The organism is Flavobacterium tagetis, from assembly GCF_016735615.1.
GTDB classification, from domain to species: domain Bacteria; phylum Bacteroidota; class Bacteroidia; order Flavobacteriales; family Flavobacteriaceae; genus Flavobacterium; species Flavobacterium tagetis.
The window spans coordinates 1,268,770-1,499,455 of record NZ_JAERSF010000002.1; the positions used below are offsets into that span (position 1 = coordinate 1,268,770).

210 protein-coding genes and 3 tRNA genes (1 of these 213 cut by a window edge) are annotated in these 230,686 nt (G+C 33.0%); 134 read left to right on the forward strand and 79 right to left on the reverse strand.

Annotated features, from left to right (window positions below):
- Positions 1 to 60 precede the first annotated feature (60 nt).
- From JI750_RS12920 to JI750_RS12960, 9 genes are all read right to left on the reverse strand, one after another.
- On the reverse strand, positions 61 to 1,497 hold the full coding sequence (locus tag JI750_RS12920) for a TolC family protein (protein ID WP_202002423.1): 1,437 nt from the start codon (positions 1,495 to 1,497) through the stop codon (positions 61 to 63).
- The gene (locus JI750_RS12925) at positions 1,487 to 4,693 is read right to left on the reverse strand and encodes an efflux RND transporter permease subunit (RefSeq protein ID WP_202002426.1); all 3,207 of its coding nucleotides are present in this window, start codon (positions 4,691 to 4,693) and stop codon (positions 1,487 to 1,489) included. The genes JI750_RS12920 and JI750_RS12925 overlap by 11 nt, the downstream gene beginning before the upstream one ends.
- Before the next feature lie 21 nt (positions 4,694 to 4,714).
- On the reverse strand, positions 4,715 to 5,797 hold the full coding sequence (locus tag JI750_RS12930) for an efflux RND transporter periplasmic adaptor subunit (protein WP_202002429.1): 1,083 nt from the start codon (positions 5,795 to 5,797) through the stop codon (positions 4,715 to 4,717).
- 160 nt (positions 5,798 to 5,957) lie between these two features.
- Positions 5,958 to 6,347 (reverse strand): hypothetical protein, encoded by a 390-nt coding sequence (locus JI750_RS12935; RefSeq protein WP_202002432.1) that lies wholly within the window; start codon positions 6,345 to 6,347, stop codon positions 5,958 to 5,960.
- 303 nt (positions 6,348 to 6,650) lie between these two features.
- Positions 6,651 to 7,835 carry a DUF3570 domain-containing protein gene (locus JI750_RS12940; protein ID WP_202002435.1) on the reverse strand — a complete coding sequence of 395 codons (1,185 nt, stop codon included), beginning with the start codon at positions 7,833 to 7,835 and terminating at the stop codon, positions 6,651 to 6,653.
- A gap of 21 nt (positions 7,836 to 7,856) precedes the next feature.
- Positions 7,857 to 8,090, reverse strand: a complete 234-nt coding sequence (locus tag JI750_RS12945; protein ID WP_202002438.1) for a DUF4266 domain-containing protein — start codon at positions 8,088 to 8,090, stop codon at positions 7,857 to 7,859.
- Positions 8,087 to 8,980: an FAD:protein FMN transferase gene (locus tag JI750_RS12950; protein ID WP_202002441.1), complete on the reverse strand. Its 894-nt coding sequence runs from the start codon at positions 8,978 to 8,980 to the stop codon at positions 8,087 to 8,089. The genes JI750_RS12945 and JI750_RS12950 overlap by 4 nt, the downstream gene beginning before the upstream one ends.
- A gap of 40 nt (positions 8,981 to 9,020) precedes the next feature.
- On the reverse strand, positions 9,021 to 9,455 hold the full coding sequence (locus tag JI750_RS12955; RefSeq protein WP_202002444.1) for a thioredoxin family protein: 435 nt from the start codon (positions 9,453 to 9,455) through the stop codon (positions 9,021 to 9,023).
- Between the two features lie 103 nt (positions 9,456 to 9,558).
- On the reverse strand, positions 9,559 to 11,781 hold the full coding sequence (locus JI750_RS12960) for a SusC/RagA family TonB-linked outer membrane protein (protein WP_202002448.1): 2,223 nt from the start codon (positions 11,779 to 11,781) through the stop codon (positions 9,559 to 9,561).
- Positions 11,782 to 12,279: 498 nt separating this feature from the next.
- On the opposite strand from JI750_RS12960, the gene JI750_RS22210 reads away from it, so the two are divergent.
- From JI750_RS22210 to JI750_RS12995, 8 genes are all read left to right on the forward strand, one after another.
- The gene (locus JI750_RS22210) at positions 12,280 to 12,501 is read left to right on the forward strand and encodes a helix-turn-helix domain-containing protein (protein ID WP_369410017.1); all 222 of its coding nucleotides are present in this window, start codon (positions 12,280 to 12,282) and stop codon (positions 12,499 to 12,501) included.
- A gap of 430 nt (positions 12,502 to 12,931) precedes the next feature.
- On the forward strand, positions 12,932 to 15,511 hold the full coding sequence (locus JI750_RS12965; protein WP_255566622.1) for a type I restriction-modification system subunit M: 2,580 nt from the start codon (positions 12,932 to 12,934) through the stop codon (positions 15,509 to 15,511).
- Positions 15,504 to 16,781 (forward strand): restriction endonuclease subunit S, encoded by a 1,278-nt coding sequence (locus JI750_RS12970; protein ID WP_202002454.1) that lies wholly within the window; start codon positions 15,504 to 15,506, stop codon positions 16,779 to 16,781. The genes JI750_RS12965 and JI750_RS12970 overlap by 8 nt, the downstream gene beginning before the upstream one ends.
- Positions 16,782 to 16,810: 29 nt before the next feature.
- The gene (locus JI750_RS12975) at positions 16,811 to 19,942 is read left to right on the forward strand and encodes a type I restriction endonuclease subunit R (RefSeq protein WP_202002458.1); all 3,132 of its coding nucleotides are present in this window, start codon (positions 16,811 to 16,813) and stop codon (positions 19,940 to 19,942) included.
- Positions 19,943 to 20,102: 160 nt separating this feature from the next.
- Entirely contained in the window at positions 20,103 to 21,074 is a 972-nt protein-coding gene (locus tag JI750_RS12980; RefSeq protein WP_202002460.1) for a hypothetical protein, read from the forward strand.
- A complete protein-coding gene (locus JI750_RS12985) occupies positions 21,071 to 21,694 on the forward strand; it encodes a hypothetical protein (protein ID WP_202002463.1) in 624 nt (207 codons plus the stop codon). Before JI750_RS12980 ends, JI750_RS12985 begins: the two co-directional genes overlap by 4 nt.
- A gap of 311 nt (positions 21,695 to 22,005) precedes the next feature.
- On the forward strand, positions 22,006 to 22,176 hold the full coding sequence (locus tag JI750_RS12990; protein ID WP_202002466.1) for a hypothetical protein: 171 nt from the start codon (positions 22,006 to 22,008) through the stop codon (positions 22,174 to 22,176).
- The gene (locus tag JI750_RS12995) at positions 22,173 to 23,723 is read left to right on the forward strand and encodes a recombinase family protein (protein WP_202002468.1); all 1,551 of its coding nucleotides are present in this window, start codon (positions 22,173 to 22,175) and stop codon (positions 23,721 to 23,723) included. Before JI750_RS12990 ends, JI750_RS12995 begins: the two co-directional genes overlap by 4 nt.
- Here JI750_RS12995 and JI750_RS13000 read toward each other — a convergent pair.
- Positions 23,689 to 23,762, reverse strand: a tRNA-Arg gene (locus JI750_RS13000). The genes JI750_RS12995 and JI750_RS13000 overlap by 35 nt on opposite strands.
- Positions 23,763 to 23,876: 114 nt before the next feature.
- Here JI750_RS13000 and JI750_RS13005 point away from each other — a divergent pair.
- Complete coding sequence (locus tag JI750_RS13005; protein WP_202002470.1) at positions 23,877 to 24,389, forward strand: adenine phosphoribosyltransferase; 513 nt, start codon at positions 23,877 to 23,879, stop codon at positions 24,387 to 24,389.
- Position 24,390: 1 nt separating this feature from the next.
- Here JI750_RS13005 and JI750_RS13010 read toward each other — a convergent pair whose 3' ends face one another.
- The 4 genes from JI750_RS13010 to JI750_RS13025 form a co-directional block, all read right to left on the reverse strand.
- A complete protein-coding gene (locus JI750_RS13010; protein WP_202002472.1) occupies positions 24,391 to 25,041 on the reverse strand; it encodes a response regulator transcription factor in 651 nt (216 codons plus the stop codon).
- The gene (locus JI750_RS13015; RefSeq protein ID WP_236673043.1) at positions 25,031 to 25,687 is read right to left on the reverse strand and encodes a sensor histidine kinase; all 657 of its coding nucleotides are present in this window, start codon (positions 25,685 to 25,687) and stop codon (positions 25,031 to 25,033) included. Before JI750_RS13015 ends, JI750_RS13010 begins: the two co-directional genes overlap by 11 nt.
- 98 nt (positions 25,688 to 25,785) lie before the next feature.
- Positions 25,786 to 26,433 carry a hypothetical protein gene (locus tag JI750_RS13020; RefSeq protein WP_202002476.1) on the reverse strand — a complete coding sequence of 216 codons (648 nt, stop codon included), beginning with the start codon at positions 26,431 to 26,433 and terminating at the stop codon, positions 25,786 to 25,788.
- Positions 26,434 to 26,439: 6 nt separating this feature from the next.
- Positions 26,440 to 26,868 (reverse strand): hypothetical protein, encoded by a 429-nt coding sequence (locus tag JI750_RS13025; RefSeq protein WP_202002477.1) that lies wholly within the window; start codon positions 26,866 to 26,868, stop codon positions 26,440 to 26,442.
- 255 nt (positions 26,869 to 27,123) lie between these two features.
- Here JI750_RS13025 and JI750_RS13030 point away from each other — a divergent pair, with 255 nt between their 5' ends.
- The 3 genes from JI750_RS13030 to JI750_RS13040 all read left to right on the forward strand — a co-directional run bounded on the left by JI750_RS13030 (position 27,124) and on the right by JI750_RS13040 (position 32,182).
- Entirely contained in the window at positions 27,124 to 29,139 is a 2,016-nt protein-coding gene (locus JI750_RS13030; protein WP_202002479.1) for a hypothetical protein, read from the forward strand.
- Positions 29,140 to 29,213: 74 nt separating this feature from the next.
- On the forward strand, positions 29,214 to 31,361 hold the full coding sequence (locus tag JI750_RS13035; RefSeq protein ID WP_202002482.1) for a hypothetical protein: 2,148 nt from the start codon (positions 29,214 to 29,216) through the stop codon (positions 31,359 to 31,361).
- On the forward strand, positions 31,361 to 32,182 hold the full coding sequence (locus JI750_RS13040) for an N-acetylmuramidase domain-containing protein (protein WP_202002485.1): 822 nt from the start codon (positions 31,361 to 31,363) through the stop codon (positions 32,180 to 32,182). Before JI750_RS13035 ends, JI750_RS13040 begins: the two co-directional genes overlap by 1 nt.
- Before the next feature lie 156 nt (positions 32,183 to 32,338).
- Here JI750_RS13040 and pheT read toward each other — a convergent pair whose 3' ends face one another.
- Entirely contained in the window at positions 32,339 to 34,759 is a 2,421-nt protein-coding gene (pheT, locus tag JI750_RS13045; RefSeq protein WP_202002488.1) for a phenylalanine--tRNA ligase subunit beta, read from the reverse strand.
- A 274-nt stretch (positions 34,760 to 35,033) separates the two neighbouring features.
- Between pheT and JI750_RS13050 the strand changes: the two genes are divergently transcribed.
- From JI750_RS13050 to JI750_RS13060, 3 genes are all read left to right on the forward strand, one after another.
- Complete coding sequence (locus JI750_RS13050; protein WP_202002490.1) at positions 35,034 to 36,539, forward strand: aldehyde dehydrogenase family protein; 1,506 nt, start codon at positions 35,034 to 35,036, stop codon at positions 36,537 to 36,539.
- 64 nt (positions 36,540 to 36,603) lie between these two features.
- Entirely contained in the window at positions 36,604 to 37,638 is a 1,035-nt protein-coding gene (adhP, locus tag JI750_RS13055) for an alcohol dehydrogenase AdhP (RefSeq protein WP_202002493.1), read from the forward strand.
- A 69-nt stretch (positions 37,639 to 37,707) separates the two neighbouring features.
- Complete coding sequence (locus JI750_RS13060) at positions 37,708 to 38,079, forward strand: DUF779 domain-containing protein (RefSeq protein WP_202002496.1); 372 nt, start codon at positions 37,708 to 37,710, stop codon at positions 38,077 to 38,079.
- A 75-nt stretch (positions 38,080 to 38,154) separates the two neighbouring features.
- Here JI750_RS13060 and JI750_RS13065 read toward each other — a convergent pair whose 3' ends face one another.
- The 6 genes from JI750_RS13065 to JI750_RS13090 form a co-directional block, all read right to left on the reverse strand.
- Positions 38,155 to 39,078, reverse strand: a complete 924-nt coding sequence (locus tag JI750_RS13065) for an AraC family transcriptional regulator (protein ID WP_202002498.1) — start codon at positions 39,076 to 39,078, stop codon at positions 38,155 to 38,157.
- Positions 39,079 to 39,258: 180 nt separating this feature from the next.
- Complete coding sequence (locus JI750_RS13070) at positions 39,259 to 40,251, reverse strand: hypothetical protein (protein WP_202002501.1); 993 nt, start codon at positions 40,249 to 40,251, stop codon at positions 39,259 to 39,261.
- A 172-nt stretch (positions 40,252 to 40,423) separates the two neighbouring features.
- Positions 40,424 to 41,287 carry a bestrophin family protein gene (locus tag JI750_RS13075; RefSeq protein WP_202002504.1) on the reverse strand — a complete coding sequence of 288 codons (864 nt, stop codon included), beginning with the start codon at positions 41,285 to 41,287 and terminating at the stop codon, positions 40,424 to 40,426.
- A 171-nt stretch (positions 41,288 to 41,458) separates the two neighbouring features.
- Entirely contained in the window at positions 41,459 to 42,769 is a 1,311-nt protein-coding gene (locus JI750_RS13080) for a TolC family protein (RefSeq protein WP_202002507.1), read from the reverse strand.
- A 36-nt stretch (positions 42,770 to 42,805) separates the two neighbouring features.
- Positions 42,806 to 45,904 carry an efflux RND transporter permease subunit gene (locus tag JI750_RS13085; RefSeq protein WP_202002510.1) on the reverse strand — a complete coding sequence of 1,033 codons (3,099 nt, stop codon included), beginning with the start codon at positions 45,902 to 45,904 and terminating at the stop codon, positions 42,806 to 42,808.
- A gap of 115 nt (positions 45,905 to 46,019) precedes the next feature.
- The gene (locus JI750_RS13090; RefSeq protein WP_202002513.1) at positions 46,020 to 47,078 is read right to left on the reverse strand and encodes an efflux RND transporter periplasmic adaptor subunit; all 1,059 of its coding nucleotides are present in this window, start codon (positions 47,076 to 47,078) and stop codon (positions 46,020 to 46,022) included.
- 481 nt (positions 47,079 to 47,559) lie between these two features.
- Between JI750_RS13090 and JI750_RS13095 the strand changes: the two genes are divergently transcribed.
- From JI750_RS13095 to JI750_RS13105, 3 genes are all read left to right on the forward strand, one after another.
- A complete protein-coding gene (locus tag JI750_RS13095; protein WP_202002516.1) occupies positions 47,560 to 48,159 on the forward strand; it encodes a TlpA family protein disulfide reductase in 600 nt (199 codons plus the stop codon).
- Positions 48,160 to 48,189: 30 nt separating this feature from the next.
- Positions 48,190 to 49,044: a histidine kinase gene (locus tag JI750_RS13100; RefSeq protein WP_202002519.1), complete on the forward strand. Its 855-nt coding sequence runs from the start codon at positions 48,190 to 48,192 to the stop codon at positions 49,042 to 49,044.
- Between the two features lie 76 nt (positions 49,045 to 49,120).
- On the forward strand, positions 49,121 to 49,723 hold the full coding sequence (locus JI750_RS13105) for a PAS domain-containing protein (RefSeq protein ID WP_202002522.1): 603 nt from the start codon (positions 49,121 to 49,123) through the stop codon (positions 49,721 to 49,723).
- Between the two features lie 235 nt (positions 49,724 to 49,958).
- Here the strand turns inward: JI750_RS13105 and recG are convergent, their stop codons facing one another.
- On the reverse strand, positions 49,959 to 52,067 hold the full coding sequence (gene recG, locus JI750_RS13110; RefSeq protein ID WP_202002525.1) for an ATP-dependent DNA helicase RecG: 2,109 nt from the start codon (positions 52,065 to 52,067) through the stop codon (positions 49,959 to 49,961).
- Between the two features lie 233 nt (positions 52,068 to 52,300).
- On the opposite strand from recG, the gene JI750_RS13115 reads away from it, so the two are divergent.
- The 4 genes from JI750_RS13115 (at position 52,301) to JI750_RS13130 (ending at position 55,586) form a co-directional block, all read left to right on the forward strand.
- Positions 52,301 to 52,723: a hypothetical protein gene (locus JI750_RS13115; RefSeq protein WP_202002528.1), complete on the forward strand. Its 423-nt coding sequence runs from the start codon at positions 52,301 to 52,303 to the stop codon at positions 52,721 to 52,723.
- A gap of 129 nt (positions 52,724 to 52,852) precedes the next feature.
- Complete coding sequence (locus tag JI750_RS13120) at positions 52,853 to 54,619, forward strand: hypothetical protein (protein ID WP_236673044.1); 1,767 nt, start codon at positions 52,853 to 52,855, stop codon at positions 54,617 to 54,619.
- A gap of 32 nt (positions 54,620 to 54,651) precedes the next feature.
- Complete coding sequence (locus JI750_RS13125; RefSeq protein ID WP_202002531.1) at positions 54,652 to 55,191, forward strand: DUF1697 domain-containing protein; 540 nt, start codon at positions 54,652 to 54,654, stop codon at positions 55,189 to 55,191.
- Complete coding sequence (locus JI750_RS13130; protein ID WP_202002534.1) at positions 55,191 to 55,586, forward strand: DUF4348 domain-containing protein; 396 nt, start codon at positions 55,191 to 55,193, stop codon at positions 55,584 to 55,586. Before JI750_RS13125 ends, JI750_RS13130 begins: the two co-directional genes overlap by 1 nt.
- A gap of 2 nt (positions 55,587 to 55,588) precedes the next feature.
- Here JI750_RS13130 and JI750_RS13135 read toward each other — a convergent pair whose 3' ends face one another.
- From JI750_RS13135 to JI750_RS13145, 3 genes are read right to left on the reverse strand one after another with little or no spacing between them, the layout of a single operon-like run.
- A complete protein-coding gene (locus tag JI750_RS13135) occupies positions 55,589 to 56,092 on the reverse strand; it encodes a hypothetical protein (protein ID WP_202002537.1) in 504 nt (167 codons plus the stop codon).
- Position 56,093: 1 nt separating this feature from the next.
- Positions 56,094 to 56,474 (reverse strand): hypothetical protein, encoded by a 381-nt coding sequence (locus JI750_RS13140; RefSeq protein ID WP_202002540.1) that lies wholly within the window; start codon positions 56,472 to 56,474, stop codon positions 56,094 to 56,096.
- Positions 56,475 to 57,218: a Dph6-related ATP pyrophosphatase gene (locus tag JI750_RS13145; protein ID WP_369410018.1), complete on the reverse strand. Its 744-nt coding sequence runs from the start codon at positions 57,216 to 57,218 to the stop codon at positions 56,475 to 56,477.
- A 95-nt stretch (positions 57,219 to 57,313) separates the two neighbouring features.
- On the opposite strand from JI750_RS13145, the gene JI750_RS13150 reads away from it, so the two are divergent.
- The 3 genes from JI750_RS13150 to JI750_RS13160 all read left to right on the forward strand — a co-directional run bounded on the left by JI750_RS13150 (position 57,314) and on the right by JI750_RS13160 (position 61,055).
- Positions 57,314 to 59,374 (forward strand): M1 family metallopeptidase, encoded by a 2,061-nt coding sequence (locus JI750_RS13150; RefSeq protein WP_202002543.1) that lies wholly within the window; start codon positions 57,314 to 57,316, stop codon positions 59,372 to 59,374.
- Positions 59,375 to 59,509: 135 nt separating this feature from the next.
- A complete protein-coding gene (locus JI750_RS13155; RefSeq protein WP_202002546.1) occupies positions 59,510 to 60,418 on the forward strand; it encodes a patatin-like phospholipase family protein in 909 nt (302 codons plus the stop codon).
- Positions 60,419 to 60,425: 7 nt separating this feature from the next.
- Entirely contained in the window at positions 60,426 to 61,055 is a 630-nt protein-coding gene (locus JI750_RS13160) for a hypothetical protein (RefSeq protein ID WP_202002549.1), read from the forward strand.
- A gap of 54 nt (positions 61,056 to 61,109) precedes the next feature.
- On the opposite strand, the gene JI750_RS13165 is transcribed toward JI750_RS13160, so the two are convergent.
- Positions 61,110 to 61,634: a DUF7935 family protein gene (locus JI750_RS13165; protein WP_202002552.1), complete on the reverse strand. Its 525-nt coding sequence runs from the start codon at positions 61,632 to 61,634 to the stop codon at positions 61,110 to 61,112.
- A gap of 124 nt (positions 61,635 to 61,758) precedes the next feature.
- Between JI750_RS13165 and JI750_RS13170 the strand changes: the two genes are divergently transcribed.
- The 3 genes from JI750_RS13170 (at position 61,759) to JI750_RS13180 (ending at position 65,854) form a co-directional block, all read left to right on the forward strand.
- A complete protein-coding gene (locus tag JI750_RS13170; protein ID WP_202002564.1) occupies positions 61,759 to 62,526 on the forward strand; it encodes a sulfite exporter TauE/SafE family protein in 768 nt (255 codons plus the stop codon).
- Between the two features lie 285 nt (positions 62,527 to 62,811).
- On the forward strand, positions 62,812 to 65,148 hold the full coding sequence (locus JI750_RS13175; protein WP_202002566.1) for an ATP-dependent helicase: 2,337 nt from the start codon (positions 62,812 to 62,814) through the stop codon (positions 65,146 to 65,148).
- An 85-nt stretch (positions 65,149 to 65,233) separates the two neighbouring features.
- The gene (locus JI750_RS13180) at positions 65,234 to 65,854 is read left to right on the forward strand and encodes an L-threonylcarbamoyladenylate synthase (RefSeq protein WP_202002568.1); all 621 of its coding nucleotides are present in this window, start codon (positions 65,234 to 65,236) and stop codon (positions 65,852 to 65,854) included.
- 187 nt (positions 65,855 to 66,041) lie between these two features.
- Here JI750_RS13180 and JI750_RS13185 read toward each other — a convergent pair whose 3' ends face one another.
- From JI750_RS13185 to JI750_RS13195, 3 genes are read right to left on the reverse strand one after another with little or no spacing between them, the layout of a single operon-like run.
- Complete coding sequence (locus tag JI750_RS13185) at positions 66,042 to 66,875, reverse strand: OmpA/MotB family protein (RefSeq protein WP_111424856.1); 834 nt, start codon at positions 66,873 to 66,875, stop codon at positions 66,042 to 66,044.
- A gap of 32 nt (positions 66,876 to 66,907) precedes the next feature.
- A complete protein-coding gene (locus tag JI750_RS13190; RefSeq protein ID WP_202002571.1) occupies positions 66,908 to 67,927 on the reverse strand; it encodes a glycosyltransferase family 2 protein in 1,020 nt (339 codons plus the stop codon).
- A gap of 24 nt (positions 67,928 to 67,951) precedes the next feature.
- Entirely contained in the window at positions 67,952 to 68,404 is a 453-nt protein-coding gene (locus tag JI750_RS13195; RefSeq protein WP_202002573.1) for a type I restriction enzyme HsdR N-terminal domain-containing protein, read from the reverse strand.
- 68 nt (positions 68,405 to 68,472) lie between these two features.
- On the opposite strand from JI750_RS13195, the gene holA reads away from it, so the two are divergent.
- The 3 genes from holA (at position 68,473) to ettA (ending at position 71,461) form a co-directional block, all read left to right on the forward strand.
- Positions 68,473 to 69,477 carry a DNA polymerase III subunit delta gene (gene holA, locus JI750_RS13200; protein WP_202002575.1) on the forward strand — a complete coding sequence of 335 codons (1,005 nt, stop codon included), beginning with the start codon at positions 68,473 to 68,475 and terminating at the stop codon, positions 69,475 to 69,477.
- A 61-nt stretch (positions 69,478 to 69,538) separates the two neighbouring features.
- A complete protein-coding gene (locus JI750_RS13205; RefSeq protein ID WP_008464023.1) occupies positions 69,539 to 69,721 on the forward strand; it encodes a CAL67264 family membrane protein in 183 nt (60 codons plus the stop codon).
- A gap of 48 nt (positions 69,722 to 69,769) precedes the next feature.
- Complete coding sequence (ettA, locus tag JI750_RS13210) at positions 69,770 to 71,461, forward strand: energy-dependent translational throttle protein EttA (protein ID WP_202002577.1); 1,692 nt, start codon at positions 69,770 to 69,772, stop codon at positions 71,459 to 71,461.
- Positions 71,462 to 71,688: 227 nt separating this feature from the next.
- On the opposite strand, the gene JI750_RS13215 is transcribed toward ettA, so the two are convergent.
- Positions 71,689 to 72,102: a thiol-disulfide oxidoreductase DCC family protein gene (locus tag JI750_RS13215; RefSeq protein WP_202002579.1), complete on the reverse strand. Its 414-nt coding sequence runs from the start codon at positions 72,100 to 72,102 to the stop codon at positions 71,689 to 71,691.
- Positions 72,103 to 72,385: 283 nt separating this feature from the next.
- Positions 72,386 to 74,551 carry an endonuclease MutS2 gene (locus tag JI750_RS13220; RefSeq protein WP_202002581.1) on the reverse strand — a complete coding sequence of 722 codons (2,166 nt, stop codon included), beginning with the start codon at positions 74,549 to 74,551 and terminating at the stop codon, positions 72,386 to 72,388.
- A 118-nt stretch (positions 74,552 to 74,669) separates the two neighbouring features.
- On the opposite strand from JI750_RS13220, the gene JI750_RS13225 reads away from it, so the two are divergent.
- Positions 74,670 to 75,335, forward strand: coding sequence for a uracil-DNA glycosylase (locus JI750_RS13225; protein ID WP_202002583.1), 666 nt, complete (start codon positions 74,670 to 74,672; stop codon positions 75,333 to 75,335).
- Between the two features lie 130 nt (positions 75,336 to 75,465).
- On the opposite strand, the gene JI750_RS13230 is transcribed toward JI750_RS13225, so the two are convergent.
- The 5 genes from JI750_RS13230 to porX all read right to left on the reverse strand — a co-directional run bounded on the left by JI750_RS13230 (position 75,466) and on the right by porX (position 80,092).
- Positions 75,466 to 75,840: a DUF4258 domain-containing protein gene (locus JI750_RS13230; protein ID WP_111424863.1), complete on the reverse strand. Its 375-nt coding sequence runs from the start codon at positions 75,838 to 75,840 to the stop codon at positions 75,466 to 75,468.
- A gap of 36 nt (positions 75,841 to 75,876) precedes the next feature.
- On the reverse strand, positions 75,877 to 77,076 hold the full coding sequence (locus JI750_RS13235) for an alanine dehydrogenase (protein WP_008464031.1): 1,200 nt from the start codon (positions 77,074 to 77,076) through the stop codon (positions 75,877 to 75,879).
- Positions 77,077 to 77,175: 99 nt separating this feature from the next.
- On the reverse strand, positions 77,176 to 77,949 hold the full coding sequence (locus JI750_RS13240; protein ID WP_202002586.1) for a DUF4262 domain-containing protein: 774 nt from the start codon (positions 77,947 to 77,949) through the stop codon (positions 77,176 to 77,178).
- A gap of 4 nt (positions 77,950 to 77,953) precedes the next feature.
- Entirely contained in the window at positions 77,954 to 78,361 is a 408-nt protein-coding gene (tsaE, locus tag JI750_RS13245; protein ID WP_202002597.1) for a tRNA (adenosine(37)-N6)-threonylcarbamoyltransferase complex ATPase subunit type 1 TsaE, read from the reverse strand.
- Between the two features lie 177 nt (positions 78,362 to 78,538).
- Positions 78,539 to 80,092 carry a T9SS response regulator signal transducer PorX gene (gene porX / locus JI750_RS13250; RefSeq protein WP_202002600.1) on the reverse strand — a complete coding sequence of 518 codons (1,554 nt, stop codon included), beginning with the start codon at positions 80,090 to 80,092 and terminating at the stop codon, positions 78,539 to 78,541.
- Positions 80,093 to 80,315: 223 nt separating this feature from the next.
- On the opposite strand from porX, the gene JI750_RS13255 reads away from it, so the two are divergent.
- The 20 genes from JI750_RS13255 (at position 80,316) to JI750_RS13350 (ending at position 104,406) form a co-directional block, all read left to right on the forward strand.
- A complete protein-coding gene (locus JI750_RS13255) occupies positions 80,316 to 81,545 on the forward strand; it encodes an HD domain-containing protein (protein ID WP_202002603.1) in 1,230 nt (409 codons plus the stop codon).
- Between the two features lie 39 nt (positions 81,546 to 81,584).
- Positions 81,585 to 82,628: a UDP-3-O-(3-hydroxymyristoyl)glucosamine N-acyltransferase gene (lpxD, locus tag JI750_RS13260; RefSeq protein ID WP_202002607.1), complete on the forward strand. Its 1,044-nt coding sequence runs from the start codon at positions 81,585 to 81,587 to the stop codon at positions 82,626 to 82,628.
- A complete protein-coding gene (locus JI750_RS13265) occupies positions 82,621 to 84,009 on the forward strand; it encodes a bifunctional UDP-3-O-[3-hydroxymyristoyl] N-acetylglucosamine deacetylase/3-hydroxyacyl-ACP dehydratase (protein WP_202002610.1) in 1,389 nt (462 codons plus the stop codon). Before lpxD ends, JI750_RS13265 begins: the two co-directional genes overlap by 8 nt.
- 74 nt (positions 84,010 to 84,083) lie before the next feature.
- Positions 84,084 to 84,869 carry an acyl-ACP--UDP-N-acetylglucosamine O-acyltransferase gene (gene lpxA, locus JI750_RS13270; protein WP_091497682.1) on the forward strand — a complete coding sequence of 262 codons (786 nt, stop codon included), beginning with the start codon at positions 84,084 to 84,086 and terminating at the stop codon, positions 84,867 to 84,869.
- An 84-nt stretch (positions 84,870 to 84,953) separates the two neighbouring features.
- Positions 84,954 to 85,520: an elongation factor P gene (gene efp, locus JI750_RS13275; protein ID WP_111369208.1), complete on the forward strand. Its 567-nt coding sequence runs from the start codon at positions 84,954 to 84,956 to the stop codon at positions 85,518 to 85,520.
- Positions 85,521 to 85,642: 122 nt separating this feature from the next.
- Entirely contained in the window at positions 85,643 to 86,572 is a 930-nt protein-coding gene (locus JI750_RS13280; RefSeq protein WP_202002612.1) for a UDP-3-O-(3-hydroxymyristoyl)glucosamine N-acyltransferase, read from the forward strand.
- A 1-nt stretch (position 86,573) separates the two neighbouring features.
- Positions 86,574 to 86,936, forward strand: a complete 363-nt coding sequence (locus JI750_RS13285) for a nuclear transport factor 2 family protein (protein ID WP_111378075.1) — start codon at positions 86,574 to 86,576, stop codon at positions 86,934 to 86,936.
- 86 nt (positions 86,937 to 87,022) lie between these two features.
- Positions 87,023 to 87,895 (forward strand): succinate--CoA ligase subunit alpha, encoded by an 873-nt coding sequence (gene sucD, locus JI750_RS13290; RefSeq protein WP_057118027.1) that lies wholly within the window; start codon positions 87,023 to 87,025, stop codon positions 87,893 to 87,895.
- Between the two features lie 141 nt (positions 87,896 to 88,036).
- A complete protein-coding gene (locus tag JI750_RS13295) occupies positions 88,037 to 88,465 on the forward strand; it encodes a hypothetical protein (protein ID WP_202002615.1) in 429 nt (142 codons plus the stop codon).
- A gap of 504 nt (positions 88,466 to 88,969) precedes the next feature.
- Positions 88,970 to 89,575, forward strand: coding sequence for an RNA polymerase sigma factor (locus JI750_RS13300; RefSeq protein WP_202002618.1), 606 nt, complete (start codon positions 88,970 to 88,972; stop codon positions 89,573 to 89,575).
- An 89-nt stretch (positions 89,576 to 89,664) separates the two neighbouring features.
- Entirely contained in the window at positions 89,665 to 90,780 is a 1,116-nt protein-coding gene (locus JI750_RS13305; RefSeq protein ID WP_202002620.1) for a FecR family protein, read from the forward strand.
- Between the two features lie 228 nt (positions 90,781 to 91,008).
- Positions 91,009 to 94,710, forward strand: coding sequence for a SusC/RagA family TonB-linked outer membrane protein (locus JI750_RS13310; protein WP_202002622.1), 3,702 nt, complete (start codon positions 91,009 to 91,011; stop codon positions 94,708 to 94,710).
- A gap of 10 nt (positions 94,711 to 94,720) precedes the next feature.
- Complete coding sequence (locus JI750_RS13315) at positions 94,721 to 96,199, forward strand: RagB/SusD family nutrient uptake outer membrane protein (protein WP_202002624.1); 1,479 nt, start codon at positions 94,721 to 94,723, stop codon at positions 96,197 to 96,199.
- Positions 96,200 to 96,216: 17 nt separating this feature from the next.
- Positions 96,217 to 97,077: a zinc-binding metallopeptidase gene (locus JI750_RS13320; protein ID WP_202002626.1), complete on the forward strand. Its 861-nt coding sequence runs from the start codon at positions 96,217 to 96,219 to the stop codon at positions 97,075 to 97,077.
- Between the two features lie 32 nt (positions 97,078 to 97,109).
- Positions 97,110 to 98,465, forward strand: coding sequence for a DUF4302 domain-containing protein (locus JI750_RS13325; RefSeq protein ID WP_202002628.1), 1,356 nt, complete (start codon positions 97,110 to 97,112; stop codon positions 98,463 to 98,465).
- Between the two features lie 539 nt (positions 98,466 to 99,004).
- A complete protein-coding gene (gene fabG / locus JI750_RS13330) occupies positions 99,005 to 99,751 on the forward strand; it encodes a 3-oxoacyl-[acyl-carrier-protein] reductase (RefSeq protein ID WP_111369193.1) in 747 nt (248 codons plus the stop codon).
- Positions 99,752 to 99,848: 97 nt separating this feature from the next.
- Positions 99,849 to 101,876 carry a hypothetical protein gene (locus tag JI750_RS13335; RefSeq protein WP_202002631.1) on the forward strand — a complete coding sequence of 676 codons (2,028 nt, stop codon included), beginning with the start codon at positions 99,849 to 99,851 and terminating at the stop codon, positions 101,874 to 101,876.
- Positions 101,877 to 101,904: 28 nt separating this feature from the next.
- Positions 101,905 to 102,465 (forward strand): TPM domain-containing protein, encoded by a 561-nt coding sequence (locus JI750_RS13340; protein ID WP_202002634.1) that lies wholly within the window; start codon positions 101,905 to 101,907, stop codon positions 102,463 to 102,465.
- A gap of 3 nt (positions 102,466 to 102,468) precedes the next feature.
- Positions 102,469 to 103,365, forward strand: coding sequence for a LysR family transcriptional regulator (locus JI750_RS13345; protein WP_202002637.1), 897 nt, complete (start codon positions 102,469 to 102,471; stop codon positions 103,363 to 103,365).
- 75 nt (positions 103,366 to 103,440) lie between these two features.
- Positions 103,441 to 104,406 carry a YeiH family protein gene (locus JI750_RS13350; RefSeq protein WP_202002640.1) on the forward strand — a complete coding sequence of 322 codons (966 nt, stop codon included), beginning with the start codon at positions 103,441 to 103,443 and terminating at the stop codon, positions 104,404 to 104,406.
- Between the two features lie 170 nt (positions 104,407 to 104,576).
- Here JI750_RS13350 and JI750_RS13355 read toward each other — a convergent pair whose 3' ends face one another.
- On the reverse strand, positions 104,577 to 105,527 hold the full coding sequence (locus JI750_RS13355; protein ID WP_202002642.1) for a hypothetical protein: 951 nt from the start codon (positions 105,525 to 105,527) through the stop codon (positions 104,577 to 104,579).
- A gap of 171 nt (positions 105,528 to 105,698) precedes the next feature.
- Here JI750_RS13355 and JI750_RS13360 point away from each other — a divergent pair, with 171 nt between their 5' ends.
- A complete protein-coding gene (locus JI750_RS13360) occupies positions 105,699 to 106,697 on the forward strand; it encodes a zinc dependent phospholipase C family protein (RefSeq protein WP_202002645.1) in 999 nt (332 codons plus the stop codon).
- 68 nt (positions 106,698 to 106,765) lie between these two features.
- Here the strand turns inward: JI750_RS13360 and JI750_RS13365 are convergent, their stop codons facing one another.
- On the reverse strand, positions 106,766 to 108,904 hold the full coding sequence (locus JI750_RS13365) for an LTA synthase family protein (RefSeq protein ID WP_202002648.1): 2,139 nt from the start codon (positions 108,902 to 108,904) through the stop codon (positions 106,766 to 106,768).
- A gap of 199 nt (positions 108,905 to 109,103) precedes the next feature.
- On the opposite strand from JI750_RS13365, the gene JI750_RS13370 reads away from it, so the two are divergent.
- From JI750_RS13370 to hisIE, 10 genes are all read left to right on the forward strand, one after another.
- Positions 109,104 to 109,766, forward strand: coding sequence for a response regulator transcription factor (locus JI750_RS13370; RefSeq protein WP_202002650.1), 663 nt, complete (start codon positions 109,104 to 109,106; stop codon positions 109,764 to 109,766).
- Positions 109,767 to 109,769: 3 nt separating this feature from the next.
- Positions 109,770 to 111,170, forward strand: coding sequence for a sensor histidine kinase (locus tag JI750_RS13375; RefSeq protein WP_202002653.1), 1,401 nt, complete (start codon positions 109,770 to 109,772; stop codon positions 111,168 to 111,170).
- A 312-nt stretch (positions 111,171 to 111,482) separates the two neighbouring features.
- The gene (hisG, locus tag JI750_RS13380) at positions 111,483 to 112,340 is read left to right on the forward strand and encodes an ATP phosphoribosyltransferase (RefSeq protein ID WP_008464079.1); all 858 of its coding nucleotides are present in this window, start codon (positions 111,483 to 111,485) and stop codon (positions 112,338 to 112,340) included.
- 110 nt (positions 112,341 to 112,450) lie between these two features.
- A complete protein-coding gene (gene hisD / locus JI750_RS13385) occupies positions 112,451 to 113,734 on the forward strand; it encodes a histidinol dehydrogenase (protein WP_202002655.1) in 1,284 nt (427 codons plus the stop codon).
- 94 nt (positions 113,735 to 113,828) lie between these two features.
- Complete coding sequence (gene hisC, locus JI750_RS13390) at positions 113,829 to 114,878, forward strand: histidinol-phosphate transaminase (RefSeq protein WP_202002657.1); 1,050 nt, start codon at positions 113,829 to 113,831, stop codon at positions 114,876 to 114,878.
- A gap of 109 nt (positions 114,879 to 114,987) precedes the next feature.
- Positions 114,988 to 116,124, forward strand: coding sequence for a bifunctional histidinol-phosphatase/imidazoleglycerol-phosphate dehydratase HisB (gene hisB, locus JI750_RS13395; RefSeq protein WP_202002659.1), 1,137 nt, complete (start codon positions 114,988 to 114,990; stop codon positions 116,122 to 116,124).
- 102 nt (positions 116,125 to 116,226) lie between these two features.
- Positions 116,227 to 116,808, forward strand: coding sequence for an imidazole glycerol phosphate synthase subunit HisH (gene hisH, locus JI750_RS13400; RefSeq protein ID WP_202002661.1), 582 nt, complete (start codon positions 116,227 to 116,229; stop codon positions 116,806 to 116,808).
- 87 nt (positions 116,809 to 116,895) lie between these two features.
- Positions 116,896 to 117,618 carry a 1-(5-phosphoribosyl)-5-[(5-phosphoribosylamino)methylideneamino]imidazole-4-carboxamide isomerase gene (hisA, locus tag JI750_RS13405; protein ID WP_202002663.1) on the forward strand — a complete coding sequence of 241 codons (723 nt, stop codon included), beginning with the start codon at positions 116,896 to 116,898 and terminating at the stop codon, positions 117,616 to 117,618.
- An 84-nt stretch (positions 117,619 to 117,702) separates the two neighbouring features.
- Positions 117,703 to 118,458, forward strand: coding sequence for an imidazole glycerol phosphate synthase subunit HisF (gene hisF / locus JI750_RS13410; RefSeq protein ID WP_202002665.1), 756 nt, complete (start codon positions 117,703 to 117,705; stop codon positions 118,456 to 118,458).
- Between the two features lie 44 nt (positions 118,459 to 118,502).
- Positions 118,503 to 119,099 carry a bifunctional phosphoribosyl-AMP cyclohydrolase/phosphoribosyl-ATP diphosphatase HisIE gene (gene hisIE, locus JI750_RS13415; protein ID WP_073417311.1) on the forward strand — a complete coding sequence of 199 codons (597 nt, stop codon included), beginning with the start codon at positions 118,503 to 118,505 and terminating at the stop codon, positions 119,097 to 119,099.
- A 127-nt stretch (positions 119,100 to 119,226) separates the two neighbouring features.
- On the opposite strand, the gene JI750_RS13420 is transcribed toward hisIE, so the two are convergent.
- Complete coding sequence (locus tag JI750_RS13420; RefSeq protein WP_202002667.1) at positions 119,227 to 119,925, reverse strand: carbohydrate-binding family 9-like protein; 699 nt, start codon at positions 119,923 to 119,925, stop codon at positions 119,227 to 119,229.
- A 169-nt stretch (positions 119,926 to 120,094) separates the two neighbouring features.
- Here JI750_RS13420 and JI750_RS13425 point away from each other — a divergent pair, with 169 nt between their 5' ends.
- Positions 120,095 to 121,750, forward strand: coding sequence for a M1 family metallopeptidase (locus JI750_RS13425; protein ID WP_202002670.1), 1,656 nt, complete (start codon positions 120,095 to 120,097; stop codon positions 121,748 to 121,750).
- Between the two features lie 259 nt (positions 121,751 to 122,009).
- Here the strand turns inward: JI750_RS13425 and JI750_RS13430 are convergent, their stop codons facing one another.
- Positions 122,010 to 123,554, reverse strand: coding sequence for a hypothetical protein (locus tag JI750_RS13430; protein WP_202002673.1), 1,545 nt, complete (start codon positions 123,552 to 123,554; stop codon positions 122,010 to 122,012).
- Positions 123,555 to 123,709: 155 nt separating this feature from the next.
- Between JI750_RS13430 and JI750_RS13435 the strand changes: the two genes are divergently transcribed.
- The 7 genes from JI750_RS13435 (at position 123,710) to acs (ending at position 134,261) form a co-directional block, all read left to right on the forward strand.
- Positions 123,710 to 124,876, forward strand: a complete 1,167-nt coding sequence (locus JI750_RS13435) for a 2-isopropylmalate synthase (RefSeq protein ID WP_202002676.1) — start codon at positions 123,710 to 123,712, stop codon at positions 124,874 to 124,876.
- A gap of 50 nt (positions 124,877 to 124,926) precedes the next feature.
- Positions 124,927 to 126,045: a 3-isopropylmalate dehydrogenase gene (leuB, locus tag JI750_RS13440; protein WP_202002679.1), complete on the forward strand. Its 1,119-nt coding sequence runs from the start codon at positions 124,927 to 124,929 to the stop codon at positions 126,043 to 126,045.
- 268 nt (positions 126,046 to 126,313) lie between these two features.
- The gene (ilvD, locus tag JI750_RS13445; RefSeq protein WP_202002682.1) at positions 126,314 to 127,987 is read left to right on the forward strand and encodes a dihydroxy-acid dehydratase; all 1,674 of its coding nucleotides are present in this window, start codon (positions 126,314 to 126,316) and stop codon (positions 127,985 to 127,987) included.
- A gap of 77 nt (positions 127,988 to 128,064) precedes the next feature.
- Positions 128,065 to 129,753, forward strand: a complete 1,689-nt coding sequence (gene ilvB, locus JI750_RS13450) for a biosynthetic-type acetolactate synthase large subunit (protein WP_202002685.1) — start codon at positions 128,065 to 128,067, stop codon at positions 129,751 to 129,753.
- 50 nt (positions 129,754 to 129,803) lie between these two features.
- Positions 129,804 to 130,325: an acetolactate synthase small subunit gene (gene ilvN / locus JI750_RS13455; protein WP_111291077.1), complete on the forward strand. Its 522-nt coding sequence runs from the start codon at positions 129,804 to 129,806 to the stop codon at positions 130,323 to 130,325.
- Between the two features lie 60 nt (positions 130,326 to 130,385).
- Positions 130,386 to 131,855 carry a ketol-acid reductoisomerase gene (gene ilvC, locus JI750_RS13460; RefSeq protein WP_202002688.1) on the forward strand — a complete coding sequence of 490 codons (1,470 nt, stop codon included), beginning with the start codon at positions 130,386 to 130,388 and terminating at the stop codon, positions 131,853 to 131,855.
- A 495-nt stretch (positions 131,856 to 132,350) separates the two neighbouring features.
- Positions 132,351 to 134,261, forward strand: coding sequence for an acetate--CoA ligase (gene acs, locus JI750_RS13465; RefSeq protein WP_202002691.1), 1,911 nt, complete (start codon positions 132,351 to 132,353; stop codon positions 134,259 to 134,261).
- 96 nt (positions 134,262 to 134,357) lie between these two features.
- Here the strand turns inward: acs and JI750_RS13470 are convergent, their stop codons facing one another.
- The 5 genes from JI750_RS13470 to JI750_RS13490 form a co-directional block, all read right to left on the reverse strand.
- Positions 134,358 to 134,750 (reverse strand): hypothetical protein, encoded by a 393-nt coding sequence (locus JI750_RS13470; protein WP_202002694.1) that lies wholly within the window; start codon positions 134,748 to 134,750, stop codon positions 134,358 to 134,360.
- 155 nt (positions 134,751 to 134,905) lie between these two features.
- On the reverse strand, positions 134,906 to 135,502 hold the full coding sequence (locus JI750_RS13475) for a 3'-5' exonuclease (RefSeq protein WP_202002695.1): 597 nt from the start codon (positions 135,500 to 135,502) through the stop codon (positions 134,906 to 134,908).
- A 3-nt stretch (positions 135,503 to 135,505) separates the two neighbouring features.
- A complete protein-coding gene (locus tag JI750_RS13480; protein WP_202002710.1) occupies positions 135,506 to 137,422 on the reverse strand; it encodes a DUF294 nucleotidyltransferase-like domain-containing protein in 1,917 nt (638 codons plus the stop codon).
- Between the two features lie 586 nt (positions 137,423 to 138,008).
- Positions 138,009 to 138,392, reverse strand: a complete 384-nt coding sequence (locus tag JI750_RS13485; RefSeq protein WP_202002712.1) for a hypothetical protein — start codon at positions 138,390 to 138,392, stop codon at positions 138,009 to 138,011.
- Between the two features lie 86 nt (positions 138,393 to 138,478).
- The gene (locus tag JI750_RS13490) at positions 138,479 to 138,895 is read right to left on the reverse strand and encodes a hypothetical protein (RefSeq protein ID WP_202002714.1); all 417 of its coding nucleotides are present in this window, start codon (positions 138,893 to 138,895) and stop codon (positions 138,479 to 138,481) included.
- 145 nt (positions 138,896 to 139,040) lie between these two features.
- Between JI750_RS13490 and JI750_RS13495 the strand changes: the two genes are divergently transcribed.
- The gene (locus tag JI750_RS13495) at positions 139,041 to 140,270 is read left to right on the forward strand and encodes a multidrug effflux MFS transporter (protein ID WP_202002717.1); all 1,230 of its coding nucleotides are present in this window, start codon (positions 139,041 to 139,043) and stop codon (positions 140,268 to 140,270) included.
- A 140-nt stretch (positions 140,271 to 140,410) separates the two neighbouring features.
- On the opposite strand, the gene JI750_RS13500 is transcribed toward JI750_RS13495, so the two are convergent.
- The 4 genes from JI750_RS13500 to JI750_RS13515 form a co-directional block, all read right to left on the reverse strand.
- Complete coding sequence (locus tag JI750_RS13500) at positions 140,411 to 141,676, reverse strand: NAD(P)/FAD-dependent oxidoreductase (RefSeq protein ID WP_202002719.1); 1,266 nt, start codon at positions 141,674 to 141,676, stop codon at positions 140,411 to 140,413.
- Positions 141,677 to 141,757: 81 nt separating this feature from the next.
- Positions 141,758 to 143,092: a DEAD/DEAH box helicase gene (locus tag JI750_RS13505; protein ID WP_202002721.1), complete on the reverse strand. Its 1,335-nt coding sequence runs from the start codon at positions 143,090 to 143,092 to the stop codon at positions 141,758 to 141,760.
- A 206-nt stretch (positions 143,093 to 143,298) separates the two neighbouring features.
- Positions 143,299 to 144,834, reverse strand: a complete 1,536-nt coding sequence (locus tag JI750_RS13510) for a DEAD/DEAH box helicase (protein ID WP_202002723.1) — start codon at positions 144,832 to 144,834, stop codon at positions 143,299 to 143,301.
- Positions 144,835 to 144,943: 109 nt separating this feature from the next.
- Complete coding sequence (locus JI750_RS13515; RefSeq protein WP_202002726.1) at positions 144,944 to 145,477, reverse strand: DUF6155 family protein; 534 nt, start codon at positions 145,475 to 145,477, stop codon at positions 144,944 to 144,946.
- 141 nt (positions 145,478 to 145,618) lie between these two features.
- Here JI750_RS13515 and JI750_RS13520 point away from each other — a divergent pair, with 141 nt between their 5' ends.
- Positions 145,619 to 145,912 carry a DUF3817 domain-containing protein gene (locus JI750_RS13520; RefSeq protein WP_095929318.1) on the forward strand — a complete coding sequence of 98 codons (294 nt, stop codon included), beginning with the start codon at positions 145,619 to 145,621 and terminating at the stop codon, positions 145,910 to 145,912.
- Positions 145,905 to 147,152 carry a mechanosensitive ion channel family protein gene (locus JI750_RS13525; RefSeq protein ID WP_202002730.1) on the forward strand — a complete coding sequence of 416 codons (1,248 nt, stop codon included), beginning with the start codon at positions 145,905 to 145,907 and terminating at the stop codon, positions 147,150 to 147,152. The genes JI750_RS13520 and JI750_RS13525 overlap by 8 nt, the downstream gene beginning before the upstream one ends.
- Positions 147,153 to 147,392: 240 nt before the next feature.
- On the opposite strand, the gene JI750_RS13530 is transcribed toward JI750_RS13525, so the two are convergent.
- Positions 147,393 to 147,812, reverse strand: coding sequence for a hypothetical protein (locus tag JI750_RS13530; protein ID WP_202002733.1), 420 nt, complete (start codon positions 147,810 to 147,812; stop codon positions 147,393 to 147,395).
- 81 nt (positions 147,813 to 147,893) lie between these two features.
- On the opposite strand from JI750_RS13530, the gene JI750_RS13535 reads away from it, so the two are divergent.
- The 3 genes from JI750_RS13535 to JI750_RS13545 all read left to right on the forward strand — a co-directional run bounded on the left by JI750_RS13535 (position 147,894) and on the right by JI750_RS13545 (position 149,977).
- A complete protein-coding gene (locus JI750_RS13535) occupies positions 147,894 to 148,295 on the forward strand; it encodes a glyoxalase (protein ID WP_202002736.1) in 402 nt (133 codons plus the stop codon).
- Between the two features lie 9 nt (positions 148,296 to 148,304).
- Positions 148,305 to 148,880, forward strand: a complete 576-nt coding sequence (locus tag JI750_RS13540) for a Crp/Fnr family transcriptional regulator (protein ID WP_202002739.1) — start codon at positions 148,305 to 148,307, stop codon at positions 148,878 to 148,880.
- Positions 148,881 to 149,005: 125 nt separating this feature from the next.
- Positions 149,006 to 149,977 (forward strand): quinone oxidoreductase family protein, encoded by a 972-nt coding sequence (locus JI750_RS13545; protein WP_202002742.1) that lies wholly within the window; start codon positions 149,006 to 149,008, stop codon positions 149,975 to 149,977.
- 148 nt (positions 149,978 to 150,125) lie between these two features.
- On the opposite strand, the gene JI750_RS13550 is transcribed toward JI750_RS13545, so the two are convergent.
- Positions 150,126 to 152,102, reverse strand: a complete 1,977-nt coding sequence (locus JI750_RS13550; RefSeq protein WP_202002744.1) for an alpha-ketoacid dehydrogenase subunit alpha/beta — start codon at positions 152,100 to 152,102, stop codon at positions 150,126 to 150,128.
- Between the two features lie 188 nt (positions 152,103 to 152,290).
- On the opposite strand from JI750_RS13550, the gene JI750_RS13555 reads away from it, so the two are divergent.
- From JI750_RS13555 to JI750_RS13625, 15 genes are all read left to right on the forward strand, one after another.
- Positions 152,291 to 153,241, forward strand: coding sequence for an isopenicillin N synthase family dioxygenase (locus tag JI750_RS13555; RefSeq protein ID WP_202002746.1), 951 nt, complete (start codon positions 152,291 to 152,293; stop codon positions 153,239 to 153,241).
- A gap of 113 nt (positions 153,242 to 153,354) precedes the next feature.
- Positions 153,355 to 153,687 (forward strand): translation initiation factor, encoded by a 333-nt coding sequence (locus tag JI750_RS13560; RefSeq protein ID WP_202002749.1) that lies wholly within the window; start codon positions 153,355 to 153,357, stop codon positions 153,685 to 153,687.
- A gap of 107 nt (positions 153,688 to 153,794) precedes the next feature.
- Positions 153,795 to 154,664 carry a nucleoside phosphorylase gene (locus JI750_RS13565; RefSeq protein WP_202002753.1) on the forward strand — a complete coding sequence of 290 codons (870 nt, stop codon included), beginning with the start codon at positions 153,795 to 153,797 and terminating at the stop codon, positions 154,662 to 154,664.
- Entirely contained in the window at positions 154,661 to 155,116 is a 456-nt protein-coding gene (locus tag JI750_RS13570; protein ID WP_236673045.1) for a DinB family protein, read from the forward strand. Before JI750_RS13565 ends, JI750_RS13570 begins: the two co-directional genes overlap by 4 nt.
- Positions 155,117 to 155,119: 3 nt before the next feature.
- Positions 155,120 to 155,512 (forward strand): VOC family protein, encoded by a 393-nt coding sequence (locus JI750_RS13575; protein ID WP_202002756.1) that lies wholly within the window; start codon positions 155,120 to 155,122, stop codon positions 155,510 to 155,512.
- Complete coding sequence (locus JI750_RS13580; RefSeq protein WP_091131688.1) at positions 155,512 to 155,988, forward strand: DUF4265 domain-containing protein; 477 nt, start codon at positions 155,512 to 155,514, stop codon at positions 155,986 to 155,988. The genes JI750_RS13575 and JI750_RS13580 overlap by 1 nt, the downstream gene beginning before the upstream one ends.
- 237 nt (positions 155,989 to 156,225) lie before the next feature.
- Positions 156,226 to 157,077 carry a substrate-binding domain-containing protein gene (locus tag JI750_RS13585; RefSeq protein ID WP_111424924.1) on the forward strand — a complete coding sequence of 284 codons (852 nt, stop codon included), beginning with the start codon at positions 156,226 to 156,228 and terminating at the stop codon, positions 157,075 to 157,077.
- Between the two features lie 19 nt (positions 157,078 to 157,096).
- Complete coding sequence (locus JI750_RS13590) at positions 157,097 to 158,029, forward strand: transglutaminase-like domain-containing protein (RefSeq protein ID WP_202002759.1); 933 nt, start codon at positions 157,097 to 157,099, stop codon at positions 158,027 to 158,029.
- Between the two features lie 216 nt (positions 158,030 to 158,245).
- On the forward strand, positions 158,246 to 158,617 hold the full coding sequence (locus tag JI750_RS13595; RefSeq protein WP_236673046.1) for a hypothetical protein: 372 nt from the start codon (positions 158,246 to 158,248) through the stop codon (positions 158,615 to 158,617).
- A gap of 205 nt (positions 158,618 to 158,822) precedes the next feature.
- Complete coding sequence (gene abc-f / locus JI750_RS13600) at positions 158,823 to 160,409, forward strand: ribosomal protection-like ABC-F family protein (RefSeq protein ID WP_202002764.1); 1,587 nt, start codon at positions 158,823 to 158,825, stop codon at positions 160,407 to 160,409.
- 170 nt (positions 160,410 to 160,579) lie between these two features.
- Positions 160,580 to 161,632, forward strand: coding sequence for a linear amide C-N hydrolase (locus tag JI750_RS13605; RefSeq protein WP_202002766.1), 1,053 nt, complete (start codon positions 160,580 to 160,582; stop codon positions 161,630 to 161,632).
- Between the two features lie 138 nt (positions 161,633 to 161,770).
- Entirely contained in the window at positions 161,771 to 162,088 is a 318-nt protein-coding gene (locus JI750_RS13610) for an ArsR/SmtB family transcription factor (RefSeq protein ID WP_111369098.1), read from the forward strand.
- Between the two features lie 3 nt (positions 162,089 to 162,091).
- A complete protein-coding gene (locus JI750_RS13615) occupies positions 162,092 to 162,559 on the forward strand; it encodes an SRPBCC domain-containing protein (RefSeq protein ID WP_202002769.1) in 468 nt (155 codons plus the stop codon).
- 5 nt (positions 162,560 to 162,564) lie between these two features.
- Positions 162,565 to 162,942 carry a DoxX family protein gene (locus JI750_RS13620; RefSeq protein ID WP_202002772.1) on the forward strand — a complete coding sequence of 126 codons (378 nt, stop codon included), beginning with the start codon at positions 162,565 to 162,567 and terminating at the stop codon, positions 162,940 to 162,942.
- A 13-nt stretch (positions 162,943 to 162,955) separates the two neighbouring features.
- Positions 162,956 to 163,513 carry a DUF4256 domain-containing protein gene (locus tag JI750_RS13625; protein WP_202002775.1) on the forward strand — a complete coding sequence of 186 codons (558 nt, stop codon included), beginning with the start codon at positions 162,956 to 162,958 and terminating at the stop codon, positions 163,511 to 163,513.
- A gap of 166 nt (positions 163,514 to 163,679) precedes the next feature.
- On the opposite strand, the gene JI750_RS13630 is transcribed toward JI750_RS13625, so the two are convergent.
- A complete protein-coding gene (locus JI750_RS13630) occupies positions 163,680 to 164,030 on the reverse strand; it encodes a DUF2200 domain-containing protein (RefSeq protein ID WP_202002778.1) in 351 nt (116 codons plus the stop codon).
- A gap of 119 nt (positions 164,031 to 164,149) precedes the next feature.
- On the opposite strand from JI750_RS13630, the gene JI750_RS13635 reads away from it, so the two are divergent.
- From JI750_RS13635 to JI750_RS13645, 3 genes are read left to right on the forward strand one after another with little or no spacing between them, the layout of a single operon-like run.
- Complete coding sequence (locus tag JI750_RS13635) at positions 164,150 to 164,548, forward strand: VOC family protein (RefSeq protein WP_202002781.1); 399 nt, start codon at positions 164,150 to 164,152, stop codon at positions 164,546 to 164,548.
- Positions 164,549 to 164,607: 59 nt separating this feature from the next.
- A complete protein-coding gene (locus tag JI750_RS13640) occupies positions 164,608 to 165,138 on the forward strand; it encodes a serine O-acetyltransferase (protein ID WP_202002783.1) in 531 nt (176 codons plus the stop codon).
- A gap of 4 nt (positions 165,139 to 165,142) precedes the next feature.
- Complete coding sequence (locus tag JI750_RS13645; RefSeq protein ID WP_202002785.1) at positions 165,143 to 165,781, forward strand: SMI1/KNR4 family protein; 639 nt, start codon at positions 165,143 to 165,145, stop codon at positions 165,779 to 165,781.
- Between the two features lie 40 nt (positions 165,782 to 165,821).
- Here JI750_RS13645 and JI750_RS13650 read toward each other — a convergent pair whose 3' ends face one another.
- From JI750_RS13650 to JI750_RS13660, 3 genes are all read right to left on the reverse strand, one after another.
- On the reverse strand, positions 165,822 to 166,217 hold the full coding sequence (locus JI750_RS13650; RefSeq protein WP_202002787.1) for a VOC family protein: 396 nt from the start codon (positions 166,215 to 166,217) through the stop codon (positions 165,822 to 165,824).
- Between the two features lie 78 nt (positions 166,218 to 166,295).
- A complete protein-coding gene (locus JI750_RS13655; RefSeq protein WP_202002789.1) occupies positions 166,296 to 166,793 on the reverse strand; it encodes a hypothetical protein in 498 nt (165 codons plus the stop codon).
- Between the two features lie 82 nt (positions 166,794 to 166,875).
- Positions 166,876 to 167,718, reverse strand: a complete 843-nt coding sequence (locus tag JI750_RS13660) for a chromate resistance protein ChrB domain-containing protein (RefSeq protein WP_202002791.1) — start codon at positions 167,716 to 167,718, stop codon at positions 166,876 to 166,878.
- Between the two features lie 191 nt (positions 167,719 to 167,909).
- On the opposite strand from JI750_RS13660, the gene JI750_RS13665 reads away from it, so the two are divergent.
- Entirely contained in the window at positions 167,910 to 168,440 is a 531-nt protein-coding gene (locus JI750_RS13665; RefSeq protein WP_202003161.1) for an endonuclease V, read from the forward strand.
- A 170-nt stretch (positions 168,441 to 168,610) separates the two neighbouring features.
- Entirely contained in the window at positions 168,611 to 169,669 is a 1,059-nt protein-coding gene (locus JI750_RS13670) for a serine hydrolase domain-containing protein (protein ID WP_202002793.1), read from the forward strand.
- A 43-nt stretch (positions 169,670 to 169,712) separates the two neighbouring features.
- On the opposite strand, the gene JI750_RS13675 is transcribed toward JI750_RS13670, so the two are convergent.
- Positions 169,713 to 170,294, reverse strand: coding sequence for an HD domain-containing protein (locus JI750_RS13675; RefSeq protein WP_202002796.1), 582 nt, complete (start codon positions 170,292 to 170,294; stop codon positions 169,713 to 169,715).
- Between the two features lie 129 nt (positions 170,295 to 170,423).
- On the opposite strand from JI750_RS13675, the gene JI750_RS13680 reads away from it, so the two are divergent.
- The 4 genes from JI750_RS13680 (at position 170,424) to JI750_RS13695 (ending at position 173,266) form a co-directional block, all read left to right on the forward strand.
- Entirely contained in the window at positions 170,424 to 171,230 is an 807-nt protein-coding gene (locus tag JI750_RS13680) for a hypothetical protein (RefSeq protein ID WP_202002799.1), read from the forward strand.
- 261 nt (positions 171,231 to 171,491) lie between these two features.
- Complete coding sequence (locus JI750_RS13685; RefSeq protein ID WP_202002802.1) at positions 171,492 to 171,815, forward strand: hypothetical protein; 324 nt, start codon at positions 171,492 to 171,494, stop codon at positions 171,813 to 171,815.
- A 12-nt stretch (positions 171,816 to 171,827) separates the two neighbouring features.
- The gene (locus JI750_RS13690) at positions 171,828 to 172,391 is read left to right on the forward strand and encodes a Crp/Fnr family transcriptional regulator (protein WP_202002804.1); all 564 of its coding nucleotides are present in this window, start codon (positions 171,828 to 171,830) and stop codon (positions 172,389 to 172,391) included.
- A 74-nt stretch (positions 172,392 to 172,465) separates the two neighbouring features.
- A complete protein-coding gene (locus JI750_RS13695; protein WP_202002806.1) occupies positions 172,466 to 173,266 on the forward strand; it encodes an MBL fold metallo-hydrolase in 801 nt (266 codons plus the stop codon).
- A gap of 153 nt (positions 173,267 to 173,419) precedes the next feature.
- On the opposite strand, the gene JI750_RS13700 is transcribed toward JI750_RS13695, so the two are convergent.
- A complete protein-coding gene (locus JI750_RS13700; protein ID WP_202002808.1) occupies positions 173,420 to 174,001 on the reverse strand; it encodes an RNA polymerase sigma factor in 582 nt (193 codons plus the stop codon).
- A gap of 250 nt (positions 174,002 to 174,251) precedes the next feature.
- On the opposite strand from JI750_RS13700, the gene JI750_RS13705 reads away from it, so the two are divergent.
- A complete protein-coding gene (locus JI750_RS13705) occupies positions 174,252 to 174,920 on the forward strand; it encodes a hypothetical protein (protein ID WP_202002810.1) in 669 nt (222 codons plus the stop codon).
- 84 nt (positions 174,921 to 175,004) lie between these two features.
- On the opposite strand, the gene lepB is transcribed toward JI750_RS13705, so the two are convergent.
- From lepB to JI750_RS13720, 3 genes are all read right to left on the reverse strand, one after another.
- Complete coding sequence (gene lepB / locus JI750_RS13710) at positions 175,005 to 176,612, reverse strand: signal peptidase I (protein WP_202002812.1); 1,608 nt, start codon at positions 176,610 to 176,612, stop codon at positions 175,005 to 175,007.
- A 298-nt stretch (positions 176,613 to 176,910) separates the two neighbouring features.
- A tRNA-Tyr gene (locus JI750_RS13715) sits at positions 176,911 to 176,991 on the reverse strand.
- Positions 176,992 to 177,068: 77 nt separating this feature from the next.
- Positions 177,069 to 177,143: transfer RNA gene (locus JI750_RS13720), tRNA-Val, on the reverse strand.
- A 263-nt stretch (positions 177,144 to 177,406) separates the two neighbouring features.
- On the opposite strand from JI750_RS13720, the gene JI750_RS13725 reads away from it, so the two are divergent.
- The gene (locus JI750_RS13725; RefSeq protein WP_202002824.1) at positions 177,407 to 179,197 is read left to right on the forward strand and encodes an ABC transporter ATP-binding protein; all 1,791 of its coding nucleotides are present in this window, start codon (positions 177,407 to 177,409) and stop codon (positions 179,195 to 179,197) included.
- Between the two features lie 180 nt (positions 179,198 to 179,377).
- On the opposite strand, the gene JI750_RS13730 is transcribed toward JI750_RS13725, so the two are convergent.
- The gene (locus JI750_RS13730; protein WP_202002827.1) at positions 179,378 to 180,547 is read right to left on the reverse strand and encodes a proline dehydrogenase family protein; all 1,170 of its coding nucleotides are present in this window, start codon (positions 180,545 to 180,547) and stop codon (positions 179,378 to 179,380) included.
- A 246-nt stretch (positions 180,548 to 180,793) separates the two neighbouring features.
- Here JI750_RS13730 and aroB point away from each other — a divergent pair, with 246 nt between their 5' ends.
- The 5 genes from aroB (at position 180,794) to recQ (ending at position 187,303) form a co-directional block, all read left to right on the forward strand.
- Complete coding sequence (gene aroB / locus JI750_RS13735; protein WP_202002829.1) at positions 180,794 to 181,861, forward strand: 3-dehydroquinate synthase; 1,068 nt, start codon at positions 180,794 to 180,796, stop codon at positions 181,859 to 181,861.
- Between the two features lie 304 nt (positions 181,862 to 182,165).
- Positions 182,166 to 183,569 (forward strand): type III PLP-dependent enzyme domain-containing protein, encoded by a 1,404-nt coding sequence (locus JI750_RS13740; protein ID WP_111369071.1) that lies wholly within the window; start codon positions 182,166 to 182,168, stop codon positions 183,567 to 183,569.
- A gap of 98 nt (positions 183,570 to 183,667) precedes the next feature.
- Positions 183,668 to 184,636: a deoxyhypusine synthase family protein gene (locus JI750_RS13745; protein ID WP_057117936.1), complete on the forward strand. Its 969-nt coding sequence runs from the start codon at positions 183,668 to 183,670 to the stop codon at positions 184,634 to 184,636.
- An 8-nt stretch (positions 184,637 to 184,644) separates the two neighbouring features.
- The gene (locus tag JI750_RS13750; RefSeq protein WP_202002832.1) at positions 184,645 to 185,055 is read left to right on the forward strand and encodes a DNA primase; all 411 of its coding nucleotides are present in this window, start codon (positions 184,645 to 184,647) and stop codon (positions 185,053 to 185,055) included.
- A 139-nt stretch (positions 185,056 to 185,194) separates the two neighbouring features.
- Positions 185,195 to 187,303, forward strand: coding sequence for a DNA helicase RecQ (recQ, locus tag JI750_RS13755; RefSeq protein WP_202002835.1), 2,109 nt, complete (start codon positions 185,195 to 185,197; stop codon positions 187,301 to 187,303).
- Positions 187,304 to 187,478: 175 nt separating this feature from the next.
- Here the strand turns inward: recQ and JI750_RS13760 are convergent, their stop codons facing one another.
- The 4 genes from JI750_RS13760 to JI750_RS13775 all read right to left on the reverse strand — a co-directional run bounded on the left by JI750_RS13760 (position 187,479) and on the right by JI750_RS13775 (position 192,394).
- Complete coding sequence (locus JI750_RS13760) at positions 187,479 to 187,994, reverse strand: DinB family protein (RefSeq protein ID WP_202002838.1); 516 nt, start codon at positions 187,992 to 187,994, stop codon at positions 187,479 to 187,481.
- A 10-nt stretch (positions 187,995 to 188,004) separates the two neighbouring features.
- Positions 188,005 to 190,590: a phosphoenolpyruvate carboxylase gene (locus JI750_RS13765; RefSeq protein ID WP_202002841.1), complete on the reverse strand. Its 2,586-nt coding sequence runs from the start codon at positions 190,588 to 190,590 to the stop codon at positions 188,005 to 188,007.
- 92 nt (positions 190,591 to 190,682) lie between these two features.
- On the reverse strand, positions 190,683 to 191,162 hold the full coding sequence (locus tag JI750_RS13770) for an Lrp/AsnC family transcriptional regulator (RefSeq protein ID WP_008468989.1): 480 nt from the start codon (positions 191,160 to 191,162) through the stop codon (positions 190,683 to 190,685).
- A gap of 77 nt (positions 191,163 to 191,239) precedes the next feature.
- Positions 191,240 to 192,394, reverse strand: a complete 1,155-nt coding sequence (locus JI750_RS13775; RefSeq protein WP_202002844.1) for a M14 family metallopeptidase — start codon at positions 192,392 to 192,394, stop codon at positions 191,240 to 191,242.
- A 312-nt stretch (positions 192,395 to 192,706) separates the two neighbouring features.
- Between JI750_RS13775 and JI750_RS13780 the strand changes: the two genes are divergently transcribed.
- A complete protein-coding gene (locus JI750_RS13780) occupies positions 192,707 to 193,165 on the forward strand; it encodes a helix-turn-helix domain-containing protein (protein ID WP_202002847.1) in 459 nt (152 codons plus the stop codon).
- A gap of 83 nt (positions 193,166 to 193,248) precedes the next feature.
- On the opposite strand, the gene JI750_RS13785 is transcribed toward JI750_RS13780, so the two are convergent.
- Positions 193,249 to 193,800: a 1-acyl-sn-glycerol-3-phosphate acyltransferase gene (locus tag JI750_RS13785; protein ID WP_202002850.1), complete on the reverse strand. Its 552-nt coding sequence runs from the start codon at positions 193,798 to 193,800 to the stop codon at positions 193,249 to 193,251.
- A 64-nt stretch (positions 193,801 to 193,864) separates the two neighbouring features.
- On the opposite strand from JI750_RS13785, the gene JI750_RS13790 reads away from it, so the two are divergent.
- The 6 genes from JI750_RS13790 to JI750_RS13815 all read left to right on the forward strand — a co-directional run bounded on the left by JI750_RS13790 (position 193,865) and on the right by JI750_RS13815 (position 198,573).
- The gene (locus tag JI750_RS13790; protein ID WP_202002853.1) at positions 193,865 to 194,530 is read left to right on the forward strand and encodes a spermidine synthase; all 666 of its coding nucleotides are present in this window, start codon (positions 193,865 to 193,867) and stop codon (positions 194,528 to 194,530) included.
- A gap of 4 nt (positions 194,531 to 194,534) precedes the next feature.
- The gene (locus tag JI750_RS13795; protein ID WP_202002856.1) at positions 194,535 to 195,212 is read left to right on the forward strand and encodes a peptidoglycan DD-metalloendopeptidase family protein; all 678 of its coding nucleotides are present in this window, start codon (positions 194,535 to 194,537) and stop codon (positions 195,210 to 195,212) included.
- A gap of 6 nt (positions 195,213 to 195,218) precedes the next feature.
- On the forward strand, positions 195,219 to 195,695 hold the full coding sequence (locus JI750_RS13800; RefSeq protein WP_202002859.1) for a hypothetical protein: 477 nt from the start codon (positions 195,219 to 195,221) through the stop codon (positions 195,693 to 195,695).
- Between the two features lie 12 nt (positions 195,696 to 195,707).
- Positions 195,708 to 196,232, forward strand: coding sequence for a hypothetical protein (locus JI750_RS13805; protein WP_202002862.1), 525 nt, complete (start codon positions 195,708 to 195,710; stop codon positions 196,230 to 196,232).
- Between the two features lie 47 nt (positions 196,233 to 196,279).
- Positions 196,280 to 196,750 (forward strand): nuclear transport factor 2 family protein, encoded by a 471-nt coding sequence (locus tag JI750_RS13810; protein ID WP_202002865.1) that lies wholly within the window; start codon positions 196,280 to 196,282, stop codon positions 196,748 to 196,750.
- An 80-nt stretch (positions 196,751 to 196,830) separates the two neighbouring features.
- Positions 196,831 to 198,573, forward strand: coding sequence for an APC family permease (locus JI750_RS13815; protein WP_202002869.1), 1,743 nt, complete (start codon positions 196,831 to 196,833; stop codon positions 198,571 to 198,573).
- A gap of 363 nt (positions 198,574 to 198,936) precedes the next feature.
- Here the strand turns inward: JI750_RS13815 and JI750_RS13820 are convergent, their stop codons facing one another.
- A complete protein-coding gene (locus JI750_RS13820) occupies positions 198,937 to 200,424 on the reverse strand; it encodes an aminotransferase class V-fold PLP-dependent enzyme (protein ID WP_202002872.1) in 1,488 nt (495 codons plus the stop codon).
- A 185-nt stretch (positions 200,425 to 200,609) separates the two neighbouring features.
- Here JI750_RS13820 and msrA point away from each other — a divergent pair, with 185 nt between their 5' ends.
- The 5 genes from msrA to JI750_RS22270 all read left to right on the forward strand — a co-directional run bounded on the left by msrA (position 200,610) and on the right by JI750_RS22270 (position 204,603).
- Positions 200,610 to 201,143, forward strand: coding sequence for a peptide-methionine (S)-S-oxide reductase MsrA (msrA, locus tag JI750_RS13825; RefSeq protein ID WP_202002875.1), 534 nt, complete (start codon positions 200,610 to 200,612; stop codon positions 201,141 to 201,143).
- A 177-nt stretch (positions 201,144 to 201,320) separates the two neighbouring features.
- Positions 201,321 to 202,889 carry a protein adenylyltransferase SelO gene (locus tag JI750_RS13830; RefSeq protein WP_202002879.1) on the forward strand — a complete coding sequence of 523 codons (1,569 nt, stop codon included), beginning with the start codon at positions 201,321 to 201,323 and terminating at the stop codon, positions 202,887 to 202,889.
- Positions 202,890 to 203,073: 184 nt separating this feature from the next.
- The gene (locus JI750_RS13835; RefSeq protein ID WP_202002883.1) at positions 203,074 to 203,982 is read left to right on the forward strand and encodes an OmpA family protein; all 909 of its coding nucleotides are present in this window, start codon (positions 203,074 to 203,076) and stop codon (positions 203,980 to 203,982) included.
- A 20-nt stretch (positions 203,983 to 204,002) separates the two neighbouring features.
- On the forward strand, positions 204,003 to 204,311 hold the full coding sequence (locus JI750_RS22215) for a hypothetical protein (RefSeq protein ID WP_369410021.1): 309 nt from the start codon (positions 204,003 to 204,005) through the stop codon (positions 204,309 to 204,311).
- 106 nt (positions 204,312 to 204,417) lie between these two features.
- Positions 204,418 to 204,603 (forward strand): hypothetical protein, encoded by a 186-nt coding sequence (locus JI750_RS22270; RefSeq protein ID WP_500789589.1) that lies wholly within the window; start codon positions 204,418 to 204,420, stop codon positions 204,601 to 204,603.
- A 39-nt stretch (positions 204,604 to 204,642) separates the two neighbouring features.
- Here the strand turns inward: JI750_RS22270 and JI750_RS13845 are convergent, their stop codons facing one another.
- Together JI750_RS13845 and JI750_RS13850 are read right to left on the reverse strand one after the other, a co-directional pair.
- Positions 204,643 to 205,617, reverse strand: coding sequence for a YpdA family putative bacillithiol disulfide reductase (locus tag JI750_RS13845; RefSeq protein WP_202002885.1), 975 nt, complete (start codon positions 205,615 to 205,617; stop codon positions 204,643 to 204,645).
- A gap of 2 nt (positions 205,618 to 205,619) precedes the next feature.
- On the reverse strand, positions 205,620 to 206,093 hold the full coding sequence (locus tag JI750_RS13850; RefSeq protein ID WP_202002887.1) for a CYTH domain-containing protein: 474 nt from the start codon (positions 206,091 to 206,093) through the stop codon (positions 205,620 to 205,622).
- Positions 206,094 to 206,277: 184 nt separating this feature from the next.
- Here JI750_RS13850 and JI750_RS13855 point away from each other — a divergent pair, with 184 nt between their 5' ends.
- Positions 206,278 to 207,192 carry an OmpA family protein gene (locus JI750_RS13855; RefSeq protein WP_202002889.1) on the forward strand — a complete coding sequence of 305 codons (915 nt, stop codon included), beginning with the start codon at positions 206,278 to 206,280 and terminating at the stop codon, positions 207,190 to 207,192.
- Between the two features lie 18 nt (positions 207,193 to 207,210).
- Positions 207,211 to 207,756 carry a helix-hairpin-helix domain-containing protein gene (locus tag JI750_RS13860; RefSeq protein WP_202002891.1) on the forward strand — a complete coding sequence of 182 codons (546 nt, stop codon included), beginning with the start codon at positions 207,211 to 207,213 and terminating at the stop codon, positions 207,754 to 207,756.
- 52 nt (positions 207,757 to 207,808) lie between these two features.
- Here the strand turns inward: JI750_RS13860 and JI750_RS13865 are convergent, their stop codons facing one another.
- The 8 genes from JI750_RS13865 to menD all read right to left on the reverse strand — a co-directional run bounded on the left by JI750_RS13865 (position 207,809) and on the right by menD (position 216,857).
- Positions 207,809 to 208,852, reverse strand: coding sequence for an o-succinylbenzoate synthase (locus JI750_RS13865; protein WP_202002893.1), 1,044 nt, complete (start codon positions 208,850 to 208,852; stop codon positions 207,809 to 207,811).
- Between the two features lie 78 nt (positions 208,853 to 208,930).
- Entirely contained in the window at positions 208,931 to 210,130 is a 1,200-nt protein-coding gene (locus tag JI750_RS13870) for a tetratricopeptide repeat protein (protein WP_202003164.1), read from the reverse strand.
- 224 nt (positions 210,131 to 210,354) lie between these two features.
- Entirely contained in the window at positions 210,355 to 211,032 is a 678-nt protein-coding gene (locus JI750_RS13875; RefSeq protein WP_202002895.1) for a metal-dependent hydrolase, read from the reverse strand.
- A 29-nt stretch (positions 211,033 to 211,061) separates the two neighbouring features.
- Positions 211,062 to 212,024, reverse strand: coding sequence for a 1,4-dihydroxy-2-naphthoate octaprenyltransferase (menA, locus tag JI750_RS13880; RefSeq protein ID WP_202002898.1), 963 nt, complete (start codon positions 212,022 to 212,024; stop codon positions 211,062 to 211,064).
- A gap of 101 nt (positions 212,025 to 212,125) precedes the next feature.
- Complete coding sequence (locus JI750_RS13885) at positions 212,126 to 212,959, reverse strand: 1,4-dihydroxy-2-naphthoyl-CoA synthase (RefSeq protein WP_012024845.1); 834 nt, start codon at positions 212,957 to 212,959, stop codon at positions 212,126 to 212,128.
- A 784-nt stretch (positions 212,960 to 213,743) separates the two neighbouring features.
- Positions 213,744 to 214,598, reverse strand: a complete 855-nt coding sequence (locus JI750_RS13890) for a CvfB family protein (RefSeq protein ID WP_202002902.1) — start codon at positions 214,596 to 214,598, stop codon at positions 213,744 to 213,746.
- Between the two features lie 169 nt (positions 214,599 to 214,767).
- Entirely contained in the window at positions 214,768 to 215,109 is a 342-nt protein-coding gene (locus tag JI750_RS13895; protein WP_202002904.1) for a DUF2853 family protein, read from the reverse strand.
- Between the two features lie 86 nt (positions 215,110 to 215,195).
- The gene (gene menD / locus JI750_RS13900) at positions 215,196 to 216,857 is read right to left on the reverse strand and encodes a 2-succinyl-5-enolpyruvyl-6-hydroxy-3-cyclohexene-1-carboxylic-acid synthase (protein WP_202002907.1); all 1,662 of its coding nucleotides are present in this window, start codon (positions 216,855 to 216,857) and stop codon (positions 215,196 to 215,198) included.
- Positions 216,858 to 217,035: 178 nt separating this feature from the next.
- Between menD and JI750_RS13905 the strand changes: the two genes are divergently transcribed.
- The gene (locus JI750_RS13905; protein ID WP_202002910.1) at positions 217,036 to 218,211 is read left to right on the forward strand and encodes a thioredoxin family protein; all 1,176 of its coding nucleotides are present in this window, start codon (positions 217,036 to 217,038) and stop codon (positions 218,209 to 218,211) included.
- A gap of 17 nt (positions 218,212 to 218,228) precedes the next feature.
- On the forward strand, positions 218,229 to 218,726 hold the full coding sequence (locus JI750_RS13910) for a GNAT family N-acetyltransferase (RefSeq protein ID WP_202002913.1): 498 nt from the start codon (positions 218,229 to 218,231) through the stop codon (positions 218,724 to 218,726).
- Positions 218,727 to 218,866: 140 nt separating this feature from the next.
- Here the strand turns inward: JI750_RS13910 and JI750_RS13915 are convergent, their stop codons facing one another.
- Entirely contained in the window at positions 218,867 to 219,454 is a 588-nt protein-coding gene (locus JI750_RS13915; protein ID WP_202002916.1) for a glutathione peroxidase, read from the reverse strand.
- Between the two features lie 776 nt (positions 219,455 to 220,230).
- On the opposite strand from JI750_RS13915, the gene JI750_RS13920 reads away from it, so the two are divergent.
- The 4 genes from JI750_RS13920 (at position 220,231) to JI750_RS22250 (ending at position 222,778) form a co-directional block, all read left to right on the forward strand.
- Positions 220,231 to 220,761 (forward strand): RNA polymerase sigma factor, encoded by a 531-nt coding sequence (locus tag JI750_RS13920; protein WP_202002919.1) that lies wholly within the window; start codon positions 220,231 to 220,233, stop codon positions 220,759 to 220,761.
- A complete protein-coding gene (locus JI750_RS13925) occupies positions 220,761 to 221,549 on the forward strand; it encodes an anti-sigma factor (RefSeq protein WP_202002922.1) in 789 nt (262 codons plus the stop codon). Before JI750_RS13920 ends, JI750_RS13925 begins: the two co-directional genes overlap by 1 nt.
- An 84-nt stretch (positions 221,550 to 221,633) precedes the next feature.
- Positions 221,634 to 222,026 (forward strand): DoxX family protein, encoded by a 393-nt coding sequence (locus JI750_RS13930; RefSeq protein ID WP_202002925.1) that lies wholly within the window; start codon positions 221,634 to 221,636, stop codon positions 222,024 to 222,026.
- Between the two features lie 17 nt (positions 222,027 to 222,043).
- Entirely contained in the window at positions 222,044 to 222,778 is a 735-nt protein-coding gene (locus JI750_RS22250; RefSeq protein WP_202002928.1) for a DUF3667 domain-containing protein, read from the forward strand.
- A 64-nt stretch (positions 222,779 to 222,842) separates the two neighbouring features.
- On the opposite strand, the gene JI750_RS13940 is transcribed toward JI750_RS22250, so the two are convergent.
- On the reverse strand, positions 222,843 to 226,070 hold the full coding sequence (locus JI750_RS13940) for a cytochrome c biogenesis protein CcsA (protein WP_202002939.1): 3,228 nt from the start codon (positions 226,068 to 226,070) through the stop codon (positions 222,843 to 222,845).
- A 287-nt stretch (positions 226,071 to 226,357) separates the two neighbouring features.
- On the opposite strand from JI750_RS13940, the gene JI750_RS13945 reads away from it, so the two are divergent.
- The 6 genes from JI750_RS13945 to JI750_RS13970 all read left to right on the forward strand — a co-directional run.
- The gene (locus tag JI750_RS13945; RefSeq protein ID WP_202002942.1) at positions 226,358 to 227,119 is read left to right on the forward strand and encodes a Rossmann-like and DUF2520 domain-containing protein; all 762 of its coding nucleotides are present in this window, start codon (positions 226,358 to 226,360) and stop codon (positions 227,117 to 227,119) included.
- A complete protein-coding gene (locus JI750_RS13950; RefSeq protein WP_202002944.1) occupies positions 227,103 to 227,630 on the forward strand; it encodes a KdsC family phosphatase in 528 nt (175 codons plus the stop codon). The genes JI750_RS13945 and JI750_RS13950 overlap by 17 nt, the downstream gene beginning before the upstream one ends.
- An 84-nt stretch (positions 227,631 to 227,714) precedes the next feature.
- A complete protein-coding gene (locus JI750_RS13955; protein ID WP_202002946.1) occupies positions 227,715 to 228,641 on the forward strand; it encodes a geranylgeranylglycerol-phosphate geranylgeranyltransferase in 927 nt (308 codons plus the stop codon).
- Entirely contained in the window at positions 228,634 to 229,218 is a 585-nt protein-coding gene (locus JI750_RS13960; RefSeq protein ID WP_202002948.1) for a Maf-like protein, read from the forward strand. The genes JI750_RS13955 and JI750_RS13960 overlap by 8 nt, the downstream gene beginning before the upstream one ends.
- 10 nt (positions 229,219 to 229,228) lie before the next feature.
- Positions 229,229 to 229,759: a mechanosensitive ion channel domain-containing protein gene (locus JI750_RS13965; protein WP_202002950.1), complete on the forward strand. Its 531-nt coding sequence runs from the start codon at positions 229,229 to 229,231 to the stop codon at positions 229,757 to 229,759.
- 102 nt (positions 229,760 to 229,861) lie between these two features.
- Positions 229,862 to 230,686: the 5' portion of an AI-2E family transporter gene (locus tag JI750_RS13970; RefSeq protein WP_202002953.1), read on the forward strand. Its footprint extends 276 nt past the window's final position; 825 of the gene's 1,101 nt are visible here — the first part of the coding sequence; its start codon is at positions 229,862 to 229,864; its stop codon lies beyond the right edge, outside the window.

The window sequence follows — 230,686 nt, forward strand, 5'->3', positions numbered from 1 at the left end:
AGCAGAAAAGGAGGCCTGTTATTTAACAGGTCTCCTTTTCAAAAATAAAAATGAAAACTATTAATTCCAGCCGCCTCCGAGTGCTCTGTAAACATTTACAAAGGCGTTCATCTGCTGTTTTTTGGTTTCAATAAGTTCAAACTTAGATTCTAAAGCGTCTTTCTGGGTCAATAAAACTTCCATATAATCTGCCCTGGCAGAACTAAATAGGTTGTTTGATATTTGAATAGACTCATTTAAAGCCTGCACCTGCTTTGACTTTAAGTCATAGCTTTTTGCCGTATTCTGGATTTTAGACAATTGGTTGGCCACTTCAACATAAGCGTTTATCAATGTTCTCTCATAATTGTAAACAGCCTGAATCTGTTTAGCGCCAGCAGTAAAGTATTCTGCTTTAATTGCATTTCTGTTAATCAAAGGAGCTACTAAATCGCCAGCTATAGAATATAATAGAGATTCTGGAGAAGTCAGCAAATATTTAGTGTTAAAAGCCTCGTATCCGATTCCAGCAGAAATGCCCAGCGAAGGATAAAATTTAGCTTTAGCGGCTTTAATATCCAGTTTTGCAGCGATTAGTTCCATTTCGGCTTTTTTAATATCGGGACGATTTTCTAAAAGCTGAGAAGGCACTCCGGCATGAACATCTGCTGGAGTTATAGTGCTGAAAGTATTGCTGCTTCTGGTAATTTTCTGGGGAAAACGTCCCAACAGGAAATTGATTTTATTTTCCGTTTCGGTTATCTGCTGCTGAATATCAAACTGAAGGCTCTGAGTGCTTAAAATCTGCGCTTCAAATCTTCGTACAGCCAGTTCGTTTACTCGGGCAGCCTCCTTCTGTATTTTTACAACTCTTAAAGCATTGGTCTGGATATCAATATTTTGTTTGATAATTTCCAACTGATTATCCAAAGCTAGAAGCTCGTAGTACGAATCGGCTATTTCTGCAATTAAATTGGTAATTACAAAATTCTTTCCTTCGATGGAACCTAAATATCGGTTTAAAGCGGCTTTTTTTGCATTATGCAGTTTGTTCCAAATATCTATTTCCCAGCTTGAAGTAAGGGCAAAACGATAATTGGGAAGCGGATCGGGCGTTTCTCTGCCAGGCATAATCTCGGTTGTTGCCTCGCCTGAACCTGTGCTTGTATACCTTCCGGACTTGGTTAGATCAGCACCAGCGCTAAAGCCAACAAATGGCAGGTATTCACCTTTTCTGGCTTTTACTTCGCTTTTTGCAATTTCGATTTCTTGAAGCGTAATATTCAATTCCTGATTGTTTTTCAGTGCAATATCAATCAGGTTTTCTAGATTTTCATCCGTAAAATAGCTTCTCCACTTTACTTTTCCAGTGTTAAGCGTATCTAAACCATTATCGGCATAGTTTTCGGGTACTGTCCTGTTTTCTGTTTTCTCTGCAATAGAAGCCGTCTTACAGCCCGCTATAGAGAGCATTACGCAGGCAAGACCTGCGTATTTTATATTTCTGTTATTCTTCATTTTCCTGAGTTTGATTGTTTGTTGAAAAATCATCTACATGATGCATGAAATCATCAGACAATGAACTTTCTTCTTCTCCTTTAATTAGTTTTCGGCCCTCGGCCAATGAGCCAAAAATGTAATATAGTCCAGGAACTATGATTACTCCGAAAATGGTTCCGAAAAGCATTCCTCCAAGTGCAGATCCACCGATGGTCCTGTTTCCGATTGCACCGGCTCCAGAAGCAAAGATTAACGGAATCAAACCGGCAATAAAGGCAAAAGATGTCATTAAGATCGGTCTGAAACGAACTTTGGCGCCTTCAATAGCCGCTTCCAGTATTGTGGCGCCCTGCTGGTGCTTGAGGACAGCAAATTCAACTATCAGTACGGCATTTTTACCCAGCAGTCCAACCAGCATGATCAATCCGACCTGGGCATAAATATCGTTTTGCAGGCCCATAATCTGCAGAATGACAAAAGAGCCTAAAATTCCAACAGGAATAGATAAAATTACAGACAATGGAATAATAAAGCTTTCATATTGCGCCGCTAGTACAAAGTAAACGAAAGCCAATACCACTAAAAAGATATAGATCGATTCGTTTCCTCTGCCGGCTTCATCGTAAGAAAGCCCTTCCCATGCAATATCATAACCTTTCGGAAGCGTTTTTGCAGCTGTTTCCTGCACCGCCTTAATCGCGTCTGCTGTGGTATAGCCGCTTGCAGGCTGCCCCTGAATAGCGGCAGAATTGTACATGTTGTAACGCGTGATCTCATTAGGCCCCTGCGTTTTTTTAAGCGTCATAAAGGCAGAATAAGGCACCATTTCTCCATGATCATTTTTCACAAAAAGATTCAACACATCTGATGGCAGCCTTCTGAATTTTGGATCCGATTGCACGTATAGTTTAAAAAATCTTCCAAATTTGATGAATCCCTGTTCGTAGGTGCTTCCGATTAAGATATTCAGGTTTTCCATTGCCTTGCCGATAGAAACGCCTTTCTGCATAGCCAGATCGTTATTGATCTCCAACTCATACTGCGGATAATTGGCGGCGAAGAAAGTAAACAAGCCAGAAAGCTCTTTACGTTTTCCCAGCTCGGCCATAAACTGCTTGTTGATTTTATCAAATTCCTGATAATTGGTACTCGTCGTTTTGTCTAATAGACGCATAGAGAAACCTCCTGAAGAACCAAATCCTGGAATTGCGGGCGGTTCAAAAAACTCCACAACAGCCCCCAGATCTTTTGATTTCTTCTCCAGTTCTTCCATGATTTGGGTTACAGAATGTTTCCTGTCAGACCATGATTTTAAGTTAATCAGACAGGTTCCGGCATTAGAGCCGCGACCTTCGGTCATGATTTCGTAACCCGCCAAAGAAGAAACCGATTCAACTCCTTCAACACTTTCGCAGATTTTCTGCAGTTTCTGAGCGACCTGATTGGTTCTTTCCAAAGTTGCGCCGGGAGGCGTCTGGATGATTCCGTAAATGGTTCCCTGATCTTCGCTCGGAATAAACCCGGATGGAAGCACTTTGTTCTCTATAAAAATGAAAGCGCAGAATGCAATCAGGATTCCAAAAGTCAATACTCTTCGGCTTACGATTGTTTTTAAAACAGCAACATAACGGCCTGTAAGCCTTTCAAACCATCTGTTGAAAGCATCAAGCGATTTTGTCAGGATATTTCCTTTTTTCTCTTTTCCATGGTTGTTTTTCAAAAGAATGGCACAGAGAACAGGGGTAAGGGTCAAAGCTACAATAGCAGAAATGATAATCGAGCTGGACATGGTAACCGAAAACTGTCTGTAGAAGGTTCCCACCGGTCCCGACATAAAGGAAACGGGAATAAAAACGGAAACCATAACAGCTGTAATGGCAATAATGGCGCCTCCAATTTCGCCCAATACTAATTTAACGGCATGATACGGCGTAATATGCGGAAATTCTTCAAACTTGGCATGGACCGCCTCGACGACGACAATCGCATTGTCGACCACAATTCCGATTGCCAATACCAAAGAAAACAGCGTTACCAGGTTGATTGACATTCCAAACATTTGGATTACAAAGAAAGCTCCAACTAAAGATACGGGAACGGCAATAATCGGGATTAAAGTCGAACGCCAGTCTCCTAAAAATATAAATACAACCAAAGCAACCAAAATGAAGGCATCTCTTAGCGTATGGACAACCTGATCAATAGAAGCATCTAAGAACTGCGAAACGTCGTAGCTGATTTTATAATCCATTCCTGGAGGAAAACCCGCTTTCATTTCTTCCAGTTTTGCTTTCACGTCGCGAATTACATCACTCGCGTTACTTCCATAGTTTTGTTTCAGTACAATAGCGGCAGAAGGATGACCGTCCAGGTTCGAATAAATATCAAAGAATTCGCTTCCTAATTCGACTTTTGCAATATCTTTCAGGCGAATGCTTTCTCCTTCTGAATTGGCGCGTACAATTACATTTTCATATTCTTTAGGTTCGTCGTACCTGCCTTTATAAGTCAGTACATATTCTAAAGATTGTGCGGCAATACCGGAACTCTGCCCTAATCGGCCTGGACGGCCGATGATGCTTTGTTCCTGAAGCGCCTGCATCACTTCTTCAACAGAAATTTTATAAGCCCTCATTCTGTCCGGATTAAGCCATACACGCATGGCATATTTGCGGCTTCCTAATATCTGGGTTCTTGCCACACCCTTAACACGGCTGATTTCAGGAATCATTTTCACATCGGCATAGTTGTAGAGAAACTTCTCATCCATGCTTTTGCTTTTCGAATAAAGGTTCACGTACATCAGCATACTGGGCTGAATAGGAGTAATGACAACCCCTTCACGCTGAACCAGTTCAGGTAATAATGGCATTACCTGATCTACCCTTGTTTTTACCCTGATTACAGCTTCATTAGGATCTGTTCCTGGTTCAAATATGATTCTAAGAGTTGCTTCTCCGGCACTCGTTGCATCTGTCGCCATGTAACGCACGCCTTGCGTGCCGTTAAGGGAATTCTCCAAGGTGATTAAAGTCGATTTAACCAGTACATCGGCACTTGCTCCCGGATAAGCGATAAAGATATTTACGGTTGTGGGTGCAATTTCAGGGAATTGCGATATAGGGAGCTGTCTGATGGACAGCGTACCTATAAAGACAATTATAATCGAAATTATAATTGCAAAAACGGGTCTATGTATAAATTTATTAAACATGTGTTCTTTTTTTAGATTCGGTTATTCTGCATACAGTTCTAAATTGGACATAACCGACTGGGGTTTTACCACTTGGTAATCTATTTTCTGGTTTTCTTTTACAAGACGAAGCCCCTCTAAAAGTATTTTATCATCAACAGACAAGCCTTCTTTTATTGCAAATAGGTGAGGCATCTCGGCAGCAATAACAACCTCTCTGGATTTTACAGCATTGTTTTTGTCAATTACATATACATATTTTTTATCTAAAACCTCAAATGTGGCTTTTTGAGGTATCAGCATAGCATTTTTCAGTTCTATAGGCATCTGGATGCTTCCTGTTTCTCCGTGTCTCAATAATCTTTTTGGGTTAGGGAAAGTAGCTCTAAAAGGGATGTTTCCTGTTTCATTGTCAAAGTCGGCTTCAATGGTTTCTACAACTCCTGGATATTGGAATTTTTTATTATTGGCCATCAAGAGATTGACTTTCATTTTTCCAGTTTTTCCAGTTTTCTCCTGATAGTCCAGATATTCAGATTCAGGAACATTGTAATACACCCACATCGAGCTATTATCTGCCAGTTCTGTCAGCAGTTCTCCTTCATCGACCAAACTTCCCTGACGTACATGAAACTTATCTATGATTCCGTCAAAAGGCGCTCTGATTTCTGTAAACTGAAGATGGACTTTGCTTAAAGCCATTTCTGCATCTGCTTTTTCCAGTTTTGCTTTGGCCATTGCCAGTTCGTTTGGAGAAACCACTTTTTCATCGGCCAATTTTTTAGCATTCTGGTATTCAATTGAGCTGAAACTTACCTCTGCTTTGGATTTTTTTAATTCGGCTTCATAAAGTGCAGGCATGATTTTAAATAACAGCTGTCCTTTTTTAACCATCTGGCCTTCGTCGACATAAATTTTTTCAAGATAACCGCGTTCTTGGGCTCTTATTTCGATATGCTGGATGGAATGTATCTGAGATACATAATCTTTTGTAATGGTAGTATCCTTTTCGATTGGATTGGTAACCAGAAATTTGGTTTTTTCCTCTTTTTCTTCTTCTTTTTTAGAATTGCAGCCTGCCAAAACTAAGGCGCACAGACTCATGATCATGAAAATTCTCTTCATAATTATTTCAGCGTTAAAACGTAATTTATTTTTGATTTTTAGGTAAAAAGGCCTTTAGAAACAGACCATAGGAGTTCTTGTCCGTCTATTTTCTAATTAAAGCCTACAGCGGATAAAAACAATAAAGCAGTGAGCTATTGAGCAGCAATAGCCTTAAAAATCAAATTCGGAAAACCTGAAACAGCAGATATACTTTATTATCAAGTAAACTGAAGATTTTGCGGCCATTCACTTTTTGGGTAAAAGCAGTCGCTGAATGGACAAAATGATTGGTGCTGTGAAAAATTAAAAAGTAGTTATTTTTTGCAGGCTGTTTTTGAGCTGCAGAAAAATTGTCTTCATTTTCTTCATTATCAAAAAGGCATATTTTTCTTTTAAAAGATTCAAATGAGCGTCCTCGATTTAATTCCGGTTCATTATGAACATTATTTACAAGAGTGCAGAATGAGAACTTTTTGAAAATTACAATATTATGGTGTGCATAAGCGCTGCCATATCCATTTAGAAGAATGACAATTGAAATGAAGAGTTTAGTGCACCAATTTTTCATAATAGCCACAAATTTAAACAAACGGTGCAATAAAAACAATTGCCGGGATTTATTAATTAGTGAAAATATTATTTTCGCATTATCAGGTTCTTGTTTTTACAATATTATTTTTTTTACGGGCGCATAGTTAGAATAGATCAATAAAAAGAAGATGTTCAAATTTTCATCTTTGCTTTATGCGTATTTGCAGGCAGCTCAATTTACTGGACAAGGCAGTTCTGTTTTCAATTTTGCTGTTACTGCACTAATTGAAAAGCCCAATGCTATGCATTGGGCTTTGATTATTGATTTGATAATTAAATGCTATTTGTATTTGATATTGATGCTGATAATATCAGATGTCATATTTGTGGTTCTGGTGTAATGGCCGTAACGGACCTCCAGAGTGTTCCAGTGTTTAAGGCCGAAAATACCATTTGGCGGGGTGAACTTCATTCCCATTCCGAAAAAACTGCTGTCAAACTTCGACAGATCATAGTTGCTGGTGTAGTATTCGTCCGCGCCAGTATGTTCTGCGTAAGGTTTGAAATATTTGGTGCCGGTCTGGGTATAATATCTGTAAAACGGGCTCAGCGAAAAAGCCTGTGTCAGTTTTACGGGAATTTCCAGATCTGCGGTATGCGCCTTAAGGCTCCAGTCATCGGTATAATATCGATAATATGCCCTTATGATCATGTTATCGCCTAAGAAATAGCTGGCCCTGATTCCCAGGGGAATTTTGAGTCTGGTATCAGGCATTTTTTCCTGGTGCACCGACCCGTCTGCGAAATAAACCCTGTGGAAGGGAAGGCTTAAATACCCGTTCTGGCTGATGAGATCACCCACCAGCATCACCTGAAGGTTTTTGTTTATGATCTGCGAATAGCTCAGGGTTCCCGCAAAGGTATTTCGGCCGGCGCTTCCATATCCATCACTTCCCGGAGTACGCAGTTCAACGGGTTCAATCAGTTTGAGCTGGTCTATAAAGGTCTGGAATTTAGCGGTGAATTCCCCATTTCGGTCTTTTGTCTTCTGGGAAAAGCTGATATTGCCCCCAAATGACTGGTAGTCAAACTCTGTAGAGGATGAAACCCCGATTCCGATTGTTCTGCCTTTCTGTTCATTTTCCCTTAGATAGTTCAGCGAAGGGTAGAAGCGGTTGTCTGAAGAAGAGGCCGATGAATTGGCGCTCAAGTCAATCATATCCGAAGAGGCGGAAGTATAATGGTCAATCCCGGCTTCTATATCAAAGGTATGCCTGATTCCGGTCTGTCCGTATTTTACCAGTTTCACATCGATGGTGTTGGCTATATCGGTCAGGTGCTCGGATCCGATGCCCCCGGTAACGGCAGAATTGTTCCCGTCCTGCTTGTAATAGCTGGAGACAAGGTTCACTTCTTCGAGTTTTAATTTCCTGCTCTTATAGGACGTGGAATCAGAAGCAGTATCCTGCGCCCTTGCCTGAAAGAGCATCAGCAGGGTAAATCCGGTAATGAATTTTCTTTTCATTTTTGATTTTTGATTTTGCTGTTAATTGCAGCCGCATCCGCCGCCGCTTTTTCCTGAATTTGCCCCGGAAGCTCCCTCTCGGTAGGATTGAAAACTAAGTTCTGTCTTCTCGATTTTTCTGTTGGAAAGCACCATTTCAGAATCGTTTATTTTTCCCTTCTGGTATTCCTTTACCGGGGAGCAGGAGCATAGCAGAATGCCTGTTAGAGCAATGCTGCAGAGCAGTTTCAGGCTTTTTTGTTTTGGCTTTCTCATTTCAGGTTAATGTTTTTTGAAGTGTAAATTTTGTTGCCTTCGTCTATGATGATACAATATAGATCCGGTATCTGATCTATTAAAAACAGTCCTGCTTTAATGCCCATAACGGCTATAGGCGTGGCCATGGCATCTGCAAATTCCGCGTTCGGAGCTATGATGGTCACGCTTTTTATCCCGGTTATCGGCAGTCCTGTTTTTGGGTCAATGGTATGGGAGTATTTTTTGCCGTCGATTGTTATATATTTTTCATAATTGCCCGAGGTGGCCACAGCCCTGTCGGATATTTCCATATAAGAGAATGCAGCGTTTGGCCATTCGGGATCGGCCACGCCGATGGTCCATTTTTGCCCGTTTGGCTGCAGTCCCCAGGCGCAGAGGTCACCGCTGGCATTGATAATGCCGCTCTGTACATTGTGTCTTAAAAGCACCTGTTTGGCCATTTCTGCAGCATAGCCTTTTCCAATGCCTCCAAAACCGATCCGCATGCCTTTCTCCCTTAGATATACCGCGGTATTTTCCCTGTCCAGGATAATATTGCGGTAATTGATAAGATGCACCATTTTAAGTGCTGTACGGGCATCGGGGAGCTTAGCCATGGATTTGTCAAAATTCCAAAGGCTTTTGTCAATGCTCCCGTAAGAGATATCAAAAGCGCCCTGGGTAATTGCCGAAATCCCGATGCTTCTTTCAATTAAATTAAAAACTTCCAGATCTACACTCACGGGCCTGATTCCGGCATTGTCATTGATCAGATTGGTCTGGCTGTCCTCTTTATAGGTAGTCAGAAGTTTTTCGATCCGCCGTATTTCGTCAACGGCCAGATTGATGTACCCATTACCCGTCCTTTGATTCTCAGCCACAACGGTAATGGTAAAGCTGTTTCCCATCAGTTTTAGGGACTGGGAATACTTCTGTGTTTTTGGAATGTTATTTTCGGCTCTCACAGATCGCTTTTATTTCGGCAGTCCACTCATCGGGTGTTTTTTCGGGTTTTCCATGCCAGGTTTTGATTACCCTGCCCTCAGCATCCAGAAGCAGCGTTAAGGGAAAGCTGCCTTCCTTGTTGTAGATTTCCGCTAAATCTTCATTTCGTTTAATCTGTTGTGCAGATCCCATATTTTTCTTTTTTCTGGGAAAATCAGCATTGACCAGTACTAAATTTTCATTTGCCATAGCTGTAAAGCCGGGACTTTCAAAATAGTCCCTGCGTGTTGCAATGCAGGGGCCGCACCAGTCCGAGCCCGAGAAGTTCAACAGGATTAATTCATGTTTTTCTTTTGCAGTTTTTTTTGCATTAGCAAAGTCAGGTTCCCAATTTATGGGCAGAACCGTCACCAGCAGCAGTAATGTAATGAGCTTCATTTGCAGTTTTTTTTTTTTTTGGATATATACGAAATAACGAATTGAGCGGTTTCTTATTTTTTCTAATTGCTTAAGATTGGCTTAAATCTTAAATGAAAAAAAATTATGAAGTCTGCACCCCGAATATATAGCCGACCAGCGCCGATGCGGCCATCGCAAAAGTTCCCCAGATGCAGATGCGGAGCACTGCAGTGAAGATTTTTGACCCTCCGGCCCTTGCGGCCAAAAAGCCGGAAAATGCCAGAAACAGGATAGAGCAGCCATACTGGTAGAAGACCATCTGATTTATAGGGGCAAAAATGGCGACAAGAAGAGGAAATAATCCGCCGATGGTAAAGGAAACTGCTGATGCAAAAGCAGCCATAAATGGATTGGCCTGGGTAATTTCATTGATCCCGAGTTCATCCCTTGCATGGGCTTCAAGGGCATTATGAGCCGTCAGCTGCACAGCGACCGCTCTGGCAAGTTCTTCACTGAGCCCCCTTTGGGTGTAGATCGCCGCAAGTTCTTCAAGCTCTTCTTCAGGGGCGGTCTGAAGTGCTGTTTTTTCTCTTTTCAGGTCTGCCTGCTCAATATCTGCCTGCGAGCTGACAGATACATATTCACCCGCCGCCATAGAAAGCGCGCCTGCAGCGAATCCAGATCCTGACTGAAACAGGCGGGAAGCATTCCTTTGCTGAAAAGTGCCGCCCAACAGAATATCAAGCTTGCCTTTTCCGAATTCTTTTTTCCAGTTTAGCTGAGGCTCAATAATCCATGAGCTGCGCTTGCTATTATTGAGGTATAAAGTGGAATTCGCGCTGGTTATTCCAAAAGAAGGATTATAAATTGTGGAAGGGTTTGTACGGCTTTCCACATGTTGTAGATCTGTATAGCCAAAGTTGCTTTTTAAGGTTAGATTTGAAACTATTTCATAAGATAAAACAGTGTTGGCTACAAGATCTTTCGTTGTGGATTTATTTTCTGCCTGCTGATTGGCCAGCGGATTGTTCCATGTTCCGTTTTCCCAATTAAGGTTTCCTGAAGCATCATATAAAGTGGGGGCATTAGGCGCAAGGGTTGTAGATGTCGCGGTTAGATCAAAAGCCGGCTGATTATTATTCTGCACCGTGTATCCCGCAGAAAACACCAAACGAAACTTGTCATCTGCAGACTGATGGTTCAAATTCACATGCGAATTTCCTTTTTTATATAAAAAATCTCCAGGAAACACAGTTGATTGCGAATAATAGCTTCCGCTAACTAGAAACTGCGTGTACTGAGAGCCCCCACTAACATTTCCACGCAGTTCTGTTATGACGGATGTCCCGCCTATAAGCTCCTTTTGCCAGTCAGTATAACGGTTTTGGTCCCATGTGCCGTTAATATCGTAATCTGCAGCAGGATAACTGTCAATACCGTCATTGCGAAAAGCCTGACGTCTCATGTCCAGATATTGCTGCGTGTTCATTAATTTCATAAATCGTGTAACTGATCCGGCACCGGTGGAAGCGCTAAAATCAAATTTAGTTTTCCCCTCTTTCCCTTTCTTGGTTGTTATAAGCACTACGCCATTAGCTCCTCTGGAGCCATAGATTGCAGTTGCATCGGCATCCTTAAGCACTTCAATACTTTCAATTGTATTAGGGTCTATGCTGTTTAAAGGGCTTGTTACCGTGGGAAATACAGTTGAGGTTTGTGCATATCCGATAGCTTCGGAAGCATATGGGACTCCATCGATAATATACAAGGGTGCATTCGCATCAGTGCGGATGCTGTTGCGTCCACGGATCTGGATTTCAAAACCTCCGCCGGGCGTTCCCGTTGTTTGGGTAACATTGACCCCTGCCATACGTCCCTGCATTGTTGCCAGTACATTCGTGACAGGCTGCGTGTCGATATCTTTTGAAGTTATTCGTGCAATGCTTCCTGTACGTTCGCTTTCCTTTACTGAATAGTATCCGGCATTCACACGCACTTCCTGAAGAGTTGTGGTATCGTACTGTAGGGTAATTTTTATTTTAGAACGTCCTGCAATTGGAATTATAGCGCTCTTGAAACCGATAAAGGAAACTACCAGCGTATCGCGAGCAGATGCATCAATAATGTATTGACCGTTGTAGTCTGTGATTGTTGCAGTTTTTGATCTGCCTTTTAAGGAAATGGTTACACCGGGCAGTGGAGAACTGCCATCTGAGACAATGCCTTGAACCTGATGTTGTTGAAAATTGGGGTTGAAATGCCTTTTGGTATTTCCAGCAATTGAGGAGGAGAAAGACAACAGAAAGCCTGTAAAAAATAGGCAATAAAGAGCTTTCCCATCCTTGTAAAATGAAAAATAATTCATAATATTGGAATTGGTTAATTAAATGGATCTTTGATTAGCTAAGGTCCTCTAAGTAAGTTTGGTCGCTGAACTAGAGGGCCATTTTTATGCACTGAGAAAACTCTTAGAAAGGCATAAATGATTTTTTTAATACACAGGCAATATATTTTAAGAGTTTAACATGATACGAAACCTTTAAAATACAAGAAGAAATTGCTAAGAATTATATGAGTTTTTTGCATATAAAAAGGCGCGGAACTCATCTTAAACGCTTTCAAGGTACTGGTATACCCTACGCACGAATAAGTGAGCCCACGCCATAAGACGTGAGCATCTTACTTATCATCTCGAGCGTTTAAAAATTACCAGTTTTTGAAAACGAGATTCAAAGCGAATGCTTCAAATATTTTTATGTGAAGAGTCGCAAATATAATTTATTATGAACAAATATAACAAAATATTTTGTAATTCGGATTTTAATCCGAATTATTTTGTCCTCTTCGAATTTACTTTGTTACTATGAAGAGTACAAACCGTATTATTGTCGACTTTATAAAGAACGAATGGGTTAGCAAAGCTAAATCCCAGAGTTCTTTTGCTGTTGAACATAATCTTGATGAAAAAACGGTTAGGAGTATAAAAAATGATTCTAATTATAACATCAGTTTCATAACGATTAAAAAAATTTGTGAGGCAAGAAACCTAAAACTTTCGGATTTTTTTAAATTAATGGATTTGTAAAATATATAAGATGCTTGTGGCATCTTTTTTTATTTAATGCATTAAAATTAATTTATGCAATTCCAAAATTTCATACTATACTGATTTTTTTTAAAATCTTAAAATTACAGGTTTCAAAATTATGGTTATGGAGTGGTATAGATATTTGGAGCAATTGTAATATGGATTGTTGGGTTTGGATGCAAGGGAAAGTTTTATTATAGGTGAGAACGAGATGAGTTAATGGGAGTTGAGATACAAGAAGGTTAAAAATTGAATTATGCTTTTGTTGTTTATCATTTCTAAGTAATACTTATTTAATTATACTAAATTGTTTATGGCCTTCCTCTCCTTTATTTTGTTTGCTTTTTTGTATTATTGTACATTACATTGTGAATCTATTGATACAATTTTAATAGAAGCTAACAATTGTTTTAAATAAAAAAAAAACATGAATAAACAACAACTTGCTGCCAAAATTTGGGAATCAGCAAACCAGATGCGATCCAAGATTGAGGCAAATGAATATAAAGATTACATTTTAGGCTTTATTTTTTATAAATACTTGTCAGACAAAGAACTACAATATTGTAAAGAGGAAGACTTTACTGAAAATGATATAAAATCACTTTCGGAAATTGATAGTGAAACGGTTGACCATATCAAACAAAATATTGGCTACTTTATTGCTTATGACAATTTATTCTCTACTTGGATAAAGTCAGGCAAAGACTTTGACGTTTCTAATGTAAGGGAAGGACTTTCTGCTTTTAGTCGTTTGATTAGTCCAGCACATAAAAAGTTATTTGATGGGATTTTTGAAACACTAGAAACTGGATTAAGCAAACTCGGAGATAGTGCTGCCAAACAAACTAAGGCTATTAGTGATCTCTTGCATTTAATCAAAGACATTCCTATGGATGGCAATCAAGGATATGATGTATTGGGCTTTATCTACGAATATCTTATTGAAAAATTTGCCGCTAATGCAGGTAAAAAAGCAGGGGAATTCTATACGCCGCACGAGGTTTCTGTTTTATTATCCGAAATTATTTCCAATCATTTAAAGGATCGAAAAGAAATACAAATTTACGATTCTTGTAGTGGTTCAGGATCATTGCTTATCAACATTGGAGCTAGTGTTGCCAAGCACATGCAGAATAAAAACAACATTAAATATTATGCCCAAGAATTAAAAAAGAACACCTATAACTTGACTCGTATGAATTTGATCATGCGAGATATCAATGTCAATAATATTGTTACTCGGAATGGGGATACACTAGAAGACGACTGGCCATATTTTGATGAAAACGATGCAATCCACTCCTACAGTGCGCTATATGTAGATGCTGTGGTATCCAATCCGCCGTATTCGCAAAAATGGGATCCTACCTACAAGGATTCCGACGCTCGTTATGCACGCTTTGGATTAGCACCAAAATCAAAAGCCGATTTCGCTTTCTTACTGCACGATTTATTTCACATAAAACCCGATGGTATTATGACCATAGTATTACCGCACGGCGTTTTGTTCCGTGGTGGTGAAGAAGGATCCATTCGAAAAAAATTGATTGAAGCCAATCATATTGATGCTATTATTGGCTTGCCACCAAGTATTTTCTTTGGTACAGGGATTCCAACAGTAGTTATTGTGCTAAAACAAGTACGACAAAATACTGATATTCTTATTATTGATGCCTCAAAAGGATTCATTAAAGAGGGTAAAAACAATAAGTTAAGAGCCTCAGATATCAAACGTATTGCCGATACAGTCCGTGACAGACAAACGACACCAAAGTTTGCCAAATTAGTAGAACGTGATACCATCAGAGAAAACGAATACAACTTAAATATTCCGAGATATGTAGATTCATCAGCAAATGCCGAAAGTTGGGATATTTACGCTTCTATGTTTGGCGGTATTCCGGTAAACGAAATAGACGAACTTACCGATTATTGGAATGCTTTCCCTAATTTAAGAGAAACCTTGTTTGCTACAACTTCTGAAGTCAATGCCAATTTAAAAGTAGCGGACATCAATAAAGTGATTCACCAACATCCCAGCGTTACCGCTTTTAAAGAAAAATTCAATACGTCCTTCGAGAATTTTGATGCTTTCTTAAAAAAAGAACTTTTAGACAATATGCTCACGGTACATGTTCCTAGACAAGAAGAGATACTAGGAAATAATATGTTTAAAAGATTAGAGCCCATTGCGCTAATAGATCAATACGAAGCCTACCAATTATTAGACGACCAATGGGAAGCCATAAAAGTAGATTTAGAAATCATACAAACCGAAGGTTTTGTGGCCACCAAAATAGTTGACCCAAATATGGTACTCAAAAAGAAAGACGGCAAAGAAATAGAAATACAAGAAGGTTGGAAAGGGCGCGTGATGCCGTTCCCATTGGTACAAGAAACATACTTAAAAGAAGCTTTACAAAATGTACAGCAAAATGAAAACCGACTTGTTGAAATTACAGCCATATACGAGGAACTACTAGAGCAATTAACCGAAGATGATAAAGAAGAAGATACAGTAAACGAAGCCAAAGACGGCTTTGTAAATGCTGAGGTTATAAAACTAGCTAAACAAATAAAAGCCGATAGCAAGAAAAACGCTCCAGTAGAAAAAGACTCTTACGAAGCTACTATATTAAAAGTAGAAACGCTAATTACCGAAGAAAAAGAGCTAAAAAAGGCACTTAAAATAGCCCAAGCGCAATTGCACTTAGAGACTAAAACCACTATAGAAACCCTTACCGAAGCGCAAGTGTATGAATTGCTAGAACTAAAATGGATAAATCCTATAATAGCTTCTTTAAACAATTTAACTAAAACTACAGTAGAAGAACTGACTACCAAAGTACAAGCTTTGGCAGACAAATACAGCACTACCTATGCAGAGGTTGCCCAACAAATAAATGAAGCAGAAAATACTTTAGCACAATTGATTGACGAGTTAGAAGGTAATGATTTTGATATGAAAGGACTAAACGAATTTAAAACCTTGCTAAATGGATAAGAGTAATAAAAATCCAGCAATTCGGTTTAAAGGATTTACGGAGGATTGGAAAAACCAAGAATTGGGCGAGTCCTTAACTGAACGTAAAGAAATGCAAAAAATTTCTGAAAATGCTCCCATTTTAGCATTTGCTTCGGGTCAAGGTGTTATAGATAGAAGCGAAAGGAAATCTAACAATAGAGATCATTTAACTTTAGACCAAGAAAATAAGATTTATAAACTAACCGAATTTAATGATATTGTATATAACCCTTCTAATCTTAAATATGGAGCAATAGATAGAAACAAACATGGAAGAGGGGTAATATCTCCAATTTATGTAACTTTTACAACAGAAGAAGAGCCTTCTTTTATGGAATTAATTGTGAAAAGTGAAAAGTTCAAATTAAAAGCTTTGCAGTATGAAGAAGGTACGGTAGTAAAACGACAATCTGTTAGTCCTGAAAACCTGTTGTCTATTGAAGTGAAACTTTCTAAATCTTTAAATGAACAAAGAAAAATAGGCGTTTTTTTTGAACGTTTGGACGACCTAAGAATATTTCATGAACATAAATATGAAAAGCTTAGAATTATAAAAAAAGTAATGCTTGAAAAAATGTTTCCTAAAAATGGCGCTGATGTGCCAGAAATTAGATTTAAAGGATTTAGTAAAGCATGGAAAGTATCTACGTTTAATGAAGCTTTTGATTGTTCAATCCCTACAAATACATTGTCTCGAGCAAATTTGAGTAATACGAAAGGTGAAATCAAGAATGTGCATTATGGCGATATACTTGTCAAGTATACCGCTATTACAGATGTAACCAATACAAATATTCCTTTCATAGCTGAAGGTAAAATTTCTACTTACACGAATCAATTGTTAAAAAATGGCGATATAGTAATTGCAGATGCAGCTGAAGATATTACAGTAGGAAAAGCAATTGAAATATCAAATATAGGCAAAGAGCTTATAGTTGCTGGGTTACACACCATTGTTTGTAGACCTAAAATAAAAATTAAACCCTTTTATTTGGGGCATTATATTAATTCAAATTCATATCGTCAACCATTAGTTCCATTATTTCAAGGAACTAAGGTGCTTTCAATAAGTAAATCAAACTTAGCAAAAACTTATATTAAATACCCTGATTCAGAGGATGAACAATATAAGATTGGTACATATTTTAATAATCTGGATAAACTAATCAATATTCATCATTGCCAATTAGAAAAAATAAAAAACATCAAAAAAGCTTGTTTTTCTAAAATGTTTGTGGCACAAGATTAAATTATGTGAATGCTTAAAAAATATAAAAAATGACATTTACCACAGAATCTGATTTTGAAGAGGCATTAATACTGGCACTTTCTTCCCAAAAAGGCTGGAACAGTCAGGTAATAAAAAAACCAACCGAAGCCGATTTGCTTAAAAACTGGGCAAACATCCTTTTTGAGAATAATAGAGACATCGATCGTTTAAACAACACTCCTCTTACTGAGGGTGAAATGCAACAAATACTAGAGCAAATTACCACCTTAAGAACACCACTTAAACTCAACGGTTTTATAAACGGAAAAACGGTAGCTATAAAACGCGACAATCCAGCAGATACATTGCATTTTGGTAAAGAAGTAAGTCTAAAAATATACGATCGTCACGAAATTGCAGGCGGACAAAGCCGGTATCAAATTGTACAACAACCCCAATTTAAGAGCAAATCAAAAATACTCAACGACAGGCGTGGCGATGTACTACTTTTAATAAACGGTATGCCCTTAATACATATCGAGTTAAAAAGAAGTGGCGTAGCCGTAAGTCAGGCTTGCCATCAAATAGAAAATTATGCACGTTCGGGCAATTTTACGGGTTTGTTTTCCTTAGTGCAGGTTTTTGTAGCCATGCAGCCAGAAGAAACTGTCTATTTTGCCAATCCAGGTCCTGACGGAAAATTCAATAAAGATTTTTTTTTCCATTGGGCAGATTTCAACAACGAACCCATAAATCAATGGGCAGATATTGCTTCTAAATTACTGTCTATTCCTATGGCGCACCAGCTTATTGGATTTTATACCGTGCCAGATGATACCGATGGTGTTTTAAAAGTAATGCGTAGCTATCAATATTATGCATCCAATGCCATTTCAGACAAAGTAGCCAAAACCGATTGGAAGAGCAAACACGCCCTTGGCGGATATATTTGGCACACAACGGGTTCGGGTAAAACCATGACCAGCTTTAAATCGGCACAATTAATAGCCAACTCTCAAGATGCGGATAAAGTGATTTTCTTGATGGATCGAATTGAGTTGGGTACGCAATCCTTGAAAGAATATCGTGGTTTTTCAGATGAAAACGAAGATGTACAAGCTACCGAAAACACAGGGGTTTTAGTAACCAAATTAAAGAGTTTTGATCCAGCAAATACCTTAATTGTTACTTCCATTCAAAAAATGAGTAATATCAAAAATGAAGAAGAAGGTTTAAATACGGAAGACATTGAGCTATTCAATAAAAAAAGATTGGTGTTTATTGTAGATGAAGCACATCGTTCTACTTTCGGGGATATGCTTATCAATATTAAAAATACCTTTACCTCGGCTATCTTTTTTGGGTTTACGGGAACACCTATTTTAGAAGAAAACCAAAAGAAATTGAATACTACTTCGACCGTTTTTGGCGATGAATTACACCGTTACAGCATTGGCGATGGTATAAGAGATAAAAATGTTTTGGGTTTTGATCCCTACAAAATATTGACTTACAAAGATCGTGATTTACGAAAAGAAGTAGCTTTAGAAAAAGCCAAAACGGTTGATGAAGCTGAAGCACTGGCTGATCCTAAAAAAAGAGAAATCTTTAATAAATTTATGATCGAAGTAAAAATGGCTGGTCATACCGAAACTACAGGGAATTATGTTAAAGGTATAGAAGATTTTATACCAAAATCACAATACGAACGCATACAACACCAAAAAAAAGTAGCGGAAGACATTATAGAAAATTGGTTGGTATTAAGTCAAAACAATAAATTTCATGCCATTTTTGCAACTAGCAGCATCAATGAAGCTATTAGTTATTACCGATTAATAAAGCAATTACGACCAAGGTTAAAAATAACAGCACTTTTTGACCCTAATATCGATAATGTGGGTCATGCTGAATTTAAAGAAGATGGATTGGTAGAAATAATTGAAGATTACAATGCACGATACGAGCGAGACTATACTTTAGCAAGCCATGCAAAGTTTAAAAAAGATATTGCCGCACGTTTGGCGCACAAACAACCCTATCTTAGAGTAGAAAATAATCCTGAAAAACAAATTGATTTATTAATTGTTGTAGATCAAATGCTTACTGGTTTTGACTCTAAATGGATTAATACCCTGTACTTAGATAAAATGCTAAAATACGAGAATATAATCCAGGCATTTTCTCGAACCAATCGCCTTTTTGGACCAGAAAAACCATTTGGAACTATACGCTATTATCGATTTCCACATACCATGGAACGCAATATCAATGATGCCATAAAATTGTATTCAGGAGACAGACCAGTAGATTTGTTTGTAGAAAAATTAGACCGAAATCTAAATTCAATAAATTATGTTTATAATGAAATAGCACAACTTTTCAGTTCGGCAGGAATTCAAAATTTTGAAAGAGTACCGGAGAGTATTCCAGAACGAGGTCGATTTGCGGAACTATTTAAAGAATTGAACCAATTTCTAGAAGCAGCAAAAATACAGGGTTTTAAATGGAGTCAATTACAATATGAATTTGGAAAAGGAAAAGAGAAACGCGAAATCAAAATAGATTTTGACGAAAGCACTTATTTGATTTTAGCACTTCGTTATAAAGAATTGTTTAACGGAGTAGGCGGTGGTATGGGAATTGCTGAAGTACCCTATGAAATTGAGGGGCATTTGACAGAAATAGATACTGATAAAATAGATGCCGATTACATGAACTCTCGTTTTGATAAATACTTAAAAGTATTAAGAAAAGAAGGTGTTGATGCAACAGAATTACAAAATACACTGGATGAGCTGCATAAATCCTTTGCTTCACTTACACAAGAAGAACAGAAATATGCAAACATTTTTATACATGATGTTCAAAGTGGTGCTATAAGTATTGAAAGTGGAAAAACATTCAGGGAATACATCACAGAGTACCGATATAATGCTAAAAATGATCAAATAAAAAAAATAGCTAGCCTATTTGGTCTAGATGAACTAAAGCTTCGAAACTTAATGGATTCTGGTCTAAATGAGATGAATATCAATGAATATGGTCGTTTTGATGAACTAAAAAACACAATTGATAAAACAAGAGCAAAAGCCTACTTTGAAAAAGTGGAAGGTGTAACTATACCCGCATTTCGAGTAAATATAAAAACGCATAATCTGCTTCAAAAATTTATCATAACAGGTGGTTTTGAAATTTAGCATTGTATCACTGCTGAATTACTATGACTGGTGTTAAAAAAATTAATTTATGAGATATAAATAGTTATTAATCCTTCTTAATACCAAAACTCGTCAAACGAAAAGTATTTTTTACAATGTTAGAAAGCAGTAATCACAATTAACAATAAAACTAAAATATATGAATAATCCAGAAAGTGTTAAATTAGAAGTTTTTACTGTCGCTTTGAAACCATTATCTAATAACCAAAACAATACTCTAAAAGATGTATTATTAAATACTCCAGGTATAAATCCAGTAAATGATCTATTTAGCGAATTTGTTCAACTTTTCATTAACCATATCGACTCAGGGTATACCGAATTGCGAAATAAAGCTTTTACATTATCCACAGATATAACGGAGTATGGTTTTGATACAACGAATGAAAATATTTGGGGTGTTGTAAAAGGTGGTTCTAAAGGTTCAGGTAAAACAAAATCACCTATCACAAATAGGGAAGAAGAAGAAGATCTAGAAGGAACTGTTATTAATGATAAATACTTTTTTTACTTACATTTTCCATTGGAGAGTAATTTAGGATATTTGTTTTTTCAGATCTATGGAGGGGCTAGTATTAGGGGAGAATTCATGCAGCATATTACAGATTTATTTAAGATATCAGGTAAATACAATAAAGCAGTCCCACACCCTATACTGCCGAATTGTATCAGAGATGAATTTAAAGGAAACAGTAAAATTATTGAGATGAATTACATTACAAATGTGCTATCTTCATCTTTAACAGAAGAAACAGCTTTTTCGAATTTATGCGATAAATATCATATTGAAATTAGTATAAAACCAACTGGTAGTAATACTATCACTCCTGACAAAGTTCCAGTTTTGAACAGAATATTTTCTAGTTTATCATTAAAAAGTGCTAGATTATCAGATTCAGTAAAGAAAAAGGTAGTTTTACAAAATTTAGCAACAAAAAAAACATCTAAATTTGAATTAGATACTCATGATGTTATGCCACGAATTTATCTAAATGGTAGAGTTAATTTTGACGACAATGGTATTCCTGATTTTTCGGAGTTAAAATCTTTTTGTGACAGTTTATTGCGTGAATTAATCGAAGGTCATTATTCTAAAATTGAAAGACAATGATAAAAAAGATTTGGAATATTTATAGTAACGCTATGCAGAGTGTTTGTAAAAACGAAGATAATACTATTAACAAACTTGAATTGATTTTGGTTTATCTCACAATGTTAGCACTCAGTATTTTTCTTGTTTGTTACAAAAATGAAAAATTTATAGAAGACTCAAAGATTTTAGCAATGCTTTTATCATTGTTTTCAGGATTGATGTATAGTGTTTTGTTGAAGATTCCTGATAAATTATCTAAACTGGAAACTATAAAGCAAAAAGAAAACGAAAATATTTCTGAATTGAAGTCAAGAACAGAAACTAATACATTAAATAATAGAACATTCAATTATCTCAAAAATTTTTCTTTTACATTGTCATATTCGATTATTGTTGCAATTCTTTGTATATTTTTTGTAATTGCAAGTTCTTTTTTTACTTCCTTATTAAATTTCCATTTATCAACTGTTGAGATTAATTTTGATAGTATTGACTATTGGTTAACTTTTAAAGTTGCTGTAGTAGTATTTTATCGTTTTTTGTTTGTTTTTTTTATGTTTCAATTTTTATATTTTATTACTAAATCTGTCATCTATTTAACCGATTTTACTTTATATGAATTTAATAATTTGAAATAAAACCGCTGTCCTAGCTGTTCGCTTATAACTCTAGGCACTTTATATAAATGTCAATAAAGTAATTTTATATTTGGCTCGATTTTCGTTTGTACTTAATCCAAAATAAGCACATTACAATATTTCTTCTGAAAATTAAACATCTGGACTGCCGATTGACTTAAACTTGTAAATTCTTTTTGATATCTTCTATTATAAATAATTCAAGATGAATAAGGAAATAGACTTCCACAGAGTGACAATTAGGCCTTTCATGTAGATTAAAGTATTTCTATATTTAAATTACATTTTTATGAATTTTAAAAAGTGTGATCATGGAAAAAGATATCGACTATACTAATTCAAAGTTGACACCAGAAAAAGCTTTACAAATGCTTAGATCTGAGGGGTTAGACGTTACTATTGAACAGGCAGAGCAAATCTTGCATTTCTTGAGAATAATCGCTAATATCGCCGTGTTGAAATATTTAAATAAAACAAAATGAGCAGGATAGCAGACCTTTATATTCGTGTAAGTACGGACGAGCAGGCAGAAAAAGGCTTCTCACAGCGCAGTCAGGAGGAAATGCTGAGGAAATATTGCAGTATAAATTATATACAGATACGCAATGTAATATATGAAGATCATTCGGCCAAGACCTTTAACAGGCCTCAATGGAAAAAATTTCTGGCTGATGTGAAGAAACATAAAAATAAAATTAATCTGGTTCTTTTTATGAAGTGGGACAGGTTCAGCCGTAATGCGGGTGATGCTTACCAAATGATCAATGTTTTAAGAAAATTGGGAGTAGAGCCTCAGGCTATAGAGCAGCCCCTTGACCTAAGCGTTCCGGAAAATAAAATGATGCTTGCATTTTATCTGGCTGCACCGGAAGTAGAAAATGACCGCCGGGCTTTAAATACTTTTCAAGGTCTTAGGCGCGGGAAGAAGGAGGGAAGGCATATGGGAATGGCGCCATATGGATATGCAAATAAGGTTACTGAGGATGGAAAGAAATATATTGCTATTGTACCGGAAAAAGCGGCAAAACTTATTTGGATATTCGAACAGGTTGCAAGAAACGTCTTTAGTACCGAATCTATTTATCAGATGGCCAAAGATAAAGGGCTTGTCTTATCTAAGAGCAATTTATGGGTAATTCTGAGAAATCCGCTTTACTGCGGAAAAATAGTTGTTCCCAAATACAAGGATGAAGAAGAAAAATGGGTCAGCGGACAACATGAGGCGATTATCAGCGAGGGATTGTTTTATAGCGTACAGGATGTCCTTGATAGTAAAGCGCGGACATACAGGCCGAAAATTAAGACTATTGAGAATTTTCCCTTGCGAGGTTTTTTTCTTTGCCCAAAGTGCGGTCAGAAGTTAACGGGAAGCAAATGCAAAGGAAGGAGTAAATATTATTACTATTATCACTGTGATAAAGATTGCAGGTGGAGGATTAACTCAGAGGTAGTCAATAAGATATTCAAAGAACATTTGAATAAATTAAAACCATTGGCAGAAGTAAAGAAATTATACACTGCAGTTCTGCTTGAAGCTTACAGAGAGCATACAGGTATGATCGCCAATGAAAAGAAGAAATCGCTTGAACAGATTACAGTTTATGAAAAGAAATTATCAGTTGCCAGAAATTTGCTGGTTACAGAGAAAATAGATCCTGAGGATTATAATCTCATGAAAGCGGAGTACAATGCAATTATCAGTAAGCTGGAAAAAGAGATCGGGAATATAGAGGATGACAGAACTAATATAGAGCAGTTAACGAACTCAGGACTGGAAAACCTTATAAAACTCGGCGAGACCTTTCAGAATGGCACTTTAGCTGACTCCAGGGAGATGATTGGTTTAATTTTTCCCGAAAATTTCACATTTCAAGAAAAGAAAATCCGCACCGCCCGGATCAATGAAATGGTTAAATGCATCTATTTGGTTAACAATAGGTTACGGGCAAAAAAAAACGGGACAAAAGATGATATTTTTCTTTTGTCCCGAGTAGTGACCTCGACAGGATTCAAACCTGTAACCTTCTGAGCCGTAATCAGATGCGCTATTCAGTTGCGCCACGAGGCCTTTTTGTTATCAATTAGCTATTTTTTTGTAGCTTTGTTGATTGCTTATTGCGGGTGCAAAGATAGACATAAAAGTGACATATACAAGCAAAAAATAACAGAAAATTTAAAAAAAATGAAGATAGAAAATTATATACGTGATATTCAAGGGTTTCCAAAAGAAGGAATTTTATTTAAAGATATCACACCTTTGCTAATTGACCCTGAAGCACGAACAAATTGCTTGAGAATTTTGGTAAACTCTTTAGAAAACCAAAAAATAGACAAGGTTGTTGGTGCCGAATCTCGCGGTTTTTTCTTCGGAATGTTATTGGCTCAGGAATTAAACGCCGGATTTGTTCCAGTAAGAAAACCAAAAAAGCTTCCATTTGATACAATTTCGGCTTCTTATGAGCTAGAATATGGTTCTGATAGTTTAGAAATGCATACCGATGCCATTAAAAAAGGAGATCGTGTTTTAATTCATGATGATGTGCTAGCAACTGGCGGAACTGCAAAAGCAGTCTGTGAATTGGTTGAGAAACTTGGCGGTGAAATTGTGCAGTGTAATTTCTTAATGGAATTGACTTTCCTTAACGGAAGAGAAAAAATTGCGGCATATCCTGTTTTCGCAGCATTAACTTATTGATTTAAACAAAAACAATTTTATGCTTAATAGCATAAAGTACAAGTCCGATTCGGGTTTTTATTTCCAGTTTGTCAAAAAGAGATTCTCTATAGCCGTCTATAGTTTTAGGGCTTAAGCACATTTCTGATGCAATTTCTTTATAAGTCATTTCTGTGCAGGCATGTTTAATAAAGACAATCTCTTTTTCTTTTAAACTAATTTTCTTGTTATCGTTATTAACTTTATTGATCAGCATTCCTGAAACAAGTTCAGTAAAATAAAAACCCTTTTCGACAACGCATTCTATTGCATCTTTAAAAATCTCAGGCGAAGTATCTTTTAGTAAATAGCCTTTTGCGCCATTTGTGATCATTTTAATGATAATTTCTTCATCATCATTTACAGACAAAGCAATTACTTTAAGATCGGGTCTGTTGTCTTTGAGCCATTTCATTGTGCTTAATCCGTCAAGGACCGGCATATTAACATCAAGCAAAATGAGATCAATATCAGTAGGGTTATTTTCTTCCAGATAATCTATAAAGACTTTTCCGTTTTCAAAACGTTCTATAACATCATATTCGCCAAAACTTTTAATCAAGAGTTCAAGAGACTGAGAAAAAAGCAAATGGTCATCTACAATTATTAATTTTCTTTTAAAGTTAGTTTTCATGGTCTTGGGTTAAAGGATATTCTATAGTTACACTCGTTCCAGTATTGTCTGAATGTAGAGTTAGTTTTGCACCGATAAGTTTGGCTCGCAATTTCATGTTATTCAATCCGATTCCTGAATTCGACTTTTTAAGGTCATAGCCAATTCCGAAATCTTTTAAATTTAATGTAAAAAGAGAATCGGTAGTTTCGATATAGACATCAAATAAGTCGCTTCTAGAATGTTTTAAGCTGTTATGAAGCGCCTCTTGAAAAATTCTATAGATAATCAGTTCATGTTCTTCATTTATTATTGGAACGGGTCCAATTTGCTTAAAATTGAATTTGATTTTTTTAAGTTTTTTGATTCTTTCTAGATCCTGCTGAATTGCTTCAAGAAAGTTATTTTGAAGCAGATTGTCTTTGTTTATAATGCGCGATAGAATGCGTAGTTCGTCTAAAGATTTAGCAAGAACAGCTTTTAGATCTTTAAGTTCGTTTATTTGGACATTTTTACTGCTAATGCAGATATTAAGTTGCATAATGGCAACCGAAATAATCTGTCCAATATTGTCATGTAATTCTTTACTAATTTCAGATAAAGTCTGGTCTTTTATTTCGATTCTCGTTTTGACTAATTCAGATTGGAAGTACAAGTCTGCTTCCATTTTTTCGACTAAAAATTTGTTCCTTTTCTTTAAAAAATAGAAGAAAATAACGAGGACAATAACTATTAAGGTAAAGAAAACAATACCTAAGGAAATAACTAATAGTTGTATTTCTTTTCGCTCCATATAAATCCAATTATAAAACAGCTATGCGCCAGAAAATTTAAAATGAACACGACTAAACTAAAAATAGAATCGTCTTGTTTGATTAGAAACCAATTGATAGCCAGCATGAAAGGTGTAAATGGAACATGAAAGGCAAGTATCCCGAGTATATACCAGAAAAAGACCGATTTTTTGAAATTCAGTATTTTTTCCGAATTGAAAATTTCAATGAGATATAGACAGGATAATATTAAAATAAGTAACACACCAATTGCAAAACTATATGTAAATGAACGGTTTATGTCTTCTTTGAAATACAAAATGTTTAAAAAAAAGGAAACGATAAACAAAATCAGAAAAAGGATAGCCGAAATTCTGTGATCTTTTTTTGTAAGTAGGGCTTTTAGAAGTAAAATATAGGCAGAGAGGCTGGTAAACATGTAAAAATTGTAGACGTGAAAATTGAGCAAACCAGTCCATTTGGTAAAATAATAGCCTACAATTTCAACTACAATAGAAAACCAGATTAAAATTACTAAAAATTTAGCTTTATTACCAGGAAGTTTTGGCAGTACGAACAAACCAACAGTTCCTGACAATAAAGCCATATAAATGATATAAGATCTTAAGAATTCGAACATAATTTTCTAGTATAATAAGCTTGGTGGTCTTCCGATGTTTCCGTAATTCATTGGTTCAAGACTCTGAATATCAGAAGACATTTCTTGCATTAAAGCAAAACTTTGAACTTGTTCGGTATTACTTTTTGCTTTTTTGCCCGTAGGAACCAGAAATAAAGTGGTTAATCCTGCTTTTTCTCCATGCGCTTCATCATCTGGATAAACTCCAAAATAAAAACGAATTCCGTCTACATTATAACCATCTTTTGCGCCATTAGTTTTAATATAATGAATGTAGTTTTCCAATTCTTCTAAAGAATACCAGATAGCATTGGCATCTTCTTTTTGCTCTCTTTTTGCAGAAAGGGAAGCTTTCTTATTGTTGTAATTCACATTTAATTGTCTAGCAAATTCTTTAGTGATTAACTGACTAGGTTTTGCGGGTGGATTTTTCATAGTTTCTATTATTAATTGGTTAAATGTTTAGTTAACAGCTTTTTGAGCTATTGTACGAGACAAAATTATTTGAAACAGAAAATTTCAGCAAGGGGAAATATACCCTTTTTTGTTTGGGTAAAATTATTCAAAAAAATGGGTTAAAGAGCTGTTACATAATAATTTATAAAAATGGAATTTTACACCGTCAGTTTTAAGGTAAAAACGGGCAATCAAAAATGTAACCTATTAATAATTAATTAAAATTTTTAAATTATGTCACAACCAACACCTCTAGGCTATCCTCATGCAGGAGCCGGAACAGTAGAAATTCTTTTAGAAAAAGAAGATGGAGCAGATTACGCAGTGCTTTTTTCACCAGATCCTAATAATATGTTATTAAGAGATGCCGGTCTGCCAATGCAGTTTTATTATTACCCAAAAGCACCACGTCTAGCTAAGCACCCAGATGGACGATTTAAATTTGCAATGCAAGTTTTTAAATCAGAAGGAGATTCTTCAACCGTAATTGGAGCAGAAGGATTAGAAGAAGAAGCAGGAGCATACACTACTTTAACCAGTACAATTGATCTGCCAGAAGCATTATTAAAGAAAGCGATCGACAAGCTAAAAACAAAACTACACACCAATTATAATAATCAAAGACAATCAAAGCTTTTTGGTTTGTTTTCTTATCTGAAAGGTGTCGATCGAGATTTTAATGAAACCAATGTTAGGCCTATTCAGTTAACAGAGAATACTATAACTATGCATGTTGTGGGCGAAAAATCACCAAATAATCCTTTTGGAGGAGCTAATCCGTGGACATTTAATATTCAAGGCGAAGGCGCAGGTACTACTTTTGGATTAGGAGATAATGCTCTTTCTGTATTGATGGGCCGTAATAGCGCTTCGTTAGTTAAAAATGCATTAGAATCAGGTGCTAATAATTTGGTAGTCGAAAACAAAATTAAATACAAAGGTTATATGCCTACAACGACTATCAAAACTACCGTTGATGTGAAAAAAGTACATACTTATTTTTCTGCAAAAGCCAATGTAAGCTGGTCATTTGTTGATGTAAACTGGGAAAGCGAATATGAAAAAATCCTGACCCAAGGTGGTATTGTAAGCGAAATCATTACAGATAATCAGTTTTCTAACGAAGAAAGAAAAAAAGTAGAGGAAGCACTTTTTACCAAACAAAGAGAGTTTGCATTCCAAATGGTTCAAAAGCAAATTTTTGATGCACCAGAAAAACAGTTTACACCAGCAGCTACACCAGAAAAACCAGGAGGATTTTTTAGAATTCTTTTTGGTGGAGGAAGTGTAGGAGTAAGTTTAAAACATGGAAGCCAAATTAGAGAAGTGAAATTCACAGACGAAATCAAATTTTCTGCAATCGAAGTTTTAGATTCAAAAATCAGTGGAAATCTTACTCCTTTAACTTTAAAATCTGGCGCCGAAGCAAAAGCAGATTTGAAAAATTATATTACCGAAATTCAATTGGATGAAGATTTCTCAAAAGTACAAGTAATCGCATCTTTAAACGGAGGTTTGATTAAATTAGATAAAGACAGTGATATTGTGAATGATAATCCGGTGAGTCAAGTTTCTATTGAAGTTGGATATCCAGATTCTAAAGGCAAAATGATCTGGAAAAGTTCTGGCAGAATGATTGCTCCTGAAGGAACTCCATATGTAAAAAACACAAGTAAATCTGGTAAAGAAATCGATGCAATTTTTCCTGCAACTTGGAATGATAAATCTAAAGAAAAAAATGCTTTTGTATTTGATTTCGTAAAAAACAATGGTTCTTCTAAAATTAAAGTAAGACAAGAAGTAATGTACGAAAAAGATAAGAGAATTAAGTTAAAAGATACTACTAGAGAATATGAATTTGAAGGAACTAAAATATTTGTTCCGCTTCCAATTCAGAACATGATCAATTACACGTTGTCTACAGAGGAGCTTTATGATTGCGATACTCTTGAAGTTACTTTAAAGGCAGATAAAATGTCTTCCAAAAAGTACAAATTTACAGTGGATAATTTTGAAGATGCCATTCCTTACAGAGCATGGTATGAGGCAGATTATACTGTGAAACCGACAGAATACAAAGTAAAATATACCTGCAACGGTAAAATCGGCAAGAAATCTAAAAAGGTTTCTGTTTCTACAGATTACATCAAACTTGATTATCAAGAAGGTGATGTTTTATTTGAAATTCCAACTGGAACTGCGGCTCAAAATGCCGATATCGAGAAAATCAGAGCTCCATTTATGGAATAATTTTTTTGAGGCATTTTGCAAAAGGGACGTAATGTCCCTTTTGTTTCTTAACTCATAACTTAAACCTAATCACCATGCCAGATTTAAATACATTTAAGCTTAGTGGAACCAAATTGGTTCCTGTAAATCGATTCAATCTTGAGCCTGCTAAACCCAGCACTGCATTTGCAACGACAACACTTTTAAATAATGCTGAATTTAAGGTAATCGAGCATCCTATTATTCATTCTATAGATATTCAGCCGATTCTAGTTTTGCCAATTATTGAAAATTATTGTCCTCTGATAGAGGGAGATAAAGTTATTACGGAGAATGATTCCTTTAAGGATTATTTTAAAAATGAAATTACCTTATTTTTTCCTCAAGTAGAAGTAGAGCCCAATAATGGAACTCTGTTTTATTATGAAGAAGTGCCTGGTAAATCTGCAGATAACGGCGGATTTATGGGAAGAGTCACTTTAAAATACAGCATCAAAAACAGACCATTGCAAGCCAATGAGAAAAGTATCGTTTTAAATTTAAGGCAGGCTGTTTTAAATTTAAAAGTAAAAAATGATGTCGTTAGGGTCAACGGAACTATAAATACCGCTACTCAGGAAATTCAGTTTGACTTAATCGACGAAGCTGTAAAAATTGCTTTCTCAAATTTAGTTTCAAAAATAAACGATTTAATGTGTGATGTTGATTTGTTTTTTGATTTTAAAGGATATTCTAAGGTAAAACGTAATTTTTTGTTTGCTAAAGATATAGCGATTTTAAGAAACCCAATTACCACTAAGAGCGATGTAATGGCCAAAACAACATTACAGCCAAAAGCAACGCTTATATCAAGTCCGTTGATGGTAAAAACTACGAGAACGGGAACTGTAGCTCCAAAAATGGTAATTTCTGGAATTAGAAGAGATAACGATATACAAGCAGAGGTTCAGGAGGAATACGTAAAAAGCACTTTTCTACTTAAAATCAATAAAACGGTAAATTATCCTCGTGTGCCTAATGTTCAGACAAGTTTATACTGGAATAATGAAGGGCCATTTTTTAATAATCCTTTCAATTTAAATGAAGATTTTTCGGAGTTTAAACAGATATTCGTTTCGGGATACAATTTTAGTAAGCTATCGATTTATAAGTCAATGGTTCAGCCAAATACTTTTTTGCTGATTTCTAAGATTTACAGTCTTTCAAAAGATTTAGATAATATGAGGCCATGTGTTACGACTATTTTTCATGCTTATGAAGAAGGCGCTGGAACATCTGAAGAAATTTCGAAAATTTCTTTTCAATTTGCTGTTCGTCCGAATCTTTCAAATTATGATCTTGCGAAGCTGAAAATTGCTTTATTGCAAAACAATTTTATTGATGGCGATCCTACCGATTATTTTGATAAGGTTCAGTTTTTGTTTCCTAATGATGTTGGAGCTGAATTTGAGGTAAATGGAAACTATTTTCTTCAGCGAGCATCGATTACAGCAGATGGGAAACATTATATTTTTGATCTCTCAACCGAGAATTTATCTGAAGCTAGCATTTTAATCAATGCTTTGAATAATACAATTTCGCAATATGCTAACATCAATTTTAAATACAAAGAGATAAAAGACACGAGTGTAATCGAACTAAATCTTGAAGAAACTATTGGAGAAATTGTCGAAAGTTTGATTGATAATCCGACAAAGAAAATTAAAATCAATAATCAGTCCATTTCAAACTGCAAGCTTAATTCTATTTTATTGCTTTATAATCAAAATGCGACGTATTTGAATAATGCTTTCTTTAAAAATTATCCGCAGTTAATTAGTAATGATACAAAATTTTTGGATTTTACTGCACTAAATCCAAGTTCTTCTGGTGAATTGAAAAATGTATTTTTTGATTTTGAAAATATAGAGAACATCAGTTCAGAATTTAGTCAGATTGTTTCACAATCAACATCTTATAACAGATATATTCAAGTTCAGATTAAAAGCCAGGCAGCGACAACAGGCAGGATTACTATTGAATTAACAGTCCAAGATACGGGAAGTAAATTTGCCATTGAACGTTTGAAATCTGAATTCTCGACACCTATATTGTTCAATTTTATTGTGAAAAACACAGCGAACAATAACACTTTGATTTCATATCAAGTTAATTATTTTGACAAGAATGATAATCTAACAGGTTCTAAAAATGATGTTTTTGATTTCTCTAAAGCATCGATTATCACCATAAATAAAAAGTGATGACAACCATAAAAACAGGTACAAGATCTCCTGAAGTTTATTATTTAAACGAGCTTTTGTCCAAATTAAATTACGGTGTAATTGTCTCCGATTATTTCGGGGCAGAAACAGATAAAGCAATCAAAGATTTTCAGTTGAATAATAGTCTAGTGGTTGATGGGGTGGTGGGACTAAAAACATGGTCTGCACTTTTAGCAAAAAATGCAAATGGTTTTTCTATAAACAGTAAGTTGCTGTCTGAGCAGGATTTAATCAATTTTTCAAATCAGTTTAATTTAGAGCTTGCAGTTGTAAAAGCGGTAAATGAAGTAGAAAGTAACGGAAAAGGTTTTTTAATTGACGGACGACCAAAAATTTTATTTGAAGGTCATGTTTTCTGGCGTGAACTGGAAAAAAGAAATATCAATCCGCAGTCATATGTGAATGCAAATACGCAGGACATTTTATTCGAAAGTTATACTAAAAAGTATTATGTAGGCGGAACAGCTGAATATGTTCGTTTAGAAAAGGCAAGAAATCTTATTTCGGACAAAAAAATAGTAGACGCAGCAAATAGTTCAGCTTCTTGGGGGCTTTTTCAGATTATGGGCTTTAATGCAATTCCTATAGGTTATAATAGTATTGATGAATATGTTGAGAAAATGAATGAGAACGAAGGCGAACATCTCAAAGCTTTTGGATTATTTCTAGAAAAGAACAATTTGATTGGACTTCTAAGAAGCAAAAATTGGGCTTCGTTTGCTTTAAAATACAATGGTCCAGCTTACAAAACCAACAAATATGATGAAAAACTAGCAAGGGCTTATGTGAAATACGTTTAATATTTCAAGTTTTATGTTTTAGGATATTTAATCGCAAAGGTATAGGTTCTTTTCAAAGCGGGGGTAGAAATGAGCGCTCTTTGCGGTTAACCTGAAACAAAAAGAAAACCCGACGAAATTCTCGTCGGGTTTTTATATTTTAAACTAAGAAAGAAATTATCTTAAGCTTGCTCCAAGTTCAGTTTCGAAAGTCTGTTGCAATTTAGACATGATTTTATCGATCTGAGCATCGGTTAAGGTTTTAGTATTGTCTTGAATAGTAAAACTCAAAGCGTATGATTTTTTTCCTTCTGGCAATTTATCACCTTGGTAAACATCAAATAAGTTAACGTCTTTTAAAAGCGTTTTCTCTGTTTGTTTTGCCAAGTTAAAGATACTTTCGTAAGTCGTGCTTTGATCAATTAATAAAGCCAAATCTCTACGTACTTCTGGATATTTAGGAATTTCAGTGTATTTGATTTTTCCTGTAATGATTTTTAAAACCAAATCCCAGTTAAAATCAGCGTAATAAACATCTTGTTTAATACCGAAATGCTTTAAAATTGGCTTTTTAATAACGCCCATTTCAACCAAAATATCATTGTTGTAAGTAATTGCCGTTCCTTCAGAATAAATATCAGATTGAACTGGTGCATTCGAAATTTTTTCAATTCCCAAGCGAGATAAAATAGCTTTCACATATCCTTTCAACAAGAAGAAATCTGTTGTTTTTTGCGGACTTGTCCAGCTTTCTTTGTTTCTATTTCCAGAAACTAATAAAGAAAGGTGTTTGTGCTCTTCGTATCCGTTTAAATATTTGTGGTATGTTTTTCCGAATTCAAATAATTTTAGATCCGAATTTTTTCTATTAATGTTATAAGAAACCGCTTCTAATCCAGAAAACAATAAAGACTGGCGAAGTGTCGCTAAATCACTGCTTAACGGATTTAGCATTGATACATTATGTTCTTCTTTTAATGAAGTTGATAATTTTGCATAAGCTGCAGTTGTCAATGAATTAGCCATCATTTCGTGGAAACCTTGCGAATTCAACTGAGAAGCAATTACGTTTTGTACTTTATAATCTTCTGTTCTTGGTGAATTTGCTACAGTAGCATTAAACTTCTTAGAGAAATTAATGTTGTTATAACCATAAACTCTCAAGATTTCTTCGATTACGTCAATTTCACGCTGAACGTCTACACGATATGCAGGAATCGTTAAGCCTAAACCAGTATCAGAAACGCTATTTACTTTAATGTCTAAAGAAACCAAGATTTTTTTAATCGTATCTTTTGGAATTTCCTGTCCGATAATTTTAGAAACATGGCTGAAATTCAATAAAACAGAGAAGTCTTCTACTTTTTTAGGATAAACTTCTACAACATCAGAAGTGATTTTTCCGCCCGCAACTTCCTGAATTAAAAGCGCCGCACGTTTTAAAGCATATTCTGTGATCGTTGGATCAATTCCTCTTTCAAATCTAAAAGAAGCATCTGTACTTAATTGATGTCTTTTTGCTGTTTTACGAATGCTTACAGGATCAAAATAAGCACTTTCTAAGAAAATAGATGTTGTTCCCTCAGAAACGCCAGATTTTTTACCTCCAAAAACTCCAGCAATACAAAGCGGTCCTTTTTCGTCGCAAATCATTAAATCTTCTTTGTGAAGCGTTCTTTCAACATCGTCAAGAGTCACAAATTTAGTTCCTTCAACAGCTGTCTTTACAATAATTTTTCCGTTGATTTTGGCAGCGTCAAAAGCATGTAAAGGCTGTCCTAATTCATGAAGAACATAATTAGTAACGTCAACAATATTATTTTTTGGAGTTAATCCGATAGCTTTTAAACGATCTTGTAACCAGCTAGGAGATTCATGCACAGAAATTCCAGAAATAGTTACACCACAATATCTTGGAGCTAAATGATTATCTTCAACATTTACATCAATTTTTAGGGTGCGCATGTCAACTCTAAAATTGCTTACAGAAGGTGTAATCAATTCTATGTTTACGCCACGCTGCAACATTCCTGCCCTTAAATCGCGCGCAGTTCCAAAATGACTCATAGCATCGGCACGATTAGGTGTCAATCCAATTTCGAAAACTTCGTCATTTGCAATTTGAAAAACTTCAGAAGCAGGAGTTCCAGGAACTAAATCCTCAGCCAAAACCATAATTCCGTCGTGACTTGTACCTAAACCTAATTCGTCTTCAGCACAGATCATTCCGTGACTTTCTTGTCCGCGGATTTTTCCTTTTTTAATGGTAAATTCTGCACCTTCTTTATCGTATAAAACGGTTCCAATTGTTGCAACCGGAACTTTTTGTCCTGCAGCCACATTTGCAGCACCGCATACAATTTGTACAGGAGCTTCTAAACCAATATTAACGGTAGTAACTTTCAATCTATCAGCATCAGGATGTTTTTCGCATGTTAGAACGTGTCCAACAACAACGCCTGCTAAACCTCCTTTTATTGATTCGTATTTTTCGACAACTTCAACCTCTAAACCTAAATCTGTTAGTAATTCAGAAGTCTGTTCAGATGTCCAATCTGTTTTAATAAATTGTTTTAACCAGTTGTAAGATATTTTCATTGTAGTTCTTTAATTCTTTGTATGAGGTTACAAATATAAGGATTGCGCGTTGGAGTAGGAAAAAATTGAGCAGTTTTTTCTACTTGTTTTTAATTGACCGAAAAATGCTGCTTGCTAATTATTTAGCAATTTATAGATTAAAATTTTGCTAAATGATTATTATAAAAGTCTAAAAAAATTGAATGTGTAATTTTTGTGCTACACGTTGAATGAAAAGTGCTATTCTTTTTCTTTTTATGAAACTAAATTTGGAGTAAATCAAAAAAAGAATATTATGAGTACCGCAGTAAAAAGACCTGAATTTAAGGCAAAATACGATAACTATATTGGTGGAAAATTTGTAGCGCCAATTACAGGAGAATACTTTGATGTAGTTTCTCCTATTGATGGAAAAGTATTTACAAAAGCAGCGCATTCTGGAAAAGAAGACCTCGAATTGGCTGTAGATACTGCTTATGAAGCATTTAAAACTTGGGGAAAAACTTCTGTAACCGAAAGGAGTATTTTACTAAATAAAATTGCACAAAAAATTGAAGATAATTTAGAATATATCGCGGCAGTTGAAACGGTAGACAACGGAAAACCAATCCGCGAAACGCTTGCTGCTGATATTCCGTTGGCAATCGATCACTTTAGATATTTTGCTGGCGTAATTCGTGCAGAAGAAAGTTCGATCGCAGAATTGGATTCGCAGACTGTTTCTATTGCGTTAAGCGAACCTTTAGGGGTTGTAGCGCAGATTATTCCTTGGAATTTCCCAATTTTAATGGCTGTCTGGAAAATTGCTCCGGCTCTTGCCGCAGGAAATACAATTGTTTTGAAACCAGCCGAAAGCACTCCAATCTCTATTATGGTTTTAATGGAATTGATTGGAGATATTCTTCCTCCTGGAGTTCTGAATATTGTAAACGGATTTGGTGCCGAATTAGGTCGTCCGTTAGTAACCAATAAAAAAGTATCGAAAGCAGCATTTACTGGTTCTACAACAACAGGACGTTTGGTAATGCAATATGCAACAGAAAATATTATTCCGGTTACTTTAGAATTGGGCGGAAAATCTCCAAATATCTTCTTTCCTTCAGTAGCAGATCACGATGACGATTTCTTTGACAAAGCCGTAGAAGGTGCCGTATTATTTGCTTTAAATCAAGGTGAAATCTGTACTTGTCCTTCCAGATTATTAATTCACGAAGATATCTACGATAAGTTTATCAAAAAAGTAATTGAAAGAACTGAAGCCATTATAGTTGGAAATCCGTTGGATAAATCAACTATGATTGGTGCTCAGACTTCGATTGTTCAGAAAGAGAAAATCATGTCTTATATCAAGTTAGGAAAAGAAGAAGGTGCAGAATTATTGACTGGAGGCGATGAAAATAAACTTGGAGGAGAATTAGAAGGTGGTTATTATATTAAACCGACACTATTTAAAGGTCACAACAAAATGAGAATTTTCCAAGAAGAGATTTTCGGGCCTGTTTTAGCAGTTACGACTTTCAAAACTACTGAAGAAGCTATCGAAATTGCAAATGATACCATGTACGGATTAGGCGCAGGAGTTTGGACACGTGATGCGCATGAAATTTATCAAGTTCCTAGAGGGATCCAGTCAGGTCGTGTTTGGATTAATCAATATCATTCTTATCCTGCGGGTGCTCCGTTTGGAGGTTATAAACAATCTGGAATTGGTCGCGAAAATCATAAAATGATGCTGAGCCAATATCGTCAAACCAAAAACATGCTGATTTCTTATGATAAAAAGAAATTAGGATTCTTCTAAAGAGAATATAAACTTGAGAATAGAAAGCTAAATAAGTTTTCTATTCTTTTAAAACCATAGAATTATGCTTCCAAAAACAATGAAAGCTGCGGTCGTTAGAGAATTTGGTTCTCTTCTGAAAATTGAAGAAGTCGAAGTAAAACGCCCAGGCAGAAATGAAATTCTTGTAAAAGTAATTGCAAGCGGAGTGTGCCACACCGATTTACATGCTGTAGAAGGTGATTGGCCAGTTAAACCTAAAATGCCTTTAATTCCGGGACACGAAGCTGTCGGATATGTTGTTGCAGTAGGACCAGAAGTAAAAAATGTAAAAGAAGGAGATGCTGTTGGTGTGCCTTGGCTATACAGTGCATGTGGAGGCTGTGATCATTGCATTACAGGCTGGGAAACTTTATGCGAAAGTCAGCAGAACGGCGGTTACAGTGTAGATGGCGGATTTGCAGAGTATGTAATTGCAGATGCCAGATATGTTGGGATTTTGCCATCTAATGTAAATTTTATAGAAATGGCTCCGATTTTATGCGCTGGCGTTACGGTTTACAAAGGGTTAAAAGAAACTGAGGTGAAACCTGGCGAATGGGTAGCAATTTCTGGTATTGGAGGTTTAGGGCACGTTGCTGTGCAATATGCAAAAGCTATGGGAATGAACGTGGCTGCAATTGATATTGGAGATGATAAATTGGAACTGGCAAAAAAATTAGGCGCCGATTTGGTGGTCAATGCTAAAAATCAAAATCCTGGAGAATTCTTAAAGAAAGAAGTCGGTGGAATGCATGGGGCATTGGTTACCGCAGTTTCTCCAATTGCTTTCAAGCAAGGGCTTGAAACATTGAGAAGAAAAGGTACAATGGCATTAAACGGACTTCCTCCAGGCAATTTTGATTTGTCTATTTTCGATACTGTTTTAAATAGAATCACAATTAGAGGTTCTATTGTTGGAACTCGAAAAGACATGAAAGAAGCGATTGAATTTGCTGTTGATGGAAAAGTCAAAGCTACAGTAACAACTTCAAAATTAGAAGATGTAAACACCGTTTTTGACAAAATGAAAAAAGGTGAAATAGAAGGTAGAATTGTGCTTGACATAGCACAGTCCTAAATAGTTGGTTATGTTAAAGCAGTAAATCTCTTAATTGAGTTTACTGCTTTTTTTTTAATTTTAGTAGTGATGATAAAACGAATTGATGCCACAGAAAAAGCAATCGAACTGATTAAAGTTCTTAAAGAAAAACACGGTGATTTGATGTTTTATCAGGCAGGTGGATGCTGTGAAGGCACTCAGCCGCAGTGTTTTGAAAAAGGCGGATATTATCAGCGAACTGGAGATGTTTGTATTGGTAAAGTTGATAATGTTGAATTTTGGGTAGACAAGGATTTATTTGAATATTGGAAACATGCTCATTTTACGCTAACTGTAATTGATGCATTTGGAGTAGGAGGTTTTTCATTAGAAACTCCATTAAAAAAAACGTTTCAAATAGAATATAGAATTTTTACTCCCGAAGAAGAGAAAGATTTAGAACCGGTTACTTTTTTTTAAGGAACAAAGGTTCAGAGTTTCAAAGCGACAAAGGTTTTCAAAACTTTGAGCCTATGTGCCTTTGTTACTTTGCACCTAATTTATAAAAAGTAACTGATACTGTTTCGGAGTAATTCCCTCGTATTTTTTAAATAATCTGATGAAATAGTTGGCATCTTCAAAGCCAGCTAAATAACAAACTTCATTGATTTGCAGGGTTGGATTTTTTAATAAGTTTTTAGCACATTTTATTTTCTCATTCAAAATATATTCAATCGGACTCATTCCAAGTTCGCGTTTAAAGAATCGGTAGAAAGAAGTGGTGCTCATACAAGCTTTTTCGCTTAGCGATTTTAAGCTTATATTTTCTTTCAGATTCTGTTTAATGTATTCTGTAACTTCTTTTATTGGGTTATTTACATCTAGAAATTTCCCTTCGTCAATAGATTTTACCGTTTGCGTCTGAATAATTCTAATCAACAATTCTTTTAACGTCAAATCGGCAAAAATATCTTTAGTAATCGATGTACTCATACATTCTTTTATGAGTTTATTGATTGTTGCTGCCATTTCGATATTATTGTAAAAGAAGTAATTCTGATAATTTAATTGCCAATACATATTGCTTCCTTCTTTAGGATATTGCTCATTTAGAAAATTCAAGATTTCCACAATTTTATCCTGATCAATAGCCAATGCCAAACATTGCGTAGGGTTATTTTTTGAAGCTTCAGGGAAATCAATTTTCATTTCTACATTAGAAGGAACAATCACAGTTTCGCCTGGAAGATATACAAATTCAGGATCATCAAAAAGGTGCATGATTTTTTTACCGCGCAGCATGCTGGTCACCACCAAATCATTAAATTTCAACGGAACTTTTTGAGTCGATTCGTAAGTTTCAAATAGATTTAATTCACAATGACTCAAATTGTAAATAGTTCTATTTTCTACAAGAGTTTTTAATGATTTCTCTTGCGATAATTGGAGCGGATTGACTAAAAATCGTTGATTGTTCATTAAATTTTATTTTTGGTGAAGACTTTAAATTTAATAAAAATATGTATACAGAATGAATATTTAAGCCTTTTTTATGACTTGTATAAGGTTGTGTTTTAAAAAAGTAAGAAGATGTTTTTATAATAAAAAAGAGAGAATTAAAATCCTCTCTTTTTCACTTATTTCTATTTCTAATTTAATTTAATTGGTGGTACACACTGCTGCATGAACAATTATCCAGAAGTTTCCGTCTCCACTGTATGTTAGATCATAACTATCTGTTGTGTAATTATTTAAAGTATGCTGATTGCCATATAGACCTGGTGCGGCAGTAGTAGGCCTATCATCAGACAAATAAACATGAGTTTCTGTAAATACTGTTCCAGGATGAGTAGCGTTGATCGTTACTTTTACACTGCTCCCTTGAATTACAATTGTAACGGTTCCTGCTAAATAGCCATTATTAATATTATTTTGTCCAGCACCAGCATATAAGTTGTAGTTATAAGTGCCGTCTGCAACATTATCATAATATGTAGCCCATCCCCATTTATCAGAAATTTCTAAACCAATAAAAGTGTTGTTTCCGAACATATAAGCTGTATCGCAGTTGGTAACTGGTGGAGGAGTTTCGCAGTTTCTTAAGCAGTACTTAAAGTAAGTTGCCCAGTTTTTTCCAGGAAATTTTATATCGCCTGCCCAGCCAGTTTCTGTTCTTACTACATTCCCGTTTACAATATTTTTCATGCTTGAATGCGCAGCGATAAACAAACATCTGTTGTCATCTAGAACTATTGAAGAAAGGGGAATAGTGAAAGTATAACTTTGTATTAATGGATTAAAAGATTTGTTATATGGAAATTGTCCAGGAATTGGATTCCCATTTTTTATCGGTACATTGGCATATGGTCCTACAAATAAATGAAGTTCACTAAAATACCAATTTGTAAGCGCAGAATAGGTTACGTAGAGATTTGTAGCGTCATTTTCAACTAAAATTTTCCCAGCGTTAGTAAACTGGCCAGCCATAATGTTAATTGATATTGGATCGCATTCTGAATAAGTTCCTTTTGCAGTAGCAGAAGTTGAACTATTCGATTGTTTAGCCTCAGTTTGAATGTCTGTACTTAGAGGCTCGTTGGTACAATTGACAATCAGAAAAGCAAAAACCACAAGTGTAATAATTTTTTTCATCGTAATAAGGAGTTAAAAATTAGTAACAATTAAAGGCAGCTTTAAATAAGGGGGGTAAATTGCTATTACAAATTTTATGACTTATTTATTAGATTTCAAAAAATAACCGTTCAATGAGTTATTTAGTCGCTTAACTGCGCATTTTTTTAGTGATTTATAGTGTTTTTTAAATTTATATCAGCTCTTCTACGTGTTTTTTGATATTTTCGGATATTTTTCTTGTAGGAAGGTCGTTTTCGTCATCTCCAAATGGGTCTTCGATTTCTTCAGCAATTAGCTCTAAACTCGCCAATACATAAAATATGAAAACCACTACAGGAGCCACTAAGTAGCCTAAACTTACAGAATATCCAAAAGGAAGTGTCATGGTGTAAAAGAAGATGAATTTCTTTATAAAAGCGCTATAAGAGTAGGGAATAGGTGTATTTTTGATACGCTCACATGCACCACAAATATCTGTAAAAGCAACTAATTCATCATTTATAGTAATAAGCTGTTCTCCAGTTATTTTTCCTGCATCATACAAATCGTTGATTTTATGATACATTATTCTTTTCAACTGATTCGGTTTGTGCTTGTGATGGTCAATTTCTAGATCGACATCTTCAAAAAGCTGTTTGCTGGTGTCCTCATCTTTTAAATGTTGATGAAGAATATCAGCATACATGGGTATGTATTTTCTAAAAAACTTTCTATCGTTTTCATCTTTTAAAATGGCAGAAAGTTTTATGGCTAGATTACGGCTATTATTTACCAGTCCGCCCCAAAGTTTGCGGCCTTCCCACCATCTGTCGTAGGCGGTATTGGTTCTAAAAACTAGCAAAAGCGAAATTACAAATCCAAGCATTCCGTGCATGATTGGAATGCTGTGGATATAATCGTTTTTGGTTACTTTAAAATATTGAAGTTCGAGATAACATACTATTGCAGAATATATTCCAATTGCAATCATAATCGTAAAAAGTTTTCGAACAGTATCCGATTTATGAAAATGAAAAATAAATGTAAACCAATCTTTGGTATTGTATGTAATCATTGAAGCGCGTTTTGAAACAAATTTAAATTAAAAAATCACCTATTGAACGTAAAATGGGAAAAAATATTTCAACACAGTTTGACTAATGTTTAAAGGCGTTTCGCTTACTTTTTTAAGTAAGCAAAACGCCTTTTTTAAGTTCTTGCTGTATATGTTTTTTCCTGTCGAAATCTAGAAATTAATATTTCCAGCCAATTCTTTTAAAGCAATTTCAGATAATTTTGCTTCATACTGTGCATTGCTATAACGCACTTTTGCATTTACATAATTCAGCTGGGCAGTTCTAAAATCAAGTGTTGTAATAGTTCCGATTTTAAATTTATCCAATGTGATTTCTAAGTTCTGCCTAGCAATTGTCTCATTATTTTCTTCTAGATCAATTAGTTCTAAATTTGTTAAATACGTTTGAAAAGCGGTACTTAATTGTGTGTTTAAAACAGTATTTTGCTGTTCTATCGCAATCTGCGAATTTTCAATCTGTAGTTTGGCTACTTTTTCATTTCGATGCTGATTAAAACCATCAAATATGTTCATTGAAGCATTAAAACCATAATTTAAACCTCTTGAAGAAGTTTCACTGGTAAAACCTAAACTAGACTGGCTTTCGGAAAAGTTATATCCTGAAGTTAATCTTAAAGTAGGATAGCGGTCTGCTTTTACTTGTTTTAGCTGTAATTCGGCTATACGTTTATTGATAATTTGCGCCTCTAAACCTGGATTCTGTTTTTGGGCTAAATCCATTAAATCGGCTAGAACCAATTTATTGTCGACTTTAACTTCATCTGTAACCTTGAAATCAATTTTTGGATCGCGTGCCAAATGCTGATTCAACAAAATTTTACCATTAGCGTACGCTTCTTTTTGTCTCAATAAAGCAACTTGATCTGAGTTTAAATCAACTTGTGCGTTTAAAACCTCCAATTTTGATGCTTTACCAATACTGAAACGGTTTTTAGCCAAAGTTAATCTTTGATTTGAAATTACAATGGTAGTGTCCAATGCAGCTAATTGCTGTTGCATTTGTACTAGATCGTAATAAGCAGAATTTACTTGAGCAATTTTTACGAGAATAGTTCTTTTAAGTTCTGCATCGCCAAGTTTCTGAAGTTCTTTCAGCTGATCAAGTTTTGCGAACATTTTCATTCCGTCAAAAACAGTCCATCCTAAACTTACACCATAAGTTAGACTGTTATTTTTTGCATTATCCAATGAAGTACTTGTTCCATCTTGACGTGTCTGAGATGAATTCATAATACTATTGTTATCGGTAACAGATGCTGTTGCTGTTGGCAACATTCCAGCGTTTCCAATTGTTACGTTTGTTTCGTTTATTTTGGAATTATTTTTAGCAATTTTAATTTCAAAATTATTTTCCAGAGCTATAGTCATAGCCTGTTCAATAGTAAGAACTTCCTGTGCCTTTGACTGGAAAATGCAAAGGAAAAGAATAAGTGCTGTACAGTATATTTTTTTGATATTCATATTCGTTTTCTTTAACCAAAAATCGATTTTCGGTTTCTATTTAATGCTGTCTCTTTCGTATTCGTCAATATGGTCAAACTCAGGATAATGTTTTCTGGCTTTAGACCACATAAAATAAATGGCAGGAATTACAAAAAGCGTTAAAGCCAATGAGAAAATAGTTCCACCCACAATTACAACTCCCATACCAATTCTACTCGTAGATGCAGCTCCAAGTGACATCGCAATTGGGAGTGCTCCTAAAGCAATGGCTAAACTCGTCATTAAAATTGGACGTAAACGTGCTTCTGAAGCTTCTAAAATAGCTTCCATTTTTGGTTTGCCTTGTTCTCGTAACTGATTGGCAAATTCTACAATCAAAATACCGTTTTTGGTTACAAGACCAATTAACATTACCGTTCCAATCTGACTGAAAATATTCCAAGACTGATTAAATAGCCATAATGAGAATAAAGCTCCCGCTACAGCCATTGGAACTGTTAAAATAATAATAAACGGATCTATAAAACTTTCAAACTGTGCCGCTAGAATCAAGAAGATTAATAATAAAGCCAATCCGAAAGCAAAAGAAGTATTAGAACTACTTTCTACGAAATCTCGCGATTCTCCCGCCAAATCTGTAGTAAAGCTTTCATCTAAAACTTTAGCTTTTATTCTATTCATTTCATCAATTCCGTCGCCCATACTTTTTCCTGGTGCCAAACCAGCCGAAACAGTTGCAGACATGTATCTATTGTTGTGATATAATTGCGGTGGATTACTTTGTTCGTATACATTTACTACGTTATCCATTTGAATCAATTCACCATTTTTATTTTTTACAAACATAGAAGTCAAATCCAAAGGTTTAGATCTGTCTTTTTGGTCAAACTGTCCGATTACCTGATATTGTTTTCCATTTTTGATAAAATAACCAAAACGTTGTCCGCTTAAAGAAAGCTGTAAAGTCTGTGCAATGTCAAGAATTGAAATTCCTAAACTTTCTGCTTTTGCACGGTCAATGGTAACATTGATTTCTGGTTTGTTAAATTTCAGGTTTACGTCTGTTGTAGAAAAGACATCGCTTTTGGCTACTTCATTCATAAAAACAGGAATTTTTTCTCTTAACTTATCAAAGTTTGGAGCCTGAATAATGTATTGTATTGGTAAACCTCCACGTCTGTTAACGGCAATTGTAGGCTGCTGAATTACCGCTATTTTAGCATCGGGATATCTTTTTGTCCATTTGCTTAATTTGTCTGCAATTTCTTTTTGAGATCTGGTTCTTTCGTCTGGTTCTTTTAATGAAAGCCTCACAAAACCTGAGTTGGTTGCAGAACCTCCAGATCCTCCAGCAGTAATTACTAAACTAACTTTTTTTTCAGGGATTGAATCGTCAACAAGTTTTGAAATTTCTTGCATAAAACGATACGTATAATCATAAGAAGAACCTTCTGGCGTGGTCATACGCATGGTAACAGAACTTCTGTCATCATAAGGCGCTGTCTCTTTTGGAAGAATTGTAAAGAATAAATAAATAATTCCAAAACAAGCAATTAAAATAGGAAAGCTGATCCATTTTTTGTCCATGAATTTTGCTAATGATTCAGCATAACTGCTGTTCATTTTTTCAAAAAATGGCTCAGTTTTAATATAGAATTTTGATTTCTTTTGTTCGCCACCTTTCATTAAATAGGCATTTAACATTGGTGTTAAAGTCAAAGAAACAAAGGCTGAAATCAATACTGCAGCTCCAATTACAACTCCAAATTCTCTAAAGAGTCGGCCAACAAAACCTTCTAAGAAAATTACTGGCAAAAATACTGCTGCTAAAGTGACAGAAATGGATATAACAGCGTAAAAGATTTCATTAGAACCTTTAATGGCTGCTTCGATAGGAGACATTCCTTCTTCGACCTTTTTGAAAATATTTTCAGTTACCACAATTCCGTCATCCACAACAAGTCCTGTTGCAAGCACAATAGCAAGAAGGGTTAGTACATTTATAGAGAAACCAAAAAGCCACATAATGAAGAATGTAGCAATTAACGATACAGGAATATCAATTAATGGTCTGAAAGCAATTGCCCAGTCTCTAAAAAATAAATAAATAATAATAATTACCAGAACGATTGATATTCCTAAAGTTTCGGCAACCTCCAATACAGATTTCTTTACAAATTGCGTGTTATCAAGCGCAATATTAAGTTTAATGTCTTTAGGTAAATCTTTTTTTAAGGCTTCAAATTTTTTGTAAAATTCAGCTGAAATATCCAGATAATTGGCTCCTGGCATTGGAACAATAGCCATTCCAATCATTGGAAGCCCAGAAGACATCAAGGAAGTCTCTATATTCTCTGGACCTAATTCGGCACCGCCTACATCACTAAGCCTTACAATTTTATCGCCATCTGTGCGAATGATAATATTGTTGAATTCTTCTGGTTTAGAAAGATTTCCAACTGTTTTTACGGTTAATTCGGTATTGTTTCCTGTTAATTTACCAGATGGCAGTTCGACGTTCTGAGCATTTAATGCGTTTCTCACGTCGGCAACTGTACACTTATAAGCATTTAGTTTTACAGGATCTATCCATAGACGCATTGCATAGCGTTTTTGCCCCCAAATTTGCACGCCACTTACGCCTGGAATAGTTTCTAAACGCTGAGAAATAACATTTTCGGCATAATCGCTTAATTCTAAAGAGCTTCTGCTGTCACTTTGAACCGTCATCGATATAATAGATTCGCTATCTGCATCGGCTTTAGAAACAACTGGTGGGGCATCTATATCTTGTGGAAGATTTCTAATGGCTTGCGAGACTTTGTCTCGAACATCATTAGCCGCTTCTTCTAAATCTTTGTCTAAATTAAACTCGATTGTAATGGTACTGCTTCCTTGATTACTGGACGAAGTAATATTTCGGATTCCATCAATCGCATTTACGGCTTTTTCAAGAGGTTCAGTAATTTGCGATTCAATAATATCAGAATTGGCACCGGTATAATTGGTGCGGATAGAAACCTGCGCAGGATCAATAGAAGGAAATTCTCTGACACCTAAAAAAGTATAACCAATAAAACCGAATAGAATAATAAGTAGATTCAGTACTATGGTTAAAACAGGTCTTCTTATGCTTGTAGTAGATAAACTCATTTGTAATTTTAGATTTTAGATTGTTGATTTTAGATTTCAGATTTATTGCTAAATCTTAACTACCATCTTTAAATCTATATTCAAGTCTTTCGACTTTTGACTTTTGGCTTTGGAACTATTTTACTTGAACTTTAATCGGAGCTTCGTTTTTTAATGACATGACACCACTTGTAATTAAAGTGTCTCCAGGTTTTAATCCTGCTAAAATTAAAATTGAAGAATCTGTTCTTGTAGTTGCGTCAACCATAACTTCTTTTGCTTGCCCGTTGTTGGCAACAAATACTTTTTTACCGTCTTGAATTGGAATAATTGCTTGAGAAGGAACAACTATCGCATCTTTAATAATATTTAAAGGTAATTTGATGTCTGCGAAAGTCCCAGGAAAAAGTTTTCCGTCATTATTATCAGCAAGCGCACGAATCTGAAGTGTACGTGTTGCAACAGCAACTTCTGGTTCGATAGCATAGATTTTTGCATTATAAGTTTTGTCTGAACCAGAAACTTTAAAATCGATTACAGATCCCGATTTTACTTCTGATGCATATTTTTCTGGAATTGAAAAAGTGATTTTCAATTTGCTGGTATTTACCAATTTTGCCACTAAAACAGTTGGAGTAATATAAGTTCCTGGAGAAATATTACGTAAACCAATTTTTCCTGAAAAAGGTGCTCTTACAGAAGTTTTAGAAATTTGCGCTCTAATTAATTGGCTTTGAGCTTGAGCAGAAGCAAGATCAGCTTTTGCAACGTCTGCTTCTTCTTGACTAATGGCTTCTTTCTGCAACAGTAATTTTGCTCTTCTTGCATTTTCAGCAGCCAAATCTTCTCTTGTTATAGCTTGTCTTAATTGTGCTTTTAGTTCAATATCATTTACCTTAAGAAGAACTTGTCCTTTTGTAACATTGCTGCCTTCGTTAAAGAATATTCCTTCAACAATTCCTGAGACTTCACTGTGAATTTCTATTTGTTCATTTGCTTCAATAGATCCAGATAATGCTAAATTATTGTCAAAAGTGGCAGTCTTTATTACGATTCCATTAACAGTTGTTGGAGATTTTTTGTCATTAAATTTTTTTGAGTCTTCGTTTTTACCCTTGTTTGAAATAATTCTGTAGGTAACAAAGCCTCCAATAGCAACAATTAAAAGGGTGTAAATGAGATGTTTTAGTTTCATAAAAAAGAGGTGAATATAGATTTTAGGTTTTGTTTTTCAGCAAGCTTACAAATTTAACTTTTTGGTACGAAATGAAAAGCCGTTAGCTTTTATTTAACATTTGTATGTACAAAGGTTTGCATTTAGACTTAATGCAGGCGAAAAGGTTTAATTAAAGGTTATTTTTTTTTTTTTTTGAAAAATAAACAAAATAAATCAAAAAGTATCTTCTGTGATTTCGATAAAGATAGGCTATTTCTAGGTTGAGAGAAATTTTTCACAATTTGTTTGATTTTTTTTGCACTTTATCGATTTTATTTGTAACATTGATATGTTAAACAAAATGGTGGAATTTTAACAAGACGTTATAAGAATAGTTTTGTGTTATTGTTAAAATATGAAAATAGAAGTTGTTTTTTTTGGTTTTTACTACAAATAGGGAGATAGTAGTTTTAACAAGTGTTTATTCTTTAGTTGTTTAAATAATAAAAAAAATGATTTTATGAAGAAAAAATTACTTCTAAGTTTATGGTTCACATTTTTACTTGCGGCGATTGGCTATTTGTTTTGGCAGAATGAATTTAAATATAGTCTTCCAACTCCAATTCCAAAGAATTACCACGCTATTGCAATGGGATCTAAGATTGAGATTGGTCCTTGCTGTGCATTTGACAATAAACCTATTTTTATTCATTTCTTTAATCCCGAATGTCCTTGTTCGCGATTCAACGTGCCCCATGTAAGCGATTTAATTAAAAAGTACGGAGATCAGATTAATTTCAAAATTGTCGTTTTAAACAAACAAAAGAATTTCACTATTGCTGAAATTCAGCAAAAATTTGATGCCAAAATTCCTGTTTATTTTGATGAAACGATTGCTAAAAAATGTGGTGTTTTCTCAACTCCGCAAGCAGTTCTATTAGATCAATCCCATAATTTATATTACAGGGGCAATTACAATAAAACAAGATATTGTACAGATACGCAAAGTAACTATGCCCAAATGGCGATAGATTCTCTTCTTAACCAAAAGGTAAATCCTTCTTTTAATGCTTTAGCACTTAAGGCATACGGGTGTTCATTACCAAAATGTACTAAATAACTATTTTCCAAAACCCAAAAACTAAAACCTATGAAAACAAAAGCTAGCTTAAACGAACAAGATTATCTGCACAGTTTTATGTCTACAATGACACAAAAATCAGATACGATTATTAATTATGTACTTGCAGTATATTTTCTCCTTGGTATCGGACTTTCTTTTAAATACGATACTTTCGAAATTGGTGTTGGTGTCGGAACGCTGAATCTTTTATTGTATTACTCTGCTAAATTTTTCATGAAAAACTCTAAATTTTATCAGTATGTTCTTTCTGTTGTTCTAGCTATTTTTATGGCACAGTACATTTATCAAATGCACGGAATGTTCGAAATGCATTTTACAGTATTTATTGCCAGCACGATTTTGATTATTTATCAGAACTGGAAACTTCAAATTCCGCTTACTTTATTAGTTGTACTTCATCATGCAGGATTGGCGTATTTACAAAACTATATTTATAATGATGCAAACGGGCTTCAGGTATATTTTTCGCAGGTAAATTTTGATCTTGAAACTTTAATTATTCATACCGTTTTGGCTGCTGTAGTGTTTTTTATGAATGGCTATTGGGCTTATTATTTTAAAGAACACAGTGAAAATCATATCTCAAAAATTTCAGACGAATATGAATTGGAAAACATGAAATTGGCTTCAGCAAAATACAGTTCAATGTCGGCTACAAAAGATTACAATGATTTTATTCATAGAACCACTTTAGATTTGAAACTGCCTGTAAATTCAGTTTTAAAACTAATTGATGTTTCAAAAGGACATACAGATAATGATAAACTACTAAGTTATCTTGAAATGATGAGAGAAAGTGCCAAAAAGATTGATGATTTAGTTAATGATATTCATGTAAAATCAACCAACAGCAGAAGTTAGCTTTTTGTTTTCCGAGTAATCGGAATCTAATTCAAAAAAACATTAATTTTTTTAAATTAATTTAAATATAAGATTTATGGATGCCAAATTGCACCGTCCAACACCTTCTGATAGAGAAGTAGACTGGAATAAGAATAAAGTATTGCTTAGTAAAACTGATAAAAAAGGAACTATCTTATATGCCAATGAAGACTTTATAGATGTTTCTGGTTATGATGAATTTGAGCTTGTTGGCCAGCCTCATAACATAGTACGACATCCAGATATGCCAAAAGTAATTTTTAAATTTTTATGGGACAGTATTAAATCTAGTGAAAACATTCATGTCATTATAAAAAATATGGCCAAAACAGGACGTTATTACTGGGTTGTAACCGATTTTAAAATTATTGCAGATACAGATGGTGAGATTGTTGGTTATTTTGGCACCAGAAAATCGGTTCCAAATGATATTATCGTAAAGTTTATTGAACCTTTATATAAGAAACTTCTGCAGATTGAGGAAACCAGCGGTATGCATGCCTCAGAAGAATATTTGGTAGGTTTTTTGGAAGAAAGAAAGAAAACATATATGGAATATATCGATCATTTGATTGCAACAGGAAAGGACGATAAAAACAAAATAAGCAAAGGATTATTTAGCGGTCTTTTTGAAAAGAAAGCAGATTCTAAAAAGTGATAAATAACAGTATACTTCATTGTGTCTAATAAAATATTCAACTTTAAATTTGACCCCCCATCAAAACTAAATCATATGAATGATAAATAGGACGCAATGGAGTTTTTTTTTAGTTTCTAAGATGCTAAGCTTCTAAGTTACTAAGGTTTCAAAGCTCAACGATTTTAAGTTTAAAATCGTTGAGCTTTTTTGGTGTTAAATATAAAAGGCTAGGGCTTAAACCTTAGCATCTTTGTTAGCTAATATAATTCCAGATATTCTTTTTCTTGGTCAACTCGATGAAAATTGCTCTAAGAATTGCATTTTCAGGTTTTTGAAGAGCAGAGTCTTCTTTTAAGATTTTTATGGCATAATTACGAGCCAGAGAAAGAATTTCTCTATCTTTTACAATATCTGCAATTTGAAGGTTTAGAACACCGCTTTGCTGTGTGCCCATTAAATCACCAGGACCGCGAAGTTTTAAGTCAACTTCGGCAATTTCAAAACCGTCATTGGTTTGTACCATAGTTTCCATTCTGGTTTTACTATCAGAACTTAATTTATGCCCCGTCATTAAGATGCAATAACTTTGTTCGGCACCACGACCAACACGTCCGCGAAGCTGATGCAATTGCGAAAGTCCAAATCTTTCGGCACTTTCAATAATCATTACACTGGCGTTTGGTACATTTACACCAACTTCAATTACAGTTGTAGCGACCATGATATTGGTTTTTCCTTCAGAGAAACGCTTCATTTCAGAATCTTTATCGGCTGGTTTCATTTTTCCGTGAAGGATAGAAATAGAATATTGCGGAAGCGGAAAGTCGCGAGAAATACTTTCGTAACCATCCATCAAATCCTTATAATCCATTTTTTCAGATTCCTGAATCAACGGATAAACAATATAAATCTGTCTTCCTTTTGCAATTTCATCACGAAGAAATTTCCATACTTTCAAACGATTCGTATCGTATCGATGTACAGTCTGAATTGGTTTTCTTCCTGGCGGCAATTCGTCAATAACTGAAATGTCCAAATCACCATACAAACTCATTGCCAGTGTTCTCGGAATAGGAGTGGCGGTCATAACCAAAACATGTGGCGGGATATCATTTTTTTTCCACAATTTAGATCTCTGCTCCACGCCAAAACGATGCTGTTCATCAATTACAGCCAAACCTAGGTTCTGAAACTGTACTTTATCTTCCAATAAGGCATGGGTTCCAATTAAAATTTTAAGTTCTCCGCTTTCTAATTCTTCATGAATAATTTTTCTTTCAGAAGTTTTGGTAGAACCCGTTAAAATTCTAATATTGATATTTAATGTTTTAGCAAATTCTGATAATCCGATAAAATGCTGATTTGCCAAGATTTCTGTCGGCGCCATCAAACAAGCCTGAAAACCATTGTCAATTGCTAAAAGCATGCTCATAAAAGCAACAATCGTTTTTCCAGAACCTACATCACCTTGAAGTAAACGATTCATTTGGGCGTTGCTTCCCATATCGGTTCTGATTTCTTTGATTACTCTTTTTTGAGCATTCGTTAAATCAAAAGGCAGATGATTTTTATAAAATTCATTAAAAAGTTCGCCCACTTTGTCAAATGGATGTCCTTTAATTTTATGTTTTCGAATGAGATTCTTTGTAATTAATTGCAACTGAATAAAGAACAATTCTTCAAACTTCAGTCTAAATTGTGCTTTTGCTAAAATTTCAGCACTTTTAGGAAAATGAATATTGAATAATGCCGCACGTTTCGGAATCAGCTTTAATTCTTCGATTAGAAATGGAGGAAAAGTTTCGGTAAACAATGCTTGTGTTTCCAGAAAAAGCTGTTCCATCAATTTATTAATCGTTCGGTTCGAAATTCCTTTATTAGCCAAAGCTTCTGTCGAAGGATAAACAGGTTGCATAGCCGAGCGTAAACTTCTTTCGTGTTCGCTTAACAATTCAATTTCAGGATGTGCCATACTGAATTGACTCCCGTAAAGAGAACATTTTCCAAAAATTACTAGAGTTTCATTCAGCTTTAAACTTTCGCGAATCCATTTATGGCCTTGAAACCAGTTTAGATCAATTTGCCCTGTATCATCAACAAAAGTAGCTACGAGACGTTTTTTGTTTTTGGCAAATTCAACAGTTTTAATGTGAATTATTTTTCCAATAATTTGAACTTCAGAGCCCGTATTCTGCAATTCGTTAATCTTATAATAACGCGTCCTGTCAATATATCGATTCGGAAAAAGATTGACTAAATCTCCATATTTATGAATACCCAATTCCTTACGAAGTAATTGACCACGGCTTGGGCCAACACCTTTTAAGTATTCAATTGGAGTTTCAAGAAGATTATTAGACATTAAATTATTTTAGATTTTAGATTGCTGATTTTAGATTTGAAGAATTGGAATTTGGAATTTATTTTATTGGGATTTTATTGAAAAGCGAAGATAGATTTTAATTGGGAATTTTGAAAATGAATTGTAATTTTCAACTATTTGAATATTAACTTATCGTTAAGTTGTTAAATGCAGACGCAACCTTTTTAAGAAGGTAAAATCTTAATAATAATTAACCATCAAAAACTTTAAAAATGAAAAAAATTGGACTTTTAATTGTAATGTTTGCTTTTTTAATTTCTTGCTCAAATGACGATTCAAGCAATAAGGCAGATACGGGCATTACAGACTATTATGGAAAATGGGTGCAATATAACGAACCGAAGAATGACGATCCTTCTTCAAATCAGTATTCATATATTTTTAATAAGGATAATACATTTTCAAAAACCAGAGTATATGAAAATATCAATGTAACGCTGACAGGAACTTTTGAGATTATAACTAAAGATAATCTTACTCGTTTTGTATTAACTTATAAAGAGAAAAAGGATAATGCATTTATTTCGAGCTGTGGAGGTGGTTTGATAGAAAGTTTTACTCTGGATAAGTCGGCAAAATTAATAGATGATGCTCGTGCATGTGATGCCGGTTTCGTATTTAAAAAATCAAATTAAAATTTAATATTGCAACTTGTAAAACTCCGTTAGTTTCCTAACGGAGTTTTTTATTTAACGTCAGTATTGTTTTAATAAAAAAGATAATTACTAGATTTGTTCAAATATTCAAATTATAAGCCTCAAATTATGATTAAAGAAGAAAAAGTTCCTTTTGAAACAATGGTATTTTCTGGTATTACATTCAAAGTAATTAACCGACATGAAGCGCATAATATCATTGGAGATCTTACCGATTTCAACAATAATAAAGTCTATAATGTTTTTGAAGATACTTGGCGTTTTCCTGATTACGAAGAAAACCCGATATTTCTATTAGCGGAAGACGATGTAGAAATGGATTTATTTGAGATGGATTTCAGTACAGAAGAACATCCAGATATTTTTATTCTAGGTTTTATTTTTAAAGGAAATCTAACGGTTACCAAGCTTATCAGTTCTTTTGATACTGATAATTCTCCTGCTTTAATCGTTTTAGGAAAAACTACAACTGTAAATATTAATTTGTTCGGAAATGTTCATTATTTGGGTGGTGGTCTGCAATGTGACACACTTGCTGGAGAATACAATCATGGTGAACTTTTTGTAAAAGGAGATCTTACCGCTTGGCTGATTTATACTGATGATATGCTGTTTCATTTTGAGCGTTTTACAGATGTTCAGGCAATTATAAGTGCGGGTAGACCCGATGTGCTAATTTGCAGCAATGTTCAAGACACTGACGGATCTATTATAACTGTTGAAAATTATTTGCCTTCAACCCATAAATTATCTGATATTGTAGAAGATTCTTTTTTAGAAAATTCAGATTATAACGAAGAAATATTAGGCAATAACTATTTAGATGTTTTTAAAGAAGGTCTTTCAATTTTAGATTACGATAAAAAAGAGAAGTATTCGTATGCTGATTTTCGTAATCAGTTTATCAAGATGGTTGAAGTTTTATCTGAAACTGAAGAGCAGAAAGAAAACGGAAAAATCGTTAGACATATTTCAGGAACAACTTATTTGTTTATTCCGTTTGATTATGAAGGAAAAAAATACAGCCAGATTTCAGAAGAAATTTCGAATGGTTTCGGAATCAGAATGCGTGCTTTATGGTGTCATGAAGACGAAGAAATTATGCTTATTCTGGAGTATCTTGACGAAAATGGAGATCCAAAATACCAATGGATGAATGATGAAAATGCTCCAGGAATTGAGCTTTTCTGCGTGAAAAATGCTGTGATGAAAACTTTTGAAATATTGACGGCTGAAGTTGTTGACGACGACGAGGAGGAAACTGAGTATTCAGATTACGATAATAGATTTACATTGGAAGAATATGCTTCTCAATTTGGCAATTACAAACTGCCAGAAGATTTAGTTAAATTATATGAATTTGAACAGGAATATGGCGTAGAAACGTATTCAGAATGTTTTGGACTTACAATAACTGAAGAAAAAACAGGTATAAAAACTTGGTCTGAAGAGGAAGAATTCTATAATAGTTTTATTGAATTTGCAGGTGCAAACGGTTCAGGAAGCTCTTATGCCTATTGGATTATCGATAACGATTTGAATAATTGTCCGATTGTTGTTTTTGGTGATGAAGGTGGAGTTCATGTAGTAGCAGAAAACACTCAAAAATTAATTCAACTTCTAACATTGGATACCGAAATTTCTGTTGATTATGATAAAGCTTATTTTTATCAAGACGAAGAATATTATGAAGAAAGTGAAAATAAGGAAGAATTTCGCGAATGGGTGAAAGAAGAATTTAATTTGGATGCAATAGATACTAATGAAGAAGCAGATGAAATTGTAGAAGAAGCGCAAAAAAAATATAAACAGAAATTTAATGATTTTTTAGTAAAATTTGATATTGAAATTAGCGAAGAAGAGAATGATGAATAGTAGTTTTTTATCTTTGAATAAAAATTAGAAAAATGAAAACACATTTAGCACTTTTACGCGGAATCAACGTTTCTGGGCATAATATGATGAAAATGGAAGCTTTGAAGGCAATGCTGGAAAATCTGGGCTTTCAAAATGTACGAACGTATTTGCAATCCGGAAATGTTTTTGTGGATAGTGAAGAAGATGCTTCAAAAGTTGGTTTTGTGATTAAACAAGAAATCTTTAAAGTCTTTGGTCACGAAGTTCCTGTTGTTATGATTACCAAAGAAAATTTAGAATCATGTTTTGCTAACAATCCGTTCTTGAAAGAAAAAGACATTGATATGAAAAAACTATACGTTGCTTTTGTTTCAATGAATTTGAAAAAAGAGAGCATTAACGATTTGAAAATAAGTCAATTCAAACCAGACGAAGCCAGCATTGATGAAAACAGAATTTTTATTAAATATGCCGTTGGTGCAGGAAAAACCCGTTTTGACCAAAAATATATCGAGAAAAAATTAAATGTAACAGCAACGATTCGAAATTGGAATACGGTTACGAACTTGCTTAAAATGTATAACGAATAATGAAAAAGTATTTTTTTATAATGTTCTTCTTAGGACTAAGCTCTGTGACTTTGGCTCAAACATCAAAAGGAGCTTCAGAAGATTTTAATGATTTTTTTAAGAAATTCAATGCAGATCCTAAATTTCAAGTTAGTAGAGTGATTTTTCCCTTAAAGTATAAGGCTAACAATGACGATTTTGAATTAATAGATTACACAATGGCAAAAGAGAAATATAAAGTGCTTCATCTTAATAACAAAGCTGATGAAAAATATTTAAAACGCACATTGTCAGTTAAGAAAAACAAAGCTACTCTTGAACAGCGTGGTTTAGATAACGGAATTTATATTGATTATATTTTTGAATTAAAAGATAACAAATGGTTTCTAAAAACTTTTGTCGATCAATCGACTTAATGTTAGTCACGAATCCATTTTTGCATGGCTGGAAAAGGCATTTTTTGTTTTTTTTCAGCTTTTTCTTTTCCTAGAGATAATCCCATCCATTCTAAAAGAGGCAATCCCATATAATTTCCTGAAGTGAAATTTGAAATAAACCATTCAGAATTTCCTTTATAACCATGCGGATGAAATACAAATGCTGGTGAAAGCTGTAAATGGTGTAGCGCTGCGTACGACCATAGAATCGCAGCAATCTCGTCGCCTTGGGTTGGCCAATCTTTAGAAATTTCTGTTGTACTTACCAGTTTTCTTTCGGCCGGAACCGTTACAGCAAGATGCCCAGCTTCATGCAGAATATCTCCTGGATATAATAATTTATTGTAATCTACATAAATGCAGTCAGGACCTAAATCTAATCCCGGCAAAAAAGTTTCGCCAAGTTCTTTTTCGATTATATCAATTCCAATTTCTTTCAAAAAGAATGCTACTTTCTTTACTTCCTCATTTTCTTTTAAATTCATATCAATTTGTTTTTAAAATATTTTTCTTGATGTAAATAGTGTCTGCATTATGTAACGCTCCTTTTTTCATCCCACCGCCAAAGGGCTGCATGAATTGTATGTTTTGAGATTCATAACCTTTTTTTTTCACACATTCATTTACAGCCAAAGTTGGCGCTTCAAAGCCAAAAAAAGTAAATTGGCGATACCTTTTTTCTTTTAATGAAAAATAACCGTTCGATTGACTTAAAACTTCTCCAACTTGACAATTTTGAATTGGCTGTTTTGTTTCCGAATCATAAATATAGCCCGTAATCTGAGGCCTTTTACATCTGCTGACCAAACAGCTTTGGACAGATAAAGAAACAAGAATTAATAAAACTATTTTAAAGAAATACTTCATTTACTTTTTAATTAAATCACAATACCAAAATCCAAAATCAAAAGCAGTTTCATCATTAGTATCACAGGCTGTATTTGATGAATCTTGTTTTGCTGGCTTTTCATATTTTCTATAAACAATTTCACCAATTTCAAAATCAATAGGTTTTGAGAATATCGGACCATCAAAAGTAAAGGTGTGAAATTCGCCATTTTCTCCACAGACATCAACATTTTCAGGTAAATCATTTATAAAATTCTGATCGATAATTCTGCCGACAAAACTTTTATCCAAATACTTTTCATTTACACAAACCACAATGGTTTTGAAGCCAAGCGAGATAAATTCTTGAATTAGATCTTGAGTTGGGATTTTCCAAATCGGAAAAACACCTTTTAATCCGATTTTTGCCAATTGATTTTCTCTGTATTGACGCAAATCTTCCAAAAAAATATCTCCAAAAATAGAATGTGTGATACCATTTTGTTTTAGTTCGGTTAAAGTTTCAGTCATTACTTTTTCGTACACTTCCATTGTTGGCATTTCGGGCACTTCTAAGATTTTTAACGGGATTCCGATGCTTTGTGCTTGTTCGTGCAGTAATTCAACACGAATTCCGTGCATCGAAATTCTTTGATATTGCTGGTTGACACTTGTCAGTAAACATTCGATTTGAAAGTCGATATTTTGTAATGTTTTATATAAGGCAAGAGCAGAATCTTTTCCGCTGCTCCAGTTAAATAAGGCTTTGTGAGGTCTAGACACGATGGATTTGTTTTATATGGTAAACTTACAAAATTCGTTCTATTTGTAAAGGAAACCTTTGTAACTTTGGGATTTTGCCTTTTAAATTTGTTTCAATGAAATACATTTTTTTATTATTCACCAGTTTTCTATTTGCACAGCAAACTCAATATGTTGACTTTAAATCGGTTTCAGGACAATTGTCTGTAAATCCAAAAGATAAACTGATTTCAGGAACTGTCGATTTTCAATTTGATGTACTGCAAGAAACTGATACGATTTCGATTGACGCTAAAAACATGGGATTTTCGAATGTAAAAGTCAATGATACTGAAATCATGTTTGTCAATACTAACAAAGAATTAAAATTGGTTTTTCCTTTTAAAAAAGGATATAATCATTTGACATTTAATTATACAGCAAAACCAAAGCAAACCTTGTATTTTGTTGATATGGGAAATGATGAAGTGCAAATCTGGACACAAGGGCAAGGAAGATATACCAGTAATTGGTTCCCAAGTTTTGATGATGTGAATGAAAAATTAATTTTCAATTTAGAAATTTCCTATGATAAAGATTATCACGTAGTTTCTAATGGTGTTTTAAAAGAAAAAATAACAAATGGAAACGTGAATCATTGGCAGTTTGAAATGGAAAAACCAATGAGTTCCTATTTGTTGATGCTGGCCATAGGGAAATTTGACAAAAAAGAATTTAAATCTAGAAGTAAAGTTCCTTTAGAATATTATTACGAACCCAAAGATGCAGATCGTTTTGAGCCAACATATCGTTACTCGAAACGAATTTTTGATTTCCTTGAAAAAGAAATAGGTGTAAAATACCCTTGGAAAATCAACAGACAAATTCCAGTAAGAGACTTTTTGTATGCTGGAATGGAAAATACTACTTCGACTATTTTTGCGACCCGTTATGTAGTAGATTCAACTGGTTTTTGTGATCGAAATTATACCAATGTAGATGCGCACGAATTGGCGCATCATTGGTTTGGAGATCTTATTACCGCTGAAAGCAGCACTCATCATTGGTTGCAAGAAGGTTTTGCAACTTACTTTGCATTACTTGCTGAAAAAGACATTTATGGAGAAGATTATTTTTACTCTAAATTATACGACACAGCACAACAAATTAAGTTTGCATCTCGAACTGACACGATTCCTGTTTTAAACGCAAAAGCGAGTTCGCTTACATTTTACGAAAAAGGAGCTTGGGCATTGTTTGTTTTGCATGAATCGATAGGTGATAAAGCGTTCAAAAAAGCAATTAGAAATTACTTGAAAAAATATGCATATCTAACTGTAAACACTCAAAATTTCTTCGACGAGATTAAAAAAGTCTCTGATTTTGATCTGGATAAGTTTCAGAAAACTTGGTTAGAATCGACTGCTTTTGATACGCCAACTGCAAATGCATTATTGAGCAAAAACAAAGCAATCCAAAAAAGACTGGAAATCGATAAATTGAAAAAAACACCTTTTGCAGATAAAAAGGATATTTTGAAAACTACTTTAGAATCTGATGTATATCAATCGGTTAAAGAAGCCGTTGTTGATCAATTAGAAAATGAAAAATACAAAGACAAAAAGGATCTTTTGCTTCTGGCGATGCAGACTAATAACATCAAAGTACGCCAGAATCTAGCTGGTTCTTTAACCCAAATTCCAGAAGACTTTAGAACAAATTACGAAACGCTTTTGGATGATAAATCGTATCAGACACAAGAAATTGCCCTTTATTGGCTATGGAGAAATTTTCCAGATCATAGAAGGGAATACTTGGATAAATCTAAAAATTGGATTGGCTTCAATGATTATAATCTAAAAACTTTATGGCTTTCTCTTGCTTTGTCAACACCAAACTACACCAATGAAAAAGATGCTATTGTAAATGAACTGATTGCATTTTCATCTACAAAATATGAAGCTACAACAAGGCAAAATGCTTTAGAAAAACTGATTGCTTTTAAAATTATTAATGATCAGGTTTTGAGTAATTTAGTTGGTGCTACAACGCATCATATGTGGCAGTTTTCAAAATTTGGTAGAGATACAATAAGACTTCTGTTAAAAAATCCTGAAATGCGTGCTTCTTTTAATAGAATTTTGCCTAATTTGACACCCGATGAGCAGTTCCAATTGAATCGTTTGTTGAAAGAGTAAAAATAGACTTGATAGAAGAAAGAAGCAAGAGGCAAGATTCATAGCAAAGAATATAAATGGTCTTTCTTCTTGCTTCTTTCCTCTATCAAGTCTAAAAAAAAATATCCCAAAAAAACAAAACCTACATTACAATTTATGAGAGCATTGGTTATTTCAGGTGGTGGCAGTAAAGGCGCATTTGCCGGCGGTGTTGCCCAATATTTGATAGAAGAAAAAAAACATGAATACGATTTGTTTTTAGGAACTTCTACGGGAAGTTTATTGATTCCGCATTTAGCTCTCGGCCATATCAAAAAAATCCATTCTGTTTATACCAATGTTACCATGTCGAGTATTTTTAATATTTGTCCGTTTGTGGTAAAAACGAAAGATGGAGTTGATATTGTAACTATAAATCACTTTAATGTATTGCGCCAGTTTTTTAAAGGGAAACGTACTTTTGGAGAAAGCAAAGGACTGAAAAAGTATATTCAGAATAATTTTTCTCTTTCTGATTTTAATAAGCTTAAAAAGCTAAAAACCGATGTAATTGTTACAGTAACCAATTTTACTAAAAACGAATCAGAATATAAATCGGTAAAAGACTGTACATACGAGGAATTTTGTGAATGGTCTTGGATATCCAGCAATTATGTTCCTTTTATGAGTTTAGTTGAAAAAAATAATTGCGAATATGGTGATGGCGGATTTTCAAGCTTAGTTCCAATTCGTGAAGCAATAAATAGAGGAGCTACAGAAATAGATGTAATTGTGCTTGAAACTGAGGTGAATACGACTAAAACAGTAATTGGAAAAAATCCGTTTTCATTAATGATCGATTTGTTCCGAATTGCCTTAGATCAAGTAGAAAAACATGATATTGCTATAGGAAAACTTATGGCAAACAATAAGAATGTAAAACTAAATTTATATTATACTCCCATAAAATTAACCGATAATGCTTTGATTTTTAATAAAGAGGTAATGAAAGAATGGTGGGAGCAAGGTTATGAATATGCTCAGAATAAATCTGAGGTAATGAGTGATAATAAGATATTGATTTAAGGATTAAATGAAAAGCATATTTTGTCTTCTATCATTTTTAATATTGGCATTTTTTTTTGCTAACTGTCAGAAAGAAAGGCAAAACGTTGATTTTAAAGTGCCAAGAAATGAAGAAGTTAATGCTATAATCAAAGCTCTTATTAATTGTGATAGTTTACCAATTTCTCGATATTTAGAAGAGGAAAGAAAGATATCATTTTGTGAAGATTTGGAAAAACTGAAAATTGAGCACATAGAGAAGGGCAAAATACCAAAGAGAGCAGAAGAAAACTCCGAATTGATAGAGTTTCTTATTGGTTTTCCCGATATTCCACAAGAAAAATTTTTCTTTTCAAAATCAGATTCTTTGTATATCGAATTTCAGAGCAAAAACTTTAATGCTTTTAAATTATTACAAAATGATTTTAATGAAGTTGCTGTCAGATCAGCTAAAAATATTAGAAATGATAGTAAAAAAATAAAATATTTTAGTTATTATCAGGCTACGATTCCAATAATTTCAGCGGATGGAAAAAAAGCTTATGTCAAGTATACTTTCAACTGTTCAGGATTATGCGGTTCTGGTTACCAAGTTTTCTTAGAAAAAATGAAAGGAAAATGGATTGTGGTAAAATATCACCAGGAGTGGGTAAGTTAAAAAGAAATTTGAGATTAAGCAGTTAATATATGCTCAATCTCAAATATAATAATTTTAATACCAAAGTTCTGCAACTTCAGATTTAATAAAGCTCAAAGCAGCATTACTTGGCGATTGCTTTTCTAATAAATCATTTAAGATTACTTCACGAAGTTTATCTGCATTTTCTACTTTATCGCTCATAGCAGCTTTACGAATCATTTGGATTGTTGCATTTTTTGCAGTTGTAATGATCGTCCAACATTCTTCAGACATATAAATCTGCTGTGTCAAATTGTGCTCAAATTCCTGTTCAATTTGGTCAATTACGTAATTTTCGTAATCGTGCTTATTTTGTGAAATAGGAGAAATTCTAATTAACAATTTTGTCAAATTAATACGCTCTAAAAACAAAGTCATACGCTCATATGCTTGTAAACGCACAGGAAGAGATTCTTTGTGAGCTTGTTTATTTAGTAAAAAAGCACGCTTTCTGTCATTGTTTTTAATGTGTAGTTCAAAGAAACGATACGCTACAACTCCTGTAACTAAGGCTGGTAAAGTATAACTAGCAAGTTCTATTATTTTGTTGAAATCCATTGAAATAATTTTTAAGCAAAAATATACTTTTTGATCAAAAATCAACTTTAAATTTATAGTAATAAACAAAAAGGAAGACGTACTTTTGGAACTTGTTTTTTACTGAGACCAAAATATCTTTTTAATGGATTCATACATAATACTTTTTCTTTGTTTGGCGGCTTTTGCTGCTGGTTTTATTGATGCAATTGTTGGCGGCGGCGGATTAATCCAAACACCTATGGGATTGATTTTATTGCCAAATCTTCCCGTTTCTACAGTAGTTGGAACTTTAAAAATTCCAGCTTTTAGCGGAACTGCTTTTGCGGCATTTCAATATTTGAAGAAAGTTGTTATTCAGTGGAAACTGTTAATTATAATGATGTGTCTGGCTGTTCCTTCTGCATTTTTAGGATCTACCATTTTAACTTTGGTAAGTAATGATTTTATGAAGCCACTTTTATTGGTGGTTTTATCTTTACTTTTTGTATATACTTATGCCAAGAAAAATTTTGGACAACATGTTGCCAAAGATCATTCGACAACGACACAAATTATGTATGCGGTTGTTATTAGTATAATTGTCGGATTCTATGATGGATTTATTGGACCAGGAACAGGAAGTTTTTTTGTTGTTGCTTTTATTGCGCTGCTAGGCTTTGATTTTCTTCATGCTTCTGCGAATGCTAAAATGGTAAATCTGGCAACAAATTTCGGTTCGATTTGTTTATTTATGATAAAAGGAAAAATCATTTGGGCAATCGCAATTCCAATGGCAATCAGCAACGGACTTGGAGGTTGGCTTGGAGCGAAATTAGCAATCAATAAAGGCAACGGATTTATTAGAATTTTCTTTTTGATTGTGGTTGTCGGAACTTTGATTCGTTTTGCTTATGATGTGTTTTTTAAGTAAGGTTCTGAGTTGCTAAGATTCTAAGTTTTCTTTCTTTTGTCTGATGAAAAACTTAGTATCTCACAACCTTAAAGTAGCTTAGCATCTCAAAAAAACTGTTTTTTTTCTAGCCCCGATTGAGGCGGTATCCTCGTAGCGTAGCGGAGAGATATAGCTGAAAGCGGGAAACCATGCCTAAAAAAAAGCCAATTGTTTGGCTTCAGAAAAAACTTAGAACCTTAGCGTCTCAGCATCTTAGGAACTTTCTTTTTTAATTCTTATTTTTGCCTAAAAGGAGAAAATTACATGCAGAAATATATTGACCAGCTCAACGAAGCGCAGAGAGCGCCTGTTTTACAAAAAGACGGGCCAATGATTATTATTGCTGGTGCAGGTTCGGGAAAAACCCGTGTTTTAACTATAAGAATTGCTTATTTGATGCATCAGGGAATTGATGCGTTTAATATTCTGTCGCTGACTTTTACCAATAAAGCGGCAAGAGAAATGAAGCACAGAATTTCGGATATTGTAGGGGCATCTGAAGCTAAAAATCTTTGGATGGGAACTTTTCACTCGATATTTGCGCGTATTCTTCGTGCGGAATCTGAACTTTTAGGATATCCTTCCAATTTTACGATTTACGATTCTCAGGATTCGGCGCGTTTAATTTCTTCGATTATCAAAGAAATGCAGCTGGATCGTGATATTTATAAACCAAAACAGGTTTTAGGACGTATATCTAGTTATAAGAATAGCTTGATTACGGTAAAAGCCTATTTTAACAATCCTGAATTGCAAGAGGCTGATGCAATGGCTAAAAAGCCTAGATTAGGTGAGATTTATCAGCAATATGTGGAGCGCTGTTTTAAAGCCGGAGCAATGGATTTTGATGATTTGTTGTTGAAAACCAACGAATTATTGACGCGTTTTCCAGAGGTTTTGGCGAAATATCAAAACCGTTTCCGCTACATCTTGGTTGATGAGTATCAAGATACGAACCATTCTCAGTATTTGATTGTTAGGGCTTTGTCTGATAAATTTCAGAATATTTGTGTGGTTGGAGATGATGCGCAGAGTATTTATGCTTTCCGTGGAGCGAATATTAATAACATCCTGAATTTCCAGAAAGATTATGAAGGGGTAGTAATGTATCGTTTAGAGCAGAATTATCGTTCGACGCGTAACATTGTGGAAGCGGCAAATACGGTTATGGAGCATAATAAAACCAAACTGGATAAAGTGGTTTGGACGGCCAATGAATTTGGTCCGAGAATTAAAGTGCACCGAAGTTTGACTGATGCAGAAGAAGGCCGTTTTGTAGCAAGTACTATTTTTGAACAGAAAATGCAGAATCAGCTCCATAATGGTGCTTTTGCGATTTTATATAGAACCAATGCGCAGTCACGTGCGATGGAGGATGCGTTGAGAAAACGTGATATTCCGTATAGAATTTATGGCGGATTGTCATTCTATCAACGTAAAGAGATTAAAGATGTTTTATGCTATTTACGTTTGGTTTTAAATCCGAAAGACGAAGAGGCTTTGATTCGTGTGATTAATTATCCAGCGCGTGGAATTGGTGATACAACAGTTGAGAAACTAACTATTGCTGCTAATCATTACAAACGTTCGATTTGGGAAGTAATGGTTAATATCGATAAAATCGACTTGAAATTGAATGCTGGTACGAAGAATAAACTGAAAGACTTTGTAACGATGATTCAGAGTTTTCAGGTTATCGATCAGAATCAGGACGCTTTTTATCTGACAGATCACGTTGCTAAAAAGACAGGATTAGTTCAAGAATTGAAGAAAGACGCTACTCCTGAAGGAATGGCTAAAATTCAGAATATAGAAGAGCTTTTAAACGGTATTAAAGATTTTACTGAAGGACAGAGAGAAATTGACGGAGCAAGAGGTGCGCTTTCTGAATTTATGGAAGATGTGGCTCTGGCAACCGATTTGGATAAAGATACTAGTGATGAAGATCGTGTTGCTTTGATGACCATTCACTTGGCAAAAGGATTGGAGTTTCCGCATGTATTTGTGGTGGGAATGGAAGAAGATTTGTTTCCAAGTGCTATGAGTATGAGTACTAGAAGCGAACTAGAAGAAGAACGTCGATTGTTTTACGTAGCGTTAACTCGTGCAGAACATCAAGCTTATTTGACTTATGCCCAATCTCGTTATCGTTGGGGAAAACTGACAGACAGTGAACCATCTCGTTTTATTGAAGAAATTGAAGATCAATATTTAGAATATTTAACTCCATCGGAAACCAATTATCGTTATAAATCTCCTATTGATGGTGATATTTTTGGTGATGTAGATAAATCAAAATTAAGACTAAACAAACCAGTTGGAGGAACTCCTCCAAAACATATTACAGACAACAGTCCTAAGCCTGACTTGAATGTTAGAAAACTAAAACCGGTTTCTGGAAATGCTCCAAGTAACGGAAATTCGAATTTGTTCGACAGTAAACTTACTGTTGGGAATGTAGTGATGCACGAGCGTTTCGGAAAAGGAGAAGTAATTAATCTTGAAGGCGTTGGAGCAGACAGAAAAGCAGAAATTAAATTTGAAGTGGGCGGAATTAAGAAATTGTTGTTAAGATTTGCTAAATTAGATGTCGTAGGATAAAAAATATTGTTTCAAGTTTCAGGTTTCAAGTTGTTGTTGAATAACTTGAAACCTGAAACAAACAAAACTTTAAACATAAAACATAATGGCAGAATTTATAAAAATATACCCAGATAAACCTAGTGAAGCTGCAATTGCAAAAGTTGTAAAAGTGCTTCAGAATGGAGGTTTGGTAATTTATCCGACAGATACTGTTTATGGTTTAGGTTGTGATATTACCAATTCGCGTGCATTAGAAAAAATTGCCAAAATAAAGGGAGTAAAATTAGAGAAAGCCAATTTTTCTTTTATCTGCCATGATTTGAGTAATTTATCCGATTATGTTCGTCAAATTAATACGTCGACTTTTAAAATATTAAAGAGAGCTCTTCCAGGACCTTATACCTTTATTTTACCTGGAAACAATAGCTTGCCAAAAGAGTTTAAAAAGAAAACGACAGTTGGTATTCGTGTTCCTGATAATAATATCATATTAGAAATTGTTCGTCAGTTAGGAAATCCTGTGGTTTCGACTTCTATTCGTGATGAAGATGATGTAATAGAATATACCACAGATCCAGAATTAATTTTTGAAAAATGGCAGCATCTTGTGGATTTGGTAATCGATGGTGGTTACGGAGATAATGTGGGATCAACAATTATCGATCTTTCTGAGCACGAGCCAGTTATAGTCAGAGAAGGCAAGGGGGATATTGATATTTTGTAAAAAAATACACTAAAAGTATAATAGTATGAAAAATATGAGTAACTTTATTATGTTAAAATTTAGTTAGTTACTTAAAAATAATGCTATTCTTAATTATATTTAATTGGTTATTAAAAAAAAATTAAGGATACATAAAAGCAGGTCGATTGACCTGCTTTTTCTGTTTTTATAGTATGTGAAACAAGGATTATTTAGCTTGTTTTTTCATCTCTTTTTCAATCATATCATAGAATTGATCGATTTTTGGCATAACTACAATACGAGTTCTTCTGTTACGAGCTTTGTTCTCAGCAGAATCATTAGCAACTAATGGTACGTAAGAGCTTCTACCAGCAGCGATTAATTTAGCTGGGTTAACACCAAGATCGTTTGTTAATACACGAACGATAGAAGTAGAACGTTTAACACTTAAATCCCAGTTGTCTAAGATAATTCCGTTGCTTTTGTAAGGAACATCATCAGTATGTCCTTCAACCATACACTCAAAATCAGGTTTGTCGTTTACAACTTTAGCAACTTTAGCTAATACAGATTTAGCTTTATCACTTACGTCGTAGCTTCCGCTTTTGAATAATAATTTATCAGCGATAGAGATAAATACAACTCCTTTTTCAACATTGATTTCGATATCTGGATCGTTGATACCTACAGCGCCTTTCAAGCTTGTAACTAATGCTAAAGTAACACTGTCTTTTTTAGTTAAAGCATCTTGAAGTCTAGAGATTTTCAAATCTTTTTCTTTTAAACTTTCAAGAGATTTTTCAAGGTTTTCAGCACCTTTAGTAGTTAAGATTGTTAAATCTTTAGAACTATTGATTAAATCTTGATTATGTTGTTTGTAGCTTTCAGCTGTAGCAGCTAATCCAGCTTTTTCTTCTAAGCACGTATTTAATTTTACAGTACATGAGTTTAACAAATCTTGAGTCTCTTTGTTTTTAGCTTCCAACTCAGCATATTTCTTTTTAGAAACACATGATGTCAGGGCCATTAATACTGATAGTGCGATAACTATTTTTCTCATAAATTTAATTTTAATTAGACTTGATTACAAATTTAGTTTTTAATATTTTGAATACTGTTAAAGATTTCTTTAAATAAGGTCAATTTTCGTATATAGTAAAGGAAAACGACGCTTTTCACCATATAGTATTGCTGAATCTGAAAATCTTTTCGTTTTCCGAGATATTTTAAAGATAAGCAATAAAATGAAAAATGTGCCTTTAAAATGGCAAAAGTGTGTCCAATTTTGCCCTGTGTAAGAAAACGGATACCGGCAATACCATCTAAAACCATGCGGAAGAAAATCACAAAAAACAATCCTCTTTTAGGTAGGTTTTTGACCATCATTAATAATGAATTTCTAAAATTCAAATATGTTTTCTTAGGGTTTCCTTGCTGTAATGTTGCACCACCAACATGGTAAACAACAGATTGGAAATTGTATTTTATAATATGTCCTTCGTTCGCAGCTCTCCAGCATAAATCAATTTCTTCTTGATGCGCAAAGAAGCTTTCATCAAATCCGTCTAACTCGTGATAAACATTTTTTCTTATAAAGAAACAAGCGCCCGAAGCCCAAAACAATTCAATGTTATCATCGTATTGTCCGTTATCTTTTTCAACGGTATCAAATATTCTTCCTCTACAGAAAGGAAATCCGTATTTGTCAATAAAACCACCAGCTGCGCCAGCATATTCAAAATATTCTTTATTCTTATAATCAAGAATTTTAGGTTGAATGATGGCTGTATGTTTTTCTTGATCGAAAGTGTCAAGAATTGGCTTAAGCCAGTTTTCGGTAACTTCTATATCTGAATTTACTAATGCATATATTTCTGCATCAATATGCTGTAAGGCATCATTATAGCCTTTTGCAAAACCATGATTGCCTGAGTTTTTTATAATTTTTACTGTTGGGAAATTTTCTGTAACAAATGCAACAGAACTATCCGTAGAATTGTTGTCAGCAACATAGATTGCTGCACCTTCTGAAAACTGAATAACAGATGGTAAAAACTGCTCAAGCAATTTTACTCCGTTCCAATTTAAAATTACAACTGCTATTTTATCCAAAAGTACTTAGTTCTTTATTATTTGTTAATGGTTTTCTTTATAGTCAGGCAGGCTTCTTAAAAACTCATATTTCTCGTTTTCAAAATCCATTTGACAATAAAAATGGTTTAGTCCGTTTGTGACATTCAAAAACCGTGCCTGCATTGTCATATTGTAACGAGCAATTTGATCAAAAGTTGCCTGAGAGATTTTAACTTCTGGTGCTTTACACTCTACTAATATATGTATAGAGCCGTTAGGATTAAACACTACAACATCATATCGCTTTCGTAATCCGTTGACAGTTAAAACTTTCTCTACGTTAATAAGCGATTTGGGGTATTTTTTTTCATTCATTAAAAAATGAACAACGTGCTGACGAACCCATTCTTCTGGCGTAAGAATTATAAATTTTTTCCTGATTTCATCAAAAATAGACACTTTATTTTCGCTATTTTTGAATCGGAAAGTATAAGCAGGGAAATTAAGTTTAAGCATATAGCAAAAATAGAAAATAGTTTTTTGTTTCAAACAAACTTGAAGCTTTAAACTTGAAACAAATTTAAATGGACGAAGTAGTAAAAATTGTTAACGATATAAAAGCCGGAGATATAAAACCGATTTATTTTTTAATGGGTGAAGAACCTTATTATATAGATAAGCTTTCGGAGTATATTGAAGAGAATGTTTTGGCTGAAGAAGAAAGAGGTTTTAATCAGACAGTTTTATATGGAAGAGATGTTTCAATTGATGATATTGTTTCAACGGCCAAGCGCTACCCTATGATGGCTGAACGTCAAGTTGTTATAGTGAAAGAAGCGCAAGATTTGTCGAGAACAATTGACAAAATAGAGTCTTACGTAGATAACCCGATGCAGACTACTGTTTTAGTTTTTTGCTATAAATATAAAACACTAGATAAGCGTAAAAAAGTTACCAAACTATTAGGTCAAAAGGGAGTTGTTTACGAGAGCAAAAAGCTTTACGAAAATCAAGTAGGAGACTGGATTAAACGTGTTTTAGCTGGAAAAAAATATACTATTGATCCAAAAGCCAATGCCATGCTTGTTGAGTTTCTAGGAACAGATTTAAGTAAAATCAACAATGAGTTAGAGAAACTGCAAATTATTTTACCACAAGGTACGATGATAACTGCTGAACATATTGAAGAGAATATTGGTTTTAGTAAAGATTATAATGTATTTGAACTTCGAAAAGCCATTGGAGAACGCAATCAGCTGAAAGCGTATAAAATTGCAGAAAATTTTGCTCACAATCCAAAAGAATATCCATTAGTAATGACTACTGGTTTGGTATTCGGTTTTTTTGTGCAGCTTTTAAAGTATCATGGTTTAAAAGATAAAAACCCAAAAAATGTCGCTTCAGTACTTGGTGTAAATCCGTTCTTTTTAAAAGAGTACGATTTGGCAGTAAAAAATTATCCAATGCGAAAAGTAAGTCAGATTGTGGGCGCTTTACGAGATATTGATGTTAAGAGTAAAGGAGTGGGAGCTAATGCTTTACCACAATCAGATTTGTTAAAAGAAATGCTGTATAAAATTTTTAATTAAGCCATTAAAATTCACGATATTTGCCTTTCTAAAAATCTTGCATTAAAATATTTATAAAACTATGGGAATGAATAAAAATACCATTTTAGGATGGGCTACTTTAATAATGGTACTTATGGGATTGTTGCTTATAGGTCTTGGAATCTTTAGGTACAGTGATGTTTCAGGCTGGGGATTTGGTGCTGTTGGAGTTGGTTTTTTTGCAAATGCGTGGGTATTCAATGCTTTGAAAGGCAGAGTTTAAAAGATTAAAATTTAGAAAAAGTAAATAATTGTAATAAAAAAATAAAAAATGTCAGACGATAAGAAAGTAATTTTCTCAATGCAAAAATTGAGTAAAACCTATCAAGGAGCAGACAAACCAGTTCTTAAAAATATCTATTTGAGTTTCTTTTACGGAGCAAAAATTGGTATTTTAGGTCTTAATGGTTCTGGAAAATCTTCACTTTTAAAAATTATTGCTGGAGTTGATAAAAACTACCAAGGTGATGTAGTTTTTCAACCAGGTTATACAGTAGGATACTTGGAGCAAGAGCCAATTCTTGATGATTCTAAAACTGTAATCGAAATTGTTCGTGAAGGAGCAGCTGAGACTATGGCGGTTTTAGAAGAGTACAATCAAATTAATGATTTGTTTGGTCTTGAAGAAAATTATTCAGATCCAGATAAAATGGATAAGTTGATGGACCGTCAAGCGGCTTTACAAGACAAAATTGATGCTCTTGGCGCTTGGGAAATCGATACCAAATTAGAAATCGCAATGGATGCATTGCGTACGCCAGAAGGCGATACGCCAATTAAAAACCTTTCAGGAGGTGAGCGTCGTCGTGTGGCATTATGCCGTTTATTATTGCAACAGCCAGATGTATTGTTATTAGATGAGCCTACCAACCACCTTGATGCTGAGTCAGTTTTATGGTTGGAGCAGCACTTAGCGCAATATTCAGGAACTGTAATCGCAGTAACGCACGACCGTTATTTCTTGGATAACGTTGCTGGATGGATTCTTGAGTTGGATAGAGGAGAAGGTATTCCTTGGAAAGGAAACTATTCTTCTTGGTTAGATCAAAAATCAAACCGTTTGGCTCAAGAAGAAAAAGTAGCTTCAAAACGTAGAAAAACTTTAGAGCGTGAGTTGGAGTGGGTTCGTCAAGGTGCAAAAGGTCGCCAGACAAAACAAAAAGCTCGTTTACAGAACTACGACAAATTATTGAATGAAGACCAAAAACAATTGGATGAGAAATTAGAAATCTACATTCCAAATGGTCCTCGTTTAGGTACAAATGTTATTGAAGCTAAAAATGTTGCAAAAGCTTTTGGCGATAAATTATTATATGACAATTTGAATTTTACTTTGCCTCAAGCGGGTATTGTTGGAATTATCGGACCAAACGGGGCTGGTAAATCTACTATTTTCAAAATGATTATGGGCGAACAAGCTACTGATAGTGGTGAATTTACAGTTGGTGAAACAGTAAAAATTGCTTATGTAGATCAGTCTCACGCTAACATTGATCCGAATAAATCTATTTGGGAAAACTTTGCTGATGGTCAGGAATTGATTATGATGGGAGGAAAGCAAGTTAACTCAAGAGCTTACTTATCTCGTTTCAATTTTGGTGGCGGTGAGCAAAACAAAAAAGTATCAATGCTTTCTGGTGGAGAACGTAACCGTTTACACTTAGCAATGACTTTGAAAGAAGAAGGAAACGTACTTTTATTGGATGAGCCTACAAACGACCTTGATGTAAATACACTTCGTGCACTTGAAGAAGGTTTGGAGAATTTTGCTGGTTGTGCTGTAATTATTTCTCACGACAGGTGGTTCTTAGATAGAATCTGTACGCACATTTTAGCATTTGAAGGAGATTCTGAAGTTTATTTCTTTGAAGGAAGTTTTACTGAATACGAAGAAAATAAAAAGAAACGTCTTGGCAGTGATATAACTCCAAAACGTATTAAATACAGAAAGTTAATTAGATAAGAATCTAGAACTTTCAATATAAAAAATCTCAAATTCCAATTATTGTGAATTTGGGATTTTTTGTTTTATTTTTCTGTCCAGTTTTGTCATTTCGAGGTACGAGAAATCACACACGTAACTCAACAAAAAATGTTGACATACTATGTGGAATCTCTTGTGCGATTTCTCGTACCTCGAAATGACAAGATTACGATAAATTGGAATTTGGAATTTAAAAATTTGAAATTTTACAAAAACTTAGCTTTCAACTCTGGAGTCGGAATCATACAGCTTTCTTTCTTGCCGTACCAATTGTATCTATTTTTTGCAACATAATCGTAAATTCTATCACTTATAAAAATGGGAACAATTCTAAAAATTGAAATGAGCTTCCATAAGCCTCCAAAATTTTTAGCTATTTCAATTACTGCAGAAGACTTATAAAAATAAGCTGTTTTTGGATCGTACAAAATAATACTATCCATTTTAGAAAAGCTGATTCCTAAGTGTTTGCAGATTGAAATACCCAATTCTGATTGCAATGCAACAAATCTGAAAATGTCTTTTTTGTCATGGTTTATAATGTATTGCACAGCAGAACTGCACAAATTGCAAACTCCGTCAAAAAGAACTATTTTTTTATTTTCTGGAAGGCTTTCCATTTTATTGTATTTATTTCAAATTTTACATTTCACGTTTTGAAAAACATAAAAGTGAATTTGGATTAATTGAATCGGAGCTTATTTGTTTTGTTTATTGAATTGTAATTTTTAATAGATTTTGAAAATCAAAAATAGCTTTAATAAAACCCTTAAGATGAATTTTAAAAAATAAAACATCTGTTTTGTTGTATTTTGTAAAAATGTTTCTTAAATCGCTTTATTTTAATTTTTCGATATTTTAACCGTTTTAAAGACTGAAAACTGCCGCCGAGACTGAAAATTTTTACTTTTTAACTGCTTCTACCAATTCCAATTCATCTAAACTTACTTTCGAAGTAAAAATTCCGTAGTTAACCGTTGCTTTATTTTTTTCGATTAAATCAATACTTCCAACAGATCTTCCGTCGAGCATTCTTACTCTATCGCCAACTTTCAAAATTGGTTTTGGTTTTTCAATAACGGGTTTAAGTTTCTTCTCTTTTTTCTCTTTTCGAATTTCTTCTACTTTTACCTGAACTTCAGCAATGATTTCTTTTTGTTTTTCAACTTTTGCCTTAACTTCTTTTGGAGTTGCTTTTTTACGTTTGGAATTTTCAATCTCTACAATTTTCAAAAATTCGCCAATAAGTTCCTTTTTATTTTTGTTGTTGAAGTACTTCTCAGCAATATCATCAATTTTTTGTCCAATGTAAATTATCTTTTGATTGCTATCATATAATTCTTGATAACTTTCCAATTTTTGCTGGATCTTAGTATTGATGTTTTCCATCTTTTTACTTTCTTCACGAGCACGAGTTTCTTCTTCTTTTAAATTCAAAGAAGTTTTTTCCAACTTCGAACGTTCTTTTTGAAGAGTAGCAATTGTTTTATCAAAACGAACTTTTCCAACTTCAATTTTCTTTTTCGCACGATTAATTAATCCGAAAGGAATACCATTTTTTTGAGCAACCTCAAAAGTAAATGAACTTCCGGCTTGACCTAGTGCCAACTTGTACATTGGTTCAAGTGACTTTTCATCAAACATCATATTGGCATTTGTTGCATAAGGCAATTCGTTTGCCAAAATTTTTAAATTGGAATAATGCGTTGTGATAATTCCGAAAGCTTCACGATGATAAAATTCTTCAAGGAAAATTTCAGCCAAAGCTCCACCCAATTCAGGATCAGAACCTGTACCAAACTCATCAATCAAAAACATAGTTTTTCTATTACATTTCTTCAAAAAGTAATTCATGTTTTTTAAACGATATGAATAAGTACTTAAGTGATTTTCAATAGATTGGTTGTCTCCAATGTCAGTTAAAATTCTATCGAACAAGAAAGTTTCGCTTCTTTCATGAACAGGAATTAATATTCCTGATTGCAACATTAATTGTAATAATCCAACTGTTTTTAAGGAAATAGTTTTTCCTCCGGCATTTGGACCAGAGATTACAATAATTCTGTTTTCTTGTTTTAGCTCAATGGTTTGTGGATAAGTAACTTCCTTTTTCTGTTTGTTGTTCAAATACAAAATCGGATGATATGCTTCTCTAAAGAATAATCTTCTTTCTTCTGTAATTGTTGGCAGGATTCCATTTATGCGATTTGCATATTTTGCTTTACCTGCAACCACATCAATATCACTTAAAAAGTCTTGGTATTCAACTAATAAAGGAAGATACGGACGAATTACATTCGATAGATTTTTTAAAATTCTCGTAATTTCTTCTTTTTCTTCGTATTCTAAATTCGCTAATTCTCTCGAATATTTTAAAGTAGCTTCAGGTTCGATATAGGCAATGCTTCCAGTTTTGGAACTTCCTAAAATAGAACCTTTTACTTTACGACGGTACATTGCTAAAACTGCCAAAACTCTACGGTTTTGCACAAAACTCTCTTTGATATCGTCCAAATACCCTAAGCTGTTGTATTGAGTTAAAGCTACACCAAAACTTTGGTTTACTTTTCCACGAACCAGGTTCATATTTTGTCTGATTCCGGCTAAAGCAGGAGAGGCATTGTCCTTAATTTCTCCATATTTATCTACAATAGCGTCAATTGCAGTGATAATATCTTTAGTTAATTCTACTCTTGAAGCCCTAGTATTTAAGTTTGGATAATAGTCGTCAAACTTTTTAAGGAAATTCAATAAGATATTTGTTGTCGCAGAAAGATTAGCAATTTTTCTAAAACTTCCAACTTCCAGAAAACTGTCTTCGATGGCAAGAAACTTAATTTCATGCGTGATAGCGTCAAATCCGTGATTCGGAATGGCGTTATTATTTTGGAAAGAAGATACATACTCAGATGTCTGCATCAAAGCTTGCATTAATTCTTCTTTGCCTCTAAATGGTTTTATTTGTAAAGCCTTTTCTTTTCCAATATCGGTATTGCAACCATCAGAAATGGTTTCGAGAACGGTTGGAAATTGTAAGTCTTGTAACGTTTTTTCGGTAATACTGATCATTTAATTTCTTTATGAAAGCAATCACAAAAGTACGAAAACATTATGATTGAAATCGAAATTTATATTCGTATAAATATGATTTGTAGTATTAATTTCTGAAATTCGCATAAAAAAAATTATGGACGTAAAAATGCATTCTTCTTGGAAACCTGTTTTGAATGAAGAATTCGAAAAACCATATTTCAACGATTTAATAGAATTTGTAAAATCTGAATACGCGACAAAAGTTTGTTACCCAAAAGGGAACCAGATTTTTTCTGCTTTTGATCATTGTCATTTCGATGAAGTAAAAGTTGTTATCATTGGACAAGATCCTTATCACGGACCTAATCAAGCAAATGGTTTGTGTTTTTCTGTGAATGACGGAATTCCTTTTCCTCCATCTCTTCAAAATATATTTAAAGAAATTCAAGATGATTTTAATATTCCGATTCCAAATACAGGTAATTTGGAACGTTGGGCAGATCAAGGTGTTTTTCTTTTAAACGCAACTTTGACCGTTAGACAATCTGAAGCAGGAAGCCACCAAGGAAAAGGCTGGGAAAAATTTACGGATGCTGTGATTAAACAAATTTCTGCTGAAAAAGAAAATGTTGTTTTCTTGCTTTGGGGCGGTTTTGCTCAAAAGAAAGCAGCTTTGATCGATGCATCAAAACATCATATTTTAAAATCTGGACATCCTTCGCCTTTGAGCGCAAATAGAGGTTTTTGGTTTGGAAATAAGCATTTTAGCCAAACAAATGAATTTCTGAAATCTAAAGGATTAAAAGAAATTGAATGGTAATTTTTTTTAAGTTACAAAGGTTCAGAGTTGCAAAGCGACAAAGGAGAAAAACTTTGTGTCTTTGTGATTTAGGTAAATATTTTTCATAAAAGAAAACCCAATAACTGTTTTAATGTTATTGGGTTTCTTTTTATTTTTTTACGATTTCCTCTAAAACGGCTTTGTTTTCGTAATTAACCACTTTCAGAATAATTTCTTGATTTTTTACTGTTTTTCCTTCAATGATATAAAGTTTACCTTTTTTGAATGGAACATTGCTTTGGTCAAAATCTACGTCTCCGTAAGTTAAGGTATTTTTGATATCTGCTGTATCGACCCACTTTTCGTTTAAAGTCTGAACAGCTTTTGGGGAATACTGGAATGGTTTCGTTCTAAGATTATTTAAAACTCTGGCATTTGGAAAATAATTGCATCGGGTATCTTTTCCGATAAAAAATCCTGATACAATAAAACATCCCATAACGAGACCAATCAGGTAATATGCAAAACGGTGTACGAACTTCATGAAATAAAATTTTTGCAAAGGTACATTAAAGTTCCCTTAAAATACAAGTAAATTAATATCGTTATCTGGAAGATCAAACCAGTCGCCAATGGCTTTATTTGTTAAAATTCCGTGATAAAGATAAATTCCGTTTTTGAGGCCTTTGTTGCATCGAATTGCGCTTTCGATACCACCATCTTCGGCTATCTGATGCAGATAAGGAGTTAAGATGTTGCTGATTGATAATGAAGCTGTTTTAGAATATCTTGAAGGTATATTTGGTACGCAGTAATGCAGAACATTGTTTTTTATAAATGTTGGCTTTTCATGAGTAGTAACTTCTGAAGTTTCAAAACAACCGCCTGTATCAATGCTGACATCAACAATTACGGCTCCTTTTTTCATGTGTTCAACCATTGTTTCATTCACAACAATCGGACAGCGTTCTTTACCGCGCATGGCACCAATCGCCACATCACAGCGTCTCAATGCTTTTAATAAACCTTTTTGCTGTATGGTTGAAGTGAAAATTCTTTGATTTAAATTGTTCTGTAGGCGACGTAACTTAGTAATTGAATTATCAAAAACTTTTACGTTTGCTCCTAAGCCGATTGCTGTTTTTGCGGCAAACTCCCCAACAGTTCCAGCACCCAGAATTACAACTTCAGTAGGAGGGACGCCTGTAATATTTCCGAATAAAAGTCCTTTTCCGAATTCGTTTGTAATCATTAATTCGGCCGCTATTAAAATTGAGGCAGTTCCGGCAATCTCACTTAAAGATTTTACAGCAGGATAAGAGCCATCTTCGTCTTTTATATATTCAAAAGCTAAGGCAGTGATTTTCTTTTTTGCTAAAGCTTCGAAGTATTCTTTCTTTTTGGTTTTTAGCTGAATAGCAGAAATAATAACCGTTTCTGGATTGATCATTTCGATTTCAGTTAAAGTTGGCGGTTCTACTTTTAATAGAAACGGACAACCAAAAACTCTCTTAGTATCTTTTGTAATTTCTGCACCAGCATCGGCGTATTCTTTGTCTGTATAACTCGAACTTTCTCCAGCGCCAGATTCGATCATAACGCGATGCCCTTCATAAGTTAAGGAAGCGACTGCATCAGGCGTAAGACAGATACGACGTTCTTGATAACTTGTTTCTTTAGGAATTCCTATAAAAAGTTCTCTTTTAAAACGACCAACCTCAAGTTTTTCTTCCTGCGGTATTAATTGTTGTTTTGTAAATGGAGTTAACGTGATTGACATGGATAGTGCAAAAAATTAAGAGTACAAATTACGTAAAAAGTTTTAAAATTAATGTAAAAATTGTGCTAATACTGTAGATGGGAATGTTAAGTTGTTTTACTATTCTTCATTATCATGTTCTATTTTATTTCTCATCCATATATCTCCAATGAATTTTCTTTCTGCTTCTTCTCCATAATTAAGGTCAAACAGTTTATTCAGTGTTTTATCTTTTAGTATTAATTGTTCTAAAGCAACAATGATGATATTTTCGGTAGAAATTTCATCATCCGTCAAAAACTGCCAATCTCCATCTTCGTCGTGCACAACTCTAATGATTGGTTTTTCTTTATCTAGCCATTGCCTAGTTGTGAAAGCAGTAAGGTTTTTAGGTTCATTAAATTTGAAATCGATGTTTCTGTCTAATAAAGGTTGCTTGTAAAGAAAATCATTTTCGAAATCTTTCTCCCAAGGAAATTTATCATTTCGGTCTGTCCAAACTAATTGCAAGGCGGTAAAATCTTCTTTCCCGTAGTAATTAATCGCACTGCCAAAATAGTCTTGAATATTTTCAGGATGAACTTTTAGGAATTCAGATCTGCTATCTTCAAAAATGTTTGAGTAATTTTTCTTTTCGATAATTTTTTCATTTTGTTGTTTGACTATCTCGGCAATATCATTTATAATTTCATGCAAGAGAGAGGTTGATAATCCAAAACAAATAATTTCGGGGTGATTGTATTTTTGCCAAAGTCCAATGCTGTAAGCAAATGAAGGTAGATAATCAGTAGCTTCTATAATTATAACTTGCAGTCCGTATTTTTCAATATTGATTTTAATGTTATTCATTAAATCATCAAAATCAATACAATTATGATTATGTTTTTCTGACATTATATTAATTCAGCTTTAATTCTCTTTTTCCGTCAGAAAGCAATTCGATATTTATAGTAGAATGTTCTTCAGGAATCAAATTTGCAATTTTTTCAGACCATTCAATAAAACACCAATTTCCAGAATACAGGTAATCATCAACTCCCATATCTAGCGCTTCGGTTTCTTGTTTTATTCTGTAAAAGTCAAAATGATAGACTTTTTTTCCGTTTGGAATTTGATATTCGTTTACTAAAGAAAAAGTAGGGCTACTAGTTGCGTCAGTAATTCCAAGGCTTTTGCATAACTGTTTGATTAGTGTGGTTTTTCCAACGCCCATTTCGCCATTAAAAAGAATGATTTTATTTGGGTTTGAAGCAATAATTTGTTCAGCAACTTCTTGAATTTGATCTAATGAAAAAACGATGTTCATTGTTATTTGATTTTTGCCACGAATTTCACAAATTTTCGTGAATTATTTTTTAATGCCACAGATTAAAAGATTAAAATGGATTTTTAATCAGTGATAATCTGTGAAATCTGTGGCAAAAATTATTTTTATTTAATTGTATTCACTGCTGAAAACTGAAAACCGCGACAGAAAACTTTTTTACTTTGGGTTAAATACCAAGAACGGAATAATCATTTCTTCTAATGAAATTCCCCCGTGCTGGTAGGTGTTTTTGTAATAACTCACATAATGATTGTAGTTGTTTACGTAAGCCAAGAAAAAATCATTTTTGGCAAAAATAAACGAACTGCTCATGTTTATTGCAGGCAAACCAATTGTTTTAGGCTCTTTTACCACATAAACGTCTTTTTGCTCGTATGTTAAACTACGTCCAGTTTTGTAACGCAAATTTAGACTTGTATTTTTATCTCCCACAACTTTCGACGGATTTTTTACATTAATTGTTCCGTGGTCTGTGGTTAAAATCAGTTTAAAACCTAAAAGTTGTGCTTGTTGAATAATTTCTAATAAAGGAGAATTTTTAAACCAGCTTAGGGTTAGAGAACGGTAAGCTTTGTCGTCAGAAGCCAATTCTTTTACCACTTCCATCTCAGTTTTAGCGTGAGAAAGCATGTCAACAAAGTTGTAAACTACGGTCACTAAATCATTTCCTTTTAAAGCTTTGAAGTTTTCTGCCAGTTTTTTTCCGCCAGCATAATTGGTGATTTTAAAATAATCTTCCTTAATATTTAAACCCAATCTTTTTAATTGAGCTGATAAAAATTCAGCTTCATAAAGGTTTTTTCCTCCGTCTTCTACATCATTTTTCCAATATTCAGGAAACTGTTTTTCCATTTCTAAAGGCATTAAACCAGAAAAAATCGAATTTCTAGCATATTGTGTAGCAGTTGGAAGAATAGAATAGTAAGGGACTTCTTTTTCTAGCTTGTAATAATTTGATATTACGCTTTCAAAAGATTTCCATTGATCGTAACGAAGATTGTCAATTACAACAAAAAGAATCGGTTTGTCTTTCTTTTTTAATTCTGGAACTACTAATTCTTTAAATAAAGTGTTAGATTGTATAGGTTTGTCTGCTTTTGGGGCAAACCAGTCTTCGTAATTTCTTTCGATAAATTTTCCGAATTGTGAGTTGGCTTCCACTTTTTGAGATTCTAGAATTTCAATCATCGCTGTGTCGTTGATATCTTCTAGTTTTAGTTCCCAAAAAAGCAACTTTTTATACAATTCGATCCAGTCTTCATAAGAATTAACCATCGCCAATTCCATAGAAATTTTTCGGAATTCTTTCTGATAATCTAAAGTTGTTTTTTCTGTAATTAATCTCGAATCATCCAGATTTTTCTTCAAACTCAACAGAATCTGATTCGGATTAACTGGTTTAATCAAATAATCAGCGATTTTAGAACCAATGGCTTCTTCCATAATATATTCTTCCTCACTTTTGGTGATCATGATCATCGGAATAGCTGATTTTTTCTCTTTCATTTCAGAAAGCGTTTCCAATCCGCTCATTCCAGGCATGTTTTCGTCTAGAAAAACAATATCGAAATTATCCTCTTCAAATAACGCAATCGCATCAAGTCCGTTATTGCAAGTAGTAACTTCGTAATTCCTTTTTTCTAGAAATAATATGTGAGGCTTTAAAAGATCGATTTCATCATCGACCCAAAGTATTTTTATCTTATCCATAAATCAATTTAATTTTACTGCAATTTAAAGTTATAGAACTTAAAAAGTATTAAAAATAGTATAAAATTACCAGAGTTTAGACATGATTTTAATTTGAATTTTAACATTTTTAGATGTATTTTATTGATAATCATTGCAATTTGGATTGTGATTTTTAAACAAAAAACACCAATCTCTTTATACTTATTTACTTATATTTGTTGACCTAAAAAATAACCAGACTGTGACTCAGATCAATAAATTAAAAATATTCAACGATCCTATATATGGTTTTATAACGATTCCGAATGAGTTGGTTTACGATTTAATTCAGCATCCTTATTTTCAACGTTTACGTCGAATCTCGCAAATGGGATTGTCATATTTAGTTTACCCAGGAGCCAATCACACTCGTTTTCATCATGCGTTAGGATGTATGCATTTGATGAAAAAGGCAATTGATACGCTTCGTTTTAAAGATGTTGTTATTTCTGAAGATGAAGAAAATGCACTTTTGATAGCAATTTTGCTTCATGATATAGGACATGGACCATTTTCGCATGCGATGGAAAAAAGTATTGTTGAAGATGTGCATCATGAAGCTATTTCGCTACTATTTATGAATCAGCTGAATGAAGAGTTTGATGGAAGGTTAAGTTTGGCGATTCAGGTTTTTAAAGGAGAATATCACAGGAAGTTTATGTTGCAATTGATTTCTAGTCAATTGGATATGGATCGAATGGATTATTTAAAACGAGATAGTTTTTATACAGGTGTTGCAGAAGGAAATGTAAATTCTGAACGATTGATTCAGATGATGAATGTAGAAAACGATGTTTTAGTAATCGAAGAAAAAGGAATTTATTCGGTTGAAAAATTTCTGCTTTCCAGAAGATTAATGTATTGGCAAGCTTATTTGCATAAAACTAGTTTAGTTGCTGAATTAATCTTAATGAAAGTGCTGAAAAGAGCAAAAGAGCTGACTTTAAAAGGTGTTAAACTACCTTGTAGTGAACCTCTAATGTATTTCATGCAAAATAAAATTACGCTGGAAGATTTTGATGCTGAGAAATTGGATTTGTTCTCTCAGTTAGATGATTTTGACATTATAAGTGCTCTAAAAGCTTGGCAGAAGCATAATGATTTTATACTTTCTACATTAAGCAAAATGATCATTAACAGAGATTTGTTAAAGATTAAGCTTAGTGCGGAAAAAATTCCGATGGAAGAATCACAATCTTTAAAAGAGGAGTTTGCAGAAGCGCATCAAATTTCGGCTGTAGATGCAGGATATTTTATTTTTAGAGGAAAAATTAAAAACCAAGCTTACAGCAAAGAAGCAGAACCTATTCGTATTTTGAAAAAAGATAAAACAATTGAGGATGTTGTTGAAGCTTCTGACCAGCTGAATTTGAAATCGTTATCTAAATTGGTAACAAAATATTATATCTGTTTTCCAAAACAACTTATATAAAATTAACATTTAAAACCTATTTTTTATATTTTTGTCGCGATGAAATTTACAGCAGAACAAATAGCAGGAATTTTAGAAGGAGAAGTTGTTGGGAATCCCAATGCAGAAGTTTCTAAGCTTTCTAAGATCGAAGAAGGCGACGAAGGATCGCTTACTTTTTTGGCTAACCCAAAGTATATCAATTATATATATACTACAAAAGCGACAGTAACAATTGTTAATGATAGCTTTGTTCCCGAACAAGAAATTAGTACTACACTTATTAAGGTAGAAGATGCTTATGCAGCGTTTTCTAAACTTTTACATTTTTATAATCAGGTAAAATTAAACAAAAACGGTATCGAACCTCAGTCTTTTATGTCTGAAGGAACTAAATATGGAGAGAATCTATATTTAGGTAGTTTTAGTTATATTGGACAAAATGTGGTTTTAGGTAATAATGTAAAAATTTACCCAAATAGTTTTATTGGTGATAATGTTGTTATTGGCGATAATGTATTCATTTTTGCTGGTGCAAAAATCTATTCTGAAACTGTAATTGGTAATAATTGCACGGTTCATTCTGGCGTTATTATAGGTGCAGACGGTTTTGGTTTTGCTCCAAATGAAAATGGAGAATACAGCAAAGTGCCTCAGATTGGAAATGTTATCATTGAAGATAATGTAGATATTGGTGCTAATACTACAATTGATAGAGCAACTCTTGGTTCTACTATAATTAGAAAAGGAGTTAAATTAGACAATCAGATTCAGATTGCACATAATGTAGAAATAGGTAAAAATACTGTGATAGCTGCTCAAAGTGGTGTAGCAGGTTCTACAAAAATTGGCGAAAATTGTATGATTGGAGGACAAGTAGGTATTGCAGGTCATTTAACAATAGGAAATAATGTTAGGCTTCAAGCGCAGTCGGGTGTAGCCAGAAACATTAAAGATGATGAAGTTCTGCAAGGAACGCCATCTCTTGGATATACAGATTTTAACAAATCGTATGTTCATTTTAAGAATCTGCCTAAAATTGTGGCTGAAGTTGAAGAATTAAAAAAACAAATAATAAACCCAAAAAATGGAAATAATGGTTAAACAGAAGACCATCAAAAATGAAATTTCGCTAACAGGAGTTGGTTTACACACTGGAAAAGAAGTTACAATGACTTTTAAACCTGCACCCGTTAATAATGGTTTCACTTTTGTAAGAGTAGATTTGCAAGGTCAACCAGTCATTGAGGCTGATGCTAATTATGTTGTTAATACTCAAAGAGGAACAAATCTTGAGAAGTTAGGAGTAAAAATTCAAACACCAGAACACGTTTTAGCTGCAGTAGTTGGCTGCGATTTGGATAACATTATTATTGAATTGAATGCCTCTGAACTTCCTATTATGGATGGTTCATCAAAATATTTTGTTGAAGCGATTGAAAAAGCTGGAATCGAAGAACAAGATGCGCAACGTAATGTTTACGTAGTAAAAGAAGTAATTTCTTTTACAGACGAAGCTACAGGAAGCGAAATCCTTGTTATGCCTAGCGACGAATATCAGGTTACAACAATGGTGGATTTTGGTACAAAAGTTTTAGGTACTCAAAACGCTACTCTTAAAAGTTTGTCAGATTTTAAATCTGAAATTGCAAGTTCTAGAACATTTAGTTTCCTTCACGAATTAGAGTCATTGTTAGAGCACGGACTTATTAAAGGTGGAGATTTAAATAATGCAATTGTTTACGTAGATAAAGAAATCTCTGAGTCTACAATGGAGAATTTAAAGAAAGCATTTGGTAAAGACGAGATTTCTGTTAAGCCAAATGGCGTTTTAGATAACCTTACTTTGCATTATCCAAACGAAGCAGCAAGACACAAACTGCTTGATGTAATTGGAGATTTGTCTTTAATTGGAGTTCGTATTCAAGGAAAAATTATTGCTAATAAACCAGGGCACTTTGTAAATACTCAATTTGCAAAGAAATTGGCAAAAATCATCAAAATAGAGCAAAGAAATCATGTTCCTACATATGATTTACATCAAGAACCATTGATGGATATTCATAAGATCATGTCTATGCTGCCTCATAGACCACCATTCTTGTTGATTGATAGAATTATTGAAATGTCTGATCGTCATGTAGTAGGATTGAAAAATGTTACTATGAATGAGAATTTCTTTGTTGGTCACTTCCCAGAGGCTCCAGTTATGCCAGGTGTATTAATTGTAGAGGCAATGGCACAAACAGGCGGAATTTTAGTATTAAGTACTGTTCCAGATCCTGAAAATTATTTGACATACTTCATGAAAATTGATAATGTTAAATTTAAACACAAAGTATTGCCAGGTGATACTTTAATCTTTAAATGTGAGTTAATATCTCCTATCAGAAGAGGAATTTGTCATATGCAAGCAAACGCTTATGCAAATGGTAAATTAGTTACTGAAGCAGAATTAATGGCACAAATAGCAAGAAAACAATAATAAATTATCAAATTTATTGTTTAGGTTTGTTGCTTCAAATTAGAATATTTTAATTAAAAATATAAAACATACAGATGAATCAACCATTAGCATATGTTCATCCAGGCGCGAAAATCGCTAAAAACGTTGTAATAGAGCCATTTACAACAATTCACAATAATGTTGTTATTGGTGATGGTACTTGGATTGGTTCAAACGTGACCATTATGGAAGGTGCTCGAATTGGAAAAAATTGTAATATTTTTCCAGGAGCTGTAATTTCTGCAGTGCCACAAGATTTAAAATTTGGAGGTGAAGATTCTCTTGCGATTATTGGTGATAATTGTACAATTAGAGAATGTGTAACTATAAATAGAGGAACAATTGCTTCTGGTCAGACTGTAATTGGTAACAATTGTTTAGTAATGGCTTATGCACACATTGCACACGACTGTGAGATTGGAAACAATGCAATTATTGTAAACGGCGTTGCTTTAGCAGGTCACGTAGTAGTTGGTAATCATGCTGTTATTGGAGGTTTAGCCGCAATTCACCAATTTATCCATATTGGGGATCATGCTATGATTTCTGGAGGATCATTGGTTAGAAAAGACGTTCCTCCGTTTACAAAAGCTGCAAAGGAGCCATTGTCTTATGTTGGAATTAATTCTGTTGGTTTAAGAAGAAGAGGGTTTACAACTGAAAAAATTAGAGAAATTCAGGAAATATATAGAATTTTATACCAAAAGAATTACAATACAACACAAGCCTTAAGTATTATTGAGGCAGAGATGGAGGCGACTCCAGAAAGAGATGAAATTCTAGATTTTATTAGAAATTCATCTAGAGGAATTATGAAAGGTTACTCTGGAAACTATTAAAAAGAAAAATTTAGCCGTTTATTTGTTTTTATTTAGACAGATAAACGGTTAAATGATTTAACAATATATAATAAACAAATAGCAATGGCATCTACATCAGATATTAGAAACGGATTGTGTATTAAATTTAATCACGATATCTATAAAATTATTGAATTTCTTCACGTAAAACCTGGAAAAGGTCCAGCTTTCGTAAGAACAAAATTGAAAAGTTTAACTTCTGGTAAAGTATTAGACAATACTTTTTCAGCAGGTCATAAAATTGACGTTATTCGTGTTGAAACACATACATTTCAATATTTATACCCAGAAGGTGATGAATTTCACTTCATGAATGCTGAAACGTTTGAGCAAATTTCTTTAAATAAAAACATTTTGGATGCTCCAGATTTGTTGAAAGAAGGTACAAACGTAATGGTTCAAATTAACACTGAAACAGATTTGCCATTATCAGTAGATATGCCAGCATCTGTTATTTTAGAGGTTACTTACGCTGAGCCAGGGGTAAAAGGAAATACGGCTACAAACGCAACTAAAAATGCTACTGTAGAAACAGGAGCAAACATCAACGTGCCTTTGTTTATCAATGAAGGAGATAAAATTAAAATTGATACAGCTACAGGTTCTTACATGGAGCGTGTAAAAGAGTAGTTTTTTAATTAAGATAAATTTGACAATGAGTCAATTAGATAATCTGTGAATCGACATAATTTTTGTATATTCACATTCTAATTGACTCATTTTCTAATTGACAAATTTTCTAATTATAATATATGAAATTTCCAAAGAGTCATTCTTTACAAGAAATTGCCCATTTGCTTAATTGCAAATTTATTGGAGACAAAGATTTTCAAGTTTTAGGCATGAACGAAATACATGTGGTAGAACCTGGTGATATTGTTTTTGTCGACCATCCAAAATATTATGACAAAGCTTTGCAATCGGCAGCGACTATTGTTTTAATAAATAAAGAAGTAGAATGCCCAGAAGGTAAAGCCCTTTTAATTTCTGATGATCCGTTTAGAGATTTCAATATTCTCACAAAACATTTTAAACCATTTCAATTTGCTAATGTTGCAATTGCGCCTTCTGCAGAAATAGGAGAGGGCACAGTAATTCAGCCAAATACTTTTGTTGGAAACAATGTTAAAATAGGTAAGAACTGTTTAATACATTCTAATGTGTCAATTTACGATCATACTGTAATTGGCGACAATGTAATTATACATGCTGGAACTATATTAGGAGCAGACGCTTTTTATTATAAAAAACGTCCAGAAGGCTTCGATCAATTAGTTTCTGGCGGAAGAGTTGTTATTGAAGATAATGTTGGCATCGGTGCTTTATGCACAATCGATAAAGGTGTTACAGGAGATACGACCATTGGTGAGGGGTCTAAATTAGATAATCAAGTACATGTTGGGCATGATACCGTAATTGGAAAAAAATGTCTGATAGCTTCTCAAACTGGTATTGCTGGTTGTGTGATTATTGAGGATGAAGTTACAATGTGGGGACAAGTAGGAACTACTAGTGGCATTACAATTGGTTCAAAAGCAGTTGTGATGGGGCAGACAGGTGTTACTAAATCGGTAGAAGGTGGAAAATCGTATTTCGGAACCCCAATTGAAGAGTCTAGAGAGAAATTGAAACAATTAGCCAATATTAAGAAGATTCCTGAAATTTTAAGTAAATTGAAGTAATATGTCTATTAAAGAATTTGTTCAGAAATTTTATAAGTCAGATGCCCTAATTGATAGCGAAATTTTAAAAACATATCTGCATCCTGATGTTACACTTGAATGGAACAGTAGTAAAGGTTTTATTCAGATGGATTATGATTCGATAATTGAAATGGCCAATGATCTTAGCCGTGCTTATGTACGTTCTAAGGTTAGAATTAGCCATATTATTAGCGAAGATGATTTAGTATCAGTGCGTTACTCTCATTTTGTAAAAACAATTGAGAATCCGAGAGAAGAGATGCTTTTAGCACATTTTGCAACCATTTGGCAAATAAAAGATGATAAACTTTATAGAGGTTATCAAATGAGTCAATTTTCTTAATATTTTTTTGACAATAAAAGAGTCAAAATACATTACAAAACCTTATTTTTGCAACACAAATTTAAAAACTACATAAAATATATATCATGAGTGTTTTAGTTAATAAAGATTCCAAAATAATTGTTCAGGGATTTACAGGGAGCGAAGGTACTTTCCACGCTTCTCAAATGATTGAGTATGGTACTAATGTTGTTGGAGGTGTTACTCCAGGAAAAGGTGGTACTAGCCATTTAGATCGTCCAGTTTTTAATACAGTAAAAGATGCTGTTGATCAAGCTGGTGCTGATACTTCTATCATTTTTGTTCCGCCAGCTTTTGCTGCTGATGCAATTATGGAAGCTGCTGATGCTGGAATTAAAGTAATTATTGCTATTACAGAAGGAATTCCTGTAGCAGATATGATTAAAGCAAATAATTATGTTAAAGAGAGAAATTCTAGATTAATTGGTCCAAACTGTCCAGGTGTAATTACTCCAGGTGAAGCTAAAGTTGGTATTATGCCAGGTTTCGTTTTCAAAAAAGGAACAGTTGGTATCGTTTCTAAATCAGGAACTTTAACTTACGAAGCTGCTGACCAAGTTGTAAAACAAGGTTTAGGTATCACAACTGCAATTGGTATTGGTGGAGATCCAATCATTGGAACTACAACTAAAGAAGCTGTTGAATTATTAATGAACGATCCAGAAACTGAAGCTATCATCATGATTGGTGAAATTGGTGGTCAACTTGAAGCTGATGCTGCAAGATGGGTAAAAGCTGATGGTAACCGTAAACCAGTTATTGGATTTATCGCTGGAGAAACTGCTCCTGCTGGTAGAACAATGGGTCACGCAGGTGCAATTGTTGGTGGTTCTGATGATACGGCTGCTGCTAAAAAACAAATCATGAGAGACAACGGAATTCACGTTGTTGATTCACCAGCTGAAATTGGTAAAAAAGTAAAAGAAGTACTTGGATAATCTTCAAGTCTCAAAATAATAAATTCCAAAAAAGTCTCAATTATCCTGTTGAGACTTTTTTACATTTTAAAGGCTGAGGCGTAAATGAAAAAAAACTTAGCATCTTAGAACCTCAGTATCTTAGAAGCTTAAAAAGAAAATATGTATAAAGAATTAGAAAAATTTAAATCAACAAACAGTTTTACTTTTACTGTAAATGATAGTTTGGAAGAAGCTTGCAACGCGCCAGAAGGAAGCGCTGGAATCTTTGTTGTGTATGCTGTTGAAGATGACGTAAAAGAACTAATTATGGTTGGTTCCACAGGAACTGTTCAAAATGATGGAACTTTAAAAAGCAAAAATGGCGGACTATATGACAAAATTGTAAACGGTCATCAGTTTGCTAAAACGGGCAGAAAATATTCTTGGCCAGCTCAAATGAAATTAGAAAACATTGATTCATTAGAAGTAGTATGGTATGAAACTTTTGCTGGAGATATAAAAGCAATTCCAACTGCTGTTGAAGGACAGGTTTTACAAAACTTCTTAGATGAAAATGGTAAACTGCCAAGATGGAATGTAGCTTTTTAAGCAAATAAAAAAACTGAATAAAAAGCCTTGCTGGAAACAGTAAGGCTTTTTTTTTCGATAATGAAATTGAAAGTTAAAATAGCTTTGATTTTATAAAAGAAAATCAGTGGCTCTAATATTCAGAAACGAAATTCTTAAATTCAATCCTGTTAATTAAAATTTAAATTATCGTAAATTTTAAGTTTGATCAAAAAAGTAGGGTAAATACTGATGAATTTGAAAAAAGAAGCAAATTTTGGCGATTTATTGGGTTTTAATCATTTGCTTTTCTATATTTATCACACAAAAACAAAAAATAATGTTAAAATTTAATTCTTTTACGTATGTAATTGAATTTGGAGAAATGTAAAATACTTGTTTAATTTTTGTTAAATTAAGGTTTGCAGAAATCCTATTCAATCTCTAAAGAAATCAATTTTTAAAATAATTTTTAATTCCTGCGATGAATCTGTTTATACTGACATTAGCTCGGGTAAATTAGATTTTTAGACCAAATTATTTTGTATGAGCCAAATTTTAAAAAACAAGGTTTTAGACGATTTTATTCTGTGGAATAACTTGAAAAATGGTAATGAGAAATCTTTCTCTTTGCTTTTTGAAAAGTACTATAGAGACTTAATTAATTATGGCAATTCACTTTGTCCGTATGAAGAAAAAGTACAAGATTGTATTCAAGATGTTTTTGCTGATATTTGGCTTTATCGCGATTCACTGCAAGATAATGTAGTTGTTAAAGCGTACCTGCTTTCTAGTGTTAGAAAGAGGATTGCTCGTTTGCATGAAAGAGATCATGTGTTTAGAAAAACAACGACTACAGATGTTTTAGAGTTTCTTTTTGACTTTTCTATAGAAAATGATTTGGTTGAAGACGAAGTTACAGCCGAACGTGTCCTTCTTTTAAATAAATTATTAAATGATTTACCTGGTCGTCAGAAAGAAGCGTTGTATTTGCGTTATCATCAAGGTTTGAGCGTAGATCAAATTGCCGATTTATTGGAGATGAATTATCAGTCTGCGAGCAATCTTCTTCATCGCGGTTTATTAAATCTTCGTAAGGAATGGAAAGGCAGTATTCCGCTTCTAGTCCTTATATCTTCAGGGTTTTTTTAAAAAAATAATAAAAAATCAAAAAAAATCTTAAATAGGTGAGTATATAATAAAAAAAGTGTCCTCTATGTTTTTGTAACCTTAATAGTAAGATGCAAAAACGTAACAATTATACTGAAATAGAAGACTTCTTAGCTGATGAATCTTTTCAATTATGGATTTTATCTAAAGTTGATGAACAAGGCTGGGAAGAGTGGACTCTCGAAAATCTGCAAAGAGCTAAGCTTGTCGAAGATGCAAGACTCGTACTATTGGCAATGCGAGTTCCAAAATCTGACTTATCTTCAAATGAAGTTCATGAAGCCTTACAGGAAACTTGGCGTAAAATTGAACAAAGAGAAGAACTTTCTCAACAAACTTCAAAAAACAAAAAACTTAAAATACAGAGATACTGGATCAGTGGTATTGCAGCTGCTATTTTAGTTGGTATTTTTTCTACATGGTTTTTTAAAAACGACTTAATAACTAATGACAATGTTGTTACATACAACGAATTAGTTCAAGATAACGATGAAGGTTTGGTAGAACAAACCAACAATTCAGAAAAATCACAGATCATTACTTTATCTGATGGAAGTTCGGTCTTATTGCAGCCCAATAGTAAATTAAGTTATCCTAAAATCTTTACCGGGAACGAAAGAAAGGTGTATTTATCCGGCGAAGGTTTCTTTGAAATTAGTAAAAATCCTAAAAAGCCTTTTTTTGTTTATGCTAACGAAATCGTAACTCGAGTTGTTGGAACAAGCTTTAGAATAAAAGCATATCCAGATCAGCAGAATGTTGAAGTTCTCGTTCGCACCGGTAAAGTTAAGGTTAAATCCAATGATTTAGTTCGTGCTACTGAAAGTGAAGAGATTGTTTTGCTTCCTAATCAGGCGTTGCGTTTTGTTCGTAAAGAATTGGTATTTAATAAAATAACTAATATTACCGAAGATCCTATTTTAGTGAATAGTGTTAGAAATATTGAACAATTAAGTTTTGAATTTACTGATATCCCTGTAGCGCAAATTCTTGAAACTATTGAGCAGGCTTATTTGGTAGATATTGATTTTCCTCTCGACAAATTGAAAGATTGCCGATTAACAACTTCTCTAAGTGATCAACCGTTGGCCGAAAAGCTTAAAATAATTTGCAAAAGTATTGGAAATGATACCAATTATGAAATGAATGGAAATCAGATTGTAATTACAACTTCTGGCTGTAACTAGAGGTTTAAAATTCAATCAGAAAATAAAAAAAGAAAATCCAAAATTGAACTAATTAAAAACTAAAAAAATATATAACTGCCTATGTAAAAAATAAATACATAAAAAAAGTGCCGAGAATGCTGTAACATTATCGACACTTAAATCTGAATAAATCACTCTCTGTAAAGGGTAATTTATGATGTTTCTTAAAATACACTCGAATAGTATTAATCAAAACAAACCAAAATTATGAAAAAACCTGTTGTCAAGCAACGATTACTTCACCAAATCATGAAAATAACGCTGTTTCAGTTTGTGTTAGCACTTGTGTTTTCAAGTGTTACTCTCGCAAATAATGTAAATGGGCAGAAAAAATTAGATACTAAAGTAACTATTACAGTTGATAACCTAACTTTAGATAATGCTTTATCAAGAATTGAAAAATCTGCACATGTAAAATTTTCCTATAATTCACGACTTCCTCAATTAGGAGAGAAAGTAAGTATAGAAGCAAATCAGGAAACTCTGTCTAGTATTTTGAGTAGAGTACTGGTTCCTTTTAATATCACTTTTTCTGAAGTTAGCAATCAGATTGTACTTCAAAAAAGCACTACTTCTTTTTCTAATGTGAATAATCATGATTCTTTGTTCGAAATTTTGACTTTCGGACCAATCATCAAAGGAAAAGTTACAGACCAAAGTGGATCACCTCTTCCAGGAGCTACTGTAATGGCAAAAGGAACAAAAACTGCTGTATTAACAGATTTTGATGGAAATTTCTCTATTGAAATGCCTGCTAACGTAGACCGTTTGGTTATTTCTTATGTTGGTATGGAAACAAAAGAAATCGGAATTAATAATCCTACTCCAACCGTAGTTTTAACAGAAGCAGGACAGAATCTTAAAGAAGTTGTAGTTACAACAGGTTACGAGAAAACTTCTAAGAGAACATTTACAGGAGCAATCAGTAAAATTTCTGGAGCAGAATTAAAAGTTGATGGTGTTGTAGATGTAAGTAGAATGATTGAAGGAAAAGCCGCAGGGGTTACCGTACAAAACGTTACAGGTACATTTGGTACAGCTCCTAAGATTACAGTTCGTGGATCTTCTTCAATCTTTGGGGATACAAAACCTTTATGGGTTATCGATGGAGTTGTTCAGGAAGATATTATCAATATTACATTTGCTGATTTAGCATCTGGAAATTCAGAAACTTTATTGAGTTCTTCTGTTGCAGGTTTAAATGCAAATGACATTCAAAGTGTTGAAATTCTGAAAGACGCTTCTGCTACTTCTATTTATGGTTCAAGATCATTAAATGGTGTTGTTGTTGTTACAACAAAACAAGGTCGTAGAGATTCTCCGTTAAAAATTACTTATGGTTTAGAGCAAACAGTTAGAACTGTACCAAGTTATACGCAATATGATATTTTGAATTCTCAAGAGTCAATGAGTATTTTTAAAGAAATGGAGTCTAAAGGATTTTTAGATTTGCCATCTACAGTTCAAGGAAGATATGGTGGTGTTTATAATATTCTTGGAAGAGCTATTAATACTTATGTGCCTGAAACAGGTGGCTATTTGGTAAATAACGACCCTGTTAGCCGTAATAATTTCTTGAGAAAATATGAATTGGCAAATACAGATTGGTTTAAGGTTTTGTTTAGGCCAGCTATTACGCAAAATCACTCTTTGAGTTTTTCTGGTGGTGGAAAAAACAATACATTTTACGCTTCTTTGGGATATTATACAGATCCAGGATGGACTATTGCTGATAATGTTAAACAATTATCTTCAAACATAAAAGGAACTTTTTATATCAATGACAGATTAAATCTTACTTTGTCTACTTTGGCTTCTATTAGACAGCAAGGCGCTCCTGGTACTTACGAAAGTCAAAAAGACCAAGTCTTTGGTAAAGTTACAAGAGATTTTGATATCAATCCTTTTAGTTATGTTTTAAATACTAGTAGAACTTTAAGGCCATATGACGAAAATGGAAACCTAGAGTACTATAGAAATAACTGGGCACCAATGAATATTATCAATGAATTAAAAACTAACTATTTAGATATTGATGTAAAAGATATTCGTTTTCAATTGGATTTAGATTATAAAATTAATCCACACTTGACTTATAATTTAACAGGATCTGCTCGTTATGCAAATACAAGCAGAGAACATAAAATTTTAGAGGGATCAAATGTTGTGGGAGCTTACAATGCTATGGAAACAACAATTGTTCGTGATGCAAATATCTTTTTATACAAAGATCCAAATGATTTAACAGCTCCAGGTGTTTCAGTATTGCCAAATGGTGGGTTTTTAAGAAAGTTCACTAACGATATGACTTCTTATAACATTAGAAATAGTGTAACATATAGAAACACTTTCGCAGATAAACATGAGTTAGAAGGTTTCTTTGGTACGGAGCTACGTTCTGTAGATAGAAATAGTGATAATTTTACGGCGGCTGGACTTCAGTATGACAGAGGTTTAACGGCATTTACAGATCCTAGATTAATTGAGAAAATTATTAATGAAGGAAATTCATATTACGGTTTCAACGAAGAAAGAGAGCGTACTGTAGGTTTCTTTGGGAAAGTTGGATATACATACGACCGTCGTTATACTGCTTCAGTTACAGGACGATATGATGGATCAAATAGGCAAGGGGATAGCGGTTCGTCTCGATGGCTTCCAACTTATACTTTTAGTGGGAAATGGAATCTTAGTGAAGAGAAATTCATGAAAGATGCGAAAGCAATCAATAATTTAGCTTTAAGAGGATCTTATGGTCTAACGGCAACGGCAGGACCTGCAACAAACTCATTAGCAATTTACAAAAGCTTTATTGCTAATCGTTTGAATCTTGATGATAGAGAAACTGGAATTGAAATTGATCAATTGCAGAATGGTGATTTAACGTGGGAGAAACAATTTGAAACTAACATTGGACTTGATTTAGGAATGTTTAATAACAGAGTTCAACTTGTAACAGATGTTTATCGTCGTAAAGCATTTGATTTAGTTGATTATGTTGTCACTTCAGGTATTGGAGGTCAAAGAATCAAACAAGGAAATAATGCAAACATGGAAACTAAAGGTCTTGAAGTTGGTATAACAACTCAAAACATCGTAAGTCGTGATTTTAAATGGTCTACAACCCTTAATTTTTCAGTTTTCAACCAGGAAATTACAAAATTGGAGAACAAGCCAACGGCATTTGATTTAATTGACGGTAATGGTGGAAATGCAATTGGACATCCGAGAAACTCTATTTATTCTTATCAATTTACTGGTTTAAACAATCAAGGCCTTCCAACATTTGTTATGGCACCTGGTGAAACAAATAATATTACGGGAGCTGATTTTCAAGATAACGATAATGTTACTAATTACTTAAAATATGAAGGGTCTATTGAACCAAATAAATCAATTGGTCTAGCAAACACATTTACTTATAAAAATTGGTCATTGTATGTATTTATTGTTGGGTCAGGAGGAAATAAAGTTCGTCTAAATCCAGTTTATGACAGTCAATATGATGATTTAACAGTATTTACAAAGGACTTTACTAATCGTTGGATCAATCCAGGTGATGAAAACTTTACAAATGTTCCAGTAATTGCTGATAAGAGATTAATTACAGATTATGGTGGACAAAATAGGTTGCAAAGAGCTTACAATACTTACAATTATTCTGATGTTAGAATTGCAGATGGTGACTTTGTAAGGTTGAAAAACATCTCATTAAGCTGGGAGTTTCCAAAAGACTTCAAGCAGAAAATTGGAGTAAGTACTTTTACATTAAAAGGTTCTGCAGTTAATCCTTGGTTGATTTATTCAGATAAAAAATTAAACGGTCAAGATCCTGAATTCCGTAATACAGGAGGAGTTGCATTTCCAATAACTTCTCAGTATACATTTACTTTAAACGTTTCATTATAATTAATTTAATATGAAAAATATAAAAATAGCACTTACCTTATTATTTGTAGTTTCTTTAAGCAGCTGTGATGACTTTCTTTCTGAAACTCCAGATAATAGAACGCAAATAGATACAGCAGACAAAATATCGGAATTATTAGTTAATGCATATCCATCAGGAGGAACTTATATGGAATTTGCAGAAACAATGACAGACAATGTTGGAGACGGACAATTAGCTGAAACTTTGCCTAAAAATGAGCAAAACTATAATTGGGAAATGAACAATGAAACAAATATAGATACACAAGCCAATTACTGGGATGCATGTTATAGAGCCATTGCACATGCAAATAAGGCATTGCAAGCGATTAATGAGTTAGGAAACCCTTCTAGTTTAAATCCACAAAAAGGGGAAGCTTTACTAGCTAGAGCTTATTCACATTTTATGCTGGTTTCATTTTGGTCTCAAAGATATAATCCATCAACAGCTGATAAAGATTTAGGGATCCCCTATGTTACTGAACCAGAAGAAGTATTGATTAAAAAATATACTCGTAATACTGTTAAAGAAGTCTTTGATTTTATACAAAAAGACCTTGAAGAAGGTTTGAAACTTGTTGGAAATAACTATTCTGAGCCTAAGTTCCACTTTACTAAAGAAGCTGCAAATGCATTTGCAAGCCGTTTCTATTTAATTAAAGGAGATTGGGACAAAGTTCTTGAAGTTTCAGAAGGATTAGGTTCAAAACCAGTAGGAAAATTGAGAAATTATTTAACATTTACTGCTTTAGATCCTAATATACAGTTTATTGAATACGCAAAAGCAGATGAGCCTGCAAATTTATTAGTTGTATCGGCTTATTCAATTTATGCTAGAGCATCCAGCCGAAATAGATTTTATTTAGCTGGAGATAGAAGTCAAGGTATTTTAGGGACTGGAACTAATATATTTGGAAAAGCTTGGCTTTATAAAACTTATTCATATAATAGCAGTATGACTGTTTTCTCTGCAAAGTTTAAGGAATATTTTAAATATACAAATCTTACAGCAAGTATTGGAGAACCATATACAGGAACAGTTCTTTTGTCTTATGACGAATTCTATTTAAACAGAATTGAAGCTCTTGTTATGAAAAATCGAATCAATGAAGCTAATGCTGAATTAGAGTATTTCTTTGGTACTAGAACTACTGGATATAATGCAACAACAGATAAACTTACAGAAGCAAAAGTGGTTGACAAATATCCAGTTGTTGCAGATGAATATACTCCATTTTATTCTATGACACCTGTTCAGACTTCTTATGTTAAGGCTATTGCAGAAACTAGAAGAAGAGATTTTATTCATGAAGGAATTAGATGGTTTGATATTAAACGTTTTAATATTGTTGTAGTACATGAAACATTTAGCAAGCCAACAAATACCTTGGAAAAAGATGATAACCGTAGAGCATTGCAAATTCCTTTGAGTGCATCAAGTAACGGAGTAGAAAAAAATCCTAGATAAATAAAATTTTAAGTAGTATGAAAATAATAAATAAATATAAAAAAATAGCCGTGTTTGTTGGAGTCTTGGCTTTGGCATCTTGCGCACAAGAAGAGCAGCCTAAGGAAAGTCAATTAGATTATAATCAGCCTCTTAAAACGGAATTGGATAAATGGATTGATAGTAATTATTTAGTTCCTTATAATATTAATGCACAATACAAATGGAATCAAAATACAGTTGATAATACAAGATTTTTGTTTCCTCCAACTTTGGACAAAGTAAAACCAGCATTGGAAATTGTGCAGCAAATTTGGCTTAAAAGTTATGCTACAATTGGTGGTGCTGATTTTGTGAAAAAAATTGCTCCTAGAGAAATAGTTTTGGTTGGAGGTGTAAACTCAAATTCAAATGGAACAAGGACACTGGGTATTGCTGAAGGTGGACAAAGAATAACGCTTTTTGAAGTCGATAACTTGAACAGAAAAAATCGCGCGATTGTTGCAGAGTTCATTCATACTATCCAACATGAATATATTCATATCTTAAATCAGACGAAACCTTTTGATGAGCAAGGTTGGGGAAAAATAACTCCTTCCGGTTATACTGCAACGTGGCATCTTGAAACCACAGCTGCTTCTAGAGAACTGGGTTTTATTACTAACTATGCAAGGTCAAATGTCGTCGAAGATTTTGCTGAAACAGCATCAATTATCCTAATCAGTACGAAAGCGGAATATGCCGCAATATTAGCAAGCATTTCAAGTGCAAAAGCTAGAGCTGATATCCAGAAAAAAGAGGCTATAGTTGTTAAATATTTCAAAGAAACATTTAATATGGACTTTTATGCTTTAAGAGATGAAGCGGAAAAGAACACAACGAATGTGGTCAATAATTAATTAGTAATTATAAAAACTTTAAAAGAGATAGTATGAAAATAAAATATATATTCAGATATTTAGTTGTTGCATCTTTAATGTTGCACTTTACAGCTTGTACTGATACAGAAGTTGAACAAAAGTTTGATAAAACTCCAACTGAGCGTTTAAATGCTCAAAAAAGTGAGTTGCAAGAGGTTTTGCTTACTTCTCCTGATGGATGGAAGGCTGTTTATTTTACAGATAATAAGCAACTAGGAGGATTCACGCATTTGTTCAAGTTTACGGCGGATGGAAAAGTAGAAATGGCATCAGATTTCAATACGACATCAACTCCAAAATTTACAAGCGATTATGATATTCAATTAGGAAGTACAGTAAGTTTGGTTTTTACAACCAAAAATAGAATTCATTTGCTGTCAGACTCAAGTCCAGCTGCCGCTCCAACTGCAGCTTTGCGAGGAAAAGGGTATTTAGGTGATTTCCAATTTTTATACTACGGACAAGACAATGGTCAGCTTATTTTTAAAGCTAATAGGACTGCTGGCGATAGTAACTCTTCAGAAATACGTTTTGTAAAAGCAACGTCTCAAGATTGGGATGACTTATCTAAGAATTTCCTAATGATTCCAAATGTAATTGGAAGTAATGTTTTCGGTGCAAACAGAGGACTTGAGATTATCGATGGGACAACTAAGAAAACTTATGATTTCAACCCATACACTACAATAACTCGTTTTGGAAGTTATACCGATATAACTAGTAATAATGGTATAGGTATTGGTTATTCGCCAAATGGTATCGTGATTAGCCCAGCTATTAAAGTTGGAGATCAAATGCTAAGTAATTTTATTTTTAATAGTGCCGATGGCAGTTTTACAGCAACAGGAACCAATGGTGCGAGTGCCTCAATAAAGTACTCAAACACTCCATTTGTAATCTCTGATGATTATAAAAATTTCGCTCCAGGTCAGCCGCAAAGAGTGGTTGGTTATATTGCGCCAAACTTGACTGCAGCACAAAGTAATTCGGTTTTATGTAGAAATTTAATAGATAAAATAAATGCAGGATTACCAGCAACGCAATCACTTGCCAGAGTTCAAGTTGTATTTAACAATGCAGTTAACGGTACCTATATTCAATACCTGTTTAATGGAGGAAAGGCTACAATAACTCACTTTGTAACTACAGAAGTGAATGAAGCAAATAAAACCATCATTTTAACAGATGATGGATGGACTCATAATGCTGCTACTATTGCAATTTTAAAAGACTTAGATGCACAGCTTACAAATCCAGAGGGATTATATATCAAAAAAGAAGCTTTTACAATTGTGGCTTCTAATAAAATATATACACTTGCAAACGCGTCAAATAATGGTTTTAGAATAACAACTTATCAATTGTAAGGGCTGTAATTTTTAGTTTTAAAATTTGAAGGAAAAGCAACTCATTTTTCTGAGTTGCTTTTTCTAAACATAATTTCTGAATTAAACAATCTAACTTTTCATTATATAGATATTATGATTAAAAAAATATTGACACCAGCAACTATTGCAATCTTCTTCTGGGGAATAGGACTTTTAATTATTAACGAATACTATTATCTATATTTAAAACCTTATCTGTATTTGTCAATAATAATTGCAATTGGTTGTATAGTCTTTGATAAGCTTAAGGAGGATAAAGAAAAATAGACTAAAAAAAACACATTTTTAAGAATGTCAAATGTTACTTGGTATTAACATTCTTAATTAACGAAACAAAATCACATTTAAACTTTTTTAGTTTTGTTTTTTTATTTTGGGGGGAAACAGCTCATTTTATGAGCTGTTTTTTTTGTTTTAGCAACATCTAAAATTCTTAAGCCAATTTTTGGATTACAAATTTTATTAAATGCTCAAATAATCTATATTTGTAATTCAAAAAATAAAACGAATACCTTAATATGAAATTACTAGAAGGAAAAGTTGCAATTATTACTGGTGCAAGCCGTGGAATTGGAAAAGGAATTGCTGAAGTTTTTGCTAAACATGGAGCAAACGTTGCTTTTACATACAGCTCATCTGCTGCATCTGCAGAAGCTTTAGAAGCAGAATTAAATAGTTTAGGAGTAAAAGCGAAAGGATACCAATCTAACGCAGCAGATTTTAACGAAGCTCAAACTTTTGTTGATGCTGTTTTAGCAGATTTTGGAACTGTAGATATCTTAATCAATAATGCCGGAATTACAAAAGACAACCTATTAATGCGTATGTCTGAGGCAGATTTTGACCAAGTAATTGATGTAAACTTGAAATCGGTTTTCAATATGACAAAAGCAATTCAGAAAACTTTCTTGAAACAAAGAGCAGGATCTATCATCAACATTAGTTCTGTTGTTGGGGTTTCTGGAAACGCAGGTCAAACAAACTATGCAGCTTCTAAAGCTGGTGCAATCGGATTTACTAAATCTGTGGCATTAGAATTAGGTTCTCGTAACATTCGTTGCAATGCAATCGCTCCAGGTTTTATCGAAACTGAAATGACTGCAAAATTAAGCGAAGATGTAGTAAAAGGATGGAGAGAAGGTATTCCGTTGAAACGTGGAGGAACTCCAGAAGACGTTGCAAATGCTTGTTTATTCCTTGCTTCAGACATGAGCGGATACATTACAGGACAAGTTCTTAATGTTTGCGGAGGAATGCTTACTTAATGGTTTTCAGTGTTCAGGTTTTAGTATTCAGTTTTTCTGACTCTGAACACTAAACAATCTGATCACTAAAAAACTGATTACTGAATACTAAATAAATATGACGACAAACACGATTCTTTTATTATTGCTTTCTTTAGTAATCGCTGGTGGTTTATCGTACTTTCAATATTTTTTCAAAGCCAAAAGTAAATCCAATGTGATTATACTTTTGGCTTTTTTACGTTTTTTAGCCATTTTCGGATTATTGGTTTTATTAATCAATCCGATAATTTCTAAAAATTCTTTGGAGATTACCAAAACCCCTTTAGCAATTGTGGTAGACAATTCTAGTTCTATTGCAGCTTTAAAATCTGATAAAAAAGCAGTTGAGTTATATCAAAAACTAGTTTCAAATCCAGCCTTAAAAGAAAAGTTTGAAATTCAGTCTTATCAGTTTGATAACGATTTTAAAACTTCAGATAAATTTGATTTTAAGGGAAATCAAACCAATTTAGACGAAGCCGCGAAGAATCTAAAAAGCATCAATAAAAATCTGATTTTCCCAACCGTAATTATTACAGACGGAAATCAAACTACAGGAAACGACTATGTCTATAGATTCGATCCTGTCAATAAAGTTTATCCTTTGGTTGTGGGAGATACAACCACTTTTTTCGATTTAAAAATCAATCAGCTTAACGTAAACAAATACGCGTTTCATAAAAATAAATTTCCTGTCGAAGTTTTTCTGCAATATGCTGGTGATAAAACCGCCAATGCAGAATTTACCATTTCGCAAGGAAATACTGTTGTTGCAAAAGAAAAACTTTCGTTTTCGCCCTCAAAAAAAACAGCTTCTTTGAATTTGCTTCTTCCTGCAGATAAAGTAGGATTACAGATTTATAAAGCAAGTATCCAGTCTTCGGCTAAAGAAAAAAACAGTTACAACAATATCAAAAATTTTGCAGTTGAAATTATTGATCAGAAGTCTACAATTGCTATTGTTTCTGCAATAAATCATCCAGATATTGCTTCTTTAAAACGTTCGATTGAAGTTAATGCACAGCGTAAAGTGATATTAGCTAAACCGAATCAAATTAATGACTTACAAGATGTTTCTGTTTTAGTTTTATATCAGCCAACAACAGCTTTCAAGCCGATATTTGACAACAATAAATTAAAAGGAACAAATACCTTTATTATAACAGGAAACAATACCGATTTTAATTTTTTAAATCAGCAGCAAAATAATCTGATTTTTAAAATGAGCAATCAGCGAGAAGATTTTCTTAATGAATTCCATTCAGATTTTAATTTGTTTGCCATCGACGATATAGGTTTTGAAAATTTCCCACCTTTGCAAAATCCGTTCGGAAATATCAGCACAAACGGAAATGTTTCTATTTTACTTTCGTCAAAAATTAGAAACGTTTCTACAAATGCTCCATTATTGGCTTTCACAGAAAATCAAGGAAAAAGAACCGCTTTCCTTCTTGGAGAAAATAGCTGGAAGTGGCGTTTGCAAAGTCATGTCGACAATCAATCATTTGAAAAGTATGATGTTTTTATTGATAAGATTGTTCAATATTTAGCATCATCGACTTCAAAAAAATCTTTGGTAGTAACTCATGAAAGTTTCTATAATTCGGGAGAAGAAATTATCATCAATGCACAGTATTTCAACAAAAATTATGAGTTTGACGAAAAAGCAAGACTTACAATTAGCGTTGTAAATGCAGCGACCAAACAAACCAAAAATTACGATTTACTAAAAGGAAGCAACTCTTTCTCAGCTAATTTAGAAGGACTTCCTGCTGGAAAATATAACTTTACAGTAAAAGAATTAAATTCGAATACTTCATACGCAAGCCATTTTGAAATTTTAGATTTTGATATTGAAAAGCAATTTGTAAATCCAGATGTGGTAAAATTACAGCAATTAGCTCAGCAGACAGGAGGAAAAGCGTTCTTTGAAGATCAGGCAGATCAGTTGATTAATACGCTTTTAGAAAACAAAGAATACAAATCAATCGAGAAAAATATTTCAAGTAAAACTCCAATTATTGATTGGGTTTGGTTATTGATTTTGATTGTTGCTTTATTGACTACAGAATGGTTTGTTAGGAAGTATAATGGTTTATTATAGTTTCTTCAGAATTCACTAATTTTTATTAATGAGGAAATTATTTTTTACTATTTTATTTTTAATCACAATTACTTTTAATGGACAAAGTATAGAGAAGAAAAATAATAATTCTGAAAAGCAGAAAGTAGTTGCTACATTTAGAGAAATTTATTGGAATAATTTGCCAAAACCTAAAGGTTGGGTAAATGATTATGAAGGAATTTTTTCTGATAATGAAGAAAGAAAATTAGATAGTATAATTACTAATTTTGAAAAAGAAACTTCCATTGAAATTGCAGTTGTAACCATTGATACGATTAAAGTAGCAAAAGAAAATTTTGACGATTTATCATTGCATATAGCAAAAACTTGGGCATTTGGTAAGAAAGGTAAGGATAATGGAATTTTGATTAGTTTTTCAAAAGGATATAAAAAATTTCGGGTAGAACTTGGAGACGGAACGATTAAAATGCTCTCAGAACACGAAACAAAAGAAATCATAGAAAATGATTTTATTCCAAAGTTTTTAAAGGGAAATTATTATCAAGGAATGTTGGATGGAATTATGAAAATAATTGAAAATCTAAGAGCAAAAATTAAAAAGGAATAAAATATGGATTTTAGGCTAAAAGTTTTCTACACCGTTGCGCTCCGCCTTAATTTTACTAAAGCGGCAACAGAATTGTATATTACGCAGCCAGCAGTTTCTAAACATATTCAGGAATTAGAAGAAACGTATAAAACCAAACTTTTCGAACGAAACGGTTCTAAAATCGCTTTAACTCCGGCAGGAAAAATTCTCCTAAGATATACTAAAAGTATTTTCGATATTTATCGCGAAATAGACTTTGAAATGAGTTCGTTTAATGCAGAGCGTCAAGGTTTGCTTAGGTTAGGAGCAAGTACAACCATTTCGCAATATATTATTTCTCCAGTTTTGGCTAGTTTTCATCAGAAACAGAAAGACATAAAAGTCAATTTGCTGAATGGAAATACAGAACAAATTGAAAATGCTTTAATCGATAAAGAAATCGAAATCGGAATTGTAGAAGGACAGTCTAAAAATCAATCTATAAAATACATTCCGTTTTTAAAAGACGAATTGGTTTTGGTTTGCAATAGCAATAATCCTTTTGTTAAACAAAATGAAATTTCGGTAAACGATTTAAAATCAATGAAATTCATAACCCGAGAACGCGGGTCTGGAACACTTGAAGTTATAGAATTTGCCTTAAAAAAAGCAGGTTTGAAATTTTCAGATTTACAAATCGAAATGCAGTTGGGAAGTACAGAAAGTATAAAATCTTATTTATTAAATTCAGATTGTTTTGCATTTATGTCTATTCATGCTGTAAGTAAAGAGTTGAAAAATAAAGAATTGATTGTTTTAGATGTAGAAAATTTATCTGTAGAACGATATTTTTACATTGCCACTTTACAAGGAAAATCAGATTCTTTATCAGAACTATTCATTCAAAATTTAGCATTGCATTATAACTTGAAGTTATAGCCAATTGTAATTTACGATTGGTGTTTTCAATATAAACGGCGGAACTTTGCAACATAATATCAATACCCATTTATTTTGAAAACAAAAGAACAAACATCAGCACAATTATTTGAAATTAATCAATCAGTACAGCAAGTACTTTTTCTGGCTGTAATTCTTTTATGTCTATTTTCGATCATTTCACCTCCAATAGCACTTTTATTGGGCGTTTTAATTGTGAATCTTTTCGGAAATCCGTTTGTCGAATTCAATCATAAAGCAATAACCTTTTTATTGCAATTTTCGGTTGTTGGTTTGGGATTCGGAATGAACGCCAACAGCGCGGTTTCAGCAGGAAAAGAAGGATTTGTTTTGACTGTCTTTTCAATATTTAGCACTTTGCTTTTTGGATTATTGTTAGGAAAATGGCTTAAAACAGAAAGAAAAACGTCTCATTTAATTTCTTGCGGAACAGCAATCTGTGGAGGAAGTGCCATCGCGGCCATTTCTCCCGTGATCAAATCAAACGAAAATCAGACTTCAATAGCTTTGGGAGTTATTTTTATATTGAATTCGATTGCCTTATTTGTTTTCCCGTTTATTGGACATCAATTAGATTTATCCCAAAAAGATTTTGGTTTATGGTGTGCTATTGCAATTCACGATACGAGTTCTGTAGTTGGTGCAGCCAATAAATATGGTGCTGAAGCATTACAAGTTGCCACAACAGTAAAACTGGCGAGAGCATTATGGATTATTCCAATTTCAATCTTAACTGCTTTTCTTTTTAAAAGTAAGAACTCAAAAATCAAAATTCCTTACTTTATTGGTTTATTTGTTTTAGCAATGCTAGTGAATACATATCTTCCTTCAACTGTCATTTTTACTGGACATCTTGTTGGCATTGCAAAAATCGGTTTAACCATAACTTTGTTTTTGATCGGAGCAACTCTAAATTTTGCCACTTTAAAAACAGTGGGAGTAAAGCCTTTATTGCAAGGTGTTTTTCTTTGGATTTTTATCGCCGTTTTGGCTTTAGTATCAATTCTTTATTTGGGTTAGTTTTTTTTTAACCGCAGAGAGCGCAAGATTCACACATAAAAGACTAAATATAAACGCAAAGTTCGCAAAGCTATATAGATAAAGCTTTGCGAACTTTGCGTTTGTATTCTCAATCCTAAAAAAATCTTTGCGTTCTTTGCGGTAGAACTATACTCAAAGTTTTTTAACTATTACTTTACATTGGAGAATTTTACAATTGGTTTGTCAATCATTTTGTAAAACTTTCCTTTGAAAGCAAAACGTCGTTCAATTTCAAAATTGAATGACTTTTTTGTTTTGGCCATTGCCGCAATTTCTTCAGGAACATTAGTTTCAAATTCATCTTGAGCTTTTAATGCTTTATTGAAAAATCCCTTTGTTTTTATGATAATATCTCTAAAATGCTTTTTTGTATTATCATTTACAACGGTGTAATTTCCAGACCATTCTATGCTTTGAACGTTGGTAAGTTGATAATCGTTCACTTCCATTATAGGCTGATATTTTCCATCAAAACCAGCAACTAAATACAGCCATCCCTCAAAAGGACCGCCTGCGCCGCCGTTAACATGTAATAATGTAAATGCAAACTGATCTTCTCCAATTTCGACCAATTTTGGAGAAGGGCATTGTGCAAAAGAACCGAAAGCAGCAACTGCAGGCTGGAAAGATCTCATGTCCCAAGAATTACCGTTTTTCGCAAATTTTGCCAAACCAAACAATCCTCCAGAAAAACGTCCAGTCTGTAATCCGTCTTCATCATGAACAGAATGATTAAAAGCTAGTATTTTGAATTGATTTCCTTTTGAATCTGAATAGTCAATATTTGCTAAAAGTCTCGTTGCAACGCCTTCTGTATATGGAAATAACTGATCTCCTTCAATGCCGTTTACATCGGTATAAGGTGAAGGTGTACAAGTTTTACAGATCCAACTAATGAATCCGCTTCCGTCGCGTTTGCCATATTCTGTGCCAGGAAAAAGCTCCCACATTACCTTTTTTGCTTTAAAAGGTTCGGCTATTTTTAAAGTTCTTTTTTGATTTAAGATTGTGTCGATTACATTGCCTGGTTTTAATTCGATTTCCTGTGCAAAACAAATGCTAGATAAGAAACTAGCGGCAATAAGAAAAGTATGGCGCATATTTTAGATTTAATACCTAACAAACATACAAAGAAAAATATTGTTAATATGAACTTCTCTCGTTTTTAGGCTAATAAATCGTAATAACTCAAAATAGTAGAATCTTAATGATAGTATTTTTTGCGTATTCTTTAATTAAAGCTAAATTTGCTCCCTCTAATAAAAAAACAAATGAAGAAAATCCAAATGAGACCAAAACTAATCGCTTTCGGGGCTTTAGTTATTGGGTTTATTATGCTGTCATGGGGAAATGTTGGCCATGAGCGTATTAACAAAGCAGCTGTAATGGCTTTACCAAAACAATTACAGATCTTTTTTTACAATCACATTGATTTTATTACACAAGAAGCTTCGGTTCCAGATATCCGCAAGTATGCTTTAAATTATAAAGAAGAAGGTCCAAGGCACTATTTTGATATGGAAAACTTTGGAGCCGCTGATACTTATCCGCAAACATTAGAAGAAGCAAAACAAAAATATGATGCTAAATTTTTAAGCGATAATGGAATTTTGCCTTGGTACATTGAAGACATGATGGCAAAATTGACTAAAGCTTTTAAAGAAAAAAATAGAGCTGAAATCTTATTTCTTGCTGCAGATTTAGGTCATTATATTGGTGATGCACACATGCCTTTGCATACTTCAAAAAATCATGATGGACAATTAACAGATCAAAAAGGTATTCACTCTTTATGGGAAAGCAGATTGCCAGAGTTATTTGTTAAAAATTATAAATTAAATGTTCCTGAAGCACAGTATTATGCAGATGTTCACAAAGCAATTTGGGATATGATTAATGATACTCATACGCTAGCACAACCTTTATTAGATATTGACAAAAAGCTAAGAGTAGCAACTCCAGAGAATAAAGTTTTTGAAATGGACGCAGAGGGTAAAATTGCAAAAACGAAATACAATACCTCTAAATTCTCTGATGAATACGCTACAAAATTACACGCGGAACTAAATGGAATGGTTGAAAGCCAAATGAGAAAAGCGATTAGTGCAACGGCAAGTTTTTGGTATACTGCTTGGGTAAATGCCGGAAAACCTGATTTAAGCGATTTAGATGCGCCAGCTGTTACACAAAGAAATTACCAGTTCTTGCAAGAAGATTTAAAATTATATCAGAAAGGAAATTTATTCGGGATGAAAAATCAAAACGACTAAATTCAATATAACTGAAACAATAAAATAAAAAAGCCTCAAATTCTTTATGATTTGAGGCTTTTTTTCTTTTAATTGCGAATGTTTGCGTATAATTTTTTATTCTTATCTGCCAAATCCTTGAACTGATATTCTTTCTCTTTTAAAACATAAGACGCTGATTGATAATACGAAATGGTTTCATCAACTAGGTTTTTATTCTCAGATTTCAATGGAATTTCATCATAATGAATTTGAAATTCTGGAGAGATTCCTGTTTTTTCATTAAGTTTTAGCTGAAACTGCTTTATCTGTTGTTTTGGAGATAAAATTGTCAAAACATTGTCTTTTATTAAACCTAAATCCTGATAAGTGGCTATAAAAGCTCGGGGCTGATAATCTGGTTTAAATACATCTTGTCCAAAGAATTTACTTTCGTAGTCAAAATTTAAAAGTCCAAATAATGTTGGCATAATATCTATTTGTGACATTAACTTGTTGTATTTTTCAGGCTTCATTTCTGGCGTATAAATTAAAGCTGGAATTCTATATTTATCTAACGGAAGTTCTGTTTTTCCTGCACTCGAAGCACAATGATCGGCTACAATTACAAATACTGTATTCTTAAACCAAGGTTGTTTCGATGCTTGATTAAAGAATTGTCTAAGCGCATAATCGGTATATTTTACGCCACCATCACGAGATTTGATGTTTCCAGGAATATCAATTTTATTGTTAGGATACGTAAAAGGTCTATGATTGCTCACCGTCATAATATGATTGAAGAAAGGCTTGTTTTGTTTGGCCTCAGTATTCATGATTTTGATTGCTTTATTGTACATATCTTCATCACAAACTCCCCATACGTTTGAGAAAGTAACTTCATTTTCAGCAAAACTCGATTTGTCAATAATCTGATAACCATTTCCGGAATAAAAATCTTGCATATTATCAAAAAAAGCATCTCCTCCGTACATAAATTTCACATTGTAGCCTTTTTTAAGAAAAACAGATCCTGTTGAGAATTTATTTTTATTGTCTTCTCTTTTTACAACGCTTTCGCCTGCCGTTGGAGGCAAACACAAAGTTACAGCTTCAAGTCCGCGAACTGTACGGTTTCCTGCCGCATAAACATTTGTAAAGAGCAAGCTTTTTTGAGTAAGACTATCTAAGAACGGTGTAATATTTTGTTCGTTGCCATACATTTTCATGAAGTCGGCACTTAAACTTTCAATTGTAATTAGCACCACATTTTTGCGCTGTTCCAGAGAATCTTCTTTTATTTCACGCAATGTATTTTTTCCTGAAATAGAAGGCAAATCTTGTTTTAGCAAAGCAAAAGCTTTCTCGTTTGAAATTGTTTTGTAGAACTTGAAATAATCCAATTTATTATTCTGGAAAGCCAAATAGAATTTATAGATTCCGTTCGATTGCAGTTCGTTAACAAAGATGTTTTTAGAATTTTCTGTTTTGGCTAATCCTGGAACAGCCAACAATGACACAACAAATAAAACTGCATAAAGAGCTGTAATTTTCAATTTTTCATTAAAACTTGGAATCTCATCAATATAATTTCTAGAATTCTTAATAATGAAATAAGTAATAGTTCCTGTAACGATAAATAAAGCAGAAAATATAGGAATTACTGGATAAGACTGCATAATATTTCCTATGACTTCATTAGTGTATATCAGATAATTAACTGCGATGAAATTATATTTTACTCCAAATTCATTCCAGAAGAAGAATTCGCTTATCGCATTTTGAAGAATCAATAAAACGTATAAAAAGATCACAAAAGCAAAAAGCCAAAACCTGATTTTATCTCTGTGTTTTGGAAGGAAAAGGAAAAGCGCAAACAAAAGTATTTTTAAGGAAACAAAAATCAAAACGATTCTGGGTAAAGCACCGCCGTATTCATCAAAAATGCTTTTTCCTGAAGCTATATAAAGAAAAAGTGCTATAAAACCTGCCAGAATAATATATCCGTAAGGCTTGTTATATTTTGAATTGGAAATAAAAATAAGGTAAAGCCACAAAAAGCCCGAAGCGAGTACAAACACGAAAGTGTCTGACAATAAACCAAATGAGAATATTTTTAAGCTCTCTGTAAAAGTAAACGAACTTTGAGTAATAGGATGGAAAAGCAATACTATTCTAAGTGTAAAACTTACAATAAAATACAGTAAAGCAAGATTGTAGAAAGGCGAAAGTTTTTTGTAAAAATTCATCGGTCTTATTTTTTTACAAAATTAATTTCGAATGATTAATGCCAGATTAAGTTCAACTTTTACCTTACTTAACGTTAACTTAAAGTTTGCTTAAGATACTGGTTTTCTTTATTTATTGATATGTCGGACTATTTCGGAGAGGTAAATTATCTATCTTTGAATTGAAAAAATGAAATTCAAATTTAATCAGATACGATAAATGCATATTTTAATAGTTGAAGACGAAGTAGGAATTGTTCAATTTCTAAAACAAGGTTTGCAAGAAGAAGGCTATCAAATTACAACTGCAGCCGACGGTTCCAAAGGTTTTGAGCTGGTTCAGGAACAAAAATTTGACTTAATTCTTTTAGATTGGATGTTACCAAAAATTAATGGTCTTGATTTGTGTAAGGCTATTCGAATTAAAGATCACGAGACTCCAATTATTTTTTTGACGGCAAAAGATACGGTTCAGGAAACTATTGAAGGACTGAAAGCCGGAGCAAATGATTACATCAAAAAGCCTTTTAGTTTTGAAGAATTGGTGGAGCGAATTAAAGTCCACTTTAGAAATAAAAAACAAACCGAAAGCTTGACTCTTGGTAATATTACGATGGACTTGTCCAGACATATCGTATTGAAAGGAGACGAAGAAATTTCGCTAACGCAACGCGAATTTGAGTTATTAGCTTATTTAATTCAGCATAAAGGAAAAGTCTGCACAAGAAATCAGATTTTAAGAGACGTTTGGGAAATTAATTTTGAATATGATACAGGCGTTATAGATGTTTTTATGAATGCAATTCGAAAAAAACTCAACCTTAAAATTGAAGAAGATTATATCAAAACCATCCGAGGTATTGGATATATTGCCAATGATTAACAAATGACATCATTATCTTTTAAAAACAGAATAGCATTAAATTATATTGTAGGAACCGGGCTGTTGGTTTTAGCGGTCTTTTCTGCTATTTATTTTATTGTAAAGCTCACGGTTTATAACCATATTGATGAGAACTTGAATATAGAAATTCAGGATCACTTAAAAGAGTTAAAAACAGAAAAAGGTGTTGTAATCTTTATGGATGCCGAAGAATGGGAGGAAAGAGAACATAACTCTGTCGACGTGAATCCTATTTTTGTACAGTTTTTAGATTTAAACAAACAAATAATCGAAAAATCTCCTAATTTGAAGAATGAAAAACTTGTCTTTCATCAAAGTAAAGAGCATTTTCATCCTTTTGATACTAAATTATTGGGAAATAAGATTCGTCAGATTCAGGTTCCGCTTCATGTAGAATCTAAGAAAGTTGGCTATCTTATTATTGCAATGTCGCTTTCCGATTCTTCAAAGGTTTTGGATAATCTGATGGATACTTTATTGATAACTTTTCCCATCATTTTACTGATTCTGTTTTTCTTAGCTAGATTTTATGCAGGAAGAAGCATCAAACCGATAAATAATATCATTCAGACCTCGAAAGTTATTACTAAAGATAATCTTAAAGCACGAATTCCGTTGCCAAAAACAAGAGACGAATTGTTTACGCTTTCTAAAACTATTAATAATTTATTGAATCGAATTGAAGATGCAATAGAGCGTGAAAAACAGTTTACTTCTGATGCTTCACATGAGTTAAGAACGCCTCTTACAGTTATTAAAGGAACACTTGAAGTACTTATACGTAAACCTAGGGATAATAAGGAGTATGAAGAGAAAATTAATTATTGTATTAATGAAGTTGACCACTTAAATTCTCTAGTAGATCAGTTGCTTATGATGGCTCGTTTTGAGAATCAAAAACAGAATATTCTTAAAGAAAATGTTTACTTAAATGCTGTAATTTTAGATGTGCTGAAATTAAATACAGAGAAAATTAAATCAGGTAAAATAAATGTGATTTTAGATGCACCAGAAGAATTTTATATTTATTCAGATAATTATTTAACAGTGACAATTCTTCGTAATATCATTTCAAATGCAGTGAAATATTCAAAACCTGACAGTGAAGTTAGAATTTCTTTATCAAGAGAAAATCAGAAAATCATTTGCAATATTTTAGATCACGGAATAGGAATTGCCAAAAAAGATCTTGAGTCAATTTTGAATCCTTTTTTTAGATCAGATTCGCTCAATCATTCAGAAATTAAAGGAACTGGTCTTGGATTGTTTATTGTAAAACGAATGACTGATCTGCTTAAAATTAAGTTTAAAATTGAAAGTGAAATTGGAGTAGGCACCAAAGTACTATTGGTTTTTGATGAATATGATAATTCGTTAAAGTAATTTTAAAATTCTTAAGTATAATGCCGTGAACAACGATTTTTAACAATAAACTATCGTTAAGTTAAAATAAAAATTGCTTTTTAATTATTTTATCTAGTATATTTGCAACCGAATCAAAGAAGTAAAAAACAAAACAAATCATGATTTCAATTCAATTACATCATCATCATTTACATTATTGCTCTCAAGCGATGTGTTAATGGTATGCGTGTAAATCATCATATTTTAAAACCCGTTTGAGTACATCAAACGGGTTTTTTATTTCAAGCTCTCTTTGTACTCAAACTATTAATCCAACAAACAACTAAAAAAATGAGTACTTTAAAAATTGCAATTCAAAAATCTGGACGTTTAAACGAAGACAGCATTCAAATTCTAAAAGACTGCGGTATTTCAATTAACAACGGAATCGATCAGTTAAAAGCTGAAGCTTCAAATTTTCCTCTTGAAGTTTTATACCTTAGAAATTCAGATATTCCGCAATATCTAATAGATGGAGTGGTAGACTTAGCTATCGTTGGCGATAATCTTTTAGTGGAAAAAGGAAAAGGAATCGAAGTAGTTCAAAAATTAGGTTTTTCAAAATGCAAAGTTTCTGTTGCTGTTCCTAAAACATTCGAATACAATTCGGTACAAGATCTAGCGAATCTTCGAATTGCCACCTCTTACCCAAATACAGTGACAGAATATTTTAATAAATTTGGTCTAACTGTAGATATTCATCAAATCTCTGGTTCTGTAGAAATTGCCCCAAATATTGGTCTTGCTGACGCAATTGTTGATATTGTTTCAAGTGGAAGCACATTATTTAAAAACAACTTAAAAGAAGTTGAAGTTATTTTGAAAAGTGAGGCAGTTTTAGCTGTTTCTCCAAAAGTTTCTCCAGAAATTCAAAAACACATTGATACTTTAAAATTCAGAATTCAAGCTGTTTTAAGAGCTAGAAATTCAAAATATATCCTAATGAACGTTCCAAATGACAAAATTGAAGCAGTTGGAAAAATTCTTCCAGTTTTAAGAAGTTTAACAGTTCTTCCGTTAGCTCAAGAAGGTTGGAGTAGTGTTCACTCAGTAATCGATAAAGATACTTTTTGGGATGTAATAGATCAGTTAAAAGAAGTAGGTGCAGAAGGAATTCTAGTTTGCCCAATTGAGAAAATGGTACTATAAAAAGAATTTTCAATTTTTTAAATTCCAAATTCCAAGCTTAGTGTTGATTTTTAAAATAAAGAATTGGAATTTGGAATTTTAGAAATTTGGAATTTAATATTGAAAATATTATGAATAAAATAGACAATCCAAAACCAGAAATCTGGTCAGAAATATTAAAAAGACCGACTAAAACTGTTGACGACATTGAGGTGACAGTAAAAGAAATCTTTAAAGAAGTACAAAGAAAAGGAGATGAAGCTGTCGCTAAATATACTTCGATTTTTGACGGAATTACTCAAGAGAATTATGAAGTTTCTCAAGCGGAAATCGAAGAAGCAATTAGTTTAATCCCAGCTGAATTAAAAGAAGCTATTGAACTTGCAAAAAACAATATTTATAAGTTTCACAGCGCGCAAAAAACAGAAAGGGTAGAAGTTGAAACTATTGAAGGGGTAAACTGTTGGCAGGAAAAAAGACCAATTCAAAAAATTGGTTTGTATATCCCAGGAGGAACAGCGCCTTTGTTTTCGACTGTTTTAATGTTGGCTGTGCCTGCTGAAATTGCGGGTTGTAAAGAGATTGTGTTATGTTCTCCACCAGACAAAAAAGGAAAAATTAATCCAGCAATTTTGTATGCTGCAAATTTATGTGGCGTAACTAAAATTCTAAAAGTTGGCGGAATCCAAGCCATTGCAGGAATGACTTTCGGAACACAATCAATTCCAAAAGTATATAAAATCTTCGGGCCAGGAAATCAGTTTGTTACAGTTGCAAAACAACTGGCAACTCAGTTTGGTGTTGCAATTGATATGCCAGCTGGGCCTTCTGAATTATTAATCGTAGCAGATGATACTGCAGTTCCAGCTTTTGTAGCTTCAGATTTATTGTCTCAGGCCGAACACGGAACAGATAGCCAAGTGATTTTGGTTTCAACTTCAAGAAAATTGATTGCAGAAGTAGAAAAAGAAGTTCAATCACAGTTAGAAGTGCTTCCTAGAAAGGCTATAGCAGAAAAAGCAATTGAAAATTCAAAATTGATTTATGTTGAAAATGATAAGATTGCTTTAGATTTAATAAATGAATATGGACCAGAACACTTTATTATCTGTTCAGAATATGATGATTTCTATTGCAACGGAATTATAAATGCAGGTTCTGTTTTCATCGGAAATTATACTCCTGAAAGCGCTGGAGATTACGCTTCTGGTACCAATCATACTTTGCCGACAAATGGCTACGCGAAGAACTACAGCGGTGTAAATCTAGACAGTTTTATGAAATCGATGACATTTCAGAAGATTTCAGAAAAAGGAATTCAAAATATTGGAAAAGCGATTGAATTGATGGCCGAAGCCGAAGGATTACAGGCACATAAAAATGCTATGACTTTAAGATTGAAGAGTTTAGAGTAAAAAAGGTGAAAGAAGTAAGAAGCAAGAAAATGAGCAAGAAGAAAAATCTTTGTTATTTCATCTTGATTCTTTCCTCTTAAAAAAAATAAAAACAATGAGTACTTTCGATATAAATACAATTACACGTGACAACGTAAAATCTTTAAAACCGTATTCTTCAGCAAGAGATGAGTTTGAGGATTTTGATACAGCTGAAATGATTTTTCTGGATGCTAATGAAAATCCATATCAAAATGGTGTAAATCGTTATCCAGATCCACAGCAGAACTCGGTTAAAGCAATTTTAGCTAAGAATAATTTGGTAAAGCAAAGTCAGATTCTGTTAGGAAATGGAAGCGACGAAGTTTTAGACTTACTTTTTAGAGCTTTCTGCGAACCTAGTAAGGATAATATTATTTCTCTTCCGCCGACATATGGAATGTACGGAGTTCTGGCAAACATTAATGCAGTAGAAAACAGAGAAGTTCTACTTTCAACCGATTTTCAGCCACAAGTAGAGAAGATTTTAGAGGTCGTTGATGAGAATACAAAAATTATCTTTTTATGTTCGCCAAACAACCCAACAGGGAATTCATTTTCTGACGAAAGTGTGGTGAAATTGCTTCAAAACTTCAAAGGTTTAGTTGTGATTGATGAAGCGTATATTGACTTCTCGGATAAAGAAAGCTGGTTAACAGAAATTGACGAATATCCTAATTTAGTGATTACGCAAACGCTTTCTAAAGCTTATGGTTTAGCTGGAATTCGTTTAGGAATTTGCTATGCTTCTGAAGAAGTTATTTCAGTTTTAAATAAAATCAAACCGCCTTATAACGTAAATGAATTAACACAGCAAAGGGCAAAAGAACGTTTAAAAGATTCTGATAAAATTAAACAAGAAATAGCTTCTATTATTGAGGAAAGAGAAGAACTGCTTAAAGTGTTACTTGAAGTAGGTTTTGTAGAGAAAGTGTATCCAACAGAGGCTAATTTTATATTAGCAAAAGTAGATGACGCTAACAAAAGATACGATCAGTTAATTGAAAAAGGAATCGTTATTCGCAACAGAACAACACAGCCTTTGTGCGAAAATTGTCTTCGTTTTACAATTGGAACAAAAGAAGAAAACGCGGTTGTAATTAGAGAATTGAAACTATTAAGTTAAGAGTTTATTTAACCGCAAAGTTCGCAAAGAATTACGCAAAGAACACAAAGTCATTTTGCCATTGAGATTTAATATAATTCGTGAATTCGTGGCGGAAAAAAAATAAAATATGAAAAAAGTACTTTTTATTGATCGTGACGGAACGATTGTTTTAGAACCTGAAAATTATCAATTAGACAGCTTAGATAAGCTAGAGTTTTATCCAAAAGCTTTTCAATATCTTGCTAAAATTGCTGCTGAATTAGATTACGAACTGGTAATGGTAACCAATCAGGACGGATTAGGAACAGATAGTTTTCCTGAAAATACATTTTGGCCAACTCAGAATTTTATTCTAAAAGCATTTGAAAACGAAGGGGTTGTTTTTGATGAAATTTTTGTAGACAGAACTTTTCCAGAAGAAAATGCGCCAACACGCAAACCTAGAACCGGAATGCTGACTAAATATTTGAACAATCCAGAATACGATTTAGAAAAATCTTTTGTTTTAGGAGATCGTTTGACAGATGTTGAATTGGCTAAAAACTTAGGTGCAAAAGCTATTTTCATGAATGATACAGATGGAATTGGAAGCAATGAAATTTCATCTAAACGTGAAGAATTGAACGAAACGATCGTTTTACAAACAATGGATTGGAAGAAAATCTATGAGTTTTTGAAATTAGAAGCGCGTTCGGCATCAATTACTCGTAAAACAAACGAAACCGATATTTGCATTAATCTAAACTTAGATGGAACAGGGAAAAGTAAAATCGACACCGGGATTGCCTTTTTTGATCATATGCTAGATCAAATTTCACGCCATGGTCAAATGGATTTAGAAATTACCGTAAAAGGTGATTTAGAAGTTGATGAACACCATACTATTGAAGATACTGCTATCGCTTTAGGAGAAGTTTTCGCGAAAGCGTTAGGGAATAAATTAGGAATTGAACGTTACGGATTCTGTCTTCCAATGGACGATTGCTTAGCACAAGCAGCAATTGATTTCGGTGGAAGAAACTGGCTGATTTGGGAAACAGAATTCAAACGTGAAATGGTAGGTAAAATGCCGACTGAAATGTTTTATCATTTCTTCAAATCATTCACAGATGGAGCAAAAGCCAATTTAAATATCAAAGCAGAAGGAATCAACGAACATCACAAAATCGAAGCAATTTTTAAAGCTTTTGCGAAAGCCATAAAAGTAGCTGTAAAAAGAGATACCGAAAAAATGATTTTACCTTCAACGAAAGGAATGCTTTAATTGAGTCAAAAGTGGAAAGTCATAAAGTCGAAAGTTTCCTAAATAACGGATATTTAAAACGACTTTAAGACTTTGGACTTTAGACTTTAAGACTAAAATTAAATGAAAATAGTAATTATAAATTACGGAGCAGGAAATATTCAGAGCATTATGTTTGCTATTGAAAGATTGGGTTTTAAAGCTGTTCTGAGTAATAATCCAGAAGAAATAAAATCGGCGGATAAAGTGATTTTTCCTGGCGTGGGCGAAGCGAGCTCGGCAATGACTAAGCTTCGTGAAAGCGGTCTAGATAGCCTGATTCCAGAATTGAAACAGCCTGTTTTAGGAATTTGTCTTGGAATGCAGTTAATGTGTAACAAAACTGAAGAAGGAAATACCAAAGGTTTAGGCATTTTTGATGTTGATGTTGTAAAATTTTCAAGCAACGTAAAAGTACCACAAATGGGTTGGAATCAGATTTATGATTTAAAAACCGATTTATTCAAAGGAATTTCTGAAAATGAATTCATGTATTTGGTTCACAGTTTTTACGCACCAAATTGTAAATATGCTGTTGCTACAACCAATTATGACGTAGAATACGCATCGGCATTACAAAAAGATAATTTTTACGGAACACAATTTCACCCAGAAAAAAGCGGTGATGTTGGGGAAAAGATTCTAGGGAATTTTTTAAAAATGTAAAAATTCAAATATCAATCAAAATATCAATTTTGAAAATCAGAAATGGCTTTATGACTTTCGGCTTTCAAACTTTAAGACTAAAATAAAATGAGAATAATACCAGCCATAGATATCATTGAAGGAAAATGCGTTCGTTTGTCCAAAGGTGATTATGATACCAAAATAATTTACAACGAAAATCCGCTTGAAGTGGCAAAATCATTTGAAGCGCACGGAATCGAATATCTGCATTTAGTAGATTTAGACGGTGCAAAATCAAGCAAGATTGTCAATTATAGGATATTAGAACAAATCGTGACACAAACCAGTTTAAAAATTGATTTTGGCGGCGGATTGAAATCAGATGATGATTTGAGAATTGCTTTTGAAAGCGGTGCAAATCAAATTACTGGCGGTAGTATTGCGGTTAAAAACAGAGCAATTTTCGAAAAATGGATTTCAGAATATGGTTCAGAAAAGATCATTTTAGGCGCAGATGCAAAAGATGAAAAAATTGCAGTTTCTGGTTGGTTAGAAGAATCAAATGAAGATTTAGTTCCGTTTATTCAAGATTATCAGTCAAAAGGGATTCAGTACGTTATTTGTACAGATATTGCGAAAGACGGAATGCTCCAAGGTCCAAGTTTTGATTTATATAGCAAAATTTTAGCGGAAGCAAAAGGAGTAAAACTAATTGCTTCAGGTGGAATTTCAACTTTCGACGAATTGCCAAAATTAGCTGAATTAGGCTGTGAAGGAACAATTATCGGAAAAGCGATTTACGAGGGAAGAATTACTTTGAAACAACTTGAGAACTACATAATTAGATAATGAGTTAATTAGAAAATTAGATAATGGTTTAGAAATGTAGAAAATTATCTAATTGACTAATTCTCAAATTGACACATTAAAAACATGTTAGCAAAAAGAATCATACCTTGTTTAGATATAAAAAACGGAAGAACAGTAAAAGGCGTTAATTTCGTTGATCTGCGCGATGCAGGAGATCCTGTTGAATTAGCTGAGATTTATTCATCTGAAGGGGCAGACGAATTGGTTTTTCTGGATATTTCGGCAACAGAAGAGCGACGTAAAACACTTGTAAATATGGTGCGAAGCGTGGCAGAAAAAATAAATATTCCGTTCACAGTTGGCGGTGGAATTTCATCTATTGAAGATGTTGATATTCTGCTTAATAACGGAGCAGATAAAGTTTCGATTAATTCATCGGCAGTAAAAAATCCGCAATTAATTAATGATTTAGCACAGAAATTTGGAAGTCAATGTGTTGTAGTTGCAATCGATGCTAAACAGATTGGTGGACAATGGATTGTGCATTTAGTTGGCGGAAAAGTGCCAACTGAATTAAATCTATTCGATTGGGCTGTTGAAGTCGCAGAACGCGGTGCCGGAGAGATTTTATTCACATCAATGGACAACGACGGAACTAAAAATGGTTTCGCAAATGAAGCTTTGGCTAAACTTTCAGAATTAGTAAATATTCCGATCATCGCTTCTGGAGGAGCTGGAAATATTCATCATTTCGTGGATTCGTTTAAAGAAGGAAAAGCTGATGCGGCTTTGGCTGCGAGTGTTTTTCATTTTAAAGAAATCGAAATCAAGGCGTTGAAACAAGAATTAAGAAATAACAATATAGAAGTTCGATTATAGTTTTGACTTTAAGACTTTCGGCTTTAAAACTTTAGACTAAAATTATGGAAATCGATATCAAAAGCGCACACGGATTAATTCCGGCGATAATTCAGGATTCAGAAACAAAAAATGTTTTGATGCTGGGTTATATGAATGAAGAATCGCTTCAAAAAACAATAGAAACTCAGAAAGTAACTTTCTTTAGCCGTTCAAAACAAAGACTTTGGACGAAAGGCGAGGAGAGTGGTAATTTTTTGAATTTAGTAAGTATTAAAAATGACTGTGACGGAGATACACTTTTAATTCAGGCAAAACCTGTCGGACCAACTTGTCATACAGGTGCAGATACATGCTGGCAGGAACCAAATGATGCTAATTATGGTTTTATTTCTCAATTAGAAAATACAATTAAAACTCGCAGGGAAAATGCAGACTCAGAACAGAGTTATGTGGCTTCTTTGTTTGCAAAAGGAATCAATAAAATTGCTCAAAAAGTTGGAGAAGAAGCAGTAGAAGTGGTTATCGAAGCAAAAGATGATAACGATGACTTATTTCTTAGCGAAAGCGCTGATTTGCTATTTCACTATTTAATTCTGCTTCAAGCAAAAGGATATCAGCTAAATGATGTTGTTGAAGTTTTAAAAAAACGCCAGAAGTAGTTTTTCTATTTTGTCATAATCCTTGTCAGACTGAGCGAAGTCAAAGTCCCGTATGCTAAATCATTTTGCGAGGACTTCGACTTCGCTCAGTCTGACAATAAACTTGTGTTAGTTCAAATGAACGTCTTTATTCCACAAACTCAAAAACAGAAAATTCCACTGGCTGATGAAATCCAAAAATTGAAGTTTTATATGGTTGTAAAGCAAGATATTCGGTTGTGTTACCGTAATCAATTCTAAAAGTGTTTCCTCGCCATTTTGTCCCAATTTTCGGTTTTTTAAAACCGCCATTTTTAATTTTTTTGAGGCTAGAAAAAGGGATTTTGATTTCTACTACGTAACCTTCAGGAGTTATTTTACTCACAGATTCTAAGCCTTTAATATCGAAATCCATTACCGTATTCCATCCGCCACATTCTGGCGAAATGCATTTTAAAAGTAGATCGTAATTTGTAGAAAATGCATTTATTCCGATTTCAATATAATTCTGACTGTCTCCATCAGGATCGAGAAAAATTTCCACTAAATCATCTGTATTAAATATCTGTGAATCTTTTTTTTGCGATGTTCCAATAATTTGAGAATCATTGCATTTATAAGCTATATATAAGTTTTTACTATTCCACGAAAGAGAGACAAAAGTATTTTGAAAAGCTTTTTCTCCTGAATTATGAATTACAAACGGACCAAGAAAAGGTGTTTTCCATTCTGATAAATCTCCATCGATTATTATTTGCTCATTTGTTTTATGTATAAGGACGGTTTGCGCACAGGCAACTGTAGAAAACATTATAATTGAATAGAAAACCAGTGTAGTTAATCTCATACTTATGAAATCTAAAATTTTAAAAGCACTAAAATAGAGAAGAATAATGAATTTTAAGGGCTGTTTGTTTGAGTTGAAATCATAATTTTTTAAAAAACTTGATTTGAATGTTTACATTTGTTGAAGATTAAGCTGGTTTAATTACCTAATTATTTCAAATTTATAAATAATGAAAAAATACTTTGGTGGGGCATTTATTGCCTTTTTAGTTGGTTTTACTGCCAATGCTCAGGGACTTTTAAATAAGTCTGAAACCGTTTTTACACATCAAGATACTTTACGCGGAAGCATTACAAAAGAAAGAGCTTGGTGGGATTTAAAATACTATCATTTGAATGTAAAAGTAAATCCTTCTGAAAAATCAATTTCAGGTTCTAATACAGTTCGTTATACTGTTTTAACAGAAAACAATCGTATGCAGATCGATTTACAACAACCAATGAATATTACCAAAGTAGCTCAGAACGGAAAAGAATTAAAGTTTGAGAGAGATGGAAATGCGTTTTTCATTACTTTAACTGAAAAGCAGAAAGTTGGTGACACTAAAGAAATTATAGTTTATTACGAAGGAAAACCTAAAGAAGCGGTTAGAGCTCCTTGGGATGGTGGTTTTTCTTGGAAAAAAGATAAAAACGGAAAAGATTTTATTGCTACATCTTGTCAAGGTTTAGGCGCAAGCGTTTGGTGGCCTTGTAAAGATCATATGTATGATGAAGTAGAGAATATGCTAATAAGCGTAAATGTTCCTGGGGACTTAACAGAGGTTTCTAACGGAAGATTAAAAAGCGTTAAAAAAGAAAAAGACGGAACTAAAACTTTTAATTGGTACGTTTCGAATCCTATCAACAACTATGGTGTAAATATCAATATTGGTGATTACGTTAATTTTTCTGAAATATTTAAAGGTGAAAAAGGAAATTTAGACTGTAATTATTATGTTTTGAAGGATAATTTGGCTTTAGCAAAAGAGCAATTTAAAGATGCTCCAAAAATGCTAAAAGCTTTTGAAAACTGGTTTGGGCCTTATCCGTTTTACGAAGATAGCTATAAACTGGTTGAAGTTCCTTATTTGGGAATGGAGCACCAAAGTTCTGTAACCTACGGAAATCAATATAAAAATGGATATTTAGGACGTGATTTAAGCGGAACTGGCTGGGGATTAAAGTTCGACTTTATCATTATTCATGAATCTGGCCACGAATGGTATGCTAATAACATTACCTACAAAGATATTGCGGATATGTGGGTTCACGAGAGTTTTACCAATTATTCTGAAAGTCTTTTTGTAGAATATTATTATGGAAAAGATGCTGGTGCAGAATATGTAATTGGATGCAGAAAAAATATTCAAAACGATATTCCAATTATCGGACATTATGATGTAAACAATGAAGGATCTGGCGATATGTATCCAAAAGGAGCTTCAATGCTTCACATGATTCGTCAAGTAATCAATGATGACGCAAAATGGAAATCGATTTTAAGAGGGATGAATAAGACTTTTTATCATCAAACAGTTACTGGAAAACAGATTCAGGATTATATCAACGAACAATCTGGAATTAATTTCAACAGAGTTTTTGCACAATATTTAACGACAACTCAAATTCCAGTTTTTGAATATATGTTTAAAAACGGAACTTTCGGATATCATTGGACAAACTGTGTTTCTAAATTTGATATGCCAGTAAGAGTAAAATTAAACGGTGTTGAAACTTGGTTGAAACCAACAACAGAATGGCAATCTGTAAAAACAGATAATGAAGATAGAAAACTAGAAGTAGATAAAGATTTCTATGTTACGACTTCTAATATAGTCGAATAAATTCTTTTAATTTTCAATAAAAAAATCCCAAATTCCAATTAAAAGTGGACTTTGGGATTTTTTATTATTAAACCTGTCGGTTTGGTTTTGGGTACAGTTTTGTCATTTCGACGAAGGAGAAATCTCCACAAGAAACTCCACAAAGATTAGACTTTCGTTAAGGAGCTACTTGGGAAGATTTCTCCTTCGTCGAAATGACAAAAAGGGCTGAAAAATTTTGTTTTTCAGCCCTTTTTTATTGGAATTTAGAATTTAAATCCTAACGATTATTCAATTTCGCTTTCTCCTTTATAATATCAGCAATTTTTCTGTTTTCAATTTTACTTTCAAGCCACGAAATAATATCTAAGTATAAGAAAGCTCTTTTTTCGTAAGTATTCTTTTCAAGTTCTACAAAACGAGTGTGCATTTTTTTGAATTCTTTTTTAATGTCAGCAGGGTAGAAATTATTTAGGTTTCTTAAGAATTTAATAATTTCTTTTTGGACTTCATGCAAATCGTTCATCTTCAATAAGAACTTATAAGTGCTTTTTAAATGATTTTCTAAATAATAATCTTTACCAAGCTCATAATGAGCAATCAACGACAACAATCTTGCAAAACACATTAAGTCCTCGCGCATCGTCAAGTTTTTATTATTGATGATTTTGTCTAAATAATTAATGCATTCATTATACTTTTCATTCCCAAAATAAATAGAAGCAAACTTATAGAAGAATAACATTTCGTGATGTTCATCTAAATGCTCGCTGTGCAGTTTTAGTTTTTCTAAAATCTCAGGAATTAAGTATTCACTTTCCGCAAAAGTACCTTCTAAGATATGTAAGTTTAATTTATTATTATAAACATAAAGGAATGATAAAGATGCAATATTATCATTTACAGGAAACTTAGGATCTGCAATCGTTTCTTCTAGAAGATTTAGGTATTTCTTGAAATTCGATGTATATTTTAGCATATAAAGCGATTCCAGAAAATAGTGATTCCCTTTTAAGAAAAACACCGGATTTAGATAAATCATGTTTGGATTATCATAAAAAAGCTGAACCCATTTATAAGCATATTTATAGCTGGCTAAGAAATCCTGAACTAAAAAGCTTCGCCACAAATTAGCGTTGTAGAACCAATACTTTTCACGAAAGCCAAATTTGCTTTCGTCTAGTTTTGAAATGTGTCTATTAAAATAATCGTCTATATATTTATATTCCTGATCATTTTTTACGTATCCTGTTTTTAGCATGATTCCGTATAGCTGAAGCGATAAATTAGACAATTTGCTCGAAATTGTATTTCTATAATTCAATTCTTTGGCCTGAACAACCAATTCGTCAGCGCGTCCTTGAATACTTCGAGTAATATATTGAGATTCGATTAGTTTTTCGAACTCTACAATTTCATACGCCATATATTTTTCATCATTTTCAAGAGCTTGCTGTTTTGTCTTATCTAAAATTTTTAAACTCTGCTTATATAATCCTTTATTATATAGTATAACAGCAAAATCCATTTGTTCGCGAAGCTGATAGCGAATATTTTGGCTAGGAATATTTAGTCTTATACTAACTAAGATTTGTTTGTATAAGTATGATTTTAAGTTAGATAACTGTACTTTTTGGATAACACCACTCTTTAGAATGAGTTTTTCATCGTAAACTTCAGATTTATCTAGAATATTAAATAATTCGATAAATTTTGTATTTGAACTCGTTTCTAATCGGCTTGCAAAAATTTTAAACTGCCTTTTTTCTGATTTCGAAAGTGATTTGATTAGAACAAATAAGAAATCTTTTTGATGGTTAGCCATTGTAAAAAATAATAATATAACTTATTGGTTGTAAGTTAGTTAGTATAGGATAAAACGTTTTATAAACAGTATAATTTCATTAAAATGAATTTCGTACTGTAATAGTACAATATATATTTGTTATCAAGATGTGAAATTACATTAAATTAATGAATATGAATAGAGAGAAAGTTCAAATTTTTGACACCACTTTGCGAGATGGTGAACAAGTTCCAGGATGTAAGTTAGATACTAAGCAAAAATTAGTTATCGCAGAACGACTAGACAAAATGGGAGTTGACATTATCGAAGCAGGCTTTCCTGTGTCAAGTCCAGGCGATTTTTTATCGGTCTCTGAGATTTGTAAAATTGTAGAAAATGCAACCGTCTGCGGACTAACAAGAGCCGTAAAAAATGACATTGATGTTGCGGCAGCTGCTTTAAAGCATGCTAAGAAACCTAGAATCCATACTGGAATCGGAACTTCAGAATCTCATATACTCCACAAATTACAAACTACGCCTGAAGATATTATTGCAAGAGCAAAATTTGCTGTATCACATGCTAAATCTTATGTAGAAGATGTTGAATTCTACGCAGAAGACGCTGGTAGAACAGATAATGCGTTCTTAGCTAAAGTTTGTGAAGAAGTTATTAAATCTGGAGCAACTGTATTGAATATTCCTGATACTACTGGATATTGTCTTCCAGAAGAATACGGAGCAAAAATTAAATACTTAAAAGAAAACGTAAAAGGAATCGAAAAAGTAATCCTTTCATGTCATTGTCATAATGATTTAGGAATGGCAACTGCAAACTCAATTGCAGGTGCTATAAATGGAGCAAGACAAATAGAATGTACTATTAATGGTATCGGTGAAAGAGCTGGAAACACGGCACTTGAAGAAGTGGTAATGATTTTCAAACAACACCCTTACTTAAATTTGGATACAAACATCAATACCAGAGAATTAAACGAAATGAGTCGTTTGGTTTCTGAAAGTATGGGAATGATTGTGCAGCCAAATAAAGCGATTGTTGGAGCAAATGCTTTTGCACACAGTTCTGGAATTCACCAAGACGGTGTAATCAAAAACAGAGCAACTTACGAAATCATGGATCCGTTAGACGTCGGAGTAAATGAATCTTCAATCATTTTGACAGCAAGAAGCGGAAGAGCTGCTTTGGCTTACCGTGCTAAAAAAGTAGGTTACGAATTGACAAAAGTACAGTTGGATATCGTTTACATCGAATTCTTGAAATTCGCTGACATTAAAAAAGAAGTTGTAGACGCAGATATTCATCAAATTATAGAAGCGTCTAAAATAGAAGTTAATATCTAAAAAATAAACTAGGAACAATAAGGATTTAAAGACATAAATAGCGAGAGATTATGAATTTAAAAATTGCAGTTTTACCAGGAGATGGAATTGGACCTGAAGTAATATTACAAGCTAAGAAAGCTTTGTACGCCATTGGCGAAGTGTATAATCATGAATTTGTTTTTGAAGAAGCGCTGATGGGAGCTGTTGCTATCGATAAAACGGGAAACCCTTTACCAGAGCAAACTTTAAATCTGTGTTTGAATACAGATGCAGTTTTGCTTGGTGCAATTGGAGATCCTAAATACGATAATAATCCAAACGCAAAGGTTCGTCCGGAACAAGGATTATTGAAACTGCGAAAAGAATTAGGATTGTTTGCTAATATTCGTCCTATAAAACCTTATAAAGCCTTAATAGAATCTTCTCCTTTAAAAAGAGAAATTATTGAAGGAGCTGATTTTACAATTTTTAGAGAATTAACAGGTGGAGCTTATTTTGGAACGAAAACACTTAATGAAGAAGGAACACATGCTTCAGATTTATGTGAATATTCAGAAGAAGAAATTACTAGAATTGCACATTTAGCTTTTAAATCGGCACAAAAGCGTCGCAAAAAGTTAACAATGGTGGATAAAGCAAATGTTTTGGAAACTTCAAGGTTGTGGAGAAAAGTAGTTCAGAAAGTGAGTGAAGAGTATTCAGATGTAGCATTAGATTTCTTATTTGTAGATAATGCAGCAATGCAGTTAATCTTAAATCCGAAACAGTTTGATGTGATTTTGACTGAAAATTTGTTCGGAGATATTTTATCTGATGAAGCTAGTGTAATCACGGGATCTATTGGTTTATTGCCATCGGTATCTTTAGGAGAAAAAAATGCTTTGTTTGAGCCAATTCACGGATCATATCCGCAAGCAAAAGGAAAAAACATTGCCAATCCGATTGCTTCGATTCTAGCGGCGGCACTTTTGTTAGAACATTTTGGATTAACTAAAGAAGCTCACGTAATCTATAAAGCGGTAGAAAAAGCAATTGAATACAAAGTAGTTACAGTTGATTTGAAACCAGATTCAAAATTTGGAACAAACGAAGTAGGAGAGTTCGTTTCTAATTTTATTTTCAGCAAAGACGATTTGCTGTATTTCAATAATGACAATGTAAGTATTGGACAATCTACAATTGTTTAATATTTTTTGTTAAAATGTGAAGATAATCACAAGAAGTGTTGTAAATGTTGAGATTTTATTTTTTTACTTCCAGAAGTTTATATACTTTTGTAACACTAAAAAATAAATGATGCAAATCTCAATTATTATTACTTCTTTCGTTGTTGTCAATGTGATTCACACATCTGCATCGGGAATGTTATAAATATAATTGAAAGACTATATTACAAACCTTCCAAATACTGGAAGGTTTTTTTTTGAATAAAAAATTAAAAAAAATAAAACTATAATGGAATTAAATAAGTACAGCAAGACCATCACACAAGATCAAACACAGCCTGCGGCACAAGCTATGTTGTATGGAATTGGTTTAACTGAAGAAGATTTAAAGAAAGCACAAGTTGGTATTGTGAGCATGGGTTACGATGGTAATACTTGCAATATGCACTTGAACGATTTAGCAAAAGATGTTAAAAAAGGTGTTTGGGATGTAGATCTTGTCGGACTTATTTTTAATACCATTGGTGTCAGTGACGGTATTTCTAACGGAACTGAAGGTATGCGTTACTCACTGGTTTCTCGTGACGTAATTGCAGATTCTATCGAAACTGTTGCCGGAGCGCAATGGTATGATAGTATTATTGCAATTCCTGGTTGCGATAAAAATATGCCTGGGGCATTGATTGCAATGGGAAGATTGAACCGTCCGTCAATGATGATTTATGGTGGTTCTATTCACTCTGGAAAATGGAAAGGAGAATCTTTAAACATTGTTTCAGCTTTTGAAGCTTTAGGAAAAAAAGTAAAAGGAGAAATTACTCCAGAAGATTTTAAAGGTGTTATTCAGAATGCTTGTCCGGGAGCAGGTGCTTGCGGTGGTATGTACACTGCAAATACAATGTCTTCTGCAATTGAAGCATTAGGGATGAGCTTACCTTATAGTTCTTCAAACCCTGCTTTAAGTCAGGAAAAAAGAGACGAATGTCTTGAAGCTGGAAAAGCAATAAAAATATTATTAGAAAAAGATATTAAGCCAAGAGACATTATGACTCGTAAGGCTTTCGAAAATGCTATTACAATTGTAGCTGTTTTAGGTGGTTCAACAAATGCTGTTATGCACTTAATCGCAATGGCTCACTCAGTTGGAATCACAATCACTTTAGATGATTTCCAGGCAATTAACGATAGAACACCAGTATTGGCAGATATGAAGCCAAGTGGTAAGTACATGATGGAAGATATTCACGAAGTTGGAGGTATTCCTGCAGTAATGAAATACTTATTGAAAGTTGGACTTATTCACGGAGACTGTTTAACGGTAACAGGAAAAACAGTGGCTGAAAATTTAGCTTCAACTCCAGATTTGCAAGACGGACAAGAAGTAATTCATGAAATTCAAAAAGCATTAAAACCAACAGGAAATATCCAAGTTTTATATGGAAATCTTGCTTCTGAAGGTGCTGTAGCAAAAATCAGCGGTAAAGAAGGAGAGTATTTCGAAGGACCAGCAGTTGTTTTTGAAGGCGAATTTGAAGTAATTCCAGGTCTTCAAGCCGGAAAAATTAAACCAGGTAATGTAGTCGTCATCAGGGGTTGTGGGCCAAAAGGTGGTCCGGGAATGCCTGAAATGCTGAAGCCTACATCTGCGATTATTGGAGCTGGATTAGGAAGCAGTTGTGCACTAATCACAGACGGTAGATTCTCGGGCGGTTCGCACGGTTTCGTGGTAGGACACGTTACACCAGAAGCATATGACGGTGGTGGTATTGCACTAGTAAAAGATGGAGATTTAATCGCTATTGACGCTGTGAAAAATACAATCGACCTTAAGATATCTGACGAAGAATTTGCAGCAAGAAAAGCAGCTTGGGTTAAGCCAGCTTTAAAAGTTGACAGAGGGGTTTTACTTAAATACGCTAAGTCGGTTTCTAGTGCATCTACAGGATGTGTTACCGATAATTAATTATAAAAAAATCAAAAATCAATTTCAATAGCAATTCAAACTACAATTGTTATTGAAATTGATAAAAAAAATATACTATGAAAATATCAGGGGCAGAAGCCGTTATAAGATGTTTATTAGCAGAAGGAGTAGATTTAATTTATGGTTATCCAGGTGGAGCTATAATGCCAGTTTACGACGAATTATATAAATTTCAAGATCAATTACACCACGTTTTAGTACGTCACGAACAAGGTGCAACACATGCAGCTCAAGGTTATGCAAGAGCTACAGGAAAAGTAGGAGTAGCCATTGCTACTTCTGGGCCAGGAGCTACAAATTTAGTAACTGGTATCGCAGATGCTCAAATAGATTCAACGCCATTAGTATGTATTACTGGACAGGTTGGAAGACACTTATTAGGGTCTGATGCATTTCAGGAAACAGATATTATCGGAATTTCGACTCCGGTAACAAAATGGAATTTTCAGGTAACTGAAGCTTCTCAGATTCCTGAAATTATGGCAAAAGCATTTTATATTGCTCGTTCTGGGCGACCAGGACCTGTGTTGGTTGATATTACTAAAAACGCTCAGTTTGATGAGTTCGAATTTAGTTATGAAAAATGCACAGGGATCAGAAGTTATGTTCCTGTTCCAAAATTAAATTTAGATAAAGTTGCCGAAGCTGCAGCTCTAATCAATAGTGCAAAAAAACCTTTTATTGTTTTTGGACAAGGAATTATTTTGGGTCAGGCAGAAGCAGAATTTAAAGCGGTGGTTGAAAAATCTGGAATTCCGGCAGCTTGGACAATTTTAGGTTTATCAGCTTTACCAACAGATCATCCTTTAAATGTTGGTATGTTAGGAATGCACGGAAACTATGCGCCAAATTTACTAACAAACGAATGTGACGTTTTAATTGCTTTCGGAATGCGTTTTGATGACCGCGTTACAGGTAAATTAAGCACTTATGCAAAACAGGCAAAAGTAGTTCACTTTGAAATTGATCCAGCAGAGGTTGATAAAAACGTAAAAACAGAAGTAGCTGTTTTAGGAGATGTGAAAGAATCTTTAGCTGCTTTATTACCATTGTTAGATGCAAAATTGCACGATGCTTGGCACAATGAATTTAAAGAGTTAAGCAAAGTTGAATACGATTCAGTAATAAAAGAAGAATTAAATCCAACAAATGGTAAAGGAATTTCGATGGGAGAAACTATCGAAATGATCAACAAACACTCAAACGGAGATGCTATCATTGTATCAGATGTAGGTCAGCATCAGATGTTTGCATGTCGTTATGCTAAATTCAATTCGACTAAAAGTAACATTACTTCAGGAGGTTTAGGAACTATGGGATTCGCATTACCTGCTGCGATTGGTGCAAAAATGGGTAAACCAGAACGTGAAGTAGTTGCAATTATTGGTGATGGAGGTTTCCAAATGACAATTCAGGAACTTGGAACTATTTTCCAAACAGAAGTTCCAGTAAAAATTGTGGTTTTAAACAATGAATTCTTAGGAATGGTTCGCCAATGGCAGGAATTATTCTTTGATAACAGATATGCTTCAACAAAAATGATTAATCCAAATTTCATTGCCATTGCTGAAGGATACCATATCAAATCTAAAAAAGTTACACAACGCGAAGATTTAGATGCAGCGGTCGCTGAGATGCTAGCGTCAAAAGATTCATACTTCTTAGAAGTTGTAGTCGAAAAAGAAAACAACGTTTTCCCAATGATTCCAACAGGAGCTTGTGTATCAGAAATTAGATTAAGTTAAGAAAAGTTTCAATCCCGATAGCTATCGGGAAAATAAAACTAAAAAAACAAATGGAAGATAAAACATTTACCATATCGGTATACTCAGAAAATAATGTGGGTTTATTAAATAGGATATCAGGAATATTCTTAAAGCGTCACATTAATATATTAAGTTTAAATGTTTCAGAATCAGAAATAGAGAATGTTTCAAGATTTATTATTGTAGTAAATACAACTGAAAAATGGGTTCAGAATATTGTAGGCCAAATCGAGAAACAAATTGAAGTTATAAAAGCATTTTATCATACAGATGAAGAGACTATTTTCTTAGAAAATGCTTTGTTTAAAATTGCTTCAAGCTTATTGTTTGACGAGAAGCAAATTCAGAATATCATCAAAGAAAGCCAGTCTACAATTGTAACGGTTTCTCGTGATTTCTTTGTGATTTCAAAATCAGGAAGACGTTCTGAAATTGAAGAATTATACCAAAAGTTCAAACCATACGGAATTATGCAGTTTGTGCGTTCGGGAAGAATATCTGTTTCTAAACAAAAAATGGAGATTTCTGCATTGTTAGAAACCTTTAAATAATAAAATCTTAGTTATATATAATCAATATTAAATTTCATTTCATTAAATATTAAAACAAAAATGGCAAATTATTTCAATACATTACCACTTAGATTACAATTAGAACAATTAGGAGTTTGCGAATTTATGGAGCAATCTGAATTTGCAGACGGAATTGCAGCATTAGCTGGAAAAAAAGTTGTAATTGTTGGTTGTGGAGCACAAGGTTTGAATCAAGGTTTAAACATGAGAGATTCTGGTTTAGACATTTCTTATGCATTGCGTGCAGATGCAATTGCAGAAAAAAGAGCTTCTTATAAAAATGCAACTGAAAATGGTTTCACTGTAGGAACTTATGAAGAATTGATTCCAACTGCAGATTTAGTTTGTAACCTTACACCAGACAAACAGCACACTGATGTGGTAACTGCTATTATGCCATTAATGAAACAGGGATCTACTTTATCTTATTCTCACGGATTCAACATTGTAGAAGAAGGAATGCAGATTCGTAAAGACATCACTGTTATTATGTGTGCGCCTAAATGCCCAGGTTCTGAGGTTCGTGAAGAGTACAAAAGAGGATTTGGAGTTCCAACTCTTATCGCTGTTCACCCAGAAAACGATCCAAATGGATTTGGTTTAGATCAAGCAAAAGCTTACGCTGTAGCAACTGGAGGACACAGAGCGGGTGTTTTAAGATCATCTTTTGTAGCTGAAGTAAAATCAGATTTAATGGGTGAGCAAACTATTCTTTGTGGTTTACTTCAAACAGGATCTATTTTATGTTTCGATAAAATGGTTGAAAAAGGAATCGATGCTGCTTACGCTTCTAAATTAATCCAATACGGATGGGAAACTATCACTGAAGCTTTAAAACACGGTGGTATTACAAATATGATGGATCGTTTGAATAATCCTTCAAAAATCGAAGCTTACGAATTGGCTGAAGAATTAAAAGATATTATGCGTCCATTATTCCAAAAACACCAAGACGATATCATTTCTGGAGAATTCTCAAGAACTATGATGATTGACTGGGCTAATGACGATGTTAACTTATTAAAATGGAGAGCTGCAACAGGAGAAACTAACTTCGAAAAAACAGCTCCACAAGAAGCTCCAATCTCTGAACAAGAATATTTTGATAATGGAGTATTGATGATTGCTATGGTGAAAGCTGGTGTTGAATTGGCTTTCGAAACAATGACTGAAGCTGGAATTATTGAAGAATCTGCTTACTACGAGTCATTACACGAATTGCCATTAATTGCAAACACTATTGCAAGAAAGAAATTATTCGAAATGAACCGTGTAATTTCAGATACTGCAGAGTACGGATGTTATTTATTTGATCATGCTTGTAAGCCATTATTGACTGAATTCATGAAAAAAGTAGAAACTAATATTATTGGTAAACCATTTTCAACTTCAAACGGAGTAGACAATGCTGTATTAATTGCTGTAAACAAAGAAATTCGTCAGCATCCTATCGAAGAAGTAGGAGCTTGGTTGAGAGAGTCTATGACAGCAATGAAAAAAATTGGATAATTAAAAAAAGGGAATTCCCGCAGAATTCGATTTTGCGGGATTTGCACTGTATCAATGATTTGTAATATTTTGAATTAGTAAGCACTTATTAAGATAATAGATATAGATGCATGTTGCGTTCACTTAACTTCAGTGAGAGAGTTAAGTGAAAGCGGATCCCTAAAATTGGGGTATATTTTGCTAAAAAATATACTTGTTGAAATTTCTGTTTTAATTAATAAAGTTGCTGCTATTTTCAAAATAGAGAAAAATTTTGCAGTGCGGTTCGCAAAAATTAATTGTTATTGAAATTTGTTAAATTAAAAAAGGCATAATATATATTTATTATGCCTTTTTTTGCCCTTTCTAAATTGCATTAAAAATAAAATTTTAAAACAAACGCAAATAATTATCATATTTTATCAAATAAATGTTCTTTTTTGATAAAATTTATAGATTAAATTATTTCACGGATACGTTCAGATTTAATACATTTATAAAAAAATTCAACAAACGATGAGCTATTACAAAATTGAAAATTTAGAACAATATTTTAAACATTACAATAAGTCAATAAGAGAGCCAAGAAAATTTTGGGGAAAAATAGCTGAGGAGAATTTCACATGGTACCAACAATGGGAAAAGGTTGTTGATTTTAATATGGCTGAAGCAGAAGTAAAATGGTTTACAGACGCTAAAGTTAACATTACCAAAAACTGTATTGATAGACATTTAAGCAAAAGAGGAGAGAAGACGGCAATTATTTTTGAACCGAACGATCCTTCTGAAGAAGCTTTACATATAACGTATAATGAATTATACGAAAGAGTTTCAAAAATGGCAAATGTCCTTCGCGAGCAAGGTGTTCGTAAAGGAGATAGAGTTTGTATTTACTTGCCAATGATTCCAGAATTGGCTGTTGCTGTTTTAGCTTGTGCTAGAATTGGAGCAATTCACTCAGTTGTTTTTGCTGGATTTTCAGCTTCTGCGGTTTCTGCAAGAATCAACGATTGCGAGTGTAAAATGGTAATTACATCAGATGGAGGTTATAGAGGAAATAAAACAATTGATCTTAAAGGAATTGTAGACGAAGCTCTAGAAACTTGTCCTTCTGTTACAAAAGTTTTAGTCGCAAAAAGAACTAATACTAATGTTAAAATGAAAGAAGGTCGTGATATTTGGTTACAGCCATTATTAGACGCGGCTTTAGATAATAGTGTTGCTGAAATTATGGATGCCGAAGATCCTTTGTTTATTTTATATACTTCAGGATCAACAGGAAAACCAAAAGGAATGGTTCATACTACCGCTGGTTATATGGTTTATACTGCGTATACCTTCAAAAATGTTTTCAATTACGAAGACAATGATATTTTCTGGTGTACAGCAGATATCGGATGGATCACAGGTCACTCTTATATATTATATGGTCCATTATTAAACGGAGCTACAACTGTTATTTTTGAAGGAGTTCCTTCTTATCCAGATTTTAGCCGTTTTTGGGATATCATCGAAAAACATAAAATTACACAATTCTATACTGCACCAACTGCAATCCGTTCGCTAGCAAAAGAAAGTTTAGATTATATTCAAAAATATCCACTTAAATCTCTTAAAGTTATTGGATCTGTTGGAGAGCCAATCAACGAAGAGGCTTGGCACTGGTTTAATGACCACGTAGGAGATAAGAGATGTCCGGTTGTAGATACTTGGTGGCAAACAGAGACAGGAGGAATCATGATTTCGCCAATTGCTTTTGTTACACCAACAAAACCAACTTATGCTACTTTGCCATTGCCTGGAATCCAACCAGTTTTGATGGATGAAAAGCGTAATGAGATTGAAGGAAACCAAGTAGTTGGAAGTTTGTGCATTAAATTCCCTTGGCCTGGAATTGCTAGAACAATTTGGAATAATCACGATCGTTACAAAGAAACTTATTTCTCTGCTTTCCCAGGGAAATATTTTACAGGAGACGGAGCGTTAAGAGATGAAGTTGGTTACTACAGAATCACCGGTAGAGTAGATGATGTGGTAATTGTTTCTGGACATAATTTAGGAACTGCACCAATTGAAGATGCTATCAACGAACACCCAGCTGTAGCAGAATCTGCGATTGTTGGATTCCCACATGATATCAAAGGTAACGCATTATATGGTTACGTTATTCTGAAAGAAACAGGAGAAGTTAGAGATAGAAATAACTTAACAAAAGAAATTAATCAGTATATTTCTGACCACATTGGACCAATTGCAAAATTGGATAAAATTCAATTCGTTTCTGGTTTGCCAAAAACTCGTTCTGGAAAAATCATGCGTAGAATTTTGCGTAAAATAGCAGAAGGTGACCATTCTAATTTTGGAGATACTTCAACATTATTAAATCCAGAAATTGTAGATGAAATCATCAAAGGTAAAATTTCTTAATTGAAAATATAAAAGCCTCTTAGTTTTAAGAGGCTTTTTTTATAATACGATTAGAATCGCTTCTGGGCTTTTGTGGAAAAATGGATGTGTATTAGTTTATTGTACAACTTTTGAATTTACATCGTTTACAAAAATAAGAGGTTGCATATTGCTTAAATTTGTAAGTGACAAAATCCCGTTTTTATTTTCATTAATCCCGTTTATTTTAAAACAAAACTCATTTCCGTCTTTGTCGCGTAAAGTCAAAAATTCAGCGGTATCGTCCGAAAAGTTGTGACAGCTGTGCGAGATGGTGTATTTATACATTACTTTCATTTGGTTATTGTTGTAATTATAAACTCTTCCGTCTTGAGTAAAACTCCATTTTGTATTTCGATTAGTGTTTGAATACCAGTTTCCTAGAATACGCTTAGATGAAGGATCTTGATTTTGTGCAAAAATTGCTGGTGCTGAAATCAGGAATAGCAACAGAAACAATAACTTTTTCATGGTTTGCTTATTATAAATATTTGACCATAAAATTACAATTTTACTTAATTTGAAAAATAAGTGAGTTTGTAAATTTCTGTTAATAAAAAAATGCCTCTTAAATTATCAAGAGGCATTTTCTTTATGTTATTAATTAGAATTTGTATTTAAAAAATTTACTTGATTCCCAATCTAGATTTTAGTTTTAAAAACAGAAGTCCAATTCTATAGGCATCTTCAGAAGAAGAATTTCTATCGCTTTTTGGTATTTTATAAATCCCGCATAAATCATCAAGAGAAAACTGTTTGTCATTTATATCTGTCAATTTTCTGTACATAACATCTACATCAAGAGCTTCATTTTTTAGTCGGCCACAATCTAAACGTTCTAGAGCGGCATTTAGCATTTCAATATCAAAATTGATATGATGCCCAACTAAAATAGAATTTCCAATAAAATTCACAAAAGCTTCAAGCGCATCAGGCTCAGGCATTTTTATCATTTTGCTTTCAATGATAAATTCATTAGAAAGTCCGTTGTCTTGAAGATATTTGTATTGCAATAAAACTGTCTCGAAATTTTCCTTAATAACAATGCTGTCATCAATAATAGAAAAGGCTCCAAGGGATAAAATAACATCCTTATCCGGATTTAAGCCAGAAGTTTCAGTTGATAAAACAACAAACTTATTAGGTTTGGTTTCGAATTTAGTTAAATAATCTTTCCAGAAATCTGGATAGTCTTTATTGATGTTTTTTAACCAGTCTAGCATGTTTTATGAGAATTGTGTCAATTGAAATTTACTCTTAATCAGTTCCTCCAGGTCTTTCATTGGGGACAGTGCATTTTTTAATTTCTCTTTGTCAGTTTTTGACATTTCTCTTAAATTAATATATTGGCCTGAGTCGTCATTTTTTAATCCTTCAACAGTTCTAAATTTAGAAAGTGTTAAGAATGCTTCTGCACAACTTAAGTAAATTTCAGCATTTTTAGAATCTGTGATTGCTAATTGTTTGAATCTTAGATAGGTATTTTGAATTCCTTTAATGTTGGCGTTTAATATTAACAAACGCGCTCCATCAATTAATGGCATCAAAGCTCTAGTCTTAATATCAAATTTATCTTTGTGTGGACCATCTTCTTCAACAATGAATTTTTTGAAGAAACTCAATGGAGAATTTCTCTTTAAAGCATCATTTCCTAAAAAGTCGAAGAATAGAGTATTATTAACGGCATTTTTGAAAATCACGCTTTCTATTGCTTCTTCTATTTTTGGCTCTCCAAAAACAATTTCATAATCAAAGAAAATACTGCTCAAATCATTACTGTTTTCACCTGGAGTATTCATCCAACTATTGTATTGTTTTGTCCAATCACTCAATGATTTACACCAAAGCATATTGCTTCCCATGTGTCCGTTTGGACAATAATCGTAACCTACTTTTTCTAATATCGAAGTAGTGCGTTTTGCTAATCTTAAGAAATAGTCTTTTACCTCTCTGTATTTTTCAGGCGTAACATCTTCAAAAATTAAAATACTATCTTGGTCAGTAAGCAATAATTGCTCTTTACGTCCTTGACTTCCAATGCTTAACCATGCAAAACGTGCAGGAGGGGAGCCTAAATCTAAAATTGATAATTCGACTGCTCGCTTTATAATGGCTAGGTTAATCTCGCTAGCAATATTGCTAACGTGTGAGATTGGAATATTTTTCTGAATCGAATTCTGAATCAAATCTGACAGACGATCACGTATTTGTTTTAAATCTTTTGGAAGTTGAGAACGTTTAATCTCTTTGATTAATACGCCAGGGTTACTAGCTTGTGCAACAATAAGATCGTGCTCAGAAATAATTCCTTTAACAACAGATTTGCTTGTACCATCTTTAGTAACACATAAATGCGTTACATTGTGTTTCAGCATTAATAATTGCGCTTCGGCCAAAGATACATTTTCTAAAACTGTAACAACTGGAGACGACATTATTTTATCGATCGTTTCAGTAATAGGAAAACGTCCAGTTGCAATTTTTGATGACAAATCAGCATTGGTAACAATACCAATCGGATGATTTTTTTCGCCACAGATTATGATATTATCTAACATTGAATCTGTCATTAAATTAGCGACATCTTTAATTATAGAATCTGCTTTAGTTGTTAATGGCGAATTATTATAGTTAAGTGACTGAATGTATTGCATTTCTGTCTGCTGATCTAAATAATCAGAGTCAGAGACTAATTTGCCATTAGAACTCATACTGTCTTTGGTATGACGTGAATTTACAGCAAAACTCTCCAACAAGAAGTTTAATACATCAGAATTATTAGCTACAAAGGGTCTAAAAACAGCGATCGGAATAGCATAGATAATACTTTCTTCACGTGCTTTAGCCGTCATCATGTAATTATTTTTCGCGAAAAATGGGCGTAAACCAAAAATATCGCCTTCATGACATTTGTTTATAATAGTTTCCTCAGCGTCTGCAATAGTCGTTAGATTGATGACACCAGAAGCTACAACATAAAAACTTTCATGAAGTGGATCGTTATTTTGAAATAATACCGCATGCTTTTCTAAATTAATGACACGGATATTCGTGGCAATATCTGATAATTCCTGGAAAGTTAAATTATCAAACGGTTTGTATTCTTTTAAAAAATCTGCAATATGCTCAGCAACTGTATTCATATATGTGATAATTTATTTTTAAAGTATCGAATGTAAAAATAGTAAAATAAAGTCTTACAATGAAAGGTTCTTGAGTATAAACTAATTATTTTAAGGAAATGTTAAAAGATAATGGTTATAAGGCTTGAAAAAGTTTTAATGTTTTGAAATTTTAATTATTTGTGATTATGAAAAAGAAGTTTGATTTAACATAAAATAAACAATCTTAATTAAGTTTTAGGATTTTGAAATAATTCATCAAGCTAATTTTTCAATATTTGAAAATATTTTATTTTAAAAATCATATAGCGTATTTATGATCGATTTGAATTTAGTGAAAATTGTTTAATGATTGATCAAATTTTCAATATTTGAGAATTTTTAAAAATTAAAATCATACAGCGTATTTATACGAGTTTGAAGTTTTTATTTTTTTTAAAGAAAAATTTAAAAGAATAACGCGCCAGAAGTAAGGAAACCAAATTTTCGATATTTGAGAATATTTCTGATCGAAAAGTGTATATCACATTCATAGGACAGTTTTTAAAATATTCTATTTTACATAATATAAATTATAGGTCAAATTGAAATAACTCCGAGAAGGAGTTTATTCATATAATTTATTCAAAATCATTTCTTTTGGGACAATATCACTTCCTCCATTTTTATTAAATTGAATTACGGCATCGTTTACAAATAAAACTGCGCTAGATGTAACTCCGTTTTTATCTTTCAATTTTATTTGAGCTTTATTGCCATGCGGATAAACATGTCCGGAAACTTCCAAAATTCCTGAATTTAAATCTTTGTGTTCGCTCGTAACTTCAGCGGTTCCAAAAATCTTATAATTTGACTGAGCTATCGTAATCGTAAAAATATATTCTTTCTTGCAGTCTTTGCATTTTTGATTTCCCCAAGTTCCTGAGAATTTGTTTTGCTGTGAAAACGCTTGCATGGAAATTAAAAATGCCAGGAAAAGAAATTTTTTCATTGTAGTTTGTTTTATAAAAATCTGAACCAAATATAAATCAAAAAAGCATCACAAATTTGCGATGCTTTTTTAAAATTCTTTAAAATCTATAATTTTTTCAAATAAACCGATTTTCCATTCAATGAAACATCAATTTGATTCGTTTTTTCATTAAACGTAGTTCTTAAAGCATTTCCGTTAAAAATGGTAACGTCGCCATACACATGGCCCGCTTCGCTAGATGTATAATCAAATTTTACTTTTTTATTTCCTGGTTCGATGCCTAATTTATAACTCGAAAATTTTGTCCCTCTTAAATCAAAGTCCTGTTGTGAATCGATAATTTTTCCGTCTGCGTAAAAATTCGTGACCGATTTGCTTAAGGAAATATCAGGATAATACTGGTTTACTTTTTTTAAAAGTTCGTATTGTTCAACACTAGCTTCTTCTTGTTTGGATGTAATTGTTTGCGAAAACGAAATCGTTGTGAATAAAACTGCTGCTAGTAAAAGGTACTTTTTCATAAATTTTTAATTTAAAGATTAATAAATAGTTACACTAAATAATGTTGGCAATTACTTTAATTTATTGTTATAAACTTTCTCAAGTTATACTACAAGGTATGAAATCTTTACCTTTGCAAAAAATTATAAGCCACTTTTTAAGATAATGACAACAAAAAAATATATTCAGCTAATCCTCATATTAGGTTCTTTAACCGCTCTTGGTCCTTTTTCAATTGACATGTATCTACCTGGTTTCTCAGGAATTGCAAAAGATTTAAATACTACTGTTGCTAAAGTTTCGATGAGTTTATCTAGTTATTTCATCGGAATTTCTGCTGGACAATTGCTTTATGGGCCCTTATTAGACCGTTTTGGGCGTAAAAAACCTTTATTTATTGGACTTTTGGTATATATTCTTGCCTCTTTAGGGTGTATTTATGTTTCTGATATAGATGCTTTTATAATGCTTCGTTTTGTTCAGGCTATTGGAAGCTGTGCTGCTACAGTTGCTTCTGTAGCAATGGTTCGTGATTTATTTCCTGTAAAAGATATTCCGAAAGTATTTTCCCTTTTAATGCTAGTTGTTGGACTTTCTCCAATGCTTGCACCAACTATTGGCGGTTATGTTACCGAAGATTTAGGTTGGCATGCTGTGTTTTTTATTTTAATGTGCATGGGAATCGTGATTTTGGCAGCTTCACAATTCGGACTTCCAGATACTTATAAACCAGATACTTCAATATCGTTAAAGCCAAAACCGATTCTATCTAATTTTCTTTTGGTCTTAAAAGAACCTCAATTTTATACGTATGCATTTACAGGCGCTGTCGCTTTTTCTGGATTGTTTTCTTATGTAGCGGCTTCTCCTCTGGTTTTTATGGATATTTATAAAGTCGATGCTAAAACTTACGGATGGATTTTTGCACTAATGTCCGTTAGTTTTATTGGTTCAAGTCAGTTGAATTCTATGCTGTTGAAACGATTTTCGAGCGAACAGATGATTTTTGGAGCTTTGATTTCTCAATCTGTTATCAGCATTATATTCTTGATTTTGGCTTTAAATGACCTTTTAGGATTGCATCAAACTATTGGAATGTTATTCTTGTTTTTAGCTTGTTTAGGAATTTCAAATCCAAATACTGCTGGATTAACGCTTGCTCCTTTTGCTAAAAATACTGGAAGCGCCTCTGCTTTAATGGGGGCAATTCAGCTTGGGATTGGTGCTTTGGCTTCGTTCGCGATTGGTGTTTTTGTGAAAAATTCTGTAACTCCAATGGTAGCGATCATGACGACTACAACTATTACAGCATTTATAATTTTAAATATCGGAAAACGTTTTATCAAACAAAAAGTAGAATTATCTAATAACGATGATGTTATGATTGGTCATTAAAAGTTTTAAATTCCAAAAAAGAAATTCCAAATTCCAAAACTAAAACTTCAATAGTTTAGATATAAAAAGCCAAAATCAAAAGATTTTGGCTTTTCTATAAATTGTAATTTGGAATTTCAAAAATTGGAATTTTTCAAAACCTAATTTTGTGTCTTTTTATCAGGTCTGATAATCATTCTAAGCGATTGATCTTTTGCAAAATACGCTACCATCCAATTCCAGAATGTATTTAGTCTGTTTCTGTAAGTGATAAGCGAAATTAAGTGAATAAACAGCCAGATAATCCAAGCGAAGAAACCTTTAAAATGCCATTTCGGACTTGGTAAATCTACAACAGCTTTTGCTTTTCCGATAATGGCCATAGATCCTTTGTCTTTATAAGCAAAAGGTTTTAGCGGTTTGTTAGCAACCATGGCTTTAAAATTCTTAGCCAGATTCAAACCTTGCTGAATTGCTACCTGCGCCACTTGAGGATGTCCATCAGGGAAATTTTTATCTCCAGAAGAAATTGCTGTGTCACCAATTGCATAAATATGATCTACACCATTTACTTTGTTGAATTCATCGGTTGCCATTCTACGGCCGCGCCCATAACTTTCCTTTGGCATTCCTTCGAAAATTTTGGCAGAAACTCCCGCAGCCCAGATTAAGTTTTTGGTTTTGATGGTTTCTCCGTTTTCAAAATGTACCGTATCATCAACATAATCAACAACACGAGTATGCAGTTTTACAACAACACCAAGTTTTGTAAGTGCTTCAAGAGTATCTTTTTGCGATTCTTTACTCATTGGTGCCAATAGAGCATCTCCGCCATCGACTAAATAAACATTACTCGCAGATGTTTCTAATTCTGGATATTCCTTTAGTAAAATATTTTTTCTCATTTCGGCAAACATACCCGAAACTTCAACTCCAGTTGGTCCACCTCCGGCAACAACGATCGTTAATAATTTACGACGCTTGCGAATATCTTTGCAAATAGCAGCTTTTTCAAGATTTTTAAGCAATGTGTTACGCATTACGATGGCATCATTTAAGGTTTTCATCGGAATTGCGTTTTTCATCACGTTTTCCATGCCAAAATAGCTTGTTTCTGCACCAGTAGCAAAAACAAGGTAATCATATTCTAATTCTCCGTTGCTTAATGTTATTTTCTTTTCGGCTGGAGAAACCGATAATAATTCGCCTAAACGAAAACTAAGATTCTTTTTGCCAGCAAAGAATTTTCTAAACGGATAACTAATGCTTGATGGTTCTAAAAATGCTGTGGCAACTTGATATATAAGTGGTGGGAAAAAGTTATAATTATTCTTGTCGACAAGTGTTACTTGTATTTGAGGCTGATTTACAAGCTCTTTTGCAAGATTAATTCCTGCAAACCCACCTCCAATAATGACTATTTTCATATATGTTGTAATTAAGTAGGATTATAAAATAATTCCTTATAAATATACAACTTTAATAGACAATGACAATTGTCATATTTACTACTTTTTGAATTTTTTAACGGTTTTTTCAACTATATCGATTTTGTTCTGTAAGACATAACTTGCCATTAATTTCTCGATTAGTTCGTCTTTCGTCAAATGATGAAAAACAGTTTTTACTTTTGTTTTTAAATCTGCAGAAAGTTCGTGATTTGGTTTTGTTTTAAAGATTTGTCTCGCCCATAAAAGCATATTATTTTCTTCTACACTTGCTGCTGAAGGTTTTTTAAACTCAGAAAACTGAATTCCCAATTCTCTCTCAAAATCAGCAATTTCAAAAACTTCTTCTTGCTGCAAAACCGTCAAAGAAAGTCCTTTTGCTCCTGCCCTTGCCGTTCTTCCGCTTCGGTGAACATAATTTTCATAAGTATCAGGCAAGTGGTAGTTTATCACATAAGAGATTTCTTTTACGTCAATTCCTCTTGCTGCCAAATCTGTTGCAACTAAAATATTGATATGTCCTTCGCGGAATTGCTCCATAATACGATCACGAATACCTTGTGTCAAACTTCCATGAAGCGCTCCCGAAGAAAATTTATTAATCGCTAGATTTTTGGCTAGTTTATTAACGGCAGCTTTCGTTTTACAAAAAATAATACCTCGATCTCCGTCTCTAGAATTTAAGAAATGCATTAAAACTTCCAATTTTTCAATTGGATCAACCACAATATATTCATGATCAATACCTTCGTTTCCAACAGTTTCCATATTGGCACTTATTTGAACTACATTTTTATTCAAATAATTCTGAATCAGCTGTTTTATCGTTCCAGGAAGTGTTGCTGAAAACAATAAAGTGCGGTGTTTTTTTGGAAGTTCAGCGATAATTTGGTCTAAACTTTCTTTAAGAATTGCTACCATTTCGTCGGCTTCATCCAAAACTAAATACTCAGCTTGTTTAATATCGATTGCTTTTCGCTGAATTAAATCGATTAAACGTCCAGGAGTTGCCACAACGATTTGAGCACCTTCTTTTAATCTTTCTATCTGCAGTTTTATTGGTGTTCCTCCGCAAATAGAAGCGATAGATATATTAGGAATATATTTTGAAAAGCTTTCTAAGTTTCTAAAAATCTGCTGTCCCAATTCTCTTGTAGGAACCAAAATTACAGCTTGAACCGTTATTGATTCTGCATTGACCAATTGCAATAAAGGCAATCCAAAAGCAGCGGTTTTTCCAGTTCCCGTTTTTGCTAAACCAACAATATCATGGGTTTCGCTCAAAAATAACGGAATTGTTTTTTGTTGAATTTCTGTTGGTTCAACAATGTTTAATTCGCTTAAAGCTTTTAAAATTGGAGCTGAAATTCCTAATGTTGAGAATGGTTTAGACATGATTATTTTAGATTTTAGTCCCGATAGCTATCGGGAGATTTTAGATTTTAGATTTCCCAAAATCTTTTAAAGATTTTATTTCTCCTTAAAATTAGTGAACCATTAATATATTAGAAATAACTCTAAATATATTAATGGTTTATTTATTTAAAGTTCTGCAAAGGAACTTTATGACTTTTAAACTTTAGACTTTCCGACTAAATTTATCAATCCGGTTCATTCATGATTTTCTCACGATATTTTTTACCAATTAATAGAGTTAATCTTTGTTTGTAATCGTCAACCAGCCATTCGCGGTAGTTTTTACTGCATTGGCTTAAACATTTCGAATAACGCTTGATACGGTCTTCAATATCATCTTCTAATTCTTTAGCCAACATTTTAGCTTCTTGAAGTGTTTCTGTATTGTCTACACACATTCCAGCATGCTGATCTAGAGATTTATCTAAAACGACTTTTGAACGAAGATTTTGTTTAATAATTAATTTATGTTCTTCGTCAACATCAAAACTAACGTCAGCAGTTTTACTAAATTTGGCACGCAATTCTGGTGGCATGCTGTATTTAAAGAACATCTCGATTTCGTGGTCATCACGAAGATTTTCCAAGTAAAACTCTGGCGATTTAAAGATATGCTGCCAGTTTACAGGATCGCTCCATAAACCAAAACGAGCGGCATTATTTCCTAAATCGATAACTGTAAATTCGTCTTTTCCAGGCAATTTACGAGAACCACGACCAATCATTTGGAAATATAACGTCAATGATTTTGTTGCTCTGTTCAAAATAATCGTTTCTACCGTTGGTTCGTCAAAACCAGTTGTTAAAATTCCGACAGATGTCAAAATTGCATCTGGAGTCTTTTTAAACCATTGCAAAATATCTTTACGCTCTTCAGAACTACTTGTATTATCTAAGTGTCTGATGTCGTAACCAGCTTCTCTAAACGTTTCATATACATATAATGAAGTATGAATACCGTTATTGAAAATTAATGTTTTCTTGCCTAAAGAACGTTCTGTATACGCATGAAGCAGTTTTTCTTGCATCAAAGTATTGGTATACAAATCGTCTGAAGATTTTACGGTATAATCACCATTGATACCCACTTTTAACGAAGTCAAACCTACATCGTAGCTATACGTTGTTGCTTTTGCCAAGAAACCTTTTTCAATCAATGATCCAATAGTATCACCAACGATAAGTTCGTTGTAGCTTTGGTGCATTGGCAATTTTATATTGGAACTCAAAGGCGTTGCAGTTACTCCAAGAATAAAAGCATTTTTAAATGAGTTTAATAATTTTCTAAATGAGTTGTAATGTGCCTCATCAATAATAACCAAACCAATATTATCAAGATGAAGTTTTTCATCATTAATACGGTTTTTTAAAGTTTCAACCATTGCCACGAAACATGAAAAATCATTTTGGTCTGGCAATTCTTTTACTTTACTATTGATTATTTTGTTTGTAACACCAAAACCTGTTAACATTTTCGAAGTTTGTTTACAAAGTTCAATACGGTGCGTCAAAACAACCACTTTTTTATCGTTATGTGATAAATAGCGGCGAACGATTTCAGAAAATATTACTGTTTTTCCTCCTCCTGTTGGAAGCTGATACAGTAAGTGGTGTTTCGGAGGAGCATTATCTAAACGGTCAAAAATAGCGTCAATATCGCCTTTTTGGTATGCATACAGTTCTTTTTTATCTTCTCTTTGTATTTCTAAAGTTTGAGACATTGTTTATTTTTGGATTTTTGCAAAAATACACCGAAAAAACAGTTATTCATCTTCTTTTAACCTAAAATAAATATTTTTTTTGAATAAAGATTTTTTATGAGAAAGGGTTTTAGTAGTCGATTTTCTCCAAAATAGCCTCAAAATCGTATCTATTTTTCCATTTTTGATTTAAAGTTTCCTCCAAAATGGCATTAATTCGTAATTTAAAATCATTAAAAATTCCGTTTGAGACAATATAATTTACTGCTTGCTCAAAAGAATTAAAGATGCTTTTGTAAAATAATTCTTGCTTGATAAAATTTTGCGAAGAAAACGTTTGCGCAATTTCAATATTGTAAAGCATAATATCGGCCACAACATACGAGTCTACTCCCAACATCATAAAATGTTTGATCAATTTTTGAGCTACCGATCTTCTCATTTTGGCTTTTGGACGCCATTTTGCTCCAGTTTTTTTGATCGGAAAATATTCGTGAGAGATTTTGACCTTGCCCTCCTGAAGCAATTTGTCTTCTTTTGGATCAAAAACAAAGTCATAATACACCTTTACAGGAGCAAATTTCTCGTACAATTCTACCAATTGTTCCTCTAGTTGCTCTTTTGATAATTCACCTAAATATTTTTTTAAATCTCTTTTACTCATACAGTAAAGATAATTTTCAAAATTTTAAATTCCAAATTCGTATTTTCAGCCCATCGAACTGATTTAATTTATGAGTTTTTAAATTCTAAAATCAATCCAGAATCCCTAATTTTGCTGGCATAAAACTTAAAAAATATATACATGCTCAAGATTTTCAAAATTACTGCCATTTTAGAGGGAATCTCTTATTTAGTGTTATTTGCTAATATGTTGATTATCAAAAATAATAACCCTGAACTTTATCATACATTATTACGTCCGTTAGGAATGACACATGGTGTTTTATTTATCGGATATATTCTTTTAGCCTTTTTATTGAAAAAATCAATGAATTGGGATTTAAAAACTTTTGCAATCATTCTAGTTGCTTCTCTTATTCCGTTTGGAACTTTTTACATTGAGAAAAAATATTTAGAAACTAAAGCAAATGCATAAGTTTTTGGAGAAAATATTTAATTTTTTATATCCTGTTTTTAGAGATTGGGGAATGAGTCGCAATGTGGCGTCTTATACCAGCCTGATCTTTAATATTGTTATTTTAATAGCACTGGCTTACGTAATTTATTACGCAGCCAAATTTCTTTTGGTCACTTTGACCGCTGTTTTTGCCCAGCGTACCAAAACAAAGTTTGACGATTATTTAATTCAAAACAAAACAACTAGATATACCGCTTATTTAATTCCGTTTTTCTTTATTTATAAAGCGGTTCCTGTTATTCTAGACAAATACGAATATTGGGAATCGATTTTTGGAAAAATTGTCGGAATCTATATTGTATTGCTTGGATTATGGATTGTTAGAACTGTTTTTAATTCGTTACGTGATTATTTAAAACAAAAACCGGAATACAGCGACAAGCCAATTGACAGTTTTGTTCAGGTTATTATGATCGTGCTTTGGATTTTTGGAGTTGCCATGATTATTTCGACTTTATTCGGAATTAAAAAAGGCGAACTATTAACCATTTTAGGAACACTTTCTGCCATTATCATCTTAATTTTTAGGGATACAATCCTTGGGTTTGTTTCTAGTGTTCAGGTTGCGATAAACGATATGGTTCGTATTGGCGACTGGATTACAATGGATAAATTTGGTGCCGATGGAGATGTTATCGAAATCAATTTGACAACAGTAAAAGTTCGAAATTTTGACAATACCATTACCACAATTCCGACCTATGCTTTAAGTTCAGATTCGTTTCAGAACTGGCGCGGAATGCAGAAATCTGATGGAAGACGTATTAAAAGACATGTTTTAATAAAAAGCAGTACAATTCGTTTTTTGAATGATGAAGATTTGCATCAGCTTAAAAAAGTACAATTGATATCCTCTTATATAGATAGCCGTCAAGCGGAAATTGATAGATACAATGATCTTAGAGGAATTGATAAAACACTTTCGCTAAATGGACGAAATATGACCAATTTAGGTTTGTTTAGAAAATACATCATGCAATATTTAAACGATCATCCAGGATTGAACAAAAATATGCATATCATGTGCCGCCAATTACAGTCAACTGCGCATGGGGTTCCGTTGGAGATTTATGTATTTTCAAGCGATAAACGTTGGGCTAATTACGAGTACATTATGGCCGATATTTTCGATCATGTTATGGCTTCAGTACGATATTTTGATCTTGAAATTTTTGAATTGCCTTCTACGTTGAGTTAGATTTTGTTTCAGGTTTCAAGTTTCAAGTTGATTTAGATTGCGAGTATTTAACCGCAAAGAGCGCAAAGGGTTACGCAAGGTTCGCAAAGTTTTTTTTGATAAAGCTTTGCGAACTTTGCGTTTATACTGAGTCCAACTTTTAAATAACTTTGCTCCAGATAGCTATCGGGATTGCAGTAAAACACACAAGTCATTTCGGCTACAAACTTGCAATTTGGATTTTAAAATTTGGAATTTTTATTACTTCTCCTCTATCCTTTCAAACAAAAACTCAGGATTGTGATACTCAATTGGAACTTCTGGAACGTAACACGGAAGATTAAAATAAGTTCCGATTACTCCTTTTCCTAGATAAAGCTTTTCATCTTTCTTTAAAAGAGCCAACGGAACTCTTTTCCAAGCACCGCCAAACGAAATATAATGATAATCGCCACGAAGCGTATCGCCTCTTAAATCTCCTCGCACATCGCCAGAATCTTTTCCGGTTCCGTAATGATTAATTTCATAGCGTCCGTAAAAACGTTTGTCATTTATATGAATATCCAAAACAGCTGTGTCTTTATTGTTTACAGCGCGGTATAATTGATGATTGTATTTTTCTTTATCTTCTTTAGAATTGCAAGAAGCTAGTAATAAGCAGAGAAACAGAAATAATCGCATAATTTATTTTTATAAAAACAAAAATAGGTTTTTACTGTGGGATTATTTCTTTAACTTTAAATAAAACTAAAAAGAAAAAACATGGAAGATAGAGACACTTTTTTAAAAGAATTCAGAGGCGAAACTTTAGGAACCGTAAGTGCTCAATCTTCAGCAGATGAGATCTTTCAAAACCAGACTATCAGGCCTATTTTAAAACTTCAAAACGACTTATTCATCGCGGTTTTTATCAATTATGTAAACAAAAACAAACCAGATTTTTATTCTTATTCGGTTGAAAAGAAACTTCAGACCATCGAAAACTCTATTCAGAAAGATATTAAATTTAGAAATTCGTTAAAAGGAATTGTAATGGCACTTTTTACAGTTGACGAATACAATACTTATATTCAAAATTCTTCTGATTTGAATAAGCGAATGATGAATTTATTGATTGATCGATTGAAAAATCAGGTGCAGTTGTTTGAAGTGGAATCAAATTAGAATCAAAAAATGTTCAACCAATTCCGAAACAAATTCCCTTTAACCGATGAAAAATGGAACGAATATATCGGTTATTTTAATCGTCTTGAAGTTCCTGCCAAAACGACTCTTTTAGAAGAAGGCGAAGTTTCCAAAAAACTTTATATTATCGAAAAAGGCTGTATTCGGGTTTGGTTTAACAATAACGGAAAAGATCTCACTACCCAATTCTTTTTTGAAAATCAGAGCGTTGCTTCTATTGAAAGTTTTATGAAGAAGCTTCCAAGTCCGACAAATATAGAAACGATTGAGCCTTCAGTTTTATGGTGGATTCATAAAAATGATCTGGATAAAATTCTCGAAGAAATAAAAGAAATTCCAGAATTGAGGGATAAACTCATCAGCATGCTTTTTGAGCGCACTTTTGATTATATGAAATATTTCGTTTCGTTTATAAAAGATTCTCCTGTACAGCGTTACACTAATTTAATTAAAGAAAGGCCTCAAATTATATTGCGTGTTCCACAACATTATATTGCTTCTTATTTGGGAATAACTACTGTGCATCTAAGCAGACTAAAAAGTAAACTATTAAGTAAAGAATAATTGACTTTTTAGTCAAACTTAAATTGACTTATATAACTTATATGGTTTAAAGAAAAATTTGATAACAAATGTTATCGTCTGCCCATAAACGGCTCTGTAATTTTGCTTCATAAAATTTAATAATTATGAAAGCAGCAGTAGTTTATAAAAAAGGCGAATCGCCAAAATATGAAGAATTTGAAGAGCCAATTGCATCCAATGAAAACGAAATTTTGGTTTCGATAAAAGCCGTAGCTATTACGAATTTGGATAAAGGAATTGCAAGCGGAGATCATTATTCTTCAGAAAAAGAAAATCAAAACGGATTTATTGTAGGAAGTGACGGAATTGGAGTTCTTGAAAACGGAACAAGAGTTTACGCCCGCGGAATATCTGGAACAATCGCAGAAAAAGCTTTAGTAGAAAAAAACCGAATGGTAGCTTTACCAGACGGAATTGATGATGCAACAGCCGCAGCGATGCCAAATGCAGTTGCAGGTTCGGCAATGGCTCTTCGTTTTAGAGCTGGCATCAAACCAGGTGAAACGGTTTTAATAAATGGAGCGAGTGGTTTTACAGGACAAATGGCGGTTCAAATTGCAAAACATTATGGAGCCAAAAGTATAATTGTTACGGGAAGAAATGAAAAAGCACTCGAAAGTCTTTTAGAATTAGGTGCCAATGAAATTATTTTCCTAAAACAAAACGATGAATCTTTTATTTCTCAGTTAAAAGAAATCCATAAACACACTCCTATTGATATTGTAATAGACTATTTGTGGGGACATTCAGCAGAACTTATTTTTTCAGTTTTAAAAGGAAATGGAAATTTTACAAATAAAACCCGATATGTTTCTGTTGGCTCAATGTCTGGAGATACGATTCAATTATCGGCACAGATTTTACGAAGTGTAGATCTTCAGTTATCTGGTTCTGGATTAGGAAGCTGGTCAAAAGAAGAAGTCAAACTCTTGTTTTCTGAAATACTTCCCGAAATGTTTCTTTTAGCTTCAAAAAATATACTAAAAGTAAATATTGAAACAGTAAATCTATCCGATATAGAAAAAATGTGGAATGCGGAAGTTCCTGACGGGAAACGATTGGTTGTGGTAATCTAAAATTTTTAAACACATAGAAACATAGTTTATCGCTTCTTAAAAAAGATAAATAAAAGAAACTAGTTTCTCACACATAGCTATGTGTATTTAAACAAGTGAAACGCCTTTTATAGATTCCAAGAAGCTATGTTTCTATGTGTTTATATTTTTAATATTCTAGTAACTCTTTCAAAGCTTGCTCGAATCTATTCTTTGGTAAAAACTGATCTTCAAGCGCTTTTGTAAACGGAATTGGAGAATCTAAACTTGCTACACGTTTTACAGGAGCATCAAGGTATTCGAAACAATTTTCCATAATTAAAGCTGAAATATCACTCGCGATTCCGCCAAACATAGTGTCTTCTTGGTAGATTATAGCTTTTCCCGTTTTCTTAACCGAAGCAAAAATCGTTTCGGTATCTAAAGGCTGTAAAGTTCTTAAATCGATTAAATCAGCATCTATTTCTGGATGTTGAGATAAAGTGTCTAAAGCCCAATGAACAGTTGCTCCAAATGCAATAATAGTTACCGATTTCCCTTCTTTTACCAAAGTTGCTTTACCTAAAGGAATAGTATAATAATCCTTTGGAACATCTTGATAAATACTGCGATATAATAATTTATGTTCGAAGAATAAAACAGGATTTGGGTCGTTAATTGCAGTATTCAAAAGTCCTTTTGCATCATACGGAAATGCTGGATAAACTACTTTTAAACCTGGAGTTTTGGTAAACCAAGCTTCGTTGGTTTGTGAGTGAAATGGCCCAGCCTGAGTTCCTCCGCCGCAAGGCATACGAACGACAACATCGGCTTTTTCGCCCCAACGGTAATGAGATTTAGCCAAAAGATTGACAATTGGATTAAAACCAGACGAAACAAAATCAGCGAATTGCATTTCTACAATTGCTTTATAGCCATTTATAGAAAGTCCCATTCCGGTTGAAATCACAGCGCTTTCGCAAATTGGCGTGTTCCGTATTCTGTCTTTTCCAAAAGCATCAACAAAGCCTTCTGTAATTTTAAAAGCTCCACCATATTCAGCAATATCTTGGCCCATAATCACAAGATTTTTATGGCGCCACATAGATTGCTCCAAACTATTTCTGATTGCATCTATAAATCGAATATTTTCTGATTCAGAATTATGGTTATATCCCTCATATTGAAATTCTTCATAAACATCACCTAATTCCCCACTGTAAGTTGGTTCAATTTCAGGTTCGGCATTTGCAATTGCCCAATTTTCATCAATTTCATGTTTGATTTCTGTATGAAATTGTTCGTCTAATTCAGCTGTTAGAATTCCGTTTTCAGTCAAATATTTTCTATAATTCGTAACAGGATCCCTCAATTCCCATTGATCCATTAAATCCTGAGGAACGTATTTTGTGCCACTCGCCTCTTCATGACCGCGCATTCTGAAAGTTTTAAATTCCAATAAAATCGGACGGGGATCTTCCTGCATTTCTTTCTTTAACTTAGACAGTTTATTGTAGATTTCAACAATATTGTTTCCGTCAATAATCCAACTTTCAATTCCGTAGCCAATACCTTTATCTGCAAGATTTTCACAAGCATACTGTTCGTTGGTTGGTGTAGAAAGTCCGTAACCATTATTTTCGACAACAAACATTACAGGCAGTTTCCAAACAGCTGCAATATTTAGGGCTTCATGGAAATCGCCTTCGCTTGTAGCGCCTTCTCCAGTAAAAACTGCAGTAATTTTTTTATTGTCTTGAAGTTTATTCGCAAGAGCAATTCCGTCAGCAATTCCTAGCTGCGGACCCAAATGCGAAATCATTCCTATAATATTATATTCTTGAGTTCCAAAGTGGAAACTTCTATCTCGGCCTTTTGTAAAACCGTTTGCTTTTCCTTGCCACTGCGAGAATAAACGATGAAGCGGAATTTCTCTGGTCGTAAAAACCCCAAGATTTCGGTGCATTGGCAGCACATATTCAGATTGGTCTAAAACAGCGGTTACGCCAACAGCAATGGCTTCTTGTCCTATTCCAGAAAACCATTTGGAGACTTTTCCTTGTCGAATCAAGATAAGCATCTTTTCTTCGATCAATCGTGGTTTTAATATTTTTTTGTATAAATCTAATAATTGCGCGTCAGTCAGGTTTTGGCGGTAAAAGATCATGTAGTTTTTTGTTTTTTAGTGTTTCAAATATAACAAATTGTTGCTGTTTTATTAGAATACTAAATAAATTTTTAATCAGAAATTTGCTTTTAATGCCTGAGCTTAAGATTATTTTCTAAAATATTATCTACCTTTGTTAGCGAAAGGTACTTATGACACCTTTCTTCTTTAAATAAAAAATGTAAAGTATGCAAAACATTCCTAGTGTAGACTTACGTGATTTCCTTTCGGACGACCCGAAACGTAAACAAAAATTTGTAAATGAAATCGGCAGTGCATTTGAAAACATTGGCTTCGTAGCCTTAAAAGGTCATTTTCTTGATGATCAGTTGGTAGACGAACTTTATGGTGAAATTAGAAACTTTTTCGCCTTGCCAATAGAAACTAAGCATAAATATGAAATTCCTGGAATCGGCGGACAAAGAGGTTATGTTTCTTTTGGAAAAGAACATGCTAAAGGACGCAAAGAAGGAGATTTAAAAGAATTTTGGCATTTTGGTCAATACGTTGACAAAGATTCAAGATGGGCTTCTGAATACCCAGACAATGTTGAAGTTGCCGAATTACCACGTTTTAATGCGGTTGGTAAAGAAGCGTATCAAAAATTGGAAAAAACGGGTGTTTATGTTTTAAGAGCTTTGGCTTTACATTTAGGTCTAGATGAGTTTTATTTTGATAATTATGCAAAAGAAGGAAACTCAATTTTAAGACCAATCCACTACCCTCCTATTACTTCTGAGCCAGAAAATGCAATTCGCGCGGCGGCTCATGGTGACATCAACTTGATCACATTATTAATGGGAGCTCAAGGTAAAGGATTACAGGTTCAAAACCACAACGGCGATTGGATTGATGCCATTGCTGAAGATGATGAATTGGTAATCAATGTTGGTGATATGTTGTCTAGACACACTAACAATAAATTAAAATCTACAATTCACCAAGTGGTAAATCCGCCAAGAGAATTGTGGGGAACTTCACGTTATTCAATTCCATTTTTCATGCACCCAGTAAGCGATATGCGTTTGGATTGCCTTGAAAATTGTATTGATGAAGAAAACCCAAAAAAATACGAAGATATTTCAGCTGGAGAGTTCTTATACGAACGTTTAGTAGAATTAGGCTTAATCAAAAAATAAGCTTAAATATTTTCTAGATATAAAAATTCCAAATTCCAAGTTTTTCTTGGGGTTTGGAATTTAATTTTTAGATATCTTTATGCTTGAAAATTTATTTTTAGAATAAAAAAAATATGGACTTAAAAGATCAATTAAAGAATCTGTTTCCAGATCATGTTGAATCAAATGAGCCTGAACAAGTTGAAGAGCAAGACCACGTTCTTTACGTTCAGAAGGAACCTATGATTTGTAAATTTGAAAAGAGAAAAGGAAAACCAACCACTATAATTGAAGGTTATGAAGGCTCTGATGAAGATTTTAAAATCTTAGCCAAAGAAATCAAAACCAAATTAAGCGTTGGCGGAACTTTCAAAGACGATTCGATTATAATTCAAGGCGATTACCGAGATAAAATTATGGCAATCCTAAAAGAAAAAGGATTCAAAACCAAACGTGTTGGTGGATAACTAATTTGTTTAAAAAGTTTCATGTTTAAAGTTTCAAGTTTCTCGAGATAACTTGAAACTTTAAACATGAAACAAAAAAAACAAAAACTTAGCAACTTAAAAAAAAAATGATACAATCATCAGAATTAATACTTAATCCAGACGGAAGCGTTTACCACTTAAACCTTCGTCCTGAACATATAGCACACGACATTATTTTTGTTGGTGACCAAAACAGAGTAGAAAAAATCACTCAATTTTTCGATTCAATCGAACATTCTGCTCAAAAAAGAGAATTTAAAACCCAAACCGGTATTTATAAAGGCAAAAGAATTTCGGTAGTTTCTACAGGAATTGGCCCTGATAATATTGATATCGTACTAAACGAATTAGATGCGTTAGTAAATATTGATCTTAAAACGCGTCAGCCAAAAGAAAAATTAACTTCTTTAAATATCATCAGAATCGGAACTTCGGGATCTTTGCAGGAAAATATTCCTGTTGATAGTTTTGTAATGTCTAAGTTTGGTTTAGGATTAGACAATATGCTTCGCTCCTATTTAATCGACGATGTTTCGATTACAGAAATTGAAGATGCATTTGTAAAACATACCAATTGGGATTCTAAAAAAGGAAAACCTTATGTGACGCAATGTTCTGAAAAATTGGAAAAATTAATAGAATCAGACCGAATTTTTAAAGGAATTACAGCAACTGCTGGAGGATTTTACGGTCCGCAAGGAAGAGTTTTGCGTCTGAATATTCAAGATGAAGAATTAAATAATAAAATGGATAATTTTAGTTTTAATGAAACTAAAATCACTAATTTAGAAATGGAAACAGCAGCAATCTACGGACTTTCAGCGCTTTTAGGACATAATGCTTTATCGTTGAACGCTATTATTGCCAATCGTGCTTCTGGAACTTTCAGTGCAGATCCTTACAAAGCTGTTGACGAGTTGATTGCTTATACATTGAATAAATTAGCAGGTAATTGATTAGAGATTTTATGCAAGACGCTATTCTTAAATTTGAACAGTTATTGAACGAAAATGTTAATTATATTCCAACAATAAACAATGAAATTTTAGAAGTGAAAAATCCTGGGAAGTGGTCTAAAAAAGAGATTTTAGGACATTTGGTAGATTCTGCAATTCATAATTTGGTTCGTTTTACGGAGATTAATTATGCGGAAAAGCCATATCGCCACAGACCGTATAATCAAATGGATTTAGTAAATTTAAATCAATATCAGAAAATAGATGTTCAGGAACTTACTCAGTTATGGTTTACCATAAACAAGCAGATGGTGAGATTAATGAAATCTGTTGATGAAAAAGCTTTAGATTACAAAATCATTTTGACCGACGAATCTGAAATAGATTTGAGGTTTTTAATGACTGATTATGTTGAACATTTAGAACATCATATTAATCAAATAAGAGCATAAATTATGTTTTTGAGAGTGGCCAGACATACAAATGATCTAGAAAAAATTGAAAATTTTTATGTCGATGTGCTCGGATTTGAACGTTTAGGTGGATTTGAACATCACAATAATTATGATGGCGTTTTTATCGGAAAACCTGGCTTAGACTGGCATTTTGAGTTTACTCAATCTGATGTTAAAGCCAAACATATTTTTGATGAAAACGATGTTATGGTCTTATACCCAAAAACTATTGCAGATTACGATAAATTAGTGAATAAATTAACGCAGCAAAATATTGCAGTTATACCATCGCTGAATCCTTTTTGGAATGAAAACGGAAAAATGATTCAGGATCCAGATGGTTATAGAATCGTAATATCTCCTTTAAAAGCTGTAATTAGCGAAATTGAATAATGGAACAGGAAACTCATAAAAAAATATTATTTAAATACTATAGTGACTATCTGGATGAAGTCGTGTCCGAAACGATGTGGGCAGAAATTATAGATCTAGAAAAAGGTCTTTTTAAACTCGATAACATTCCGTTTTTCGGTCCTCTGATTGCTACAGATGATATTTTTTATGCAGAATATGATGAGACGGAAGAACGTTTTATGCATAGAAAAACAATTCAGAATTCTGGAAATTCGATTGTTCAGGTTGCTATTCTGGAAAAAGGTTTTGATAAGGAAATTATCAGAGAAAAATTAAAGGCAATTAATTGTTTATCGGAAGGACTAAATGAAACCTTTTTTGCCGTAGAAATTGCCAAAGATGTAGATTATTCATTGGTGAGAAGCCTTTTGAATGAATACGAATCCCAAGACATTATAGAATTTGCAGAACCTTGCCTTTCGGAAAAACATAGGGCAGATTTATTAAAAAACTAAAATTTAACTTAACACATAGAAAAATAGAATTTAATTGAATCTGTTTAAGATTACGGAAAAAGCAAGCTTTAACACATAGCTATGTTGACTGAAATTAGTGAAACGTCTTTTTTTGAAAGTTTTAAAAACTATGTTTCTATGTGTTGAAATAATTTTGACCAACAAATAAAACTAACCAAATTTAACCATAAGATTACGCATACGCATACCAAGCAACTTAACTTAAACTTAAAATAAATGAAAACTGTCAAAATTGCGGGTGTTCCGGAACACTTCAATTTGCCGTGGCATCTATGCATTGAAAACGGCGAATTTGAAGAAGAGAACATCGACTTAAAATGGACAAATGTTCCCGAAGGAACCGGGAAAATGTGTCAAATGCTTCGTGACGGAGAAACAGATTTGGCTGTTATTCTAACCGAAGGAATTCTTAAAGATATTGCGGCCGGAAATCCGAGTAAAATTGTTCAGGTTTATGTGCAATCTCCTTTAATTTGGGGAATTCACGTTGATGCAAAATCTGATTTTCAAACGCTGAAAGATCTTAAGAATAAAAAAGCAGCGATTTCGAGAATCGGTTCTGGGTCACAATTAATGGCTTATGTAAATGCAAATGAGCAAGGCTGGGAAATGGATGATCTTGAATTTGAAATTGTAAATACAATTGATGGTGCTGTAGATGCTCTAACCAATAAAAAAGCAGATTATTTTATGTGGGAGCGTTTTATGACTAAACCGCTTGTAGATAAAGGTGTTTTTAGAAGAATTGACGACTGCCCTACTCCTTGGCCTTCATTTATTATTGTGGGACGAGATGAATTTTTGAAAAAGAATCCTAAAACGGTAGAGACGATTCTTAAAATAATCAACAAAACAACGGTTGATTTTAAAGAGATTCCAGAGATAGACAAGAAATTATCTAAACTGTTCAATCAAAAAGCAGAAGATATTAAAGAATGGCTGAAATTGACTCAGTGGTCACAGAAAAATTTGACAGAAAAATCTTTTAATAAAATTCAAAATCAATTATTTGATCTGGGAATTATTGATAAAAAAAGTATTTTTGTAGAAACAGTAAAAGCATTGTAATACTTGCTTTTTGATTCGTATGATGAAATTCCCTAAAATTGACTTACCGCGATTAAAATCTAAACTACAGGTGAAATCACCGTGGGACAGGATTATTATTTCGATTTTAAGTCTTTTAATTACGATTCCGATTTTCATCATACTGCATCAAAATTTGATCGATCTGGAATGGGCATTCAATCTAGATCGTATATTCATCTTTATTTTTGTTTTTGCAGCTATATTTTTTCTTCTGATGTATCTCAGAACAATTATTATTCTGTGTGTTGCAGTTTATTTATTAATTCTGTTTTATGGGTCGGTGATTGGAAATTATGGTTTTAATGAAATCTCAGAAGACTATAATTCTATGGTTTATACTATGTCAGATAATCCATATCCGCAGGATATTATTGTGGCAAAACTGCTTCCGTTTCCAAATAAAACAAAGATAATCAATGCTATAGAATACCAGAATCCAAAAGTGCGAAATTTTGCTATTATGGCAACTTCCAAGCATTTTAAAGGCATTAGAGGGTATTCAGATTATCGAACCATAATTCAATGTTTTGCTGTTTTTAAAGAAATAAACGGCAGATGGAATTATGTAAACGATCCAAAAGATGGTGATTATATCGCAACCGCCAGCGAATCTCTAGAATATTTTTCTGGCGATTGCGACGATCACTCTATTTTGATGGCTGCAGCTGTACGCTCCATTGGCGGAACTCCTCGTCTTATTCATACCAAAGGGCATATTTATCCTGAAATTTTAATTGGTTCGATGATTGATTTGGAAAAAGTCAATTATCTGATTAAGAATGTTCTTTTTGTAAAAGAGAGTTATGGTAAAAAACTGCATTACCATATAGACGAGCGTGGCCAAGTTTGGATGAACCTCGATTATACCGCAACTTATCCTGGCGGTCCATTTATGTATGAGGAAATTTTAGGAGCTTTAACTCTAAATTAGCATACCCCAAAAAGCCATTCCAACTAATTTCTACTACTAAAGCAGTCATTTTGTAAATAGTTGGTTATCAGTAAAAGTCCCGGAAACACAGGCTTCTTCGATTAAAAGCAATTCATTTTAATAAGTAAAAAAAATCTTTATAAATATTTGATTTCGAATATTTTAATGTCATTTTTTTTTGTAACTTTTTCCTGTTTAACTTTTAATCACAAAATCATGAAAAACTCTAAATTATTTACCCTCGTAATTGCCATTGCTGTCGTTGTATTAATTGTTTCATGTCATATGAAAAGAGACAAGCTCGTGAATTCATGGAAAGTTACTGCAGTAGAACCCAAAGAAGCTGTTTCTGATTCTACTAAAAACGCGATATTAACCAATGGTATGCTTACTTTTACTGAAGATGGGCATGTAACAGGATATTTGCTTCGTGAAATCACGGACGGAACTTATGCTTTAACACAAAAAGGTAAAAAACTTGTTATTAAAGATGAAGTTGGTACACCTTATGTTTGCGAAAGTACTATAACAGAAGATCAATTAATTCTGGACACCAAAGAAGCTAAACTGACATTTAGTAAAATTTAAATATAGAATTACAACGTAATTCAGTGCTAAAAAACCATTCTTTACATGAAAAGAATGGTTTTTTGATTTTTAAAACTAAATTAAATACCTTTGTCTTTCTTTAAATAAGCATCGCTGTATGTGAAAATAATTTCTTTCAGGAAAATTTAGTAAGCAACCACTCTTTTGTGGCTGCTAGATTATTTATCTATAAAAGAAAGGAATTATGCTTATTCTTCAAAATATCTCCTATCAGCATGAGAATAAAGACATGCTGTTTCAAAACATTAGTTTTACACTAAATCATCATGATAAAACCGCTTTGGTCGGAAATAATGGTGTTGGCAAATCTACTTTATTAAAAATTATCGATGGGCAATTTATGCCTTTTTCGGGGCAGATTATACAGCAGTCAAAACCTTATTTTGTTCCGCAATTATTTGGACAATTTAATGAGTTTAGTATTTCTGAAGCCTTACAGATAAAGGAAAAAATAACTTCACTTAAAAAAATACTTGAAGGGATAGTAACCGAAGAAAATCTTCAATTGCTTGATGATGATTGGACAATAGAAGAACGCTGCAATGAGGCTTTGTCTTACTGGCAATTGCAAGATTTGGATCTGAATCAGAAAATGGAAACTTTAAGCGGCGGACAGAAAACAAAAGTCTTTCTGGCAGGCATTATGATTCATGAACCCGAATTGGTTTTGCTGGATGAACCAAGCAATCATTTGGATTTTGCTGGGAGAGAATTATTATATGATTTTATAAAATCTACGTCAAGCACATTATTGGTTGTAAGTCACGACAGAACATTGCTTAATCTTTTAAATAAGACATTAGAAATGACTAAAAATGAAATTTCAGTCTATGGCGGTGGTTATGATTTTTATAGTGAACAGAAAAAAGTTGAAAGCAACGCTTTAGAGCAAGATGTTCAAAGCAAAGAAAAAGCATTGCGAAAAGCCAAAGAAAAAGAAAGAGAAAGTGCTGAACGCCAAAACAAACTGGATTCTAGAGGAAAAAAGAAACAGGAAAAATCGGGAGTTGCCAGAATCATGATGAATACACTGAGAAATAAAGCTGAAAACAGCAGTTCTAAACTCAAAGATGTTCACGCAGAAAAAATCAGCGGAATTTCAGAGGATTTGAGACAGTTACGTTCATCTCTTCCGGCTATAGATCAAATGAAATTTGGATTTGACAATTCTTCTTTCCTCAAAGGAAAAACACTTTTTAAGGCTTCAGGTATGAATTATGCTTATACAGATCAATTTCTTTGGAAAGAAAATCTCAATTTTGAAATTCTTTCTGGAGAACGTCTTGCCATAAAAGGACTAAACGGATCTGGAAAAACAACTTTACTCAGAATTATTCTTGGAGAATTGATTCCAACGCAAGGTCAAGCTACTTCATTAGCAAAAAAAGCAATTTATATCGATCAGGATTATTCATTATTGAATCAGAATCTTAAAATTTACGAACAAGCTCAAGCTTTTAATGACTGCGGTTTAGAAGAGCACGAAATAAAGATGAGATTGAATCGCTTTTTGTTTTCTAGAAATGATTGGGACAAACCTTGCAATGCATTAAGCGGAGGCGAAAGAATGCGTTTAATGCTATGCTGTCTAACGATTAGCAACGAATCTCCTGAGATTATCATTCTGGACGAACCTACAAATAATCTCGATATTCAAAATATTGAAATATTAACCACTGCAGTCAATGAGTATCGAGGAACTTTAATTGTGATTTCACACGACCAATCATTTTTGGAGCAAATCGATATTGAAAAAAGTATTTCGCTTTAAAATAAAAATCATCAACGCTGAGAATTATCTTGGCGTTTTTCTTTTAGTATTAATTTCATATTCAAATAATTAAAATTCCGTAAATTGCAGTAAATACTGATAATTTAATCTATTTTAAAAAAAAGCTTTTATAAATTCAAGTTGCACGTTTAATTAAAATCTAAAATTTTATGAAACCAAAAATCAGAATTTTTCCTGCCCTGCTTGCTTTTACATTATTAATAACCGAAACTGTTTTACCCTGTACAAGAGTCGTTTATGAAGGTCTAAACGGAACAATTATTACTGCCCGTTCGATGGATTGGCGCGGAGAGATTCCAGCCAATTTATGGATTTTTCCTCGTGGAATTGAACGATCTGGAGAAGTTGGTACAAGTTCAATAAAATGGAAATCAAAATACGGAAGTGTAATTACCAGTTCGTGGGACATTGCTTCTTCCGACGGAATGAACGAAAAAGGGCTTGTTGGAAATCTTTTATGGCTTGTAGAATCACAATATCCTGCATTTGAAAAAAACGGAAAAGTAAAAGGTCTGGCTGTTTCTTTATGGCTTCAATATGTTTTAGATAATTTCGCAACAGTTGCTGAAACCGTTTCAGCATTAGAAAAGAATGATTTTGTAATAACTTCTTCGCATATTCCGGGAACGAATATTTTCGCGACGGTACATTTGTCTATTTCTGACTCGAGTGGCGATAATGCCATTTTCGAATATATAAACGGTAAATTAGTCATTCATCATGATAGAAAATATGTAGCGATGACCAATTCTCCTATTTTTGATCAGCAATTGGCTATCAATGCGTATTGGAAAGGTATTCCGGGTACTATTATGCTTCCAGGGACGAATCGTGCCGCAGATCGCTTTGTAAGAGCTTCTTATTATATTGATGCAATTCCGAAGACAGATAATATCAGAACAGCCTTGTCTAGTGTTTTTGGCGTCATAAGAAACTGTTCTGTTCCTTTAGGTATTTCCTCAGAAACAGAACCAAACATCTCCTCTACTCGTTGGAGAACAGTTGCCGACCAAAAAAATCTAGTTTATTATTTTGATAATGTTTTGAATCCGAATGTGATTTGGGTTGAATTCAGCAAAATTGATTTTAGCGAAAAAGGGAAAATCAAAAAATTAAGCTTGGCTAATAATGAAAATTATTCAGGTGAATCTCTAATTAATTTCAAGGAAACAAAGCCTTTTCAGTTTGCTGGCCTTGATTAAGAATGTCATTTCTAAATAAAACAAATATCATAAAACCTTCAAATTGAAAAGTTTGAAGGTTTTCTTTTTGAAAAAAAATCTAAAAAAATATTGCGCAGTCAAATGACTTCATTATATTTGCAGTCAAATAACTGCATAATGGAAATTAGAAGAGATGTTTTTCAAGCCATAGCCGATCCTACTCGAAGAGCTATTTTAAGTTTAGTTGCCATTCAGGCTATGACGCCTGGAGCAATTGCCGAGAATTTTAATTCGTCAAGACAGACTATTTCAAAACATATTCAGATTTTGAACGAATGTGAACTATTACACCAGACACAAAACGGAAGAGAAATTTATTATCATTTAAACCCAGAAAAAATGAAAGAAATTGACAAGTTTATCGAACCATTTAGAAAAATGTGGGACGATCGTTTTAATAAGTTAGAAGCAATTATGAAAAACTATAAAAAATAAACCATGGAAAAGAAAACAAAAATTCACGCCGAAGATGACAGATTAGATCTTGTGATTACGAGAGAATTTGATCTGCCTGTAGAATTATTATTTAAAGCTCACACCGAATCTGAAATTGTAGCGCAATGGATGGGCACTAAAGTCTTAAAATTGGAAAGCAAAAAATACGGCGGATGGGAATACGAAACCAGCGATCCTAATGGAAATGTAGTTTTTAAAGCAAATGGCGTTTTTCATGATTTTGTTCCGAATCAAAAAATAGTGCGCACTTTTGAAATGGATAATGTCAATTTTGCTCCTCAATTAGAATTTCTGGAATTTGAAAAATTATCAGATGAAACGAGTAAACTGACCATGCAGATTATCTATAAATCGATCGAACATAGAATGACGCAATTAAAACTGCCATTTGCACAAGGCTTAAATATGGCACATGATCGATTGGAGGAAATTGTAACTAAACTAAAATAAGAATCATGAGCAAAAGAAATAAAATTATCTATTGGGTTGCCACTTTATGGTTGGCTTTGGGAATGACAGCTACAGGAATTGTACAGCTAATACCTGTAAAAGAAGAAGCCGAAATGATTCAGCACTTAGGTTATCCGCTCTATTTTTTAACGCTTTTAGGCGTTTGGAAGCTTTTGGGAGTAATCGCAATTTTGATTCCTAAATTCGGTTTATTAAAAGAATGGGCTTATGCTGGTTTCTTTTTTGCAATGTCTGGAGCTGTGGTTTCGCATTTGGCTGTAAGAGATGATGCATCGGCACTTTTTGGACCAACATTATTAATTGTTTTAACTATAGTTTCGTGGTATTTCAGACCTGAAACTAGAAAATGCAGTTCTAATTAAAAACGTAAAAAAAATGAAAAAGCAACTTACCATAAACGAGCAAGAAGAATTATTAAGCATACTCGAAAAACGTTTTGAGAAGAATAAAACGCGTCATGAAAAATTAGATTGGACAAAAATAGAAGCCAAACTAAAGGCTAATCCATCAAAATTATGGTCTCTTGACGAAATGGAAAGAACTGAAGGCGAACCAGACGTAATTGGATATGACGCAAAAAAAGATGAATATCTTTTTGTGGATTGTTCTGCTGAAAGTCCAAAAGGTCGAAGAAGCATCTGTTACGATCATGAAGCGCTCGAAAAAAGAAAAGAACATAAACCCGCTGATAGCGCTATAAACATGGCGGAACAAATGGGAATTGAAATCTTAAATGAAGAGCAATACAAAGAACTCCAAAAATTAGGAAAATTTGATGCTAAAACGTCAAGCTGGATTTTAACTCCGCCAGAGATTAGAAAATTAGGCGGTGCAATTTTCTCAGATTTTAGATACAATACCGTTTTTGTTTATCATAATGGAGCTGATTCTTATTACGCTGCGAGAGGCTTTCGCGGTTTGCTGAGAGTTTAAAACAATTTTATAAAATTGGTTCTTGTGATTTAATAAATGTTTTAAAAATATAACCTGTGGTTTCAACCACGGGACACGAATCGTTTTTTACTGTGTTCTCGTGGTTGAAACCACGGGCTATATTTCAAAAAATCATAAAAAAAGAGGCTTTTAAAAGCCTCTTTTTTTATTCTCTTAAAATCTTTTCCATCTTCCTTCCTTTAGCCAATTCATCTATTATTTTATCCAAATATCGCATTTTTTGAATTAATGGATCTTCAATCTCTTCAACGCGATAACCACAAATCATTCCTGTAATTTTAGAAGCATTCGGATTCATTTCTGGAGCTTCGGCAAAGAATGTTTGAAAATCTACTTTCTTTTCAATTTGTTCTTTAAGTTGATTGTCAGTATATCCTGTTAACCATTTGATTACGATATCTAATTCTTCTTTCGTTCTTCCCTTTTTTTCTACTTTTTGAATGTATAAAGGATATACGCTAGAAAATAAGATTTTGTAGATTCTTTCCGTTTTCATTTTAGTTTGATTTAGGTCGAAATACGTTTATGTAAATATAATTCAAATGCAGATAGAATAAAAATGCAAGCAATATTTAATATCTTAGATTCTTGAAAAATAATCTTAAAAACTCTCCTATGGAAAACAATTCAAATGACACGACTCCGAAAGTGACGGGACTTGGCGGTATTTTCTTTTTTATGGATAACCCGAAAGAAACCAAAGAATGGTATGCTAAAAATTTAGGATTAGAAATCAACGAATGGGGTTCTTCTAGTTTTGAATCTAGAAACCTCGAAAATCCAGAACAGATAGAATCTACGCAATGGTGTCCTTTTAAGAAAGGAGATGAATATTTTTCTCCGTCTAAGAAAGAATTTATGGTAAACTATCGTGTTCAGAATATTGAAGGTCTTGTAGAAAAACTAAAAGTAAACGGAGTTAAGGTTCTCGATGATATCGAAACTTATGAATATGGCAAGTTCGTACACATTATGGACACTGAAGGGAATAAAATTGAACTTTGGGAACCTTAAATTAAATTTTGAGTTATGAATTATGAGTTAGAAGTTATTGCTAAACGTTGGAAAACAATATGTTTAATACATTAATTAAAATCAATTGTCATTCAAAAAATAAGTTTTTAAAACTGATTGCGGGCAATTTATTAGAGAAATTATACTGCTGTGAAATAAACTGTGCAGATATGGATAAATCTGTTTTGTTTGCACATCACGGGCGCGGATGTACAATCGTTGCATCAAAAATCTGTGAGAATGTCGTTATATTTCAAAATGTCTCAATTGGTGCTAATTTGAAATACAACAAGACTAGTAATGAATGGGAAAACGTTGGAAATCCTATCATTGCTAAGAACGTTATTATTGCTGATGGCGCCAAGATTTTAGGTCCAATAGTTATTGGTGAAAATTCAGTTATTGGCGCGGGAGCTATCATAACCAAAAATATACCTGCAAATAGTGTGGCTTATGGTGTGAATCAGTTTAAACCTAAGGATAAAAATTATGATTTGATATTTAATCCAAACATGATTAATCCGCAGAAAATAATACAAGCAAATAAAAAACTAGTAAATGAGTTTAACAAACATCAAGTAAATGTATAACAAAATGGAATCTCCTTTAACAGACCAATATATAAATGCTTTCAAGGCAAGACTTGATATTTTCAATGATTTTATGAATATTGGCGCTGACGCTAATGAAATTAATGAATTAGAAGATTTTATTGAAGTTAAATTACCTGAATCCCACATTGATCTCCTTAAAATTTATAATGGAGAAAAACGCGGGATTGGCTTTATGGGAGGTTTTAGTTACTTAGGAATTGAAGAAATTAAGATGCAGTGGACTTTCTTAAAAGAAGCTCCGGAAATGGAAGCGGAAGGAATTAATCAAGTCGAAAAGATCAAGAATACGTTATATTGCCCAAAAAGAATTCCGTTTGCATATGACGGCTCTGGGAATTATTTGGCAATAGATTTTAATCCCAATTCAGAAGGAACTTTAGGGCAAATTTTGTATCTGCCAACTGGTGATCCTGAGCCAATTGCTGTTATTGCGGATAGTTTTGATGATTTTTTGGTTTTAATAATCGAAAAATTAGAATCTGAACAGTTAGAATTAATAGACGAAAGAGATGATTGGGACGAAGAAGACTGGCATATGGCAGAAATATATTTCCAAAAAACTTGGGAAAATGACTGGAGCGATATCGCGGCAGAATACAATACTAAGATAAGCAATTAGATATATTGCCATTTTTTAATTCTAATTCAAGACGAGAAAACTACATTCCCGGCCAATATAGAAAATTGAATTTATGTCCGTCTGGATCGGCAAAACCAAAAGTATAGCCCAATTGATAATTTTCCGGTTCAGAGAAAATAGTTCCACCGACTTTTTTGACTTTATCATACCAAAGATCCACTTCTTCCCTGCTTTCTGCAGAAAGTGAAAAGATAATTTCATTCTCAATTTTAGCATTTACTAAATCACCTTTTAAAGCAGTTTTAAATCTATTGGTAGTAAAAAAGTTGATTATAAAATTATTCTCTGCAATGGAAAAACTTACGATTTCCTCAGTATTTTGTCCGTTTTGTTTAAAACCTAAATCTGTATAAAATTGAATTGTTTTTTGCAAATCACTTGAAACCAAGTTGGCCCATATCATTTTAGTTTTCATAAACTTTAGTTTTAATTGATAATAACTAAGGTAATGATAATCAATTAAAACTAAATAAAAAATTTAGTTTAGAATTTATTAAAAAGCAATTCCAAACTGAAAACCTATTGTAAAACTAGCAGGATGATCGTTGCCAAAACGAACAGGTAAAGGAACGGCAACATAATAACTGCAACTGCTATTTTTTATAATTGTTTTATTAAAAACGGGAGTAAAACCGTATCGTCCACTGGTTTCAAAAGCGGCTCTTCCTGCAAATGTGTAGCCTTTTCCTAAAGCTACCAAAACGCCAGGATGAAATAATAAATTGGTTACTTTACTTGTTCCTTGATCATCTTTTATATTAGGAACCATTTCAAAAGAAAATCCTATTTTTTCATTTTTCCAGATATTGATTCCCGTAGGAAAACCTACAGCATAATAATCTCTAAAGTTTACAGTCGTTTCGTCTTCATTTATGGTGACAATTGGATGCATGATGCCAAAATATCCCATTATTTTTGGATAAGTAGTTTGCGAGAAAGCTGTAAAACCTACAAGTAATACAGTAAAAAAGAAAGTGTGCTTAAAAGACATTGTTTAAAATTTTGGTTATATAAACAAAGCTATAAGCATCTGCAGTCAAAAAATAGAACTCAATTTACCTTTTGTATCTGGTTTACTTTTTTGACTTTTTTCTATAAGCAGAAGGATTTTTTCCAGTATGAAGTTTAAAAATTCTAGTAAAATGACTTTGGTCTGAAAAGCCTGTCATATAAGCGATTTCAGTCAATGTATGAGTTGAGTTTTCTATGAGATTGATTGCTTTTTCGATACGGAGTTTTCTAACATATTCGCCAAAATTTAAATCCTCAAAATGTTTTGAAAATTCTCGTGATAAATAAGACGGATTTAAATCTAATTCGCTCGAAATCTTCTTTAAATCAAAAGTAAACTGAGCATCAATTTGATCTTGAATGATGTCTTTTAAATCTTTTACCCATGAAGGTGTTTTGCCAGATGCTTTTTTGTCTTTTAGAAATTTGTTGTAAACCTCATGCAAAAGTTTCTCAAAAGGGCTATTCTGCAGATGATTTTGCTGATACAAATGTTTTGCCCAGCTGTATAATGCGTCGTAGAGAAGCATTCCTTTTTCTAGCAGTTCGTAATCGTCTTTTATGTTATAAGCGAGTCCAGCAGAAATGGCCCAAAGTCCAGCTGATTCTTTTGCGATTTCGTGTCTGTCGGTATCTGCACCACGCACAATCCCTGCGATAATTTTAACTGCTGGATCTTTTATATCATATTTCTTTACGATATAATCAAAAGTGCATTCTTCGTTATAATGCGTAAACTCGACATTAGGAATATCAAACGGAATAGCATTAAACTCTTTAGCTTTCGAAATAACATTATCAAATGGGACATAAATGAATTCAGATTCAGAATCAACAAATCTTCGAATCAGCCACGGACAAGCAATTCTATCTATTTTAGGTCTTTCTCTGGTAATCCATTTCATTTGGAATAACGTATTAGATTGTTCTTTCTAAATTTTAGCTAAGCTACATTTTATTTAGGATTTTTTCAAAGGACTGAATTTTAAAGTTTAAAGATTCCACAAAAAAAAGATTTGATGTTTTTCTAGATATGAGTAATTCTTTCGTAAAGCTTTTTCTATTTTTAGACTCTAAATATTTTATAGAAATAGCCATGATCCTAGCCTTTGACACATATTACTTTGACCAAAAAGCAAAAACAATCTGTCTTGAATTTGCAGAGTGGAATGAAGATAAAAATTTTAAAATTCATTCTGAAACAATAGACAATGTAGCAGAATATATTCCGGGAGAATTTTACAAAAGAGAATTGCCATGCATTTTGAGTCTGTTAAATCAAATTGATTTATCGGTAGTTGAAGCAATCATTGTTGATGGTTTTGTGTACTTAGATGATGAACAGAAATATGGTTTAGGAGGTTATCTGTACGAAAAACTAAATAAACAAATTCCAATTATTGGCGTTGCCAAAACAAATTTTGCTTCTATTGAAAAGAACAAAAAAGCGCTGTTTAGAGGCGATAGTAAGAAGCCATTATACATTACTTCTATCGGAATTGATTTGAACGAAGCTTATAAAAAAGTCGAAAGCATGCATGGAGAATTTAGAATGCCAACTTTATTAAAAGAGTTGGATCGATTGACGAAGGAAAATTTAGAAATAGAAAAACAGGAAAATATATAATTGCAATAAACTTATTATCAGTATATTGAAATTAGTCATACTTGTTCTATAAAAAAGTCGAACCATTTATTTTAAGAAAATGCGTTCGACTTTTTTTATTCGGTCGTGTAAGTATAGTTCCTTTTGGAGATTTGTATCGAAATAAGTTTTAAACCTAAAAAATCGATACTATGAAAACTTCAGTAAAAATCTTAGCAACACTTTTAGTAATAAGTAATATTTCTTTCGGACAAGATATTACCAAAAAGATTGATTCAATAATAAAAGACAATTATCAAAAAAATCCAACTGTAGGCATTAGTATTGGTTTTATTAAAGATGGCAAAGAATTCTATACTTCATATGGGAATTTGAATTCAAAAAGTGATGCAAAAATTGATAAAAACTCGATATTCGAAATTGCTTCGATTACTAAAATTTTGACTTCTAATTTAATTGCACAAGCAGTTAATGAAAATAAAATTAAAACAGATGATTTTATAGATGCCTACCTTCCGACAGTCTATGTATTGCATCAAAATCTTGAAAACAAAATAAGAATTTCAGATTTAGCTTCTCATCAATCTGGTTTGCCTGATATAGATTTTGGAAAACTAATTGAGCTCAATCCGCAACAGCCTGTAAGTAGCGTAACACAAGAAACATTATCTTCATTAATTAATAATTGTACAGAATTAGCAGATTATGGTAAATATCGTTATTCAACAATAGGTTATACTTTACTTGGCCAAATATTAGAAAAAATCTATAATAAAAGTTACGATGAAATTATAAGGGAAAAGATCATTCAGCCATTAAAAATGAAACATACGCTTACTAAAGATTTTAATGTAAAAAACATCACTACAAGCCATAATCCAGATGGCGGAATTCAAGAATTCTTCAAATGGAATATTACAGCTCCAGCTGGATTAATAAAATCAAACACTTCTGATATGATTCTTTATTTAAAAGCTATTTTGAATGAAAAAAGCGCTGTTGGTAAAGCTGAATTGATTGCAGAAAAAATCTATTACAAAGACCAAAAAAGAGAAATGGGACTAGGTTTAGGCATCATGACAGATGATAAAAATACCATTTATTCGAAATCGGGAGATTCTATGGGGCAGTCTTCTATTATATGCTATAACAGAGACAAAAATTGGGGAATCATTATATTGTTAGATCAGCGAAACTCAAAAATGAGACAAAATTTACTTAACACTATCTATGATAATGTTTTAAAATAAACTAAAACAAAAACTCCTCAAATAAATTGAGGAGTTTTTGTTATTACAATTGGTTAGCAGTGCTAAGAAAACGATAATATTCTTGAATTTTAGTCTTTAATCTTTCTGCTAAATAAACATTTCCATCTTTAAGTTCGTTATGTATAATTTCGGCTTCCTCAATATACTTTAGTTTTTTCTCGTCGCTCCAGTAATAAGGAGGTTCGTATAAATTACATATTCTATCAGCCATTTTCACCGCCCAAACTTCTATTGGCTGTTTTTTAATTCTATTTAAACTATCACGCATTTTTTCAAACGAATCCTCAATTTCTTCATTTTTGGTTAATGCCAAAACTCCGGATGCAACTTGAGGTCCAAATAAATCGATAACTTTTTCATAAGTAAATGCCGTGTCTTCGATAGTATCATGAAGCATTGCACATTTTACAGCCAAATCAGCATTCATATTTTCTGTTAATCGTACGGCATTTAAAACTTCAAAAACGACACTTCCTATATGATTAATATATTCAACTCTTTCGCCTTCATTACTCCCTCCATATTTTTGTCCGTCATGAAGTTTAGAAACCAATTGCCAAGTATTTTGAATTTCGTCTATTGACCAATCTTTTTGCTGTTGCATAATTTTAGTTTTGATTGGATGTAATTTATTGCTTTTTTTCGGATATTAAAAACATTCAATCAACGTTCTGCTTTTCTTTTGTGATATGATTGTATATTAGCTTAAACTAAACATGAATCTTTATTACGAATGGACAATACTCAAGAGCTAATAGAAATAATACCTTTTCCAGAATTTGAAAATACTTTTAATAGTATAAATTCAATTGAAAAGTTTGTTTTCTTGCCTCTCGCTACACTTCAATTTAAGAAACATTCAGAATTTGAGAATAAGAGTTTTCATTTTATTTCAATATGGGACACGGGAGATTATGAAGAAAGCTTTTTTAATGAATTTCGAAAAAACATTAGATGTATCAAATTCAAACTAGAAAACAACAAATATTTTTATCCAGAAAAATTGAATTTTCCTTTTGTTGATTTATTATCTCAAGCATATGATCTAACGCACCAAAATTTCCAGCAGAATTTAGATTACTATTTTGAACCTAAAAGCTATCATGAATTTTCCTCTGAAAAAAGCATTTTCAACCAAGGACGAGAATTTGTCTTTAATTCCTTAAACGGCATTGATAAATTTGAATCAAGTTATTATTATGAAAGGATAACGCAATATTTATATACTAAAGAAAAATACAATCTTTTTGATAAAATAAATCCACAGTTTACTTATTCTGAAACTTTTATCGGAATAACAACAACCGAAGAAGAAGTTATAGCAGGATTTAATGAAGAGGGAAAATCTAAAAATGAAATCATAAACAATTTGTTAGACACACCAGAATGGCTTCAGTCGCCTGAAGAAATTCCGGAAAAACTTAATTTAATTTTTATCGGCAGTGTTTATGAAGGAGATTTTACAAATGGTTCAGCAGAAATATATCTTTTCTGGGATAAAGAAAATGATGAAGCCTATCAATTTTTTCAGTGGACATAGACACGATTATAAATTAAGTTAGATTATTACGATGCACGAAATTTTAGAAATAAAAGAATTAAATATTGAGGACATAAAATTTCTTAAAAAAGAATTAAAAAAACATATGCGCTTTCATTTTTTCTATCTCTCTTAGGCATTGTATTGCCAGTTTACTTAATTTATCTAACTTTTACTAATAGTGATCTGGGAGACAAAGGATTTCCATTATTGATGATTATAGTAATATTTGGCTTTTGAACTTATGCTGCTATCAAAGCAATGATAACAACTAGAGAAGAAAAAGAGAATTTATTATTGCAAAAAAAGATAGAAGGAAATCTGAAAGTTTTAGAAAAAGAAATTGTAACTAATGAAGGTTATGAATCGGATACGCTATCGTATGAAATAACAATTTATTCTGAGATTGAACAAAAACACAGGAATATTTCGATTAATAGAAAAGACTATGATAAAATCGAAGTTGGAGATTTTGTTGGAATTACCTATTTTACAGACAATACTTCTATAAAAACATTGCTTTTTAAGGATCAAAATTTAAAGTACAAGTCTTTTACACACAAAAGAAAGTCTGATGAAAAATAAACAAAAGCTTTTATGACATCTTTAATAGAATATTTTGACAAGCTAGGCTTTCCAGAACATACTTTAGCTGAATTTTTAAGTTGTATAAAAACAAGACAATTTTCGGCAAATGAACTGATTCTAGTTCAAGGGCAATCAGAAAATTATTTATCTTTTGTAGATTCAGGAGTTGTTAGATATTATGTGGTAGCAAACGACAAGGAAATTACTTTTGATTTTGCATTTAAAGATTCCTTTTATTGTGCATACGACTCTTTCTATAATAGATCTAAAACCGAAATTTACGTTCAGGCATTGACCGATTGCCAATTATATTCGATATCATACGAAAGTTTACAGCGTCTTTACGAAAAATGTGAAACAGCAAAGAAACTCGGACGTATAGCAACTGAATATCTGCTTGATAAAAAAGTAAAAAGAGAATTAGATCTTCTGACCAAAACACCACAAGAAAGATATGAAAGATTGCTATTTGACCAGCCTAAATACATTCAGCAGATTCCGCTAAAATATCTTGCTTCTTATATTGGAGTCGTACCAGAAACGTTAAGCCGAATAAGAAAACGCATTTCTTGACCAAAGTCAATTTGAAGACCGTTTATTAAACTCAGATTTGTATGAACATTTTAATAATTTAAAATCAAATACAAATGAATACTACAATTACACATATTGACACGGCTTGCGTGTTGATAAACATAAACGGATTTAAAATTTTGACTGATCCTACTTTAGATAAAAAAGATGGATTTTTTCCTCAATATGTCAGCAGTCCGATGGCATTTTCAAAAAAGTATTGCAGTCCTTCCCTATCCATTGAGGAAATTGGGAAAGTAGATTTGGTTTTATTAAGCCATGATCATCATAGCGATAATTTAGACAAAAAAGGACGCATTTTTATTCAAACAGTCCCAACTGTTCTCTCTACAAAAGATGCTGTAAAACGTTTAAAAAACACCAATACAATAGGGCTTGACAACTGGCAAGAATATAATGTTGAAACCGAAAAAGTAAAAAATCTTAAAATTACTGCGATACCAGCGCAGCATACTAATATCAAAAGATTGAACAAAATAATGGGAAAGGTTATTGGTTTTACTTTAGAATGGGAAGCTCAGCAAAACGGCTGTTTGTATATTTCGGGAGATACTGTACTTTATGACGGACTGTACGAATTGGAGCAAAAGAAAAAAATAGACATTGCAATTTTGCATTTAGGAGCTGGTGCTTTTCCATATTTAAAAAAGAATTTAAGGGTTACCATGAATGGCGAAGAAGCAATTGCAACAACGAAACTCTTAAATCCGACTACTGTAATTCCGATTCATTATGAAGGCTGGTGGCACTTTAAGCAATCTGTAAAATCATTAAAAAACGAAATTGAAAAGTCTGAGGTAAAAGAGAAGTTTCTGTGGCTTGAAAGTGGAGTTGAAACAGTTCTTTTGAAATAAATTATCATCAATGCGTTGTAAATGAAACTTTTTTTGAAGATTCAAACAGAAACTGAAAGCCATTTTTAGGAATATAATACTTTTTTTAAAACAAAAAGAGATCTCAAAAGTCTCTTTTTGTTTTAATATTTAACATCTAAATACAGAATGTTTTTATATGAATGAAATGTTATTTCTTTCAATAATTTTTCGCAAATTATTTATTGCATAACGCATTCTTCCCAATGCTGTATTTATGCTTATTTTTTTCTCCTCAGATATTTCTTTAAAGCTCATATTGCAATATATTCGCATTATCAATATTTCTTTTTGATCATCAGCAAGCTCCTCTATAAGTTTTTTAAGATCAATTTGAAGCTGATCTATTATTATTTTATTTTCAATATTTAGAGAATTATCAGATAGAATAGAAAAAATAGAAAATTCATCATTATCTCTTTGTATTGGCATTCGTTTTATTTTACGAAAATGATCCATAATCAAATTGTGAGAAATTCTCATAACCCAAGAAACGAATTTTTCTTCTTCTTTATACGAGTTATTTTTAAGCGTCTTAATTACTTTAACAAACGTATCTTGAAAAATATCATTTGCAATATCCGTATCCTTAATCTTCGAGTATATAAAACCATATATTCGGGATTTGTGTCTGCTAATTAATTTTGAGAGTGCTTCTTCGTTTCCTCCTATGTATTTTTTTATTAATAAAGAATCAGGTATAGTCAATTCAGACATAACATTAAAGTTTTAATTTTTGGAGTTGCAAAATTAAAGATGAATTGAATGTATCTTTTTGCTTATTAAGACTTTAAAGTATTAAAATAGGGTGTTTTTTATGCTTTATGCGTTTTTGCCTTCTTAAAAATCATAAGCCTACATTTCTAGTTATTCATAGAAATTTTTGCTCATATCAAAAAGGTTAATGTATTAAACCAAAATATTTTTAAATTGCTAGAAAGAAATCAAATTATTATCCATAGAGAAAATGAACAAAATAACAAGACTTCTAGTTTTAGTAACTTTGATGTTTTTTTCCTGTAAACAAGCAAGTGAATCAGAATCTTATAGTGTTGATGGAGAGGCTTTAGATTCAATAAAAACTATCGAAAACAGTAAAAAATCAACTGATAGTAATGAAAAAAATATTTATACTAAATATGAATATACTGATTCTAAAGGAAAGAGTATATTAGTTCAAAACAGCCTGTCAAAAGGTGGAATAAGATACACCGATCCTAAAGGACACAAATATATTTATGCTGTATTTTGGACTCGAATAATTAATGAAACGGATAATCCAATTGAGTTTAAAATTAACTTACCCGTAGATTCTTATGATATTCCTGCTTTACCTGGAAAATATTATAAAACATTAATTCCGTCCGACACGATGACAATTCAAAAAATACCTTTGTTTAATTATGGTTTGACAAACTTAGAATCTTTTTTTGATAAGAGTATTGATAAACCGTCTTCGTTGAAAAGAATCATTAAGTCAAAAGAATCGACTGGATTTTATGTTGTAACATTTCGTTTACTTGGAGGAGATAAATATGGTGTATTGCGAACAGAACTTATTTTAAAAGGAGAAAATCTTTTTTATAAAATAAGGGATAAAGAAATTCAGTGTGGAAGTATAAACTACACTCCTTAAGCGGTTAAGGAGTGCAGGAAATGATTGTTTGCACAACTTTTTTTCTTTTTTACGATCTAATAACTGTCTAAAGTATTTAAAGATCTATACTTTTCTTTTGTTCTTAATTAATTTGTTTATGCCAATACCAATAATTACTAATATTAAGAAATGTATCAAATAAGATTTAGGTTTGTCATTGCCATTTACAAAAGAAAAAACCCGATTCCATCTTACTTTATTTAAACCCTTACCATCTTTTTCCAAACTTAGCCAAATAAAAACGGGTTTGCCAACTACGTGATCAAAAGGAACATATCCCCAGAATCGTGCATCTAGAGAATTTTGTCGATTATCTCCCATCATCCAGTAATAATCTTGTTTAAAAGTGTAAGTGTTACTTGCTTTTCCGTTTATTATAATCTGTTTGTCTTTAAGTTTTAAATCATTATGTTCGTACTCTTCTATAATTCGTTTGTAAAAAGGCAACGTTTCGATATTTAATTTTATGGTTTTTCCTTTTTTAGGAATATAAATTGGACCATAATTATCGATATTCCAGCCTAATGATCGAACATGAGGAAATACATTCCCATCTTCGCCTTTTGGCGTTAATTGCTTTTTAACGCTTTTTACAATAGGATTGCTTGCTATAAATTTAGCTTCTTCATCCGTTAATGTCAAAAAATATTCTCCCGTATTAGTAAGCGCAAAATAGCCATTGTCGTATTTTAATCCTTCCCTTGCTCCATATGTGTACTTAAGTTCATCTTGACTTATAGCTTGTCCTTTCGTATCAATTAAAAAATTGTACTGAGCCTTTGCACTTTTAGGCAATACTGATATTTTGCCATTAATATAAATATCTCCATCACGAATTTCTAAAGTGTCTCCTGGTATTCCAACACATCGTTTAACTAAATTCGTTTTCTTGTCAATTGGCTTATAATAGTTTCGATCTGGATTAAAATTATCCATATTTCGCAAAGTGTCGGCAGGCTGATTGAAAACCACAATTTCATTTCGTTTGATTTCTTCTAGTGCAGGAAATCTAAAATATGGTAATTGAAACTTGTTTAGTAATGAAGTTTCCTTTTTGGTGAAATCATCATTAAATAAATAAGATTTTAAACCAACACCAGGAATTGAATCATGTACCATAGGCAATGCAATAGAAGTCATAGGTGTTCGTGCTCCAAAATTAATTTTGCTAACAAACAAAAAATCGCCCGTATATAATGTTTTTTCTAATGATGATGATGGAATTGTAAAGGGTTGAATAATGTATGTATGAACTAATGTAGCAACGATAATTGCAAATACAAGAGATCCTATGGTGTCTTCTGTCTTAGATTTTGGCCTTAAATCTCTGTTTTCAACATAGGATATATCTTTTGAAAAGTAGTTTAAAAATGCAATATAGAAACCAAATGTTATTAAAACCAACACAGTATCTTTTGTGGTATTTTTTCCAAAGCTTCTAATGAATTCAATCCAAACTACGGGAATCATTAATAAATTAATTATTGGGATAAAAAGTAATAAAACCCACCAAAGAGGACGTTTTATAATTTTCATCATTATAACCAAATTATAAATTGGAATAAATGACTCTATGGGTTTTCTTCCCGCTTTTATATAAAGCTTCCAAGTGGATAATCCGTGGATAATTTGAACAATCAGGATAAAAATGAGCCATTGTGATAAATTCATGCTTTCTGAAGTTTTATTATTTTGTTTTTTTATCTAAATCTATAATTTGATTTGGTATATGTATCATTTTATTTAATTTGTTACATAATAATAAAACAAGTAGTGCTAAAATTGAATCTATTTACAATAGGATTTGTGACTACAGAATCGACAAATGCTGCTTAATTGAATTAAAATTTGAATAAAAGATTTATATAGTTTGTAAAAGAAAAAAGCCTGTAAATCTTTTGATTTACAGGCTTTAAATGTTTTGTTTAAAAAATCAAAGAAACTTTGTTCTCGTTTCTCAAAGCTTTTGTGGGGAGAGCAGGATTCGAACCTGCGAAGTTCACACAGCAGATTTACAGTCTGCCCTCGTTGGCCGCTTGAGTATCTCCCCAAATCTGATTGTAAAATTATAATTTATTACATCAGGAAAGTCAAAAAAAAATCCTTAATTACTTAAGGAGTCTTTTGTGGGCGATGAGGGGTTCGAACCCCCGACCCCCTCGGTGTAAACGAGGTGCTCTGAACCAGCTGAGCTAATCGCCCTATTTTACTAGGTTGCTATCGTTTGTGATTGCGAGTGCAAATATACATCTAGATTTTAAAATTCCAAGCCTTTTTTTGAAAAAAGTTTAAAATAATTTCAATAAACTATTTAGAAATCTATTTCTCAGTAAATTAAAAAAAGTAAAAAAGTTGCAATTTTTAAATTTTAGTTAAAAATTGAATACTCCAAAGCTAATTCAGAATATTCTTTTTGTATTCATTTGCTATAGTCATACCTTTGCGTACCTTAATTGTATATTCAAATGGCAAGATTTCAAGAAAATGATTTACCGAAAGCTAAATTAAACTCTAACTCCCTTCAAAAAGCTCTCCGAATTTTTAAATATGCTAAAAACCACAAATGGAAATTCTTCCTTGGTTTGATTTTTCTCTTTTTAACAAGTGCCACTGCCCTAGCCTTTCCTAAATTAATGGGAATGCTTGTAGATTGTGTTACTAATAAAGACCTTTCTAAAGCAAATGAAATTGCTCTAGGCCTAATGGGAATTCTTGGACTTCAGGCTATTTTTTCGTTTTTCAGAATTTCACTGTTTGTGAATTTCACAGAAAACTCGTTATCAAACATTCGTTTTGCTTTATATGAGAATCTAATAAAATTACCAATGTCTTTTTATTCACAAAAGCGTGTTGGAGAACTTAATAGTAGAATTAGTGCTGATATTTCGCAGTTGCAAGATACTTTCAGTACTACAATTGCAGAGTTTTTACGTCAGTTTATTTTAATTATTGGAGGTTTCGTAATCTTAGGAAGCATTAGTCCAAAATTAACCTTAATGATGTTGGCAATTGTGCCTGTTGTGGCTGTTGCTGCTGTAATATTTGGAAGATTTATTCGTAAATACGGAAAGAAAACACAAGATAAAGTTGCTGAAAGTCAAGTTATAGTTGAAGAAACTTTACAAGGAATTAGTAATGTAAAAGCATTTGCTAATGAATGGTATGAAATTCAGCGTTATAAAAATAAAATTAGAGAAATTGTAAAAATCGCTATTAAAGGCGGTCAATATAGAGGTTATTTTGCTTCGTTCATTATTCTTTGTCTTTTCGGATGCGTTGTTGCTGTAGTTTGGTACGGAATTACCCTAACAATTAAAGGAGAAGTTGAAGGTGTTGGTGATCTAATTTCGTTTGTATTGTATACTACTTTTATTGGGGCCTCTTTTGGTGGAATTGCCGAAATGTATGCACAGATTCAAAAAGCAGTTGGTGCAACAGAACGTGTTTTTGAATTATTAGAAGAAACTCCTGAAGAAATCAATGCGAAACCAAGACTTTCTGCAGTTGAAAAAATTAAAGGAAATGTGATTTTTAATAACGTTGCTTTTAGTTATCCTTCAAGAAAAGAAGTTCAGGTTTTAAAAGATGTAAATTTCAATGCCGAATTTGGTCAGAAAATAGCAATCGTTGGACCAAGTGGTGCCGGAAAATCGACTATTTCTTCTCTTCTGTTGCGTTTTTACGACATTACTTCTGGAGAGATTTTAGTTGACGGAAAAAATATTTACGATTATGATTTAGAAGATTTACGCGGAAATATGAGTATTGTTCCTCAAGACGTAATTTTATTCGGAGGAACTATTAGAGAGAATATCGCTTACGGAAATCCAAATGCTACTGAAGAAGAAATTATTGCTGCTGCAAAACAAGCAAATGCCTTTAACTTTGTAGATGGTTTTCCTGAGAAATTCGAAACTTTAGTTGGAGAACGAGGCGTTAAACTTTCTGGTGGACAGCGTCAACGGATTGCAATTGCAAGAGCATTGCTTAAAAATCCAAGTATTTTAATTCTAGACGAAGCGACATCCTCTTTGGATAGTGAAAGTGAAAAATTAGTTCAAGAAGCTTTAGAAGTTTTAATGGAAGGAAGAACAAGCATTATTATTGCTCACAGACTTTCTACAATTAGAAACGCAGACAAAATCTTAGTTTTAGATAACGGTAAAATTTCTGAAGAAGGAACGCACCAAGAATTAATAAACTTAGAAAATGGAATTTATAAAAACTTAAGTAATTTACAGTTTAGCAATTCTTAAATAGAAATTCCAATTTTTTAAATTCCAAATTCCAATAAAAAAAAGCTCCATTTGAAAAATCGAATGGAGTTTTTTTTGTTTGAAATATTATATAAAATAAAACCCGACAGGTTTTTAAAACTTGTCGGGCTCTGAATTTATAAAAACTGTAAACTGAGACAGAAAACTGAAAACTAAAAATTATTTCCCTTTTCTACGTTTACGTTCAGCTTTAATCATTCCTAATTCGCGGCTTGTTTGACCTGCTACAGAAGTGTTTTCCTCTGCACGACGAATCAAGTATGGCATAACATCTTTTACTGGTCCAAATGGCAAGTATTTAGCGACATTATAACCGTTTTCTGCTAAGTTGTAGCTAATATTGTCACTCATTCCGTATAATTGACCGAACCAGATTCTAGAATCGTTTTTAACGATCCCTTTCTCCGCCATCATTTCCATTAATTTGTATGAACTTAATTCGTTGTGAGTTCCAGCAAAAATGGCCATTTTATCGATATGCTCTAACATATATTGTACGGCATTATCGTAGTTTACGTCGGTAGCTTCTTTAGAAACGCAGATTGGAGAAACATACCCTTTTTCTTCCGCTCTTTTGTTTTCTTTTTCCATGTAAGCACCACGAACCAATTTCATTCCGATATAGAAACCTTCAGTTTTAGCAACTTCATGAAGTTTTTTCAAGTAATCCAAACGATCCCAACGGTACATTTGTAAAGTGTTAAATACAATAGCTTTTTCTTTATTGTATTTACGCATCATATCTGTCACCAATTCATCAGCTGCATCTTGCATCCAGCTTTCTTCCCCATCAATCAATAAGGCAACATCTTTTTTGTGGGCTTCGCCACAAACTTTATCAAAACGAGACACAACTCTATCCCATTCTGCTTGTTCTGCTGGACTAAAAGCTTGTTTTTCTCCTAATTTCTCATACAATTCAAAACGACCTAAACCAGTTGGTTTGAAAACTGCAAATGGAATTGCCAATCGTTCTTTAGCAAAATCAATAGTTCTTAAAGTCATTTCTAAAGCAGCATCAAATTGCTCCTCTTCTTCTTTTCCTTCAACAGAATAATCCAAAACAGAAGAAACTCCTTTTGTAAACATTTTGTCTACAACAGTAAGGCAGTCGTTCTCGTTTACACCACCGCAAAAATGGTCAAAAACAGTCGCTCTAATTAATCCTTCTACTGGTAAATGAGCTTTAATTGCAAAATTAGTTACAGCAGTACCAATTCGTACTAAAGGTTCGCTGTCAATCATTTTGAAAAGGAAATAAGCTCTATCAAGTTCCGTATCACTCTTTAGTGAAAATGCAACCTGTGTATTATCGAATATCTTTTCCATTAAAATTTATTTTTTATGCAAATATAGAGAGTGTTTTGAATATTTTTCATTAAATGATATCATATTTTTCAATATTCTTAACGAGAACAATACAAATGTCAATTTATGAAGTAAATATTTATTTCTTGAAGAATTTTATCTTATTTTTAAAGATGCAAACCCGCATTTTAAACAAATTAGCCCTAAAGTTTGAATATTATTACGTTAAAAATGCCTTATTTTGCGTTTTCAATTAACTAAAGAATTATGCAATCTATTCAAGCCAATAATTATCTCGTACATTTTAATGAGAATGCTTACGAAGCTTTAAATAAACATTTAAGAGAAAGTAAATATTCTAATATTTTCATAATTGTTGATGATCAGACCAATGAGTATTGTTTATCTAAATTTATTCCTCTTTTAGAAACCGATTTAGCGATTGAAATCATAGAATTTGAAGCCGGAGAAGCAAATAAAAATATTGAGACTTGTATTGAGATCTGGAATATTTTGACAGAACTTGGAGCAGATAGAAAATCACTTATTATTAATTTAGGAGGAGGTGTTGTGACTGATTTAGGCGGTTTTGTTGCTTCTACTTTTAAAAGAGGTGTAGATTTTATCAATATCCCTACTACTCTATTATCTATGGTTGATGCTTCTGTTGGAGGAAAAACGGGAGTTGATTTAGGAAACCTTAAAAATCAGATTGGTGTTATTAATGTACCGCAAATGGTATTAATTGACACGCAATATTTAGAAACTTTACCGCAAAGCGAAATGCGCTCTGGTTTAGCTGAAATGCTAAAACATGGTTTAATATATGATGCTCCATATTGGAGACAGTTTTCAGATTTGAAATCAATTGTTTTTGATGAATTAGATCAACTGATTTATCGTTCTGTCGAAATTAAAAATGAAATCGTTATTCAGGATCCAACTGAGAAAAACATTCGTAAGGCTCTAAATTTTGGACATACTTTAGGACACGCCATTGAAGGCTACTTCTTGGAAAGCGAAGAAAAAATGACTTTACTGCACGGAGAAGCTATTGCAGTTGGAATGATTCTAGAAAGTTATATTTCTCTTCAAAAAGGATTAATTTCTGCAGAAGAATATCGTGAAATAAAAGCTGTGATAAAAGACATCTATGACGATGTAATTTTTGAGGAAAATGACATTGATCCGATCTTAGAATTGTTAATTCACGACAAAAAAAATGAATACGGTTTAATTCAATTTGCATTAATTGAGGGAATCGGAAAAATAAAAATTAACCAATCCGTTGAAAATAAATTGATTCTAGAAGCGTTTGAGGATTATAAATCTTAAACTTTTTTTAATCAAAAGCATTGCATTTGGTATATATTATTTTTTACATTTGCGCCATGAAAACAAAGAATCAGCAAAGGCACTTCAGCTCTTACAGAAACAGACTCAACAGTTCTTTATTAAGAATGTTGAACCGTTTCTATAATAGTAAAAGCCCTTTTTGTTTTGATGTATTCCAATGTACAAAAGCAGAGCATGAAAAACTGCCTATTATATTTGCCAATATTAGAGTTTGAATTTAAGATTTAAGTCCCAAAAACCTAAAATTAAATTATAATTACAATCTCTAAACATTGACAAATAAATGAATACAAAATATTCTGATCTAATAAACCAGACATACTACTTTCCACAAGAGGAATTTAAACTAAACAAAGACAACCTATTGTTTCACAATATCGATTTGATGAAATTGGTTGAACAATATGGTACGCCATTAAAGTTTACTTACCTTCCTCAGATTTCTGAAAACATCAACAAAGCAAAAGCTTGGTTCAGAAAATCGATGGAAAAGAATAAATACGATGCAAAATACTATTACTGTTATTGTACAAAAAGCTCTCATTTTGAGTATATTATGAATGAAGCTTTCAAGAATAACATTCACATCGAAACTTCATCTGCATTTGACGTGAATATTGTTGAAAATCTATTAGAAAACGGAAAGATTAACAAAAGCACGTATGTAATCTGTAACGGTTTTAAAAGAGACGAATACATTACTAACATTGGTAGATTAATCAACAACGGACATAAAAACACTATTCCGATTATTGATAATTACGAAGAGTTAGATTTGCTTCAAGCAGAAATTAAAGGAAAATTCAAAATTGGAATCCGTATTGCTGCTGAAGAAGAGCCTAAATTTGAGTTTTATACTTCTAGATTAGGTATTGGTTATAAAAACATAGTTTCGTTTTATAAAAAACAAATTCAGGAGAATGATAAATTAGAGCTTAAAATGCTTCACTTTTTCATTAATACTGGAATTAACGATACGTCATATTACTGGAATGAGCTTGTAAAATGTATCAAAGTATACATTGCTCTTAAGAAAGAGTGCCCTACTCTTGACGGTTTGAACATCGGTGGTGGTTTCCCAATTAAGAACTCACTTGCCTTTGAATATGATTATCAATATATGATTGATGAAATTATCAATCAGATTAAAATTGCTTGTGATGAAGCTGAAGTTGATGTTCCAAATATTTTTACGGAATTTGGTTCGTTTACAGTAGGTGAAAGCGGTGGTGCAATCTATCAGATTTTGTATCAAAAACAACAAAATGATAGAGAAAAATGGAACATGATTGACTCATCTTTCATTACCACTTTACCAGATACTTGGGCTATAAATAAACGTTTTATCATGCTAGCTATTAATCGTTGGAATGATACTTACGAGCGGGTTCTGCTAGGAGGTCTTACTTGTGATAGTGACGACTATTACAATTCTGAACAAAACATGAACGCCATTTATTTGCCTAAATATAATAAAGAGAAGCCTTTATATATCGGTTTCTTTAATACTGGCGCTTATCAAGAAACAATTGGAGGATACGGCGGTCTGCACCACTGTTTGATTCCGCAGCCGAAACATATCTTGATTGATCGTGATGAAAATGGAATTCTGGCAACCGAAGTGTTCTCAGAACAACAGACTTCAGACGATGTTTTAAAGATTCTAGGCTACAAAAAAAAGGTGTAAAAAAACGGCAGATTAAGTTATAATTTTTCTTAAAAAATTCTTAATTTGCATTAACATCCAAAAAGGTTAAACTTTTTAATTCAAAAAAAACAAAAAAAATGAAAGGACCAATCAGTCAGTTTATTGAAAAACATTATTTGCATTTTAACTCTGCTTCGTTAGTAGATGCTGCAAAAGCATACGAACAGCAATTAGCCGATGGTGCAAAGATGCTGGTAAGTATGGCTGGCGCAATGAGTACAGCAGAAATTGGTAAAATTTTTGCCGAAGTAATCAGACAAGACAAAGTGCATATTATTTCATGTACTGGAGCAAACTTAGAAGAAGACATCATGAATTTAGTGGCTCATTCTCACTACGAGAGAGTTCCTAATTACCGTGATTTGACACCAGAAGACGAATGGGCTTTATTAGAAAGAGGATTAAACCGTGTTACAGACACTTGTATTCCTGAGCATGAAGCTTTCCGTCGTTTACAAAAACATATTTACAAAATTTGGAAAGATGCTGACGACAAAGGTGAGCGCTACTTCCCACACGAATTTATGTACAAAATGTTGTTATCTGGCGTTTTAGAAGAATATTACGAAATTGATCTAAAAGATAGCTGGATGTATGCAGCTGCAGAGAAAAATTTACCAATTATCGTTCCAGGATGGGAAGATAGTACAATGGGTAATATCTTTGCTTCATACGTAATTAAAGGAGATTTAAAAGCATCTACCATGAAATCTGGAATTGAATACATGACTTTCCTTGCGGATTGGTATTCTAAAAACAGTTCAAACGGAATTGGATTCTTCCAAATCGGTGGTGGTATCGCTGGTGACTTCCCTATCTGTGTAGTGCCAATGCTTTACCAAGATATGGAAATGCACGATGTTCCATTTTGGAGTTATTTCTGCCAAATTTCAGATTCAACAACGAGTTATGGTTCTTATTCTGGGGCAGTTCCAAATGAAAAAATCACTTGGGGTAAATTAGACATCAAAACCCCTAAATTTATTATTGAATCGGATGCTACAATCGTTGCGCCGTTAATTTTTGCATACTTATTAGATTTATAAGATAATTTATGAAAAGAGTTATAGTAGACTACGCCAAACTTACCAACGAAATTTTAAACCTTTTGGTTGAAAAATTTCCTGATGGTTATGATGATTCGGATGTAATCCGTTTTAGAAATGCTAAAAACGAATTGGTTGAAGCTGTAGAAGTTCGTACTGAAGACACTATTTACTTAGTTAAAATTAGTACTAAACTTGCTGACAGAATTGAAAACTACGATGAAGATGATGATTTAGATGTTGATGTAGATGCAATTGCACCAGTTAAAGGTATGGATCTTGATGATGATATTAGTGACGATGATGATGAAGATGAAAACATTGACAAACCAGATACTGATGGTGGCGATGATGACGATGACGATGATGATAAAGCAGATACTGATTACGATGAAGAAGACGAAGATGATGAAGATTAATTCATTTTCTTTTCAATAAATAAAAAGGAACTCAAGTTGAGTTCCTTTTTTTATAACAAAGCAATGCTAAATTAAATTATATTTTTACTTTTATAAGATTATTTTTACATTTAGGTCTTTTAAAGAAAAATATATGCCTATGACTTCAGAAATTTTACACACTACATTAAAAGAAAATTTTGGCTTTGAGAAATTCAGACCCAATCAGGAAACCATAATTAATACTATCCTATCTGGACAAGATACATTGGCCATTATGCCAACGGGTGGAGGAAAATCTATATGCTTCCAGCTTCCAGCTTTAATTTTACCAGGAATTACGGTTGTAATATCACCGTTGATTGCTTTAATGAAAGATCAAGTTGACAGTTTAAAAACCAATGGAATATCTGCTTGTTACATTAATAGTTCTCAATCATCACAAGAACAGCAATATTATATAGACAACTTAAAATCAAATCATTTTAAATTAGTTTATATCGCTCCCGAAAGTCTATCTTATTTAGACATGGCTTTTAACGAGCTGAATATTAGTTTGATCGCAATAGACGAAGCGCACTGTATTTCATCTTGGGGGCATGACTTTAGACCTGCTTATACCAATTTAGGATATTTAAAAAGTCGCTTCCCTTCTACTCCAATCTTAGCATTGACTGCTACAGCAGATAAAGCAACACGTACTGACATTTCTAAACAATTGAATCTAAAGAATCCTAAAACATTTATAGCTTCTTTTGATCGTAAAAATTTAAGTTTAGAAGTTCGTCCTGCTTTAGACCGTGTCAAACAAATAATAGATTTCATTGAAAACAAACCCAATGAATCTGGAATAATTTATTGTCTGAGCCGTAAAACAACCGAAGAGCTTGCCGAGAAATTAAAAAAGAACGGCATTGCAGCTAAAGCATATCATGCTGGTTTAGACAATGAAACTCGCGCTAAAACTCAGGATCAATTTATAAACGATGATTGTCAAGTAGTTTGCGCTACAATTGCTTTTGGAATGGGAATTGACAAATCTAATGTTCGCTGGGTTATTCATTACAATCTTCCAAAAAACATAGAAGGATACTATCAGGAAATTGGACGTGCCGGACGTGATGGCCTTCCAGCCGAAACGGTTCTATTTGAAAGTTATGCCGATGTGATTCAATTGCAGAAATTTGCTTCAGAAGGACTTAATTCAGATATTCAGCTTGCAAAATTAGATCGTATGAAACAATACGCCGATGCTGTAAGCTGCCGAAGAAAAATTTTACTCTCTTATTTTGGCGAATTGGTTACTGAGAATTGCGGAAACTGTGATATTTGTAAAAATCCTCCAATTTTTTTCGATGGGACGATTCTCGCGCAAAAAGCTTTGTCTGCTATTGTCCGTTTAAAAGAATCTGAACCTTTGGCCGTAATTGTCGATTTTTTAAGAGGCTCGAGAAACGCGTATATCTACGAGAAAAATTATCAAGAGCTAAAAACGTACGGAATTGGCGATGACGTTTCTTGGTATGACTGGAATCAATACCTAATTCAGCTAATCAATTTAGGATATTGTGAAATTGCTTTTCACCAGCATAATAAAATTCTTCTGACTCCTTTTGCAAAGAAAGTTTTATTTGAAGGTGAAAAAGTTAAGCTAACGACGGTTGTTAAGAAAACAATTGATAAAAATGAAACCAAAGAGACAAAACCAAAAGCTACTAAAAACTCTTTATTCGAAACACTTCGCAAATTGCGTTATGAAATTGCTCAAGAAGAAGAAGTTCCTGCTTATGTTATTTTTAGCGATGCTTCTTTACGCCAAATGGAAATCTTGAGGCCAATGAGCGACGAAGAGTTTCTTGCTGTTGAAGGTGTCGGAAAAGCAAAATTGGAAAAATATGGAGCAGATTTCATCAAAGCAATTATTGAGTTTGAAAGAAATAAATCTGTTGTTAAAAAAGAAAAAAAAGACAATACCTATAAAAAAACGCTGGAATTATTTCAGAATGGAATTTCAGTAGAGGAAATAGCAGAACAGCGAGATTTGAGTCCAACGACAATTATTTCGCATTTGGCGAAATTATATGTTGATGGTCATGATTTAGATTTAAGCCAGTTTGTTTCTGAAGATGAAATTCTGCAAATAGAAAAAGCTCAGATAGAATTAGAGAATCCAAATGCATTAAGGCCTTACTACGATTTTTTCGAAGAGAAAATGTCTTATGCTAAGATTCGATTTGGTTTGGCTTTTTTAGAGAAAAAACTTAAATGAGTTTTGTCATCTTGACGAAGGAAAGATCACACTAGAAATTCCACAAAGATTAGTTAAGCACCAAACCCGACAGGTTTTAAAAACCTATCGGGTTTACTGAATATAAAATCAATAAGAAATCCCAAACTCCAACGAAATCGGAATTTGGGATTTTAAATTTTAAAATATTTAATTTTTACAAATATCTTTCCTCAAAAACTTTCTGATGATGTTTTTGATGTCCAATCATGACAAAACCTAAAGCACGAACAGAAATCGGATTATTAGATGCAGTGCCAATTCGTTTAAGCTGTTCATCAGATAAGCTTTTATAAAACAATAAAGTTGAATGTCTTACAGCCGAAAATTCGGTTAGCAAATCTTGAATGCTTCTCTTGTTTGAATTGGTATTATCTGCATAATCATTTTCTTCAAAACTTGGCAAAGGCGTTTTATCATTTCTTGAAAAACGCAAAGCGCGATAAGCAAAAATTCGTTCTGTATCTATAACATGCTGAATAATATCTTTGATTGTCCACTTGCCTTCTGCATAACGATAATCAAATTTATCCATTGGAATATTTTGAACAAATCGAATAAACTCGTGAAGTGAAATTTCCAATTCTTCAATCAAAATTCCATCCCCAGACGCTTTGATATAAGTACCAAAATGACCTGAATATTCATTGTCTAATAATTCTGCTGCTTTCATTTTTATTATTTTAAGCTGAATTTCTACTTGCGTTAGTATTTCCAAATAATGATCTGGTTACGATTTTCTCATAAACTTTAACCAATTCTTCATTTGGCTTTTCTGCTTTATTTAACTCATTTATTCTCAATAAAGCATATTGCTGAATAGTCAACAATGGTAAAACAATGCGCTCTCTAATCTGAATTGAAGCAATACCATCAGGATAATTTTCCATCAACGTTTTGTGTCCAGCAATTTTCAATAAAAGACGTTTTGTTTCTGAGAATTCATCATAGATAATCTGCCAGAATTCACCAAATTCAGGATCATTTTTCATATACGCTGTCAATGGTAAGAAAGATTTTGCTAATGACATCATGCTGTTTTCAAGCAATGTTTTGAAAAACAATGAATTATGATACAAATCACTTACTTTATCCCATTGTCCAGATTCCTCAAAATGTCTCAATGCTGAACCTACTCCAAAGAATCCAGGAACGTTTTGTTTTAACTGGCTCCATGAACCTACAAACGGAATCGCTCTTAAATCAGCAAAATCTAATGATTCAGATTTGCTTCTTTTTGATGGGCGGCTTCCAATATTAGTTTTTGAGTAATATTTCAGCGTACTCATTTTTTCTAAGTACGGAATAAACTTCGGATGATTTTTGAAGCTTAGATATTTATCATAACCCAGATTAGCCAAATCAGTTAAGATTTGAGTTTCTTCTGCAGTTAATTCGTTTTTCTCTTTACTAAATACTTGATTTGTAACACCAGCACTCAATAAATTTTCGATATTATATCGGCAAGAATCTAATGTTCCAAAATTAGAACTGATTGTTTGACCTTGAACTGTAATTTGAATTTCGTTGTTTTCAATTTTTGGACCAAGAGATGCGTAGAACTTGTGAGTTTTTCCACCACCACGAGCTGGAGGTCCACCGCGTCCGTCAAAGAAAATTGCTTTAATTCCGTATTCTCTTGAGATTTTTGTTAACGAAATTTTAGCTTGATAAATACTCCAGTTTGCCATTAAATAGCCACCATCTTTTGTTCCGTCAGAGAATCCAAGCATGATAGTTTGTTTATTCCCTCTCGATTTCAAATGTTTAGCATATTCTGGATTAGTGTACAACTGCTCCATAATAGTATGCGCATTTTGCAAATCGTCTACAGATTCAAAAAGAGGAATGATATCTACTGAAGGCTTTTCCCAATTATTTAAGCGAATCATAGCAAAAGTCTCCATAACATTCAGAGCGCTTTCGTTATTACTAATAATATAACGGTTTGCTCCTTCTTCACCATTGTTTTGCTGAATCGTTTTAATAGCCTGAACAGATTCTAAAGTATATCTAGTGATTTCATTTTCAAAATCAGCTGGATTCAGATTCCCTTTAATTTTCGATAAAACATCAATTTTTTGATCTTCTGTCAATTCATAATAATTTTTTGGAAAAATATCTGAACCGGAGTTCAAATAGTAATTCACAACATCTTTGAAAACTGCATTGTGAATTTTGCTGTTTTGACGAATATCTAAAGTTGCAAAATGGAAACCGAATAAATTAATTTTTACTAAAAGCGCATCCAATTCATCCAAATATAAAGATTGATGTTTCTCAATAATTATAGTTCGAATTTTGTTCAATTGTGTTAATAATTCATCTAATGTGATAAAAATGTCTCCTTTAGAATAAAATACAGAACGATAAAGTTTATGTTCAAGTTCTGCCACTAAATCATCTACACCTGAGAAAGTTAGCTTACGTTTTAAGTTTCTCATTTCTACATAATAACACTTTAAAATTGAAGTTCGTAAACGATCAGCAACTTTAAGCGTAATATCTGTAGTAACAAAAGGATTTCCGTCACGGTCACCTCCTGGCCAGAAACCAAGTTTGATTAATTGATTGTGAATTGGATTTCCTTCTAATATATTTTTTTGAAGATAATGTACAATTTCTCCTGCTGTAGCATAAAATACATTTTCAAGGTACCAAATTAAACTTACTGCTTCATCGTAAGGATTTGGTTTCTCTTTTTGAATAAAAGGAGTTTTACCTAACTGAGCCAGTAATTGCTTAATTTGCAGTAAATCATTTTGACGAATTGCTTCTGTCAAATCGTTGATAATCCCTAAAACTGGACCAGGATAAAATTGAGTTGGGTGTGCCGTTAAAACGGTACGAACATTAAAACTTTCTAGAAATTCACTTAATTCTTCGTCTTTTTCTTTAGCGTCAGATTTTTCTTTGATATCACGAAGAGATCCACGTCCTTCCATATTGTTGACTTCTGGGAATGCAGCGTCCTCAATCGCATCAAATAATACAATTTGACGTTCTATATATTGGATAAATCGAAACATAAGATCGATTTTTTCCTCTTCAGAAGCGTTGCTTAAGAATTTATTTGAGAAGAAATCTACAATTTCTTTAGGAGTTTCTTGTTTTTTAAAGCCTGTTTCGCAAGTTTCTGTAAATAAAGGAAGTAAAACTCCCGTATTATCTATAGAATCAAAGGGTAATGTTATAAAAACACTATTATAAATGTGGTATTTTGAGAGAACGTCTTGATTAAAACGCTCAATTTTTGGCAACGTATACATAATCGTGTTATAGTTGGTTGGTTAATTAGTCATAAAAAAACCCCAAGAATAAACTTGAGGTTATATTTTAATATAGCATTCAAGAAAAGTTCTTACATATTTTTGAAAATAGTATGCATCAAACGCTTCTTATCGTTTATACTTTCCTCTAATGAAATCATTGTTTCTGTTCTGTAAACCCCATCAATATCGTCAATCATAAAGATAACTTCTTTCGCGTGCTTAGTATCTTTTGCTCTAATTTTGCAAAAGATGTTGAATTTTCCTGTAGTTACAGAAGCTACAGTTACGAATGGAATTTGATTGATTCTCTCTAATACAAATTTAGTCTGAGATGTATTATTAAGAAAAACCCCTACATAAGCAATAAATGAATAACCTAATTTATCGTAATCTAAGGCTAATGAAGATCCCATGATGATACCGGCATCTTCCATCTTTTTAACTCTAACGTGTACTGTACCAGCAGATATCAATAGTTTTTTTGCAATGTCAGTAAACGGAACTCTCGTATTGTCTATTAACATATCTAAAATCTGGTGATCTACTTCATCTAAACGAAATTTACTCATAATTGTTTAATTAATATTACTAATTGCTATTACAAAGTATAAAATTATATATAAAAAACAACAAATTCACATAAAAATTAACTTTTTATTAATCCGTTAACAAATTTAACATTTTTATTTAAATAAAAATTTGCTTTTTGACCCATTTTAGGAAAGTTTTGGAAATCGTCCGAATATTCTGCACCTTTTGCGTCGTATTCGTAATGACCAAAATAATTTTCCAACTCACCTACTTCAACTATGTAAGCGTTAAAATGAATCTTATTTTCGATTAATTCTTCTTTGTATTGAGCGACAAAATTCGTAATAATTTCGATACCATCATAATTTATTTTGACATTTTTATACATAAAATCATAAAAAACCACATTATTTTGTGAAATATTCAAATATTCGGAAAATCTATTATCAACTAAATCGTTTTCGGATATTAGTTTGAAGCTCTGAATTAACGCGAAAAATATGTATTTCCTAGTAATCTCTCGTTCGTAATCCTCTGGAAAATGTCCTGCCTCAAATAAGATAGTTGGAACACCTAAAAATTGAAAAGTGTCTCCTATACAATTAATATTGAACGAGTCATCAAAACGACCAACTTGTCCAGGAATGTATTTTTGTAGTTCTTCATTGATTCCAGCAATGATGTTTATGGCTTTTAATCTATTGTCGTTTACTTCTCTTTCTTCATTATATGATGGCGCTAAAAAAGATACAGTTGCAGGTTTTCCCGTTGTTCCTGCTCCAAATATTGTACGCTGATCGTGAAGGTTAAAGCAAAAATCAGGTTTAAACTGTTCAAATACTTGGCGAAGCACTTTACTTTCTGGCTGCGTCAAATCTTGCGAATCACGATTTAAGTCAATTTCGTTTGCATTTGCTCTGGTATAAAGTCTCGCACCGTCGGGATTAAGCATTGGAATGCAATAAAATGTGAAAGTATCCAACATTTGCTTAGCAAAATTGCTATCATCATTCAGTAAATTGATGAAATCAAATAAAGCTTTTGTTGTTGTGCTTTCGTTTCCGTGCATTTGCGACCACAGGTATGCGCGTGTTTTTCCAGTTCCAATTTGATAACTATATATAGGTTCGCCTAGAACAGATGTGCCAATAATCTGTACTTGACCATTTGTATTTAACTTATCTAAAAGTGGTTTAATATGATCTAAAGTAAGATATCTGCCTGAGATTGACTGTTCCTTGTACTGTATAAAAAGCTGTTCTAAATTCATTGTGTTTCGATTAGTTTACAAAAGTAAACATCTTTATTTTTACAATTGTAAACTGTGAAAAATATTAATAATTTAGAATTGTAAACAGTTCTGGGGAAGATTTGGTATAACTATAGATAACTTGTTTTATTTAAGCTTTTTAAACTAATAGCTATTATCTAAATTAATAGATTTCAGTTAATTATGATTATCTATCTAAATTTTAAATTTAACATAAAAATGAACTCTAATTAAAATTGCAACAATAATATTCGAATACTGTTTCTTTTTGTTTACATTTGTAAATGAGCGAATTTAAAACAGGAATTTACAATGGTAAACATAGATGATTTTGTAAAAAGACTTGAATCTGTATTGGAATATTATGGTTTAAACGCATCTGCATTTGCTGATCAAATTGGTGTGCAACGTTCTAGCATGTCACATCTTTTATCAGGAAGAAATAAACCCAGTTTAGATTTTGTAATGAAAATTCTAGAAGTTTTTCCAGATGTAGATTTATATTGGATTTTGATAGGAAAAGGAACTTTCCCAAAAAGCAATACAGAAGAAAAGGTTGAAACTCAAAAATCCTCTTCTCCTATTCTTTCGAATCAGAATATGAGTAAAGATTTATTTTCAACAATAGAAATAAATTCCGAAGAAGAAGAAAAAAGAGAAAATAAAAAATCTCCTGTTCTAAAAAATGAAAAATTGAATTTGGAAGATGACGAAATTGAAAAAATTGTCCTATTCTATAAAAACGGCACTTTTAAAGCTTATTCTCCATAATGCAAAAATTAGCGCGCATTTGACTCTTTGTCCAGAAATTTTTTAAATACGCGATTCTCACGCGTTTCGAAAATTCTCAGAAATTACAGTTTTATTCCATTTTCAGGGATTTTCCCTAAAACGCCTTCATAATGCTTTTTCAAAATTTCATAATCGGCTTCATAATTTCCAGTTGGATAAATTGCTTTGCCTAGATTTACTTCTTTTTTGCCCCAATCAAAAGCGACGGGCACAATTGGCACTTTCGCTTTAAGCGCAATAAAATAAAATCCGGTTTTTAATTCATTCACTTTTTTTCTGGTTCCTTCTGGAGCAACAGCCAAACGAAAGATTTCTTTTCTATCAAAGATCGAAGCAATCGCATCTACTTTATTCAATCCGCCAGAACGATCTAATGGCTCTCCACCAACATTTCTAAAATAAAAACCAAAAGGAAATCTAAATAACTCCTTCTTTGCAACAAAATTCATCTGCAATCCAGATATGCCACGAGTAAAAAGACCTATATAGAAATCATGATTACTTGTATGAGGCATTACTACTAATACGCATTTTTTTACTTCAGCATTCTCCAATCCTACTATCTTCCAGCCCATTAGCTTGTAAAAGATGAATTTGTATAATAGTTTTTTCATGAAAGATTTAATATTTGGTGCAAAATAAAAGATTTAATGGTAAATTTGAGTAAAAGCATAAAAAATGATTCGAAAATTTTTCAGTTATATAATTCCTATAAAAATATTTAAGAAAAAATCAGCCAGAAGCAAAATGATTGAAGTTACTTGGGCAAATGGCGAATTAGTATTGGACACTGAAAACACAAATTATTCATACGGAAGTCTACAGCGTATATTAAGGTATGGACTCCGGAATATTGGCTACGATAAAATTTTAGAAATGGATCACGTTTTACTATTAGGAGTCGCTGGTGGAAGCGTAGTAAAAACTCTAGTAGACGAGATTGAATATAAAGAAAAAATAACAGGAGTTGAAATCGATTCTGATATAATTCAGATTGCCAATGAATATTTTAACCTGAATCAAATTAAGCAATTAGAAGTTATTATTGACGACGCATTTGAATTTGTTCTGAAAACAAAAGACAAATACGATCTCATTATTATAGACATTTTTGAAGATACGAATATGCCTAATTTTTTGTTCGAAAAGTTTTTTGTCGATAGAGTTTGTACCATTTTAAAAGACAATGGTTTTGTTTTATTCAACACCATGATATTAGACGAAGCTCACAATGTTCGAAACAGAAAATATGTTGCAGAAATAAACCCGAAAATGTTTAAAACAAAGATGTTGCCCCGTATTGAAGTACATAACGAATTAATAATTATAAATAAAGTAGCCTAATTTTATGAAACCCCTTGCCTCAATCTTAAATTCCCTACCGCCTGCTAAAGTTATAGATGCCTCCATTAATATTTCTGAATATACGCCGTTAAATCTATCGGTTTCGAATCAAGAATTGGTAAATCAGAAATTAGATACTTCGGAAGATTTTGAAAAATATATTTCAAGTTTTCTAAAAGAAAACAACGCCAAAGTAGCATTCGGCGGTTATATAGAAGGCAGATTTTTATATCAAAGAAGCCCTATTTTCTTGGATGCCTCAAAACCGGAGCGCAATATTCATATCGGACTAGATTTATGGGCCGAAGAAGGAACTGCTGTACTTGCAGCCCTTGATGGAATAGTTCACAGTTTTAAAAACAATAAAGGTTTGGGCGACTATGGTCCTACTATTATATTGGAACACGAAGTAGAAAATGAGAAATTTTATACTTTATATGGACATTTATCGTTAGAAAGTATAGAAAATTTAAATGTCGGAGACAATTTTAAGAAAGGCGAAAAAATTGCAACTTTAGGAAATGCTTCTGTAAATGGCGATTATGCACCTCATGTCCATTTTCAGATTATCCATAACATTGGAGATTATTGGGGAGATTATCCAGGAGTCTGCAACACAAAAGACCTAAACTTTTATATCGAAAATTGTCCCGATCCTAACTTATTATTAAAAATTACTTAAATAGTTATGAAGAAAGCAGGATTGATTATATGTTTGTTGTTATTAATCGGATGTAAATCTAAAACAGTTACCAGAGATACAGAAGATTTAAAAATTAAAAAGGTTTCTGGAGCAGATGTTAATGCAAATCAGCAGCGGAAGGCGTATGATTTAGGAAAGAGAGTCTTAGAAACTTGTAATACTTCAAAATTTAAACCTTTTAATGAAACTGAAGTTACTAAAACGGTTATGGAAAACACTACAGAAGAACGTTTAACCAAAACCTGCCAAAGATTTAGACAATACTACGGAAGTTTTATAGATTTAAAATTAGATGGAGTTTACAAAACCAAACACGAAGTCATTTATCGCTATCATGCTTTGTACACAAAAAAAGTTGCCAATAAAGAATTACGCATCTTTGTAAATGAAGACAATCTCATTTCTGCCATAAAATCTATGGATTGGGATGAAAAATTTGATGCCAAATTAGCCGATCAATAAATTATAATACTTATGAATTTTAAACTACCGCTTCTACTTTTATTATTTGTTTCTACGTTTTTATCAGCACAGCAAACTATCAGTGTAAAAGGGTCTGCACCTTATCCTGCAACACAAGAATATACTTTCATCTGCGAGAAATATGCGTACTCTGGTGAAATTAATGTACAGATAGCTAAAACAGAAAAAGGAGGTATTTTAAAACTTACTGTTTCTACAGCAAGCGACAAAGCTAAAATTGCTGGAGGTGTTTACGTTGATTTGACAAATGCCGATGTTATTGCTTGCACAGACAAAAATGTAAAAGAATCTGCAGACGGTAAAACAACTGCTTACTATTATTTTACACCAGCAGAATGGCTGAAGCTTAAAAAAACTGATATTTATGCTATAAGATTTATCATTGCAGGTGGACCAGATATTTCTGGAAACCTAACTGGACATTTTACAGCATATAGTAAAGTAAAGTATTTCTCGACGGCGTTTGATAAAACTAAAAAAACATTTGATACAGCTAAAGAAATTAGTGTTTTATAGTGATTTTTTAATATAATAAATCTTATATTTAACATAAATATTTCTTTATGAACTCAAATGAAGCCTTGATTACAAAATTTTATACCGCTTTTGCGAATGCTGATGCCAAAACAATGAGCGAATGCTATCATCCGAAAGTTCATTTTATAGATCCAGCTTTTGGTTTATTAAAAGAAAAACAGGTTTCTAAAATGTGGGAAATGCTGCTTTTAAAAAGTAAAGGCAATTTAAAAATTGAATTTTCAAATGTAAAAGCAGATGATTCTACTGGTTCTGTAAATTGGATAGCTACTTACAATTTTAGCAAAACAAACAGAAAAGTCATTAATAAAATTTCAGCTGAATTTATCTTTCAAGACGGATTAATTATCAAACATACCGATAGTTTTGATGTTTGGAAATGGTCAAAACAAGCTTTTGGTCTTACCGGTTATTTATTAGGTTGGACTGGGTTTTTCCAGAAAAAAGTCCAATCTCAAGCTTTGTCGGCATTAAAACAGTTTCTGAATATCAAATAGATTCTCGATATCTGCCTTATACCCGATTATAATTATTTTGTTACCTATTATTTTACTAAAAGTGTTAATTCTAAATACTGATGAAAGAAATCGTACACAAAAAATTAAATCAATTACAGGCAACTGCAATTTGCGGAAACGATATTAGTTCTTCTTGTCTTTATGTTTCAGCTTTAACCATTTTGTACGCAGGACAATACGCTTGGATTTCACTTCTGATCGTTGCTGTTGTCTTATTTCTTTTCAGAAAAATTTATGCAGAAGTTGTTGGAGCAATTCCTTTAAATGGTGGCGCTTACAATGTTTTATTAAATACTTCAACAAAACGTTTGGCTTCTGTTGCCGCAACACTAACCGTTTTGTCATATATGGCAACCGCCGTAATTTCGGCTTCAGAAGGAATGCATTATCTACACGGAATTTTTGAAGGACTTAATGTTACCATAGCAACTGTAGTAGTTCTGATTCTGTTTACAGGATTGGCCATTTTAGGAATTGGGGAATCTGCATTTGTCGCCGTTATCATATTCATGACACATATTGGAACCCTAACTTTGCTGGTTTTAGCATCAGCTTGGTTTGTATTGTCACATGGTTTAGATACTTTTCATATCAATTGGCAAACACCAATTACTTCGGGAAGCATAAAAACAGCTCTTTTTCTTGGATTTTCTGCAGCCATGTTAGGGATTTCAGGTTTTGAAAGTTCAGCCAACTTTGTAGAAGAACAGGAACATGGTGTTTTTCCTAAAACACTTCGCAACATGTGGGGAATCGTTAGTTTCTTTAATCCCGTAATTGCCATTTTATTAATTAGCGTAATTCCGTTAACAGAAGTTGGAGAGAATAAAGAATCACTTCTTGCGCATTTAGGAGATACCACAGGTGGAGCTTGGCTTGCTTGGCTTATTTCTATAGATGCAGTTATGGTGCTTTGTGGAGCCGTTCTAACTTCTTTTGTTGGTGTTTCCGGACTTCTAAACCGAATGACATTAGATAGAATTTTGCCAAATTATTTCCTAAAACAGAATAAAAGAGGATCTCATTACCGAATCGTCATAAGTTTCTTGATTCTATGTTTATCAGTCCTTTTTGCTACAAACGGGCATTTAGAATCTTTGGCTGGAGTTTATACTTTTTCTTTCTTGGCTGTTATGGCACTTTTCGGAATCGGAAATTTACTTTTAAAATACAAACGAAGAAAACTTCCTAGGCCAGAACGTGCCAGAGGTATTGCTGTAGTTACTGCCGTATTCTTCGTTATTGCAGCATTTTTAGGAAACATGTCCTTAAATATCAATTCGTTTTATACATTTTTGCAATACATGATTCCTGCATTAATCTTTATCGGAATTATGCTTAATCGTGTTACTTTGATACGCTTATTAATTGAAGCTCTAGAATATTTTTATCAGCCATTACGTAAAATGGTTATTCTCAGTAATCGTTACCTAGAAAGTTTAAGTTCAAAAATCAATTCTCAAGAGTTCGTTTTCTTTACAAAAGGAGACGACATTACAATCTTGAATAAAGTTTTACAATATGTAGAAGACAACGAAACTACTAAGAAACTTAAAATTGTTCATGTAAAAAAAGACACTGTCGATAACGAAGCTCTAAAAAAAGATTTAGAGGTTTTGGATCGTGCTTATGACAGTCTCGACATTGAATTTATAGAAATTGAAGGCGTATTTGGTCCAGAAATTATTGACGAACTTTCCGAAAAATGGAAAATCCCAAAGAACTTCATGTTTATCGGTTCTCCTGGAAATAAATTCTCATATCGCGTAGCCGATCTTGGAGGTGTTCGATTAATTATGTAGTTTTTTAGAAGCAGAAGAATTCGTGTTCTCAAGTCGCACAGTCCCGCTATTCGTTGCAATCTTTTGTGGTGAACCCCACCACAAAAGGATTTCCACTTCTATCGGGGCTAAATTAGAAGTTTAGTTTTCATAAGAAATAACAAAATTAACAGTTCTGAAACTTTAGCAAAAAAAGTCAATTTTTCTACTTTGCGACCTCAATAAGCGCAAAAAATATCAAATAAAATTCATAAAAATATTTGAGATCTTTTTGTAAAAAAATAACCGCAGTTTAAAAAGATTAATAAGGATTTCTAAAAAACCTGTGTTAATCTTTTTAATCTGTGGCTAAATAAATTTCAGAAGACCTCTTAGTATTAGAACTTAAGATTTAAACCAGCTCTCCACTAATTCATCTTCAAACGAAGTCGCATCTTTATGAATAAACTCATTACGATTTTTATCATAAGAATAGTCTAAAGCCCAAGTTTTATGATTGGCAGCTAATTCTTTTATGCTTTTGCAAACAAACGCAATCTCTTCATCAGTTGTCGTCGGGTGAATTGACATTCTAATCCATCCCGGTTTTTTAATTAAATCGCCAATTGTAATTTCGTTAACCAATTTATTTGAAGTTTCCTGATCAACATGCAATAAATAGTGTCCATAAGTTCCAGCACAGCTGCATCCTCCTCTAGTTTGGATTCCAAAACGGTCATTTAAGATTTTAACTCCTAAATTAAAATGAAGATCATCAATGAAAAACGAAATTACGCCAAGGCGCTCTTTGTGCTGTCCAGCTAAAATTTTGATATTCGAAATTGGTTCCAATTCAGAGAAAATATAATCAACAATTTCGTGCTCACGTTCCATAATGTTTTCAATTCCCATTTCCTCTTTTAGCTCGATTGCCAACGCAGTTTTGATAACTTGAAGAAAACCTGGTGTTCCACCATCTTCACGGTCTTCAATATTATCAATATATTTATGTTCTCCCCATGGATTTGTCCAGCTTACTGTTCCTCCGCCTGGGCAATCAGGAATCATGTTGTTGTATAGCTTTTTATTGAAAATCAAAACTCCAGAAGTTCCTGGCCCTCCTAAGAATTTATGTGGAGACATAAAAACAGCATCCAAATAAGCTTCTGGATCAGCAGGATGCATATCAATTTCTACATAAGGTCCAGAACAGGCAAAATCAACAAAACAAACACCATTATATTGGTGCATTAATTTTGCCGCTTCGTGAAAAGGAGTTCTTAACCCAGTAACATTCGAACATGCTGTAATAGAAGCAATTTTTATCGTTCTATCTTTATATTTTTCCAATAATGCTTCAAGGTTTTCTAAATTAAAAAGCCCTTTTTCGCAAGAAGGAATAATTTCAACATCTGCAATAGTCTCTAACCAAGAAGTTTGATTAGAATGGTGTTCCATGTGAGAAATAAAAACAATAGGTTTTTTCTCTGCAGGAACATTTGTAAAACTCTTTAAATTCTCAGGAACCTTCAAACCTAAAATACGCTGGAATTTATTAATAACTCCCGTCATTCCAGTTCCATCTGTAATTAAAACATCATCGTTGTTTGCATTGGCATGACGCTTAATAATATGTCTTGCATGATGATATGCTTTTGTCATAGCAGTACCAGATACAGTAGTTTCAGTATGTGTATTGGCTACAAAAGGACCAAATGCATTCAGCAGTTTTTCTTCAATAGGGCGATATAGTCTTCCGCTGGCAGTCCAATCTGTGTAAATTATTGATTTTCTGCCATAAGGCGAAGTAAATTCTTGATTTATACCGACAATATTCTGTCTAAATTCCTGGAAATAAGTTTCCAGTGTCATGGTACTATTTTTGCTATTCATTAGTTGTGCCTTGTGTTTGATTGCAAATATATATAGTTTTTTTATAAAATTGCGAATTTATCAATAGTAAACTTCAAACACTATATTACCGTTTGGTATTTTTAGTTAAAACAACTTTTTTTTAATAAATTATCATAATATCCTATCGAATTAATAGGCATTAAACTTTAAAGAAAGTATTATTTATGGGAAATTTATCTGTAGCTACCTTTGGTGGTGGATGTTTTTGGTGTATAGAAGCTGTAATTCAGCGTTTAAAAGGTGTAGAATCAATAAAATCGGGTTATTCAGACGGATTTATAAAGAATCCTGCTTATCGTGAAGTATGTACAGGAAGAACAGGACATGCCGAAGTGATTCAAGTGACTTTCAATCCTGACATAATTTCATATCATGACTTAATTTTCATTTTCATGACAAGTCATGACCCGACAACTTTAAATCGTCAAGGCGGTGATAGCGGAACTCAATATCGTTCGATAATTTTATATCACGATGACTCGCAAAAAGAAATTGCAGAAAAAGTCTTCGAAGAAGTACAGTCTGCTTATGCAGATCCAATTGTAACGCAATTAAAACCTTTTGAAGTTTTTTACGAAGCCGAAGATTATCATCAAAACTATTATAATGAAAATCAAGAAGCTGGATATTGCCAAGTGGTAATTGATTCTAAAATTCAAAAACTTAAAAAAATGTACGCTGATAAGTTAATCAGCTAAATTTAGTTTTAGCCAAAGATTGAACTTTTTTGTTTGCCACGAATTACACAAATTTCCACTAATTTTTAGATTTAGTTGAAAAAACATTCGTGGAAATTTGTGTAATTCGTGGCAAATAAAAAGTATAGAAAATCCATTTAATCTCTAAATCTGTGGCAAAAATAAGAAAGACAAAAAATGAAAAATTTTAGAATAAATAATCGATTTACTGCCGAATTACCAGCAGATCCAGACTTGACAAATGAAGTTCGTCAAGTTAAAAACACGCTGTTTTCATATGTAAATCCAACAAAACCATCTAATCCAAAATTGATTCATGTCTCTGAAGAAGTGGCAGAATTAGTTGGCATTTCTAAAGATGAAATTAAATCAGAAGAATTTTTAAATGTTTTTTCTGGTAAAGAGATTCTTCCAGAAACACAGCCGTATGCTATGTGCTATGCGGGACATCAGTTTGGAAATTGGGCTGGACAATTGGGAGATGGACGTGCAATCAATTTAACCGAAGTTGAAAACAACAATAAGTTTTATACGCTTCAATTAAAAGGTGCAGGAAAAACTCCGTATTCAAGAACCGCAGATGGTTTGGCTGTTTTGCGTTCTTCAATTAGAGAGTATTTATGTGCCGAAGCTATGCATTATTTAGGAGTTCCCACCACCCGATCGCTTTCGTTAGCTCTTTCTGGAGACCAAGTTTTAAGAGATGTTTTGTATAACGGAAATCCAGCTTATGAAAAAGGCGCAATAGTTTGCCGTGTAGCTCCTTCCTTTATTCGTTTCGGAAGCTACGAAATGCTTACAGCCAGAAATGAATTGAAAAACTTAAAACAATTTGTAGAATTTACTATTAAGCACTATTTTCCAGAAATTACTGGTGACCCAAAAGAGCAATATTTAAAGTTCTTCCAAAAAGTTGCTGATGCAACTCGTGAAATGATCTTACACTGGCAACGCGTCGGATTTGTTCATGGTGTAATGAACACCGATAATATGTCTATTCATGGAATCACGATAGATTATGGTCCGTACGGCTGGTTGGAAAATTATGATCCTGACTGGACACCAAACACAACAGACAGCCAAAACAGAAGATATCGTTTCGGAAACCAACCTCAGGTTGCACAATGGAATTTATTTCAACTGGCAAATGCACTTTACCCATTAATTAATGAAGCCGCGCCATTAGAAAAAATCTTGGATACATTTATAACTGATTTTGAAAATGACTACAAAACAATGTTTTTAAGTAAATTAGGCATATTTACTTCAAGTGAAGCTGATGATAAAATCATTAAAGGTTTAGAAGAAATTTTACAGTTATCAGAAACTGATATGACTATCTTTTTTAGAAATCTTAGTAAGATTAAAAAAGATCATTCTGTAGAACAAGCATTCGAAAAAATAGAGTTCGCGTTTTATATTCCTGAAGAAATAAGAGGAAATATTCTAGATGCTTGGCAAAAATGGCTTACCGTTTATTTGAAAAGATTAAATGCAGAAGAGCTTTCGGATAATGAACGTTCAGAAAAAATGAATCAAATTAATCCGAAATATGTACTTCGAAATTATATGGCACAATTGGCCATTGATGCAGCTGATAAAGACAATTATTCTCTAGTTACTGAATTATTTGAACTTTTGAAAAGACCATATGACGAACAGCCTGAATCTGAAAAATGGTTTGCAAAACGTCCAGATTGGGCGAGAACTAAGGTTGGCTGCTCCATGTTATCTTGTAGTTCATAAAATCGATGGAAATTATTTAAAAGAGGATTCTAATTAATTTAGAATCCTCTTTTATCTTTTAATATAATCCCTAGCAAACAAAACATATTATTTTTAAAATTTTAACAAGAAAAAAGCTTATTTTTGTGCAGATTATTTTTTTTTACTTTTAATACATTTGTAAGAATTATAACATTAAAAAATTATGTCTAAAAAATTATTGTATTTATTGGGCATCGTAGCAACTATTATAATTGGAACAATCTTGTATAAAATATATTGTTGCAATTGCTGCGTAGCCATTCACGAACAAACAGCGGACATTGAAAATGTAACTGCTGAAAAATCAGAAATTAATCCATTTGTTCTTAATGGTCCTGGAATTAATTTTCACTGCAATGACAATTTCAATTTCCAGAAAAACAATGCAACTTTACTAGCGCCCGTTAGCGACTCTGTTGTATTGGCTGTAGAAAACTTAAAGCAATTTTTACTACAAAATCCTAAACAAAAAATCACAATTACTGGCTTTGCTACTAGCGATGAAAAAAACACAACAGCTTTTGAAAATCTTGGATTAGCAAGAGCAAACGATGTCAAAGCATTCTTAGTTTCAAAAGGTTTGCGTAGTTCTCAAATTGAATTAAAGAGCGAAACACTCGATTCTTGGAAAACTAATGGGGAAATTCTCTTGGGGCCTGTAAAGTTTGATTTTAATGAATCCGAATCAGTTAACGAAAATACAGAAGACTGGAACACAATTAAAAATCAGATTAATGCAAGTCCGCTTGTTTTGTACTTTAATACGAATCAATCAAACTATAATTTAAGTAAAGAAGAACATCAAAAAGTAATTGATATTAGTAAGTATTTAAATCATGTTGCAGATGCAAAAGTTAAGATTGTAGGACATTCTGACAATACTGGTAGTCGTGAATTAAATGTAAGACTTGCGAAGAAAAGAGCAGATTTTACTAAAAAATATTTAGTTCAAAACGGAATTAATGCCTCCCAAATAGAAGTTTCAGCAAAAGGTCCAGACGAACCTATTTCAGACAACGATTCGGCTGAGGGAAGAGCTAAAAATAGGAGAACTGTTGTAACAATAAAATAATAATTAAAATAAATAAAATTATGAATATACCTTGTATTTTGATACCTGCATTAGTAGGCTTAATTTGTGGAATCTTAGGTTACTTAATTGGAAGACTGACTTCAAAAGGAACAGAAGCTACAGATTCTAAATTTTTAACGTTAAAATCTGATTTAGATAACTGCAGATCAAATTCTCAAAAATTAAATGATAAAGTAAAAGCACTAGAAGAGGATTTAGAGATTTGCAGAGAGAATAATTTAAATCTTAAAACGAAAATTTCTGAAGAAAAAGCTAGAGAAAATAGAGTTCAATCTTTTACTGAAAACATATCTTTCTGTTATCTTTGATGGGGATTTATTTTACAGTGTTTTTGGGAAAAAGATAAAAGAAAATGACTTAAAAGTAGTTGAAGGGATTGGTCCTAAAATTGAAGAATTATTTAATAATGCAGGTATTACTACTTGGTTTGCATTATCTCAAGCTTCAGTTGAAAAATGTCAGCATATCCTAGATAATGCAAAAGATAATTTTTCTATTCATAATCCTAAAACTTGGCCTGAGCAGGCAGAACTAGCCTATAAAGGAAAATGGCAGGATCTTAAAGATTGGCAAGATATTCTAGACGGTGGAAAAGAATAAACCAATATATTTAAAAGCTGGCTTTTGGCCAGCTTTTTTTTACCCATTAATTGAGAATATATGATTTATAATTAAATCAGCATGAATCCTAGAGTTTTCTATAAACCATTTATGCGTCTGCATCCCTCCGCAAACAACACCTGCAAGAAATAACCCCTTAACGTTAGTTTCCATCGTATCAGGATTATAAACTGGTATTTTTAATTCATCATTAGAAAGTTCAATCCCAATTTTTTCTAGAAAATTCAAATCAGGTTTGTAGCCAGTCAGTGCCAAAACAAAATCATTTTCAATTGCAACTTTTCCGTTTGGTGTCTGAATTTCTACTTCATCTTCACGAATTTCGGTAATATTAGATGCAAAATAAGCTTTAATGCTTCCTTCGGCAATTCGATTCTCAATATCTGGTTTTACCCAATATTTCACACGGTTGTTAATTTCGTTTTTACGAATTACCATTGTTACCTCTGCTCCTTTTCTCCAGCATTCCAGCGCGGCATCTACAGAAGAATTATTAGCACCTACAACTAATACTTTCCTAAAAGCATATTCGTGCGCTTCTTTGTAATAATGGCGAACTTTTGGAAGATTTTCGCCCAAGACATTCATTTCAATCGGAATGTCATAAAAGCCAGTTGCGACTATAACATTCTTTGATTCGTAATTATTTTTATCCGTTGCAATTTTAAAAATACCTTGATTCTTCTGCACATCAGTTACTTTTTCAAATAAATTAATATTGAATTTAAAGTAGCGATGGATATTTCGATAATATTCTAAAGCCTCTTGACGTCCTGGTTTTGGTGCCAGACAGTTAAACGGAATTTCGCCTATTTCTAATCTTTCTGCAGTAGAGAAAAAGGTCATATATAGCGGATAGTTGAAAATGCTATTCACTATTGCCCCTTTTTCAATTATAACATACTTTAATTTTTTCTTTTCAGCTTCTATTGCACAAGCAAGACCAATTGGTCCGCCGCCTACAATAATAAGGTCATATATTGATTCTGTCATTTTTATCTCTGCCAGTCTTTAAAAGGGTTTTTACTCAAATAAGCGTTATAATATCTCTCGTCGTTAGTTACTTCTTCACCTAGCCAATCTGGTTTTTCAAAAACTTCATCTTCAGAATTTAATTCAATTTCGGCCATTACTAAACCTTCATTTTCGCCATAAAACTCATCGACTTCAAATACATGATCTCCAGATTTTATTTCGTAGCGTGTCTTTTCAATTTTACCCTTTTCGCATAATTTTAACAGTTCTTGGGCTTCACCAAGCGGAATTTCATTTTCCCATTCAAAACGAGACATGCCGCCACTTTGGCTTATTCCTTTTATGGTTATAAAGCCTTTGTGCCCTTTAATCCTTACCCTAACTGTACGCTCTGGCGCAGAACTCATATAGCCCTGAGCAATTTTATTCTGAGTAAAAGCTTGCTTCTTGAAGTCGTCAGATTTCACAAGAAACTTTCTTTCTATTTCAATCATCTTAAATGCAGATTATTTTTTTATGCAAGTTACTCATTTTAATCAAGCCTTGAAACGCATAAAAAATGAAAAATAAGTTAATTTATTCTATTTTACTTCAAAGCAATAACATCAAAATAATTGATTATTAACACGTTATAACTATTATTTTAATTAAATTTGATAGAATCTTAATACGAAATATATGTCTAAAAAAGCACTTTATTTGTTAGGCATTGCAATAACTATCATTTTGGGTACTTTTTTATATCTGAAATTTTGTTGCAATTGCTGTGAGAAAACAACAACGGATAATACTCCCAAAGCAGACTCTATTGCTGTACAAGAGCCAAATTTTGTTCCGTTTGTATTAAATGGCCCTGGAATTGATTATCAAACCCATAATAATCTCAAATTCCTTAAAAACAGTGCAAAGCTAATTATGCCTATCGAAGACTCTGTAACTAATGGCATTGACAGTTTAAAAATTTTCTTAGTGGCAAATCCGAAGCAGAAAATAACAATAACTGGTTATGCCTTATCTGACGAAACAAATACTACAACTTTTGAAAATCTAGGTCTGGCAAGGGCAAATGATATCAAGAACTTTTTTGTTTCAAAAGGGATACTTGAAAATCAGCTTAACACAAAAGGTGTAATTATTGACAAATGGAAAATGAGTGCCGACACGCTACTTGGTCCCGCCGATTATACGTTTGAAGCTATTGATTCTACTTCTCTATCAAATACAAATGAATGGAGCGTCTTGAAATCTAAGATAAATGCTGATCCTTTAATTCTTCATTTTAATACAAATAAATCACGTCAGACTTTAAGTGAAGCAGAGAAACAGAAAGTAAGTGACATTGTCAAGTATGTCGAAAATGTAAAAGATGCTGTCATTGTTGTAGTTGGCCATTCTGATAATGTTGGAAATCGTGACTCTAATATTGTCTTGGCACAAAAAAGATCTGAATTTTCTAAAGATTATCTTTCTAAAAATGGGATTGATTCTTCAAGGATTGAAACACAATCTAAAGGCCCTGATGAACCAATTGGAGATAACAATACGACAGAAGGAAAAGCTGAAAATAGAAGAACAGTTATTACTATTAAATAATAATCAAAATATACGATCATGAATATACCTTGTATCTTAATACCTGTGCTAGTGGGATTAATCTGTGGAATTTTAGGTTACTTGCTAGGAAAAATGAATTCAAAAAATGATAATTCTCTTTCAGCATCGCTTCAAGCCGATTTGGATGCATGTAAAGCCAATACTAAAAATCTAAATGCAAGAATCTCTACTTTAGAAGCTGATCTGACTGCAAAAACTAAAGCTTCTGTACAATCTTTTGCTGCTACAACTCCAGCTGTAATACCTTTCGATTCTGATTTGGCCGCAAATGTGTTAGGAAAGAAAATTAAAGAAAATGACTTAAAAATTGTAGAAGGAATTGGTCCAAAAATAGAGGCTTTATTTAATGCCGCAGGAATCAATACCTGGTATGAACTCTCACAAACTTCTACAGAAAAATTACAGTCTATTTTGGATGCCGGAGGAGAAAACTATGCTATGCATAATCCGAGTACTTGGGCTAGACAGGCACTCTTAGCTTATCAAGGAAAATGGCAAGATTTAAAAGAGTGGCAAGATAGTCTTTTGGGCGGAAAAGAGTAAAAAAATAGGTTCAAAGGTTCATAGTTGCAAAGGTTTAGAGATTTTACCTTTGTCACTCTGTACCTTTGAACCTTTCCCAATCCTTAGAAGAATTATACCAAAGCTGTCCATTTTTAACTTCAAGTGGGCAATCTATATTATTAGTATATAATGCGCCAGTTCCTAAACCTTGTGGCATATCTGAGTTTAATGTATATGTCCATTGCGCGATGGCGTTAAGCCCAATATTGCTTTCCAATGCCGAAGTAATCCACCAGCCAATATTATATTTTTTAGCTAAAGTGATCCATTCTTGCGTACCACGAAAACCACCAATAAAACTTGGCTTTAAAATAATATATTGAGGCTTAATATCCTGAAGCAATTTTTCTTTTTCTACAAACGAAAATACACCAATAAGCTCTTCGTCTAAAGCAATTGGAAATGGCGTTTGCTTACACAATTCGGCCATTTCAGCAACCTGTCCTTTTCTAATAGGCTGTTCAATACTATGAAGCTGAAATTGTTTTAATTGATTCAATTTATCTAAAGCTTCTATTGAAGAAAATGCTCCGTTCGCATCTACCCTAATTTCTATTTTTTCTGCGGAAAAATGGCTTCTAATAAATTGCAGTAATTCCAATTCTTTAGCAAAATCAATAGCTCCAATTTTAAGTTTTATACAGCTAAAACCATCTGCTAGTTTTTCTTCTATCTGCTGTTTCATAAAAGCAGATTCGCCCATCCAAACTAATCCGTTTATGGAAATTGAGCTTGTATTATTGGTGAAATTCGATGGAAATAAAAGATATGGATTTTCACTTTTCAGCGATAAGAATGCCATTTCTATTCCAAATTGTATGGAAGGAAATTCTAATAAAGCATTCCAAAGAGCTGTTTCACCCAAATAAATATTATCACATGCCCATTTTAACTTTTCTTCGTAATCTAAACGGTCGTCTGCACTTAGGCCACGCAATATACCGCACTCTCCTATTCCTTTTATGCCATTTTCTTCTAGAATTATAAACCAAGTTTCTTTCTCGGTCATAATTCCTCTTGAAGTTCCAGATGGACGTTTAAATTCTAGCAAATATTTATGATATGACGCTTTCATTTTTTTTAAGATGCTAAGTGCTAAGCTACTGAGATACTAAGTTTAAAAAACATTAGAAAATACTCAAAGCCAAGAAACTTAGTTATATAATTTTAAGATTTTTTCAAAATCTTTCGATGGTAAACCTGCTTTTTCAAAAGCTTGAAAATCGAGTTTCGTTTTCTCAATCCAGCTTAAACTATCAGTAACATTCTGAGTCTGATATTTTTTATAAATGACTTTGGCCGCACTGTAATCGTCGCTCACTAAATAAGTATGCGCTAAATTTAATTTGACCAATAATTCTGTATCGTCCAATTTTTCACCTTCTTGAAGTGCTTTTAAAGCTTTTCCATATTGTTTGGTCAAAATGTAACAATATCCTAGCGAACCATAATCTAGTGCAGTTGCTTTGCCTTCGTTTACAATTGTATTTAATTTAGGAATCGCTTCGTTATATTTTTGAGTTTTAATTAAAGACGCGACTTGTGTTCTTAAATCATTAAATACATTTTTAGAAATGTCAGCATCTTTATAACAGCTATTTCCAAAATCTTTATACACTTTTGTTTTTTCTACAGCCAATAATTTTTGAAACTCATCGTAACGATATTGTTTCATGATTTTATTTAAGATACAAACACAGAAATCATCTGAATTAGCCATTTTTTGTGCCATTGTAGACGTTTTGCACAAGCTAATGATTTCGTTTTTATTGTCTTGATTCCAACCTCTGTTTAGTTTTGTATCTACCCAAGGTACTACTTCTAAAACTACTTTCTGGCTTAACAGCCAATTTTTGCTTTCAAAACCAAACCAAATTGTGCTGATGTTTTCTTTTAAACAAGAAGATTTATTGACAGATAATCTTTTGGCATCTTTGCTAACAGGTTCTGCTTGAGAGTAACAAGCTTTATCAATTTTACCATCTGCTACATACTTTTTCGCATTTTCATTAGAGGTGAAAATTGAGTATGTACATTCGTCATCGCCTGAAATTTTTGACATCAAGAAAACAGCACCTGCGGAGCCTTGACTTATACCTGTCGGATCTGGAATAGCTTTTAATACAGAGACCAAACTATTGGCCATTTCTTGATTTTTGTCTAAAAGTGTAATTCTATATACAATTTCTGTAGTTCCAACAGGTAAATCTTCTGTTGGTATAGAAATTCTATCACGTGCGGGAACCATAATTTCTTTGGTCGTCGCTCGCTCTTTGTCCCAATAACCATCTTTTTGCGCAAATGCGTTAAAGGAAACTGTAATAAGTAATGATAAAATTATTTTGAAAGTTATACTGCGTGATGATGCTTTAAGTGCCACGGATTTTACAGATTAAAATGATTTTTTACTTTAAAAACTCAAAATTCAAATAACATAGATTATGCCAAATAACTTTCTTATAGAATTGAGTGTCCTAGCCCCGATAGCAGCGATATCCTTTTGTGGCGGGGTTCGCCACAAAAGATATAGCGTATAGCGGGATTAGCTCCTTCCTTCAACTCCGCTCAGGATGACAATTATAATTCAATAGAATCTCCGATTGGTAAAAGCATTAAATCTTTTCCTTTATCAAAGAATTTACGGATTGCTTCTTCATGATTGATTTCGATATAACCAAAAGTATCATAGTGATATCCAAGAACTTTGTCGCATTCAACAAAATCTGAAGCAATAATAGCATCTTCAACATCCATTGTGAAGTTGTTACCGATTGGAAGAATTACTAAATCTAATTTTGTACGAAGCGGAATTAATTTCATATCGTAAGTCAAAGCAGTATCTCCGGCGATGTAAATGTTTTTGTGTTCGCCTTCGATTACAAAACCTCCAGGATTTCCTCCGTATGAACCGTCAGGAAAACTGCTTGAGTGTATTGCATTTACATATTTTACTTTTCCGAAATCAAATTTCCAGCTTCCTCCGTGATTCATAGGATGTGAATTGAATCCTTTTTTTGCGTAGTAACTTGCAATTTCAGCATTAGAAACAATAACTGCATTAGTATTTTTAGCAATAGCTTCCACGTCCAATACGTGATCAGCGTGCGCATGCGTAAGCAAAATATAGTCAGCTCTGATGGTGCTTAGGTTAATTGCCGCCGCTTGTGGGTTTCCGGTAATAAATGGATCCACAATAATGTGTTTTCCTCCTACTTCAATTCCTAATGAAGCGTGTCCGTAGTATGTAATTTTCATTTTGTTACCTTTTTAATTAAACGTTGTTTTTATCTTCCTCCTAAAAAGAGGTTTACAATAATGTCTGAAATCAATGAAATCATACACACTGTAAGCAATATAGAAAGCAAAAATGTGCTTAATGCCAGTTTTTTCAATTCTGGGTCTAATAATTTTGGATCTTGGTTTTTGTAAACCGTGATTAAGTGTTTTGTTAATGGAATATACGCCAATAAAAATAAGTATTGATCAAAATTATAATCGCTTAAAATAGCGAAAATAACAACTAAAAGCATTGCGCCACCAATCAAAGTATAATGGTAAAATTTAGCTTTTTCGGCTCCCATTTGCACTACAATTGTGTTTTTACCTGCTTTTCTATCTGATTCCTGATCGCGCATGTTGTTAAGATTTAAAACTCCAACGCTCAATAATCCAATTGCTACGGCTGGAAGAATTAAAAGCGGATCAACTTCTTTTGCGTATAAAAAGTTTACTCCTAATGTGCTCACTAATCCGAAGAAAATGAAAACGAATAAATCTCCCAATCCTCTATATCCATAAGCAGAATTACCTACAGTATATTTAATTGCAGACACAATAGCTGCGATTCCTAGCAATAGAAAAAAGATAGAATATCCGAAATTGTCTTTCCCAAAAGCAAAATAGATCAATATAATTGCAGAAAGCAAAGTCAAAAAAGAAGTAATGATAATGGCTTTCTTCATTGCCTGAGGCGTAATAACACCGCTCTGAATAGCACGCTGAGGCCCTACTCTGTCTGCATTGTCGGTACCTTTTACTCCATCCCCATAATCATTTGCAAAATTGGATAAAACCTGTAACCCTAACGTTGTCAATAAGGCAAAACCAAAAACTTTCCAGCTGAATACTTCAGTTGGCGTATTGATCGTTTCTGTTGGATTTGACAATGCGTAAATACTTCCAACTATAATTCCGGAAACTGATAAAGGTAATGTGCGCAATCTAGCGGCTTCAATCCAATGTTTCATTATATTTTGTTTAGTTTTTAATTTTGTTTCATGTTTCAGGTTTCAAGTTTTGTGTTGGATTTTGCAACTTTAAACCTGAAACTTGAAACAATTTAAACTTTTTATGGTAACCACTTATTTTCTCCGAAGTTTGGTTTTCTCTTTTCTAAGAAAGCGTTTCTTCCTTCTTTTGCTTCTTCGGTCATGTAAGCTAAACGTGTTGCTTCTCCTGCAAAAACCTGTTGTCCAACCATTCCATCGTCTGTAAGGTTCATTGCAAATTTCAGCATTTTTATAGATGTTGGTGATTTTTGAAGAATTTCTTGTGCCCACTCGTAAGCAGTAGCTTCAAGTTCGTCATGTGGAATTACAGCGTTTACCATTCCCATCTCAAAAGCTTCTTGAGCAGAATAATTACGACCTAAAAAGAAAATTTCGCGAGCTTTTTTCTGTCCCACCATTTTAGCCAAATAAGCAGATCCATAACCACCGTCAAAACTTGTTACGTCTGCATCTGTTTGTTTAAAAATGGCATGTTCTTTACTTGCAAGTGTCATGTCGCATACTACATGCAAACTGTGTCCACCACCTACAGCCCATCCTGGAACAACAGCAATAACCACTTTTGGCATAAAACGAATTAAACGCTGCACTTCTAGAATATTCAAACGGTGCTGTCCATCATCTCCTACATAACCTTGGTGTCCGCGTGCATTTTGATCTCCGCCACTACAAAAAGAGTAAACTCCATCTTTTGTTGAAGGCCCTTCAGCAGAAAGCAATACAACTCCAATTGAAGTATCTTCTTGTGCATCGTAAAAAGCTTGGTATAATTCTGAAGTAGTTTTAGGACGGAATGCATTTCTAACATTTGGTCTGTTAAAGGCTATTCTCGCTACTCCGTTGCATTTTTTATAAGTTATATCTTCAAATTCTCTGGCTGTAATCCAATCCATTTTGATTTTTTGTTTAAAATAATTATATGGTAAAAATAAAGCATTTTTACTAGTTTACCTACTCAATCTGCCTTAAGTCTTTGCTAAATTGACTTCCAATGTTAACAATTGGTATTTACTTACAAAAAATAACATTTTTTAACACTAGTTTAGAAAAATAATAATTAATTTTACAGCCTAGAAATCAATGAGATACAAACAATTCAAAGATTTCAGATTGATTTTCTTTCACTGATTTATTAACCTAAAAAATGATTTTTTTGAGAAAATTTAAAAAATTTGTCGCTCATTTTTTTAGGTTTTTCATTAACAAACCTCAATTAAAAGAGCAAATGATTTATGTGTTTGTTGAAACTTCAAAAAGAAAAAAGTAACACCTAAGGTTAAATGTTAGAATTGTATCTATAATTAGTATAGGAATGATAACGAAAAAGAGGAAAAAGTACTAGTTCATACTTTCTAAAAGTTATTTTATAAAACCAATGGATTAGCCGTGAAATTCTTTTTTTGCTGTTAAAATAGATACATCAAATCATTTAAAAGACATACCCATCAATGGAATAATTTCTAAAATTCGTAAAGCTATTGTTCTGAGATGGACTCGAATTATTTTATTTCTGTTTTTTTTTAATTACAATTTTTTTTAAAACTGAATAAAAAGCGAAAGGCTGCTTGTAATGAGCAGCCTTTTGTATTATAATAATTTTGCTAACGCAAAATAAATTTCAATATTTTAAATCCCAAACTCCAACAAGTATCAATTGGAATTTTTAAATTAGAATTTCTATTCTTTTACAAGATAAATTCCGTCTTCTTTAATTTCAATCAGTTTTTCTTTATATAAAGTCCCAATTGCTTTTTTGAATGATTTTTTACTCATTTTCAAAACAGTTTTAATGTCTTCTGGATGAGAATTGTCATTTAAACGAAGAAAACCTCTACTGGCTCTTAATTCACTTAAGATTTTCTCTGCATTTGGTTCAATGCTTTCAAAACCTTGAGCTTGAAGAGCAACATCAATTTTATGGTCAGGGCGAATATTTTTGATGTAACCACGCATTCTGTCCCCAGTTCTTATGGAATCATCATAAACTTCATCTTTATATAAAAGCCCTTTGTGACGCTCGTTAATGATAACATTGATTCCCATGTCGGTAATATGAGAAACAATTAAATCTACTTCTTCTCCTTTTTCAACCGTCAGGTTATCATTGCTCAAAAACTGGTTGGTTTTACTTGAAGCAACCAAACGATTAGTTTGTTTATCTAAGTATAAATAAACCAAGTAGCGTTTTCCTTTCTCCATTGGGCGAGCTTGTTCTTTAAATGGAACAAGAATATCTTTTTCCATTCCCCAATCCATAAATGCACCAACATTATTAATGTAATTCACTCTTAAAAGAGCAAACTCATTCAATAAGATATATGGAACTAAAGTAGTTGCAACTGGTCTCTGTTCGTGGTCTAAGTAAACAAAAACAATTAATTCTTCGCCAATTTCAAAGACTTTTGGGACATATTTATTTGGAAGCAAAACATCGTGAACTCCATCTGGATCATTTTCTGGATCTCCTAAAAACAAACCAACTTTGGTATCACGTAATATAGTTAGCGTATTGTATTTTCCTATTTCTAGCATTTTTATAAGTTTCTAAGCAGTCTAACTGCTAAGTTTCTGAGGTGCAAAGGTACGAAGTTTGGCTCGGTACAAAGAAATTAATTTTAACAAAACTTAATTTGCAGGCAAAAAATAGAAAATCCCTTTACAAACAATGTTATAAAGGGATTTTGAATTATCTTAACCTTGATTATTTAAAGATGCTTTCCTTTTTAAAATGAACTGTAAGTAAATAATAAACAACAGCTCTATATTTATGCTTATTTGATTTTCCATACTTTTCCATAACAGCATCAATCCCTTTGGCTAAATCTGGACCATCTTTTAAACCTAATTTCTTTATTAAAAAGTTATTTTTTACTGTATCTAATTCTGACTGTTGCGAAGAAGCCACTGTCGAAGCATCATCATTATAAATTGACGGACCGCATGCAATTGTAACTTTTGTCAATAAATCTGCATCAGCTGTAATTCCGCATTTTTCTTTTAAATCGGCTGTATACTTTTTAATTAAATCCTCTCTTGTACTCATACTTATAAAATTTGGTGAATAATAAACCAAATGTATAATTAAGGAAGTTTTAAAACAATAATTTTAACAAATATTTTCTTTCAATCTTAATGCAAATATTTGAAATACTGCTTTAGAATAAGATCATTTTCAGCTGTTGGCGTAAAAATTTCTAAAATAGATGGAGCATCATTAGAATTGTATAAAGATTGTATTCCGTTATCTAACGATTGAATATCCTGAGCTGTGAAATAATGTAAACCATACATTTTTGCCAAATGTTCAGCGGTCAATTTATGTGACGTCTCAAAATAAGTATTGAAAACTGGTTTTTCTTGATGACCTGGAAGAATTCTAAAGATTCCTCCTCCTCCATTATTTACAAGAATAATTTTGAAGTTTTTAAGAATGTATGAGTTCCACAAAGCATTGCTATCGTATAAAAAGCTAATGTCCCCAGTAACAAAAATAGTTTGTTTTTCGTTTCCAATTGCTGCCCCAATTGCAGTAGAAGTACTTCCATCTATACCGCTTGTTCCTCGATTGCAGAAAACTTCAATCGAATTATCAATATCAATTAGTTGTGCATAGCGAATAGCAGAACTATTACTAATTTGCAACGAACTATTTTTAGGCAATGATTCGATCACTTTTTCGAAAACTTTGAAATCTGAAAATGCTATTTTACTTAAATATTCCTTTCTTTTTTCTAATCTTGTTTTGTAAACTTCATCAATATTTTTGAAGTAATTACTTTTTACAAAAGACGTTTTTGAAAATAGATCTTTGAAGAAATCATTTGGTTGCATTACAAAATGTTTTGTCAATGCATCAAAAGTATCATAAGCACGTAAGGTATCAATGTGCCAATGATATTTTGGTTTGTATTTTCGTAAAAAACCTTTGATTCTTTTTGAAACCACCATTCCTCCAAAAGTAATTAATACTTCAGGATTAAATTGCTTAAAATCAAAATCATCAAAAGGAGTAATTAAAGTATCTATTGAATTAATAAAATTCTCATGGTGAAGATTTGAAGTCGTTTCTGTAAGCACTACAACTGACGGATCTGATGCTAAATTTTCGATAATTTCTTTATCAATGTTATTAGCTTCATTTACACCAACTAAAACTAGTTTTCTCTTTGCAGTGTTCCAAACAGAAACAAATTCTTCACTGTTTTCTATAGTTTTTGAAAAATTTTCAAATTGCAGATTTGTAATTTTTGGCTGTACAGAAAGCGTTTCTGTCGTTTCATACAAAGGCTCTTCAAAAGGTGCATTGATATGAACCGGACCTTTCTTAAGAATAGCTGTTTCAATAGCCAAATTGATTTTCAAATCATTTTCTTCAGATGCTTCTTCTGTTAAATTAGCATTGAAAACTGAATGATTAGCAAAAACATTTTCCTGACGAATAGTTTGCCCATCTCCAATATCAATTTTACTCTGCGGACGATCAGCAGAAATTACAATCATCGGGATTTGACTGTAGAATGCTTCTGCCAGAGCTGGATAATAGTTTAATAAGGCTGATCCTGAAGTACAAACAATTGCAGTTGGCTGTTTGGTTTGCTGAGCAATCCCTAGAGCAAAAAAAGCGGCACATCGCTCGTCTGCAATACTGTAACAGGTAAAGTTAGGATTTTGAGCAAATCCGATAGTTAATGGTGCATTTCTAGATCCTGGAGAAATTATAATATTAACAATGCCTTTGGCAGATAAAATTTCGATAATGCTTTGTGCTAGTGCTATTTTGGGGTAAATCATTCCGGTCGTGTATTACTATTTTTTAAAGAAAAATTCTGATATAATTTTTCTTTATCTTGTATACAAAGTTACAAACTTCGCACTTGATTTATATTATAATTAGGAATATATTAAGGCTCTTTCTCAAAAAAGGGGATATATTTGTAAAATCGAATAATTAATAAAAGCCAGACCTGATATGCGTTTCTTATTTATACTTTTTTTATCTGTTACTTTTCAAACCATAACTTCTCAGAATCAATTTGTTCCTGTTGATGTTCCATACAAAATGGCTTTAGAAAATGCTAAAAAAGAAGGAAAGCCACTTTTTGTGATGCTTTATGCAGATTGGTGTCCGCATTGTAATTTAATGAAAACGGAAGTTTTGAGTGATCCTGCCATTATCGATTTTTTGAATACTAATTTTATATGTACTTATAAAAATATTGAAAAAGAAGAAGGAATTGTTTTAAAGAACAAATTCAATACAAAATCGCTTCCTACTTTCTTATTTCTTGATAGTAATGAAACTTTGATTTATGCATTGAAAGGAGAAATGAAAAAAGCTGAATTTCAAAATGAATTGCGTTATGCTTTAAACAAAAAAATGCAGCTACCTTATTTAGAAAAAGAGTTTCTTGCAGATCCAAGCAATTCAGATAAGTTCTTTACATATTTGAATACTTTAAAGAAAGGAAAAGACAGAACGGAATTGTCAATTCCAACCCATATTTATCTTAATACACAATCTGATAAACAATTGGTTAGTGAATTAAATTGGCGTGTTATAGCAAATGGGGTAACTGATATTAAATCTAGAGAGTTTCAATATGTTATAAACCATCAGAAAGAATTTGCCACTGTAGCTTCTCAAAATCGTGTTGATCGTAAAATAGAAAGTATTGTAAACGAATTGCTTCGACCTTTGGTTGACAATCTAGACACTATAAACTATTATAAACAAAGAGAAGTTGCCAAATCAATCCGACTGCAAAAAACAGATTCTTTGGTTTTTAAATATGATTTGACATTGGCAGAAAGAACTGAAAAATGGAATTTATATAAAAAAGTTACGCTAGAAGATACTCAGAAATTAGTTTGGAACGATGCGAGTTTTCTAAAAGATATCGGAAATACTTATTTGAAACATATTAAAGATACCGAGAGTTTAAAAAAAGCTATCTCTTGGGTCGATCGTTCATTAGAACTAAATAATTCTTATGACGGTAATTTACTCGAAGCCAAGCTTTACAATAAAATAAAAAATAAAAAGAAAGCTCTAGAATATGCCAAAAATGCCAAAGCCATTGCCAAAGAAATGGACTGGAATTCTAAAGAAGTGGACACTTTATTAGCTGAATTGAATACCAAATAAACTACAATAAATTACCAATGAGTATTATTTTAAGACCTGCAACAACAAGCGATTTACAAAAGATTCTGGAAATTGTAAATCATTCTATTTTGCATACTACAGCCAATTATAGTTATGAAATCCAGACTTTGGAAGTTCAGACAAAATGGTTTGAAGATAAAAAAGCTAAAAACCTTCCTGTAATTGTAGCCGATTTAGATGGTGAAGTTGTCGGTTTTGGGAGCTATGGACAGTTTAGAGAAAAAATTGGCTATCAATATACTGTTGAACATTCTGTTTATGTAGTCGATAATATAATAGGAAAAGGAATTGGCTCTAAACTTTTGACAGAATTAATCCGTTTGGCTAAAGAACAGGGTTATCATGTTATGATTGGCGCAATTGACGCTGATAATGCTGGAAGCATTGCTTTCCATGAAAAATTCGGATTTGTAGCTACAGGAACAATTCGAGAAGTAGGCTATAAATTTGACCACTGGCTGGACTTAGTTTTTATGCAACTTATTTTGAAATAGTCATTTTTCGTTTGTCAGACTGAGCGGAGTCGAAGTCCGGCAAAGCCATTCAACAGCAAAAGCTTCGACTCCGCTCAGCCTGGCATTCGTTTAAAAAAAAGACTCAAATTTGAATTCCAAATTTGAGTCTTTTTTATGCTTTAGCTTTTAATCCAATTGATAACCTCAGGTTCTGTCACTAAAGTTTTTGGTTTAATTACTTTTACCAACTCTCCTTTTTCGTTAATTAGGTATTTTTGAAAATTCCATTCAACTTCAGAATCTTGCAGACCATTTCTAGATTTCTCAGTTAAGAATTTATAAACTTCACACATATCACTTCCTTTAACAGAAACTTTGTTCATCATCGGGAAAGTTACACCATAATTCTGCTGACAGAAAGTTTCAATTTCTTTAGCTGTTCCTGGTTCTTGCGAGGCAAAGTTATTTGCTGGAAAACCAACAATTACAAAACCTTTATCTTTATATTCTTTGTAAACCGCTTCTAAATCTTTGTACTGTGGAGTTAATCCGCATTTTGAAGCTGTATTTACAATCATGATTTTTTTGCCTTTCAAGGATGCAAAATCAAAAGTATCACCCGATAAATCTTCTACTTTAAATTGATAGATTGTTTCTTTTGCCATGGTTTTATCTTTTTTAGATAATTTGTTTGAACTAGTTTGAGCATTTAATCCTGTTACAGACAAAACAGCTGCTCCAAATAGTATAAATAGTATTTTTTTCATCTTATAATTTTTTATAAAATTAGCTAAAATCCATTTTACAAAAACTTTTTTTTTGCTAATCAAAAGTTAAATAAAAAATGAAGCCTAACGTTAATCAGACGTTAGGCTTCCCCCCATACAAACAAATCAAACCATGAATTAATTATTATGCAATCTTTTATAAATTATAGTTGATGACTCGGTTTATGTTAAAAATTCGTTTATCCCCCATATGTCAAACGTCTTTCAAAAAGTTATTGGCTTGTATGATGTTTCGTTAAATTCTAAAATAGTCGAGACATATTAAAAAAATCTTCAACTTGGAAGTCCGAGTACATCAACTATATAATATTTTATGTTTTAACGTCTTTTGCAAACAGATATGCTTTAACCATTAATTGACAAATTATTTCTTGTATGTCCAGCTTGGCAATCTTCTTTCAGAAAATCTTTTTTAGTAAAAATGGTTAATGATAAAACTGTTGTTAATCCAACTATTAATATTCTTACTATTATTTTGCTATCCATAGGTCTTCAATAATGTTCTAACAACAGTTTTTAAAAAAATTATGACTGTAAATAAGATCTTTCTCACCTTATTAAATTCATTTACGTAATTGGATTGTTTTTGGTTTTAAAAAAAGTGAAAAAAAAGTACTTTTTTTCTTAACCCCTTATTTTCTTAGGTTTTGGACTGTTAAAAAAAATATAAAAATGAAGAAAAAATAAATTAACTTTATAACAGGTAAGCATATAACATCCTAACTTTTAATGTTTAAACTTAAATATCCAAATCTATGAGTCAAGAAGAACTGCTAGTTTTAATTTATCAAAAGGACGAAAAAGCTTTTACACATTTGTACGATATGTACTCAAAAAGTTTATTTTCAGTCATTCATGTCTTAATCAAAAATCGAGAAGAAGCAGAAGATGTTCTTCAGGATGTTTTTGTCAAAATCTGGAAAAACATCGATTCTTATAACGAGAGTAAAGGCCGATTCTACACTTGGATCCTTAATATCGCCCGTAACACTTCAATCGATAAACTTCGTTCTAAAGACTACAACAACGGTCAAAAAAACCTTTCATCAGATAATTTCGTAAATCTCTTAGACGAGAGCAATAAATTGAGTCATAAACTTGATGCAATTGGAATTCAAGAGTTTGTAAAAAAACTAAAACCAAAATGTATCGAAATAATCAATTTATTGTTTTTTAAAGGATATACCCAGCAAGAAGCTTCAGAAGAATTGGCATTGCCACTGGGAACTATCAAAACACAAAACAGAAACTGTATTAACGATTTACGTAATTATTTGAAGATATAATGGAAGCACAAGAATATATAGAATCAGGAATTTTAGAGCTGTACGTTTATGGCTTATTAAGTGAAAAAGAAAATCTCGAAATTGCCGAAATGGCAAAAAAAAATCCAGAAATGGATCAGGAAATTATCTCGATAGAAAAAGCTGTCATTGCACTTTCTTCAAGTTTTTCTCCTTTCCATTCTGTGGAAAATTTCGAAAAAATTAAAGCTCGTCTTGAACTTAAACACGGAAAAGTAGTCGACATGAAACCTGCTTCTAACTGGTCTCAATATGTGGGCTGGGCAGCGGCTGTACTTTTATTACTAGGTTTAGGATATCAAACTTTAGAATTGACTAAAACTAAAGAAGCCATTTCTACTGTTGGAAATGAAAAGAATAAAATTCAAAGAGAATACGCATTTTTAGATCAGCAGAATAAAGAAACTGAGAAAAACTTAAGCATTGTAAGAGATATTAAGAATACAGGTGTAACTCTTGGCGGACAGGCTGTTTCTCCAGCTTCTTTTGCAAAAGTGTATTGGAATAAACAGACTAAAACTACTTATATCGATGCGGCAGGTTTACCAGCTCCTCCAAAAGGAATGGTTTATCAGGTTTGGTCTTTAAAGCTGAGTCCTGTACTTACTCCAACGAGCATTGGTTTATTGGATAATTTTGAAGGCAATAAACAAAAAATATTTGCTGTAGAGCAAACCGATTCTGCAGAAGCTTTTGGAATTACTTTGGAGCCAGCAGGAGGAAGCCCTACTCCAACAATGGAACAACTGTATACTTTAGGAAAAGTTTAAATTTAATCTTTCATAAAAAGCTAAAACGCATATTCTCTGTAATATGCGTTTTTTTATTATTTTTAATTCACCAAAACCAATTTTATGAATGCAAATTTACTTTTGAGAATCGCTATGGCTATTATTCTTCTAACTCATTCTGTTTTTGGAATGTTCAATAATGGTATTAATGATTTTGGAAATCTTTTCCTCAACCAAATTGGTTTTGCTCCTTACGGCGTATTACTTGCCTGGAGTATCAAATTATCTCATATTATTGTGGCTATACTTCTATTAGCAAATAAGTATATTAAACTTGCTGGTTTTGTTACCATTTTTGTTCTGGTAATGGGTATTGTTTTAGTGCACTTTAAAGAAGGCTGGTTTGTTGTAGGCGGCGGTAGAAACGGTGTTGAATATAATTTTCTTTTGATAATAGTTTTACTTGCAATTATGTTCCCTGATGGAATCTCAAAAAAGAACAAAAATAATTCATAATTAAAATAGTGAACTAAATGGAAATAATGTGCAAAAACTGCCATCAGGTCTTTAAAGGCCATTATTGTAATAATTGCGGACAGTCAGCAGAAACGCATAAAATAAATGTGCATTTTTTATGGCACGATATCCAGCATGGTTTGTTGCATTTTGATAAGGGAATTTTGTATTCTTTAAAACAATTATTTACCAGACCTGGACATTCTATCCGTGAATTTATTGAAGGAAAAAGAGCCCGTCATTTTAAACCTTTATCTTTGGTAGTTGTTCTAGCTACACTTTATGGACTTTTATATCATTATTTTCATATTGATACTTTTAATCATGTGCAGGCTCCCAATTTAGATTCAAATTTTTTAAATGAATGGTTTGCTACGCATTTTTCATGGATTACGGTGTGCTCTATTCCTATTTATACTATTGGCACCTATTTAGTTTTTAAAAACCAAGGCTACAATTTTGTCGAGTTTTTTGTGCTAAATACTTTTAAAGCCGCACAACGAATTTCTGTGCAATTGCTGACAATACCTGCAATGATTTTTCTAAATAATGGCTCTCATATGCAACAATATACGTACACAATGTATATTATTGGTGTAATTTTAATTTTTTGGACCAACATTCAGTTTTTCAATAAAATATCGAAAACAAGAGCGTTTTTCTTATCCATATTAAGTCACCTTATCTTTTTGGTTTGCTTTTTTGCAATTATGATTATTATACTTCTTGTTTCTGGAAAACTTTCCAATTAGATATAAAAAAAAGCTCAACATTAAATTGAGCTTTTTTTATGAATTAATAATTATTGCAAATTATTTATTTTTTCACTTTTTTGGTTTTATAGTACTTACGGTATTTTGGATACGTTACAGCTCCAATAATACTAATTGTAATTAAGCAATAGTAAATCCAGTTTAATGAATGTGCTTCACCACTTGCGTAAGAGTGTAAACCTACTAAGTGGAAATTTACACCATAATATGTAAACAAGATAGAAACGAAAGCATACATACTCATTAAGTTAAAGAACCATTTTCCTCTTAAAGCAGGAACAAAACGAGCATGAATTACAAAGGCATAAACCATAATCGAGATTAAAGCCCAAGTTTCTTTTGGATCCCATCCCCAGTAGCGTCCCCAGCTTTCATTTGCCCATTGTCCTCCTAAGAAGTTTCCAATTGTAAGCATGATAAGACCAATTGTCAAAGCCATTTCATTGATATAACTTACTTCTTTAATATGTAAATCCATTTTGGCTTTGTTTTTATCATTTGTAAAGAAAATCAAAATTAAAGCAACAAAACCTAGAATCATTCCTAATGCAGTCGGACCGTAACTAGCTACAATAACTGCAACGTGAATCATTAACCAATAAGAGTTAAGAACTGGCTGCAGATTTGCAATTTCTGGATCGATCCAGTTCATGTATGCCGCCATTAAAATCATTGCTGTAACAAATGCTGATGAAGCTACTGTTAATTTCGATTTTCTATCAAAAGCCAATCCGAAGAACATTGTTGACCAAGCTACATAGACAATAGATTCGTAAGCATTACTCCACGGTGCGTGACCCGAAATATACCAACGTGCAATTAATCCTAATGTATGAATTACAAATAATAATCCGACAATAACATGAAAACCATTTACAGTCATTCTAAGCCATTTTTTCTCAAAGAAAATATTAAGAATAGTAAACATTAGCATAAGAATAGATGCTGTAATATACCAATAAGGTAACACTTTAAAAACATCATACTTGTTATAAGCAATCTCAGCATCAATTTTATCTTCGCTAGGTCTTACTTTTGCACCAAATTTCTTCTGGAAACCATTTATGCTTTCTACTAAATTATCGGCTGTATCAAAATTTTTCTCAATAGAACCATTATTTAAAGCACTAAAATATAACGGTAGAATTTGCTTTACATAAGTAGAATCCATTCCTTTAAAACCAGCACTTTCACGCTCTAAGTAAGAAACCCATTTATGGTTTGGATCATTTGGAATTGGGAAGATTCTTAAAATGCTTCCACTTAATGCCGATTCCATTAAGTTTACTTTTTTATCGGTTTCAACAAAATCTTTCTCAAAATTATTTGGATTTGCAGCTTTATAAGCTTCATCTAAATAAGGAGATAATTTATAATTTCCTTGCTCATCAAAGAATTTTACAAACGGTGCGTACTGATCTTTTGAATCAATTCCGATAATTTTACGAATACTATCATTTCCTGATTTAATATAAATTAATGGAATTTGAATCCAAACTTGGGCGTATTGTGTCATAGACAAGAATACTTGATCAGAATTCATTCCGTTGTACGTGTCTTTATGACTTACTTTTCTAAGCAATTCAGATGAAAACGTATTAATTGGCTTCATTCTACCTCCAGCATCTTGAATAATCAAACGACCGAATTTTGCAGCGTGTGCTTCTGGCGCTTTATAAATATTCAATAAAGAATCTAGCTGTTTCTGGCTAGGTGGCGCAGTAACGTGATTCGCGTGATCATTTGGATCTGCATTGTGATTATGTTCGTGTTCATGAACATGTCCGGGAGTATGAACATGTGGCGCTTCTTGAGCAAATCCATTCAAACCAATCAATAAAACTAAAATGGTAATTAGTTTTTCTTTTTTCTTCTGAATAGCATCAAGTTTTCGTTTTAAATCACCAAAACGAGAATGTTTAGTAAACATAATAGCCATTAAACCAATATACAATAGAAAATAACCGAAATAAGTAATGTTAGTTCCCCAGAAATCGTGATTTACAGATAAAACAGTTCCTTTTTCGTCTGGATCAAATGAAGATTGGAAGAAACGGAATCCTTTATAATCTAAAACGTGGTTCATAAAAATATCAGCATCAAAAGTTTCTGTAGAATCCTGAACAGTTACTTTACTTTTGTATGAAGAATAACTTTTTTCTGTACCAGGGTATTTTTCTGCAATAAAGTCGTTCAAACGAATTTTAAACGGTAAAACATAAGCTTTGCTTCCAAAAAATAAAGAATATTCTATATTGCCAATTTTAACTGTTTTAGCTTCTCCAACTTGTCCTTTATTACCAAAAAGCATTACTTCTTTTTCTTGCCCTTCTGCTTTTACTTTTACAATCAGAGCGTCTTTATGAGATTTTGCTTTAAAATCATTATTAGATTCGTAATCCACTTTACCTTTCAATGGAGGTTCTGGAAATACAATTCTAATATCTCCAATGCTGTATAACGAACGCATCATTAAAGGCTGTACATTATCTTTTGTAACCTTTCCTTTAAACTGATCTGCCATTCGCATAAATTCACCTTCAAAAGGAGTCTGAATCGTATATTCTTTTCCAGTTGTATTGATGTTAATTGCACCGTCTGTCTGCTTATTTAAAGCAAATAAAACATTGTGGATGTTTTGAACTTCACCTTCTTTCAGATAATGTTCTTCACGTCCGCCAGATCCGGCTTCAACCAATTTAAGATATAAAGTTCCGTTTGGATCTGGTTTAACAACTTCTTTCGCTCCCATGATATAGTTAGCATAGGTAACTTCAAAAGGAGTTTCGTCAAATTTTCCTGAAATGCTGAAATCATTATTGGTAGCAGGAGAAAGCAAAAGGCTTTTTTCAAAAACTCTTCTTTTCATTTCGCCTTTATATTCACCATCAGCAAAAATGGTTAAAAACGTTTTATCTGAGTATACTTGATTTTCTGCTGCGCCTTCGCGAATTGGCATCATTCCTTCATAACTAATATATCTAGTAATAAAAGCTCCTAAAAGGATAAAAACAAAAGCAAGGTGTAATAATAAAGTTGCCCATTTTTCTTTTTTATGCAATTGGTATTTTTTGATATTTCCGAAGAAATTAATCATAAAGATGGCCATAATCGCTTCAAACCACCAAGTATTGTAAATTAAAATTCTGGCTGTATCGGTATTGTATTTACTTTCGATAAAAGTTCCAACACCCATTGCAATTGCGAATGTTAAAAAAAGAACGGCCATTAAACGTGTAGAAAACAAAAAAGAGAATATTTTTTTATCCATTTCTTAGGAATTACATTGTATAAAAGTGCGACAAAAGTACTTAAAAATGTTGACTAGCAGGCTTTGCCTTTTGTTAATAAAAACCAAAAAAAAGGACTATTTTTTAAATGAATTGATAATATGGAAAGTTTAAACTTACAAAATACAGGTGTGTTTTTTGAATAATTGTTTTTAGCTAAAAAGTGTTAGAATTCTAACAAAAAACAGAAGACAATAAAAACTTCAAAAATGCATTATCAATAACCAATAGACTCCTGCATTAAAAAAATAATACTAATTTTGCTTTCATGATTCAGATAACAATAATCGGTTCCGGCAACGTGGCGCAGCATTTGATAAAGGCTTTTTCTGCCAGCAAAATTGTTGAAATTAAACAGGTTTTTTCGAGAAAGAAAGAAAACTTACTACATTTAATTGATTCTGAAAAGATTGTAACTGATTTTGCTGCATTAGAACCTGCTGACTTACATATTATTTCAGTTTCAGATAATGCCATTACAGAAGTTTCAGAACAGCTTCCGTTTAACAATCAACTGGTGGTTCATACTTCTGGGACATCTTCAATTGAATTATTAAATCCGAAAAACCGACGCGGTGTTTTTTATCCACTTCAAACATTCTCTAAGAATAAAGCATTAGATTATTCAGTTGTTCCTTTTTGCTTAGAAGCAGAAAACACAGCCGATTTTAAACTTTTAGAAACAGTTGCAAAAAGCGTTTCGACTGCAGTTTATTCTATCAGTTCAGAACAGCGAAAAGCACTTCATGTAGCCGCTGTTTTTGCGAGCAATTTTACGAATCATTTATACCAAATAGGTCAAGAAGTTTGCGAGGAAAACCAAGTTCCTTTTGCTGTTTTAAGGCCTTTAATTCAGGAAACAGCAGACAAAATAAATACGCTCGATCCTATTGATGCGCAAACAGGGCCTGCTATTCGCCATGATTCAAATACAATTAATGCGCATCTGGCTTTTTTACAAGACGAAAACAAAAAAAATATCTATAAAATCCTAACACAATCTATACAGCATAATGGCAAAAAGTTATAAAGAATTAATGAATGACATCACAACCTTTGTTTTTGATGTAGACGGCGTACTTACAGACAGTTCTGTTTTTGTAACCAATGAAGGCGAAATGTTAAGAACAATGAATATTCGTGATGGTTATGCAATGAAAGCTGCTATTGAAAGCGGTTACCATGTATGCATTATTTCTGGCGGAAGTAATGAAGGCGTACGCATTCGTCTTCAAAATCTAGGTGTTAATGATATTCATTTAGGAACTCCTGATAAGGTGAAAACTTTTAAAGCTTATACCGAAACTCACAACATTAAACCTGAAAATGTGTTGTATATGGGTGACGACATTCCAGATTTTCATGTAATGAAATTAGTTGGACTTCCTACCTGTCCACAAGATGCAAGTCCAGAAATTAAAAATATCTGCCGATACATTTCACACGTAAAAGGCGGACGCGGAGCTGCAAGAGACGTTATCGAACAAGTAATGAAAGTGCAAGGAAAATGGATGGAGTACTTTAACGGAAAGCACGATTAATTTAATTATGAATTGTTAATTATAAATTATTAATTAAAAAAACTTAGTACCTTAGAATCTTAGCCTCTCAGAACCTTAAAAAAAATGAAATTCCTCAAACTCATTCGTTATAAAAACCTTTCAATGCTTGCTTTTATGCAGTTGCTTTTTCGTTATGCCTTTTTAAAACAGCAGGAAGTTCCGCTGGCATTATCTGACTGGCAATACGGATTACTCGTTTTAAGCACTGTTTTATTGGCTGCTGCTGGTTACGTTATCAATAACATTTATGACGTAGGAACCGATAGCATCAACAAACCAAATGATGTTGTTGTCGGAAAAGGAATTACAGAAACTGCCGCTTATAACATTTATATTGGTCTGAATATTTCTGGTGTAGCGATTGGTTTCATTCTGTCAAATATTATCATGAGACCAACTTTTGCATCGCTTTTTATTTTAATCGCATCGCTATTATATTTTTATGCAACAACTCTAAAACAAATCATGATTTTAGGCAATTTTGTTGTAGCCTTGCTTTTGGCTGTAAGCGTTTTGATTATAGGAGTTTTTGACCTTTTTCCAGCTACAACGAGCGAAAATCAGGCACAAATGGCTAGTCTTTTTTCTATTTTAACAGATTACGCCCTTTTTGCTTTTATGATTAATTTTATTCGTGAAATTGTAAAAGACATTGAAGATGTAAATGGCGATTACAATATGGGAATGAACACGCTTCCTATTGCAATTGGAGTAAGCCGAGCAGCAAAAATAGCTTTAGGTTTTGCGGTCATAGCATTCGTTTTATCGGGACTTTACTGCAATACGTATTTCATGCAGAATAAGCTTTACATTGCTGTATTTTATGCTTTTGCAACTGTTTTAGCACCTTTGCTTTATTTTATTGTAAAAATATTTAGTGCAAAGTCTCAGAAAGAATTTAATCATTTAAGCAGTATTTTAAAACTTATTTTATTCTTCGGAATCCTATCAATCTTAGTTATTGCTTTAAATATCAAATACAATGCTTAAAGAAAAATTAAAAAAATACAAAATCATTTTAGCTTCGGGTTCTCCGCGCAGACAACAATTTTTCAAGGATTTAGATCTTGATTTTGAAATTCGTTTAAAAGACATTGAAGAAATTTACCCGCCAGAATTAAAAGCAACCGAAATCACCGATTATCTTGCTGAATTAAAAGCTAATGCTTTTGAAGGCGAATTGAAAGAAAATGAAATTTTAGTTACAAGCGACACTATTGTTTGGCATCAAAATAAAGCTCTAGGAAAACCAAAAAATGCCGAAGAAGCTTTTGCTATGATAAAATCGATGTCTAATGCAACGCATGATGTAATTACTTCGGTTTGTTTTAAAACTGCAGACTCCTCTACTCTTCTGCATGATATTACCAAAGTAACTTTTAATGATTTATCAGACGAAGCTATTCTATATTATATCGAAAATTACAAACCTTACGATAAAGCCGGTGCATATGGCATTCAGGAATGGTTTGGTTTTATGGCAGTTGCAAAAGTAGAAGGCTCTTACACTAATGTTATGGGACTTCCGACAGCAAAAGTTTACGAATTTTTGACTACATTAGTGTAAAAATTTATTTATGTTTTCTTTTAAAGAGTATAGCCGAGAAATAATAGCAACAATCATTCTTATTGGCGTTTTGATTGTATTACGTATAGTAATTGCTAAATTAATAAAGCAATTTGCGGCTACAAGCCAATTATTTGAACATCGTACCAATCTGGTTATTAAGTATATTAATATTTTAATGAATATACTTCTTGTAACCATTTTGATCATAATCTGGGGAGTTCAAACAGAAGATATTTTTATTACCATTTCTTCTATTGCAACTGTAATTGGGGTTGCTATGTTTGCTCAATGGTCTATTTTAAGCAATATTACTTCTGGAATGGTTTTATTCTTTTCTTTCCCTTTTAGAATTGGAGATACGATTAAAATTCATGATAAAGATTTTCCAATTGAAGCTGAAATTGAAGACATTAATACCTTTCATGTAAGCTTAAAGACAAAAGAAGGAGAAAAAATAGTTTTTCCAAACAATCTATTACTTCAAAAAGGAATTTCAATTATACCTGCAAAGTACGAGGAGCGTGAGTTTTTTGATTAAAATATGATGGGAATTTTATAACGGGCAGTCAAAAAGCTGGAACGAAAAAAGACAAATAAAGTGTAATATTTGTTTTATAAATTCAGCTAAATAAAATAAAAAATGACTCGGCCTATAACATTACCATTTTATGCAAAACTTTCTTTTATTCTTGTCACTTTAATCTGTTTTGCATTCATTTTTTGCATCGGAAAAGATATCCTTACGCCTATCTTAATGGCATTTTTGTTTGCCGTTTTACTGCTTCCGATTTTTACTTTTTTAAACACAAAATTTAAGTTTCCAAGGCATCTTGCGGCAATTATCTGTCTCATTATCTTTATTTCTGTAATTGTCGGAATTTTGGTTTTTATCTCATACCAAGTGACATACATTGCAAATGATTTTGAGACAATAAAGAAAAACGCAAATTCTTTTATTCTTGAAATTCATAAATTTATTAGAGAAAATTTCCAAGTAAGCATTGGCGATCAAAAGAAATATCTAGATTCGGTTACCAAAGATTCGGTTAAAACTGGTCAAGCAAAACTAGGTTCGTTTATTATTTCTATAAGTGATGTTCTTCTAGATAGTACGATTATGATAGTTTACACCTTTTTGTTTCTTATTTACAAAGAACATTTCAAACTGTTTTTTGCCAAATTAATCAAACAAGAAAATCATGCAGTTTTGCAGGATATTTTATCACAGATAAAAGTTTCCATAAACAATTATATCGTAAGCTTAATTATCGAAATGATAGTTGTTTCTGTATTAACCAGTTTAGGTTTGTGGATTATTGGCATAAAGTATTTCATTCTGCTTGGATTAATTACAGGAATTTTAAATTTGATTCCATACATTGGAATTACAATTGCTGGAATTATTACGATTTTGGCATCATTAACAGGATCTGGAGAAATTTCAGTAATTACCGGAATCCTTATT

Coding starts and splice junctions, on each gene's coding strand:
- JI750_RS22215 (WP_369410021.1), top strand. CDS start 204,003: ATGAATATACCTTGTATTTTGATACCTGCATTAGTAGGCTTAATTTGT.
- JI750_RS13205 (WP_008464023.1), top strand. CDS start 69,539: ATGGGAATGAATAAAAATACCATTTTAGGATGGGCTACTTTAATAATG.
- JI750_RS13960 (WP_202002948.1), top strand. CDS start 228,634: ATGCTTAAAGAAAAATTAAAAAAATACAAAATCATTTTAGCTTCGGGT.
- JI750_RS13675 (WP_202002796.1), bottom strand. CDS start 170,294: ATGCAACAGCAAAAAGATTGGTCAATAGACGAAATTCAAAATACTTGG.
- JI750_RS13165 (WP_202002552.1), bottom strand. CDS start 61,634: ATGGATTTCAACAAAATAATAGAACTTGCTAGTTATACTTTACCAGCC.
- JI750_RS13815 (WP_202002869.1), top strand. CDS start 196,831: ATGAAAGAAATCGTACACAAAAAATTAAATCAATTACAGGCAACTGCA.
- JI750_RS13875 (WP_202002895.1), bottom strand. CDS start 211,032: ATGAAAATTACATACTACGGACACGCTTCATTAGGAATTGAAGTAGGA.
- JI750_RS13515 (WP_202002726.1), bottom strand. CDS start 145,477: ATGAGTAAAAGAGATTTAAAAAAATATTTAGGTGAATTATCAAAAGAG.
- JI750_RS13530 (WP_202002733.1), bottom strand. CDS start 147,812: ATGCGATTATTTCTGTTTCTCTGCTTATTACTAGCTTCTTGCAATTCT.
- JI750_RS13480 (WP_202002710.1), bottom strand. CDS start 137,422: ATGAATACAGTTGCTGAGCATATTGCAGATTTTTTAAAAGAATACAAA.
- JI750_RS13730 (WP_202002827.1), bottom strand. CDS start 180,547: ATGGAAAAGATATTCGATAATACACAGGTTGCATTTTCACTAAAGAGT.
- JI750_RS13295 (WP_202002615.1), top strand. CDS start 88,037: ATGTATAAAGAATTAGAAAAATTTAAATCAACAAACAGTTTTACTTTT.
- JI750_RS13065 (WP_202002498.1), bottom strand. CDS start 39,078: ATGAACAATCAACGATTTTTAGTCAATCCGCTCCAATTATCGCAAGAG.
- JI750_RS13915 (WP_202002916.1), bottom strand. CDS start 219,454: ATGAAAAAAATACTATTTATACTATTTGGAGCAGCTGTTTTGTCTGTA.
- JI750_RS13850 (WP_202002887.1), bottom strand. CDS start 206,093: ATGATTGAAATAGAAAGAAAGTTTCTTGTGAAATCTGACGACTTCAAG.
- JI750_RS13605 (WP_202002766.1), top strand. CDS start 160,580: ATGAAACCAAAAATCAGAATTTTTCCTGCCCTGCTTGCTTTTACATTA.
- JI750_RS12950 (WP_202002441.1), bottom strand. CDS start 8,980: ATGGGAAACAGCTTTACCATTACCGTTGTGGCTGAGAATCAAAGGACG.
- JI750_RS13170 (WP_202002564.1), top strand. CDS start 61,759: ATGGATTCATACATAATACTTTTTCTTTGTTTGGCGGCTTTTGCTGCT.
- JI750_RS13185 (WP_111424856.1), bottom strand. CDS start 66,875: ATGAGAAAAATAGTTATCGCACTATCAGTATTAATGGCCCTGACATCA.
- JI750_RS13495 (WP_202002717.1), top strand. CDS start 139,041: ATGACAACAAAAAAATATATTCAGCTAATCCTCATATTAGGTTCTTTA.
- lpxD (WP_202002607.1), top strand. CDS start 81,585: ATGAAATTTACAGCAGAACAAATAGCAGGAATTTTAGAAGGAGAAGTT.
- JI750_RS12990 (WP_202002466.1), top strand. CDS start 22,006: ATGGAAAAAGATATCGACTATACTAATTCAAAGTTGACACCAGAAAAA.
- JI750_RS13945 (WP_202002942.1), top strand. CDS start 226,358: ATGATTCAGATAACAATAATCGGTTCCGGCAACGTGGCGCAGCATTTG.
- JI750_RS13230 (WP_111424863.1), bottom strand. CDS start 75,840: ATGAAGTTCGTACACCGTTTTGCATATTACCTGATTGGTCTCGTTATG.
- JI750_RS12975 (WP_202002458.1), top strand. CDS start 16,811: ATGACATTTACCACAGAATCTGATTTTGAAGAGGCATTAATACTGGCA.
- JI750_RS13035 (WP_202002482.1), top strand. CDS start 29,214: ATGCCAGATTTAAATACATTTAAGCTTAGTGGAACCAAATTGGTTCCT.
- JI750_RS13030 (WP_202002479.1), top strand. CDS start 27,124: ATGTCACAACCAACACCTCTAGGCTATCCTCATGCAGGAGCCGGAACA.
- JI750_RS13100 (WP_202002519.1), top strand. CDS start 48,190: ATGAAAACAAAAGCTAGCTTAAACGAACAAGATTATCTGCACAGTTTT.
- JI750_RS13340 (WP_202002634.1), top strand. CDS start 101,905: ATGAGGAAATTATTTTTTACTATTTTATTTTTAATCACAATTACTTTT.
- JI750_RS13360 (WP_202002645.1), top strand. CDS start 105,699: ATGAAGAAAATCCAAATGAGACCAAAACTAATCGCTTTCGGGGCTTTA.
- acs (WP_202002691.1), top strand. CDS start 132,351: ATGAGCTATTACAAAATTGAAAATTTAGAACAATATTTTAAACATTAC.
- hisD (WP_202002655.1), top strand. CDS start 112,451: ATGAATAAAATAGACAATCCAAAACCAGAAATCTGGTCAGAAATATTA.
- lepB (WP_202002812.1), bottom strand. CDS start 176,612: ATGAATTTATCACAATGGCTCATTTTTATCCTGATTGTTCAAATTATC.
- JI750_RS12980 (WP_202002460.1), top strand. CDS start 20,103: ATGAATAATCCAGAAAGTGTTAAATTAGAAGTTTTTACTGTCGCTTTG.
- JI750_RS13225 (WP_202002583.1), top strand. CDS start 74,670: ATGGACGTAAAAATGCATTCTTCTTGGAAACCTGTTTTGAATGAAGAA.
- JI750_RS13665 (WP_202003161.1), top strand. CDS start 167,910: ATGATCCTAGCCTTTGACACATATTACTTTGACCAAAAAGCAAAAACA.
- JI750_RS13820 (WP_202002872.1), bottom strand. CDS start 200,424: ATGAATAGCAAAAATAGTACCATGACACTGGAAACTTATTTCCAGGAA.
- JI750_RS13320 (WP_202002626.1), top strand. CDS start 96,217: ATGAAAATAATAAATAAATATAAAAAAATAGCCGTGTTTGTTGGAGTC.
- JI750_RS13005 (WP_202002470.1), top strand. CDS start 23,877: ATGAAGATAGAAAATTATATACGTGATATTCAAGGGTTTCCAAAAGAA.
- JI750_RS13930 (WP_202002925.1), top strand. CDS start 221,634: ATGAATGCAAATTTACTTTTGAGAATCGCTATGGCTATTATTCTTCTA.
- JI750_RS13810 (WP_202002865.1), top strand. CDS start 196,280: ATGAACTCAAATGAAGCCTTGATTACAAAATTTTATACCGCTTTTGCG.
- JI750_RS13470 (WP_202002694.1), bottom strand. CDS start 134,750: ATGAAAAAGTTATTGTTTCTGTTGCTATTCCTGATTTCAGCACCAGCA.
- JI750_RS13565 (WP_202002753.1), top strand. CDS start 153,795: ATGATACAATCATCAGAATTAATACTTAATCCAGACGGAAGCGTTTAC.
- JI750_RS13890 (WP_202002902.1), bottom strand. CDS start 214,598: ATGCTAGAAATAGGAAAATACAATACGCTAACTATATTACGTGATACC.
- JI750_RS13590 (WP_202002759.1), top strand. CDS start 157,097: ATGATGAAATTCCCTAAAATTGACTTACCGCGATTAAAATCTAAACTA.
- JI750_RS13125 (WP_202002531.1), top strand. CDS start 54,652: ATGAAAACACATTTAGCACTTTTACGCGGAATCAACGTTTCTGGGCAT.
- JI750_RS13545 (WP_202002742.1), top strand. CDS start 149,006: ATGAAAGCAGCAGTAGTTTATAAAAAAGGCGAATCGCCAAAATATGAA.
- menA (WP_202002898.1), bottom strand. CDS start 212,024: ATGAAACATTGGATTGAAGCCGCTAGATTGCGCACATTACCTTTATCA.
- JI750_RS13420 (WP_202002667.1), bottom strand. CDS start 119,925: ATGAGATTAACTACACTGGTTTTCTATTCAATTATAATGTTTTCTACA.
- JI750_RS13585 (WP_111424924.1), top strand. CDS start 156,226: ATGAAAACTGTCAAAATTGCGGGTGTTCCGGAACACTTCAATTTGCCG.
- JI750_RS13135 (WP_202002537.1), bottom strand. CDS start 56,092: ATGAATTTAAAAGAAAATGAGGAAGTAAAGAAAGTAGCATTCTTTTTG.
- JI750_RS13500 (WP_202002719.1), bottom strand. CDS start 141,676: ATGAAAATAGTCATTATTGGAGGTGGGTTTGCAGGAATTAATCTTGCA.
- JI750_RS13655 (WP_202002789.1), bottom strand. CDS start 166,793: ATGTCTTTTAAGCACACTTTCTTTTTTACTGTATTACTTGTAGGTTTT.
- JI750_RS13635 (WP_202002781.1), top strand. CDS start 164,150: ATGGAAAACAATTCAAATGACACGACTCCGAAAGTGACGGGACTTGGC.
- JI750_RS13060 (WP_202002496.1), top strand. CDS start 37,708: ATGATAAAACGAATTGATGCCACAGAAAAAGCAATCGAACTGATTAAA.
- JI750_RS13115 (WP_202002528.1), top strand. CDS start 52,301: ATGAAAAAAATTGGACTTTTAATTGTAATGTTTGCTTTTTTAATTTCT.
- JI750_RS13800 (WP_202002859.1), top strand. CDS start 195,219: ATGAAGAAAGCAGGATTGATTATATGTTTGTTGTTATTAATCGGATGT.
- hisIE (WP_073417311.1), top strand. CDS start 118,503: ATGGAAATCGATATCAAAAGCGCACACGGATTAATTCCGGCGATAATT.
- JI750_RS13925 (WP_202002922.1), top strand. CDS start 220,761: ATGGAAGCACAAGAATATATAGAATCAGGAATTTTAGAGCTGTACGTT.
- JI750_RS13905 (WP_202002910.1), top strand. CDS start 217,036: ATGCGTTTCTTATTTATACTTTTTTTATCTGTTACTTTTCAAACCATA.
- hisB (WP_202002659.1), top strand. CDS start 114,988: ATGAAAAAAGTACTTTTTATTGATCGTGACGGAACGATTGTTTTAGAA.
- JI750_RS13685 (WP_202002802.1), top strand. CDS start 171,492: ATGATAACAACTAGAGAAGAAAAAGAGAATTTATTATTGCAAAAAAAG.
- JI750_RS12940 (WP_202002435.1), bottom strand. CDS start 7,835: ATGAAAAGAAAATTCATTACCGGATTTACCCTGCTGATGCTCTTTCAG.
- JI750_RS13525 (WP_202002730.1), top strand. CDS start 145,905: ATGCATAAGTTTTTGGAGAAAATATTTAATTTTTTATATCCTGTTTTT.
- JI750_RS13610 (WP_111369098.1), top strand. CDS start 161,771: ATGGAAATTAGAAGAGATGTTTTTCAAGCCATAGCCGATCCTACTCGA.
- hisH (WP_202002661.1), top strand. CDS start 116,227: ATGAAAATAGTAATTATAAATTACGGAGCAGGAAATATTCAGAGCATT.
- adhP (WP_202002493.1), top strand. CDS start 36,604: ATGCTTCCAAAAACAATGAAAGCTGCGGTCGTTAGAGAATTTGGTTCT.
- JI750_RS22210 (WP_369410017.1), top strand. CDS start 12,280: ATGAAGAGTACAAACCGTATTATTGTCGACTTTATAAAGAACGAATGG.
- JI750_RS13175 (WP_202002566.1), top strand. CDS start 62,812: ATGCAGAAATATATTGACCAGCTCAACGAAGCGCAGAGAGCGCCTGTT.
- JI750_RS13090 (WP_202002513.1), bottom strand. CDS start 47,078: ATGAAACTAAAACATCTCATTTACACCCTTTTAATTGTTGCTATTGGA.
- JI750_RS13120 (WP_236673044.1), top strand. CDS start 52,853: ATGATTAAAGAAGAAAAAGTTCCTTTTGAAACAATGGTATTTTCTGGT.
- ilvD (WP_202002682.1), top strand. CDS start 126,314: ATGGAATTAAATAAGTACAGCAAGACCATCACACAAGATCAAACACAG.
- JI750_RS13080 (WP_202002507.1), bottom strand. CDS start 42,769: ATGAATATCAAAAAAATATACTGTACAGCACTTATTCTTTTCCTTTGC.
- JI750_RS13020 (WP_202002476.1), bottom strand. CDS start 26,433: ATGTTCGAATTCTTAAGATCTTATATCATTTATATGGCTTTATTGTCA.
- JI750_RS13855 (WP_202002889.1), top strand. CDS start 206,278: ATGTCTAAAAAAGCACTTTATTTGTTAGGCATTGCAATAACTATCATT.
- ilvN (WP_111291077.1), top strand. CDS start 129,804: ATGGAAGATAAAACATTTACCATATCGGTATACTCAGAAAATAATGTG.
- sucD (WP_057118027.1), top strand. CDS start 87,023: ATGAGTGTTTTAGTTAATAAAGATTCCAAAATAATTGTTCAGGGATTT.
- JI750_RS13630 (WP_202002778.1), bottom strand. CDS start 164,030: ATGAAAACGGAAAGAATCTACAAAATCTTATTTTCTAGCGTATATCCT.
- JI750_RS12970 (WP_202002454.1), top strand. CDS start 15,504: ATGGATAAGAGTAATAAAAATCCAGCAATTCGGTTTAAAGGATTTACG.
- JI750_RS13645 (WP_202002785.1), top strand. CDS start 165,143: ATGGAATCTCCTTTAACAGACCAATATATAAATGCTTTCAAGGCAAGA.
- JI750_RS13305 (WP_202002620.1), top strand. CDS start 89,665: ATGCAAAAACGTAACAATTATACTGAAATAGAAGACTTCTTAGCTGAT.
- JI750_RS13430 (WP_202002673.1), bottom strand. CDS start 123,554: ATGGCTAACCATCAAAAAGATTTCTTATTTGTTCTAATCAAATCACTT.
- JI750_RS13845 (WP_202002885.1), bottom strand. CDS start 205,617: ATGACAGAATCAATATATGACCTTATTATTGTAGGCGGCGGACCAATT.
- JI750_RS13950 (WP_202002944.1), top strand. CDS start 227,103: ATGGCAAAAAGTTATAAAGAATTAATGAATGACATCACAACCTTTGTT.
- JI750_RS13140 (WP_202002540.1), bottom strand. CDS start 56,474: ATGAAGTATTTCTTTAAAATAGTTTTATTAATTCTTGTTTCTTTATCT.
- JI750_RS13425 (WP_202002670.1), top strand. CDS start 120,095: ATGAAAAAATACTTTGGTGGGGCATTTATTGCCTTTTTAGTTGGTTTT.
- JI750_RS13695 (WP_202002806.1), top strand. CDS start 172,466: ATGAATACTACAATTACACATATTGACACGGCTTGCGTGTTGATAAAC.
- JI750_RS13790 (WP_202002853.1), top strand. CDS start 193,865: ATGATTCGAAAATTTTTCAGTTATATAATTCCTATAAAAATATTTAAG.
- JI750_RS13620 (WP_202002772.1), top strand. CDS start 162,565: ATGAGCAAAAGAAATAAAATTATCTATTGGGTTGCCACTTTATGGTTG.
- JI750_RS13335 (WP_202002631.1), top strand. CDS start 99,849: ATGACGACAAACACGATTCTTTTATTATTGCTTTCTTTAGTAATCGCT.
- JI750_RS13770 (WP_008468989.1), bottom strand. CDS start 191,162: ATGAGTAAATTTCGTTTAGATGAAGTAGATCACCAGATTTTAGATATG.
- recG (WP_202002525.1), bottom strand. CDS start 52,067: ATGTCTAATAATCTTCTTGAAACTCCAATTGAATACTTAAAAGGTGTT.
- JI750_RS22250 (WP_202002928.1), top strand. CDS start 222,044: ATGGAAATAATGTGCAAAAACTGCCATCAGGTCTTTAAAGGCCATTAT.
- JI750_RS13220 (WP_202002581.1), bottom strand. CDS start 74,551: ATGATCAGTATTACCGAAAAAACGTTACAAGACTTACAATTTCCAACC.
- JI750_RS13505 (WP_202002721.1), bottom strand. CDS start 143,092: ATGTCTAAACCATTCTCAACATTAGGAATTTCAGCTCCAATTTTAAAA.
- JI750_RS13940 (WP_202002939.1), bottom strand. CDS start 226,070: ATGGATAAAAAAATATTCTCTTTTTTGTTTTCTACACGTTTAATGGCC.
- JI750_RS13830 (WP_202002879.1), top strand. CDS start 201,321: ATGAAAAATTTTAGAATAAATAATCGATTTACTGCCGAATTACCAGCA.
- JI750_RS13670 (WP_202002793.1), top strand. CDS start 168,611: ATGAAAACTTCAGTAAAAATCTTAGCAACACTTTTAGTAATAAGTAAT.
- JI750_RS13050 (WP_202002490.1), top strand. CDS start 35,034: ATGAGTACCGCAGTAAAAAGACCTGAATTTAAGGCAAAATACGATAAC.
- JI750_RS13725 (WP_202002824.1), top strand. CDS start 177,407: ATGGCAAGATTTCAAGAAAATGATTTACCGAAAGCTAAATTAAACTCT.
- JI750_RS13215 (WP_202002579.1), bottom strand. CDS start 72,102: ATGGAAAGCCTTCCAGAAAATAAAAAAATAGTTCTTTTTGACGGAGTT.
- JI750_RS12920 (WP_202002423.1), bottom strand. CDS start 1,497: ATGAAGAATAACAGAAATATAAAATACGCAGGTCTTGCCTGCGTAATG.
- JI750_RS13475 (WP_202002695.1), bottom strand. CDS start 135,502: ATGCTAGACTGGTTAAAAAACATCAATAAAGACTATCCAGATTTCTGG.
- JI750_RS13860 (WP_202002891.1), top strand. CDS start 207,211: ATGAATATACCTTGTATCTTAATACCTGTGCTAGTGGGATTAATCTGT.
- recQ (WP_202002835.1), top strand. CDS start 185,195: ATGACTTCAGAAATTTTACACACTACATTAAAAGAAAATTTTGGCTTT.
- lpxA (WP_091497682.1), top strand. CDS start 84,084: ATGAATCAACCATTAGCATATGTTCATCCAGGCGCGAAAATCGCTAAA.
- JI750_RS13160 (WP_202002549.1), top strand. CDS start 60,426: ATGAAAAGCATATTTTGTCTTCTATCATTTTTAATATTGGCATTTTTT.
- JI750_RS12935 (WP_202002432.1), bottom strand. CDS start 6,347: ATGAAAAATTGGTGCACTAAACTCTTCATTTCAATTGTCATTCTTCTA.
- JI750_RS13575 (WP_202002756.1), top strand. CDS start 155,120: ATGTTTTTGAGAGTGGCCAGACATACAAATGATCTAGAAAAAATTGAA.
- aroB (WP_202002829.1), top strand. CDS start 180,794: ATGCAATCTATTCAAGCCAATAATTATCTCGTACATTTTAATGAGAAT.
- leuB (WP_202002679.1), top strand. CDS start 124,927: ATGAATTTAAAAATTGCAGTTTTACCAGGAGATGGAATTGGACCTGAA.
- JI750_RS13300 (WP_202002618.1), top strand. CDS start 88,970: ATGAGCCAAATTTTAAAAAACAAGGTTTTAGACGATTTTATTCTGTGG.
- JI750_RS13325 (WP_202002628.1), top strand. CDS start 97,110: ATGAAAATAAAATATATATTCAGATATTTAGTTGTTGCATCTTTAATG.
- JI750_RS13705 (WP_202002810.1), top strand. CDS start 174,252: ATGAACAAAATAACAAGACTTCTAGTTTTAGTAACTTTGATGTTTTTT.
- JI750_RS13195 (WP_202002573.1), bottom strand. CDS start 68,404: ATGCTTAAACTTAATTTCCCTGCTTATACTTTCCGATTCAAAAATAGC.
- JI750_RS13760 (WP_202002838.1), bottom strand. CDS start 187,994: ATGAAAGCAGCAGAATTATTAGACAATGAATATTCAGGTCATTTTGGT.
- tsaE (WP_202002597.1), bottom strand. CDS start 78,361: ATGAACATCGTTTTTTCATTAGATCAAATTCAAGAAGTTGCTGAACAA.
- JI750_RS13955 (WP_202002946.1), top strand. CDS start 227,715: ATGAAATTCCTCAAACTCATTCGTTATAAAAACCTTTCAATGCTTGCT.
- JI750_RS12945 (WP_202002438.1), bottom strand. CDS start 8,090: ATGAGAAAGCCAAAACAAAAAAGCCTGAAACTGCTCTGCAGCATTGCT.
- JI750_RS13535 (WP_202002736.1), top strand. CDS start 147,894: ATGGAAGATAGAGACACTTTTTTAAAAGAATTCAGAGGCGAAACTTTA.
- JI750_RS12960 (WP_202002448.1), bottom strand. CDS start 11,781: ATGAATTATTTTTCATTTTACAAGGATGGGAAAGCTCTTTATTGCCTA.
- pheT (WP_202002488.1), bottom strand. CDS start 34,759: ATGAAAATATCTTACAACTGGTTAAAACAATTTATTAAAACAGATTGG.
- JI750_RS13560 (WP_202002749.1), top strand. CDS start 153,355: ATGGACTTAAAAGATCAATTAAAGAATCTGTTTCCAGATCATGTTGAA.
- JI750_RS13240 (WP_202002586.1), bottom strand. CDS start 77,949: ATGTCAGAAAAACATAATCATAATTGTATTGATTTTGATGATTTAATG.
- JI750_RS13280 (WP_202002612.1), top strand. CDS start 85,643: ATGAAATTTCCAAAGAGTCATTCTTTACAAGAAATTGCCCATTTGCTT.
- JI750_RS13070 (WP_202002501.1), bottom strand. CDS start 40,251: ATGAAAAAAATTATTACACTTGTGGTTTTTGCTTTTCTGATTGTCAAT.
- JI750_RS13745 (WP_057117936.1), top strand. CDS start 183,668: ATGAAAGGACCAATCAGTCAGTTTATTGAAAAACATTATTTGCATTTT.
- JI750_RS13895 (WP_202002904.1), bottom strand. CDS start 215,109: ATGAGTACAAGAGAGGATTTAATTAAAAAGTATACAGCCGATTTAAAA.
- JI750_RS13510 (WP_202002723.1), bottom strand. CDS start 144,834: ATGTCTCAAACTTTAGAAATACAAAGAGAAGATAAAAAAGAACTGTAT.
- JI750_RS13105 (WP_202002522.1), top strand. CDS start 49,121: ATGGATGCCAAATTGCACCGTCCAACACCTTCTGATAGAGAAGTAGAC.
- JI750_RS13965 (WP_202002950.1), top strand. CDS start 229,229: ATGTTTTCTTTTAAAGAGTATAGCCGAGAAATAATAGCAACAATCATT.
- hisA (WP_202002663.1), top strand. CDS start 116,896: ATGAGAATAATACCAGCCATAGATATCATTGAAGGAAAATGCGTTCGT.
- JI750_RS13485 (WP_202002712.1), bottom strand. CDS start 138,392: ATGAAAAAATTTCTTTTCCTGGCATTTTTAATTTCCATGCAAGCGTTT.
- JI750_RS13015 (WP_236673043.1), bottom strand. CDS start 25,687: ATGGAAGCAGACTTGTACTTCCAATCTGAATTAGTCAAAACGAGAATC.
- JI750_RS13310 (WP_202002622.1), top strand. CDS start 91,009: ATGAAAAAACCTGTTGTCAAGCAACGATTACTTCACCAAATCATGAAA.
- JI750_RS12955 (WP_202002444.1), bottom strand. CDS start 9,455: ATGAAGCTCATTACATTACTGCTGCTGGTGACGGTTCTGCCCATAAAT.
- ilvC (WP_202002688.1), top strand. CDS start 130,386: ATGGCAAATTATTTCAATACATTACCACTTAGATTACAATTAGAACAA.
- JI750_RS13595 (WP_236673046.1), top strand. CDS start 158,246: ATGAAAAACTCTAAATTATTTACCCTCGTAATTGCCATTGCTGTCGTT.
- JI750_RS13150 (WP_202002543.1), top strand. CDS start 57,314: ATGAAATACATTTTTTTATTATTCACCAGTTTTCTATTTGCACAGCAA.
- JI750_RS13775 (WP_202002844.1), bottom strand. CDS start 192,394: ATGAATTTAGAACAGCTTTTTATACAGTACAAGGAACAGTCAATCTCA.
- JI750_RS13095 (WP_202002516.1), top strand. CDS start 47,560: ATGAAGAAAAAATTACTTCTAAGTTTATGGTTCACATTTTTACTTGCG.
- JI750_RS13910 (WP_202002913.1), top strand. CDS start 218,229: ATGAGTATTATTTTAAGACCTGCAACAACAAGCGATTTACAAAAGATT.
- JI750_RS13490 (WP_202002714.1), bottom strand. CDS start 138,895: ATGAAAAAGTACCTTTTACTAGCAGCAGTTTTATTCACAACGATTTCG.
- JI750_RS12930 (WP_202002429.1), bottom strand. CDS start 5,797: ATGAAGAGAATTTTCATGATCATGAGTCTGTGCGCCTTAGTTTTGGCA.
- JI750_RS13650 (WP_202002787.1), bottom strand. CDS start 166,217: ATGAAAACTAAAATGATATGGGCCAACTTGGTTTCAAGTGATTTGCAA.
- JI750_RS13345 (WP_202002637.1), top strand. CDS start 102,469: ATGGATTTTAGGCTAAAAGTTTTCTACACCGTTGCGCTCCGCCTTAAT.
- JI750_RS13795 (WP_202002856.1), top strand. CDS start 194,535: ATGAAACCCCTTGCCTCAATCTTAAATTCCCTACCGCCTGCTAAAGTT.
- ilvB (WP_202002685.1), top strand. CDS start 128,065: ATGAAAATATCAGGGGCAGAAGCCGTTATAAGATGTTTATTAGCAGAA.
- JI750_RS13920 (WP_202002919.1), top strand. CDS start 220,231: ATGAGTCAAGAAGAACTGCTAGTTTTAATTTATCAAAAGGACGAAAAA.
- hisC (WP_202002657.1), top strand. CDS start 113,829: ATGAGTACTTTCGATATAAATACAATTACACGTGACAACGTAAAATCT.
- hisG (WP_008464079.1), top strand. CDS start 111,483: ATGAGTACTTTAAAAATTGCAATTCAAAAATCTGGACGTTTAAACGAA.
- JI750_RS13660 (WP_202002791.1), bottom strand. CDS start 167,718: ATGAAATGGATTACCAGAGAAAGACCTAAAATAGATAGAATTGCTTGT.
- JI750_RS12995 (WP_202002468.1), top strand. CDS start 22,173: ATGAGCAGGATAGCAGACCTTTATATTCGTGTAAGTACGGACGAGCAG.
- JI750_RS13075 (WP_202002504.1), bottom strand. CDS start 41,287: ATGATTACATACAATACCAAAGATTGGTTTACATTTATTTTTCATTTT.
- JI750_RS13835 (WP_202002883.1), top strand. CDS start 203,074: ATGTCTAAAAAATTATTGTATTTATTGGGCATCGTAGCAACTATTATA.
- JI750_RS13640 (WP_202002783.1), top strand. CDS start 164,608: ATGTTTAATACATTAATTAAAATCAATTGTCATTCAAAAAATAAGTTT.
- JI750_RS13370 (WP_202002650.1), top strand. CDS start 109,104: ATGCATATTTTAATAGTTGAAGACGAAGTAGGAATTGTTCAATTTCTA.
- holA (WP_202002575.1), top strand. CDS start 68,473: ATGGACGAAGTAGTAAAAATTGTTAACGATATAAAAGCCGGAGATATA.
- JI750_RS13700 (WP_202002808.1), bottom strand. CDS start 174,001: ATGTCTGAATTGACTATACCTGATTCTTTATTAATAAAAAAATACATA.
- JI750_RS13555 (WP_202002746.1), top strand. CDS start 152,291: ATGCAAAACATTCCTAGTGTAGACTTACGTGATTTCCTTTCGGACGAC.
- JI750_RS13580 (WP_091131688.1), top strand. CDS start 155,512: ATGGAACAGGAAACTCATAAAAAAATATTATTTAAATACTATAGTGAC.
- JI750_RS13550 (WP_202002744.1), bottom strand. CDS start 152,102: ATGATCTTTTACCGCCAAAACCTGACTGACGCGCAATTATTAGATTTA.
- JI750_RS13690 (WP_202002804.1), top strand. CDS start 171,828: ATGACATCTTTAATAGAATATTTTGACAAGCTAGGCTTTCCAGAACAT.
- JI750_RS13365 (WP_202002648.1), bottom strand. CDS start 108,904: ATGAATTTTTACAAAAAACTTTCGCCTTTCTACAATCTTGCTTTACTG.
- fabG (WP_111369193.1), top strand. CDS start 99,005: ATGAAATTACTAGAAGGAAAAGTTGCAATTATTACTGGTGCAAGCCGT.
- JI750_RS13540 (WP_202002739.1), top strand. CDS start 148,305: ATGTTCAACCAATTCCGAAACAAATTCCCTTTAACCGATGAAAAATGG.
- JI750_RS13805 (WP_202002862.1), top strand. CDS start 195,708: ATGAATTTTAAACTACCGCTTCTACTTTTATTATTTGTTTCTACGTTT.
- JI750_RS12965 (WP_255566622.1), top strand. CDS start 12,932: ATGAATAAACAACAACTTGCTGCCAAAATTTGGGAATCAGCAAACCAG.
- menD (WP_202002907.1), bottom strand. CDS start 216,857: ATGATTTACCCCAAAATAGCACTAGCACAAAGCATTATCGAAATTTTA.
- JI750_RS13680 (WP_202002799.1), top strand. CDS start 170,424: ATGGACAATACTCAAGAGCTAATAGAAATAATACCTTTTCCAGAATTT.
- JI750_RS13740 (WP_111369071.1), top strand. CDS start 182,166: ATGAATACAAAATATTCTGATCTAATAAACCAGACATACTACTTTCCA.
- JI750_RS13750 (WP_202002832.1), top strand. CDS start 184,645: ATGAAAAGAGTTATAGTAGACTACGCCAAACTTACCAACGAAATTTTA.
- JI750_RS13615 (WP_202002769.1), top strand. CDS start 162,092: ATGGAAAAGAAAACAAAAATTCACGCCGAAGATGACAGATTAGATCTT.
- JI750_RS13375 (WP_202002653.1), top strand. CDS start 109,770: ATGACATCATTATCTTTTAAAAACAGAATAGCATTAAATTATATTGTA.
- JI750_RS13355 (WP_202002642.1), bottom strand. CDS start 105,527: ATGCGCCATACTTTTCTTATTGCCGCTAGTTTCTTATCTAGCATTTGT.
- hisF (WP_202002665.1), top strand. CDS start 117,703: ATGTTAGCAAAAAGAATCATACCTTGTTTAGATATAAAAAACGGAAGA.
- JI750_RS13155 (WP_202002546.1), top strand. CDS start 59,510: ATGAGAGCATTGGTTATTTCAGGTGGTGGCAGTAAAGGCGCATTTGCC.
- JI750_RS13785 (WP_202002850.1), bottom strand. CDS start 193,800: ATGAAAAAACTATTATACAAATTCATCTTTTACAAGCTAATGGGCTGG.
- JI750_RS13040 (WP_202002485.1), top strand. CDS start 31,361: ATGACAACCATAAAAACAGGTACAAGATCTCCTGAAGTTTATTATTTA.
- JI750_RS13625 (WP_202002775.1), top strand. CDS start 162,956: ATGAAAAAGCAACTTACCATAAACGAGCAAGAAGAATTATTAAGCATA.
- efp (WP_111369208.1), top strand. CDS start 84,954: ATGGCATCTACATCAGATATTAGAAACGGATTGTGTATTAAATTTAAT.
- JI750_RS13085 (WP_202002510.1), bottom strand. CDS start 45,904: ATGAGTTTATCTACTACAAGCATAAGAAGACCTGTTTTAACCATAGTA.
- JI750_RS13285 (WP_111378075.1), top strand. CDS start 86,574: ATGTCTATTAAAGAATTTGTTCAGAAATTTTATAAGTCAGATGCCCTA.
- JI750_RS13235 (WP_008464031.1), bottom strand. CDS start 77,076: ATGTCAATCACGTTAACTCCATTTACAAAACAACAATTAATACCGCAG.
- JI750_RS13315 (WP_202002624.1), top strand. CDS start 94,721: ATGAAAAATATAAAAATAGCACTTACCTTATTATTTGTAGTTTCTTTA.
- JI750_RS12925 (WP_202002426.1), bottom strand. CDS start 4,693: ATGTTTAATAAATTTATACATAGACCCGTTTTTGCAATTATAATTTCG.
- abc-f (WP_202002764.1), top strand. CDS start 158,823: ATGCTTATTCTTCAAAATATCTCCTATCAGCATGAGAATAAAGACATG.
- JI750_RS13025 (WP_202002477.1), bottom strand. CDS start 26,868: ATGAAAAATCCACCCGCAAAACCTAGTCAGTTAATCACTAAAGAATTT.
- JI750_RS13885 (WP_012024845.1), bottom strand. CDS start 212,959: ATGGATTGGATTACAGCCAGAGAATTTGAAGATATAACTTATAAAAAA.
- JI750_RS13130 (WP_202002534.1), top strand. CDS start 55,191: ATGAAAAAGTATTTTTTTATAATGTTCTTCTTAGGACTAAGCTCTGTG.
- msrA (WP_202002875.1), top strand. CDS start 200,610: ATGGGAAATTTATCTGTAGCTACCTTTGGTGGTGGATGTTTTTGGTGT.
- JI750_RS13780 (WP_202002847.1), top strand. CDS start 192,707: ATGGTAAACATAGATGATTTTGTAAAAAGACTTGAATCTGTATTGGAA.
- JI750_RS13520 (WP_095929318.1), top strand. CDS start 145,619: ATGCTCAAGATTTTCAAAATTACTGCCATTTTAGAGGGAATCTCTTAT.
- JI750_RS13010 (WP_202002472.1), bottom strand. CDS start 25,041: ATGAAAACTAACTTTAAAAGAAAATTAATAATTGTAGATGACCATTTG.
- JI750_RS13265 (WP_202002610.1), top strand. CDS start 82,621: ATGGTTAAACAGAAGACCATCAAAAATGAAATTTCGCTAACAGGAGTT.
- JI750_RS13435 (WP_202002676.1), top strand. CDS start 123,710: ATGAATAGAGAGAAAGTTCAAATTTTTGACACCACTTTGCGAGATGGT.
- JI750_RS13865 (WP_202002893.1), bottom strand. CDS start 208,852: ATGAAAGCGTCATATCATAAATATTTGCTAGAATTTAAACGTCCATCT.
- ettA (WP_202002577.1), top strand. CDS start 69,770: ATGTCAGACGATAAGAAAGTAATTTTCTCAATGCAAAAATTGAGTAAA.
- JI750_RS12985 (WP_202002463.1), top strand. CDS start 21,071: ATGATAAAAAAGATTTGGAATATTTATAGTAACGCTATGCAGAGTGTT.
- JI750_RS13765 (WP_202002841.1), bottom strand. CDS start 190,590: ATGTATACGTTGCCAAAAATTGAGCGTTTTAATCAAGACGTTCTCTCA.
- JI750_RS13180 (WP_202002568.1), top strand. CDS start 65,234: ATGGCAGAATTTATAAAAATATACCCAGATAAACCTAGTGAAGCTGCA.
- porX (WP_202002600.1), bottom strand. CDS start 80,092: ATGGATAAGATAAAAATACTTTGGGTCGATGATGAAATCGATCTTTTA.